Consider the following 180,182-nt stretch of genomic DNA (forward strand, 5'->3'; position numbering starts at 1 on the left):
ACGGTGATCGTGGAGCTCGCGGCGGTGATGGCGGCGCCGCCCAGTCCGGCCGCGCCGGCAACACCGGACGCGACGGCCGCCCCGCCCACTCCGCCGTTGCCGCCGGCGCCACCCAGAACCGATGTTCCGGTCCCGACGGTCAGGGTCGCGCCTGCGGAGAGCTGGATGCCGACGCCGCCGGTGCCACCCGCACCGCCGGCCCCGCCGGTGGTCAAGGCAGCGCCGCCGGTGCCGCCCGCGCCGCCGGAGCCGCCACTAATGATCGAGCCGGCGTTCTGCAGCAGCATGCTCCCGCCGGCGATGGTCACGCCGATACCGCCCGCGGCGCCTGTGCCTCCGGCTCCGCCCGGCAGGCCGACCGCCTGCGCGGTGCCGCCGGTTCCGCCCGTTCCGCCGGCGCCGCCGATCACGCTGGACTGGATCGTCACCGTGCTGGACGAGGATACCAGCCCCGCCCCACCGCTGCCGCCGGCCGCGCCGAGACCGCCCGCCCCGCCGCTGGCGGAGGCTCCGCCGCTGCCACCGAAACCGCCCGCGCCGCCGGTGATGACGTTCAGGACCGTGAGGGAGCCGTTGGAGATTCCGACGCCGAAGGCGCCGCTGCCGCCGCCGCCACCGGACCCGCCGACGCCGACGGAGGAACCGCCGCCCACGCCGCCATTGCCGCCATTGCCGCCGGTCAGCGTCGCCGTCGTGCTGTAGATTTGGCCCGCGCCGCCGAGCACGGCAGCGGCACCGCCGCCGCCGCCACCACCACCGCCGCCGCCGGCAGCGACAGTCGCGTTGCCGGCCGCGCCGCCATTTCCGCCGCGGCCGCCGGCGAGCGTCGTGCCGATGGTTTGGCTCGTGAAGACGGAGAGCCCGAAGCCGCCACCGCCACCGCCGCCGCCGCCGAAGGCCCCGAGCGTGCCGGACCCGCCGGCGCCGCCATTGATGGTTCCGGCACCTCCGCTAGAGGTCGATCCGCCGCCACCGCCGCCGCCGCTACCGCTGCCGGAGGCGGTGACGCCGCCACCGCCGCCGCCCAGGCCGAGCGACGCACCGCCCGCACCGCCCGCGCCCGTGGCGCCGCATCCGGTGCCCGCGGTTTGTCCGGAGGCATTGTTGCCATCAGGGCAAACAGCCAAGGCCTGCGGCTGCGGGATCAGCAGAACAAGCGGGAGGGCGGTGCCGGCAAGCAGCAGCGCTCGGAAAGGATGCGAAGCGTATCCCATGTGAAACCTTATCCGGCGAAGGGGCATGCCCTCGTGGTGCGTCGTCACAACCTTGCCCCAAGATGGAACGCACGGGATCGGTCGCTGCAAAGCTAGATTGGATGAAAGACTTAACCTAACGCAATATCGCTTACGCCCGAGTCGAGCTGTTCGACCACGCCGACTCATCGTTCAAACAGCCCATAGTTGCGGCTGGCACAAAAAAGGCAAAGGCATAGCGACCGATTTCGGCCGCTGAATGCCTAGAGCATTTCCGCGTTTCTTCGAATCGCTAAAATGCTCTAAGCTTTTGTTTTATCACATTTTCTTTACGCGAACCGGTGTCCACTTCGCTCGAAAATGATCTAGGGTCTGTCCTCATATTGGAGCGTGTCGTGACGCGGGGCATTTTGCCCCGGGGGCAGGAGCGTGGCTGCCGCAAACCGCCCGGTTTGCAAGGCCGCGCGGCGCACCAGCCGGGCAAAAGGCCCGCGCACCTGCGGGGTCGGGCGAAAATGGCCGACTGCTGCGCCGGTTCAGACGAAGCCGCATCCCGCGCGCAGCCGGGCATGATGCTCCGAGGTCAGAAGGCCCAGCAATGACAAGGCCGCATCGCGCTGCGACGAGGACGCTATGATCCCGGCCGTATAAAGCGTCTTCAGATCGAAACCGCGTGGAAGCGTTGCCGCAACCATGACGCCCGGCGTCATCCTGATCTCGGTGACCTGCGTGCAACCGATCGCCCTCGCCTCGGCGGCGGCGGCCAGGGCGCGCATCGCGGTCGCGCCATTCGGGAAGGTTCGCAAGCGGGACGAAACCTCCGAAGCGATTCCGAGGCGCCTGAGGACATCGGCGAAATGAACGCCGGCCGTGGCCTGTTCCGGGTCGGGAAAATAGATCGCATCGGCGGCGAGCAAGGCCGCGCGCAGCGAGGCTTCGTCTGCCACGGCGGGCGCCGGAGTGTCGTCGCGCACCGCGATTGCGGTTTCGACGCCGCCGAGATCGACAATCGTCTGGGGCATCACGACGCCCTCCCCACCGAGCGCCCGCACGATCGCCGAGGTCAGGATCACCAGATCCGTCAGGTGGCCAGCGGCCAGCCTGGCGCGCATGGCGCCGACCGCTCCGAATACGCCGTCGATCTCGTAGCCGGAGGCTGCAGTGAATTCGGCTTCCAGCGCCTTGACGAGGCCCTGGGCCGCGCCACCGCTGAGAATACTGAGTTTTGGCACTTGGCTACTCCATTGCCGCAATGATGCGGTCGCGCGTGATCGGCATCTGCCTGACCCGGACACCGAGTGCGGCATGGACCGCGTTGGCGAGGGCAGCAGCCACCGGTCCCTGCGCCGCCTCGCCCGCGCCGAGCGGCGGCAGTTCCGGGCGTGGCACGATCTCGACCCTGGCCGCCGGGACCTCGCTGAAGCGCAGGATCGGATAGCTCTCCCAGGAGCCGCTCGTGACCTCGTCCCGGCTGAAGCCGACCGCCTCCTTCAGCGTCCAGCTCGTCGCCTGGATGGCGCCGCCCTCGATCTGGTTGACCACGCCATCGGGGTTGATCGCTTCGCCGACATCGACCGCGATCCAGAGCTGCGTCGCGCGCGGCTCCGCCTCGACATCGACCTCGGCGACGACGGCGCAATACGCACCGCTGTTCTTGTAGCGTGCCATCGCGAGCCCGCGGCCGCGCCCGTCCGGGATGGTGGCGCTGCCCCAGTCCGCCATGGCCGCCGCGCGCTCCAGCACGCAACGGGCGCGCTCGTCCGCGAGATGGCGCAGCCGGTAGGCGAGCGCATCCTCGCCGAGCTCATGGGCGATCTCGTCCATGAAGGATTCGATCGCGAAGACATTGCCGAAGGCGCCGAGCGCGCGCATCGAGGAGGTGCGCAGCGGCATGGTCAGCAGGCGGTTCTTGGCGATGTGCCAGCGCGGAAAATCGTAGATCGGCACCGCGTTGCGCTGGGCGCCGCCACCGGTCGCCAGTCCGGGATCCTGCGCGATATAGCGCGGGAACGGCTGCGCCAGGTCGAAGGCCGCAAGCAGGGCCGGCGTCTCCGCCCTCCCCGGCCGCGCGACATAGCCATTGCTCCAGATCTCGTGCCGCCAGCCGAGGATGTCGCCATTCGCCGAGAGATCGGCGGCGATCTCGATCGCCATCGCCGCACCGAAGGGCGCACAGGCCAGTTCGTCGGCCCGCGACCAGCGCACACGCACCCGCCTGCCCTCGACCGCCCGCGCCAGAAGCGCCGCGTCGAGCGCGACGTCGTCGGCGCCGTTATGGCCGTAGCAGCCCGCGCCTTCGGCATGGCCGACCTCGATCCGGTCGACCGGGACGCCGAAGACCAGCGCGAGGTCGGCCCGCAGATTGAAGACGCCCTGGCTGTGGCTGAGGACGTGCAGATCATCTCCCGTCCAGGTGGCGATGGCGCAGGACGGCGCGATCGAGGCATGGGCCAGATAGGGCTTCACATAAGACCGCGTCAGGCTGCGCGCTCCTGGTGGCGCCGCGCCCTCGCCGCGCAAGTCGACGACGGAGGCGTCCGCCGGCTGACGCTTGAGCCAGCCTGCCAGGTCATGCGCGTCCGGCAAGTCAAAGCCACCGGACCATTGCGCAGCGGCAGCGTGCCGGCTCAACGCCGCCTCCGCCTGCTCCTCCGTCTCGCAGACGACACCGACGAAGCTGCCGTCGCGCACCAGGGAAACCAGGCCGGGGATATCGGCCAGGCGGCCTTCGTCGAGCGCCGACAGGGACGCGCCCGGCCGCGGCGGCCGCAGGACGCGGCCATGCAGCATCCCCGGCAGCACGAGATCATGGATGAAGGGCCGTGTCCCGAAGACCTTGCCGGGAATGTCGATGCGTTCGACCGAATGTCCGGCAAGGGAACGCCGGGCCACGGCCTTGGCGCGCACCGCGGGATCGGCCTCGCGCGCCAGCGAGACCTGGTCCGCAAGCTCCCAATAGCTCGTGGCCAGGTTGCCGGGCCCGGAGATGACGCCGTCCTCGACCGCCAGCGCCGCTGCATCGAGCGAGAATTGCCGCGCCGCTTCGGCCAGGAACAGCGCCCTCGCCTGCGCCGCGACCTGGCGGACCGACATGCCGCAATCGGAGACGGAGAGGCTGCCCGAGGTCACGCCTTCGTTCGGGCTCAGCGCCGTGTGGGCCGGCACGAGCCGAACGCGATCGATCGCGATGTCGAGTTCATCGGCGCAGATCTGCGCGAGAACGGTCAGGATGCCCTGGCCGATCTCGACCTTGCCGGGCGAGAGCGTGACATGGCCCTCGGAGGAGATGCCGAGCCAGCGGTCGAGCCGGGGCGTCGCCCGCAGGCCGGCCGGGAGCGCGGGCGGCGCGGTGGCGCTCATGGCGCGCCTGCCCGCATCTCGACCGCTGCCCGCTGCACGGCCCGGACGATCCGGTTATGCGCCCCGCAGCGGCACAGATTCGGATCGAGCGCGGCGCGGATCGCGCTCTCGCTGGGGTCGTGGTCCCGCGCCAGCAGCGCCGCCGCGCTGATCATGATGCCGGAGATGCAATAGCCGCACTGCATCGCCTGCTCCGCGATCAGCGCCGATTGCAGCGGATGCGGCGCGGCGACCGTGCCGAGGCCTTCCACCGTCGTGATCGCACGGCCCGCGACCGACCAGAGCGGCGTGTCGCAGGAAGGCACCGGCTGACCGTCGACGAGAACCCGGCAGGCGCCGCACAGGCCCTCGCCGCAGCCGAAGCGCGCGGCCTTCAGGCCGAGCTCGGTCCGCAGCACGTCGAGTAGCATCGCCCCCGGTGCGGAGGCGATGCTGCGGGCCGTGCCATTCACCACTAGCGTGGTTTCGCCGCCCATGGCGTCAGTTGACCTTGATATTGGCCAGTTCGATGACCTTGGCCCATTTGGCGATGTCGGCCTTGATGAACTCGCCGAACTGCGCCGGGCTCATATCCATCGCGACCGTGCCCTGCTTGCCCCATTCCGCCTTCACCTCCGGGCGCGCCTGGGCCTTGCGGATCTCGGCATTGAGCAGGTCGATGACCGGCTGCGGCGTTCCGGCCGGGGCCATGAAGCCGAGCCAGATGGTCGCCTCGAAATCCTTCAGCCCGGCTTCCGCCGCCGTCGGTACGTCAGGCAGCAGGGCCGAGCGGGTGGCGCCGGTGGTCGCGAGCGCGCGGACCTGGCCGGCGGCGATGGTCGGGACCATGGTGGTGACGGAATCGATCATCATCTGGACATGGCCGCCGATCACGTTGGTGCGCGCCTCGCCGCTGCTGCGATGCGGCACATGGACGATATCGGTTCCGCTCAAGGCCTTGAAGCCTTCGCCGGCGAGATGATAGGGCGTGCCGACGCCCGAGGAGGCATAGTTCAACGCCTTCGGCTTGGCCTTTGCCAGCGCGATGAATTCCGGCAGCGTCGTCGCCTGGATGGTCGGATTGACGACGATCACCAAGTCGGCGGAATTGACCGGCGCGATCGGGACGAGATCCTTGGTCAGGCTATAGCCCTTGTTCGGGACCAGCGTCTCGTTGGCCGTATGCGTGTTCGACATCATCAGCAGCGTATAGCCGTCCGGCGTCGCCCGCGCCGCCTCCACCGTGCCGATGACGGCGCCGGCTCCCGGCTTGTTCTCGATCGTGAAGGGCTGCTTCAGCGCCTCCGACAATTGCTGGCCGATCGCACGCGCATAGATATCGGCCGGGCCGCCGGCGCCGAAGGGCACGATGACCCTGACGCCGTGGCTCGGATAGGACTGGGCCGCCGCTGTTGCGGCAAGACCCAGCGATGCCGCAAGGGCAACGCACAGAACTCCGATCGAACGCATCCTTTTCCTCCCCGAGATGAGCCGCTTTTCGCGGCGTTTTTCGCAATTGCGGCTTCAGGTGGCCTGTACCGCTTCAGGTGACTTGCGCGGCTTCAGGCGACCTGGTTTTCGAGCACTCCGATTCCGCCGATCTCGATGCGCACGACATCGCCCTTCCTCAGGAATTTCGGCGGGTTGAAGCCGAGGCCGACGCCGACCGGCGTCCCGGTCGCGATCAGGTCGCCCGGCTCGAGCGTGATATAGGCCGAGATCGTGCTGATCAGCGTCGGGATGTCGAAGATCAGGTCGGCGACCGAGACATCCTGGCGGAGATCGCCATTGACCCAGGTCCGCAGGTGCAGCTTGCGCGGGTCGGGCGCCTCGTCGGCGGTCATCACGGCCGGGCCCATCGGGCAGAAGCCGTCAATGCCCTTGCCGATCACCCATTGCCGATGCTTGTGCTGGAGATGACGCGAGGTCACGTCGTTGATGATCGTGTAGCCGAAGACGTGGTCGAGCGCGTCCTCCCTGGAAATGCCGCGGCCGCCCTTGCCGATCACGACCGTCAGCTCGCCCTCGTAATCGACCGAGGAGGTCGGATCGAGATAGCCCGGGATGGTGTCGCCCGGACCAATGACCGCGGAAGGCGGCTTGGTGAAGATCACCGGCGCCTCGGGCACGATCTCCTTGGCGCTGGCGTCGAAGCCGCTCTGCGCGAACTCGCGCGCGTGCTCGTGGTAGTTCTTGCCGACGCAGAAGATGTTGCGCGCCGGGCGCGGGAACGGTGCGTGCAGAGTCGCTTCCGCGAGCGCCAGCCGGGGCGCCTGCGCGACGAGATTGGTCAACCTATCCAGACCCTCGGAGTCGAGAGCGCAGCATGCGGCCATGCTCTCCGGAGCGCCCGGAACCTGCGAGAGATCGGCGATCAGATCGCCTTCAACGGCACCGAGCCTCTTATTTTTCGACGTATTATCAGTCTTTTGGCTGAAGATGACGAGTTGCATGACCCTTGCCCGCTCGAAGGCGCCAAAATGGCGCGGTCCGCAAGAGGTAGAACGCCGCGTTCAAAGCTGTCAACCAAATGCCGCGATCGCGACCTGTTTCGGCGATATTGGTCGACCAATTCAGATTGCAGCTCGTCCGTCAGCGGCCGAGCAGGTTATTGCGCACGCGCTCGAGATGCCCGAGCAGGGCCTTCTCGGCCCTCGCGACATTGCGCGCCCGCAGCGCAGCGACGATCTCGTGGTGCTCGCGGCGATAATGGTCGCGGCGCTCGGCGCTGAGGCTGCGGCGCTTCAGCTCGCCCCATTCGGTCAGGTCGCGAGCCCGCGTGATCATGGCGTAGAGCTCGATGACCAGCCGATTATGCGTCGACGTGGCGATGGCCTGGTGCAGGGCGGCGTCCCAATGCTCGAATTCCTCGAAGCCATCGGCCGCGTCGCCGTGACGGATGCATTCGTCGAAGCGGGCGAAATCGGCCTGGTCGGCATTGATGGCGGCGAGCTGGGCGAGCTGGGGCTCGAGCAGCAGCCGCGCCTCCATGATCTCGGCCGGGCTCGCGGCCGGCGGCGCCACCTCGGCCGGCGCCGGCGCAGGCTGCGGCTCCTGCTCGCGGACATAGGTGCCGCTGCCGATGATCCGCGTCACGGCGCCGCCGCTCTCCAGGACAGCGAGCGCATCGCGGACGGCCGAGCGCGGCACGCCGAGTTGCTCCGCCAGGGCGCGCTCGGTCGGCAGCTTGCCGTTGGCGCGGTAGGCGCCCGACTTGATGCTGCCGATGATATAGTCGCGGACCCTGAGATCGTGGCGTGTCGTTGTGTCCATGATCGCGTCTTGATTGCTTCGTTGCTCGCGCAGCTCTTGATTGGTCTACCAATTTCGCCGCGGGAAACAAGCGGTTTCGTAATGATCCCTGATCTGTCCCCGTCTTGCGCTCACGCTTTGGCGACCTCGCGACGAATTGGTTGACAGCCCGGAAACCAATCGTCAGGCTGCCCCAAAATCAGATCAAGAAATTCGCTCCGGGAAACGTCCGATGGTTGAGATACAGCGCCGCCCGCGCCGTGCGGGCGATGGAGCGCGGCTGTGAGTCAGGCGACGCTTGGACGCGTCAGCCTGGAGCGCGGCCGCCCGGCGAGCCTGTCGACGGCCAGGCCCCCCTCACGCCTCGCCCGCATCTTCAGCCTGGAGAACCTCGTCATGGGCGGGGCGATCGCAGCCCTGTTCGTGCTGGTGGTCTTCCCGCTCTGCTTCCTGCTGATCGGCAGCGTCTGGGGCGATGGCGGCTTCACGCTGGAGTATTTCTCGGAGGCGCTCTCCGGTCGGCTCTATCTCCAGGCGCTGCTCAACTCGCTGGTGCTGGGCGCCTGGACCGGGTTGTTCAGCCTGCTGCTCGGCCTGCCGCTGGCCTGGGCCGTGGCGCGCACCAATGTGCCGGGCAAGGGGCTGATCACCCTGACCGCGAACCTGTCCTACCTCTCGCCGCCGTTCCTGACCGCGATCGCCTTCGTCAACCTCTTCGGCCCCAATGCCGGCCTGATCAACGCCTTCTTCCGCGACGTGCTCGGCCTGCCCTGGCTCGGCTTCAACATCTTCTCGATGCCTGGCCTGGTGCTGGTCACGGTGCTGCACACCTTTCCTTACGTCTACCTGCTCGCCTCCAGCGCCCTGCAATCGGTGGATGCCTCCTATGAGGAAGCGGCCCAGATCCTCGGCGCGAGCAAATGGCGCACCGTGCTCTCGATCACCACGCCGCTGGTGATGCCGGCGATCCTGTCGGGGGTGCTGCTCGCCTTCGTCAATGCCATCGCGCTGTTCGGCTCGCAGGCCATCATCGGCCTGCCTGGCCGCATCGTCACCCTGCCGACGCGGATCTACTCGCTGTTCGACTACCCCGCGCAATACGGGCTGGCCTCGGCGCTCTCGCTGCTCTTCGTCGTGATCACGATCGCGGCGCTCTACCTGCAGCGCTCCTATCTGGCCAAGCGCTCCTTCGTGACGCTCGGCGGCAAGGGCGCGCGCCCGCAGCTCATGGATCTCGGCTGGGCCAAATGGCTGCTCTTCGGCTTCTGCCTGCTGGTCTTCTTCGTCTCGATCGTACTGCCCTACGCCACCCTGATCGCAGTCTCGCTCTCGAAATCCTGGGGACTCGCCTTCTGGAAGGGGCTGACGCTCGAGCATTACCGCTTCGTGCTCTTCGACTATGACGTGACCCAGCGCGCGATCCTCAACTCGCTCGGGCTGGCGACGGTCGCGGCCACTGTCGCGGTCTTCCTCGGCGCGATCATCGGCTGGATCGACATCCGCACCCATATCCCCGGCCGCAAGTTCCTCGACTATGCGGCGCTGGTGCCGCTTGGCCTGCCCGGCATCGTCATGGCCGTGGCGCTGATCCAGTTCTGGCTCTCGATGCCGATCGCGCTCTACGGCACGCTGGCGATCCTGCTGCTCGCCTATGTCGGCCGCTATATCCCGCTCGGCGTGCGCGCCGCCAACACCTCGCTGCGCCAGATCGACCCGACGCTGGAGGAGAGCGCCCGCATCCTCGGGGCAAGCTGGGTCCACACCCTGAAGGAGATCACCTTGCCGCTGATGCGGCCAGGTCTCTTCGCCGGCTGGCTGCTGGTCTTCGTGCCGGTCATCCAGGAGCTCAGCGCCTCGATCCTGCTGTTCTCGTCGAGCTCGATGACGCTCGCGGTCGCGATCTACAATCTCTACGAGACCGGCTACACCGAGCCCGTCGCCGCGCTCGCCATGATCAACATGGCCATCATCGCCGTGGCGATCACGCTCGCCCGCAAGATCGGCGGCGGCGGCATCGGCAAGGATCCCGACAAAGCACCCGCCGCCCAGGGAGGAACCGCCTGATGGCCAGCATCACCATCGCCGCGATGTCGAAGAGCTATGGCGGGCGCTATCTCCAGATGCCCGCCCTGCAGGATCTGGACCTCGCGATCCAGGACAACCAGTTCATCACCCTGCTCGGCCCCTCCGGCTGCGGCAAGACCACGACGCTGCGGCTGATCGCCGGCTACGTCACGCCCGATACCGGCACGATCCATGTCGGCGACCGGCTGGTCTCCTCGCCCGCCGGCGTCGTCTCGCCCGAGGCGCGCGGCATGGGCATGGTCTTCCAGAATTACGCGGTCTGGCCGCACAAGACCGTCTACGAGAACATCGCCTTCGGCCTGAAGCTGCGCAAGCTCTCCTCGGGCCAGGTCCGCGACAAGGTCGAGGAGGCGCTCGGCCTCGTCAACCTGAAGGGGCTCGAGGGCCGCTTCCCCAACGAGCTTTCCGGCGGCCAGCAGCAGCGGGTCGCGCTGGCACGATCGCTCGTGGTCGAGCCCGACATCCTGTTGCTGGACGAGCCGCTCTCCAATCTCGACGCCAAGTTGCGCGAGAGGATGCGGGGCGAGCTCAAGCAACTGCAGCGCCGCACCGGCATCACCTTCATCTATGTCACGCATGATCAGGCCGAGGCGCTGGCGCTGTCCGACCAGATCGCGGTGATGCATGCCGGGCGGCTGCAGCAATTCGGCTCGCCCTTCGAGGTCTACAACAAGCCGGCAAACCGCGTCGTCGCCGATTTCATGGGCCTGGTGAACCTGGTGCCCGGGCAGATCCGCTCGGTCAATGGCGACAGCGCCGAGATCGAGGCGGATGGCGGGCTGGTGCTGGCGGCCCCGCGTCCGGCCGGGATGGCAGCCGGCGCGCAGGTCGACATCGCCATCCGGCCCGAGAACGTCCGACTGACCGCCGAGCCCGGTGCACTCTCGGGCACGGTCAGCGAACTGACCTTCCTCGGCAATCTCTGCGAATACGTCGTCACCCTCCCCGGCGGCCGGAACCTGCGGGTCCAGACCCATCCCCTGCAGCAATTTGCGGTCGGCGAGAGCGTCGGCATCGTCATCGACCCCAGCCAATGCAGCCTGTTCCCGCGCGAGCCGTCAGCCGACGCCCTCGCCTCGGCCGCATGAAAACTGACTTTCTACGGAGACTGACATGAACCAGCACACCACCGCGCAGGGCCCGATCAAGGCCGAGGAGCACTGGACCAAGAAGGGCGAGGTCGACCTCTTCCTCTTCGAGAAATACCTGGGCACGCCCTCCGACGAGAAGGGCACGATCCTGTTCGTGCACGGCTCCTCCATGGCCTCGCAACCGACCTTCGACCTGCAGGTGCCGGGCCGGCCGGATTCCTCGGTGATGGAGTGGTTCGCCAAGCAGGGCTACGACACCTGGTGCGTCGACATGGAGGGCTATGGCCGCTCGACCAAGACGCGCGACATCACCAGCAACATCGCCGATGGCGCCGACGACCTGACGGCGGCCTCCGACTACATCATGAAGCTGCGCGGCAACCGCCCCTTCCTGGTCTATGGCATCTCATCGGGCGCGCTGCGCGCCGCCGCCTTCGCCGAGCGCCATCCCGAGCGCGTGCGCCGACTGGCGCTCGACGCCTTCGTCTGGACTGGCGAGGGCAGCCCGACGCTCGAAGAGCGCAAGAAGAAGCTGCCGCAGTTCCAGGCGATGAAGCGCCGGCCGATCGACCGCGCCTTCGTGCATTCGATCTTCAACCGCGACCACCCCGGCACCGCCGACCATGCCACGGTCGAGGCCTTCGCCGATGCGATCCTGGCGCTCGACGATTCCATGCCGACCGGCACCTATGTCGACATGTGCTCGCGCCTGCCGCTGACCGACCCCGCGAAGATCACCGTGCCGACGATCATCATGCGCGGCGAATATGACGGCATCGCCAGCTTCGAGGACCTGATCGCGTTCTACTCGCGGCTGCCGAATGCCGACAAGCAGTTCGTCGTCATGCCCGGCATCTCGCACGCCTCGTTCCAGCAGAAGAACTACAAGATGGTCTACCACATCCTGAAGAGCTTCTACGAACAGCCGGAGCCGCTCTATCGCGGCGAGTGACGACAACTTTCCGCGCGCGCCGCCGGACTTGACATCCGGCGGCGGGGCGAAAGAGGGCCGGCAGATGCCCTCGCGCCACAGCGCAGCCGAACCAACGAACCGGGAGGAATGACGATGAGCAGGACAGCTTACACGATCGCGCTCGGCGCCATGCTGTCGCTGGCGACGGCCGGCACGGCGCTCGCGCAGGACAAGGCGGATGTCGAGGCCGCCAAGAAGGAGGGCAAGGTCGTCTGGTACACCTCGACCCCCGTCGAGACCGGCCAGAAGATCGCCAAGATGTTCGAGGCCAAATACGGCGTGAAGGTCGAGGTCTTCCGCTCCGGCGGCTCGGCCATCCTGCGCCGCTTCCTGCAGGAGGCGCAGGCCAAGCGCATCAATGCCGACCTGCTGACCACCTCGGACCCGGCCGCGGCGGCCGAGCTCGGCGACCAGGGCATGTTCGTGCCGTTCAAGCCGGCGAATTTCGACAAGATCCCCGACGGCGCCAAGGATGCGAACGGCAACTTCATCGCCCAGCGGCTCAACATCATCACGATCTACGTGCGCAGCGACAAGATGCCGGCCGCCGAGGCGCCGCGCACCTGGGACGCCCTGCTCGACCCGAAATACAAGGGCAAGCAGGTGATGACCGACCCGTCCTTCACCTCGCTGCAGCTGACCGTGGTCGGCATGAACGCCAAGGAGAAGGGCTGGGGCTATTATGAGAAGCTGCGCCAGAACGACATCATGATCGTGCAGAGCAACCAGCAGGTCTCGGACATGATCAAGCGCGGCGAACGCGTCATCGCCGCCGGCGCGCTCGATTCCTATGCCGCCGAGGACCGCAAGGACGGCCATCCGATCGAGACGATCTACCCGACCGACGGCACCTATGTGATCCCCTCCCCGACGTCGGTGGTGAAGGGTTCGCCCAATCCCAATGCCGGCAAGCTGCTCGCCGAGTTCATGATCAGCGACGAGGTCCAGAAGCTCTTCCCCGAGGAGGGCTCCTATTCCGCCCGCATCGACATGCCGCCGCCGGCCAACAGCCCCGCGGTCAAGGACATCAAGCTGATCGGCGTCGACTACGAGTTCCTGCGCAAGCAGGGGCCGATCGTGAAGAAGAAATTCAACGAAATCTTCCAGTGAGCGGCCACGCTCAAACCGCAAGGAACAGGCTCATGCAGACCCGACGCCTCGGCATGCTCGACGTCTCCGCCATCGGGCTCGGCTGCATGAGCATGACGCCGATCTACGGCGAGCCCGACCCGACTGAGGCCGCCGCCACGATCCACCGCGCCGCCGAGCGCGGTGTGACCCTGGTCGACACCGCCGACGCCTATAATTTCGGCGCCAATGAGGAGCTGGTCGGGCGCGCGCTCAAGGGGATCCGCGACAAGGTCGTGCTCGCCACGAAATTCGGCAATATCCGGCTCCCGGACGGCACCGCCGAAGTCAACGGCAAGCCGGACTATGTCCCGCAGGCCTGCGACCTCAGCCTGAAGCGGCTGGGCGTCGACCATATCGACCTCTACTACGCCCACCGCATCGACCCGAGCGTGCCGATCGAGGAGACCGTCGGAGCGATGGCGAAGCTGGTCGCGGCAGGAAAGGTGCGCCATATCGGATTGTCGGAAGCGTCGCCGGCGACGCTGCGGCGCGCGCATGCCGTCCACCCGATCACCGCGCTGCAGACCGAATACTCGCTCTGGACGCGCGATCCCGAGACAGAGCTCCTGCCGCTCTGCGAGGAGCTCGGCATCGGCTTCGTCGCCTACAGCCCGCTCGGCCGCGGCTTCCTGACCGGCACCATCGCGGCGCTGGACGATCTCGCGCCGAAGGACCGGCGCCGCGACATGCCGCGCTTCCAGGGCGACAACATGGCCCATAACCTGGTCATGGTCGAAGCCCTGCGCGCCGCCGCAGCGCAGGAGGGCTGCACTCCGGCGCAGCTTGCGCTTGCCTGGCTGCTCAGCCGCCGTCCTTTCATCGTGCCCCTGCCCGGCTCGAAACAGCGCCGCTGGCTCGACGAGAACGCCGATGCCGCCGATCTCGCGCCGGCGGCCTCGACCCTGGCAAAGCTGGACGAGGCCTTCGCCCCCGGACGGGCTGCCGGAACACGCTATCCGCCCGCACAGATGAAGCGCGTCGGCATTTGAACGCCTGACGACGGCGGATGACGCTTCGGCTTGGCGCCGAGGCGAGTGCTGGCGCATGGCGCCTCGACTGTCCGCCGCAAGGTGGCTCTGGAAAGAAGCTGCGTGTCGGGTCCGCTTCCGGGCATGGAGCCAGAGCCCGCTCCCGGCGCATCCCCGCCCAAGCCGACTTGTCGAGCCGGATGACAGGGATGGATGGGACGGAGAACTCCGGCGGTACACCGGTTCATACCGATCCGCGCCAGGAGCGGACTCTGAAGATCGCGTCACGGCGGCTCGTCGAGCGAACCGCCATAGCCGGGAGCCGACCCGCGAACTCCTAGTTCGGCTTGCTACCGCCCCGGGGGGCCGGTGACGAGAGGAGCTCGTCGGTCAGGGTTCAATGTCCGGGTGCAGTGACGGGGGCCAAAATCGGACATTCCTGCTCGTGGAACGCCACAGCTCTGACCTCCGGATTGCAATCGTTCGCCGACGATCTGTCTGTTTGCGAAGGCTTTCTCACTAAATAAATAGAAATAAAATATGTAGTCGAGCTACTTGAAATTTGCATTTCTGGAGACCATCTCCGGTTTCAGCCTAATTTTCGTACTGAATTCAAAAGAATCTGCGCCCGCGCGCCCCGCTTAGGGCACCAAGAATTGGAGCCCGATCATGCGGTACTTTCCTGTTAACCATCGGATTTTCGTTGCAGCCGGATACCCGGACTGGTTGATGACATATGCGGTGAGCAGTGCCGCGTTTGCGTTTCTCTTTTTTCTTTTGTTGAATTGATGCGTTGATGGAAAGCCGGGAGGAGCAAGCCCGCTTAGCCGCGACCAATCATGCATCTACGCCAGAATCGTCGGCCATGATGTATGGGATCATCGGGGTGGCACTCTTCAGTGTCAGCGCTTGGGGCGCGGTCAAGTTTTACAACCAGCCCTTGCTCATCCACTGGCAACTTTTGGCCCTGGGCGCACTCGTGGCCTTTTGTTTGGGAGTCTGGCTGCGGAAGCATCGTAAGCAGCGTTATATCAATGCTTCTCAGTCCGAGCTCATTCGCAACGAGAGGCGGCTCGGATGACGAAACTCGCTTTTCCCAACCCGATCCGCCGTTACGAACCCAGACGGGGCTGCGTCAGTTTCTGGGGTTCCCAGGCATCCCTTGAAGTGATGTTTCAGATCGATCTGGACGTATTGCGGGCTTTGAGCCCCGCGACAGTTGATGGCAGCGAGGCTTCGTTCCTCGTTTCGTTCGATCTGAACCGTTCCGTTATATTGCAGGCCGCACGCACGGCTCACCTCAAGCAAGGCGGGGGATATCACCGGCTCTCAGCGGTCAACTTTCCTTAGCCCACGCAAGCGCCGACACGACAAATGTTTCACGTCGAATTTGGACGGGGCATAACCAGGGGAGCAGCCCGCTTCCCCAATAGCAGGAGCGGAAGATGGCAAAAGGCGGACAACGGGGCAATCGCGAAGCGAAGAAGCCCAAGAAGGAAAAGCCAAGAGTGATAGCCGCCGCCCCCTCAACGGTCGCGGCCGCTGCTGCTAAGGTAAAAGGACCAAAGATGAAATGATCCGCTTCCGAACGATCGACATCGACACGGTAGCACCACCTTCAACGGGACCATCCGCGACGGCTGCCCCGACTGCCGCAATACAGGATGCCCTTCAGACGGCATCCGAACTCTCGACCACGCGCAGGGGTCTCGCCGCCAAGCCGCCACAGCGGACTAAGAAGTCAGCACCCGCGGGGTCTTTCAGCGATAAGGCCGGTTGATCGGCGATGAAGGAGACCAGTTGAGGGGACGAATCACGGCCTAGTCATTGCGACGCTACCACCTCGTCGGTCCAGACCCTGAAGCCCTTCAGCGTGTTCGGCCCAAAGGTCGTGGCGATAGCAACATCGGCAGCATCGCGGCCCCGAGCGATCAGCACCCTGCCGATTCGCGGCTCGTTGTTGCGTGGATCGAACATTTGCCAGCCGCCCTCAAGATATGCCTCGAACGACGCTGCGAAATCGCCCGGTGGCCAGGGGGGTGTCGTACCGATATCGCCTAAATAACAGGTGCAGTACCGCGCCGGAATGTTTAGCGCCCGGCAGAAGGCGATGGCTAAATGGGCATAGTCGCGGCAGACGCCGCGTCCCTCGCGATAGGCGTCCGTGGCCGTGCGCGTCACACTGGCATCATTGTAGTCGAAGGCGATGCGCCGGTGCACGAAATCGCAGATTGCCTGGACACGTGCCGCGCCCGGCGGCGTATGTCCAAAAAGTTGCCAGGCCAGATCGAGGAGCCTGTCGCTGTCGCAGAACCGGCTCGCCAGCAAGAAGACGACGCATTCCTCAGGAAGGCGCTCGACGGGCACCTGACCAGCGTTACGATCGAACGCTTCGGGCACACCACTGTCCGATATCATGGTATCGGCGGTGATGCGCATTGGCCCCCGCGGCGCGAGCAGCCTGCTGCACCAATTGCCGAAACCATCGCGGTAGGCGCTGATCGGGACCGACGGCTCAATACGCATGTAGTCGGGCGTTTCGAGATCTGAGAACCGGCTGAAGTGAACATTCAGCATCAGGATCATAGGAGTCGGCTGCGGAAAGTCGTAGTCGAGCTCGTAACCGATTCTAAGTTTCACGCGGTGCTTTCTGCACGGTCGGCCGCGCCAGTGAGAGCGAATAGGCCATTCCACCTTGGGTGCAGTATGCGCCCAATCACGCCCACGCACCATCGCGGCAAGCGAAATAATGTGATCCCGCCGCTAGGCAGTGCAACGGGAGGGGATAAATATGGCAAAGTGACCTAACCGGTTGGCTGCAGGAACGAGCACGAAGGCATTAACCCACGGCGCCCGGATAATCTGAATTCTATTGGATGTTTGGCCTCTACGGTGGCAGCGCCACGCTCAAAGGCAGCAACTTCGAACTGAATGCCCTGCTGCCGCTAACGTCTGTGGCCCGAGGTCTATTGTTCGCCCTCGTTTCGCCGTAGGCGGTTAAATTCATTTGTAATGGGATTTTGGCCACTTCTGGATCGAGCGGGAGAACCTAACTTGCCTCCTTGTCCTATTTGGCCCTCACCGATCACGCGCTCCCGGTCATCGCTGCCACGAATTCGATATTGAGGTTCACCATCCGCACGCGTCGGCAAGAGCGCCGAGATCTCATAAGGCCCGACAGCCTCTTGGTCATAAAAGCCAAACGCGAGACGAACCCGATCCCCAACGTGATAGCGATGTTCCATTTCGACTCCTTTCGCTTGAAGCCCCAGAGCCAAGCTCACGGTAGCACTCTTATTTGAGCGAAAGGAAAGAATCGGCCGCAGCTTCTCGATGAGTCTTTTTGGAGACGTTGGCTGTGGGACCCTCGGCGTCGACATGGGCGCCCGAGGCAAGTTCCTGATCCTGCCGCCGAGTCACAAGGGCCGCTGCCGAGCGGCTCTATCGCGTTGCCGTCGGACAGCTTCAGCGGCTGCGCCCTGCTGCGCTCGTTCCTGAAGAGCCAGGCGAGGCCGATGCGGCAACAGCAGCCTACTGTTCCTCGCCTTGGAAGCGTGCATCAATGAGCCAAGGTTTCCGGGGGAACAGCAATGTCGGACAACCAGACACAGCAAGACTGGCTTGACCTGCCCAGCGTCGCCGGCAACCCGAATGCGCAAGGGACCGGCGCCTATCTCGATCAGAACGGCGTCAAGGACTACGTCACCGATATAACCTATGACGGGATGCTCGAGCGCGATCGGCAAAGCAATTTTCGCGCCTTCGCCTGGGTTCCGCATGCAGTCGCAACAGTGCAACAGGTCACGCAGACGAAGTGCGGCGGGCGTTGCGTGAAGACCTGCAAGACGCCAGGCTGCTTATGCGATCGCAGCATCGGCCAGTGCAAATGATCATCCTGGGATATCTGCTGTCGCTCTTCTTCCTGATTCTCGGCGGCGGGCTGCTTTATCTGTCGTGGGACCAGCTCGTTGCGCTATCGGGAACGCAAGGCGTCGCGCCGGAGCGATTGGCCCAGATGGTGCAGATCGCAATGGCCTTTGTCGGCGCGATCGCGGCTGCCATCCTGACCGCGACGATCGGCCGTTCAAACGAGTATCTTAAGTCGAAGCTCGCGCAGTCGGTCAACGACGCGACCGAGACACTCAGGCAGGAGCTGGCGCTCAGGACTGGCAAGGCGCTGGAGGACCACAAAGGCGATATCAACCGCGCGACAGCGGAATTCACCGAGAGGCTCAAGTCCGACCTTGCGAAGACCGGAGATACGTTCCGGGCCGAGCTCAGCCAGCTCGCGCCACGCCGCCACGCGGCCTATCACGCCATGTGGGCGGCACTCGCTCAATATTTCCGCGCCGTGCAGAAGTTCGAAGCAGGCGTCTTCGACGCGTCTGCGCTCGAAGCCGGTGAAAAGGCATGCTCGGACGCGACCGGCCAGACCCTGCTTGTCGACCAGGAGGATGACGCGACCTTCCACCAATTCTGGCAGGAACTGACCTATGTCTGCGAGACAGGCGAGCTGAAGAAGGATCTCCCGGACGGGCTCCGGACGCTTTGGCGCAACGAAGGCAGAAAGCTCGGCGAGCGCTACGACGAGGTTCGTACGGCGTTCGCCACCAAGCTGCGCAGTTGAAACCCGCCGCGCGTGTAGCGGCGGCCATCCTGATATTCGATTGCGGCCCGGAAGCGGTCATTCCCGGCTGAAAATGCTCTGGGCCATGGCCCCAGGCTGAGCCATGGCCCGATGCCGGCACCTGGCGCAAAGGCCCGCAGTGCCGGCCAGATCCCCTACCCGTGAAGCTTCAGCGCCGTCTGGGCGATGGTACGGCCCTGATAGCGGGCGCCGTCGAGCTCGTTCGCCGAAGGCTGGCGGCTGCCGTCGCCGCCGGCAATGGTAGTAGCGCCATAGGGCGAGCCGCCGGTCACCTCATCGAGCCTGGACTGCCCGGCAAAGCCGTAATTCAGGCCGACGACGACCATGCCGAAATGAAGCAGGTTGCCGATGATCGAGATCAGCGTCGTCTCCTGGCCGCCATGCTGCGTTCCAGTCGAGGTGAAGGCGCCACCGACCTTTCCGTGAAGCGCGCCCTTGGCCCAAAGACCACCGGCCTGGTCGAGGAAATTCGCCATCTGCGAGGTCATCCGGCCAAAGCGCGTCCCGGTGCCGATGATGATGGCGTCATAGTTGGCGAGATCCTCGATCTTCGCGATCGGCGCGGCCTGATCCAGCTTGTAGTTCGATTTCCGTGCGACCTCCTCCGGCACCAGTTCAGGCACGCGCTTGATATCGACCGATGCGCCGGCCTCGCGGACGCCTTCGGCGATGGCCTCGGCCATTTTTTCGATATGGCCGTAGGACGAGTAGTAGAGAACAAGCACATTCGCCATGACAGTCTCCTCAGGTGTGATCGATAGCGGAACGCTGCGCCAAGGGGGTTGATCCGAACTCTTTCACGGACACGGCAACTCGGCCGAAATCTCCGACAAATTCAAGTCGCCGCCGGCAGGAAAGAGAGGCTTGCGGCGGGTATGGCCAGCGCGAGGCCGCTCGCCCTGCACTGGTCATGGATGAGATCGATGATTTCGTTCTTCGCGGGCGTCGACATGGCGACGCTGGTGACGCGGAACTGCAGCTCCACCTCGATCGCGATCGCGTCGATGGCCTTGAGCGCGACCGCCGGCGGCGGGTCCTTGACGATGCGGGTGCTGGCCTGCAGCACCGAGCGCATGACCTCCTCGACCATGCGCGGTCTTTGCGTGGGAGCGAAGCGCACGCGCAAGGCGATCTGATGTGTCTCGTCGGGGCGGCTGAGGCTGGTCAGGCCCTGCCTTGCCAGCATGCTGTTCGGCAGCACGACGATGTTGTTCGCCGCGGTCAGCAGGTTGGTGGAGCGCCAGTTGGTCTCGGTGACACGGCCGGCCGTGCCGTCGCCCAACTGGACCCAGTCGCCGATCGCATAGGCCTTGCCGAGCGTCAGGGCGATGCCGGAAAAGACGTCGCCGAGCGTGTTCTGCAAGGCCAGGCCCAGGATGACGGCGACGACGCCCGAGGTCGTCACCAGGGTGGCGATGGGCATGTCGAAGACGAAGCCCATGACCGAGAGCGCCACGCCGAGATAGATGGCGGCAACGGCCATATCGAGGATGAGATGCGCTTCGCGCGGCTTGCGGTTGAGCCTGACATAGATGTGGACGAAGCCGATGACCGTCCACGCCAAATGGGTCCACCAGAGGATCAGCGCCGATTTGGCGAGCAGCGCGGCAAGACCTTCGGAGTAGATCGCGTCCGGCTGATGCGGGGCAATTCCGCCGAAACAGAGCACAAGGCTCATGGCGGCGAAGAACAGGATCTGGACGATGAGGCGGCCATTTGGCCGGCTGCTGCCCTGGACGTGCCACACGACGATGCCGGCGGTTCCCAGGATGTTGATCAGGACAAGCGCCAGGAAGTGGTCATCGCCGGACATGGGAGGCCTTCACCGCTAGCGGTTGGTCAAGTCGAGGCACGGATCGAAGCAACGGCCGAGGCCGGCAGCCCGAGCCGATCCGGAGGCACCGGGCCGCCGCAAAGACGGCCCGGTGCGTGGCGGTTTCGCGAAAAGGTCGCGAATGCGACTGACCCTATGATCGGTCAGTAATCCCAGAAGACCGGCACCCAGCGGAAGGTGTCGCCATCGACCGCGACCCGGCCGACGGAGGGGAATGGCAGGTGGGTGGCCACGAGCTGTTCGCCGGTCGCCGCCAGCTCCGTCAGCAGCCGCATCCGAACACGGGCCGCCTCCTCGGGGTCGTGCTCGAAACCATTGTGCCAGTCGGGATGGTCGAACCCGACAGCGAAGACGGCGTCGCCGGCAAAGGTCAGACGGTCGCCGCCGGATGCGAGGCGGACGACGCTGTGCCCGGGGGTATGGCCGCCGGTGCGATGGACGACCACGCCCGGCGCCACTTCATGCGTATCCTCGAACAGGCGCAGCTGGTCACGGTAATCCGCCGCGAATTTCTTGGCGGCCGCCCGCAGCGCATCCGGGAAGCCCTCGGGCATATTGACATGGGTGAAATCGGGCGCCTCCCAGAATTTGACTTCGGCAGCGGCGACATGGATGCGCAGGTCCGGACGCAGCCGCTCCTTCACGCCATCGACGAGGAGCCCGCCGACATGGTCCATATGCATATGGGTGAGCACCACGTCGGTCACCGAGCCGAGATCGATGCCGGCGGATTCCAGTCGCTTGATCAGCTGCCCGGCCCGCGGCAGGTTCAGGTCCGGGTCCAGGCCCAGCCCGGCGTCGATCAGGATGGTCTGGGCGCCGCTCCTGACCAGGACCACGTTCAGCGACCAGTCGAACGCGTCCTGCGGCAGATACATGTCCTTCAGCCAGGCGGCGCGATCGGCGGCCTCGGCATTGTGTCCGAGCATCTTGGTGGGGAGCGGCAGCACGCCGTCGCTGATCACCAGCACTTCGATCTCGCCGATCTGCACCGCGTAGCGCGACGGGACCAGCTCTTCGGGCTTCACGGTCGTCCCCTGCTGGGGCTTGCTGATCATCTGGTTCATCTTCGGTATCTCCTGGGTTTGCTTTGGGAGGGACCGCACGTCCCGGCCGGGGCGTGCGGTGAAAACGGGTCAAGTCTTCAGAGACCGGCGGCACGCTCGTTGCTGGCGTGTCCTGCAATGATCTACCGGGCCGGGCGTGCCGCTGCGCCAGACCGATTGCTCCCGCTGTAGAGCGATTGCTGCTTAGCGATCTGCCGCCCGGGCCCGCGCCAGTGCGTGATCAGAGCTTCGTCACCTGCTCCGGATCGGCGGAGGCGAGCGCAGCGGCGCGCTCCGGCATGGGCGGGTAGATCCAGACGGTGTTGATCTCCCGCTTGGTCGCCTTCGCCGTCTCGCCGACCATTTCCACCTTGCGGTCCCAGCCGCGGGTGAAGAGCGCTCCGGCCTCACCGAGATCGAGGCAGGTGACATAGGCCTCCTGGTGATAGGGCCGCATCGGTACATTCAACAATTCGGCGGCGGCGTTATTGCCGGCGAAGGCGCCCATGCGGGTAGCGTGCTGGCACGACATCAACGCGTAATTGCCGTTGCCGTCACAGGCGGCTCGTGCCGCATCCCCGGTGGCGAAGACCCCGGGCACGGTTGGCACGCGCAGGCAGGCGTCGACGAGCAGCCGGTCGGACTTGTCGCGCTCGCCGGGGATTGTCGTGGTCAGCGGATTGGCGCGCATGCCCGCCGCCCAGATCACGGTCATGGCTTCGATATGCTCGCCAGTGCTCAAGGTGACGCCGGATCGGTCGAGCGATGCGACCCCGGCCTCGACCCGGGTCTCGACGCCGAGCTCGCGCAGCGCCGCCTCGATGATCGGGCGGGCCTCCTCGCCCATATCGGGGGCGACGGCGCCGCCGCGCTCGACCATGATGACGCGGGTCCCGGCGTCCTCGCCGAACAGGGCCCGCAATCGCGACGGCATCTCGGTCGCCGCCTCGATGCCGGTGAAGCCGGCGCCGGCAACGACGACGGTGTCGCGGGCGGCCGAGGCGGGCAGCTTCGCCAGCTCCTTGAGGTGGCGATCGAGCGCCTTGGCATCGTCGATATTGTCGACGCTGAAGCCGTATTCGGCGAGGCCGGGAATATTCGGGCGGAACAGCCGGCTGCCGGTGGCGATCACCAGGCGGTGGTACTGAAAGGATTTCTGCTCGCCCTTGGCATCGCGGATGCCGACGGTACAGGCGTTGGTGTCGATCGCTTCGACGCTGCCCTGGACATAGGTGACGTTGACGGCGTCGAACACCTCCTGCAGAGGCGCCGTCAGCGTCTCCGGCTTCGGCTCATAAAGCCGTGGGCGGATCACCAGCACCGGCTCGGGAGAGACCAGCGCGATGTCGAGTTCTTCGGGCGAAACGCCTTCGATGTCGCGCAGGCGTGCTGCGGACAGGGCGGCATACATGCCGGCGAAGCCGGCGCCCACGATGACGAGTCTCATGAGATTCACTCCCTGGATCTGAGCTTTGGAGGGCGTGCGTCACCGTCGCCGCTCCGGCGGAGCGGCGGGGGTCATTGCTAAGCGATGACGCAGGGGCTGGTGGAGCGACGCGGACTATCTACTTGCGATGACGCATTTCTTCACGCGAGCCGGTGTCCACGCCGCTCGAAAATGCTCTACGCCGAGATGAAGCTCAGCATGTCCGCATTGGCGATATCGGGATGGGTCGTGCAGAGGCCGTGCGGCAGCTTCTTGTAGATTTTCAGCGTGCCGGCCTGCAGGAGCTTTGCCGACAAAGGAGCTGAATCGGCAATGGGAACGATCTGGTCGTCGTCGCCATGCAGCACCAGCGTCGGCACGGCGATGCTCTTCAGGTCTTCGGTGAAATCCGTCTCCGAGAACGCCTTGATGCCGTCGTAATGCGCCTTCGCGCCGCCCATCATGCCCTGGCGCCACCAATTCGCGACGACCGCTTCCGAAGCCTGGGCACCGGGCCGATTATAGCCGTAGAACGGGCCGCTCGGGAAATCGCGGTAGAACTGCGAACGGTTCGCCGCGAGTTGCTGGCGCAAGCCGTCGAAGGCTTCGATGGGCAGGCCGCCGGGATTGGCGGCGGTCTTCAGCATCAGCGGCGGCACGGCCCCGATCATGATCAGCTTGGCCACGCGGCCCTTGCCGTGGCGGGCGACATAGCGCGCGGCTTCGCCGCCGCCCGTGGAGTGGCCGACATGGACAGCGTTGCGCAGATCGAGTTGCTCGGTCAGGGCGGCGGCGTCGGCGGCGTAATGATCCATGTCATGGCCGTCGCTCACCTGGCTCGACCGGCCGTGGCCGCGGCGATCATGGGCGATCACACGGAAGCCCTTGCCGAGGAAGAAGAGCATCTGATTGTCCCAATCATCGGCGCTGAGCGGCCAGCCATGATGAAAGACGATCGGTTGCGCGGATTTCGGCCCCCAGTCCTTGTAGAAGATCTGAACGCCGTCCTTGGTCGTGATGGAGGTCATGGCACTGATCCCTTGCAATAGCTTGTTCGAATACTTGCGCCAGCGCGCGTAATCGAAGCGAAGCGGACATGTCCCAGGCCAGCCATTGTTTCCGCAGGTCATTGGCGTGAGCACAATCGTGGTTTAGCGAGGCAGGTCCGGGCTCGCGCCAGAGCGATTGACGCCGTTGCAGAGCAATTGCGCCTAACGGATGGGCGCCGCTGAGCGCGGCATGGCCCCCGCCTGCGCCGGAAGGGATCGACACTGTCGCTGGCCATGCGACAGCGATCGAGAAGCGGAAGGCGAATGGAGGGATTGCGGTCAGCCGTCGCGCCGGCGCCAATCGGACGGCGTTACCCCGGTCAGTTTCCGGAATGCGGCGGCAAAGGCGGTCTGCGAGGCATAGCCGAGCGAGGCCGCCACCAGGGCGACCGAGTTATTGGGATCGCGCAGCATGGTCATCGCCTGTTCGAGCCGATATTGCCGCAGCCAGTTATGAGGCGAGAGCCCCGTGCTTTCCTTGAAGGCGCGGCAGAAATGGAAGCGCGACAGCCCGGAATCGGCGGCAAGCGCAGCCAGCGAGACATCCGCATCGGCGTCCGAGCGCAATCGCTCGATGGCCCGGCGCAGGACGCCGGGCGCGAGACCGCCGACCGCCGGCTGATAGGACGGTGGCTTGCCGGTATGCGCAACCAGCAGGCGGGTGGCCAGAAGATCGGTCAATTGCTGCCGGAATAGCGCGTCCAGGGCACCATTGCCCTCCAGGGCATCGGCCGCGCTCAGGAGCAAGCGCGATGTAACGGCGTCCGGATGGGCCGTTCGCTCCTGGAGTTCGGCCGATGTGACGGTCCCGGTTTCGTCGGCAACGCGCTGCAGCGTCGCGCGCGGCAGATAGAGCTGCACGACATCGACAGGCTTTGGAATATCCCAGCGGGAACTCGATCCGGCCGGGATGATGATCACGACGCCGGGACGAAAGGTTCCGGCTTCGACGGATCGCCCCGTCCGCCGCTCCATGCGCTGGATCGAGCCGTTATAGGCCATGATCACGTGATCGACCATCGGCTCGACGACATCGTGCAGCGGGTCGTGATGCCAGTGAGCGATGGCACCGCCCGAGGCATCCGTCGCCAGGTGGAGCGGCGCGGTCCTCAGGACGCGCGACATCTCATGTGCGGGGTCCTGATCGGCGATCGGTGTCCCATCATGGCTCGGACCGGCCGTCTCGCGCGAGCAGTCGTCGGGGCGGCTGCAGGGGCTGGGCCGGGTCATGGACGCGCACTCGCTGGCTGGAGCGCGTCGTCCCCGGCTCCGGCAACGATCGGAGAATTACCATGAATTAGAATTTTTTGATCGATTTCATCAATCTTACTGGGCATGACGCCCCCATGTCGCGGATGGTTTTACGGGGTTGGGTGTCGGCGCATTGGCCGATGTCGAGGAACGGTCGGAACCTGCGGGGCAGAGCCATTCGCCCGGACGGGCTGCGCTCGCTATCGGGCGCAGGAAGGCGCCGATGGCGACGGCCCTGCCCCGTCCTGGCCGCCCGGTTCAGTCGTCGAACGGGGCATTCATCACGAAATCGACGGCGGACTGCGCCTGGTAGCGGGGGACGAAGCGCTCGCCGAAATCCCGCAGGAAGTTGTCATAGGTGGTCTCGGGCCTGGTCTTGGCGATGTGGCAGAAGCACTGCGTCATCCGCTGTTTCAGGCCGAGCCTTGGATATTCGGCGAGGATGCTCGCCATCTCCTGCGCCGGCAGCAGGCCATATTGGAGCCCGCCGACATCGAGACAGACGCCGGCAGTGCAGAGCGCCACCTCGGCCTGCTTGTAGAGACCGATCGAGGGCGTCGAGTTCAGGGCGACGCTGTCCCAGATCAGCTGGGCTCGGCGTTCGTCGAGACCGCCTTTCCGGGCGAAATCCCGTGCCAGGTCCGCCCCTTCCACCTCGAAACGACGTGGCCCATCGAAGCGGTCGTTGAGCGTGATGTCGTGCAGCAGCGTCCCCACGGCGACGACCTCCGCATCATGCTCGATGTCTTGAACTTGCCCCAGGCGAGCAGCGAACAACCAGGATCGAACGACATGGTTGAAAAGATAGGGCTCGCAGGCCCTGCGGGCATAGGCGATCGCCTGATCGATCAGCGCGCTCTCCGGCACCGCAATCCCGGCCAGCAATCGAAATGTCCCGTCACTCATGTCCTCGGTCTTTCCTGGTGCTGATGGGTTGCCCGACGCGCCGCTCACGGGGCCGAGGCGGCATCCTTGACGAGCGAGGCGATCTCGGCCGGATGCGAGACCATCAGCGCGTGGGATGCGTCCTTGATGAGCACGGCCTTCACCGCCCGGGCCCGCTGCGCCATGAAATCCATCGCCGCGACCGGGATGTTGCGGTCGCCGGAGCCGTAGATCATGTAGCTCGGCAGCCTCTTCCACGAGGGATCGCCGGACGGCTCCGCCAGGGCAGTCTCCGCCACCGGGCGCTGTGTCGCCGCCATGACCAGCGCCTGCTCCTGGGAGACGTCGGCGGCGAACTGGGTCCGGAACTTGTCGGGCTGGATGTAGAGATCGCGCCCGCCGCCGGGCAGAGCGACCGGAAGGAGCGCATCCCCCAGGGTGCTGCCGGGGAATTTTCCGGACAGGCTGAGGCTCGATTCACCGCTCTCCGGGGCAAACCCCGCCACATAGACCAGCGCTTTGACGTTGGGATTGCCGTTGGCGGCTTCGGTGATCACCGGCCCGCCATAGGAATGGCCGACGAGAACGACCGGCCCGGAAATCGACCTGACGATGCTGGCGACTGCGGCTGCGTCCTGCGCGACCCCGCGCAGCGGATTGGCGGCAGCGATCGTGCGATAGCCGTCCCGATTGAGCCTCGTGATCACCTCGCTCCAGCTCGACGATTCCGCAAAAGCGCCGTGCACCAGGATGATGGTGGGCTTGGCCTGCTGCGGCTCGGTGGCCTGGAGCACGCCTGTGCCAGGGCCCGCCAGCATCAGGGCGGCAGCCAGTATGAGGGCGCCAGCTCGCATTCGGTGTCTCCTTCGCGATGTGTCTCAGGGTGCGGGATCAAGAATGCCCCGCACCCGCCGCCGGGCCCATTGAGCGAGGGATCGCGTCAGCCAGTCCGGAAGCACAGGTTGGATACCCCCCTGGAACAGCACGACTGCCCGGGGGGATGAGGCATCGGCGGTCCGCTCAGGTCAGCCCCAGGCCGCCATCGACGGCGAGCACCTGGCCGGTGACCCAGGCCGAAGCCGGCTCGGCGAGCTGGACGATCCAGCGGGCGACCTCTTCCGGGTTGCCGCGCCGCTTGAGCGGGATCTGCTCGCGCTCCTGCGCCTTGATGGCGGCCGCCTGTTCCGGCGAGAGCCCCATCATCCCCGTCAGCGCGCCCGATTCAGTCGGGCCGGCGGCGACGGCGTTGACCCGGATGCCATGGGGGGCAAGCTCCAGCGCCCAGCAGCGGGTCAGGTGCTCCAGGGCCGCCTTGCTCGCAGCGTAATGCGAGAGACCGGCGCCCGGCTTGTGGCCGAAGGTGCTGGATATATTGACGATCGCTCCTTTCGTCGCGATCAGATGCGGCAGCGCTGCCGCCGCAAGCAGGCTGGGCCCGATCACGTTCACCGCGAAGATGCTCGCAATGCGCTCGGCCGTGACCTCCGCCAGCGGCAGAATGGCACCGGCACCGGCATTGTTGACGAGAACATCGAGGCGGCCCCAGGTCTCGATCGCCTTGCCGACGGTCCTTTCGGCATCCTCGGGCGAGGCCACATCCGCGACCAGCGCGGTGATGTTCGGGTGGATCGAGGCGGCCTCCTCGAGAGCCGCGGCCCGCCGGGCCGTGACGATCACCTTGGCGCCCAACTCGGCGAAATCCAGAGCTGCCGCCCGGCCGATGCCGGAACTGCCGCCGGTGACAATGACGACCTTGTCCTTCAGACCACTCATCATGCTTGCTCTCTTCGCTTGATGGCTGCGTTCACCGGTGCCTCCGGCAAAAACAGCCGACGCTCTCAACCAGTCCCCGAAGCGGGCCTGGCCAGTCGCGATCCAGTGAAGGGAACATGCCCGACGGTGTCGGCTAAGACCTTGCCGGCGGCTTGGACGATGCTCCAATTTCCCTTGGTTCTTCGTCCAAACAGCCACAGCTTCGCCCGAGCCAATGCCGAGCTCGCGGATCTACACTTCGCCGGCGAGCCCGGCCGTAGAGATCCCGGTCGCCGCCAAGGCTATCCGTTCGTTCGGACGCGCAGCTTTCTGCCATCCAGCCAGAGCGGGCTCGAGCAGGCCGGCTCGACAATGGGAGGCCGGGCAGCGCGGGACCCTGCCGGGCGGCGCGCCCCGAAGACCCCGATCGATCAGGCGGCGCGGTCCTGGTCCGCGCTCCCCGCAGGATTAGCAGCTTGCCGGGGAGTGGCTTCCGGATATGCGGGCCCCGAGTTCAGCCTCGCGCCAGGAGGCTCTCCGCCAATTCCTGCCACTCCTCGTCGAGCGTCAGGATCGACGGCGCGGCGCCGCTGCGCCGATACCAGTATTCGGCGTTCGATTGATCGCCTTCCTTGCGGTGGAGATAGGCATGGACGCGCGTGCCTGCCGCATCGTCGCGTTCCTGCGCGCGCTCATGCGCCCTGTGCCAATCGCCCTTCGCATCCCACCACAGCGCTTGCAAGGCAGGGCTCAAGCCGGCGGGCGGCTGCGGTTCCGCAAGCGAAACCCTGAAGCTCTTCAGGTCCAATGTCAGCCCCGTCATGTCATCCGAGGTGCCAATCATAGCCGCGCCGGCGGCCAAGCAGTAGTGCGCATCGCGCGGCAGGTCCGGTTTCCGTCTCGGGTGGAGCCGGGCCAAGGCGCTCAAGCCGCTCCCAGCGCGTCGGCCAGCGCGGTGAAGCTGTCGACATGGCAATCGAACCAGCTCTCGGGCGCGACATCAGGGTGGGCAGCGGGGCCGAACTCGAGCGGACGCGCCACGAAGGCCGTGCGCATGCCAAAGGCCCTGGCGGCCTTCAGATCGTATTTGTGGCAGGCGACCATAAGGATCTGGCCGGGCTCATAGCCGAGATAGTCAACGGCCAGTTGGTAGACCACGGGAGCCGGCTTGTAACTCCTTGCCAGCTCCGCAGTGAGGATCGCATCGAAGGGCAAATGCGCCTGCTTGACGATTGCGACGACCGCCGCCATCCCGGCGTTCGACAACGTCGAAATCGTGAAGCGGCGGCGCAGGCGGGTGAGCCCGTCCACGGCATCAGGCCAGGCTTCGAGCCGGGTCCAGATCGCGTTGAGTTCGTCGCGCTCGTGCAGGGCGAACAGGCCGTCGAGCCCGCGTTGCTCCAGCAGTCTGTCCAGGGCTTCGCGATAGATCCGGTCGACCCGCAGCCATGGCCGTTTCCCATCGATCACCGCATCGAGCGCCGTCCGGTAGAGATCGCGCCATTCGGCCGCCAGCTCCGCCCAGTCGAGCGCAAGTCCCTTGCTGCGATTGATCGTGGCGCCGGCGCGCAGCAGCGGTTGATAGTAGTCGGCGCAGGTGCCCTGGACGTCGAAGACGATGGCCCGCAGTTCGTCGCGCCAGTTCGGATGCTCAGAGCATGTCCGCCCTTCTCCAACGCGCGAACATTCGCTATCCCTTTGTCGTGACGCATTTTCTTCACGCGAAGCGGTAGCCACTTCGCTTGAAAACGCTCTCGGTGATGCATCGGGCATCTTTCTCTCCCGGGGTTTGGACTGACGATCGCGCCTGTCGAGACCGGCCAGCGTCATCAGTCCATGTCGGTTACATGCGCCTGGGGCGGCCTCAGCGCGGCTGATCGGCCCACAGGCCGCCGGCATCGGCCGGATAGCCGGCGGCGGCGCGCGCACGCGCCTTGGCCGCGAAATAGGCCTTGGCCCAGGCGAAGCGGCTGCCCGTCTTCGGGAGCCCGACGCTCTCGGCAATATTGGCCAGGCTGATCGTGCGCCCGGCCGCGGCCCAGTTGCCTTCGGGGATCTCGTTGACGATCACCTGAATGCTGTGGCCGGCCTGCGGCCCCGAGGCGGGCCTGACCGCGAGGATCGCCTCCGTCACCCAGGCATGAACCTCGCTCTTGTGAGCGGCGTTCATGTAGCCTTCGGGAATATCGACACGGACGAGGTAGCGCCCCGGCGGTGCGATGTATTCGTCCCCGGCCTCCCCTCCCGCCCACCAGGCGCCGGGCGCGGATTCCTCGAACAGCACCCAGGCGAAGGCGCGGCCGCCCGGCGTGTTCGCTCCGCCCTCCATGCGGATCATGATCTCGGTGAGCCGCTTCGCGAGATCGGCCCTGGCGGTCGCGTCGAGATCGCCGGCGCCGTAGCGGACAGTCATGATCGGCATCTCAGCCTCCCTTCCTGCTGCCCGGACAATCCGGGCTCGACCAGGCGCCGGTGCAGAGCGGCGATTTGCAGGTGGCGCGGAATGGACAGGGCGATGGCCCCGCCCCCGCTCCGGACAAGGGCCGCGCGGTCGGCTGCCGCACGCTCTTGCGGAGAACGACGACCGGCTCGGAGCGCTTAGTGACCGACATGTTCGCTCTCCCATGCCTTGATCTTGGCGTCGTCGATCATGATCGTCTCGACGATCAGCACGTCGCTGTCGTCTTCCAGGACCTCGATCTCGATCGACTCGGTGTTCCAGACGCCCTTGCTGTCGCGCGGGCCGAGCTCGGTGCCGCAGCAGCGGATCGAACCCTCGCGCACGAAGACATAGGCGCCGTGCGACAGCGTCCGCAGCTGGTAAGGGAAGCGATTGCCGGCATCGCCCATCAGGCGTGAGACGCTGAGATCCTGCTGGATGGGCAGCGCGCCATCCGCCTCGCCGACAAGCTGCACGACCTCGTTGCGGCGTTTGCGGAAGTCGAAATGGCCGCGATGATAGGTCGGCGGCATGTAGAGCTGCTCCGGCAGGAGCCAGAGATAGATCACGTGCATGTCCTCGGGCGTGACGCTGAGCTCGCAATGCTTGCCGCCCGAGCCGGCCGAGAAGACGTAATAGTCGCCCGCCTGGAGACGGTCGACCATGCCGGCGCCTGCCGTGTTGAGATGGGTGAGCTCGCCGGCGAAGACGAAGGCGCAGATCACGAAATTATGGTGCGGATGCATGTTGTAGCCGCATCCTGACCCGTGAAAGACCTCCTCGCCGAAGACCCTCACCGTACCGAAGCCGGGGCGGCCGCTCTGGTACTGGTTGAAGTTGAAGCTCGATGCGCGGGTGATGAACGCATCGGGGTGACCGGCAAGATAGGATGCGCGCGATCCGTCCGACTTGAGCATCTGATGTCCGCGCTCGGCGCTGCGGATGACGAATGTGCTGTTCATAGCTGTGTCGTTCATGGCTGCGTCGTTCATGGCCTTGGCCTCCTGGGGCTTGTTCAGGCTTTCTGGGCGAGCTCGGGACCGCCGGCGGCGTAGCCGATCACCACCATCTCGAACATGTGCTTGGGCGTGCCGCAGTCGGGGCAGACCCAGCTCTCGGGGATATCGGCCCAGCGCGTGCCGGGAGCCAGGCCGTGCTCGGGCAGCCCGAGCGCTTCGTCATAGGAAAAGCCGCAGCCGAGACACATCAGCCGCTTCAGGGGTTCTGTGGTCATGTCAGCCTCGTGGGTAGTAGTGTGTAACGCGCTACTTATAGCGTGTGACGCGCTACTATGCCATCACACATGAGCGCGCAAGCGCTTTTTTCAGCGCCGCCGACGTTTTTTTTCAGATTCGGGAATGGTGCGCGGCCGTCGCAGCAAAGCGTTTTCAAGCGAAGCGGATAGCGGCTCGCGCGAAGACAATACGATAAAACAAAAGCTTAGAGCATTCCTGCGATTCGCAGAAACGCGGACATGCGTTAGCGGCGCAGGCCCTTCGCCTTGGTCTCGCGGGTGACCTTGAGCAAGGCGTCGGTGAAGATGGGCTCCCAGGAGCGAATATGATGCTTCAGCACCTGCCGAAGCCCGTCGACATCGCCGATCTCGGCGAGTTCGATGATGCGGTAATGCTCCGCCACGGATTCGCGCTGGCGCTCCTTGCCCGGGTCCGACGCGATCCCATAGAGGCGCATCTTGCCGCGCAACGACATCACCATTTCCGTGAGGAGCTCGTTATCGGCCTGCTCGGTCAGCGCGTGGTGAAATGCACGATCCGCCTCGAGATAGTCGAGAATGCTGCCGCGCTCGACGGTCTCAGCGACGTGATCGGCGATACGGCGCAGCTCGCTGAGATCCTTCCGGCGCTTCAGCGCCACGATCTCGGCCGCGTTCAGCTCCAGGATCTCGCGAATATCGAACAGGTTGCGCAATTGCGCGAGCGTCGGCGTGACCACCTTGAAGCCGCGATTGCGCATCGGCTCGATCAAGCCGCCGCGCGCGAGCTCCAGCAGCGCCTCCCGAACCGGCGTGGTCGATATGCCCAATGTGGCGGCCAGGCTGGGCACCGAATACATCGTGCCGGGAGCGGCCTCCCCCGCGATGATTTCGGCGCGGACATGCCGAAGCACCTGCTCGCGAAGATTGCCGTCAGCCGGCCGTTCCAGAATCATCGTCATGGCGACATATGTAGCGCGCTACTTACGCATTGCAAGCGGCAGGTCGGACTGGGGTCCATTGTTCGAGGCGCCGCTGGCGGCTGCCACCACCCGGATGCCGGGGGCTGGTCGGCGGGAGACAGCTGAAGGTCACGCCAACTCCGCATTGGCACGGCCCGAAGCCGGCCTGCCCCGCGAACAACGCCGCGCAGGTGAGGACCATTGACGCGATGCAGCAACGGCACAACCCGCGAGCGAGGGGCTGCAGGCCTTCTCGACGACTTTCGCCGCCCCCCCGGCCGGAAAAGCAAAGCATGTCGTCCCGGTCCGCTTTCAGGCAGCACAACCGATGTCGGCAGTTGGCGCCAGACCAACGCCAAGCAAGACTCTCTGAAGGCCTTTGCGATCCGATCCTCGAGTGGCTTGATGATGTATTCGAGCGGGCACCACATCGGCACTATGTCTTTTGACATAATTCAGAGTGGCCGAATTTCTGTCATGGACGCGCTTTTAGTCAGCTACCGAAATAGGCACTATGAATGCCAGTGCACAAAAATTCGGATATGCCGAAAAACTCGTCACATACGTCAAAAAATGTCCATTTTCTACGCACTGTATCGAGTCTATCACGGCAATATTTCGTCTGAAACTTTTCGTAAACTTTAGAAAACTTTGCACTTATATCACTAATAACCCAGTCGAATATCGAATAAGCCAGATCATGCCACGCCTAAACTCCGAAAAGAGATACCTTCCCTATCTAAATCTCACTCGAATTGACCTTCAACAGTTCCCGACTCAATTGCCCCAACGGAAATTCACCAATTATTAACCGATAGCCTGCGCGCATCGCCGCCATGATTAATCAATTCATACTAGCACGCCTATATAGTGAAAAATCGAGCTTTCTAAATCGTAAAACCTCCCTATTCTCCGCCGCAGTGCAGCGTCACATGTAGACGAGTGCGTTCAGTGTAAGAGGGCGGCGTTATGGGTAAATTTGCGATCCGCGGATTGTGGGTATTGATTGCAACAATATTCACCGTTTTCGTCACCCAACCCATCGGAATCAAATTACACTTCATGCTGAGCCTGTCCGCATTGGCGGTCATGCTCGCAATTTCGACGTTACGACTGGCCGGAATCTGGCGACATATATTCCTCGCGCTCGCATCCATGTTGATCATCCGGTACATCTATTGGCGCGTTACGGAAACGATCCCGGATCCATCGCAACTTCTCGACTTCATTCCCGGCGTCATGCTGATCGCCGCGGAACTCTACTGCATCGGCATGCTGGGCCTCGGGCTCTTCGTCAACGCCCAGCCGGTCACGCGGCCTCAGGCGCCGCAGCTCAGCGACCAGGAGCTTCCGACGGTCGACGTCTTCGTGCCGTCCTATAATGAAGATCAGGATCTCGTCGCCGTCACGCTCGCGGCCGCCAAGGCGCTCGACTATCCCGGGGACAAGCTGACCGTCTATCTGCTCGACGATGGCGGCACGGACGAGAAGATCTATGCGGCCGACCCGGTGGCCGCAGCCAAGGCGGCCGCACGCCGCCGCTCCATGCAGACGCTCTGCGCGGAATTGGGCGTCCGCTACCTCACCCGCCAGCGCAACCTCCACGCCAAGGCTGGCAATCTGAATAACGGCCTCGCCAACTCGACCGGCGAGCTCGTGGTGGTCTTCGATGCGGACCATGTTCCGGCGCGGGAGTTCCTGCGCGAGACCATCGGCTTCTTCGGCCGCGAACCCAAGCTCTTCCTGGTCCAGACGCCGCATTTCTTCGTCAACCCCGATCCGCTCGAGCGGAACCTGTCGACCTTCGCGAAGATGCCGTCCGAGAACGAGATGTTCTACGGCGCGATCCAGAAGGGCCTCGACAGCTGGAACGCCGCGTTCTTCTGCGGCTCGGCCGCCGTCCTGCGCCGCACGGCGCTCGACGAGGTCGGTGGTTTCGCCGGCGTGACCATCACCGAGGATTGCGAGACCGCGCTCGAGCTGCATGCCCGCGGCTGGAAGAGCCTCTACGTGCAGAAGCCGCTGATCGCGGGCCTCCAGCCCGAGACCTTCGAAGCCTTCGTCGGCCAGCGCTCGCGCTGGGGCCAGGGCATGATGCAGATCTTCATGCTGAAGAATCCGCTGTTCAAGCGCGGGCTGAGCCTCGCCCAGAAGCTCTGCTACCTGTCGAGCAACCTGTTCTGGTGGTTCCCGTTCTCGCGGCTGATCTTCATGATCTCGCCGCTGTTCTTCATCCTGTTCAACCTGCAGATCTATGACGCGTCGCCGCAGGACTTCGTCGCCTATACGCTGACCTATATCGCCGCGGTGCTGCTCACCCAGAACTACCTCTACGGCCGGCTGCGCTGGCCCTGGATCTCCGAGCTCTACGAATACGTGCAGTCGGTCTATCTCGCCGGCGCGCTCGCCAGCGCATTCCTCAATCCGCGCGCGCCGAAATTCAACGTCACGCAAAAGGGGACTTCGCTCAGCGAAGACAACCTGTCCCGCCTGGCCCTGCCCTTCTACGTCATCTTCGGGGTACTGGTCGCGGCGACCATCTACACCGTTGCGCGCTATGTCGCGGAGCCGGCCTCGCGGGATCTGCTGTTCGTCGTCGGCATCTGGAACATCTTCAACACGGTCCTCGCCGGGCTTGCGCTCGGTGTCGTCTCCGAGCGGCGCGAGCGCCGCAGCGTCCAGCGCCTCGCCACCAATCGCCGTGGTGAGCTGCTGGTCCAGGGCCAGCCTGTCCCGGTGCTGCTCATGGATGCCTCGATCGGCGGCCTGAAGGTCAAGGTTGCGGATCTGGCCGGCCAGCCGCTCTCGCCGGGGCGCCACTCGGCCCTGATCCGCGTCCCCCGCAGCGATGGCGAGGGCGTGTTCGAAGCCCCGGTGACGATCTCCTCGGTCAGGACCGTCGAGGGCGCGCGCCTGCTCGGCCTGCGCTTCAGCGCGGTCGGCGGCGATCGCCACGGGCTCGTTGCGGATGTCGCCTATGGCGATCTCGCCGGGGTCCGGGCGATGCGGGCAGCGCGCCACCGGCAGCGCAACCTTGTCCTGGCGACGCTCGAGACCGCGATCTGGGGCATTCGGGAAACAGCGCGCGGCCTGTTCTTCGCGCTCTTCCGCCGCACGCCGACGCCGGCGGCCGTCGCCGATGTCGAGGCCCTGCCTCGCGTCCCGGCGCCCGTCAGTGCCGCCGAGCCAAGCGAAGACGCCGCGATCGCCAGCCCGCGCCACGAGCCCGGCCTACGTCTCGAGCCCAGGCTGCCGCAGGCCGGCGCGTTCAGCGCCGCCTGAGCCCTGCCTTCCCGCTCTCTGGAATCCACGGAGTCACACATGCGTACGATCAAACTGGCTCTGCTCGCCACAGTGGCGACGCTGAGCCTCGGAGCGGCTTGTCACGCCCAGAGCGATGCCAGCGCCAACCAGACCCGGACGCGGCTGTTCGCCGCCCCGCTCGGAAGCAAGCCCGCGGCCGACGCTCAGTTCCGCCCGCTCGCGGCCACCCCGGAAGTGCTGGTCCTGCGCGGCGAATATGCAAGCGACGAACGCGCCGTCTTCCTGTCCTCGGCCGAGGTCCTGCGGGCGACCGCCTTCCGCGTCGCCTTCTCGAACGCGGTCTCCAATCTGCCGGAGGGGTCACGCCTCGCCGTCCGGATCAACGATCAGACGATCGGCGAGGTCCCGCTCGATGCGAGCTGGCAGAAGGGCAACGCGGTGATCGCGATCCCGCCCGGGGTCCTGGCCGCGGGTTTCAACTCGGTTCGCTTCGTCGCGACGCAACGCCACCGCGTCGACTGCAGCGTCGCCGCGACCTATGAACTCTGGACCGAGATCGCGACGGCCCAGAGCGGCTTCGTCGGGCTCAGCCCCGCGGCGCAGGTTCGCCGCCTGGCCGATCTGCCGGCGCTGGTCGGGACGGCGTCGGAAATGACTGAGATCCGGCTGCGGCTCGGCCCGGACTCCGACACCGCTGCGCTCGACCGCGCGATGCGCGCTGCGAATGCGCTGATCCTGAACAGCTTCATGCAGCGCCCGAAGATCGAGGCTGCCTCCGAGCCGGGCGAAGGCCCGGGTCTCGACCTCGTCATCGGCGGCGCCGCGCCGGCGAACAGCGTGCAGCTCGAACCCGATCTGGGGCTGTTCCTCGGCCATGATCCGTCTTCCCTGCGCAACAGCCTGACGATCCAGAACCTGCCGGGCATCCCGGTCGAGACGACCCTGGCGCGGCTCGAGGCCCGGGCCGCCGCGCGGATCCCGGTCGGCACCGCCGCCGGACGGCGCGCGCTCGCCAATACGATCGGCCGGCGCGCCGAGGGCGGCAGCACGCTGACCTTCGCCGATCTCGGACTGGACAGCCGCACGTTCGACGGGCGCTTCCTGCAGACCTCGGCGCGCTTCTCGCTGCCGCCGGACTTCTTCGCCGCGCCCTATGGCAACGCTTCGCTGACCCTCGACAGTTCGTTCATGGGCGAGGCCCGCGCCGGCAAACTGATCAATATCCGCGTCAACGACCAGATCGCGGCGGTCATCCCGATCAACCAGCGGGGCTCCGGCATCGCCGACCAGCGGCGCATCGACCTGCCGATCCAGATGTTCAAGCCGGGCTTCAACACGCTGACCTTCGAGGCGAATCTGGCCGGCAATACCAATGCCTGCGATGCCACGCTGCCGCGCAGCGACGCCTCGCGGCTCTTTGTCGGTGGCACCAGCAAGCTCAGCTTCGGGGCCCTGGCGCGGGTCGAGGTCTATCCCAACCTCTCGGCCACGCTCGGCCGCGGTTTCCCCTATAGCCGCGACGCGGCGCCGATCGCTGTCGCGGTCTCCGGCTCCGATGCGCGCTATCTCGACGGCGCCCTGACCTGGGTCGGACGCATGACCTCGGCCAGCGGCACGCCGGTCTCTGCGAGTTTCCACTTCGGCCAGCTCGACGATGCCGAGACGGCCGGCCTGTTCTTCGGCCCGCCGTCGGAGGCGTCGCAGACCCTGGCGCGGACCGTGCAGCGCAATGGCGGCTCCGCGACTGCGAGCAATGCCGCCTCCCGACAGGCCGACCTGCGCCTCGCGGCCGCGCCCGGCGACCGGACCGTCCAGTCGGACGCCGCTCCCGCCCCGATGGGCGCGGGGCGCCGCCTCGAGAAGCAGCCGGCTGAGACGGCTGTACCGGTCGCCGCGGACAGCAGCGCGCTCGACAGCGTGCTGTCGAAATTCGGCATCGCCCAGCGCCTCGTCCATGGCGATCTCGGGGCCGTCACCTCCTGGCTCCAGGATTTCGGCCTCCTCGACAAGATCGATGCGCTCGACGGGAGCAAGGTCTCGGCCGCCTCGGCCGACGGGCTGCTGATCCTCCAGGATGTCGGCTCGCCGGCCGGCCTGTCGCTCTGGCGCTCGCTGTTCGACCGGGCGCATGGCCCGACGGTCAAGACGATGGTGCTGGCGGCCGATCCGGCACAGGTCGGCGACCTGATCGACAAGGCGACCTCGACGCAGTTCTGGGGCCGAATCGCCGGCGAGGTCTCGGTCGTCAAGGCCGATGCCTGGGGACCGGTGAACGGCTTTTCGCGCCAACCGCTCTACCTCGCCTCCGAAGACGTCTCGCCGGCCAATATCCGGCTGTCGCTCGCCGGCTGGCTGTCCCTGAACCGGCACTACTATATCGGCGGCTTCGGCCTCCTGGCCGTGCTGCTGGCCCTGTCGACGGCAGCCGCCCTGAGGACGCGCCGGCCATGACTCCGCGTCGATCCATCGCACTCGCGCTGGCCGGCGGCATGGCCATGGCGAATGCTGCTGCCCTGGCCGCGCCGCAGGCGCCCCGCGAGGTCGTCGCGATGAGCGGAGCCGGCGCCACGTCGAAGCCTGCCGCCAGCCCGCGCGCCGCCGCCATGCTCGCGATGGCCTGGCCCGGCTACCGCCAGGCCTTCATCCAGCCGGAAGGCCGGGTGGTCGACACCGGCAATCACGGCATCTCCCATTCCGAGGGCCAGGGCTATGCCATGGTGCTGGCCGTCGCGGCGCAGGACCGCGAGACCTTCGCCCGCCTCTGGGACTGGACCTCGCGCGAACTCTATATCCGCCCCGACGGCCTCGCCGCCTGGCGCTGGGATCCGGCGCAGACACCGCGCGTCACCGACCGCAACAATGCGAGCGACGGCGATCTGCTGATTGCCTGGGCGCTGGGCGAGGCCGGCCTGCGCTGGGACGTGCCGGAATACACGCAGGCCATGCACAAGATCACCGCGGCGCTGTTCAGCACCGTCGTGATCGAGAGCCGCGTCGGCCCTGTCCTGCTGCCCGGCGTCGAGGGCTTCGACGCCAAGAGCCAGCCGGACGGCCCGGTCGTCAACCTGTCCTACTGGATCTTCCCGGCGATCGATCGCCTGGAGGTGCTGTCGCCGGCACAGGACTGGGCCGGGCTGAGGCGCTCGGGCCTGAGCCTGCTGCGCACGAGCCGCTTCGGCCCGTTGCGGATTCCGCCCGAATGGCTCGCGATCGGCGCCAGGCAGAGCCAGCCCGCCGCCAAGTTCGAACGGCGCTTCAGCTACAACGCCGTGCGCATTCCGCTCTATCTGGCCTGGTCGTCACGCGCGCCGGCCGATCAACTGCGGCCGTTCGTGACCATGTGGAACGCGGCGCAGGATATCGGGCCTTTCATCATCGACATCGATGACGGCAAGGCGAGCGGAAGTTTCGACGCGCCCGGTTACCGCATGATCTTCGCCCTGGCGCAGTGCATCTCCTCGGCAAAGCCCGTTCCCTACGCTTTGGCGACCGGAAAGAACGATCTCTACTACCCCGCAACACTGTCATTGCTGAGCATGCTCGCCATCAGCGAAAGGAGGCCGCTATGTCTTTGAAATCGACTCTCATGTTGACGGCCGTTGCCTTCGGCTATTTCGGCCTCGCCTCGGCCCAGAACGCGCCGATGAAGCTCGACCTGCCCCAGCAGCAAGAGCCCTCCTCCGCATCGGCGAGACCCGCCCTGGCCCCGCGCGAGACGACGCCGGCTGCCCCGCCGCGCAAGGAAGCCGGCCTGAAGCTGCAGCGTCCCGCGGCCGAAGCGCCGGCCGAGGCGATGGCGCCGGCGGGCAAGGCCGTCGACGAGAGCGCGCTGCGCTTCTACGCCTCGCAGGGCGACACGGCCCGCGTCGCGGCCGAGATCCGGCGGCTGAAGACCCTGCACGCCTCCTGGCAGCCACCGGAGGACCTGTTCACGGGGAGCACGGTCGCCATCGACGAGCAGCCGCTCTGGGCGCTCTTCGCCGCCGGCCGCTACGAGGACCTGCGCGAGCAGGTCGCGACGCTGCAGCTCGAGCATCCCGGCTACGTCCCGTCGGCCGACCTCTCCGGCAAGGTGCTGATCGCCGAGCAGCGCCAGCTGATCGTCGCCGCGTCCAACGCCCGTGACTGGGAGCAGGTCATCGCGCTCGCGACCGAGAACCAGGACCTGCTGGTCTGCCGCGAGATCGACGTGCTCTGGCGCGTCGCCGAGGCCTTCGCCTCCTCGGATGATGCCGACCGCGCGATCGAGGCCTACCGTTACATCCTGACCAATTGCGACAATCCCAAGGAGCGGCTCGCGACCGTGCAGAAGGCTTCGGTCGCCTTGCCGGTCAAGTCGGTCGGGGAGCTGATCGCCATGGGCAAGCGCCGCGTCGGCGGCGGCAGCGAGTTCGATGCGGTCAGGCTCGATCTCATCCGCCGCAGCATCGGCGAGGTCGCCAGCGGCAAGAGCGACGATCTGCCGGGTGACCGCGACGTCAAGCTCATCGAGGCCTCGGCGCGACGCGGCAACGCCGACGATGCCGGCCTCCTCGGCTGGTACGCCTATCAGCGCAAGGAGTTCGGCGCGGCACGCGATTGGTTCGCGCTGGCCTCGAAGGCGTCCAAGGATCCCAAGCATCTCGAGGGCATGATCCTCGCGACGCGCAACCTCGGCGAGATCGCCGAAGCGGAGAAGCTGGCCTATGACGGCCGCAATGCCGGCTCGCCGATCCGCAAGGCCTATATCGAGATCGTCGCCAGCGAGATAACCGGCCCCCGGGCGACCAAGCTCTTGCCGGACCGCCAGGCGCGCATCGAGGAGGTCACATCGGCGGAGCAATCCGCGCTCGGGGCGCAGGCTCTCGGCTGGTCCCTCTACAACAACGCCCAGTTCGCCCCGGCTCGTGCCTGGTTCGAGCGCTCGGTCGCCTGGGCTCCGAGCGAGGAGGCGGTGACAGGCCTGGCCGTTGCGGCGCAGCACCTCGGCGAGCGCAAGCTCGCGGCCGAGACGATCGCCAAATACCGCGAGCAATATCCGATGGTCGCCGCGCTGGCGAAGCTGCAGGACCACGCTCCGTCATCGCCGGGCGCCGGCCGCAAGATCGCCGGCCGCAGCAAGGGCGGCGGCCAGGCCGGCTACATCAAGCAGACGATCGCGCTCTACGAGGCCGGCAAATACCGCGAGGCGGCGGCCATCCTCGACAAGCATGAGGGCAGGATGCCGGTCGGCATGAACGAGCTGCGCGGCTGGGCTCACCTCAACGCGCAGGACTATCGCGAGGCCAGCCGGATCTTCTCCGAGATCCAGAAGAAGACCCCGACCAAGACCGCCTCGCACGGCCAGTTCCTGAGCGAGATCGGCACCAGGGGCAATCCGCACCGCTGGTGGGACGCCAACTGACCGCCGCGCGAGACTTACTGCGACCCAAGACTTGCCGCGGCAGGGACTTGCCGCGGCCAGGACCTGCCACGGCCAGACCTGCCGCGACCCGAGACCTGCCGCGGCCCAAGACCTATCGACAGCCCGAGAGCTCCTCATGTCCACGCCCTGGAAACTGACGCTTTCCCAAAAGAAGCGGATCAAGAACCTCGCCTCTGCCGCGCGGCCCCGGCCAGCGCTGCAGCAACTCCAGGCTCGGCGCGTCGAGAAGCTGGAAAAATCGCTGAAGCAGGCGGAGGCTGCGCTGCAGCGCATGCGCGCTCTCGCCTATCTCGACGATCTCTGCCAGATCCACAACCGGCGGGCCTTCAACGAGGAGCTGAACAAAGTGACCGATCTGGCGTGGCGCTATGGCCATGTCGCGAGCGTGGTCATCTTCGACGTCAATCGCTTCAAGGAGGTCAATGACAGCTATGGCCACGCAATCGGCGACCTGGCGCTGATCGCGGTGGCCCAGGCGATCAGGTCCAGCGTCCGCGCTTCGGATTTCTCCGCACGGATCGGCGGCGACGAATTCGCGATCATTCTCCATCACATCGACGAAGCCGACGCCCAGGCGAAGGCGGACGAGATCTGTTCGCTGATCGCAAGCACGCAGATCGACACCGGCGCCGGCATCATCGGCGTGACCGCCTCGGCGGGCCTCTCGAGAATCCGGCGAGCTGGCGCCGACCAGGCGTTCGCGGCGGCCGACAACGCGATGCTCCGGCAAAAGCGCGCGTCCAGGACGATCTATTGCTTCTCCTGATTTGTGGAGCGTCCCGAGATCCGGGCGTGCCTAGGGTCTGTTGCGTCGACCTGCCCAGCGCCATCCCAGCCACCCGCCGATGCAGCCGAAGATCAAGCCGCCAATCGGTCCGAGCTGGAAAACGGCGCCCATAGCGAAGGCACCTTCAAATTGGGAGACGCCCGTGAGTTCGCCGATCGTCAGAGCTGCCGCGGCGGTGAGCACCCAGCCCAGCACCAGTCCCAGCAAGGCGGCAAGAAAGCAGATCAGAACCTTCATCATCCGGCCCACTACCTGTCAGGATTCAGTCCGCAACAGTCATGCAGCACGGGCGACCCGGCGGGAAGTTCCGGCGAGTCGGCGCCGTTCCCGGGCCGGTCCTTCGACCGCGGCAACGTCCCCCGCCAGCAGGCCAGGCTCAAGGCCTCCTACGCGTTCCGACTGCCTCGGCCTGTCATTGTGCGAGGGCCTTGCGAGCGTCGTTCACGGCATCGATGCACTCATCATATTCGCCTTCCTGATCCTCGCGGCGTGCCACCCGCAAGGCCGCTTCCAGTTTTCTCAAGGTGGCCTGCGGCGGCTTCTTGGCGATCTCCGCCTGGATCATCGTGATGCCGCTCTTGCAGTCGGAGCGGTCATCGGCGTGAGCGGGGACCGTCCAGATGATGAAAGCGGCCAACAGCAGCAGAATCCGCATGTTTGCCTCCGTCATTTCACGATGAACCTGCCGGTCATGCCTTTGCTTTCGAGGCCCTGGATGAACCAGGGGTACTCGCCTGGGCGGATCGCAACAAACTCGACATGGATCGTGCCCTGATCATCAAATTCGAGATGATGAGGGGCGCCGAGCATGTGAATTTCGAGATGGTTGATGACGATCTGATTGATCCAGATATGGCGGAAGAGTTCCGGTGCGAAGAACTTGTATTCCTTGGAGCCTTTCGCCGTTATCGACAGGCGATAGGACTTGCCGGATTCGAGTTCGATCTCTTTCCGGGACACGGCGAAGTCGTCACCATCGTCATTGCCGAGCACGAGCTCGGGCAGGTCTGTTCGGCCCCTGACGAGGTCCATAGCCGCTGCCTGGCTTAAACCGGACAGGGCTGCCAGCAAGATCAAAAGGAGACGCATCTTACCCTCCTGGTTGCCAACTATGTCCTTCTATTGCCGACGTCCTGTCCGCGGCGACGGCCCTCTCCGGGCGCTCCCGCCGCCTATTGCTGGGACAAGATCCACTTGACCAAAGTCTCGGCATCCTCCGACGAAACGCTCGCTTGAGGAGGCATCGGTGTCGGCCCCCAGTTGCCGCCGCTGCCTTTCACGACCTTTTCGCTGAGGGTTTTGAGCGCCGTTTCATCCTTGGCGTAGCGCTCGGCGACAGCCTTGAAGGCCGGCCCGATCATCTTCCGCTCGATATGGTGACAGGCGACGCAGTTCTTGCTTCTGGCCAGTTCCGGGCTCGCTGAAGCGGCCGTCGATGCCAGGGGCAAGGCGAAGAGCATTGTCGCGACGTGTCGAAAACGGAGCATGGGCAGGATTCCCATCATGCGCGCGACCCCAGCCCGAACGGCATTGCGCGGTAGTGGCGGGCGCGGTCGGGCACAGCCCGGAAGGAGGCGGCAGCCGCGTCGCCGCTGCGGCGGCGCGGCTGCCATCGAGCTCAGTTCGGCTTGCGGGCTCAGTTCGGCTTGAGCTGGTAGACGTCGCCCTGGTCGGTGGCGACGTAGAGGTTGCCGTCCGGCGCCTGCACGGCGGAGCGGAAGCGTCCGGCCGGCATCGGCAGCGAGACCGTGCTGCGTTTGGCGGATGAGCCGTCGGGCGCGATGTCGAGCACGTCGAGGCGGTTGCCCACCGGCGTTCCGTGGATGCCGATCCCCATGAAGGTCACGAGCATCCGGCCGTTCCAGTCCTTCCATTGCGGGCCGTTCAGGAACGCGCATGACGACATGCCCTGCGACAGCGTCTCGTTGTTCCAGGCCGGCTTCATCGCGTTCGGATAGGTCTTGGTGTCGGTCATCGGCATGAAGGCCGCCCGTTCCTTCGGGTCGACCGCGCCCATCTGGTTGGGTGAGTAGCCGCAATACTGGCCGGGGCAGTCGCCGCGGCCGGCGATATTCGGGCGCGGATCCCAGCCGGCATTGCCACCGGCCGTGAGCGCCGTCACTTCGTCGCTATGCCAGGGGCCATTCTCCGCCGTGTAGGGCTGGTTGGAGCCGGGGCGGAAGCAGATGCCCTGCGGGTTGCGATGTCCGTAGGTGAAGACCCGGGCGTCGAAGCCCTGGGGCGGGTTGTTGCCCGGCGCGGCCTTGCCGTCCCGGTCGATGCGGAGCACCTTTCCGCCCATCCGGGTCGGGCTTTGCGGCACCTCGCCGTTATGGGTGTCGCCCGACGTCACGTAAAGGAAGCCATCGGCCGGGCCGAAGCGGAGGCGTCCGCCATTATGCGCACCGGGATCGCCGAAGGGGTGGTCGCTGGGCGCCGGCTTGTAGGCGATGTCGGTGACGATGTCCTGGCGGTTCGAGACCTTGGTCAGATCGGGACTGACCGTCAGCCGCAGCACCCGGTTGGTCCCCGGCGCCGTCGTGCTCGATGCCGAGTACACATAGATCTGGCGGTTGGTGGCGAAGTCGGGATCGACCGCCACGCCGTTCATGCCGGCCTGACCGCTACAGAACAGGTCGGCTGCGGTCTCGGCATAGCCCTTGGAATCCTTCATGCCGAGCAGGGCATTGACGGTGCCGGATGGCAGCCGGACCGACAACCCCTTGCATTTCTCGGTGAAGAACATCGTGCCGTCGGGCAGGAACGCCATGTCCCAGGTCAGGTCACGCCCGGACATCACGGCCGTCGCGGCAAGTCCGGGAGTTCCACTTGGGCTTTGGGCCGTCGCTGGTCCGGGCAGGAAGAACGAGGTCAGCAAGGCATAGGGCAACACGAAGTGAATACGTCGAGTCATCGATGTCTCCTCCGAGTTAGTTGGCCTCTCCCCAGAAAAAGCTCCGCCTTCGGCGGAGCATGGGCCGAAGCATTGTTCGGCGGAACAGATTGTTAGGCGACGACCCCCACAAGCGCAATATTGTTTCCAAGAGCGGCATGAGGCGGGGCTGGCCCGTAGGGCCAGCGCCGTCACCTGCATCGCTCGTGGTCGCCAAGCTGAGCCAGGAGCGGGACCGTATCGAGCTCATGCGGCACGAAGGCGCAATGGCCCCGGCCGATTTCCAGCGCCGCCTCAAGCAGGTAGTCGCAAAATCGCCGAATGTATACGCGCAGCGGAGCCATGCTTCCCCCTTCGCACCGTATTGACGCCAACCTGCGAGCGACCGGACTCCCGTGCAGTCGATGTTAGCCGACAAATATGCAGGTTTGCGAGCGCAAGTCGACCAGCCGGCCCGAGGCGCAGATCACAGGGTGCAAGCACCGCTACACCAGGCAAAGAGGTCGCTCACCGCTCCCTGGGGCCGGCCGCGCTCACTTGCCGGCGCGATAGCCGCTGACCTGGCGCCCGTCCTCATCCCGCAGCAGCAGGAATCCTGGAATGGCCAGGATCGGCAGAACGGACAGGGTCAGAAAGGCGTGGTGGAAATCGGCCGGTGTCAGCGGCCCGCCGTCCGGATTGAGCAGCGTCAGAAGCACGGCGCTGAGCGAGACACCGAGGCTGACGCTGAGCTGCTGCAGGATGCCGCCGAGGCTCGTGGCGCGGCTCAGCTTGCTGTCATGCAGGTCCGCATAGGCAAGCGTGTTCGAGCCCATGAACTGGGTCGCGCGCGCCAGTCCGAAGACGAAGATGTAGAGCAGGATCGCCCAGGCCGGCGTGCTCGGGCTGACGAGCGCGAAACCCGCCATCAGGACGGAGGACGCGACGGCACTGCCCACGAGCAGCCTGGCGAAACCGAAACGCCGGAGCAGGTACGACATCGTCCAACGCGAGAGCACCGCGCCGATGCTGACGACAAAGGTCAGCGAGCCCGAGGCAATGGCGCTCATGCCAAAGCCCAATTGCAACATCAGCGGCAGCAGGAAAGGCACGCCGTTGATGGCGATGCGGCACAGCCCGCCGGGCAGCGTGCCGACCATGAAGGAGCGCTCGCGGAACAGGGTGAGATCGACCACCGGAGCCGGGGCCGCGCGGGCATAGCGCGCGAACGCAAGCAAGAGCAGCGCGCCGACGACCAGCAGCGCGAGCGTCACCGGGGCCGGGACCACGGGATGGCTGACATTCTCCAGCGCGAATTGCAGCATCACCACGCCGCTGGCGACCATCAGGAAGCCGCGAAAGTCGAACCTGCTGCGGGTCTCGCTGGGGACGTCCTTGAGGTAACGCAGCGCCAGAACGATGCCTGCGAGCCCGAAGGGGATGTTGGCATAGAAGATCCAGCGCCATGACAGGTAGCTGGTGAGGAAGCCGCCGAGCAGCGGACCGATGACGGGTCCGATGACCGCGGGCAGCGTCATGTAGAGCATCGCCGTCACCAGCTCGCGGCGCGGGAAGCTGCGCAGCAGGATCAGCCGACCGACCGGGGTCATCATCGCCCCGCCAAGGCCCTGGAGGATGCGCATCGCCACCAGCATGCCATAGCTCTCGGCGAGGCCGCACAGCGCCGATGCGATGCTGAAGATGGCAAGGGCCGCGACGAAGACGCGCCGCGCGCCGAAGCGGTCGGCAAACCAGCCGCTGACCGGAATGAAGGCGGCGACGGTCAGCACATAGGCGGTCACCGCGGTGTTCAGGCGGACCGGGGAGGTGTCGAGGCTGCGCGCCATGTCGGGGATGGCGGTGACGATGATCGTCGAATCCAGCTGTTCCATGAGGAACGCCATGGCGACGAGCACCGGGATGAGGACGCGCAGCCGCGGATCGCGCTGCGTCACGAAGCTCGGTTCGTCCTGCGGTTCCCGGGGAGAGGCTGCGGAAGGCTGCCCTTGTTCGACGTCAGACACCCGCAAACCCATCGCCTCCATCTTCAGCGGGCGGAACACTCATCCGCCCCAGCCATCTGCCATCCGCCACCCCGGCCGACGCACAATCGCGACGAGCCGGGCGCCGATCCTGCGCGGACAGAAGGCCCGTTTCCGCAGTGTTACGCGAACTGAGCGCGGATCCAGTCCGCAAAGAGCAGATTGGCCGCGTTCTGACGCTCCCGCTGCGCGACGAGAAAGAAACCCTTCTGTGACGGAACGGTGGCATCGACGGCCTTGACCAGCTGACCCTGGGCGATCAGGTCGTCCGTGAGCAAGGACCAGCCGAGCGCTATGCCCTGCCCCTCGCAGGCGGCCTGCATGACCAGGTGATGGCTGTTGAAGCGAATGCCGGGCTGCAGGCTGCCCGCGCCGATGTCGAGCGCGGCGAACCATTGCTGCCAGCCGAACCGGCCATGGCGGGCATCCTCGTTCGACAGGAGCACGTCCTGCAGGAGCTCTTCCGGCCGCACCAGGTTCGGCCGGCTGCGCTTATACGCCGGGCTGCACACCGGAAACACATCGCTTCGCCGGAGCAGCGTCGCGTCGAAGCCCGACCAGGTGCCATCGCCATAGGCGAGCCCGATCTCGACCTGATCGGCGATCTTCTCGAAGCCGTCATCGGTCGCGACAATGTCGACGGCGATATCGGGGAAGCTGCTGCGAAACTGCGGCAGCCGGCGCAAGAGCCAGAACGTGCCGATCGAAAAGGTGACGCCGACGCTGATCGTCGCCGGCCGGCTGGCGGCGCGGATCTCGCCCGCGGTATCGGCGATCTGGTCGAAGGCGCTGACGACCGAGCGCAGCAGGCGGCGGGCCTCCGGCGTCAGCGCCAGGCCGCGGTGATGACGCTCGAAAAGGTTGACGCCGAGTTCGACTTCGAGGGCACGGACCTGCTGGCTGACCGCGGCCTGCGTCACGCCCAGTTCGGCTGCCGATTTGGTGAAGCTGAGATGCCGCGCTGCGGATTCGAACATGCGCAGGCGCGACATGCGCGGCAGCCTGCCCACATAACTGTCGGAATTCATATCATGTCCCCAAAGGATGCGCGGGCGCTCCCCGGACCGAGCAATAACCGTTCCAGGGACGGGCGGACCAAGCTGCGATTTGGCAAATGGCCCTTGGAAATCTTTCGTTGAAACACCGCTCCCCTCAATTATGATTCAGTTCCGGAGAAATTCTTGCGGAACCGAAATAAAATGATCGTCCTGAGCGCGTATTACGCAGGCACCGTCAAGCCTGAAGATCAATCGGTATTTGATGATTACGTCCGCCATGTTCACCTCCCCTTGGTTTCCGGTTGGCCCGGACTCCGTAAATTGAGACTACTCAAGAACGATGGCCAGCCTTATCTTGGTGAGGCCCCGCAATATTATCAGTCTTTCGAACTGACCTATGACAGCGCCGAGGCGCTCGCTCTCTCCCTGCAGTCAGAGCAGCGTAACGAAACGAAGAGTCGTTCCATAGAGGATCGTCCTAAATTTCGTGGGCTTTTCAATGGAGAGGTCCGGCACGTCGTCTATGACCAGACCGCATATACGCCGCCGCTTCCGGCCGGGCCGTCGCCGGCGCTGCTGCGCTGCGCCTATTACAAGGGCACGGTCGCGCCCGAGAACCGCGACCGCTTCGACAGCTATATCCATGACGTCCATTTGCCCGATGTCGCGAACTGGCCGCATCTGCGGCATCTGCGCCGCCTGAAGAACGATGGCAGCCCGTTCCTCGAAGAGAAGCCGCAATATTACCAGGCCTTCGAGCTCGCCTTCGACACGCAGGCCGAGATGGACGCGTGCATGGCCTCCGAGGAGCGCAAGGAAACCCGCCGCATCTCGGCGCAGGACCGCGACAGCTTCAAGGGCCTGTTCCTGGGCGATGTCCATCACGTGAACTACGCCTGCCACGACATTCCCGTCGCCGGCGCCTAATCCGCAGTTTCGGGCAGGAGATCAGAAGCGTGCTCAAACTCGGATACAAGGCGTCCGCGGAGCAGTTCGGCCCGCGCGAGCTGGTGGATTTCACGGTCGAGGCCGATCGGCTCGGCTTCGATTCCGCCTTCATCAGCGACCATTTCCAGCCCTGGCGCCACACGGGCGGGCACGCGCCCTCGGCGCTCGCCTGGATGGGCGCGGCGGGTGCGGCGACGCAGCGCATCCTGCTCGGCACCAGCGTGCTGACGCCGACCTTCCGCTATCATCCCTCGATCGTCGCGCAGATCTTCGCGACCCTCGGCGTGCTGTTCCCGGGCCGTATCGCGCTCGGCATCGGCACCGGCGAGGGGCTGAACGAAACGCCGGCGATCGGCGTCGAATGGCCCGAGGTCAGGGAACGCTTCGCCCGCCTGCGCGAGGCGGTGACGCTGATGCGCAAGCTCTGGACCGAGGAGCGCGTCTCGTTCACGGGCGAGTTCTACAAGACCGAGAACGCGACGCTCTATGACCGCCCGGCCGAGCCGGTGCCGATCTATGTCGCCGGCGCCGGCCCGATGATCGCCAAATATGCGGGTCGAGCGGCCGATGGCTTCATCTGCACCAGCGGCAAGCCGCGCGAGCTCTATCTCGAGACGCTGCTGCCGAATGTCGAGGCGGGCCTGGCGGCGCGCACCAAGCCGGCGACCGGCTTCGACCGGATGATCGAGATGAAGGTCTCGTTCGATCCCGACAGGGAGCGCGCGCTGGCAGATACGCGCTTCTGGTCGGCGCTCGCCCTGTCGGCCGAGGAGAAGATGACGGTCGAGGACCCGCTCGAGATGGAGCGCCTCGCCGATGCCCTGCCGATCGAGCGCGTGGCCAAGCGCTGGATCGTCTCGACCGATCCGGACGAGCATGTCGAGATGATCAAGCCCTATCTCGCCATGGGCTTCAACCACCTCGTCTTCCACGCGCCGGGCTCCGACCAGATCCGCTTCCTGCGGCTCTATGCCGAGCAGGTCATGCCCCGCCTGCGGGCTTTGGCATAGGGTCGGCTCGTGCGGGAGCGCCCGTTTTCCGCATTGCCTCGCGCGAAGGACGTCCGATGAGACAGACGACGCTGACAGCCCTTCCGGATTTCCCGCTCGTCGCAGCCGGAACCGATCTGGCGGAGCTGCTGGCGGGCGAACTGGTGCGGCACGGGCTCATCCCTGAGGATGGCGACATCCTCGTCCTCGCCCAGAAGATCGTGTCCAAGGCCGAGGGGCGCTTCGTCGATCTCGCCGAGGTGACGCCGTCGCCGGGGGCCGTCAAAGTCGCCGGCGAGGCCGGCAAGGACCCACGGCTGGTCGAGGCGATCCTCAGCGAATCCCGCCGTGTCGTGCGGGTGCGAAAGGACCTGATCATCGTCGAGCACAGGCTCGGCTTCGTCATGGCCAATGCCGGCGTCGACCAGTCGAATGTCGGAACCCGGCCCGACATCGCCCTGCTCCTGCCCGAGGATCCCGATGCGAGCGCGGATGCCTTGCGCCAGGCGCTCGGCAATCGCTTCGGCGTCCAACTCGGCGTGATCATCAACGACAGTTTCGGGCGGGCCTGGCGCAAAGGCGTCTGCGGTGTCGCGATCGGCGCGGCCGGCCTACCCTGCCTCATCGACAAGCGCGGCGATGTCGACCTGTTCGGGCGCGAGCTGAAGGTCACCGTGATCGGCTTTGCCGACGAGGTCGCCGCCGCCGCATCGCTCGTCATGGGCCAGGCGGATGAGGGCTGCCCGGTCGTGCTGGTGCGCGGCCTGTCCTGGCAGCCGCAGGAGGGACGCGCGACCGACCTGGTGCGCGCGGCGGCGGAGGATCTTTTCCGATGACGGGCAAGGTGGTGGCGCTGTCCGGCGGCGTCGGCGGCGCCAAGCTGGCGCTGGGCCTGGCGCGGCTGGTCGCGCCGGAGGATCTCCTGATCGTCGCCAATACCGGCGATGATTTCGAGCATCTCGGCCTCAGCATCTCGCCCGATATCGACACGCTGACCTATGTCCTGTCCGGCCTCGACGACACCGGACGTGGCTGGGGCCGCCGGGACGAGAGCTGGAACTTCATGGCCAGCCTGAAGGAGGTCGGCGGCGAGACCTGGTTCCTGCTCGGCGACCGCGACCTCGCGCTGCATGTCGAGCGCACGCGGCGGCTGCGGCAGGGCGAGAGCCTCGCGGCCGTCACCGATGCGATCACGCGCCAGCTCGGCATCGGCCCGGCCGTGATCCCGATGAGCGACGATCCCGTGCGGACCAAGCTCAGGACCGACCAGGGCTGGCTCGACTTCCAGCATTATTTCGTGCGCCTGCACTGCGAGCCCAGGGTCGAGGAGATCGTGTTCGAGGGCGCGGCCGATGCGGCCCCTCACCCCGCGCTGATGGAAGCGCTCGCCGAGCCGAACCTGCGGGCGATCGTGATCTGCCCGTCGAACCCGCTCATCAGCATCGAGCCCATTCTCGCCGTTCCCGGCATCCGCGCCGCCATCGCGCGAGCCGCCGCACCGGTCGTCGCGGTCTCGCCGATCGTCGCCGGCCAGGCACTGAAGGGGCCGACGGCCAAGATGCTGGCCGAGCTCGGCACGAAGCCGAGCGCCGAAGCGGTCTTCCAGCGCTATGCCGATCTTCTCGACGCCTATCTCGTCGAGGATGGCGAGGAACTGTCGTCAGCGGAGAGCCGCGCGCGGGCGCTGCCGGCCGCCACCATCATGCGGAGCCTCGACGACCGCGTCGCGCTGGCGCGCCGGGTGCTCGATGCGGCCGATTCCGGCACGGCCCGGGATTTCGCGAGCCTACGCCGCGCCCGCCCGGCGTAGGCGGCCTCGCCTTCGCCCGCACTCACCCTCTCCCGGACTCAACCCCTGGACCTCGCCATCGGATCGAGGATCTGCCGCAGGCCTTCGCCGAGCATGATGAAGCCGAGCACGGCGAGGAAGATCGCGGTCGCCGGCGCCAGCGCGAAGCTCGGCTGCAGCTCGAGATACTGGAAGCCGACCTGCACCATCGAGCCCCAGGTCGATTGCGGTGGCTGGGCGCCGAGGCCGATGAAGCTCAGGCTCGACTCGGTGATGACGGAGAAGCCGATCGCCAGCGAGGCCTGCACGATCACCGGGTTGATCGCGTTGGGCAGGATATGCCGGAACAGGATCACCCGGACCGGCGCGCCCATCGAATAGGCGGCCATGACGTAGTCGTTGTGCTTCAGCGACAGGACCTGGCCGCGCACCAGGCGCGCGAAGGCCGGGGCCGAGACGAGCGCGATCGCGATCGTGGTGTTGACCAGGCCGGTGCCGAGCACAGCCGCGATCGTCAGCGCCAGGACGAGCGGCGGCAGCGCAATGATGCTGTCGAGGATCCGCATGAAGACCTCGTCGAGGATGCCGCCGGCATAGCCGGCGACGAGCCCGAGCGGCACGCCGACCAGCGCCGCCAGCACGACCGAGGCGACGCCGACGGAGAGCGAGAGCTGGGCGCCCGCGACGAGGCGGCTCAGGATGTCGCGCCCGAGCTCGTCCGTGCCGAACGGATGCCTGAAGCTCGGGCCTGACAGCACGGAGGTGTAGTCCATGTCGTTGGGACCGTGCGGCAGCAGCATCGGCGCCACCAGCGCGATCAGGACCTGCGTGACGACGAGGATCGTCCCCACCGCCGCCAGCGGGTTGCGGAACAGCACGCGCAGGCCATGCCGGACACGATCGAAACGCATCCTGCGGTCCTCGGCGCGCATATCGCTCACCTCTTCCATCTAGCCCTGCCTGGTTCTGGGATCGAGCAGGCCGTAGGCGAGGTCGACGAGCAGGTTCGCGAAGACCACGGCCATGGTGATGAACAGGACGACCGCCTGGACGACCGCATAGTCGCGGCTGAGGATGGCGTTGACGAGCAGGCGGCCCATGCCAGGAATGGCGAAGACGGTCTCGGTGACGACCGCGCCGCTGAACATCGTGCCGAGCTGCAGGCCGAGGATGGTCGCGATCGGCAGCATCGCGTTGCGGAAGGCGTGCTTGACGACGACGCCGCGCTCGCTCAGCCCCTTGGCCCGGGCGGTGCGGATATAGGGATAGTTCAGGACCTCGGCGAAGCTCGACCTGGACTGGCGCGTCAGCACCGCGGTCAGGGCGAAGGTCAGCGTCAGGGCCGGCAGGATGGTGGTACGCAGGCTCTCGAGCGGATCGGTGAAGGGCGAGACATAGCCCGAGGCCGGCAACAGGCCCCAGCGCAGGGCGACGAGATAGATCAGCAGGCCGCCGGCGAGGAAATAGGGCATCGCCGCGCCAATCATCGAGAAGACCGTGCCGACCCAGTCGGTCCAGGAATTCAGCCGGACGGCCGAGTAGGCGCCGAGCGGCACCGAGATCAGCACCGCCAGGACCCAGGCCATCAGCCCGATCTGCAGCGTCGGCAGGATGCGCGGCAGCACGACGTCGAGGACCGGCTGGCGATTATAGACCGAATAGCCGAAATCGCCGGACAGGGCCCGCTCGACCCAGGCGACATACTGGACATAGAGCGGGCGATCGAGCCCGTATTGCTGGCGCAGCTGCGCGATGACCTCGGGCGAGGTGTCGCTCTGCGCCTCGCCGGCGATCATCATGATCGGGTCGCCGGGCAGGAGCCGCATCAGCAGGAAGATGATCACCGAGGTCATGATGATGACCGGGATCGCCGCCAGGACGCGCTTCAGGATGAACAGCACCGTTCGGCCTCCCTGTCACGGAGCCGGACAGGGCGGGCCCACATCACGTCTCCATGGCACATGATCACGTCGCCTCGCCAGCCTCCGCGGAGACGAGGGAGAGCGCGCGCGGGACGACCTCGTTGGCGAAGGCCGCGATGACGTCGCCGATCTTCTGTCCCGGCGCCGCATGCGGCCTCAGCGTGATCTGGGTGACGCGCGGCGTCAGCGCACGCGCCAGCTGCTCGGCGACGCGCTCGGGGCTGCCGACCAGCACCATGGCCTCGACCGCCTCGCGCGGCAGCAGCGCGGCGGCCTTCGCCGCGGCTTCCGGGCTGCGCTCCTGGGCCAGGGCCGCGAATTCGTCGGGCAGGGTCACGTTCAGCTCGGCGAGATAGTCCCAATGCGGATATTGGGAGAGGATGCGGCTCGCCACGCGCTTGCGCATCACCGTGAAGGCGGCAGCGTCATCGTCGTTGATGCAGGCCTCGACACGCAGCCCGACATCGACGGTGGCGGCATCGCGCCCGGCCTTGGCGATGCCCTCGTCGAGCTTGCCGGTATAGAAATCGAAGGCGCTCGGCTGAAGCACGTTGGCGATCAGCACGCCATCGGCGATCTGGCCGGCCAGGCGCGTCATCTGCGCGCCATGGGTCGCGAAATAGACGGGGATCTTGCTTCTGACGGGCTGGAAGGAGAGCTTCCCGCCATCGACCGCGAAGACCTTGCCCTGCGTCGTGACCTTCTCGCCGGCGATCAGGGCGTTGATCATCTCGACGGCCTCGCGCATCGCAGCGATCGGCAGCGTCTTCTCGATGCCGAGCTCCTTGAAGCCGGCGCCGCCAATGCCGATGCCGAGCACCGCCCGACCGCCGCTGAGCTCGTCGAGCGTCGCGATGGCGGCGGCGGTGATCGCCGGATGACGCGAATAGGGATCGGTGACGCCGGTCCCGATCCTGATCGTCTTCGTGCCAAGCGCCACGGCGGCGAGCGCGATATAGCACTCGCGCGCGAAGCGCACGTCGGTATACCAGAAATACTGGTAGCCGAGCCCCTCGCTCTGTTGCGCCAGGCTGACGAGTTCGGCGACGTCATAGTCAGAGAACAGCAGCAGGCCGAGCGACGGGGACATGGGTTTACCCGAGACGTCCACCGCTTATTCCTTCTGTTCCGCAGGCGGATTCGAATATTCGGGCGCGCCGCCGATGATGAAATCCTCGCGCGCCACATTGTCGAAGATCACGTTGACCGCATGCCGCTTCGAGCCGGCGATGCGGACGAGCGCGTCGGTGATCGCCTCGGCGATCTCCCGCTTCTTCTCGGGGGAGCGGCCTTCATGAAAGAAAACGCGAACGACAGGCATGGCTTTTTCCTGGGGTTGATGGACGTCTTTGCTTGGGTGGTCAGCCGAGATGGATCGTCTCGAAGGCCGTGATGCCGCTGGGGGTGTGGACGAAGCCCTTCACGCTCGGGTGCAGGCCCTTGAAGTCGGAGCTGTAATGCCAGGGCACGTAGACCGCGTCCTCGTTCATCAGCTCGGAGATCTTGCGGAAGATCGCCTTGCGCTCGGCTTCCGACTGCGCCTCGCGCTGCGCGCCGATGAGCTTGTCCATCTCGGGATTGGCGTAGCCGTGGAACTTGGCGTAGGAGCCGCCCGATTGCAGCAGGATCGCGAGATACTGGTCGGGATCGGGCCGGTAGCCCCACCAGCCCTGCAGGTCCATCGGCATCTGGCCGGATTGCAGCAAGGTCCGGTAGCCGGCTGAATCGACCTGCTCGATCTCGACCTTGACGCCGATCTCGGCGGCATTGGCCTGGAAGATCTGGGCGGCGCGCTGCTTCACAGGGTCGGGCTGGAGCGGGCCCTTGATCACGATCGGGGTCGAGATGCCGGATTCGCCGATCAGGCGCTTCGCCTTCTCGACATCGCGCTTGAACGGCTTGTAGTCGGCATCGAAGAACGGCGAGCCGGGCAGGATGCCGTCGAAGCCGATCGAGCCCGTGCCGAAATAGGCGATCTTGTGCAGCGCCTCGCGGTCGATGCCCCATTGGAAGGCCTGGCGGAACGCCTTGGACCGGCCGGGATGCTCGTCGCGCAGGTTGAAGCCGAAATATTCCCAGCGGAAGCCGGGCTGCTCGGAGACGACGAGGTTCTGCGTCTGCCTGAGGCGCGAAATATCCTGCAGCGGCAGGGCCTCCGCCATCTGCACGCCGCCCGAGCGCAGCTCCGCCAGGCGCGTGCTGTCGGTCGGGATCGGACGCAGGATGACCCTGTCGAGATAGGGCTGGCCGGACTGCCAGTAATCCGGGTTCTTCTCCAGGACGGTGCGCGTGTCCTTCTGGTATTCGACCAGCTTGAACGGGCCGGTGCCGACCGGGCGGAGCCCGTAATCCTTGCCCGATTTCTCCATCGCTGTCGGCGAGCCGATCGCGCCCGCGACATCGGTCAGCGGAAAGGCGAAGGCGGCGAAGGGATATTTCAGGACGAAGCGGAGCGTCGTCGCATCGACGACCTCGAGCCGGTCCAGGGCCCTGAGCTCACCCTCGCGGATCGAGCCCGTCTTGGGGTCGCGGATGCGGTCGATATTGTATTTGACCGCAGCCGCGTCGAAGACCGTGCCGTCATGGAACTTGATGCCGGAGCGCAGCTTGACCGTGAGGACCTTGCCGCCATCCGAGAATTCCCAGGACTCGGCCAGGCGCGGCGCGAGGCGGCCCTTGTCGTCGACGGTGAAAAGCGTGTCGTGGATGGCCTGCGAGGCGGTGCGGCCCTGGACGTTGCCGGTCAGGTGCGGATCGAAGGTGATCGGATCGGCGAAGATCGCGACCGTCAGCGTACCGCCACGCTTGATCGTTGCGGGAGCCTGGGCCCGCAGCGGCGAAGCGACCAGCCCGATGACCGGGCCCGCAGCCATGAAGCGAAGCAAGTTGCGCCTGTCCATCATGTCGCCGAACACCCCTCGTCGTCTCGTTGAATGAGATCAATTCAGGTCAGGTTATCGGCGCTCGAAAGGTGGTCAACGAAAGAGTTTGTCCCGGAACTTGCCCTAGTTTCGCTTCTATGGCGTGCCCTGCGGCAAAAGCTGGACTTGGGCAAATTCACCTGAAAAGTCTTGGGTTGCGCGCCTTCGCGCGGCGAATACCTTCCGACGGCGAGAGCCGGCCTGCGCACCCCCCTTGCGCCCGCCCTCTCGCTGGAGCCGGACCATGACTTTGACGCGCGACATCTGGGCGGTATTGCCGATCAAGGACCTGACGCAGGCCAAGCAGCGGCTGTCCTCCGCCCTGTCGCCCACCCTGCGGCGCGGCCTCGCCGCGGCAATGGCGGAGGACGTCCTCGCGGCCCTTGCCGCAACGCCCGAACTCGCCGGCATCCTCGTCATGACGGACGACCCGCAGGCCATCGTCCTCGCACAGACATACGGCTGTGCGATCTCGACGGAAAATGCGCGCTCCGGCCACACCGCCGTCGTCGCGGCGGCCGCCCGCAAGCTGCTGCAGGAAGGACGCGGCGGCATGCTGGTCGTGCCGGGCGACATCCCGCGGGTGACCCCGGCGGAGTTCTCCGCCCTGATCGCGGCCCATGCCGGAAGCAGCGGCTTCAGCATCTCGCCCGCCCGCGACGAATGCGGCTCGAACGCCATCATCTGCTCGCCGCCGACGCTGATGCCGCTGACCTACGGCAATGACAGCTATTGGCCCCATCTCGCGACGGCGCGGGCACGGGGCCTCGAACCGGTCATCTGCCCGCAGCCCGGCATCGGCCTCGATATCGACCATCCCGAGGACCTGGCGCTCTTCCTGGAGAGCCCGTCGCCGACGCGGGCATGGGCCTTCCTCGAGGCGCAGGGCCTGACCGACGGCGCCCCGCCGATGCCGACCGCAGGCCCTATCCTGCCGGCGGCCGAAGCGATGCCGGCTGCGCAGGCCCAGGGCGCCAAGCTGTGATGCAGCGCCAGGGCCAGGCTCGCGCCGCAGAAGTCGGTCAGGATACGCTGATCGGCCCGGTCGACGATGCGGCGGCTCTCCGGCTGGAGACGATGCCGCTCTCAGCGCTGATCGCCGCCGCCGCCCGCCTTCGCGACCATGGCCATGGCGATCTCGTCAGCTATTCGCGCAAGGTCTTCATCCCGCTGACACAGCTCTGCCGGGACGTCTGCCATTACTGCACCTTCGCCCACCCTCCCCGGCGCGGGCAGCGTTCGTTCATGACGCCGGAGGAGGTTCTCGCGGTCGCCCGCGACGGAGCGCGATTCGGCTGCAAGGAGGCGCTCTTCACGCTCGGCGACAAGCCGGAGCTGCGTTACCGCGCCGCGCGCGAGGAGCTCGCCGCCCTCGGGCATGAGACGACGCTGTCCTATCTCCTGGCGATGGCCCGGCTCGTGCGTGAGGCGACCGGGCTGCTGCCGCATATCAATGCCGGCCTGATGAGCCGGGCCGAGATCGAGCAGTTCAAGACGGTGAGCGTCTCGCAGGGCATCATGCTGGAGACGATCTCCGACCGGCTGTCGCAGCGCGGCGGCCCGCATTTCGGCTCTCCGGACAAGATCCCCGCGCGCCGGCTCGCCATGATCGAGGCGGCCGGGCAGGCACAGGTGCCGTTCACCACCGGCCTGCTGATCGGCATCGGCGAGACGCGGGCGGAGCGGATCGAGGCGCTGCTGGCGATCCGCGCCCTGCACGAGCGCTACGGGCATATCCAGGAGATCATCATCCAGAACTTCCGGGCCAAGCCCGGCACGCGCATGGCGCAGGCGCCCGAGCCGTCGCTCGACGAGCAGCTCTGGACCGTCGCGGTGGCGCGCCTGATCTTCGGCGCGACGATGAATATCCAGTCGCCGCCGAATCTCAGGCCCGAGGCGCTCGCCGCCATCATCGGCGCCGGCGCCAACGACTGGGGCGGCGTCTCCCCGGTGACGCCGGACCATGTCAATCCCGAGGCGCCCTGGCCGGAGATCGAGCGCCTCGCCGCGCAGACCGAGGCGGCCGGGAAGCTCCTGGTCGAGCGACTCGCGATCTATCCCTCGCATCTTCTTGATGGCAGCCGCTGGCTGGCGCAGCCGATGCTGAAGGCCGCGCTTGTTCATGCCGATGCCGAGGGTTTCGCCCGCGCCGATGCCTGGGTGGCGGGTGCCGGGATCGACCCGCCGCGGCTCGCAGCCCCGGCCGTCCAGCGCCCCGCCTCGCGGGAACTGGCGGCCATCCTCCGGAAGGGCGCGCGCGGCGAGGAACTGGCCGAGGCGGAGATCGTCAGCCTGTTCGCGGCGCGCGGGCCCGCCTTCGACGCCGTCTGCCGGGCGGCGGACGAGATCCGGGTCGAGGCTTGCGGCGACGCCGTCTCCTATGTCGTGACGCGCAACATCAACTACACCAATATCTGCTACTTCAAATGCAAGTTCTGCGCGTTCTCGAAGGGCAAGCTGAGCGAGAACCTGCGCGGGCGGCCCTATGATCTCGAATTGTCCGAGATCGGCCGCAGGGCGGCCGAGGCCTGGGAGCGCGGCGGCACCGAGGTCTGCCTGCAGGGCGGCATCCATCCCGATTATACCGGCCGGACCTATCTCGAGATCTGCCGGACGATCAGGGCCGTCGCACCCGATATCCATATCCATGCCTTCTCGCCGCTGGAGATCTGGCAGGGCGCGGCGACGCTCAAGCTCTCGGTCCGGGAGTTCCTGCTGGCGCTCAAGGAGGCCGGATTGTCCTCCCTGCCCGGCACCGCGGCCGAGATCCTCGACGACGAGGTCCGCGCCGTGATCTGCCCGGACAAGATCAGGACCGAGCAATGGCTGTCCGTGGTCGAGACTGCCCATGAGGTCGGCTTGCGCAGCACGGCGACGATCATGTTCGGCCATGTCGACCGCTACGAGCACTGGGCCCGCCATCTCCTGCGGATCAGGCGGCTGCAGGCCCGCACCGGCGGCTTCACCGAATTCGTCCCCCTGCCCTTCGTGCCGATGGAGACGCCGATCTTCCTGCGCGCCGCCTCGCGCAAGGGACCGACCTATCGCGAGGCGGTGCTGATGCATGCCGTCAGCCGGATCACGCTCAACCCACTCATCGACAACATCCAGGTCTCCTGGGTGAAGATGGGCGCGGACGGCATGCGCGACTGCCTGCGCGCCGGGGTCAACGATCTCGGCGGCACGCTGATGGAGGAGACGATCACGCGCTCGGCCGGCGCCCTTCACGGACAGGAAATGGCACCCTCCAGGTTCCTGGCACTGATCGCCGAGAGCGGCCGGCAGCCCCGCCCCCGCACGACGCTCTACGGCGATGCCGCCCCGACCCGCGTCGCGGCCGCGCTCGCCGCCAGGCCGCTGCTGCCTTCGCATAGCGCGGCGCCCCGGAAGCGCGAGCTTTCGGCGACCGCGTGACGACTGCTCCGAATCCGGGAGACCCGCCCTTGGCCGAGACCATCGTCCATTCCGATCCTGATGCCGTGGCGGCGGCCATGGCCGGGATCATCGCCGGCCTGTCGCAGGATGCAGGGCGCGAACGCATCGCCATAGCCCTCTCCGGCGGCTCGACGCCACAGCGGCTCTACCGGCTCCTGGCCTCCGACGCCTATCGCGACAGCGTGCGCTGGCAGCGGCTGCATCTGTTCTGGGGCGACGAGCGCGTGGTGCCGCATGACCACCCCGACAGCAATACGCGGATGGTGAGCGAGGCGCTGCTGCAGCATGTCGCGATCCCGCCGGAGAACGTCCATCTCGTGCCGACGCAGGCCGGCGATTGCGAGCGCGTGGCCAGCCTCTACGACGAGGAGATCCGGCGCTTCTACGGCGGCTCCGGGCCTGAACCGGGCCGGCCGCTCTTCGACCTCGTCCTGCTCGGCCTGGGCGGTGACGGGCATACGGCCTCGCTGTTCCCGGCGAGCCCCGCCCTGGCGGATCGGGCGCATTGGGTCGCGCCCGTCCCGGAGGCCGGCATGAAGCCCTTCGTGCCGCGGGTTACGCTCACCTTCGGCGCAATCGCCTCGAGCCGCGAGATCGCGTTCCTGGTGACCGGCGAGGACAAGCGAGACCGGCTTGGTGACATCAGGGCAGGCCGCGATTTGCCGGCGGGCCAGGTCAGATCGGACGGCCGGATCACCTGGCACATCGATACGGCCGCCGCGGGGAGCTGAGGGCTCGCCGGGCTGCTGCCGAACCGATCTGATCGCGAGGCGGTCAGATCGGACAGGCGTTCTCTATCAATCGTTTAGAGCCGGTTTCGACCAGATTGATTCAACCTGATCGGATCCGGCTCGAGCGCATCGGCCCGAAGTGGATTGCGGTTTTCGGAAAAGCCGATGCGCGCGCTTCTCACCCCCACAGGGGCACGGTCACCGCGAACCCCACCACGATGACGACGGCCATCCGTAGCCAGATGGCCTGCATGCCGCGACCAACCGTCATGGCCCCCCACTCCGCACAAACCGAGAAAAAGGCGTAGTCATCCTGCCGGTTATTGCCTGCCAGTTCTGATCTGGCCTGGCCGCTTTTCTTGCCGGCCCGATCCTATCCCGGCGCCTTGCGCGGGAATTGGATCACGTTCGAAGCAGTTGCGCGCACCTGCGTCCCGGCCAGGTCGACCAGCACGGTTTCGATAGCCTTGCGGATGCGAGCGTCCTGCGCGGTCTTCCCGGTTGCGCAGAAGAAGGCGCTTAGTAGATGGACGGCGCACTCATCGTAATTCGAAATGGAACGTCCCTGACTGCTCTTCAACGACATGTTGGCCCCACGCGATACATGATGTTTCAGATTGGATCGGCACAGGCGCATTGAAAGCGGATGGCGCAAGGTTCGGGCCGTGGGGACGGGACGGAACCACGACGGCCTGGCGCATCGGCCCGAAAAGTGGATAGCGGTTTTCGGAAAACCCGATGCGAAAGCAAGAAGCTGGATCAGCGGACGGGATACGTCCGGTCCGATGATCCAGATGCATCACAGCCGGCCTTGAAACATGCCGGTGACGGCCTCGCGACGGAGCGCGCCCGCCTGGCGCATGGACGCGCTCGGACAACCGACCGGGGCGACGGCCGATGGCTGGTTGGATGATCACGGCTGTCGCAGAGAAGCGACGTTCCGACGGCCGGATTACTGCTTCGGCCCCACGGTTCCGACGGTCCTCAGCCGGGCCGACCTCACCCAGCCGCTGACGTCGCCGCCGGTCCTGGGGTTGAGGTACATCACCGATGACCAGCCGTCCTGCGTCTGCGCATAGGCGATGAGCCGATCATTGGGGATGACGAAGACGCCCTTCACGGCACATTGGCCGTTCGGCGCCGAATAGAATTGCAGCCGGCCGGCGCCGGTCACGACCTGGGCGAGCGGCGGCGAGAAGGCCGGAGCCGCCTGCGCCCCTGCTTGCGGTTCCACGCAGGCCGCCTGCGCTGCGTGAGAGACTACGGCGCTCGCCAGCAGCGCCCCCAGCCAGATCGTCCTCATCAGCCCCCCTTCGCGCCAGCTGCCCGTTTCCAGGGAGACGCTCCTGCGCCAGCGCGCATGCTCTTCCCGATCGATCCGGACCAAGTCGCCACCTGTCACGGGATCTGCCGGAAGCCAACAGCCATCATGGCGGCAATGCAACCAAAGGAGGTACCCCGAAATATAATCTGCTAAACGACCAACTTTATCGACACTATCGTCGGCGCCACCGGCCAGTCGAACAGCAAGAATATCGGATCGGTTGAGGCTATCCGGGACGTTACACCGGTTTTGATGCGCTTATAAGGTGGCTTAAAAGCAGCTTACGGCCTCCGCCTACTTCGCCTCGAACATGTCTGGCCTCGCTCGAAGGCCTGCCTCCTTCGCATTGCCGTCGCGATCCTGGCCGCTGCCGTAGCGGCATGCATCGCGGCGCGTCCGATGTTCGAGCCGGCCACGCATAATGCTCCAGCTCCTGGGAGGGGTGTGATGGGATTGGGATCAGCCGCAATCGCGCTGATGAGAGCGTCGCTTGTACTGGGCATTCTGCTATCCACGGCCGTCACGTCCGGCGCGATCGATACGGCCTATCTCGGAACCTGGTCCCGCAGCGCGGATAAATGTGAATTCGACGACGTCTTTCGCATTACGCGGCAGGGGATGTCGGGGCATGAATTCGCCTGCAAGACGACGCGATCCAGCCGGAGCGAGAATGGCTGGAGCCTCCGTCTCGCATGCAGCGAAGAGGGCAACACATACACGCTCGATGTGCGATGGCATCTGCTCGAAAACGGGCGTCTGCGGGAAACGCGCAAAGGCAAGAGTACTGAATACGCGCGTTGCTCGGGCAGCGCCACGCCGCGCTCGCAGCCCGCTCTGATGGACACCCCATTTGGACGGGTGACGCAGCAGGAATTCGCCCGCAAATGCGTGGGCTGTTTCAACGAAGCCCAGGGCATGGGTCGAAGCGTCGGCGGATATTGCCCGGTGGGTTGCGTCGACGTGTTCTCGACGATGGTGTGCGACAACCAAGGGCGTTGCCGCGTGGGGCCGTGACGCAGAACGAGATGCCTCAACGGGGGAGCTTGGGCGCATCGTCGGCCCATCGGCTCGTAAGCGGCAGCCGCAGAGCGGCCCGCTTCGAGAGCCTCACTCAGCCTCCTCGCGCCAGAGCCGCCGCGCGGGCCAGCGTGATCTGTCCGGCCAGGGGATCGGCATGGCGGTGCGCCAGCCGCCACTCGCTGCCATGGCGACGATAGACCAGGGTGACGCGGAGCGGCCAATCCTGCGCCGGCAGGCCACCGACCTCGCCATGCCCATGCTCGATGACGGCGAGGACGACCATGTCCGCCGAGCCATAGGCCTGAACCAGTTCCTGTCTCAGCCTGCCGTTCCTGAAGAACCGGCCGATGCTCGCCCAGGTCTCCTCGGTGATATCAGGTCCGCGCGACGGCTTGCCGCCAAAGGGCGACATCAAGGTGAAATCCTCGGTGAGCGTGATCAGGGCGCGATAGGCGTCGACCTCGCCGCGCAGGAGCGCGGCATTGGCCTCCTCCGATCGCCGTGTGAGCTCCGCCAGCGCCAGCTCGACAGCAGCGCCCTCCTCCGCTCGGGACGAGCCGGTCGTCACAAGAAGGCCGGCGGCGCCGGCCGAGCAGACAAGTCCACGACGGGTGCTTTGCATGGGATGCTCCTGCTTTCGGTTTCAGATCGGTGAAGCCGAGGATGCGCAGCTTGAGCATGCTGAAGCCAATGATATGATTTCAGCGATATGCTGAACCAGATTGACCTCTCTCGGATCGATCTCAACCTCCTCGTGCTGTTCGAGGCGGTGTTCGAGCAGCGCCATGTCGGCCGAACGGCCGAACGGCTCAACCTCTCCCCCTCCGCCGTAAGCCACGGGCTCGGCCGGCTGCGCCGCCTGTTCAACGACCCGCTGTTCATGCGGACGCCGAAGGGCGTCGTCCCCACCGACCGGGCAGTCGAGCTCTCGGCATCGATCGCGGATGCGTTGGCGCGGGTGCGCGATATCGTCTCGACGGCGGCGCCGTTCGATCCGGCAAGCTCGACCCGGCGCTTCACCATCGGCGCGCCGGACGGCGTCTCAGCGGTCTTCCTGCCGCCCTTGCTGGAGCGCCTGCGCGCATCCGCGCCCGGCATCGATATCAGCCTGCGCCAGCTCCTGCCCGCGCAGGGCGAGACCGCCCCGGACCGGGCCTGGCGAGAGGCCTTCGCCGAACTGGAGGCGCGCTCCCTGGATGTCGCCATCATGCCCAGCGACGAGATTCCGGCCCGCTTCCATCGGCAGCTCCTCTACGAGGAGGATTTCGTCATCGCGATGCGCTCCGGACATCCATTCGCGGCGGCCCCCACGCTGGACGGATATTGCCAGGCGCAGCACCTCGTGGTCTCGCTCGCCGGCGATCCGCACGGCTTCGTCGACGAGGCCCTGCTCAGGCTGGGGCGCTCCCGCCGGGTCGCGCTGACCGTCCCAAACTTCATGTTCGCCATTGCCGCCCTTGCCGAGAGCGACCTGATCTCGGCGATCCCACGGCGGTTCGCCGCCCTGCTTGGGCCGCGCTTCGGTGTCGTGTCCCTGGACCCGCCGCTGCCGCTACCCGGCTTCCGGCTCAATGCCGTGACGCCCCAAGCCGCCATGGCGGATGCCGGCCTGGCCTGGCTGCTGGATTGCCTGGACACGAAGGCGATGCGGCAGGCGGAGACCGGCGCATAGGAGGAAGAGCAAAATTCTGCTCCTGCCCTCGCGACACCTCCCCTCTTGCCCGGAAGCCTGCAAGCGCCGGGCTGCCGAGGATGTGGACGCAGGCTCCAGGCCATGCAACTCTGAGCTGCGGCTTGGGGAATCGACTATGCGTAACGTTGTAATGCTCGGCGGTGCCGTGCTGATCCTGCTTGGCTCATGGGGGACTGGATCGGCGCAGAGCGGGGGCATCCTGCCGGAATGTCGCAGCATGAGGGATCAGCGCTCCTGCTCATGCGCGCTCGCAAACGGCGGACGGATGATCGACGATCCGGCTCGTCCCGGCCGCAGGGCCTGGAGGTCGGCCAAACTCGGCACGGCCGCGCATATGGCTTTCATGAACTGCAGCAATGGCTCGGGGCGGTAGCTGGATCATCCGCGAGCGTGCCCAGCCTGAAGGCGATCCGGCCGCATCGTCGCCGCTCAGCCAGGCGGGGCGGTCGGAGGCGTTTCAACCCGCCTCGGTTTTCAAATGCCGGCTTGGATCATTTCCGCGCTTCTGCGAAAATTCTCTATCTGTCTGATTTGACGCATTTTCTTCACGCGAACCGGTGTCCACTTCGTCAAAAATTCTGTGGGGGTGCTGGCAGATCAGCCCTCCGCTCGAACACAATGGAAGCGCTGTTGAATGAGGGCCACGACCTCGTCGTCGTTTGTCTCGATTTCGAAGTATGAACTGTCAATCGCGCGCACGATCGTCCACGGCGTTGTCGCCGAACCCTTGAACGCCCTGAACTCCCCCCAGATAACTTGATGGATGTCTTCAGCCAGGGAACTCAGAATTTTGCCGGATACTCGCTCACCGGAAGCAACCAGCGCGCGAATTGGGCGGGTGTCTTTGCCCGTGGCCCAAAAATCCTCATCCGCATGATCGACTTCCCAATCTGCGTTCTCGGCATAAGGCCGCAAGACCGCGAGGATATCTCGCAGGTCGAACGCTAAGCAGCCGGTTGGGTCGGTATCGTGAATCGTGAGTGTCGGCATCGGGACAGGCTGGCATGGACCGTTACAGCTTGAAAGCGGCCCTTGCCTCTATAGCCGCTGCGTGCGCGAAACCTGGACCGCCTGAGATGAGCGTGCAGCGGAGGTTCGGCTTCGCGATCAGCGGCCAACGCATCTGCGCCCCTTCGAATTGACGCAATGTTGCGACGAGGATTGAGCCGGCATCATCCCGCAGGTTAAGTCCGACCATGACATTGTCCTCGCCTGTCCCTCAGGTTCTGTTCTCGAGCGCCGACAGGGGCTGGAATGGGCTCGAGGCTGCGCTCGTGCATGTTCCGCGCGGCCTGTCGCGCGCGCCGGGCGGAGAGCTCCACAGGCTGGGCATCCATTTCGGCCCGCCCGCGAACGCGGATTGTACCGTTGGCGGCAGGCGGATGCGGCGCTTGCAGAAGCAGGGCGACATCGATTTCGTTCCGGCGGGAACGGAGGGCTCCTGGGAGGACGACGCGGATTGCCGGATTCTGCGCCTGAGCCTTGGCCAGTCGCTCATGGACCAGGTTGCCGAGGAGCTTGGGCGGGACGCGGCTAGGCTCGAACTCATCCCGCGCCTGCAGCTGCGCGATGCCCGGATCGAAGCGATCGGCTGGGCCATCAAGGCGGATCTCGAGGCGGAGACGCCATCCGACCCGCTCTACATCGAGCTTCTGGCGAATGCCCTTGCGGTCCGGCTGATCGAGACCGCCACTGCCGGCAGCCCGTCCCCGAAACGCGCCGATGCGCCAGGATTGTCCACGCGCCAGTTGCGCGTGCTGACCGAATTCATCGAGACGAACCTTGAGCGGAAGCTTCATCTCGCCGATCTGGCGGCGGTCACGGGCGTCGGCGTGACCCGTCTCAAGACGCTGTTTCGCAACAGCACGGGCACGCCCGTGCATCAATATGTGATCCGTCGCCGCGCCGAATATGCACGTGCGCTGATCGCGACGACGACGACACCGGCCAGCGAGATCGCCCTTGCCGCCGGCTTTGCCAATCAAAGCCACATGGCCTCGACGATGCGGCGCATCCTCGGCCTGACGCCAGGCGAGATCACGCGTCCGCCCCGCGAAATCCGGCCGAACTTGCAAAGGCCCGCCTGAATCTGTGCGATGCGCCCAGCCCGCTTCCCTAGGTCTTGCGCATCGCAACCAGGGAATCTCGAACATGTTTGCAATCGTCGGAGCCGCCGGAAAGGTCGGCTATGCAACCTCATTGGCGCTGCGCCAGGCTGGCGCGCCGGTCAGGGCAGTGCTGCGCGATCCGGCAAAGGCGGCGCGGCTGAGGGAGATCGGCTGCGAGATCGCTCTGGCCGACCTCCGGGATTCAGCGGCGCTGGCCGGATCGCTCGCTGGCGCGGATGCCGTGCAGATCATCCTGCCGGCATCGCTGGAGACGACTGACACGGCGGCAGAGATGCGGCAGGCGATCGAAAGCCTGGCCGGGGCGCTGGAGCAGACCCGCCCGAAGCGCGTGCTGGCCATTTCCGATTACGGCGCGCATGTCACCAAGGATATCGGGATGCCCAGCATGTTCCGCCGCTTCGAGGAGCGGCTCGGCCAGCTGGATGCCCACGTGCTGATCCTGCGATCGGCGGAGCATATGGAAGGATGGGCGCGCGCCATCCCCGTCGCCATCGCCTCCGGTATCCTGCCAAGCTTTCACGCACCGCTCGACCGGGAATTTCCGATGATTTCGGCTGCGGATCTCGGCCCGATCGCCGCCGGCCTGCTGTCGCGGCCCGCCGATCGCAAGGGTGTGGAGGTCATCCACGCCGAAGGACCGCGTCGCTATAGCGCCAATGATGTGGCGGCGGCGCTGGGCGGGCTCCTGGGCCGAACCGTGCAGGCACGGGCCGTCCCGCCAGCGCAATGGCAGGAGACATTCGAGCGGATCGGGAATGCGGGACTCGCCGATCTCCTGGTCAAGCTCTACCACGCCCATGGCAAGGGTGGCCTGATCGATATCGAGCCCAATGCTGGCGAGCCACGCCATGGCACCACCGCACTGATCGATGCGCTTCGGCCTCTTGTTCCGCCCCGGTGAGGCCGCGCCCCACGCGATCGGACCGAGCTCCATCGGCTCCAGTCACGTCAGGGGCCAGATCTCGAGCCAGCCGCGGTAGATCATGTCCATGGCGACGTAGAGGATGACGGCGAGGCCCAAATAGGCGATCCAGCGGTGTCTTTGCAGGAGGCGGGCGATGAAGCTTGCGGCGATCCCCATCAGGGCGATCGACAGGCCGAGGCCGAAGATCAGGACGACGGGATGGTCCCGGGCGGCGCCCGCCACGGCCAGGACGTTGTCGAGCGACATCGACACGTCGGCGACGACGATCTGCCAGGCTGCCTGGCGAAAGGTCTTGCGCGGGCGGCCATCGCCGTCTTCCGCTTCCGTATCGACGTCGGAGTGGTCCGAGGCATGGCCGCTCCGCAGCTCCCGCCACATCTTCCAGCACACCCAGAGCAGGAGAATGCCGCCAGCCAGCAGAAGGCCGACGATCTCCAGGATCTGGGTCGTGAGGCCGGCGAAGGCGATGCGAAGGATCGTGGCCGCGATGACCCCGACCAGGATGGCCTTGTTGCGCTGCTCCTTGGGCAGCCCCGCCGCCGCCAGTCCGATCACGACGGCATTGTCGCCGGCCAGCGCCAGGTCGATCATGATGACCTGGAAGAAGGCCGACAGGGCTCCGGCCGATAGAAGCTCGCTCATTGCCGCTCCCACGCTGATCGCACCATCCGTCCCGGCGCACGGCGGAAAGCCCGCCCGGCACAGGTGCAGCGCTCGAAGACACGTCGTCGCCGGAGATTGCCTGTGTCGGCGGCCCGCGTCCACTTCCGGCGCGCTCCAATCTCGCTGGCTGGCACGTTTCAGTGCGTCGCCACAGCCGGCCGGATAGAGGCGGCTGCCCCAAGGGTCGCGCATTCTGTTTCCAGATCGCGCTTGCAAGGGCGCTTTAAGCGCGGCCTGTAACGGTCCGTTATGCTTTACGACCGGTTCGCGGTTGGATGGCCGGCCCGCGGCGGCTATGCCTGCAGCCATACCCGCATGGATTGAACATGATGGCCGCAGCCGCTCCCCTCCCGACCGTTGAGACCTACCTGCATATCCATGCGGAAAGCCCCGCGCTCGCACGGATGGACCGCGCCATCGAGCAGCTCGGGGCTCAGGCCAGGTTGGTTGCGGCGATGCGCGGGCGGGCTCGGGCGTCGCAGATGGCTCCATCCACTGGAGCCCTTCGCTCGGTCCTGGCCATCCGGCAGATCGTCGCCTCGGTTCTTGGCGCGCAGGCCATGACCCCGCTTGCCGTCGCGGGCGAGAGCGCCGTCCCACATTGATGTCCTGCTGACATCGTTATCGTGCCGGCATCGATTTCTTGCCGGCATCGTTTTCTTGCCGGCATAATTTTCTTGGAACCAACGTGAGCCGCGGACGTTTCCCTGCAGCTCTTGCGTTTAAGCCACGGTCCCTCAGCCCCCGTCAGCGCCTGCTGGCGGGGGCCTTTTGGTTTTCGCTGCGCAGTTGCTGGAGGCGCGCGATCTCCGCGACCAGCTGCGCCACGGCAGCATCACCACGATGGTGCTTGATGCCCCTCGCCTCATCGCCCTCGCCGCCGGTCACGCCGTAGAGCATCGCCTTGCGCTTCTCCGCGGACATGTCGAGCAGGTAGGCGATCTCGCATTCGTGCTGCCATTCCCACGACCAGGTCGAGACGTCGCGATTGGCGAGCAGGCTGAAAGCCATCGGTTCATTGGCGAGGTCGCGGGTCGTCATGGCTCCGGCTCGTCATGGCTCAGTGCGAGGAGTGATGCTTCGCCTGTTCCAGATTCGCGCGGGCGAGGAAAGCCTCGAGCCTGGCGAGGGCGTGACCCGAGAGATAAAGCTCGATCGGCTTGCCGTCGGCCCCGCGCCCGGCAATGACGGCGCCTTCCAGCGGGTCGGCGCTCAAGGCCATCTCCGAGAAGTCGACGATCTCCAGCCTTGTCGGGCTCTCCTTCATGCGGCGCCTCCTTGTCAGACGGTCGGGCAGCGCGTGATCAACCCGCCGGTGGCGACGATCTCGAACCAGCAATCGTCGACGAATTTGACCTCGCTGCCGTCTTCCAGCGTGTACATCACGCCGGCCATGCCGGGTATGGTCCGCCAGACGATGACGATGTGGGGATTGCCCTCCTCGTCTTCGCAGGCCTCGCGGTAGAGCTCCGTCGGCTCCAGCGGCAGCTGGTACTGATCCGGATGGTGCCGCCGCAGGCGCTGCACGACGAGCGCATCGTTCTTCGAGAGCTTTGGCCTGACCACCATGGCGACACCTACGCAACGCGACCGCTGCCACTCAACGGCGGCGAGACCTTCCGGTTCCGCCGCCAGAGCCGGGACCGATCAGGTCGCATCGACCTGATCGGCGAATCCGCCACTCAACGATCCGTATAGACTGCGTGATCCGATCTGATCGCCGCGTGCTCTAAGGCTTGGCGAGATTATGGCTTGGCGAGATCCCCGGGCTTTGCCTTGTTGAGGATGTTCGCACCATCGTCGGCGAGCATCAACTCTACTGCGCGGGCGATGTCGGTCGGCAGCGGCTCCGGTTGGCGAAGGTTCCATTCGACATAGTCGCGCGTATGGCGCGCCTGATCGGCCAGCAGGGAGACCCAGTCGCGGCCCTGGAACCTGCTCGCCATCTCGATCGCGACTTCCAGACCTGTCCGGGCCATGGTGGCTGAACTCCCAATGGTGTCGAAGGGCCAACGTCCCATTGCGAGAGCTGTTCCGGCTCAAGGGTTTATCCAAAATGCCCAGGGAGCGGGACGGAACGATTCCGCGCCAGCGTCGTTGCTCGTGTCGCTTTGCGCAGCGCGCTGATCGCGCCGAAGGTCAAGCCCGCCGGCCAATCCCAGGCCAAGATCCGAATGCGAGCGCCGGAAACGACCGGGATGGGTGGAGCGGGGTCATTCGCCGGCAGGGCTTGTGAGCTTGACCGTTAAACCCCCCGCCGCTCAATAATGCGCCGCCAAGTGCGAAAAACAGGGTCCGGGATGCTGCGCCTCCACTACTATCCGGGCTTCATCAGCCTCGCCACTCATATCGTCATCGAAGAAATCGGCGCCGAATACGAACTATCCTTCGTAAATCTGCATAAGGGCCCGAGTAAAAATCCGTCATACCTCGCCCTTCACCCTGACGGCCTGGTCCCTACGCTAGAGGACGGACGTCTGGTGATTTTCGAGAGCACTGCAATCATTCTGCATTTGCTCGAGATGAATCCGAGCGTGCCGCTGATGCCAGAACAGGGGAGCGCCCTGCGGCCACAGTTCTATAAGTGGCTTATGTGGCTCTCTACGGCGTTGCACGCCAATTTGTCGTTGTATCTTCACCCAGGCAAAGTCGCGGAGACGGCCGAGGCACAGGCAGAGATCAAGGCGGCCGCCGAACGCCGGATCGACGTTCAATTCGATCGCGTCGAAGCTGAGTTGGCGCGACATGGCGGCCCATGGCTGCTGGGCGATAGCTATAGCGCAGTCGATGCTTACCTCTTCACATTGGCGCGGTGGTCCCGTGGCATGGACCGACCTGCCGCGAGTCGACCGCTGCTGAGCGCCTACCTGCAGCGCATGATCGAGCGACCGGCCGTGCAGCGCGCGCATGCGCAAGAGCATATTCCGAAGCCCTGGGTTTGAAGCCGACGAGGGGCGGGAGCCGACTGGCGGCTTTCATCCTGCGTCAAGTTCAGCTTCAGCATAGAGCGAAGCCCTCAGGGCGGCCGTTAATGAATATGAGCTCAGGCGTGATGGAACGCCGGGCGTCCGAGACAGTTGAGCGCTTAGCAAGCTCTCGTCCGAAGGCCGCATGATGGACCAGCCCGACGATCGCCGCAGGCGCTCCATCGACCGGTTGCTCTGGCTCGTGATCGGAGTCGTGGTCCTCACCGGCACGCTCTACCAGGTGACGCGGATCTGGTGACATCGCGCTGCACACCATCCCCGCAGCTATCTACCCCCTCCTTGGAAGGTTGTCGTTCGCAGCGCTGCCGGCCGCCTTCTTCAGTGCATCATAGAGCGCGACGGCGTCGGCCAGGGCGATCAGCTCGCCCTTCTCCTCTGCGCTGACGATCGCGCCTGAAAGCTCCGCGATGCGCCTCAGCGCGATCAAGCGGTCGGTGTCGTCGCTGATAATCGGAAGGTCACGATCCATCAGCACGGCAGCTCTCCGTTCACTCCTCGCCGACCCCGGCAGCCGTGACATTGCTGGTTTCGTGCGGATTGTCCGAAACGCCCCGCAGCACCTTCATGCTGTCGGTATAGGCATCGATCGCCGCGACGATCTCGGAGAGCTCGCGCTCTTTCGTGTCATCGCCCTCGCGGTCGAGCAAGTCGTCGGCGCGTGCCAGCGCGGCGGCGAGTTCGGTATCATTGCGGATCGTCAGGGGTGTGTGAGCCATGGCCTCTAAACGGCTGATCGCCTCACTCGTTCCACCGCGGCATCACGGCGCTGCAGACAGGGCTGTGGGCAACTCGACAGGAAGCATGGACTCGGCGGCCGAGGCGTCGGAGCATAGGCGCGACGCCGATGGGCGGAAACGCGTCATTCCAAGCCGAAGGTGCCGTCGCAATCGCCTTCGGAACTGGCCAGGCCCCGTCAGCTCCAGAGCTGTCGGGGCCCTTTTTTTTGCGGTGCGCGACGATTCCGCTACCCCGTAATTCCGGCGCCGGTCGAGGGAACCAATTCGACCCACGCGCGTTATAGCCCTGGCCCGCGCCGGGCTGCCGACACGTCAAAGGCAGCATCCATGTTCAGCAACAAAGGTGAACTTGTCACTCGGGCGGGCATTCCCGTCCCCGTGACCATTGATATGGTCAGCCTCGATGGCCCCGGACGAACCGGTCATCTCCGCTGCGATACGTCCCGACTTGAAACGATCGACTTCCTCTACCCGATCCGGGTGACGTGCGAGGACGGGACGCTGCTCGACATCGCGGTGACCAGCTATAGCGACAAGCACATGTCCTTCATTGGCCGCGTGTCGCTCGAGGTTTCGCTGGTCTGACCAGGCGAAGCCGTTTCGTCCCATAGGCCTCGACCAATCCCGCCGCGGTGAGTGCCTGCCAGGTCGACTTGCGGGCCGACGAAACGCTCCCTCCGGCGAGCACTTGTCCGAACCTGGTCCAGACCGCATCGCCCCCGTTTGCCTGCAGCCAGTCATAGGCCGACTGCTGGGAGGGGCTCAGGCTCTGTCCGGTCTTGAAGGCAGATTTCATGGTCATGCCGCAATAACTGGGCACAAAGCCCCACGTTCCCGCAGAAAAACGTCGCAGGGCATTGGCGCGGGAGGGCGGCACCGGCGCAGTTGCTGAAATGCGTAGCGGAGCGCCGTTCGTACATGGAAAGATGAGGCCCCGCAGAGCGCTGCGCTTGACCACCCGATCATCGCTTCGACCAATGTCGGCCGGAACGATCCGTTATCCCACAGCGTTCCCAAGCTTGTCCCGGATCCGGCGCTGAGGCGGCGGCGCGGGCGGCGGCCCGCTCCTTGCACCAGTCGGGGCGGGGCGGCTCTCGCGACCCGCACCTTGCCTCGTCGCTTCGAATTGGAACGCATCCGAGCATGAAGAAGCCGCATTCCGAAAAGGCCCGCCTACAGGTCGCAGCGCTGCCTCTGCGCCACGGCGCCGACGGATCGGTCGAGGTCCTGCTCGTCACGACGCGGACGACGAAGCGCTGGACGGTTCCCAAGGGTTGGCCGATCAAGGGGCTGAAAGCACATGAGGCCGCAGCCCGCGAGGCTGCGGAAGAGGCTGGCGTGATCGGCAAGATCTGCAAGCGGCCGCTCGCCGAGTACCTCTACTGGAAGCAATGCGCGGACGGGCCCATCCTGTGCCGGGTGAAGCTCTTCAAGCTCCGTGTCGATCGCCGGCTGGACACCTGGCCGGAGAAGGCCGAGCGCCGGCAGCAATGGTTCAAGTTCAGCGACGCGGCGGATCTGGTCGGCGAGCCGGGTCTCGGCGCCATCATGCGCTCGCTGAAGGTGGAATTTGCGCGTGCGCCAGCTCCGGAGCCGCTGGCGGCGGAGTGAGTGGCCGGAGCGAGCCCCATCCCCATTTGCAGCCTGCTGACCAGTCCTGTCGCCGCCAGAATTCTAGAGCATTTCCGCGTTTCTTCGAATCGCGAAAATTCTCTATCTATTTGTTTTGACGCATTTTCTTCACGCGAACCGGTATCCACTTCGCTCGAAAATGCTCTAGATGAGCGAGCCCTGAACCGGCGGCTCCGGCGCTACGGGCTCTTCTGCCGGGGCCGGCGCGCATGTCGCCGGATCATCGTCGCCGACCCCTGCCCTGTTCATCCGCTTGTGGACGATCCATTCGCGCATCTCCGGCGGCGGCTGCATCAGCAGATCCTTGCCGCCATGGCCCTGCAGCCAGTGATCGAAATCGGCGGGGTGGAGCATCGCCGGCATGCGGTCATGGAGCTGGGACATCCATGTATTCGCCTCGCGGGTGATGATGCTGCAGCTGACGATCTCCTCACCGGTCTCGGGGTTGCGCCAGCGTTCCCAGATGCCGGCGAAGGCCATGAGCGTGCCGTTCGCATGGCTGATGAAATGCGGGATGCGGTCCTCTTTCGGCCCGGTCCACTCGTAGAAGCCGCTGGCCGGAATGATGCAGCGGTTTTTGACGAAAGCCCGGTTGAACAGCTTGTTGGTATCGATCGTCTCCAGGCGCGCATTGATATGGGGCACGACGCCCTTCAGCGGGCCCTTGTGCCAGGGCGGCACCAGGCCCCAGCGGGCCTTCTTCAGCGCGCGGCCCTGGCCGCTCCAGACGATGACGTCGACCTCGTTGGTCGGGCTGAGATTGTAATGGGCCTGCAGATTGGGCGCGGGCGCCGCCGGCACCGTCAGCGGCTGGCTGAACGCATAGACGTCCTCCCACGTATAGGCCTGGCTGAAACGTCCGCACATCGGCGCTTCCTCACCTCACTGCATCGGCACGTGCTTGGCCTGCTCGACATTGGCACGGGCGAGAAAGGCTTCCAACTTCGCGAGAGCATGCGGCGACAGGTGGATGTCGACGAGTTGCTCGCCGACGATCTCCACGGTGATGACGGCCCCTTCCGAGGGGTCGGCACTCACCATCATCTGCTTGACGTCGATCACCTCGAGATCGAGATTCGAAACCTTCGCCATTGTCGAACCCTGTTATTGCGTGCGCCTCCGGGTGCGCGAGTATCAACGCGCGAACCCGCCTCGTGTGCCCCGCGCTCGGCTGGAAAGCGCGTGGCGTCAGCGACACAGGAAGAGCTCGGCCGCAGCGAAGCTCCGCCGGTCATCAGCGATTTCGTTGCCAGCGATCAAAGATCTGCGATCTCAATTCGTCGTCATCGCTGATGACGCCGACGAGCGCGGCCGCGATATAGGCCAGTTCGTTCCGTTCGCGCTCGACCCGCTCCTCGGGAACGCTCCCGGGACTGGTCGCCTTGATCTTGTTCCAGACGGCCTCGATGGCCGCTTGCGCTCGCGCGAGGTCGTTTGGATCACTCAGCGATGAAAAGGGCATTGTCTCCTTCCTCCAGCCCAAGGTTGCGACGAAAAATCTAGGCGCCGATTCCGCGCGCGCAAGCCTCCGGCCGCGCCAACGCGATCGGAGAAAGACGGGTGTGGCGAAGAGGAAACAGTCCTGCCGCGGGGTGTCTCGTGATCAGTTCGCGGATACGCTTCCTGCGCTCTGCGCGTGCTCCCGGTCGCTCGCCTGGACGGGGTGGAGAGCAAGATTCGAAAGAGCATGATTCCGCAAGAAGCCAAGCAACTCTCCACATAAACTCGATCAGGTCACCGCATCACGCTGAGATCCGGCAGCGGACCTCCGCCTGCAATCTACAGTGATGTCTCAGCACCGGACGGCGTCATCCCGGACGCAGCGCAGCGGAGTTCCGGGATCCATCGTCGAGCGCGACGCCCTTCGACGGATCCCGGAGCGGCGCCGCTGAAGCGGCTTGCCCGGGATGACGGAGAAAAGCCTGCGGCCTTGTCGGCAAGAGCGCGACACTCGGTCTGTCCTATACGGGACAGCTCGCCGGGGATGCCCAGGATCATGCTTTCAAGGCCAACCTCGCGTCGAAATTCTGACGTGACAACAGCCTCTTGAGGCGGGCTCCTGCGACAATGATTCAAACGGAATGACGCCAGAGCTTTGGCCGAGGGACCCGGCCTGAAGGCGGCTCCCTCGGCCAAGTCCACAATCCAAGCTCGTTCCGTAACGACCCGTTGCCCTTGTCGTGCCATAGAGCTTGCGAGGCGGGGCGAATCACCTAAGCGCTCCGCTCTGGATATGCCTACCGGAGACGGACGATGCAGGCGGGCGCGGGCGAGCGTTCTACGGACTATGTGAAATTCACCAGAGAAGGCAGGAGAAGGGGCAGGCTGCTCGCTGACGTCAGCGCCGCCGCACTCGCCTGCTGGCTGCCCTCGGCGGTCTCGGCAGCGACCTATTTCGTCAGCGATGACGCCGGGTTGCGCAGCGCCATCACCACGGCGAATGGCGACGGCGATCCCAGCTCGACGATCGTGTTGACCCAGAGCTTCACCGTGGGCACGACGAGCCTGCCCGTAACGGTCAAGCCCATCACGATCGACACCCAGGGTTTCGTGCTGTCTCCTCAGACGGCCGCCACCGCGATCGCTCTGATCGGCAATACGACCCTGTATACATTGATGGGTTCGTATCGAGGCCTTGATGGTGCGACCGGGGGAACGGCCGTCGGGATCCGGCAAGGCGCTTCCGTCACCAATATGGGTCTTCTCCAGGGCGGCAATGGCTCAGCAGGCGCTGGGGGATTGGGTGTCGACCTTGGCGGCCCGGGAAACGTCCCCACGCTGACGAACCATGGCGTCATTCGTGGCGGGACAGGCACGACAACAGGCCATTCAGCCATCCTTGTGCGCCAGACCGGCAGCCTGATCACCAATACCGGGACGATCGAGGCAGGACCTGGAGTCGCCGCCATCAGAGGCAACAACGCGAGCACGAGCCTCGATATCGTCAATAGCGGAACGATCCGGGGCGGCGGCGCGGGCGCCAATGCGATCGAACTCGCGGCGGGAGCCACGACCGGCGCAATCCATCTGGAGCTCCAGGCCGGCTCGCAGATCTTCGGCAATGTGGTCGGAAACGCGAGCTTGGCCGCAGGCGACAGTTTCCGCCTTGGCGGCACCGCCGATGCCAGCTTCGACGCTTCGAGCATCGGCGCGACCGCGCAATACCGGAATTTCGACAATTTCCAGAAGGTCGGCAGCAGCACCTGGACGCTGACCGGCATCAACAACACGGCACTGCCCTGGACCGTCACTGCGGGCACCTTGCTGGTCAACGGCTCCATCAATGCCGCGGTCACGATCGATGCAGGGGCGACGCTGGGCGGTTCGGGGAGCATCACCGGCGTCGTCGTGGCACCTGTCGGCGGCACCCTGGCGCCGGGAGGAGCCGGATCGGCTCCCGGCTCGTTGACGATCAACGGCAATCTGCTGATGGACACGGCGGCCGTCCTGAATTTCGATCTCGGCCAGGCCGGCGTGGCCGGCGGGGCGCTCAACGACCTCCTCACCGTCAGCGGCGGCATCACGCTCAACGGGACCACCCTGAACGTGACGACGACCGCCGGCGGCAGCTTCGCGCCGGGTGTCTACCGGCTGATCGATTATGGCGGCGCGTTCATCGGCAGCATCACCACGGGCTCGCTGCCCTCGCCGGATTTCTTCCTGCAGACGGCCGTTCCCGGGCAGATCAACCTCATCAACACGGCCGGCATGGTGCTGCGCTTCTGGGACGGCCCGGATGCGCCGAACAACGGCGTCATCGGCGGCGGCAACGGCGTCTGGGAGAGCATCGGCAGTCCGGTCTGGACCAACCAGGCCGGCGCCCCGAACGGCTCCTTCGCGACCGGCGCCTTCGCGGTGTTCCAGGGCGCCGCCGGCACGGTCACGGTCGACACCAGCTCCGGCCCGGTCATTGCCGGGGGCATGCAGTTCCTCACCAATGGTTACATCATCCAGGGCGGCGAGATCACGCTGACCGGCGCGCAGGCCTTCATCCGCGTCGGCGACGGCGCGGGCGGTGGCGGCGTGACCGCGACGATCGCCTCCAACCTGACCGGCAGCGCGCAGCTGGTGAAGTCGGACCTGGGCAACCTCATCCTGACCGGCCAGAACAGCTATACCAGCGGCACCGTGATCTCCGAGGGCCGCCTGGTCCTCGGCAATGGCGGCACGAGCGGCTCCATCCAGGGCGATGTCGCGGTCAATGGCGCCGGCTTGCTCAGCTTCAACCGCTCGGATGCCGTGAGTTTCGGCGGCGCGATCTCGGGCACCGGCCGGGTTGCGCAGGAGGGCTCCGGCACGCTGACGCTGACCGGCGCCAATACCTATAGCGGCGGCACCACGATCTCGGCCGGAACGCTGATCGGCTCGGCGACCAGCTTCGGCAGCGCCGGGATCTTCAACAACGCCGCCCTGATCATCGACCAGCCTGTTGACGCCACCTTCGCCAACCAGATCGTCGGCACCGGCTCCTTCACCAAGCGCGGCGCGGGCACTCTCAACCTCACCGGCAGCAGCAGCGGGCTCGGCGGCGCGACCACGGTCGCGGCCGGCAAGCTCTCGGTCAACGGCTCGCTGGCGGGTTCGGCGGTGACCGTGCTCGCCGGCGCTTCGCTCGGCGGCAACGGCACGGTCGGCGCCACGACGATCCAGTCCGGCGCGACGATCGCGCCCGGCAACTCGATCGGCACCCTGACCGTCAACGGCAACCTGACGCTGGCGCCGGGCTCGACCTACGAGGCCGAGATCGCCGGCAATGGCACGTCCGACCGCATCGCTGTCACCGGCATCGCCACGGTCACCGGCAGCCAGGTCGGCGTCAGCGCGCTCGATCCGCAGACCAGCTATATCAACGGCCAGCGCTATACGATCCTGACCGCGACCGGCGGTGTCGCCGGCAGCGCGCCTGGCGCCGTCTCGCGCTCGGCCTTCCTCGATCTCAGCGTCGACCAGCGGCCGAACCAGGTCGACCTCGTCATCGCGGTCAAGGGCACGCCGCCCGTGACGCCTCCGGTCACGCCTCCGACCGATCCGGGCACGCCAACCGACCCGGTTACTCCGCCGGTCACCCCACCAGCGACGCCGCCGGTGACGCCCCCTGCCCCGCCGCCGGCCGTGTTCCAGACGGTGGCCCAGACGCCGAACCAATACGCGACTGCCCTGGGGCTCAACAGCCTGCCGCAGGTCGGCGGAACGCTGGCGCTCTATAATAGCCTGCTGGTGCTTGACGCGCCTTCGGCCCGCGCCGCCTTCGACGCGCTCTCGGGCGATGCGCATGCCTCGGCCAAGACCGCGCTGGTCGAGGAAAGCTGGCTGCTGCGCAACGCCGTGAACGACCGGTTGCGCTCGGCCTTCGGTGGCGTCGGCGCCGCGCCGATGGCGACGATGAGCTACGGCTTCACTGCCGACCTTGCGCCTGCCGTGAAAGGTCCGATGCCGAGGCTGGCGCCGACTGAGCGCTTCGCCGTCTGGGGCCAGGGCTATGGTTCATGGGGCAGGACCGATACCGATCGCAATGCCGCCAAGCTGACGCGCTCGACCGGCGGCTTCCTGCTCGGGGCCGATGTCGCTGCCTTCGACACGATGCGCTTCGGCGTCATTGCCGGCTACAGCCGCAGCGAGTTCGACGTGAAGGGCAGACTGTCGTCCGGCGAGAGCGACAACTACCATCTCGGCCTCTATGGCGGCGGGCAGTGGGGCGCGCTCAGCCTGCGCACCGGTGCAAGCTACACCTGGCATGAGATCGAGACCTCGCGCATCGTCGCCTTCCCGGGCTTCGGCAACAGCCTGCGGGCTGATTACAATGCCGGCACGGCCCAGGTCTTCGGCGAGCTCGGCTATCGCTTCGATGTCGGACAGGTCGCGCTCGAGCCCTTCGCCGGCCTCGCTTACGTCAACCTCCACACCGACGGCTTCAACGAGATCGGCGGCGCCGCGGCACTCAACGGCCGCAGCGACGATACCAGCCTCGGCTATTCGACGCTCGGCCTGCGCGCCTCGACCGCGTTCGCGCTCTCGGGCATGGACCTGACCCTGCGCGGTGGCCTCGCCTGGCGCCACGCCTTCGGCGATGTCGATCCGACTGCGACGCTGGCCTTCGCCGGCTCCAGCGCCTTCACCGTCGCCGGCCTGCCGATCGCCCGGGATGCCGCGCTCGTCGAAGCCGGGCTCGACCTTGCGATCAGCAAGAGTGCGACGCTCGGGGTGTCCTATACCGGACAGCTCGCCCAGGATGCGCAGGACCACGCCTTCAAGGCGAACCTCGCGGTAAGATTCTAAGCCGCAAGCAAGACGCGGAGATCCGGCAGCGGATCTCCGCCTGCAATCTACAGTGATGTCTCAGCACCGGACGGCGTCATCCCGGACGGAGCGCAGCGGAGCTCCGGGATCCATCGTAAAGCGCAACGCCCTTCGATGGATCCCGGAGCAGCGCCGCTAAAACGGCTTGTCCGGGATGACGGGGAAATGCCTGGGGCTTGCACGGCTCGGAGCGCTGTCTGGCAAGTAAATGCCTATGATCAGCATTGCGTTGAAAGCGGTCATTGCTGTCGAGGCACCATTTCAGGATGATCAGAAGATGCCAAACCGTCCCCACAACGCCGATCACGCGGTTATTCACCTGGATGGGGATCAAGCGGTCCTCTTGTTCGAGTATTTGTGGGAAAGCCTTTCCGGCGACGGGCGGCCTGTTGAGCAAACAGCGGAGGTTGCGGTTCTCAATCATGTGCTGTGCCAGCTGGAAGAGCAGTTGGTTGCCCCCTTCCGCGATGACTATGCGGATCTTCTGAGCTCCGCTCGTGCCCGCTTGAAGCCGGCGGGCTGAAACGCGTTCCCGTCCACGAGAGGTTGTTGGCGCACATGTGTTGCGAAGGCCAGCCAATGAGTAGCGAAGCCCGTATCGACATGGCGAGGTTGCGCGACATCGGTTGGAGGGAGTGGGACCCAATCGGCCTTCTGACCTACAAGGATGTCTGGGGGACCGAGGGCTATGTCGACGAGTATGACAGGTATTTGCTCGCGGTCGCTCGCCATCTGCGTCGAGGGGGCACTGTTCAGGATGCCGCCACATATCTGCTGACAGTCGAACGCAACTATATGGGACTGAGCCCTCACCCGCAGCAAGACGCTCGCGCCGTAACCGTGGCGCAATCGATCAAGAACTACGTTGCCGGACTGGATGACGAGCGCGAAGCTTCCGCCTAGAGCATTTCCGCGTTTCCCCGGATCGCGAAAATGCTCTATCTATTTGTTTTGACGCATTTTCTTCACGCGAACCGGTATCCACTTCGCTCGAAAATGCTCTAAATCTCCGAGATGGGTCGATAGCGCGCTCTCGCAGGCGATGCCAGGCCGCTACCGCTTGATGTCCCGGTTGAATGCGAGGGATTTGGCTTTCCACCGCGCGAGGCGCTCTGCCAACTTCCATAGAAAGTAAGTAGCCGTGAGAAGCCATCCCATGTAAGCAAATATCCCGATTACCACGGCATCATTCTTGATCTGGGTGGCCGATTTGGCATCTCCCTGAAAGCCCGAATAGCTGTGTATTTCCCAGGCCGCATATGAAATCATGATAATCATGATTAAGTTATAGATTTTATTTCGAACGAATATTCCCGTGAACAACGCGAGCGCCATCAACCCAATCCCGCCTAGATTTTTGAAACTCCATGCTTCGCCAGAGCCGAGGAACACCAGCACGGACAAAGAAAGAGCCAGGCTAAGAGCGTAGCACACCGATCCGAATATCATGGCTTCTGATCCTGAGCAGACGATCCGTGTCTTCTGAGTCTAAACGGCCGAACTCAAGCTATGGGGTGGATCTGAACGTTCGCACTGATTGCAACGAGGTCGCAGCCGTAGCTTGGCTCTACCGTCACGAGTGCCGCTTGTCCGTTCGCGATGCTAAGTTCCGGATCCCGTAGCCGCTGGCTATACCGTGATGAGGTGGGGCACGGCGACCGATGCCGCCGGCGCCACGCCGCGCAGATTGTCCTACCGCTCTTGCAGCGCCAATCGCACGCCGAGGGCGCAATAGATCCCTCCGACGGCCTTGCCCTGCCACTTCAAAACGGCTGGATGACGGCGGATGAAGTTACCCAATCCGCCGGCGCTCACGGCAAACACGACCGTGCTGAAGAAGCCGATAAAGGCGAACAGCACACCTAGAATGATCAACTGAAGTGAGACCGGCCCGTTCTCCGGGTGCACGAACTGGGGCAGGAAGGCGAGGAAGAACAGGGCCGTCTTGGGGTTGAGCACTTCAGCCAAAATGGCTTGCCGAAATGCCTCACGCGCAGAAATCTGGCTTTGGCCTCTGCCGAAAGCCGCTGGCGTCTTGTCGAGAATGGCCTTGATCCCGAGATACACGAGATAGGCAGCACCAAGATATTTGACGACGCTGAACAAAAGCGCCGATGTCGCAATGATCGCCGAAATGCCAATGGCAGCGAAGGTGGTGTGAATGATGTCACCCGCCGTGATGCCTGCTCCGGTCGCGATACCGACTCGTGTGCCCGAGGTGGTTGCTCGGGCCACGGTGAGCAGGGTGGCCGGTCCGGGGACAAACACAAATCCCAGCACAATGAGACAGTAAGTCAGCAAGGTGGTCTGGTCGATCATCGGCACCCCCTGAGGAGATCACGACCAAGCCATCGTTTCTTGCCGAATGGCAAGCGTCCGTTAGAGGTCGATTTGGTCGAAGAGCCCGGCTGGCGTGAATTCGGGGACGTCACCGCCGCTCAGCGGGGGAAGAACGTTCTTTTCAGCGGGGGAAGAACGTTCTCTGCGCGTCAAGAAAACACCCGTGGCGGCCAGCAATGCCGGCCGCAGACAGACGGAATTTCCACGCCACGCTTGACCGGGCTCGCCCCCGTATTGCCGCGGGGCTTTCAATGCAGTCGGTCGAAAGCAGTTGCCTCGCGTCAGAGCTTGAGGCTCTTCCGGAAGGTTCTGGTCTCGTCATCCGGTCGCTGCAGCGCCTAGTCGCAGAGTGCCTGCAGCCGGGCTCTGTAATCCGGCCTCTCTGCCCACATATCGTCTTCGGCTCTCACCAGGCTCACCAAGACGTCACCCGGATACAGGCCGCCGTCGAAGAGAGGGTCCGCTTCGAGCTTGGGCCACACGAGATCGAGCACATAAGGGTACCCCTGATACTGACTGACGAGGAGCCGGATGTCCCAGTCCGAAAGCTGATCGAGGGGCTTCTTGTATGCCTCGTAGATCGTTCTGATCATACCGGTGGGAGCATCCTTGGGGTCGCCTACGCGGTGGCCGGTCAGCTGCTCCAGGGTCAACGACAGGTTCGCGCGCTCATATGCCATTCGCTTGGGCGCCATCGCCTATCTGTCCGATCTCGCAAGGTCGGCCCAGCCTAGAAGCGCCAGGCAATTGATGAAGAGGGCGGCCCAGAAATTCGGGCAGGTCTGCGTCTCGATCACGCTCAGCAGGCTCCGGGGCGTCACCTGAGGGCTGCTCGCATAGGCCGCGATGACGAGCGCGTTTGCCGTCAGCGCGATCGTCGCGATGGTTAGCAGCAAACCATAACGCCGAAGTGACGCTGCAAGCTGGACGAGACCGGGACCGGGCTGGTGAGCCTTGGCGTCGGCTGGGCTTGCCCCGGGGACGGTTCCCTCGCCCCAATTCTGCGACAAGCCGACCACCGCGAAGGTCAGCACAACATATCCGGCGCCAGCAAGAACGGCTTCGATCTCAGGTAAAAGCAAGTCCATCCACGAGGACAGAGCGAGCAAGGCCGGGCCGAGCAGCAGCGCTGCGCCGAGCATCTGAAGATTTCCCTGCCGCCCAGCCCAAAATTGGAGCATCTCACATGCCTTGATGGCCATCGCATATCCAGGCAAAGCCTAGGCCCGACACATGGGATAGTCCACGTACCTTTGGAGTAGGTCCGGGTGATCCCAGCCTTTTGGCGGCCCCGCCCCTCCTGCATCCCGGTCCATGCGCCAAAGCTGAATTTGGGCCGGGAGCCAATGACTTATCGAGGCGGGCTCTCATTATGAATCAGATGGGCCTTGGCGGCATCCTTGGGAACGAAGCGCACCAGACCTAACTGACGTCAGAGCTGCGCCAGCGGCCGTTGCTGAAAACGAAGACGATTTGATGGGTGCCATCGACCGCTTCCGACAATCTGCCCTCGCATGACGGAAACCCGCTCGTTGGCACCGGTTGCGTTTCCAGGCGGTCATAGGCCTCGATCGCGCAGCGCAGAGCGGCGCGCTCGCAGGCCGCCTCCCGGTGCGTCCGGCCGGCCAGGACGGCCAGGCGCTCGGCCGCCGCCTGGCGTTCGCCCGCGCTGGCGATCCTGAACGCCCTGGCGGCGCTCACGGCCAGTCCCGCGGCGTCATGCCCGGCGGCGAGGAATGGCCCACGACAACGCGGTCCGGCTGCCCGATCGCCCGGTAGGTGTCGCCGCGCGCCGTGTGCAGCAGCAGCATGAGCGCGTTGCTATAGCCCATCAGCGCCACGTGGATCGGTGCTCCTATCGGCACCTTCGCATCCCAGGCGCCGATCTTGCCGCGGACCTCCTCGATATCCTTGACCATCTGCGCCGCAGAATATGGCGTGAAGACCCGTTCCGTGCGTCTTGCCATCAGACCACCCTCTTCCATGTCGTGAATCCGCGCAGATAGCCGTTGCTGACCTGGCGCTGCGCATCGGCGGCCAGGGCGGCGAGATCGTGCAGCAGCATGCGGATGGCCTCGCGCGCGTCGCCATTGGCCTCGGCCAGGACGGCGTCGACCTCGTCCTCGCTGATGGTGGTGACGGTCTGCTCGGCCTCGCCCATCGACTGCTCTCTCCTTCAGAACAAAAAGAGAACATTACCGAGGCAGGAGTCAACATACCCAGGGTCGTGCGGGACCTGGCTGCGGGCGCGCCCACCGGCGCGTGTGCGAGCGCTCCCCGCCATGCCAGCCGCGTCCATGCGATCCCTGCCATTCACGGAAAGCGGAATCTCCTTGAGCAAACTGTTGTTCCATCTCTGTTTTCTCGCGGGGGTTGCGGCATCCTCGCGGGAACGATCGAACTGGCCAAAAGCCGGTCACGGGCAAGGCAGCGGGCAAGCGAGACGCGGGGCCGTGCCCTGCGGAGCGTTCAAGGCCGGTTCATCCTCGGCCTCAATGATGTCCGTGACATCCGCTCCGTTAGCCGGGCCACGGTCGAGCTGTCGACCCGAGCCGGCAGGCAAATGGAGCCGGAACACACAAGGCGGGTTCGAGCGTTGATCAGCTCGAATCCCCGGTCGGAGCCGCGAGAGCGAGCGAAGGGAGATCGTTCGATGAAGACGCCAGGCGCAGGTGCCAAGGCAGGCATTCGGTTTCATCCGCCCGTCAAGGTCGTGACAGACCGCCCGGGCCGTTTCGCGACGGTCAGCTCGGTCGAGCTTGCCTCAGAGATCCTGCTCAGCTGGGGTGTTCGCAGCCATGCCTGGCAGAGAGCCGTGGATCGCTGCGAGGCGGCATCGGAAGGGCGCGCCTCTGCCATCGAGGCTCGCGAGGCCTTCAGCAGGGCGGCCGCCGAGGCGGGCATGTTGATGAGGAGTTGAGCAGGAGCGCTTCAGGTCGTTCCGCGAGCGGTCGCCGAGGGGAGGAGCGCATCACCGATCATGAGCTGGTCGCCGAGGCCTGAAGATCGGCCTCGGCGGAGCGGATTAGAGTACGGGCGGAAACGCCGGCCGCGGCTCTCGACGCTGCCGCCGACGTGAGCCGGCGGGGCTTTGCGATCGTGCCTTACCTTTTCGGATCTACCGGGTCGAACCGGCCCGCAGGTTCTCGTCGCGATGCTCGCCACCCAGACCGGCGGCCCAAACAGAGGCTGCTGCACCGACGAGAAGCGCCGCCGCGGTGAGAAACGCTGACAACACCGCAATCTTACGAGCCTTTTCCGCAGCGGCCTTGGCCGTCTCCTTGGCCTGGTTGAGACGGCTGTAGGCTTCGTCGATGCGCTTTTGAGCATCCTCCGCGGAGATATTTGATCGTGCAGAGAGACGCGAAGCGAGATAATCCCGATCGCCCTGCTCGATGCGGCCGTTCGAGAGAGCATTGACGAATATCCGCGAAGCCTCGTCGCGCTCTTCTGCGGTCGGGGGCTGCTGACCGTTGGATCGCATCACGCTATCGAGCGCTGTGGCGAGAGGGTCGATATTCTGCGAGATCAGCGACGCAGCGCCCGAACCCACGGAGGCGGCGCCGCTCGCCGCGGTTCGTGCCGTGCCGATCACGGACGACGTGGCGATAAGTCCGAGGAGCAGCGCACCAGTCGCCCAGACCAATAGCCCGTGCGTGCCGTCCCTGACCTTCCGCTCCTCGAGGTTCGCATCGCCCGCCGGCTGTCGCATACGGCCGGCGATGTAGCCGCCGGCGGCGCAGCTCGAAACCGTTATCCAGAGCGCCCACAATGCGCCGGCGACGGCAAAGGCGGTCGCGCTGGAGCTGCGCGCGAAATCTGCCGATACCATCGAGAGGCCAATCGCTGCGCCAAAGATGGTCATGATGGTGGAAATCGCCGCGGCGACAACCGCACCGCCCAGAACGGGCGCCCACTGCACGTAGGATTGCGCCGACTTGTCGACCGTCACTGGTGCGACGACGAGATCTGTTCGAGACATGGACATCGTGATCCTCCTACCGCAGGCCGAGGAATGAAAGAATGGCCATGACGACGACGACCAGCCCGACGAGATAAATGATGCTGTCCATTACCCGTTGCCCTCCGGCGCAGTGAGTTCCGCCGGAGCAACAGGCACAGTCCAAATTAGTTCCGGAGCGACCGGCTGGAGGGAACCGAGCGGCCTAGCTGGACTGAGAACGCGAAAAGCCCGGCAGCCGTTCGCTGCCGAGCCCTCCGATCGATCCCCGCCGCTCCGACGGCGCAAACTCAATCTTTGCAACCGAAATGCTCACGGCGCCGCCACCGGCTGCCGGGCAGTTCACCCGCGCCTGCGGCTTTGCACCGAACTCACCTCCGGCAAGTGCCTCGCACAGAAGCGCTCAGCCTGCTCGCGAAACAGCGTCCAATTCAAATCTGTCAGTGATGCCGGCGCTTGCTGCGGCTTTGCTCCGTCGATCCCCGCGTCAGGATCCAGCTTCGCGGCTCGGCACATCGCTCGGGCGATGTTCCTGATCCGATCCTCATCCATGCCAGCCCTCCAATAAGGTGCGAGCATCAGAACCTTTGGGGAGGTCCGAGGAGCTCCGTCAATGCCACGGCACAGCCGATCACAATAGCAATCTCGACAATCCCCATCGGAACCTCCTGCCGGTTCCCAGCCGAACCCTCAACGAGCGGCGCCGCATCTTGTTTCCGGGGGCGTTTTGCCATGGCTAGCAAAATCTTAGCACGATTGCAGAGCGAGGCGACCGTGGCCAACTCTTGACGCGCGCCCACCTGGTTTTAATCGGCGCGACCTTGGGCTTCATGGCCGAGATCCGACGCGTGTCGGTCGCCAGTTTCCGACGCCTACGAACCCAAGAGGCGCTTTGCCTGATCGACCGCGTCCATGCACTCGGCCTCTTTGCCGTCCCGATCCAAGCCCCTGGCTCGATCAAGCGCCGCCGATGCTCCGGCCTTGTCAGCCTGACCCGTCGGTTGGCCGCTCTGACCCTGCTGGGCGGTTGTGGGGCGCCATTCGGTCTGCCGGCGGACATCCTCCGGCGATGCCGCCTTGCCTTGTATCTCTTGGCCGACAATCGCGGTCGGCGCATGCTGCGCTGCGCCGCTGCTCGATTGGGCGGAGCCCGCGGCCGACGCGCCGCTCGTCGGTCCTGAGCCGGCATCGCTCGAAGTCATCATCTTCGTCAGATTCCCGATTTCAACCGTCCATATCTGCCTGAAGAATAGCCGAAGCGATGTTCAAGGAGCGTCTTCCAGCCACTTGGCGATCATCTCGTACTGGACTTTCGCTTGTTGGTATTCCCGATAGAAATTCAGTAGATCCCGCATGGGATTGGAAAGCCGCTCTAATCCCGAAATGAAAGCCACCACCGTTCCCAGGGTGGTCTGCCCATGGATAACCATCCAACCGCCAACAACGAGAACCATTAAGGGCCCAAGGGCGTTGACTACATTCAGCAGCGTCTTGAGACCATATTTCAGAAAGTAGAACCTAAGACGATTGTGAAATATCGCAATAATTGTTGGAAATGGGCCGCCAGTCCTTTCCGGACTGTCAACTGTCTGACCGACCGCTTCATCCCCGAGCTTGCGAACGAGCCCTACTTGCCGTTCCACCAACGTATTAAGCTGCTCTTGCATGAACAGCGCGAGAATGATCTGAGGAATGAGAAACAGCATACCGATAAGGGCAATGATCGGCTGAATGTAAAGCATGTAGGCCAAAATCACGATCAGGAATGTCAGATTTACAACGAATTCCGATATGCTTACTCCCACGAAGCCGCCGACGCCGTCTATTTCCCTGCCGATCACATTGACGACCTGCCCGCTCGTAACATCTTCCGAAGACCTATCGGCCGCAACGGTCGCCAACTGGTCGCGCGACAACTTTATCGCGCTCTCGCCAACCCACCCCTGGTAGATAAGCAGGACGTATTTGAGTGTAGCCTGGATCAAGATGACCGCGAGATAGACTACGCCCAGAAGAACCAGCGTCTTGACGTCCCTGTCGGCTATCGCGACGTCCACGATCCGCCGCTGGAGATCGATTGGCACAAAGTTGAGCAAGGCCACGGCCACTGCGATCAGCCCCACGTAGAACTGATGCGCCCCGCTGGCACGCCAGACAAAGTGGGTCAGTTGGTCGCCCGACCTGATGGCTGTGGCCGGCGCCTCGGTTGGTGTGATCCGTCGAAGAAGGTTAGCGAAGATGTTGCGCACTAGGAAAACCTCAAGCTCGCGTCGGAGCTGTTCGGCGCCATAGTTCCTTGGCTTCCCAAACCTCGAACTTGAAGACGAGGTCGATAAGCGCCCGCTCTTCCGCACTTTCCTCGAGGCACCCGGCAAGAGCCTCGATAAGCTTCAATGCCTTTCCGGCATCCGCTTCGTTTACAATCATCGCCGGGTGCGGACGTTTCTTCGCGCGTCTGACTGCCATTCTGACCTTCCGGTAGGGCGATTTGGGGGAACGCTGCGGGTTAGCCAAAATATCAAGAGCCGCCGAAGTCGTTGACCCGGTACTGGCCGCACTTCCATTCATCGGGATCCCGCCAGCTCGCGGTGGGCTCTGCCGAAATCCTCGCTCACATCGGCGCTGTCGCTGTCGTGCGGCGGGGCGCCGAACGCGCAGATCAGGTCGGGCATCGCGGCGAGATAGGTCTTCGCATTTCGCAATGACCAGCGCGCCATGGGATCGGTCGCGAACGCGAGGGCGATGGCCGCGGAAACGGCGCTCTCCTCGTCGCGGGACGCACGGTCATGGACGTCATGGATGTTCCGGAAGATTGCATGTGCTTTCCATGAGATCAGCGGCACCTGCTTGAAGGCAGAACGCGTCCCTCCCCGGCAACGGATGAAAGAGGCTGGCGTTCCCTCGGATGCCGCGTGGACGTCCCGGCCAACATGCTGACACCGTTGCTATCGCATCAGGCCCGCCGCTCGCAGCGCATCCTCGATCACCTTCCCAACACCTGAGACAGGCCCCAGCACCGGCTGGGACGCCGCGGCACGCTTGCCTCCGATCCGTTCAGAGCCGGCCTGGAACGTCGTCTGTTCCGCCTGGCGAGGCAGTGAGAGCTCCGATCCCGTCTCGGTCAATTGCCAGAACCGAGCGATATGGCGTGTCGAAGAGATCCTGGCGTCGAGCATGTAAGCGCCGGGGGCGCCGATATCGTCCGCTCCATTCAGCGGAGTGCCGTGCCCCATACCCGCAATGCTGAATGCTTCGATCTTTGCAGCGCCGGCCCCGTCGCGCCAAATCCATTGGGTATGCAGGTCGATGGCACGCTGCTCGGGCCGCATGTCCTGCAGCCCGTGCAGGCCGCGCCATTGTGCGACGATGGCCTCCATATTGCTGTGAGCGACCGTCTGGTCGGCGCTGCCATGCCATAGCGAGAGCGTCGGCCAAGGGCCTCGGTGGGGGGAAGCGCCGCGCACCCGCGCCTCAAGCTGCCGCCCCGCTGGGAGCCCATGCCCACGCATCCGATCAAATGCTTCGGGGATCGACGTCGCACAGCCATAGGGAAGGCCCGCAATGATCGCGCCGCCGGCGAAGAGTTCGGGATAGGTGGCGAGCATCACCGAGGTCATGGCGCCTCCCGCCGAGAGCCCGGTGATGAAGACCCGCCGCGGGTCGAGCCTGTGGAGGTCGATCATCCGGCGGACCATCTGTGCGATCGAAAGCGCCTCGCCGGAGTCTCGTCGGATGTCTTCAGGCACGAACCAGTTGAAACAGAGGTTCGGATTGTTGGCCCGCTGCTGCTCGGGATACAGCAGCGCGAAGCCATGTCGGTCCGCGAGTTGAGACCAGCCCGCGCCATGGTCATAGCCGCCGGCCGTCTGCGTACAGCCGTGGAGCACGACGACAAGCGGCGCGTGTTCCGGCAAGCGCTCGGGGATATAGCTGTAGGCGCGAAGCGCACCCGGATTGCCGCCGAATTCGCCGAGCGGCGACAGTCGCGAAGGCCGAGCAGCCGCTCCGGACAATGGGAATTTGCCCTTGGCTGCCTTCAGGCGGGCGATCGTGTCGGAGATATTGCGCATCGCGGCTTTCCTCTTGCGGGTCATGCCGAGATGGCTGACGAGAGCTAAACTGCTGCGCGCTGATTATGTTGCAATGCACAATGGAATGAGTCTACCGGGCTCGCTGCGGGCGACCGTGGCGGGCTTTGCGCCCGGAGTTTGTGCTCTGTGAAGCCAAGCGGCATCGCCCGTAGGGCCACTTCAATCCGCCACATTGCGTTGCTACACAGGTTGGTGACGACGAGGGTCGGCTCCTGCTTCCGCTCCGTAAGAGCATCGAAGCCACAAGGCCCCATCCATCAAAAGTCTGAGCGCCGTTGAAGGCAGCTATCGTCGCGGCATTCCGCCGGGCGAATTGAACCCGCGCACAAGACCGCGCGGCATATGGAACTCGATGCAAAACACCCAGAATTCGAAACGTAAGTCCCACCACCATTCCAACGCAGCCAAGCCTGCACCGGCACCAAAATCCGATCCCAACTGGAAGCCGCAACCTTGCGGCCTCACCCGCGAGGAACTGCGGAAGATCGTCGAGGAAATCTTGGGATGAGGAGGCCAGATATGAGCGCTTTCAACGTTCGCCCCGTAGCTTCTCACCACTTCAACCGGCGGAGAGCGCGGGACCCGCGAGGTCAAACCTCTCCCTGTCGCGACCCACGTCAAAGCTATGAGCACTATCTCGCCTTGGCCAAGGACCGGACCTTGGCCGGTGATCAGATCGAGGCCGAGCGCTATTACCAATACGCCGAGCACTATCTTCGCTCGATGGGCAGCAGCGCTGCTTAGGCCGCTTGCCTGCGGCATCATGCAGCGCAAACATGTGGTGATGTTGCTCGCGAGGAGGCTGCGATGGCGACCGGCACCGTTAAGTGGTTCAACTCAGCCAAGGGCTTTGGCTTTATCCAGCCCGATGATGGTGGGCAGGACGTTTTCGTCCATATCAGCGCCGTGGAGCGCGCTGGCATGCGCGAACTCAGAGATGGTCAGAAGATCTCCTATGAGGTCGTGCCGGACAAACGCTCCGGCAAATCGTCGGCTGAAAACCTCAAAGCGGAATAGGCCTCGGCCACGGTTGGCTTGCCGCCACTGGGCGGGTGTCGTGGCCGCTGGCGGGCTAATCGGCTAGCTCAACCGTGCCGGCCTCAGCGTTCAGTGGATGGGACGTCCATGTCGACTTGAGGCCGCAGTGTTTCGATCGCGGCTTTCGAAGCGCGCCAGGCGCGCGCTGCCGGGAGCGGAGATCTAGCTCGTGGGATCCGCCAGCATCGCCCGGATCTTGCGGGCCAGTTGCTCAAGGTCGAAGGGCTTGCTGATCATGTCCATGCCATCTGCCAGAAAAGCGCTCTTGTTGACCGCATTGGCCGCATAGCCGGTGATGAACAGCACCTTCAGATCGGGGATAAGATCGCGCGCGACCTCGGCCAATTGCCGCCCGTTCATCCCCGGCAGGCCGACATCCGAGATCATCAGATCGAAATGGATGTCCTGACGGAGCTTCGCGATGGCCATATCGGCGTTGACAGCCTCGACCGCGCTATAGCCCAGATCCTGCAGGACCTCGACGACGAGCAGCCGCACGGACGGATCGTCTTCGACAACGAGGACGCTCTCGCCAGCGCCCTGCGGCACCTGGGAAGTCCCGCGAATGTCGACGTCACGCTCCTCCAGACTGCGCGGCAGATAGAGCGTGATGGCCGTGCCCTGGCCGAGCTTGCTTTTGATCTCGACCCCGCCTCCGGATTGCTGCGCGAAGCCGTAGACCATCGACAATCCCAGGCCGGTCCCCTGACCAATGGGCTTTGTCGTGAAGAACGGTTCGAAGACCTTCTCGAGCACGTCCGCCGGCATCCCGCTCCCTGTATCCCGCACGGTGATCGCGATGAAGTCATGCTTTCCCTGAACGGTCAGGCCGGGAACGTCGCCTCCCACGAGCGCGACATTGTGGGTTTCGATGCTGAGCTGCCCGCCATCGGGCATGGCGTCGCGAGCATTGATCGCAAGGTTGAGCAGCGCATTTTCGAGCTGGTTCGCATCGGTGACCGCTGCCCAGCAATCCGGCGATGGCTGAACAAGCAGCTGAACCTGTTCGCCGAGGCTACGGTCGAGCAATTCCCGCATGTCCAGAATGAGCTGCCGGACATCGGTCGGCTTGCGGTCGAGCGGTTGCCGTCGCGAGAAGGCGAGCAATCTATGAGTGAGGCCCGCAGCCCGCTGCGCCGAAACCGTGGCCGCCTCCATGAACCGCTCCACGCCATCGAGCCTGCCTGATGCAAGCCTGCGCTTGATGATATCGAGCGCGCCCATGATGCCGGTGAGCATATTGTTGAAGTCATGGGCGATGCCGCCCGTCAGCTGGCCGACCGCCTCCATTTTCTGGCTCTGCCGCAGTTGCGCCTCAGCCTCGCGCAGAGCGGTCTCCTGCTCCTTCTCGACCGTGATATGCCGCCCATAGAGATAGACCGTCTCGCCCTCGCGCGATGCGGTCCAGGAGAGCCAGCGCGGCGACCCGTCCGCATGCTTCATCCGGCTCTCGAACGCAGCGCCGCCTTCGCGCAGCGCCTTGGCGTAGCCGGCTGCAACGAGATCGGCATCGTCCGGCCAGGCCAGCTCCGAAACAAGCTTGCCGACGAAGTCAGCAATCTCCACGCCGAAAATGGCTGCCCAGGCCGGATTGGCGTCGAGGATACGCCCCCGGGCATCGGTCACTGCGAGCATGTCACGGGAATTCAGCCAGACCCGGTCGCGGTCGCGCGTTCGTTCCCTGACGCTTTCCGAAAGCCCTTCGTTGAGGCGCTTCAGCCTCTCCTCGTTCGATTTCGAGGCCGTGATGTCGTAGGCGACGCCGATATAGCGTAGGCCCGGCCCGGAGAGATCGCGCACATATTCGCCGCGGCGAGCAAGCCAGCGGTGTTCGCCTGTGTCCGCGCGGGTGACGCGGAACTCGATATTGGAATCGGGCTTCGGCTGGTCGGGCAGGATCGGCTCGATGATCGGACGATCATCCGGGTGGACCAGCTGATTGACCGTGGCGACCGGCAGGATGCGGGTCGGATGCAGGCCGAGCAGCCGGCAGAACTGTTCCGAGACCGTCACCGTGCCAAAACCCTGCGCGTGCTCGAATGTCCCGATCGCGCCGGCGGACTGGGCGATGCGGAGCTGCTCCTGAACGCGTTTCTGCTCGGTGACGTCGACGAGGTCGCCAACGAATTTCAGGGGCTCGTCATCCGCGCCGAAGATCGCCCTGCCCTTGGCGTGGACCCAGCGCGTCGTCCCGTCGCCTTTGACCAGGCGATAGTCCTTCGAGAAGATCTCTGCCCCAGCCAAGATGCCGGCCACGGCCAGGCGGATGCGTTTCTGATCATCGGCGGCGATATTGGCGAAGAACCGGCTGGTCGGAACGCCTCGCGCCAGCTCGACCGGATCCTGCGAGGTCAGCGTGGCGAAGCGTGCATCGCCGGTCAGCCGCTTGCCGGGAATGTCCCATTCCCAACCTCCGGTCGCACCGGCGGCATCGAGCGTGAGATGAAGGCGGTGCTCCGCATCGCGGATATCCGATCTGAGGCGTGCGAGCTCGGCGGCAAGCTGGTTGCGCAAGTCGTCCGCGCCGTCCTCGTCGATGCGATCAGGTCCTTCAGCGTGAGACATCAGCCGGCATCTTCCGTCACTCGGTCAATGAAATCGGCGATCAGGATCTTGAGAGCTGCCATCGAGGGCAGATCCATCAGCATGGCGATGTAGCCGCGGATATTGCGATCCTGGACTGAGAAATTGATGTAGAGAAACAGGACGAGTGCACCCTCATCAGTATCTTCCGCATGGGCGAAGAGCTGCTCCCCGCTCCCGCGAATGATTTCCGGGAGAGACATCTTGAGCGACTGCTTGAGCATGTTGGCCATTGTGCCCAGGCAGTTGTTGAGGATGACATTGCCTGTCTCGGCGAGCGCCTCGCTTTCGAGTTCCAGAACATGCTCGGCGCTGGCTTCATCGCCCATCACGGCGCGCGCCAGTTCGAGGCTTTTGGTTTCAGGGAAGATCAGGAGGGCGCGTCCGGAAAATGCGCCTTCGAAATCCTGCTTCACCGCGACGAGATCTTCGCTCTCGCGCTGCCCGATCAGGGACGCCGCCGCGGCCTGCGTAACGATCTCGACCGAGGGCACAGATAATAGGACCTGACGGCCAACCATCTTGCGCAGGCTCGATGCAGCCCGGCTAACGCCGATATTGACGACCTCGGTCAGCGCATCGCGCTCAAGCTCGTCCAAGCTGATATTTACGCTCGTCATCCCCGCGCCTGCTTCAGGCGCAAAGCCGCCCCCTCGATAAACCCTGCCATGCCATCTTCGGTGACCGGCTTGTTCACAAATGTCGCGTTGACGGCCCGTGCGCGTGAAATGACCTCATCCTGAATGTTGGCGGTGATGATCGCGATCGGCATGTTGGGGTGCGATTTGCGCAGGTCGGCTGCCAGATCGAGCCCGTCGCGACCGGGCATGTTGAAATCGAGCACCGCAACATCGATCTGCTGCTCGGCGACCAGTTGGAGCGCCTCTTCTGCGTTGCTCGCCTCGACTTTGACCCAATCGGGTTTGAGGGCCGCTATGGTTTTTCCGGCGACGATACGTGCGAGCTTACTATCGTCGACAACCATTATTGTAACCGCCATTTGAAGATTCCACCTTGCAATCTTTGGGACGAAGAATTGTTCCGTATCGCGGAGCGAACTCCGAATTCCGATCAAGTCTTCATGGTGGCTCATCCTTATGCGCGATCAATGGCAGGATATGGTCAGCCGAAAACCGATCCGGCGCTTCGCCGATGACGGTGGGGCGCATGGCGACGAGCACCTGCCAAAGCGCCGTATGAATGCGCTCGGCGGCCAGAACGACCCGGCTCTGCGGAGATGCGGACAGAGCCGAGAGCAGCGCTTCCGCCTCGTCGACGCAGCAGCGGCCCGTCAGCCTGATCTCGCGTTCCTCGACTGTGACCGTCATGCCAGCAAGGCCTCCAGATCGAGCACCATGACGATCCGGCCATCACCGAGCACGGTGGTCCCAAGGATACCTTTCACCGCCTTCAACAGGCCCGCTGGCGGACGGAGCAATGTCTCGAAGCGTTCACCGATGCTGTCGACCACGAGGCCAAGCGCGGAGGCTCCGATTTCGAGGACGAGCAGCAGCTCTTCCGAGCGCGTCTGGACGGTGCTTCCGACAATATCGCCCAATCGCAGGATGGGAATCGTTCGGTCGCGCAACACGCAGACTTCGCTCGATCGGACCTGCGTTATAGCGCTCGCGGGGATTCTGACCGTCTCGGTGATTGAATCCATCGGCACACCGTACTGCTCTCCCGCAACAGTCACCAGGATCACGCGGCTCATGGCAAAGCTGGTGGGCAGAGAGAGACCGATCGTCGTGCCTGTTCCGACCGCGCTGACGATTGTGACCTTACCGCCCAGGCGGCGAACCGAGGCGCGCACCGCATCCATGCCGACGCCGCGACCGGAGAGATTCGACACGGTCTCAGAGGTCGAAAAGCCGGGCGTAAACAGGAGTTCGAGGCTCTCGCTTTCGCCGAGCGTTGCTGCCGTCTCGGCCGAGATCAACCCGCGCGCCAGCGCCGCGGCGCGAATATGCCCGGGCTCGATCCCGCGCCCGTCATCGCGGAGCTCGAGCTCGATGCGGTGGCCGACCTGCCGGGCGTCGACCGAGATCGTTCCTTTCGCAGGCTTGCCTGCGATCTGCCGCTGTTCCTCGGTCTCGATACCGTGGTCGACCGCGTTGCGGATGATGTGAAGCATGGGCTCGTAGAGACCATCGACGATCGTCTTGTCCGCCTCGATCTCGCCTCCGGTGACGTCGAGCTGCAACGGCTTGCCGGTCTGCCCGGAAATCTCCCTGACGAGGCGCGACAGGCGCCGGAGCGTGTCGCCCAGCGGCACCATCCGCACATCGGTCGCGGCCCGCTGAAGCTGGTTGACCAGGCGTCCGAGATCCTGCTGCGCAGCAGCGACATTGCGGGACAGGGCGAGGCCGCCCTCGAGCGCCTGCGCCTGTGCAACGAGAGCGGACATGCCGTTCTTGGCGGTCAGGAGCTCCCCGACGAGCGCGACGATGTCGTCGATGCGCGCGAGATCGACGCGGATCGTCCGCATCACCGTCTCTCCGCTCTCGGCCGGGAGTTCCTTCGGATCGGGCGAGGCATCCTGCGCAATCGCGATCTGATCGGGGATGAGCCGAAAGACCGCCTCGATCTCCGCGCGCTTCGCCGTCGATATCGCCTCGAAGATCAGATTGCTGCGAAACGGATCGAATTCGGTCGGATCAGGCCAATCCTCCCGCGTCGAGACCCGCGTAAAGACCAGGTCCGGTACAGCGGCCATGAGCGAGACCGGATCATCGCCATTGAAGAAGCATTCCGGCGCCGGTGAATAGCGAAGCGCGACCGCCTTGCCGCGTTGCAGCGCCGGATGGGCTTCGAACAATCCTGCGGCCCAATGCGGCACCGTAGCGCCGGCCAGCGACGACGCGACTGGCGCGGCGCGACCGGATGCGAGCGAAAGAACCAGCTTTGCCGCCTCGTCTGCAGCCTCAGGCGGAAGCGTTGCGGCCCGCTGCAGATGCTGAACGCAGCGATCAATCCATTCGATGACGGCGAGAATGGGATCGATCCGGGCCGGATCGAGCTCGACATTGTCCTTGATTGCGAGACCAAGCACGTCCTCCGCCGCGTGAAGCGCGCCTTGCATCGGGGCAAGGTCGAACAGCCCGACCGATCCTTTCAACGTGTGAATGGCGCGAAACGCGCTGTCGAGCTTGGCGCGGTTGCCCGGCTCACGGTCGAGCGCCAGCAGGTCCTCGGCCGCCTGTTGCGTGAGTTCGGCCGCCTCGATCACGAACTGGGCCAGCAGGTCGTCCACTCAGTTCTCCCGCGCGCGGCGATAGACGACGGCGTCGTCAAAGCGAGCGACCTCGAAGCGTGTCGAGATCCGGCTCATCGACTCGGTGTGGCCGAGACAGAGATAGCCTCCCGGAAGCAGCGCGCCGTGCAGGTTCTCGACGGTTCGCCGACGCGATTCGTCGTCGAAATAGATCAGGACGTTGCGACAGAAGATGATGTCGAACGCCCCTTCCGCTTCCGTCGCCTCCCGGTCGATCAGGTTGGCCGCCCGGAAGCTCACCGACTCGCGCAAGTCCTGGATGATTCGCCAGCGATCGTCACCAGACCGCTCGAAATAGCGCTGCCGCAACTCGGCCGACAGGCGCGAGACGGAGCGCTTGCCATACTCGCCGAAAGCGGCGTCGCGCAGGACCGTGCTGTCGATGTCCGAACCGACGATCTCGATATTGTAGGCATCGACGAGGTTCCAGTTCTCCAGCAGCCAGATCGCGATCGAATAGGGTTCCTCCCCGGTGGAGCAGGGAACGGACCATATCCGGACCCGGTCGCCCGGTCGCTTGCCAGCAATGCGGTCGGGCAGCAGGGCGCGGCTCAGGCAGCGCAGCTGATGCTCCTCGCGGTAGAAATAGGTCTCGTTGACCGTGAAGCTGTTGATCAGGTGCTCGGCCTCACCCGGATCGCTCAGAAGCAGGTTGAAATAGGAGCCGAAGGACATCGCGCCGGTCGCGGCGACGCGCTCCGCGACGCGGCGGTCGATATAGTAGCGCTTGGTCTCGCCGAAGAGCATCCCGGTACGCCGATATAGGAACTCGCAGAGGCGCAGCAGATCGCCGGCCGAAAGGTATCGCGGGACGTCGCCTATCGCCATTGGGCGAGCTCCAGCAGCCGCGCGCCGATATGGGCGAGCTCGACGACATCGGCGGCACCGCCGAGCTTGACCAGCTCGCCCGGCATGCCCCAGACCACGGCGCTCTGCCTGGCCTCGGCGATGGTATGCCCGCCCAAGGCCCGCAGCTCGGCCATCGCAGCCGCGCCGTCATAACCCATGCCCGTCATCAGGAGGCCGATCAGCCGCTCGGGCGGGATATGCTCAAGCGCACTGCGGACGAGCCGGTCGACGCTCGGATGCCAGCGATGGTCCGGATCGGCCGGGGCAGAGATCGCCATGAGCGCCCTGTTCCGGCGGGTCACAAGCACGTCCGCATCGCCTCTGCCGATATAGACGCAACCGGCTTCGAGCGCGGTCGGCCCGGTCACCTCGACGACCGAGAGCGCGCAGAGCTTGTCGAGGCGGCGGGAGAGCGGCCCGGTGAACGCGGCCGGCATGTGCTGGGCGACGACGATCGGCCAGCCAAAACCTTCCGGCAGCGCGGACAGCACCGCGTCCAAGGCGGGCGGTCCGCCCGTGGAGGCCCCGATCAGCAGCACGCAGTCATCGGGCAGTTGCGTCTCGGTTCGGGCCGGGCTTGTCGTGCTGCGGGCCGAGGCTGAGCGCGGCGCCTTGGCCGCGGTGCGAAAGCGAAGGCGCTCGGCCAATCGGCGGCTCGTTCGCACCTTGATCGAAGCGGCGGCGCGTATCCGCTCGACGATCAGCGGCGCCAATTCGTCGCCATGCAGAGAAATCGTGCCCTGCGGCTTCGGGATGAAGTCGACCGCGCCCATCTGGAGCGCGCGCAAGGTCTCTTCGGCTCCGTGCTCGGTCAGCGCGGACACCATCACGACCGGGCATGGCTGCTCCACCATGATGCGGTCGAGGCAGGCCAGGCCGTCCATGTTCGGCATGGCGATATCCATCGTCACGACATGGGGCCGAAAATCGCGCATGGCCTTCAGCGCTTCGGCGCCATCGCGCGCGGAGGCGACCTCGAAATCGGCCTCAGCCTCGAAGATCCGGCCGAGGAACCGGCGCATCAGCGCGGAATCGTCAACGATCAGGAGACGGATCACTGGGCCTGTGCCGCACCGGACGCTGGCTTGAAGCGCGCAAGCAGGTCACGCTCGGCCTTGTCCAGCAGCTCTCTTGGATTGACGAGGAGGATCATCGCACCGGCCTCTCCCCGGGCGGCGACCCTGTCGAAGACTTGGCCGCCGTCTCCCGGAAGCTGCGGCGCCGGCGCTATCTCGGAGGCTGGAATCGAGAGGATCTCGGAGACCGAGTCGACGATGAACCCGGCTTGCAGCGGCCCGATCGTCACCACGATGACCCTTGGCCGTTTCGCGGTTGGGCTTTGCCCTGCTTCGAAACGCAGGCGCTGGTCGATGACCGGCACCGCCTTACCTCTGACATTGATCACGCCGGCGACGAATTCGGGAGCGTTGGGGACGCGCGAGATCGACTCGGGAAGCTGGACGATCTCGTCGACCGAGCCGATGGGCAGCCCGAAGACATCATCTCCGAGGGTGAAAACAATGAACCGCTGGTCCGCCTCGGTCGCCACCACATCGGCCATGCTCTTGTCCTCCGTGCCTCCCTCGGCAAGCGCCGCGCTGATCGCCCGGTTTCGGAACAGCCGCGACGGCGACAGGATCGAGATCAGGGGCCGCCCCTCGCCGCCGCGGGCGATCGCGTCGATTTCAGCATCGCCAGCGCCACGCTGCAGGATCACAGGGACGGGTTCGATCGACGTTTCCGGAACCCGGGCAACGCCATACATCGTGTCCGCGACGAGGCCGATGCGCGCCTCCGCGAAGCGGATGATGACGATGTGACGTCGGCCCTCGGCATCACCCTGGAGGCCGAGCAGGGCCGCCAGCGAAACCAGCGGCAGGACCTCGTCCCGAACCGTGATCATTCCGACGGATACCGCCTCGGCTCTCGGCAGGACGGTCACATCGACCGGCAGCTTCAAGACCTCGACGACGCTGTCGAGCGGCAGGGCGAAATACTGTCCCGCGACCCGAAAGGCCAGCAATGCGCGCTCATTGACGGCGGCCGCTTTCCGCAGGGCCTGATCCGCCAGCCGCTGGACACGCCGTCCCGGCGTCGGTGCCGTCTCGACAAACCGATCCCCGAGCAAGCCGCCAATGTCGAGCGATTGAGCCGAAGCGCCCTGCCCCAAGGACAATTGCAGGACCTCGTCGATGAGCAGTGCGACCACCCCGCCTTCGCTGTACACGACGACCTTGGCTTCTCCCGATGATGGCGGCTGGGGACCGTCCGCCGGCGAGACCAGCGCCGACACGCGCACGACGGGGATGGCCGCTCCGTGGAAATTCATCAGCCCCGCCAGGGCCGCGGGGCTGTTGGGGACGCGGGTGATGGCCGGTCGGCGGCCAACCTCGAGGACATGCTCGGCAGGCAAGGAGAAGCCCTGGCCAGCGACGATGAAGGTCAGTTGCCGCGTAGCCTCGCTGCCTTTGCGAGCTTTGGCCATCGGGCTCAACCAAACGCCAGCTGGAGTTCGTCGGCGAGCGAGGCGATTTCCTCGATCGCGGCGGCGAGATCCTCCGCACTGCGTGACTGCTCCCGGGCTGCAGTCGCGGCAGCGGTCGCGGCCGAGCTCGCTTCCTGCGCGGCGGACGAGATCTGCTGTGTTCCCGACTGGACGTCGCGCACGGCCGAAAGCGCGGCTTGCGCGCTGCGGAGCATCGCGTCACTGCCACCGGCGATACCGGCGACATCGCTTTCGATGGCCTTCATGCGTTCAATGATGGCCGCATTCTTGCCGCGCTCAGCTTCGGCAAGGCTGAGGACAAGCTCGAGGTCGCGACGGACGGCCGCGATCTGCAATTGCATCAGGCGCACGACGTCCTTGACGCCTTCGATATACTCGCTGCTCTCCTGGGCGAGCTTGCGGATATCGCTGGAGACCTGCGCGAAGCCCCGCCCGGCCTCGCCGGCCCTAGCCGCCTCGACGGAGCCCGACACCGACAGCATGTTGGTCTGCACCGCGACCAGGAGGATGCGGTCGATGCTCTTCTCGATCTTGCGTGAAACGTCTTCGAGAGATTCGAGCGCGGCGAGCGAGCCGCGCATGTCGTCAGCCGCCTCTGCGAAGCTGCCGCCGATCACGTGCAGCCCGGCCTGCGTCTTCGTCAAAAGCCCTGCAATCGAGCGCGTACGCTCGGTCGCGAGCTGCGTGGCCTTCTGGGTCTGGTCCAGATTCTTCTCGATCTGGATCAAGGCGGCATTCGCCTGCTGGGTCGCGGCTGCCTGGGTCTGCGCGCCCCGGCTGATCTGGTCGATCGCGACGAGGATTTCTCCGGCTGCGCCGGCCAGTTCCTGCACCGTCGCCGAGAGCTCTTCCGCTGCCGCGCTCAATTGCTCGTTGCTGCCCGCAGCCGAGCCATCGCCTTGCAGGTCCTCCGCCAGACCGGCCAGCGCCTGGGCCGCCTCCTGGCTCTGATCGAGCGCCTGACTCTGCTGCTGCACGGAGCGCTGCGCCTGCGCCACGGCGGCAGACTGCTCTTCGGCTGCGCTCGCAACGAGCTCGGCGCCACGTCCTGCCTCGCGCACCGCGATATCCGCTTCGATGGCGGAGGTGAGGATCGCCTGGCTGCCTTCGGCCAGCGCCGACAGGTCGGCACGCACGGAAGACAGATCGGACGCGATAGCCTGGGTCGTTGCCGTCTGCTGCTGGGCGGCAGTTGCCGTCGTCCGGATCTGCTCGGCGAGAGTCTTGACCTCGCGCTCGATCATTCCGGATTGCTCCTCGATCTCGCGGGCTGTCCGCTCGGCCACTTCCGCCAGGGCTCGGACCTCGTCGGCCACGACGGCAAAGCCCTTGCCCACATCGCCGGCACGAGCGGCCTCGATCGCGGCATTGAGGGCAAGAAGGTTGGTGCGATCCGAAATATCGGCGACCATCTGGGTAGTGGCGCCAATGCCCGCGGCCTGCTTCTCCAACCTCACGGCGATTTCGACCGAAGCGAGCTGGCGCGCTGCGGCGTTCCTCAGCGACGCATTGGCATCGTCAATCTGCGTCGCGCTTTCGAGCACTGCCGCATGCAGCGCATCGGTCTTGCGGCGGGAAACCTCGGCCTGATCGCGCGCTTGCGAAAAGGTCGCGCCCAACATCTCCACCGCGCCCTGCGATTGCTGGGCCGCTCCCGCCGCTTCCTCGGCACCGGTCGCGATCTGTTCAAGCGATTGACGAAGCTGCTGCGCCGCCGCAGCAGCCTCCAACATTCCACTTGCCAGCTCTTCGGTCGCGGCCCCGATCCTCTCTGCGACTTTTTGCTGACGGACCCGAGCCCGCTCCTGAGTGCGACGTGCCGCAGCGACCTTGTTCACGGGGGCAGCAACGTCCTGCTTCGAGGTCGAGGAGGAGGCGCGGCGTTTCGCAAGCTCCGTCGTCTTCACCAGCGCCATTTAATCCCCCAGTCAGCGCGAGCTAAAAAATGCTCACCGACGCGCCAGCCAATGTGAGCGATGCGGTCCGAGCAACAAGTTGAGATTAGACGTTCTCGTCGAGAGGAAATCTCGTCCCCAGGACGAGCTTCAGACTCTTGACGAGGTCGGGATAGTGAAATGGCTTGTTGAGCACCGTTCGTCCGCGATGCTCCTCCGGCAAGAAATTGCTCCCGAAACCCGAAGCAAATACGAAGGGTATTCCGCGGCTCGCGAGAACATCCGCCACGGAGAAGGACAATTTCGAACCCAAACTCATATCGAGAATGGCCAGGTCCAGGTCCGTCGTCTCGGCAAGCGCAAGCGCCTTTTCCAGGTTCTGGGCGGTGGCGGCAACTTCGCAGCCTGCATCGAGGAGGTACTCCTCGAGCATCATAGAAATCATCGGCTCATCTTCGACGATGAGCACCCTTGGCTTCACAGCTGACACGAATTCCCCCGGCTACACTTCCCGCCATCGCTCCAAACGCGCCGACTGCAAATCGGTTCCGCCAGTCCTGACTTTTCTTCGCGTCGAACAGACAAGCTCATCAACCGCGCCGCCGAGCACGGATGGACCAGCAAACGGGCAATGCGAGGCAGGTGTGTACCCAGGTATGGCACTCGTTGAAACGCTCAAGCGGGCAGCGCCCGCGGAGACGGCCGATGCAGGTCGCGTTGCAACTTGCACCGCACATACCCTCGCCCCGGCGCCGGAGTTAGCGGCGTAGCCGCCGAGATCAAGCCAGCGCCCGACCCCGAGGCGCTGCCGTTGTTCCACGGTCCCTCATCTGCTGAGTTGGACCGCAAATGGCCATGGATTTGGGCTTGAGGCGAGCGCGCCGAAGGTAGCTGGCGTTTCGCCGGAACCGCTGCGAAACCGCCGCGTTGGCCCCTCCAGCAACGCCACACATTGCGTAGGAGATTTAGCCATGCAGACGCTCGCCAACGGTACAGGTGAAGCCTCTCGCGAGGATGGTTTCAAGCAGATGTCTCGGGCAGCCGATGCGATGTCCTCAATGGACCCCAAAGAGGGTTCGGAATTGGAAGGGAGAGGAGTAGACAGCTCCGAGGCCGGCGAGATCGATACGGATCGGATCATCGAGGCTGCGGACGCAGGTATTTCGGGCTTGCAACAGCTTCTCTTCGACAAGGTACGCGAAAGTCCGATGCGGGCGTTGGGTTGGGCAGCGGCGGCAGGCCTATTCGTGGGCATAATGGCCGCGAGATGAGCCATGTTTGGCGCCGTTGCCACATACCTCTCTTTGCGGATTTCGTCGGTCGTCAAACATTATTCGGTTGTCTACGGCCTCATGGCGCTCGCCGCAGTCCTCGTCATCGCCGCGGGCGCTTGGGCGGTGCATAGCATCTACCTCCTCCTGACGTTCCGGTTTGGGACGATTGCAGCAAGCCTGATGGTGGCCGGTGGATTGCTTGCCATTTCCGGAGCGCTCGTCGTTCTAGTAACTTGGCTTCAGAAACGACGACCGACAGCTCTCGCTGATCGGCTCGGACCCGCGCCATTCGTCGCTTACCCCCGGCGTAGAGTTCGCAGCGGCACACTTGTGGCCGGCGCGGGCGTCGCACTTATCTCTGCCTTGGGAGCGCTCGTCGCCAGCGCTCTCCGAGGCAGCCCAAACAATGGCGACCCAAACCACACGCTGCGACGCCGATGATGACGTTAACTGCAGCTTCTATTCCCATAAAGCCGGGCGACCCGCAGTGCCGGCCGCGCCGCAATTTCAATTGGAATTGATCGGAACGGCAGGCGCCAAGTCGAGTTGAGAGAGCGCAGGTCAGATGAGAGTCGTCTCTCCGATCGGTGACAAGCGACACTGGGCATGAGGACACCGACATGGCGACTTCCAAACGGCGTGGCTCGAGCGCATCGACCTCTCGGCTCGGCTCCGGGGGCGAACTGCATCAATCGTCCAGCGCTCCCGAGACGCGGATCACGACCAATCATGGCGTTCCCATCAGCGACAATCAGAATTCGCTCAAAGGTGGCCAGCGCGGGCCGACCTTGCTCGAAGACTTTGTGCTGCGCGAGAAAATCCAGCACTTTGATCATGAACGTATCCCCGAGCGCATTGTCCACGCACGCGGCTCGGCAGCGCATGGTTTCTTCGAGCTGACCGACTCCCTTGCCGACGTGACCCGCGCGAAGGTGCTGACCGAGGTCGGCGCCAAGACCGAGGTGTTCGTCCGCTTTTCGACCGTCGCAGGCGGCGCGGGGTCGGTCGATACGCCGCGCGATGTGCGCGGCTTCGCCGTCAAGTTCTACACCAAGGAAGGCAACTGGGATCTCGTCGGCAACAATATCCCGGTCTTCTTCATCCAGGATGCGATCAAGTTTCCGGACCTGATCCACGCGGTGAAGATGGAGGCCGATCGCGGCTATCCGCAGGCGGCGAGCGCGCACGACACCTTCTGGGATTTCATCGGGCTGATGCCCGAGTCGACCCACATGATCATGTGGGCGATGTCGGACCGGGCGATCCCGCGCTCCCTTCGGATGATCGAGGGCTTTGGGGTCAACACCTTCCGCCTGCTGAACGAGGAGGACGAACCGACTTTCGTCAAGTTCCATTGGCGGCCGAAGCTCGGCACCCAATCGACCTGCTGGGACGAAGCCGTGAAGATCGCCGGTGCGGACCCCGACTACCATCGCCGCGATCTGCATGAAGCCATTGCCGCCGGCAATTTTCCGGAATGGGAATTCGGCGTGCAATTGCTCAGCCAGGCCGAGGCCGACGCGCTGCCGTTCGACATTCTCGACGCGACGAAGCTTATCCCGGAAGAGATGGTGCCGATCCGGATGATCGGCCGCATGGTTCTCGACCGCAATCCGGATAATTTCTTCGCCGAGACCGAGCAGGCGGCGTTCCTGCCGACGAATATGCCGCCCGGGATCGACGTCTCCGAAGATCCACTGCTTCAGGGAAGGCTCTTCTCCTACCAGGACACCCAGTTGTCGCGACTGGGGACGGTGAACTTTCATCAGATTCCGATCAACCGGGCCAAGGGCTGCCCTTTCCAGAATCTCCAGCGCGACGGCCATATGCAGACGCAGGTCTTCAAGGGACGGGCCAACTACGAACCCAACAGCCTCGCGGAGGCGGGTGAAATCGGCGGCCCGCGAGCCGATCCGGACGGCGGTTTCCGCAGCGCCGGAATACCGCTCGGAGAAAGCAAGGTCAGGCTCCGCTCGGAGAGCTTTGCCGATCATTACAGCCACGCACGCCTGTTTTACCGCTCCCAGACCGAGATCGAGCAGGCTCATCTGGCGAGCGCCATCGTGTTCGAGCTGTCGAAGGTCACGCTCGACCACGTCCGCAATCGCGTGCTCGCCAATCTCGGCAACGTGGACGCCGATTTGGCAAAGCGCGTCGCTGCGGGCCTGAACGTCGAGCTGCCGCCACCCTCAAAACCAGCGGTCGCTCCCGAAGACATGGAGTTGTCACGCGCCCTCAGGATCGTGGGGAAATATCCAGAGACGCTGAAGGGCAGAGCGGTGGGCATCCTGGTCACTGACGGCGCCGACGGCGCGATCGTCGAGGCTGTCAGGAAAGCGGTTGAGGCCGAAGGCGGCGCAGTCAAGATCGTCGCACCGAAGATTGGCGGCGTGACCCTAAAGAACGGCAAGAAGCTCAAGGCAGACGGCCAACTTGCGGGCACGCCATCTGTGATCTTCGATGCTGTCGCGCTTGTCCTTTCCAAGGAAGGATGTGCGAAGCTCCTGAAGGAAGGCGCGGCCATCGAGTTCGCGATGGATGCCTTTGGGCATCTGAAAGCCATCGGCTTCGTGGCCGACGCCAAGCCGTTGCTCGATAAGGCGGGGGTTGCGGCAGACCCAGGCGTCGTCGATCTCGCCCGCAACGCCGCTGATTTCCTGGCAGCAGCGCGAACCCGGCAATGGGATCGAGAGCCGGCGGTTCGGATGTTGGCCTGACACCAGGTCAATCGCTGGAGTAGCGAGAGCGGCCATCGGGTTGGAGGCCCTCCTATTCCGACGGCTAGCCGAGGCCGCCTCGCGAACACGGGAATTCGGGGAGACGCGGGGAAGGATGCCCGGCCCCTCCGTATGATCCGCGGCTGAATATTGGAGTTCCTCATGAAGCTGACTGCGTCGGCCGAATTGGTCTACGAGTTCACTGCGCCGACGCAGGTCATTGGGCTTCTCCAAGCCGCCCACTCCACCGATCAAACGATCTTGTCGGAAGAGCTGGTGTTAAGCCCGCATGCGCCGCTGATCGAAGATGAAAGCCCGCAAGGGGACCGCCGTTTCCGAGCCTGCTTATCGCGTCAGACTTCGATCAAATATACCGCTACGGTCGACAATGGCATGCGAAGCCTGCTCCCCACAGCCGGCCGCCAGCATCTATGGAACGAGCTACCGGCCGATGCACTTCCCTATCTCCTGCCTAGCCGGTTCTGTCCGAGCGACAGTTTTCAGCGGTTTGCCCAGCGCGAGTTCGGAGGGGCGGGCGATGGCGTAGCCCGTGTCATGGCAATTCTCGACTGGATAGCCGCCCACGTCGATTATGTCGGAGGCGTCAGTACGCCGGAATCGACCGCCGCGCACACCTTCACCGTCAGGGCCGGCGTCTGCCGCGACTTCACGCATCTCGGCATCACATTCTGCCGGGCGCTCTCGATACCGGCGCGGGCCGTCAGTGCGTACTCCCTGGATGTCCAACCGCCCGACTTCCACGCCGTAATGGAAATCTATCTCGAGAACGCCTGGTGGCTCGTCGACCCGACGCGACTTGCGCCCATCGAGGGTATCATCCGCATCGCCCACGGCCGAGATGCGGCCGATACAGCCTTCCTGACAACGGACAATACCTGCACTGTCGTATCCCAGACGGTGACGGTGTCACGAAGCTAGGCGCATTAAGCTCGGTACGCGCAGCGCTGAGGGCGAGCGAGTGCATCGCAGTGCAGATCGGCTTCTGCCAGCCTCAACTGTCTCTACGCGTCGGCAGTAGCGACCCGAGCAACGAACGGGCCGTGTTCCTGACCACACCCGCCGCCTCGGGCTCCCCGCCGGCGAGCGCACCCACCAGCCCACGCGCCTGCGCGAAGGTGATATGCGGCGGCAGCGGCGGCACGTTGGGATCGGTCACCATGTCGAGGACGAAGGGACGGTCCGCCGCCAGCGCTTCGTCCCAGGCCGGCCCGACCTGTTCGGGATCGCTGACGCGGCGGCCGCCCAGGCCCATGAGCTTCGCGAATTCGGCATAGGGCAAGTCCGGCAGATCCTGACTCGCCGGCCATTTGGGATCACCGGCCTGGATACGCTCCTCCCAGGTCACATAGGCGAGCTCCCGATTGTTGAGGACCATGATCACGAGGCGCGGATCGGTCCAGCGCTTCCAGTATTTCGCGACGGTGATCAGCTCGCTGATGCCGTTCATCTGCATCGCGCCATCGCCGACCAGCGCAATGGCCGGGCGATCGGGATGGGCGAATTTCGCCGCGATCGCGTACGGAACGGCGCAGCCCATCGTCGCCAGGGTTCCCGAGACCGAGCCCATCATGCCGCGACGGAACCGGAGATGCCGTGCGTACCAGACGGTGGTGGTGCCGCTATCGGCGGTGACGATGCAGCGTTCCGGCAAACGCTCGGATAATTCGGACGCGACGAGCTGCGGATTGATCGGTGCCGCCTCGATCTGCGCGCTGTCCTGCGTCTCCTGCCAGCCCTCGCTGACATTGGCCTCGATCGCCGCCCGCCAATCATCCGCAACCTTGGGCTTCAGGAGCGGCAGCAATGCTTCGAGGGTCGCGGCGGCATCTCCGATGAGGTTGACCTCCATCGGGTAGCGCAGGCCGAGCATGCCGGCATCGATGTCGATCTGGACCCCGCGCGCCTGTCCCGGCTTCGGCAGGAATTCCGTATAGGGAAAGCCCGACCCGACCATCAGGAGCGTGTCGCAATCCTGCATCAGCTCCCAGCTTGCCTTCGTGCCGAGCAGGCCGATCGAGCCCGTGCAGAACGAGACGTCGTCTGGAACCGCCGCCTTGCCGAGCAGCGCCTTGGCGATGCCTGCCTTCAGTTTCTCGGCGGTGGCGAGAACGGCGTCGGTCGCGTTCAACGCACCGGCGCCGACGAGAATGGCGGCCTTCTCGCCCGCGTTCAGAACGTCCGCGGCGCGTTGCAGCGCAGCGCCGGCGGGCACCACGGGCGACAGCTCGATGCCGACGCCGGAATGGGTCATGCCGTGTTCGCGGCCTGGCTCCTCCATCGCTTCGAGCTGCAGATCGTTCGGCAGGATCACGCAGGTGACGCGCCGTTCCGCCTCGGCGATGCGAAAGGCGCGGTCGATCAGATGCGGCACCTGCGCCGGGACCGACGCGGTTTCGATATAGGCGCCCGCGACGTCCTTGAAGAGCGATTGCAGGTCGAGATCCTGCTGGTAATGCGAGCCCATCGCCGAGCGGGCCTGCTGGCCGACCAGGGCGACGACGGGGCGATGATCGAGCCTGGCGTCGTAGAGCCCGTTGAGGAGATGGACGGCGCCCGGCCCGGAGGTCGCGATGCAGACACCGACCCTGCCGGTGAAGCGCGTTTCGCCGGATGCCATCAGGCTGGCCATTTCCTCATGCCTGACCTGGACGAAATCGATATCGTCCTCGCGCCGCTGCAGCGCCGCCATGAGGCCGCCGATACCATCCCCCGGATAGCCGTAGACGCGCCTGACACCCCACTCATGCAGGCGCGACCAGATGAAATCCGAGACGGTATGGGCCATGTCGATCTCCAAAAATGGGATGCGGTGAGCCTGAAATCGACAGCGCGAGCTACTCGCTCTCTTCCGACCAGCGCTCCTTGGCTTCCGCGGCCGGAACGAGCAGCGTGATGGTCTCGCCATCGATGCCGGACACGAGCGCAAGGTCGAGATAGTGATGCGTTCCGCCCGCGGCCGGGTCGCTCTTCCTAAGCTTGAGCAACTGCCCGGTGAGCGCGTCGACCGTGCCGACATGGCCGCGGTCGGAGCCGACCACCTCGAGACCCTCGCGGATCTGATCCACGAACATCATGGCTGAATCCTCCAGTTTTCATGCTTGTCGAACCGAGTGGGCAACGGCTGCCGCGGCCGGTTAGTTCCCGACCGCGCTCAGTGCGGCGATATCGTCAGCAGAGCGCGGCTCTGCGAGCGGACAGCCCAGGCGCTCCGAGCGGAAGCGGGCGGACATCCGGTAGGCGGGCTTCCGCAGACGCATGATCGAGCCGAGCGGGCGATGCGCGGCGAGCCCGTGCCATGGACTGAAGGACAGGCCCGCATCGATCCCGGTTTCGTGCTCCGCGCTCCAGCTCTGCTGCGGCGGAGCAGTCAAATGGCCAACGGTGAGATAGGGGCTCCTCTCCTCCGGCCAGGCGATGCTCGCATCCTCGACCGGCATCGACTTGAGATCGGTGCAGAGCTGGACCCGCAGCTCCCAGCGGCCGCCATGGTCGGCGAAGAAGCGGACGAGCTCCTCGCGCAGAATGTCGGGATGTCCGGATGCGTCGAGCACGGCATCCTTGAGCGCCGTCAGCTTGGCCGCCGCGGGAAAGAGCCCGACCTTGGCGATATAGTCGCCGTAGAGGATCGGCGCCTGGCTGAAATAAGCGTCGCCGAGCGGGTTGGTCAGCGGCTGACCGCCCATGCGCTTGAGCGTGCCGCTCTCGCCGCCGACCGCCTCGAGTGTCGCCTCGACGGTACGAAGCGTCGCCGAAACGGCCTTCTTGAAGACCTGCGGCCGATCCGTGGTCGCAGCCAGCAGGCGCAGGCTGGCGAGGAAGGACTTGCCGTCGGGAGCGGCAAAGGTCGGGCCGGCGGCCAGCACGAAATCCTGCGTCGTATCGCCTTCCGAGCCAGGCAGGCGTTCGCCCTCGACGCCGATCAGCTTGAGCGCGAAGCCGCGCGGCACGGTGATGCTGTCCTCGAGCATGTCGCCGGGGATCGTCGAGATCCGCATCAGCGCCGGGTGGCGCCCCGGTTTCGCGAACAGGCCCTGGGCAAGCGCCGGCGGCAGATCGGCCCGGACCTCGAATTCACCGCGCAGGACCGCATGCCCCTTGGCATGGACGCTGCGCAAGGGCTGCCCGCCATTGGCGTAGGTCGTCTCGCTGATCTCCCGCATCGTGGCGACGAGCGCGTCCGCAGTCGCGGCTTCGTCCATTTCGGGTTGTTCGCAGCTCGGATCATATTTCAGCGGGGAGGATGGAAGCCTGGTTGTCGCGCTCACTTTGCGTGCCTTTCCTCAAGGGAGTGGCAGGCAAACACATGGCTTGCTCGAACTGTTCCGGTTCGAAGGAACACTTCTTCCCCGGGCTCCGTTGTCTTGCATGACGGGCCGCGTGCCCGCTCCCGCCAGACCGCCCTCGCCTTTCAACCCAGGAGGCCGCCCGTGACGCTCCGCACGCTCGCTCCCGACGACAAGATCGGGATCACGATCAGCCTGAACGGCCGCCCGGTTCAGGTCGAGGTCGACACCGCCACCACCCTGCTCGATCTGCTGCGCAACCATCTTGCCCTCACGGGGACCAAGAAGGGCTGCGATCACGGCCAGTGCGGTGCCTGTACCGTGCTGATCGACGGCGAGCGGATGAATTCCTGCCTGAAGCTCGCGGTGATGATGGATGGTCGCGAGATCACCACCATCGAGGGGCTGGCCGAGGGCGACGAACTCCATCCAATGCAGCGCGCCTTCATCGAGCGCGACGCCTTCCAGTGCGGCTACTGCACGCCCGGCCAGATCTGCTCGGCGGTGGCGCTCGTCGAGGAAGGCCATGCCCATAGCCGCGAGCAGATCCGCGAGCTGATGAGCGGGAACATCTGTCGCTGCGGCGCCTATCCCAACATCGTCGACGCCATCGAGGACGTGATGGCCGAGCGGCGCGGCCAGTTCCGGGAGGCCGCAGAATGAACCGCTTCTCCTATTTCAGGGCCGAGAGCGTCGAGGGCGCGCTTGCAGCGCTCGCAGCCGACCCCGGAGCGAAACTGATCGCCGGCGGCACCAACCTGCTCGACCTGATGAAATACGATGTCGAGCAACCGAGCCGCCTGATCGACATCACCCAGATCGAGGGGCTCGATACGATCGGCGAGACCACCACCGGCGGCATCATGATCGGCGCGCTCGTCTCGAACACGACGATCGCCTATCACCCCTTGATCAGCGCAGGCTTTCCGTTGCTGTCGAGCGCGATCCTGGCGGGCGCGACGCCGCAATTGCGCAACGCCGCAACAGCGGGCGGCAACCTCAACCAGCGCACACGCTGCTATTATTTCTACGACGCCGCCCTGCCCTGCAACAAACGCGAGCCCGGCAGCGGCTGCCCCGCGATGGAAGGCGTCAACCGCAACCACGCCATCCTCGGCGCGAGCGAGCAGTGCATCGCCACGCATCCCTCCGACATGTGCGTCGCGCTCGCAGCACTGGGCGCGAGCGTGCACGTCGCCGGACCAGAGGGACAACGGACGATCGCGATGGCGGATTATCACCGCCTGCCGAACGGCTCGCCGGAACGCGACACGACGCTCGTCGCGGGCGAGATGGTCACAGGCATCGAACTCCCGGCGGGGGCGAAGCGCTTCGCGGAGCATCACTCCTATCTCAAGCTGCGCGACCGGCTGTCCTACGCCTTCGCGCTCGTTTCCGTCGCGGCAAGCCTGCAGATGGACGGCAGGGCGATCGGCGACGCCCGGCTCGCGCTCGGTGGCGTCGCCCACAAGCCCTGGCGCCGCACGCAGGCCGAAGAAGTGCTGATCGGCCGTCCCGCCGACGACGAGACCTTCGCGACGGCGGCCGACGTGCTGCTGGAAGGCGCACATGGCCGCGAGCACAATGCGTTCAAGATCGAGCTCGCGCACCGCGCCATCGTTCGCGCGCTGTCCCAGGCCGCAGCCGGGACGCCCCAATCGCAATCCGACAAGCGCATCGCCTGAGGGAGCCGCACCATGCTCAGCAACGATCCCCATGTCGGCTCGCCGCGCAGCCGCGTCGATGGGCCGGCGAAAGTCACGGGCCGCGCCAGCTATGCCGCGGAGTTCAAGGCCACCGGCCTCACTCATGGCTATATCCTCAGCAGCGCCATTCCCCGCGGCAGGATCCGCGCTTTCGATCTGGCGGCGGCGCTCGCGGTACCGGGCGTGCTGCAGATCTTCACCCATGAGAACCGGCCGCAGACGGCGTGGTTCGCCAGCAGCTATCGCGACCAGGTGGCGCCGCCCGGCAAGCCGCTGCGCCCGCTCTACGACGCCGAGATTCAGCACAGCGACCAGCCGATCGCGCTGGTGGTCGCCTCGACCTTCGAGGCGGCCCGCGACGCGGCTTCGCTGATCGGCGTGACCTACGAACGCGCGCCGCACGAGACCGATCTCGAACGGGCCCGCCATGACAGCTACGAGCCGCCGAAGAAGCGCTCGGGCATTGCGCCGCCGCCCGACCCGAAGGGCGATGCGACGGCCGCCTTCGGCGGGGCGCCGATCAAGGTCAGCGCCGAGTACAGCCTCGCGACCGAGCACCACAATCCGATGGAGCTGCACGGGACGACCGTGGTCTGGGAAAGCGGCGGCAAGATCACCGTGCATGACAAGACGCAAGGGACGCTCAACACGCAGGGCTACGTGACGTCGGTCTTCGGCCTGTCCAGCGACGATGTCCGGGTGGTCTCGCCCTTTGTCGGCGGCGGCTTCGGCTCAGCCCTGCGTCCGCATCACCAGCTCTTCCTGGCGGTGATGGCCTCGCTCGTTCTCGAACGTTCCGTGCGCGTCGAGATGACCCGGACCCAGATGTTCAGCCATGTCCATCGCCCGCAGACGATCAACACGGTCGCGATCAGCGCCGATCCGGACGGGCATATCCTCTCGCTGCAGCACAATGCCGTCGCCGCGACCTCGCGCTACGAGGATTACCAGGAGAATGTCGTCAACTGGTCGGGCATGCTCTACCACAGCGAGGCGACGCAGCTCGGCTACGAGCTCGCCAAGCTCGATATCCCGACGCCCGGCGACATGCGGGCGCCCGGCGCGCCGACCGGCCTTTTCGCCCTCGAAAGCGCCATGGACGAACTGGCCCATGCGACCGGCATCGACCCGATCGAGCTCAGGCTGCGGAACTATACCGAGCGGGACGAGAACGACGACAAGCCGCTGACGTCCAAGGAGCTGCGCGCCTGCTACGCCGAAGGCGCCGCCCGCTTCGGCTGGAGCAGGCGCAAGATGACGCCGCGCTCGATGCGGGCCGGCAAGGAGCTGGTCGGCTGGGGCATGGCGAGCGGCGTCTGGGAGGCGATGATGATGAAATCGTCGGCCCGCGCCACGCTCGGACGCGACGGCAGGCTGGAGATCGCCTGCGCCGCCTCGGATATCGGGACCGGCACTTACACGATCCTCAGCCAGATCGGCGCCGACGCACTGGGCCTCGAGCTCGACGCCGTCACCGTGAAGCTCGGCGATTCATCGCTGCCGATGGCGCCGATCCAGGGCGGCTCCTGGACAGCCGCCTCCTCCGGCAGCGCGGTGACGCTGACCTGCCGGAGCCTGTGCGAGACCTTGCTGAAACACGCCAAGGCCGTCGAAGGCTCGCCGCTCACCGAGGCCGCGATCGAGGACGTCGCCTTCAATGGCGGGATGATCCGTCTGCGCAGGGAGCCCGATCGCGCCGTCTCGATCACGGATGCGCTCGCGGCGGCCGGCCTCGACCAGATCGAAGCCGAGGAGACGGCGAGCCCCGGCCTGATCGCGCCGATGCGCCGCGCCTCCTATACCCATTCGGCCGTGTTCGCCGAGGTCCATGTCGACGAGCAACTCGACATCGTGCGCGTGACGCGCGTCGTCAGCGCCATCGCGGCCGGCCGCATCCTCAACCCCAAGACGGCGCGCAGCCAGATCATCGGCGGCGTGGTCTGGGGCATCGGCATGGCGTTGCACGAGGAGACCATGACCGACCATCGCTTCGGCCGGTTCATGAACAGCAATCTCGGCGAGTATCATGTGCCGGTGAATGCCGATATCGACGGTATCGAGGTGATCTTCGTCGAAGAGCATGACGACAAGGTCAATCCGATCGGCGTGAAGGGACTCGGAGAGATCGGTGTGGTCGGCACCGCGGCCGCGATCGCCAACGCGATCCACCACGCGACCGGAAAGCGCATCCGCAGCCTGCCGATCACCGTCGACAAGCTGCTCGCCGCCTGAGGCATCGCTGTCCAGCGACCCGTCGCTGGACAGCTACTCCAGCAATTGCGGGAAACCGCGGGTCAGCACCAGACCCAGGCCGGCCTGACCGAGTGCGTAGCCCCATAGCAGGCCGAGATTGTCGAAGCAGACGCGACGCGTCCGGTCGACCTTGCCGGCAACGATGCGCGCAATCAGGAATGCCGCCATGACCAGCACCGCCGCGCCGATCTGAAATTGCAGGACGGCGTTCGCATAGACCAGCGCAGCGTGCCCGTGGGCCTGCGGGCGAAGGCCGGACTGCCAATGGGACCACAAATCCAGGCCGAGCGCAGCGATCAGGAAGAGCGATCCCAACCCGGCGGCCGAAGCGACTACGGTGAGATGCGGCCCCTCGCGGCGCAGGAAGCGGTGGCCGAGAAAAAGCGACAGCGCGCTGGCCGCCAAAGCCAACACCGGTAGCGATGAAGTGTCCGCGGCTGCCGCAGCGTTCCGTGACCAGTGCTGCGGGGCGACGGTCCAGAGATAGAGATAGGAAAACACATAGGAGAGATAGAGCGCGGCCGCGACCAGCAGCAGCACGACCATCGCCCACCACGAATGCGAGAGCGAGCCACTGGCATAGGTCGGCAGCCTGATGCCGCCGCCGATATCCGCGGCAGCGGCCGGGGCCGGATCCGTCTCCCAGAGCCATATGACGATGGCCACAAGCGCGAGGACGCCGCAGCAGGCCGCCAGCTCGACCTGCTTCACCGTGAGCAACAGGAAGAACGCGGCCGTGAACAGCGCCGCGAGCAGATGCGCCCAGCCGGGGCCGGTCAGCCGCATCACATATTGCGGCTCCGCCTCGACGGCGGAGGTGACGATCGTTTCGCGCCGGCCCGTCGCCGAGCCGGGCAGATAATGGCGTCCCGCCTCGACCTCACGGGCGAGATCGGGCTGGTCCCAGAGCGGCTCCCGGCTGTTGACGCGAGGGATGCTCCGGGTGGCGTAGGTGTGGTTGGGCAGCCATTCGAGCGTGCCGGCTCGCCAGACGTCGCCGGCCGCCTGGCCAAAAGGCCGTAGATTGCGGGCGAGATCGACGAGGAAGAGCAGGACGCCGGCCGCGACCAGGAAGGCCCCGGCCGTGGAGACGAGATTGAGGCCGTCCCAGCCCATGCCCGCCGGGTAGGTATAGACGCGTCGCGGCATGCCGATGAGGCCGGTGACGTGCATCGGCAGGAAGGCGACGTTGAAGCCGAGGACGAAAAACCCGCAGACCCATTTTCCGAGGCGTTCCGAAAGCGGGCGTCGGCTGAAGGCCGGAGCCCAGTAGTAGAAGGCGGCAAAGAGCGGAAAGACCATGCCGCCGAACAGCACGTAGTGCAGATGCGCGACGACGAAATAGGTATCGTGGGCCTGCCGGTCGAACGGCACGAGCGCGACCATGACGCCGGTCAGACCGCCGATCGTGAAGATCACCAGGAAGCCGAGCACGAAGAACGAGGCGGCGGTGAATCGCAGTCGCCCTGCGGCCATGGTGGCGATCCAGGCGAAGATCTGGATGCCGCTGGGTACGGCGACCGCCATGCTCGCAGCCGAGAAGAAGGCGAGCGAAAGCGGCGGGATGCCGGTCGTGAACATGTGGTGGACCCACAGCCCGAAGCTGAAAAAGCCGATTGCGATCAGCGCGACGACGATGAGCCGGTAGCTCACGAGCGGAACGCCGGTCATCGCGGGCACGATCATCGACACCACTCCGGCCGCCGGCAGGAAGATGATGTAGACCTCCGGATGACCGAAGAACCAGAACAGGTGCTGCCAGAGCAGCGGGTCGCCGCCGCGCTCGCCAATGAAGAACGGCCAGTCGAAGGCGCGTTCGAGCTCCAGCAGGATCGTCGCCAGGATTACAGCCGGGAAGGCGAAGACGATCATCCAGGCGAAGACCAGCATGGTCCAGGCGAAGACCGGCATGCGCGAGAGCGTCATGCCCGGCGCGCGGGTCCGGAGCACGCCGACGATGATCTCGATCGCGCCCGCGATCGCCGAGATCTCGATGAAGCCGATACCGAGCAGCCACCAGTCGGCGCCGATATCCGGCGAGTAACGCATCCCGGTCAAAGGCGGATACATGAACCAGCCGCCTGACGGGGCGGTGCCGAAGAAGAGCGTGCAGAAGAAGACGAGGCCGCCGACGAAATAGGCCCAGAAGGCAAAAGCTCCCAGCCGTGGAAATGGCAGGTCGCGGGCGCCGAGCATCTGCGGCAGCAGCATCACGCCGAGCGCTTCGACGGCCGGCACCGCGAACAGGAACATCATCACCGTGCCGTGCATGGTGAAGATCTGGTTGTAGGTCTCCTGGCTCAGGAAATCATTGCCGGGCACGGCGAGCTGCAGCCGCATCAGCAGCGCGAGAATGCCCGCCAGCACGAAGAACAGGAACGCCGTCGCGATGTAGAAATAGCCGACGACCGTGTTGTTGACGGCCGTGACGATGCGCCAGCCCTGCGCCAGCCGCCACGCCGCCTCGAGCCGCTCCAGCTCGCCGGCCGGGCGCGGCAGATCGTTCGGCAATGGCGCGTCCGGCCGGCTCATTTGAGGCTCGCGAGATAGGCGGAGAGCATGCGAAGCTCAGTTGCGGAGAAGATGCGGAACTCCGGCATCTGGTTGCCGGGCTTCAGCGACTGCCCGTCGTGTATGAAGCGGCCGATACTGTCCTCGTCGAGGCGCAGGCTCGCGGCGGCGAGAAAGCGGCGCCCGCCCAGCCGCGAGAGGTCCGGGCCAACAGCGCCGCGCGCCTCGGTTCCCCGGATCGCGTGGCAGGCGCCGCAGCCGGAGCGGTGGAACAGGTCGCGGCCGGCCCTCGCCGCCTCTGTCACCGGCTCCGGCGGCGAGGCCGCGGCAGCGAGCCAGCGTTCGAACGCCTCGGCGGGCATGGCGACGATCTCAAGCGCCATCAGCGCATGGGGGCCGCCGCAATATTCGGCGCATTGGCCGCGATAGATGCCCTCCCGCTGCGCCGTGAGCCGCAGCCGGTTGGTGCGACCTGGCACCATGTCGAGCTTGCCGCCCAGGCTTGGCACCCAGAAGCTGTGAATGACATCGGCGGCATTGAGGGCAAACTCGACCTCCTGGCCGACCGGAATGCGGATTTCATTGGCCTCGGCGATGCGGCTGCCATCCGGCTGGAGATAGGCCAGCCGCCACCACCATTGCTCGCCGGTGACCTCGATCCGGAGGGCTGGCGGCCTCACGGCCGCTGCGAGTTCCTCGCGCATCAGCCAGATGCCGTAACCGAGCAGGATCGTCAGCGTCACGATCGGAAACGCGAGGCCGCCGAGCTTGACGGCATTGGCGCTCGCCAGCCGGCGCCGCCAGCGGTCGCTGCCGTACAGCGCGAGCACGAGCGCGACCAGCACGATGAGCAGGATCGCGATCGCGCCGACCAGCAGGACCAGGCCCAGCGTGAGGATGCGTTCGGCGTCCGGTCCGCGCGGCGCGAGCGCAGACTGGATCTCGCTGCAGCCGGCCAGCGCCGGCAGTGATGCGACCAGCAAGGTCAGGCGCGCAACGCTCATCGCCGCGCCTCGTCGGCTGCCGGCTGGCTCGCCAGGAACGCAGCGACATCCGCGATCTGATCGGCGGAGAGGCGCCGTGCGATCGGCGCCATGATCGCGCCCAAAGCCGTGCGGTCGTTGAGGCCGGATTTCCAGACGTGGAGCTGGCCGGCGAGATAGCGCGCCGATTGTCCGGCGAGACGCGGGTAGAGTGGCGAGCGCCCCGGAGCATGGCAGCTCAAGCAGGCGGGAATTTCGCCGGAGACCTCACCCTCCTCGGCCAGTTTGCGGCCGCGCTCCATCCTGGCGGCATCGGGTTCGGTCGCGAGGGGCCGCTGCGCGACGGGGGGCAGGCCGGCATAATAACCGGCTAGCCGGTTGATGCTCTGCTCGGTCAGGCCGGCAGCCATGGTCTGCATGACCCCGCTCTGCCGCTCTCGCGAGGCGTAGGACTTCAGCGCCTCGGCCAGCATCTCGCGGGGCTGGCCGTGCAGGTTCGGCACGAGACGGCTCTTCGGTCCGGTCTGCGCGCCATGGCAGCGGGCGCAGGCGCCGATCGCGCCTTCCTCGCTCGCTTCGCCGGTGGCGATCTCCTGCCCGCTCTGCGGTTCCTCCTCGACTTCGCCGGCGGCCAGAGCGCGATAGCCGGCCTCGTCGAGAACCGGCAGGCGGCGCAGGAAGGCGACCACCGCCCAAACCTCGTCATCGCGCCCCAGAACCGGGAAGGCCGGCATGCCTGCGTATTTGATGCCGTGCTTGACGATCCGGAACAGGTCCTGATCGCGCCAATGGCCGACGCGTTGCTTGAGGTCCGGCGGCGATGGCATCATGCCGGCCGCGACCGGGCTGATCGGCGTTCCCGGCGCGCCATGGCAGAAGGCGCAGCCGGCATGGAAATGCCCGGCGCCAAGGCGGATCAGGTCGTCGTCGTCGAGAGACGGCGCCGGTTCGCCGGAGGCGCGAGCCTTGACGGAATTCTCCATGCCGAAGCGCAGGAAACGCTCGACGATCGGCCAATGGCCGGAGCTGGCAGCGACGTTATAGAGACCGAGCCAGGCCACCAGGAGCGCGCCGGCACCGGCCAGAACGACCAGACCGAGTAGCGCGGCGACGACCGTCTTTGTGCGCTCGCTAGCGCGTGACAACGGACCGCCCTTTGCGCAAGCCGACGGTCTCATCGGGATCCAGCATCCCGGCCGCCAGCACGACACCGGCCACGAGGTAGCTCAGCGGACAGGCCGTGATCATCAGCAGGCCCGCGAGATGCTGATCCGCCAGGGTCGAAGGGCCGGCGCTGCAAATCGCCAGGAAAAGCCCGTCGAGCCGGTAGAGGTCGCGCGGGGCAAAGACGAGCAGCGCCCCCAGCAGGCATGCGAGCTTCCCGGTCAGCAGCAAGGCGGCCAGGGCGGGCCAACGCGCCCTCGCGGCCTGGCACAGCACCAGCCGCCAGAACCAGAACGAGCAGACGGCCAGCACGACGAGCCCGATGGCGTGAAGTTGCCAGGAGGGAGCGGCTGCGCGCTGAACCGAGGGCTCATGCCAGACATAGAGAACGGCCAGTTGCAAGAAGGCGGCGAGCCACAGCGAACCACGCTCGGGCAAGGTCTTCCGGCTGGCCAGCGCGGCCAGCGGAGCAAGGACGTTCATCACGAAGAGATGCTGCGCCATCAGCAGCGAGAGCGGTCCGAGCTCGACCAGGCCGATGACGAGAGCGCCCGTGGCTGCGACGGCTGCAGCGCTCGCGAGCGCCGCGGAGGCGGCAAGGTCTCGCCGTGCGGCCGCAGGCAATGCAAATCCTCCCTCGCCCGGGCTGCATAGGGTGCCCGATCCGCAACGGCCGGAATGGCTGAAAGGTTCCGCCGCGCGCTGGCGAACGAAAGCGATGGCCGCGCGTTCAAATGCCATCCAAATCCAAGGAGGCATCAGTGATGGATATGAACCAGATCCGAGAGCACATGGAGGTCAAGTCCTCCGATGGTGAGCACGTCGGGACGGTCGACCGCTTGGAAGGCAGCGAGATCAAGCTGACGAAGAACGACCGCGCCGCTCATGGCGGGCACCATCACTTCATTCCGACCGACTGGATCGACCATATCGACGCGCACGTCCATCTCAGCAAGACCAGCCAGGACGTTAAGGCGCATTGGCAACACGGCACCGCCTGAGCCCGAACGGCGATGGACTTTGATATCTGGAGCGAGATCGACCTGACCCTGAGGCTGCTCGCCGGCACGGCTGCCGGCGTCGTCGTGGGTTGGGAGCGTACGCTGAAGCAAAGCGCGGCAGGCATCCGGACCTTCGGCCTGGTCGGCCTCGGCACGGCTGCGGCTGCGGGGATTTTTGGCGACCCCGGGCAGATCGATGCGGCCAGCCGCGTGGTGCAGGGCGTGCTGACCGGCATCGGCTTTCTGGGCGCGGGCGTCATCATCCTGCGCGAGAAGGACCAGACGCCGCGCGGCCTGACCACCGCAGCGGCGATCTGGATCACGGCCGCACTCGGCTGCGCTGCAGGGCTCGGCGACTGGCAGATCGTCCTGACAGCGACGACGCTGGCGCTCGTGCTGCTGGCGGTCAACCATTCGATCGAGCGCTGGGCCGGCCGGGACGAGGAGCCGACGGCGGCCGAGCCCGACGCGGCAGAGGCTGCGCATCCCCATGGCGGGACGCAGGCACGTCCCTCGTCCGTTGAGGAACCGGCCTGACGCAACCCATGCCATTCACGCCGCGTCCCTCGACACGGCGATCGCCACTTCAACCCGCCGGCTTCCGGGGCGCCTTGCTGCAGCCAGTCAGAGCGCTGCGGAGGAGAGCGCCGGTCACTGGAGCGGAGAAATCTCCGTCGGCAGATAGACCTCGGACACCATGGCCGGCGTCAGCGTGTGCGGCGCGCTTCGTGGCGGCCAGACGCTTTGCCGCAGGGCCTCCGCTCGAATATCCATGCGCTCGTTCCAGCCTGGATAAGCCCAGATATGCGTGAAGCGCGGCGCGCCATCGAGCGCGTACATGGCAATGACCAGGGGCGAGAGTTTGGTCCGCTTCGGCAGCATCTCGCTCCATGCCTCGAGCGTCTCGGGCAGGCCGGCCGTCTTCAGGATGTAGGAGCGGAACTCGTAGATCGGCCCGATCTGCCCGGCCGGCACCGGCGGCAGGTTGGGGAAAGGCGCGTGCGACTCCATCGAAAGCCCGAGAAGATATTGGCCGCAACCGAAGGGGTTGCTGCTCAGCAAGCCTCGCTGCCTCTCGCTGTCGAGATCCGCCCGCGTCGCGAATTCGCGCAGCACGATCAACCGGTTCTGCGGACCGAATTCCGAACGCCAGCAACCGACGAGCTTCCCGCGAGCATCACTGGTGGTGAGATAGGCTTCTACGCCCGGCACGGCCAGCAACGTGTGGCTGACGGAGGTGGTGAGGGTCGCGACTTCATAGAACATGCGCCATTCCTTCGCTGCTCGGATGATGCGCCTGCGTGAATTTGCGGATCACCCGGCGAAATGGGGTTCGGGACAGCCGGCGACGCCGGTCGCGATCGAAAACAGCGCTCCTGCCAGCGGTTGCCTTGCGAGCTCGTCCGCCGAGAGGCGCTGGAATGCCGAGGTGATGAACAGCGTATCAAGCGCCTCGCCGCCGAAGCCGCAGCTCGTCGGCTGGGAGACCGGAACCGGCACGACGCGATCGACGCTTCCGTCCGGCGCGTAGCGCGTGACGACGCCACCACCATATTGCGCGCTCCACAGGAAGCCTTCGGCATCGATATTCGCGCCATCCGGAATCCCGGTTCCCTGAGGCAGGCGAGCAAAAACCCGCCGCTCGCCCAGAACGCCCGATCGCGTGTCGAACGGAAAGGCCCAGATCACAGGCTCGATCCCATCAGCAAAATACATCGTGCCGCCATCGAGCGACCACGAGAGACTGTTGGGCACTGCGATGCCTTCGAGGACCGCGGTATAGCCGCCGGCTTCGAAACGGTAGAGCGTGCCGACCGGCCCGCGCCCGACATCATCCATCGAGCCGACCCAGAAGCGGCCCTGGCGATCGCATTTGGCATCGTTGAACCGCATCTGCGGCTTGTCCGCATGCGGAGCGGGCACCGGCTCCAGCCGCCCCGTCACCGTATCGAACAGTGCCACCGAACTGCGCAACGCGACGAGCAGGCCCTGCCCATCCCTGCACAGGGCGATGCTGCCGACGAGTTCGGGCATCGTCCAGCTTTCGGTCCGGCCCGTCCGCCAGTCGCGGCGGCGGATCAGCGGACCGCGCACATCGATCCAGTACAGCGCCTGTTCGGCGATCGACCACACCGGACATTCACCGAGAATATCCTGCGTTTCGCCGACCCTTTCGAGATTGCCAGCCAGCCGCTTGTCGGCACCGTCCATGCCCGTTTCCTCGCCACGTTCCCTCGAATTATATTATCTGGTAATATTATCAGCGGAGGATAGCGCGACAACGCCTAATGTGACGCGCAGCCGAAGTTTCGATGCTGCGTCGCGGGAGGTCGGGTTTTCGGCGGCAAAGGCCCGTGCTAACCCGCGCTACGCCGCCGCCTACCGGAATTTTCGCTCATCAGGACGGTTCTTTGCCTGTAAAATCCCGCCTGCCGCGCCCAACCATGTCGGATATCGCCCGCCTCGCCGGCGTGTCGCAATCATGCGTGTCGCTTGTTCTCAACGAAGTCGAAGGCGCCCGCCTGTCCGACGCGACGCGGGAACGGGTTCGCGCCGCCGCCGCCAGTATCGGCTACAAGCTGCAGGAACGTCGGGACAGCCAGCACGCCGCCGGCGCTTCCAATCGGCGCGGCGTCATTGCCTATATCGTCGACGAGATCTCGATCAGTCCCCATCCCGTGCTGCATGTCGATGGCGCCCGCGATGCCGCTTGGCAGGCAGGGCTGATGTTGCAGACCTATGTGACGCGGTCGAACAAGGACCTGGAAGCGGAGGTCCTCGCGACAATCGGGCATAATCCCGATTTGATCGGCGTCATCTACGCCGCGAGCTACACCAGGGAAGCCGATCTCCCGGCTGGGCTGGGACAGCATCCGGTCGTCCTGCTGAACTGCTACACGAGCGAGAAGCGATTTCCGACCATCCTTCCCGGCGAAGTCGCCGGCGGCTTCTCCGCGACCGAGCACCTGATCGCCCATGGTCATCGCCGGATCGGCCATATCGGCGGCGAGCCCTGGATGGATGCAGCACGTGACCGCCAGAAGGGCTATCGCGAGGCCCTTGCCACCCATGATATCGCCTTCGATCCGGCGCTGGTCGAGGATGGCGACTGGACGCTGACCACCGGATACGAACTCGGCCTCAGGCTGCTCAAGCTGCCGAACCGGCCGACCGCCATCTTCTGCGCCAATGACGTGATGGCGATCGGTTGCGCCAATGCCGCGCGAGACCTCGACCTGGCCATCCCCGCCGACCTCTCATTGATCGGCTACAACGATATCGAACTCAGCCGCCATACGCGCCCGCCACTCTCCAGCTGCAGGGTGCCGAACTACGACATGGGCCAGCGCGCGGTCGATCTGCTGGTGGACATGGCGCTGCACGCCAGGCCGCCCCGGTCGTTGCTGATCAAGATGGAATGCTCGGTCATCGGCCGCGGATCGGTGCAGGAACTCGAAACCGCCGGATGATGTCCTGGCTCATCGGACCGGATACGAGATCCGGTGCGATGATCGAGCCTATCGCTCGGCGATGACCGGGTTCCTGAGCAGACCGATGCCGGAAATCTCGACTTCGATCATGTCGCCGGGCTTCAGCCAGAGCGGCGGCTTGCGCGCAAAGCCGACACCCTCCGGTGTGCCCGTCGAGATGATGTCGCCCGGCACAAGCTCGGTGAAGCCCGAGATATAGGCGATGATGTGCGGGATATCGAAGATCAGGTCATCGGTCTTCGTGCGCTGGACTTCGACGCCGTTCAAGGTCGTGGTGAGCGTCAACGCCGTCGGGTCCGGGATTTCGTCGGCGGTGACGAACCACGGCCCGATGCTTCCCGTGCCGGAAAAATTCTTGCCCACGCTCAGGCCGTGATCGAACTGGTAGTCACGGATGCTGCCTTCCTGCAGGCAGGTATAGCCGGCAATATGGGCGTAGGCATCGCGCCGGTCGATATGACGTCCGGGCTTGCCGATCACCAGAGCCAGCTCTCCCTCGAAATCGAACTGATCGGAGAGCCTGGGGCGGATCAGCGGCTGCCCCGGATCGACGAAGGAGCGGTGCAGGCGCAGGAAGGTGCTCGGTGTCTTGGGAAGGACGCTGTTGCCCTCGGCGACATGCCCTTTGTAGTTGCGGCCGATGCAGATGATTTTTTCGCTGTCGGGCAGCGGCACCGTGAGCGCGATGTCGGACAGTCCGAGCGTCGGCTTCGCGTCCGCCAGATCGAGACCTGCCAGCGCATCATGCGCGATCGCGGCACGCAGCGTCGGAAATCCCAGGCGCGCCTTCAGGTCGACAATGCCGTCGCCGACGATGGCGCCATAGCTTGCTTCGCCATTGGCGACGTAGCTTGCGATTTTCACGATGACTCCTATTTCCGAAAGCGGGGATCGGCGCGCATGTCCTCAATGCGCCAGGCATCGCCGACCAGCACGCAGCGGCATTCGTAGAGGCCAATCGAGCGGGGCAAATCGAGCGGACTTGGCGTGCCGGCGACGACCGGCCCGTCATGGCGAAAGGCGACCATATAGAACTTCGCCGTCGCCGCGGTTTCGGTCACATCGGCCAACTGGAAATTCGTCACCAGATGCGCCGTTCTGACATCGTTTCCCCGGGCCGCCATGGCAGCGAGTATGGCTTGCCTGTCGGTCAGGATCTCGCCTTGCCGGTGCCATCGGCCACCGGGAGCCATGCGGTCAGCCAGGTCTTCGAAGGCCCCGGTGTCGAGATCCAGGAAGAAACCCAGGACCAGGCCTTCTATGGCGTCACGTGATGCCAGGGCGCTCACATCAATACCCCTCATTGTCAGGAATGGCTGTCAGGAAGAGCTGGGCGGCCGCAGCGGCGATCAGAGGGCTCCCGGAAGGGCAGTCCCCGATTTCTCACCGATCTCGGCCAGCTTCTGGTGCAGCGCCGGATCGAGCGGAACGCCGTTGCGCGCCGCGTCGGCACATTTTTCGGCCGCAAGCTGACCTGGATAGCGCGCGTCCCGAGCAGAACCCTCATAATGCTCCAGCCAGGCCGCGAGATCGCCATCGAACATCGTCTGGGCCAAGGCCGCTTCCGGATCGATCACGATCAGGAACCCGCCGAACAGGCCGCCGCCCCAGACCGGCCGGGTTGCCGTGAGGCTGCCGGCCAGGAGTTCGACCATCATCGCCAGGCCGATGCCCTTGAAGCCGCCCGAGGGCAGCAACATGCCCGCGATCGCCTCGCGGGCATCGGTCGTCGGCGCGCCGTTCTTGTCGACGGCCCAGCCTTCGGGGATCGGCTCTCCCCTCGCCGCCGGCCCGAACAGCTTGCCGAAGGCCGCCTCGCTGGTCGACACGTCGAATACGATCGGCGCCCTGCCGGATACAGGTGCGGCAAACGAAATCGGGTTGTTGCCGATCGCGCGCCGCTCGGCGCCGGGCAGCGACATCAGCGGCGGCCCGTTCTGCATCAGGATCGCGATCATGCCGCTTTGCGCAGCGATGCGTGTGAAATAGCCGAGCGCGCCGAGGTGCCCCGATTGCGAGATGGCCGCAGCTGCCAGGCCCTGCTGCTTCGCCCTCACTATCGCCGCATCGAGCGCCCGCATCGTCGCCACCTGTCCGAGCGCACGATCGGCGTCAACGCGCAAGAGAGCGCCCTGCCCTTCGATGGCAATGTTCGGCCGCGGATTGGTGACGCCGCGCTCGAGCATTCCGAGATAGAACGGCACCTGCGCAACGCCATGCGTGGAGATGCCGTGCATATCCGTATCGACCAGCGCCTCGGCGACGATCGCTGAATCGCTATCGGGCAATCCGGATTGGACGAAGACCGAGGCGACCCAGCGCTTCAGGTCGGCGGCTCCCAGCCTGATCCGATGCTCATTCGCCATATCGTATCGTCCTGACGCCTAGGTTGGAGCCTCGACCAGACCTGTCGCGCCGTGCGGATCCGGCGCCGGACACTATCATGGCAGCAGCTCGGCTGTAGTTGATAATATTATCACATTCTATGATCAAGAGCGGCGACCGAGACCGTTCTCACCCGCCATTCATCGACGCCTCAAACTAGAGGAAAATCGCATTATTTCAATGGGTTTTCACCGGAAGGATCGACACTCCCAGCTGAAGTGCGACCGGATCGAAACCCGATCAGCTCGCTTGCTGGCTGATAATTATTCTGCAAATATGATCGCATCGAAGCGCGCACAGAACGCGCTGCCACGGGAGGAAGGCGCAATGAGGAGGAAGGTCCCTGCACCGGGGCCGGCCGCGACCCGCCGGGCGCGCGCCGCCGGCCGATCGCCGTCACCAGCATTGCCGGCATCCGCCTGCGCTTTCGCACCGCAATCTGGGGCCGGGTCAGACCCAGCGCCCGCGCCTTGATCTATCGTTTCGACTTCAGCGCCGTCTGGCAGGCGTGGCCGGAGCTGCTGGAAGGCGTGCGGCAGACATTGCTCCTGTCCGGCTGCGCCATGGTGTTCGGCATGATCCTCGCCGTCCTGGGCGCGCTCGGAAAATCATGGGGACCGTGGCCCGTCCGGCTGCTGGTCAGTGCTTATGTCGAGGTCATCCGCAACACGCCGTTCCCGATCCAGCTCTTCATGATCTTCTTCGGCTTGCCGGTCCTCAATATCCGGCTCTCGCCGGATGTGACCGCCCTGCTGGCGCTGACGCTGAACTTCGCTGCCTATGGCGTCGAGATCGTGCGGGCGGGGCTGGAAAGCATTCCGAAGGGCCAGATCGAGGCGGGCCGTGCGCTCGGATTGAAGCGCCTGCAGATTTTCCGGCTTGTCGTGCTGAAGCCTGCGATCAAGGCGATCTACCCGGCGCTGACCAGCCAGTTCATCCTGCTGATGCTCTATTCCAGCGTCTGCTCGACCATCGCTGCGACCGAACTGACGGGCGCTGCGGGCGATATCGTGTCCCGGACGTTCCGCAGCTTCGAGGTCTATTTCGCGGTGACAGTGATCTATCTGGCAATGTCCGTATTCTTCTGGACATTGTTCGATGCGATCGAGCGCCGCTACCTCGCCTACCCTGGCCGGAGGTAGCCGGCCATGCGCGAACTCGGACCGGACGAGATCCTCTATATCGTCTTTGCGGTGCGCTGGACGTTCCTGCTGTCCCTCATCGCGCTGGTCGGCAGCTTCGCCGGCGGCTTGCCGATCGCGCTGGCGCGGACCAGCGAGTTCGCCAGCCTGCGCCTGATCACGAAGGGCTTCGTCCGGATATTCCAGGGCACGCCGCTGCTCATGCAGCTTTTCCTCGCCTTCTTCGTGCCGAGCCTGTTCGGCTGGAACGTCAGCGCGCTGACCGCGGCGGCCATCGGGCTTTCGCTCAATGGCAGCGCCTTTCTCGGCGAGATCTGGCGTGGCTGCATCGAGAATGTGCCGAAGGGCCAGTCGGAAGCCGCCACGGCCCTCGGCCTGAACTATCCGCAACGCATGTTTCTCGTCGTTCTGCCGCAGGCGGTCCGCATCGCCATACCGCCGACGATCGGCTTCCTCGTGCAGCTGATCAAAGGGACTTCGCTCGCCGCCATCATCGGCTTCATCGAAGTGACGCGGGCGGCACAGGAAATCAACAACATGACGTTCCGGCCCTTTGCCATCTTCGGGCTGGTCGGCGCGATCTATTTCGTCATCTGCTGGCCGCTGTCCCTGTACAGCGCCCATATGGAGAAAAGGCTGCTGGCCGGCGCATGACCGGGTTCCGGCCTGAGCCCAATAATCAACGGGAGGGAAGAGCAATGTCCAAGGTTAGAAATGCCATCTGCGGATCGTTTGCGGCGATCCTCGCCGCGTTCGCCATGTTCAGCTTCGCCGATACGGCCCAGGCGCTGACGCCGGCCGAGATCAAGGCCAAGGGCACGCTGGTCGTCGGCGTGCTGACGGATTTTCCACCCTATAACGGCCTCGACAAGGATCAGAAGCCGGCAGGCTACGACAATGACGTCGCCAAGCTGCTGGCGGACGAACTTGGCGTGAAGCTGGAAATGGTGCCGGTGACCGGGCCAAACCGCATCCCCTATCTGCTGACCAATCGCGTCGACGTCCTCGTCGCGGCGCTGGGCATCAACGCGGAACGCGCCAAGCAGGTCTCGTTCTCCAACCCCTATAGCGCGCTCGACATCATGGTGATGGGTCCGAAGGACAAGGCCGTGAAGGGGCCGGAAGACCTGCCCAAGTTCACGGTCGGCGTCACGCGGGCCGGCAGTCAGGACACGTTTCTGACGGCGGTCGCACCCAAGGCGACGACGATCCGCCGCTTCGATTCGGACGCCATCTCGATGCAGGCGCTGATTTCCGCCCAGGTCGAGCTCATCGGCGCGAGCAATATCCACCTCTGGATTCTCAACCGCGACCATCCGCAGCTCAATATCGAACGGAAATTTGCGCTGAGCAGCCAGGGCAACGGCATCGGCATCCGCAAGGACGATACGGAGCTGCTGGCCTTCGCCAATACGTTCGTCGCCAAGATCCTCGCCAACGGCCAGTTGAACGAGATCAACCAGCGCTGGTTCGGGACACCACTCGCGCCGCTGCCGGCCATGCCGAAGCTTTAACGCACCGGCTCGAGCCAGATCATCGGGTCCGATGACCTGGCGTGTCAGGCGGCCGGTTCGGCCGGCCGCCTTTTCATCTCATCGACGATTGCAGGGACGACATCATGATTGCCGCGCCGACAGACCAGATTCGCGGGATATATCATCGCAGGATCGGCGATATCGTCGTCACTGCGATCAGCGACGGCTTCGTCAACGGCAGCTACGCGATGCTCCGCGACATCGACGAGCAGAACGCCGAACGCCTGCTGACAGAGGCGTTCGTTCCCGCCCCGCCACGCATTTCCGTCAATTGCTTCGTGATCCATTCGGCAGGACGGGTCGGGCTGATCGATACGGGCTGCGGCGTCAGCATGGGGGATCAACTGGGCAAATTGCCCGAGAATCTGTCCCATTGCGGGATCGACAGTGCTGCGATCGACACGGTGATGCTGACGCATATGCATCCCGATCACTCGAACGGACTGACCGCGCCGGACGGAACCGCCCATTTTGCCAATGCCGAGCTCGTGGTCTCCGAGACCGACGTCAAGCACTGGCACGACGATTCGGCGATGAGCATCGCCAGCCCGCGCCATCAGGACCGGTTCTTCAAGGGTGCGCGCGAGCAGATCGTGCCCTATCTGAACCGCCGCCGCGATAGCCGCGGCGAGGTGTTTCCCGGCGTCACGGCCTTGCCGCTGCCGGGCCATACACCGGGCCATACCGGCTATATGATCCAGTCCGGGGGCGAGCAGCTGCTGGTCTGGGGTGACATTTTCCACATACCTGACATCCAGGTGCCGCACCCGGAGGTCCATGTCGAACCCGACAGCGATCATCGCCAGGCTGTCGAGACGCGCCGCCGCGCCTTCGACATGGCCGCCACCGACAGATTGCTGGTGGCCGGCATGCATATGCACTTCCCCGGCTTCCTGCACATCACCGGCAATGCGGCCAAGGGTTATCGCTTGCACAAGGAAGCCTGGGTCCAAGCCTTCTGACTTGGGTCCGGCAGGAGATCTCCATGACCAAATTGCGCTGCGCCGTGCTCGACGACTACCAGAATGTCGCGCTCTCCCTGGCGGACTGGCAGTCCTGCGGCGAGACGATCGAGCTGTCTGTTTTCAACCATGGGCTCGGCGACGCCGCAGAGGTGATCGAGGCGCTCAAAGATTTCGATATTGTCTGCCTGATGCGCGAGCGCACGCCCTTCCCCCGCGCCGTGATCGAGGCGCTGCCGAAACTGAAGCTGATCGTCACCACCGGGCTGCGCAATGCGGCCATCGACGTGGCGGCGGCGAAGGAGCGCGGCGTGCTCGTCTGCGGCACGCAATCGGCGGCGCATCCCACGGCGGAACTCGTCTTCGCCCATCTGCTCGAGCTCTGCCGCAAGGTCGGTCAGGAGAACGCACGGCTGAAGGCGGGAACAGCCTGGCAGTCGACGCTCGGGATCGATCTCAACGGCAAGACGCTCGGCATTATCGGCCTGGGCCGGCTCGGCCAGCAGGTCGCCCGCATCGGCGCGGCCTTCGGCATGAAGACCATCGCCTGGAGCCAGAACCTGACTCCGGACGCATGTGAAAAGCTCGGCGTGGCCTATGCGAGCAAGGAGGCGTTGTTCGAGGCCGCCGATGTCATCTCCATCCATGTCCAGCTCAGCGCCCGCACGGAAGGGCTGATCGGCGCTGGCGAACTGGCGCTGATGAAGCCGAGTGCCTTCCTGATCAACACCTCGCGCGGACCGATCATCGACGAGGCTGCACTCATCGAGGCCCTGCGCGAAGGCCGCATTGCCGGTGCCGGCCTCGACGTCTTCGATGTCGAGCCGCTGCCGCTCGATCACCCCTATCGCTCCCTCGATCGCGTGCAGATTTCGCCGCATCTCGGCTATGTCACCGAAGGCAATTATCGCCTGAGCTACGGTCAGATCGTCGAGGCTATCCGCGCTTTCGTAGCGGGCAGTCCCGTGAGAGTGATCGAGCCGTGATGGCAGCGCCCGGCGCCGCCGGATCGGCGAGGCCGGCGCCGCAATGGTCGTCAGCGGCTGCGCGACGTCAGCAGGTCACGCCACGAGCGCACCTGCTGGCGCTGCGTCGGGCCGGAGTTCTGAGGCAAGCTCCATTCGCAGTGCGGCGCATGCCCGGTCCGCATGCTTCGCGGACCTGGATGACAATCCCGTCCGGCTGTTGGGAGGGTACCGGCGGCATGGCCTGCGCCGACGACGCCAGGACGAGTCCGAAGGCAACCGCAAATAACCTGATCATTGTTGCTCTCCCGTTGAAGTCGCCGAAAGCAGAGTTGCTGTTTCAGGTCGCGCATCAGCCCAAATCCGGGCTCGGAGGTGCTTGATCCAGGCCGATGAGCGTAGTCCGTCGTGACGGGTTATACAAACGGCGTTTTGGCCGGATCAGCGCCGGCAGCACGAGCGCTTCATTGGACCGGCGGCGGCAGTGCGATGTTGACGTTGACCGTCTTCGTCACGGTGAAGCTGTCGAGCATGCCTTCGAGCGACATCTCGCGCCCGATCCCGCTTTGCTTGACGCCGCCATAGGGCTGGCCGAGCACCTGGCCACCGCCTTGATTGACCTGGACCCAGCCCGCCTCCACGGCGTGCGCGGTGCGCAGCGCCCGGGCGATCTCGCGCGACCAGACATAGGCGGCCAGGCCGTAATGGGTCGCATTCGCCATTCGGACCACCTCGGCTTCGTCGCGCCAGGGGATTGCGACCAGGACCGGGCCGAAGATCTCCTCGCGCGCCAGCCGCCAATCGTTCGACCCGGCCGCAAAGATCGTCGGGATCGCGAAATAGCCGGTCGCGAGCGGGCCCTCGCCCGGCGGCAGCCCTCCGGTCACAAGCCGAGCGTCGGGCCGGCGAAGCCCCTCCTCGATATAGCCGCAGACTTTCTTGAACTGGCGCTCGTTGATGATCGCGCCGATATCGGTCGCCTCGTCCAGCGGGTCTCCGATCTTGAGCGCCTCCAGCCTGGCGACGAGCTTGGCGAGGAACGTCTCGAAAATATCCGCATGCACGAACAGGCGCGATCCGGCCGTGCATGACTGGCTCTGGCGCGTGAAGCGCATCGCGGCGATGACGCCCTCGACGACCCAGTCCTCGTCGGCATCGGGAAAGACGATGGACGGGCTCTTGCCGCCGAGCTCGAGCGAGACGGGGACCACCCGGTCGGCCGCCGCGCGCATGATCGCCTTGCCCACCGCGGTCGAGCCGGTGAAGCTCAGCTTGCGGATCTGCGGATGAGCAGCGAGCGGCTCGCCGCATTCCACACCATAGCCGGTGAGGACGTTGACCACGCCCGGCGGCAGATGCGCCTGGCAGATCTCCGCGATCATCAGCACCGCCAAGGGGGCATCCTCGGCCGCCTTCAGGACGAACGTATTGCCAGCACAGATGGCGGGCGCGATCTTGAGCGAGGCGAGCTGGGCCGGGGCATTCCACGGCACGATCGCGCCGACGATGCCGATCGGCTCGCGTCTGGTGTAACTGAGCATCGCCTCGCCGAGGGGAAGGGTCATGCCCTTCAGCTCGCCGGCGAGGCCACCGAAATAGCGGAAGACATCGGCAACCCATTTCGCCTCGCCGCGCGCCTGCGTCCTGATCGCATTGCCGGTTTCGCTGGCGATGAGCCGCGCCAGCTCCTCCTGGCGCGCTTCGAGGACCTCGGCGATGGCCAGGCAGGCCCGCCCGCGCTCCCGCGGCGCAATCCGCGCCCAGGCCGCGCCCGCGGCGCCCGCCGCGGCGACTGCGCGATCGACGTCGACGGCCGCGCCACGCGGCACCTCCCCGAGCGCCTCCTTCCGGGCCGGGTTCTCGACCATGATGGTTTGGCCTGAAGCGGCGTCGCACCACTCTCCGCCGATCAGCATCCGGCGTCTGAGCAGGCGCGATCCTGACTGGGCCGAACCGTTTTCGCCGGAGGGACCCACTGCGCCGAACTGGTCTTTGCTCTGAAGCGTTGTCATCGGACGGGTCTCCGACGTCAGCCAAGGCGCTTTGATCATATTCTGCTTCCAGAGCCGAGGAAACAGGCACGGATCGACCTTTGGGGGGCGGTCGCCGCCGGGACAGAGAGTTCAGTCTGTCCCGTTCAGTCCGCGGAATGCCGGATCCTGCTCATTCAGGCATGCCGGCACGTCGCAGCGCGTCGTTCAGCCTGGCGGCGTAGTCGGAATTGCGCAATGGGCCACTGAATTCATCCATCATCGAAAGCCTGAGCGTCGGCGAAAGCCGGAGGAGCTCGGCCATCGCGCTCCTGGCCTCGTCGAGCCGCCCGGCCAGGGCGAGAGCTGCCGCGAAGTTGCGCTGGCTCAGAGCCCAGCCCGATTTCTCGCTGACCGAGCGGGAAGACCAGGCCACAGCCTCCTCATAGGCCCCGGCCTGCATGAGGGCAAAGGCCATCCCGTTGAGATCGATGTAGCGGAGCGGGTCCTGGGGACTGAGCCGAAAGGCTCGCTCGTAATTCCCGATCGCGACGGCGGCATTGCCCAGGTAATTCTGTGCGGCCCCGGCACGCGACCATGCCCGCGCGGAGTTCGGGTTGATCATGCAGGCGCGGTCCAGCAGGAGAATGCCGGCTTCCGGATTCATGCCGAGATAGGTGATAGTGATGCCCGCCGTCCAAAGGGCGGTGGCGTCATCCCTGCCGTAATTTGCCGCCTGGCGGGCCCAATGGAGGCCGTCCTCGACGTCCCGCGCATTCGCCTGCAACGATCCTTGCGTCTTCAGCATCATGACGGTCAGCGACGCCATGGCATAGGCGGCGGCGTAGCCCGGAGACGAGGCGACTGCTCCGATGAACAGGTCCCGGGCCTGCCGAAGCGCTTCCGGGGTGACGTCCTGTATCGCCATGCCGCGCAGGAAGAGATCGTAGGCGCTGAGGTTCTTCGGCGGCTTTCGTTGCGCGTGCTCGATCTCGGCACGCTGCAAGCGTGGCTCGATGGCGCCGGCAACGGCCTCGGTGATGCGATCCTGCAGGCCGAAGACGTCGTCGAGCGGGCCGTCGAAACGGTCTGCCCAGATCTGCGTGCCACTCGATGCATCGATCAGCTTGCTGGTGACGCGCAGGCGCTCGCCCGCCTTCCGCACGCTGCCCTCGAGGACGTACAGGACCCCGAGCTCACGTCCGATCTGGCGGACATCCACCGCCCGGCCCTTGTAGGTGAAGGCCGAATTGCGGGCGATGACGAAGAACGACCGGATACAGGACAGCGCCGTGGTGATGTCCTCGACCAGGCCATCGACAAAAACTCCTGATCCGGGTCGGAACTCAGGTTCAGGAAGGGCAGCACCACGAGCGAAGGCCTGTCCGTGGGCGGCATCAAGCGTGGGGCCGCGGCGATGGCGTCACTGGCAGGCGCTGGCCCCTGGGGATCAGCCGATACCTGGATATCGAGAAGGTAGCCGCGCTTGGGGACCGAGCGGAGAATCCGCCCATCCTCGTCGCCAATCGCGCGCATGACCTCACGGACGGCCTGAAAGAGGCTGTCCTCGGTCACATTGAGGCTCGACCAGACCACATCGAGCAATTCGGACTTGCTGATGGTGCGCCCCGGATTGCGCGCGAGGAAGAGCAGCAGATCAAAAGGCTTGGGTGCGATCGGGATGTCGAGGCCATTCGCCCCCCGCATTCGTCCCTGCGCTGCATCGATCACGATGTCAGCGATCTGCAGGATCGTTCCGGACTCAGTCTCGCCCATCGGAAGTTCCCGGCACTCGGAGATCCCTCAGAAAAGCATAGATCCGCGCTCAGCGCGATCTCAGACCTTGTTCAAGACGTTACGCGGCCGCTGCCGGAAGGTCCTGCGAGGGCGGTATCCAGTTTACCGCCGTCAAAGCGGGGGAGATCATGGACCTGCCATTTGGCGAGCAGACCTATTCTGCCAACGACACAAGGAACAGCCGGCGCATCGCCCGGCTTCTCGCTGCATTCCCAAGCTTTCGCGTAGGGCTTCGGCGACTCCTGGAAAGGCCGGCCATCGTCCCGAAACTGAATGCGGAGCTGCGCCACGATGTCGGATTGGGGCCCGACCAATATCCGAACGCACCGATCTGGGGGCACGGCCGGATCATGTGGTGGCCATGAGCCTTCCTATGTCGAGCGCCTAGAGCATTTTCGAGCGAAGTGGGCACCGGTTCGCGTAAAGAAAATGCGTCAAAACAAAGAGATAGAGCATTTCCGCGATTCGGAGAAACGCGGAAATGCTCTATCCAAGCTCCAGCGTCGTCACGCCGAACAGCTCGGGCGCGAGAGGAATGGGCTCGCCCAGATACATGCGCGTCGTCTCGAATCCGGGCCGAAGGCCTGAGCGCAGCAGAAGGTCCATGAAGCGCTCTCGCGCGGCCGGAACGTCGATGAAGACCTCGCCCTCGGCGGAGGCCGCCAGCTGCCGGACGAGCGCCGCGGCCGTGCCCTCGTCGACCGCCGACAGCCCGCCGATCTTCCAGCCCGCGCGGCACTTACGCATGACGCCGTATCCCGTCACCCTCCCCTCCGCGCGCGCCGCGCAGGCAACATGTGGCGGTCCAAGCCAGCGCGTCAGGAACCCGACCCGTGGCTCCGGAAAGCTCCTGCGATCGAAGGCCATGACCTCCGGCACGAGATCGGGAGTGACCATGCTCAGCCTCTCCCGATCGACCGCGCGACCGGCAAAGGCGCCGCCGAAGCGGATGGTTCGGTAAGCAGGAGCAAAACCCTTCCGGCGGTAGTTCTCGAACTGCTCGTCGACCCCGTCGAGCCCGATGGTACGCCCGGCGAGATAGGCCATGCCTGCGTCCCAGACGGCTTTCCCGTGGCCTCGGCCGCGCCTGTCCTCGCGGCTGATATAGAGCCCGATGAAGCCGTAGCCCGTTCCGTAGGCAACCGCCGCGATCCCGGCGACCATCTCGCCATCGACAAACGCGCCGATGAAGCCCTCGGGGTCCGTCGCATGGAACGCCGCGGCATCATCGAGCCCGGGATTCCAGCCCTCGGCGGCGGCCCAGCCGATGAGTTGCTCGACTTCGACCAGGTCGAGCTTACGGACGAGGCGCTCGCTCATGCTGCCAAATCCCATCTCGCAGTCGACCCGTCCCATTAGGCCGGGGCCGCCATCATGGCGGTTCCGACGTCTACCGCTCCGGCTCACCCCCGACAATCCGGGGGGCCATATCGAGGCCGACGACATGCCCCCCTCGTGCCTGGCCTGGCGCCATCCCGGACAGGCCGGATCGCAGGGCCGATCCTGTGATCTCGCAGAACCGGACGGCGTCATCCCGGACGCAGCGCAGCGGAGCTCCGGGATCCATCGTCGAGCGCAACGCCCTTCGATGGATCCCGGAGCGGCGCCGCTAAAGCGGCTTGTCCGGGATGACGGGAAATGCTTGCGACCTTGTCAGCAAGAGCGCGACGCTCGGAGTCTCCTATAACCGGGCAGATCGCCGAGGACGCTCAGGATGATGCGTTCGAGGCGAGCCTGGCGGTGGGGTTCTGAGCCAGTCGGGCATCACGTGGAGATCCGCTGCGCTGCCTTGGCGCTTCAGGCGCCGCGTTGCGCCCAAAGCCGACACGCGTGACGCCCGAAGCGAGCCCCGCGGCCGGAACCTTTTTTCGCCTTTTTAGTCGCCTAAATGTGGCGCGGTCTTCGGGATCAGAGGACGAGCCGTCGCTGCTGGCGCCTCGACGAGCGCCACGTCCGACGGAGTCGCTGTCGAGCCAGCCTTAGCGCGGGGGGCCTGAGCCATGGACAAGGCTATGCGCTGGCGTTCGGCCAGCTCGCTTCCGCAGGCTCGACCCAAGCGCGATTCCCATCTGCTTCCCCTGGGGGGCTGCGCGCTGATCGTCATGACGCTTGTCGGCCCACGCGCCTGGCCCCCGCCGGCCAGCGCCCATAGCTGGTACCCCAGCGATTGCTGCAGTGATCGGGACTGCTGGCCGATGGGCCATGATGACGACGCCCGCGAGCCCGACCCGACGATCGTGCCGGGCGGCTACTTGACCCATGACGGCTTCTTCGTCGATGCGCGCAACACGCGCCCCTCACTCGACGGGCGCTTCCATGTCTGCAGGTCGGGCGGTTATCCATCCGGCCCCGTGCTCGCGCCCCTGGAGCGGCCAGTCTGCCTGTTCGTGCCCAAGCTGGCGAGTTGACCGCGGCGCTGGCGAAGCCGGAGCAGCGAAGCGAGGCTGGCCGGCGCCCAACAGCCCATTATCGCAGCCACGAAGCCCACCGACCGCAAGCCGGTTTCGCGCCGTGGCCCGCTTATATGCCGCCCATGCGTGCGATCAGTTGCAGCAGCTCACTCTGGCGGTGTGTGTCGGTCTTCGCGAAGATCGTCTTGAGATAGCCTCGAACCGTTCCCGCACTGAGCCCGAGCGCCTCCGCCGCAAGCGATAGATCCTCTCCTGCAGCCAGGCGCATCGCAAGACGCGATTCCGCCGGGGTCAGCCCAAAGACGGCCCAGAGCATGTCGGGCGGTGGCAGCCGCTTGTGCTCGAGGTCGTTCACCGTCAGCACGACCCGGGCCCCGGTCAGGATATCCGCGAGCCCCCCCATGACCGGCAGGGCATTGACGATCAACGGCCTGCGCGCTGGCCGCTCGACGGCAATCCAGTGCGGCTCCGTTCGCGATGCCGAAATCCCGGCCGTGAGGGCGGTTGCGATGAGCTTCTGCAGGCGCTCGTTGCTCTGGGGATGCGCCGTCCGAAGCGCGCCGTGGCTCAGCGCGAAGTCGGTCTGCAGCAGGGGCTTCGCATGGGCGTTGAAGCGGATGACGCGCCCGCTTGCGTTTAGGAGGAAGGCGGGTTTCTCGACCAGGTCAAAGCCATCGAGCATCCCTTCGGCTTGCTTGATCGAGAGCAGATCGATCAGGGAGAGGACCCGGCCCAGGTCGGCTTGAAGGCCATGGAGCCGATGCATCTCCTCGTGGGTGAATGCGCCCTGCTTGGAGTTCCGGAGAAAAACGAGCCCGTAATGCTGCCCTTCCAGCGAGAAGCCCAGCGTACCCCACCAAGGCAGATCCCACGGGCGCAGCCACTCATTGTGATAGTCGCTGTGGCGCCGCTCGTCCTCGCTGGAGATGTCGTGCTCGACCAGCACTTTGCGCCCCTGCCTCAGCAGCGGCCAGGCCCGCTGTCCGCGCAGATCGCGCTTGTACCAGCCGCTGTTGAGGAAATCGTCGATCGGAGCCGTGAGGTCGGGCGAGACCGGCCGGGCGACCAGGGTCGCCCGTCCGTGGTCAGCCGCAAGACAAGTGCCGACAGCATTTGCCGATCGCGCGATATCATGAAGCAGATGCGGCCATGTTTCAGGTGACACGACCACATCGTAGAGTTTCTCGATGTCGATCTCGGCCGTTCTGCCGATCATGGCGACCTCCCGGCACGCAAGGATCTGCTCAACGAAGTAGGACTTACCTCTTAAACGCTATCGCGCACTCTCCTAACAGATTCTATTCAATTTATCTGAACGCGCCGCACAGGAATCCGCAGACGGCCCACAGATTCGCGAGCGCGCGTTTCCGCGTTTCTCAGACTTTCGGACACGCTCTGTCTATTCGTGTCGTCGCCTTGTCTTCACGCGGAAAGGTGTCCAAGGCCGATCACCGGCTCATCTTATCGCACCGCGTCGGCTCGACGGCGCCCGACAGCCAGCAGCGGTCGTCGACGCGCCCGTCCTCGATCTTGAAGCGGACGAGGATTTCCGAGGGGCGCTTCATGGCGCGGCCGCTCTCGAAACCGACGCTCCGGGCGATCTCGCCGATGGGAAGATCGGTCGCGACGAGGAGTTCGCGCGCTGCAGCGATCAGCGCCTCTTGCTGGAAATCGCCGACGGACATGCCGGTAAACGCGCGAAACAGCCGCGTGATATGGCGCCGCGGGACGCCAAACCGATCAAATCTTCGACCAGCATCGATCCGTGATCCCGGCTCGATATCGAGGTCACGGCTTCGCCGGCCATCACCTCGGCAATGCATTGAACCAGGAGGGCTGAAGCCAGCCCGTGACGGATGCGGGAGGTTCCGAACGCATCCCCTCGCCCCTCCACCAAGAGCTCACGCAAGGCGCGCAAGGCGGGCGTCGAATGACCGCAGCATGTCCGCGTCCGAAATGGAAGGGCCGAGCACTAGCAGCCCCCGGCCACAGGCGCAAAATGCAGGGCGGAATCCGCTTGGCGACAGGACATGCCCCGCGACCGGCCCCGGGCGAAGATCAAGTGGCGGCGCGCTATCGAGCCTTGGCGCAAAGAGCCAGCAAGCCGCCGCGGTTGAGAACTCTTATGCGGCTGTAGCTCACCTCGATCAGCCGTTGCTCCTGCATCGAAGCAAGCACTCGTTGCATTGTGGCTGGCGAGAGCGCGACCAGTTCCGCCAGCTTCTCGTGTGACAGTGAAATCTCGTTTGCGTCCGAGCCTCCGTTTGGCTCGTACATCAGTAATCTGACGGCGACACGCGCCTCGGCGGGAGACGTCGCAAGATTGGCCAGTAGATTGAGAGCGGTTTGTGTATTGATGTGGGATAGAGCGTAGAAATCCTTGTAGAGGAACGGATTTTCCTCAACGAGCTTCAACAGCGGCGCCCGTGGAAGAAAAACGGCCCGAACCTGAGCTGTGGCCACAATGGATATCACCCTGCTGTAGCCGGCAAACAGCGCCGAGTCGCCAATCCAGAACCCTGTCTCCGCCCGATGAATCGTAAATGCCAGTCCATCAAAGCGCGGTATCGAGATATCGATGCCACCGGAGGCAATGCCAAACACGCCGTTTGGCTCGTCCCCATGATTATAGAGAGATTGTCCCGCGGAATACTCGCGCAGCTGAAATAGCGGCGCGAGCAGTCTTTTTGTTTCTGGCGATCGATCGGCATACCAACCACGGGAGGAGAGCAACTCCAGAGCGATAGTCGGCATTTGGCGGAGGCTCCCTATGCAGAAAAGCGACCCAGAGACGATCATATGATCGAGTCGTTATCCACTTGCCATTCTAGCGTTGCCCGCAGCTACGGCGGGAGAGCGATATCATGTCGTCGGATCGGAGTGGCCTCAGCAGAACCGAATTTCTACGTGGTGCAGCGTCGGCGGGTCTTGCCGTTGGCATAATCGGGCAATCAAACCCGGCCAACGCGCAGGATGCCCCGCCAGTTCCCGCAAGCGGAGCTGCCGCCAAGCCTGCAACCCGAGCGACGATTGACTACAACTCCCAATACCGGAACGGATTGCCGTTCAGCGACGTCCAGGATTTCAAGGACGCCCGGCGCGGGCTCCTGGCAGCTCTGCCCGACCCGGCCATCATCAAGAACAGCGACGGTGCTCCGGTCTGGGACCTCAGCGTCTATTCCTTCCTCGGAACATCGGAAGCCGACGACGCGCCGGATACGGTGAATCCAAGCCTTTGGCGCATGGCCAAGCTCAACATGCTGCACGGCCTCTTCGAGGTGGTCGACGGCATCTATCAGGCGCGCGGCTACGATCTCTCGGTCATGAGCATCATCCGGACCGATAGCGGCTACATCGTCATCGATCCGCTCGTCAGCGCGGAGACCGCCGGAGCCGTCTGGAAGCAGCTCGTCAGCCCGAAGCTCGGCGACAAGCCGATTGTCGCCGTCATCTACACCCATAGCCATGTCGATCATTACGGTGGCGTACGTGGCCTAGTGCAGCAGTCCGACATCGACGCCGGCAAGGTCAAGATTCTGGCGCCGGCGGACTTCACCGAAGCGGCCGTGGGCGAGAACATCATCGCCGGCAACGCGATGAGCCGGCGCGCCAGCTACATGTACGGAAATCTGCTCCCCCGAGGAGCGACGGGCCAGGTGGATGGCGGTCTGGGCAAGTCGACATCGACCGGTACGGTGGGGCTGGCGCTTCCCACCGACTGGGCCACCGAGACAGGTCAGAAGATCAATATCGACGGCGTCGAATTGCAGGTCATCATGGCCCCGAATTCCGAGGCGCCCTCGGAATTCATGTTCTACCTGCCCAAGTTCAAAGCCTTCTGCGCCGCCGAGGACGCCTGTCACACGCTTCATAACCTCTACACGCTGCGTGGCGCCAAGGTCCGCGACGGCCTGCTCTGGTCCAAATATCTCCAGCAGACGCTGGATCTCTATGGCGATCAGATCGAGGTGCTCTTCACCTCGCACCATTGGCCGACCTGGGGCAATGGGCAGGTCGTCACTCATCTGAAGAAGCAGCGCGACATGTTCCGCTTCCTGCATGACCAGGTCATGCGGATGGCCAATAGCGGCATGACTCCGAAGGAAATCGGCGAGGTCATCCGCCTGCCGCAAGCCCTCGCGACGACATGGGCCTGTCGAAGCTATTACGGCACCGTGTACCATGACGCCGTCGCGCAATATAACCTGCGCCTCGGTTTCTTCGACGGCGTTCCGGCCACCCTCCATCAATTGCCGCCGACAGACGCCGGAGCGCGCTATGTCGACTTCATGGGAGGTGCCGACAACGTACTCCGGCGGGCCCGGGAGTCCTTCGCAAGAGGCGACTATCGTTGGGTCGCCGAGGTGGTGAACCATGTCGTCTTCGCCGACGCCAATAACGTCCCCGCGAAGCAGTTGCTCGCCGATACCTACGAGCAACTCGGCTACCAGGCGGAAAGCGGGCCCTGGCGCAACTTCTATCTCACCGGAGCGCGCGAGCTGCGCCAGGGCGTGCAGAAGCTGCCGACGCCGAACACGGCCAGCGCCGACACCATCAAGGCGATGCCGATCGAGATGTTCTTCGATTTCCTCGGCGTCCGGCTGAACGGCGATCGCGCGGCGGGCAAGACCGTCAGCATCAATCTCGAGCTGACCGACACCAGGCAGAAATACAATGTCGGCGTCGAGAATTCGGCGATCCACTATTCGAAGGACAGAACGCTGCCGGGCGCCGACGTCTCGATCGTCACCACCCGCGCGGATCTGAACGACGTGATGCTGGGCGCCTCGACGATGGAAAAGCAGGTGATCGAGGGCAAGGCCAAGCTCACCGGCGATCCGAAGAAAATGGCGGAGTTCGTCGGCATGCTGGATACGTTCGATTTCTGGTTCAACATCGTCACGGCCTAGGCTGGAGCAGGAGGAGCCATGTGCACCATCTGCTCGTTGACGATCGAATTCGATGTCGACCATCCGGAGACACTCTCTGTCGCAGTGGCGACGCGTCAGGCCATCGACGCGGGCCTTCTGACCTGCGATGCGGAACTCGACATGGCACGGTCGCGGCACCAGGCGATCCTGCTGCTGGGAGCGCTGCAGCAAAGGCTGGAAGCCGTGCTCTCTCCTTCGGCCCTGCTGGCGCTGCCGGATTTCTTCGTCCTGATGATCGAAAGCAGGACGTGGGGGTATTTCACCCCCACGCTCCGCGGCTTCGCCACCTCCGCGACGCCCTCCTCCCCGCGTGTGGAGCCCGATGAAAACGGCGATCGCGATTGCATCGTCCTGGTGTCGCAGGCGGCAGCCGCAACCATTGCCGAAGGCGGCTTGCCATTCGTAGAGGCGACCGACTTGGGCGTTGCGGTCGTTGACGCCCCGTCCGCGCCCGCAGCCCTCATTCGCGCGGCATTTACCGGCGCATACCCTGTCGGGTGCTTCAGCAAGTTCGTCTGCACCGAGGTCGCGTGAACGAGCGCGCAATCGACGGGACGGGCGGAAACCAAAGCATTTTCAAGCGAAGTGGCTACCGGTTCGCGTGGAGACAATGCGTCGAGACAAAGGGATAGACCTTCCGCAATTCGAAGTGCGGAAACGCTCCAGGTCCGGGAGGCAACGCTTCGCCAACTATTGGACCACCCACGCCTCGGACGGCGCTTGGACGATCATGGAGGGATCGGATGGATCTGATCAGGATCTGCTCGGTTGTAATGCTCGTCGGTCTGCTCGGGCCGCATCCCTCATCGGCTGCGATGATGGTCGTGCCCGCTGGACGGTTCGTCGTGCCTGGAATCATCGAACCGATCCAGTTTCGCCGCGGCATGGCCGTCCGTGGCGGAGCGATGGTTGGTCCCCGCGGCGGCGCGATCGCCGGACGAGGCTATGTCGCACGCGGACCTAGAGGCGGCGTCGCCGGTAGGGGCTATGTCGCCCGCGGCCCGCGAGGGAATGTCGTTGCAGGTCGCGGCGCCGTCGTGCGCCCCGGCTATCGGCCGGTGCCGGTTCGACCCTGGGTGCGCCCGGCCAATTACTGGTGGCATCCGGGCATGGCGATTGCCTCAGGTGCGGCGATCGGGTTCGTGACAGCGGCTGCCGCCACGACCTACGCGACCTCACAGCCGCCGGCGCCCGGCTATTGCTGGTACTATACCGACCCGCAGCGCAGTCAGGGCTTCTGGGACGTCTGCCCGCATTGAACCGGGCCCGAGAGCGAGAGGGGCTCGGCAACCCGGTGTAGGTGCCTTCCTGATTGTAGAATTCACGGCATCAGTTGCGACGCAGCATAAATCTCGCAATCGCGAAGCACGCGAATAGCATTCCAACTCAGTACCTTATCCATGATTCTTATCATACTTCGAAAATTGAACTAATTCTGTACCATTTGAATCGAATTCGCGTTTGACAGTTGTGAAAAGAAAAGCTTCTTTGCTTTTCGATACTCTACGATCTGCTATCGTTCCGTGGCCTACCTGATACTTCCGAGTCGTTGCACGAGGGGTAAGATTGGTGGACTGGTCGAAGAGATGGGCGGCGCCATCTCGGTCGGAACCGGTTTTCGAGCTGCTTGAAGACCGGTGCCTGTTCGCGGCGCAACCAGTGGTGGCGGTTGACGGCGGTGGTGACGCGCTTATCGGCGAGACCACGCAGATCACCGTCACGTTCACGAATACACCGGTCGGGCCTGGCAACAATGTCGGCTACTCGCCCTATATCGACGTCATTCTGCCGACCCGCGGCGCGGATGGCAGCGCGTCCGACGCGAACCCGGTCCAGACAAAGGACGGCGTCACCTTCGAGGGCGCCACGCTCTACGGCCAAGCCCTCCAGGCGACGCAGCTCGAGTTCGGCTCCAGCGGCTCCGTGACACACCCATTCGCGCGCGACGCGAGTGGAAATCTCCGCGTCGTCAACGCGAGCGACTACGGCGCCCAGCCCGGCGATACGCTGGTCGTGATGAGCCTGCCATTCGGCTCCTTTGTCCCTGACCAGCCGCCCGCGCCGGTGCAGATCTCGCTCGGCGTCTCGCAACTGGCGGACCTGAACGTTCCGCTCTCGGTCTCGGCCGTGGGCGGCTTCGCCTTCGGGCGCGACGCGCTGAACAATCCGACGGCGGATGCGCCCGTGCTCAGCGGCACCGCGAACAACTCGATCACGCCCGTTCTGTTCACCGTCAACAAGACCTCGAATCTGGCGGAGGGCGAAACGGCCACGGGCCCGAGCTTTCCCCATCAATACACCGTGACGCTGGACGTCGCGAACGGTCAGACGATGAACAATCTCGTGCTGAACGACACGCTGCCCAACGGCATCGTCGTCACCGGCGCGAGCGCGAACGGAGCGACGGTCGACATCCAGCAAGCCAACGGTCTCATCGTCGCAACCTTCAACGGGCCGGTGACGGGCACTGCGAGCGCAGCCGACGTGACCATGACGATCGACTTCCATGTCGGCCAGTTCATGTCGCCCGACTCGCCGGCCGAGCCCGTCCTCGATCCCGTCACGGGCGCGCCTCGCGTCCTGCCGAACAATGTCAGCGGCTCGGCGGACTGGACGCCCGTCGACAGCAGGGACGACCCGGTCTCGTTCGTCGAAGATCCGGCCGGCCCGGAAAACGTCATCGTCGCCAAGGCGCTCGCGACCCAGAAAACGGCGGCCAATCTGAGCGGCAACCAGACCGCGGTTCCAGGCGACGTCATCGAATGGACCATCCGGACCCAGGTCAGCGACTATTTCAGCCTCGACGATCTGGACCTGTCGGATTTCCTGTCCGACGGCCAGACTTTCGACGCCGGCTTCACGCCGACAATCTTCCTGCGCGAACAGGGAACCGACCAATTCTCCGGCAGCTTCAATATCGCGAATTACAGCGTCGCGCTGGAGGGCACCGGAACGAGGGTCATCTTCCATGTCGGCGACGAGATGGTCTCCCGCGGCCTCGACAGCGTACTCGACGGCGGCGGCGGCATCATTCCGCGTCCGACGGAGCTGGTGATCGTCTTTCGCTCCGTCGTCGACGCGAACTTTTCCGGCGGCGCGCCCGTCCTCCACGACGACGCGATCGCGAACAGCGTCGAGTCGCAGGCCATCATCAATAACGGCACCGGCAATCCGATCACGGATGCGTCGAGCATCACCGTGCCGATCACGCCCGGGCAGCTTGACGGCAAGTCGGTCTACGCGATCAACGGCAATACCAGCATCGGCCTGTCGCCGCTCGTGACCAACGGCGATGTCGTGACATTCCGCATCCAGTACACGATCCCGCCGCAGTCGGGGCAGGATTTCGTGCTGACGGATTTTCTCCCCCTGCCGATCTTCGCGGCAGGGAGCATCAGCTTCATCGACCAGGTCAGCTCCGCCGCGCCTGGGGTCGGCCAAGCCTGGTTTGGTCCGAGCGACACGTTCGATGCGGCCAATCCGACAGGCTATGCCGGGGTACCGAGCGTGATCGTCGGCGCCCTCTCGAACTCGATCTCCTTCCGCTACGGCAATTACGAGCTGGCGAGCGGCAGCGGCCCGCTGCGCGTCGACATCCTGTTCAGCGTCGTGGTTCAGGACCAGCCGTTCGGCGACGGCCTGGTCATGAACAATGTGGTGCAGGCGAGCGAGATCAACAGCACCGGATTGGTCACGGTCGGCGTGGACACGGCCGACGTCATCCTCAGCCAGCCCGAACTGACCTTGCAGAAGGGCATCGTCGCCAGCACCAACCCCGATACCGTCTTCACCCCCTCCCCGGCGGCGCCTGTCGTCTTCACCGATCCCGGCAGCGGCGGCACGCGTTTTTCAGGCACCATCTCCTCGGGTCTGCTGGCCTCGAGCGATGTCGTCAGCGACGTCACCCGCGTCGATGGCGGCGACATCGTCACCTTCGCGATCATCGTCGAGAATACCGGCAGCGGCCGCAACGGCGCGTTCGACATCCTGATCCGCGATACGCTCGCGGCCGGCTTCGCCATTCCCGGCGGCGCGGCGGGCCTCAATCTGCGCGTAACGGATGGTGCCGGAAACCTGCTGGCCTTCACCGGCGACATTTTCGGCGCCGGCATCAGCCTCACCGATCAGCCCGGAACGGGCGCGCTGGCGCCGGCCGATCCGGCCTCGGGCCGCAACATCCTCGTCATCACCTACGACCTGCAACTGATCAACACGGTCGCGACGCCGAACCTCACCATCGCCAACGCGGCATCGCTCGACCATTACGCGGCCCAGGAAGGCGGCACCGATTTCGCGCCGAACCTGCTGCCCGAGGACCGGACAGCCTCCGCCTCGGCGACGACGGCCGGCCCGGGCATCATCAAGGAGGTCGCCCAGACCAGCCTGCCCGAGAGCGCGGGCTCGACGCTGCTGATCGGCGAAGAAGTCTGGTACGACGTCACGGTGACGCTTGCCGAGGGCACGCTCGGCAACTTCATCCTGACCGACACCTTGCCGAACACGGCCGGCGGCAAGCTCAGCCTTCTCGATGCCTCGCTCCTCTCGGTCGGCGGCAATATCAGCTTCGCCAACGGCACGCCGGTCTTCACGCAGACGGACAGCAACGGCGACGGCATCGTCGACCAGGTGAGCGTCAATTTCGGCAATACGCTCAACACGCCGGACAACATCGTCAATGCCAACGACCGGATCGTGCTGCGCGTCCATGCCGTGCTGCCGGATCTTCCGGAGAATAATTCGGGCGACCGCCTGACCAATACCGCCGTCGCCAGCTTCACCGACGGCAACGGCGCGCCACAGACTATCACCGCGACGGCCCCGATCACCGTGGGCGCGCCGGGCCCGACGATCACCAAGACCGCGATCGGCAGCACGACGGTCGATGCCGGCGACGTCGTCGAGTACGAGGTCGTCGTCAGCAATCCTGTCATCGGCGGCGTCGCGGCGCCGGTTTTCGACCTGCTCGTCGGTGATGCGCTGGTAGACGCCCATCTGTCGCTGGTTGTCGGGTCGGTGAGCGCCTCGAATGGCGCCGCCACGGTCCTCGAAGGCAATGCCAGCGGCGACACGTTCGTCCTGATCTCGCTGGCGGAACTCGGAGCGGGCCAATCGCTCACGATCCGCTACCGCGCGCTCGTCGCCAATGATGTCATCGCCGGCGACACGCTCATCAATACCGCAGTGCAGCGCTCCGACTCCGCCCCCGGCGACGTCGCCGATCAGCGCGTCTTCATCAGCAGCGACAACGAAACCCTGCTGGTGGCGACCCCCGCGCTCCTCAAGCAGGTCACCGATACGAGCCTGCCCGATACCGGCTCGTCGCAGGGCAATGCCGCGCTGCCGGATGTCGCCTTCGGCGAGACCGTGACCTTCACGCTGACCGCGACCATGCCGGAGGGCGTCACCCAGGCCGTCATCCTGCTCGACCAGTTGCCGCTCGGCCCCGGTGCGATGGAGGTGACGGCCGCCTCCATCGTCCTTGTCGGTGGCAATCTCGTGATCGGCAGCGGAGCCGGCGTCGGGACGGCCGGCATCCTGAGCGATCGCAACGGCGACGGCCGTCTCGACACCGTTACCTTCAATCTGGGCGATGTCAGCAATTCCCAGGATGGCGCGGTCAATGCCAGCGATCAGATCAGCTTCCAGATCAGCGCGCGTCTGGTCTCCACCTCGGGCGCGGCGCCCGGAGCGGTGACGACGAATATCGGGCAGTTGAGCTTCGTGACCCCGGGCGGTCCGTCAGCTGCGAACGCCTCGGCTTCGATCGAAATCGTCGCGCCGACGTTCGGCATCGCGAAGACGCCGGATGTGCAGAATGTCGATGGCGGCGACGAGATCACCTACACCGTGCGGATCACCAATACGGGCGGCGCGTTTTCCGCGCCCGGCTACGATCTGGCGATCGCCGACCTGCTGGACGATCCGAGCCTGAGCCTCATTGCCGGCAGCGTAACGCTGACCGGGCCGGCAGGCGCCACGGTCACGTCCGGCAACGGTGCCGGTGACACGGCGGTCGGAATCGCGGCGACCCGTCTCGCGCAGGGCGAGGTCATCATCGTGACCTACCGCGCCCTCGTCGACAATCTGGTGCCGACGGCGACGCAACTGCTCAACCGCGTCGACTACACCGCCGATTCCTATCCCGGCAACGTTCCCGGCGAGCGTGACTTTTCCGGCTCTGCCGCCGCTGTCGTGGACGTGGAGGGCCCGATCTCCGTCAAGGCGATCACGGCGACGTCGCTCACGGAGACCGGCTCGAACGCCTTCACGCCATTCAATCCCGACCTCGCGATCGGCGAGCGCGTGACCTATCGGATCGCGCAGGTCATCCCCGAAGGCAGCACGACGCTGCGGATCGTCGACTCCCTGCCGACGGCAGGGACCGCACTCGAATTCCTCGCCTTCCGGCTGGTGACCAAGGGCGGCAACATCACCTTGCCGCAGGCCCCGGTCGTGACCCAGATCGACACCGACGGCGACGGCCGCATCGACCAGGTCACGATCGATTTCGGGACGATCACGAATATCGTCGACAACCAGATCAGCGCGGACGACCTGCTGGCCATCGAGATCGATGCCCGGGTCGTCGACGATCCACGCAACGTGGCGGGAGACGTTGCGACCAACACCGCGCAGATCTTCGTCAACAACGTCCTGTTCGCGACCCGCACCGCAAGCGCCGACATCGTCGAGCCCGATTTCGAGATGTTCAAGACCGCGAGCATCGCGTCCGGAGATGCGGGTGACGAGGTCACCTTCACCGTCACCGGGGCGCCCAGCGCGACAATGACGGGTCCTGCTTACGATCTCGTCTTCGTCGACGCGCTTGCGCCCGGACTCCAGCTGATTGCGGGCAGCGTGACCGCCTCGCGCGGCACGATCGTCGAGGGCAACGGTGCCGGCGACACCCGGATTCAGATCACCGGCATCGTCCTGCTCCCGACCGACGGCGTCATCACGGTCACCTATCGCGCACGCCTGCTCGATAGTGTCGAGCACGGACAGGTGATCCAGAACACTGCGACGCTGGACTATTTCTCCGCGCCGGATGTGGAGGATCGGGACTACTCCACCGCGGCATCGAGCACGCTTTCGGTCGTGCTGAACCCGGACATCCATAAATCCGTAGCGCTGACAGACATTCCCGAGACCGGCGCGGCCCAGTTCGACCCGACCGTCCCCGACGTGAACAACGGCGAGACGATCGTCTACCGGATCACGATCCGCCTCGGCGAGGGCACGCAATCCGTCGTCCTGACGGATGCCATGCCGGCCGGCCTCACCTTCCTGCAGCTCGGAGCGATCCGCTTCGGCGCCAATATCAGCGGCCTGGTGGTCGACAACGGCGCGCCGTTCACCGTCATCAACAACGTCCTGACCTTCGATTTCGGGACATTGACCAATCACGGCGACAACCTGTCGAACGCCGCGGACGAGATCACAGTGGACGTGATCGCGCGAGCGGGCGGGACCAACGCCGCCGGCACGCAGCTGACTAACACGTCGACAGCCACCCTGGCTTCGCCGCTGCTTCCAGCGGTCCCGGCTTTGGTGCGGACCTCGTCGGCATCGGTCGAAATCGTCGCCCCCGATCCGGTCATCACCAAAACGGCGAGCATCGTGTCCGGCGATGCCGGCGACGAGGTTCTGTATACCGTCGTCGTCTCGCAGAGCGCGCTGGCGACCGGCCCACTGTTCCACGCGACGATCTCCGATCTGCTCGGTCCCGGCCTCGTGCTCATCCCGGGCAGCGTCACCACGACGCGCGGGACGGTCGATTTCGGCAACGGCGCCGGCAACGACCTCGTGATCGTCTCGCCCGGCCGCGTCATCAATGTCGGCGACGCGCCGATCACGATCACCTATCGCGCGCGCCTCGCGGACAGTGTCGAGCCAGGCCAGATCCTGATCAACACCGCCAATGTCAGCGGCGAGACGACCTTCGTTCCCAATCCGGACTCGCTGGTCTTCGACGCATCGGACGATGCGTCGCTGACGGTCGATATGCCCGTCGCGCTCACCAAATCCGTGGTCGCCAGCTCGATCGACCAGACACAGGCGTCGCAGTTCAACCCGGCCAACCCCGATGCGGCCGTCGGCGAGGTCGTCACCTACCGCGTGGCGGCGACCCTTTCGGAGGGCACCCAGCGGGTGATCGTCAGCGACACCCTGCCGCTCGGCGTCTCGATCGTGGCGGTGAGATCGAGCCTCCCCGGCTTCACCCCCATCATCAGCATCAGCCCCGACGGCCGCACGATCACGGCCGATTTCGGGATCGTGGTGAACCCGGGAAACAACATCCTCGAGCCGTTCAATCTCGGCATCGACATCGACGTGCTGGTTCAGGACGTGCCCGGCAACGTCGCCGGCACGGTTCTCGACAACGCGTCCGGCGTGACGATCTCCTCGCCGACGGCGCCCGGCGTGCCCGGCGGAACCGAGACGGCCAGCGCCTCGGCATCGATCGACATCGTCGAGCCGGAGCTCGTCCTGAGCAAGGCGACCAATGCCGGCTTCGTCGCCCCCGGCGAGGCGATCCCCTGGACGCTGACGCTGCAGCATGCCGCCGGCAGCACCTCCGCGGCTTTCGACATCCTGATCACCGACCTGCTCGCCGGAACCGGGCTCGACCTCATCGCCGGCACCGTCACCGTCAATCGCGGGCTCGTCGTTTCCGGCAACAATCCGGGCGACAACATGATCAGCATTGCGCTCGGCAGCCTCGCGCTCGGCGAGACGTTGACGATCGGTTTCCAGACGCGCCTGTCGGCGAGCACGCCGCCGGCAGCAGAGGTCGTGAACACGGCCAATGGCGATTTCGACAGCGCGCCCGGCCTTGGCGGGCGCCCCGATGACGTCGCCGCCCAGGCGTCGCTCCCGGTCGCGCCCGGCATCACCAAGGCCGTGGCCGCGACCGATATTCCGCAGACCGGCAACGCTGCCTTCAACCCGGCGCTGCCAGACCTCGCCATTGGCGAGACGGTCACCTACCGCATCGTCGCGACCCTGCCGCAGACGACGGTCAACGGCTTCGCGATCAACGACCTGCTGCCGGCAGGACTGGAAGCGCTCAGCGCGTCGGTGATCTCGGTGGGCTCGGCCCTCGGCGGCTCGCTGCTGCAGCCGGGCGATGCCGGCACGATCAACGGCCAGGGCATCTCCTTCGTCTTCGGCACGATCGTCAATGGCGGCAGCGCCGCGATCGGCGCCGAGGACATGATCGTGGTGGAAGTCGTCGCCCGCGTCCGGGATATCGCCGGCAACGCTGCCGGGAGCGTGCTCGTCAATGCGAGCGATGCGGTCTTCACCATCGGCGGGCGCTCGGGCGAACAGTCGGCCTTCGCTGCCACCGATATCGTCGAACCGCAGCTCGTCGTCATCAAGCAGGCGGACCACCCCACGGGCGACGCGGGCGATCCCTTCACCTACACGGTGACGATCGCGCATGCGCCCGCCTCCTCCGGCCCGGCCTTCGACGTGGTGCTGCAGGACATCTTGCCGAGCGTCCTGCAAGGTCTCTCGGTGACGTCCAGCACCGGCACCGCGACGTTGAGCGGCAACACCGTGCGCCTGACGCTTCCGCAGTTCCTGCCCGGCGATGCGCCGATCGTGCTGACCTACACCGTCCGCATGACCGACGCGATCGAGCCCGGCCAGCAGGTGCCGAATCTCGCGACGCTCAGTTTCGACAGCGCACCGGCGGGTGCCGGCCGCGACGGCTCGGGGCAGGCCAGCGCGACCGTGACAGGAGTGCTCGGCGTCGATCTCGCCAAGGAGATCGTCGCCACCTCCCTGCCGCAGACCGGGGCCGAGCAATTCGACCCGAACCGGCCGGATCTGGCGATCGGCGAGACGATAACCTACCGGCTGACCGCAACCCTCGCCGAGGGCACGCAGCGCCTCGTCATCCTCGACGAGATGCCGGCCGGGCTGGTGCCGATCTCGGCGAGCCTTATCGATATCGGCGCGCTGATCGGCAGCACGCAACCGCTCATCACCATCGCCGGGCAGGCCGTCAGCCTGGATTTCGGCGTGGTGGTCAATCCCGGCAACAATGTCGCGGGCGACGGCACCGTCGTGATCGAGATCGTCGCCCGTGTCGCGAATGCGGCGGCGAACCAGGCCGGCCGGCTGCTCGAGAATACGGCGGCCGCGATCATCGCCTCGCCGAGCAATCCGGGCGCGCCCGGCGGCACGGCGCAGGACATGGCCAGCGCCGCCGCCGAGGTGGTGACGCCCGCGATCCTTGTCGACAAGACGGCTGATGTGCCGTTCGCGACCATCGGCCAGCAGGTCTCCTATACGGTTGTCGTCGGCCATGCTCCAGGCTCGACTGCTCCCGTCTTCGAGCTTGTCATCGAGGACCTGCTGGTGCCGGGAATGATGGTCCTGACTCCGGGCAGCGTCACCAGCTCGCTCGGCACGATCGTGAGCGGCAACAATGCCGGCGACGGCACGATCCGCATCATCGTGCCGGAGCTGCTGCTCGGGCAGTCCATCACGATCCGCTACACGGTCGAGATCGTCGGCGTGCCAAGCCCGAACCCGGACCTCGTCAACACCGCCGCCGCGAGCGGCGCCTCGGTGCCGGGCGATGTGCCGCCCGGCTTCGTCCGGCCGGTCACCGGCGGCGACGACGCGGTGGTGACGATCTCCTCGGGCGGCGACTATCCGGCCGGCGCCGCGCTCGATCGCGGGCTGCTCGACGAGTACCAGATCACGCCGGTGCGGGCCCTGCCGGTCAACCCGATCTTCACCGGCAAGGCAAATCCGGGCTCGACCATCCAGCTCGCCGGTCTCGACCGCTCCGGCGGGCTCATGGCGGTGACGACGACCGTGACCGACTATGGCGGCGACTGGATCGCCTCGCTTCCCATCGCCACCGCCTCCCCCGCATCGGAGCCGGCGCTCGATGCTCTCGCGCAGTCCAGCCTGTTCCGTGACGGGCTGGACGGGTTCGTAACCTATGGCGCGTATCGCGCCGGCGCGCCGGGATCAGCCGTCAGCGCCCAGCCCTTCGCGCTGGAGGTGTCCTATAGCGACCCGACGCCGGTGGTGGCGCCGCACCTCGTCGAGGCGCCGCGCCTCAGCTTCGACGGCGCCTATATCGTGCGCACCCAATTCAAGCCCGTCCCCGAGCTGGTCTCGATCGACCTGATGCCCGCGGAGCTCAATTCGCTGGTCTGGAACAGCTTTGCGCGCGACTTCACGGCCGCGCTTCTCGACAGGAGGTGAGGAGCTTGACAGGCAACAGGCAGGATCACCTCATTCTCCGTCCCCTGGCCATGCTGGGCCTTCTCGGCGGCCTGTCCTTCGCGCCGACGCAGGCCACGGCCCAGGACTGGCTGGCCGACCGCTTCGACAACGCGATCGTCAACGCCGACTCGCTCAGCGCGCGCTACAAGAACGACGTCCAGGCACAGCTGCGCCGCATGAGGATGCGGGCGACGAAGCTGCCGCCGCCGACGCAGGCCGAGGTCGAGGCCATGCGCGATCCCGATACCTGGTGGACCAAGAAGGTTCCCGTGGCATTGGGGGGCGCAGGCAAGTCCCTCAAGATGAGCCTGCCCTATGCCTATGACAGCGCGATGCTGAACTCGGCTCAGATGCGTGTCTTCGGCAACCTGCCGGCCATCCGCGAGACCTATGAGAAAGAAGTCGAGGGGCGCTACGCGCTCCGGCTCTACGCCGACGCACGTGCCGAGGACATCAACGATCCGACCCGCAGCCTCGCCGTGACTGATGGCAACTCGCGTCTCCTGTCGCGGGACCGCTCGGTCGAGGTCGGCTTCCGCAAGCGGCTGATCACCGGCGCGGAGGTCGCCATCGGGCAGCGCTTCGCGAGCATCGCCACCAACAGCAACGACTTCATCCCCGGCGAGCAGTCGCGGTTGCGGACATTCGTCACCGTGGTCCAGCCTCTGCTGCGCGATTCCGGCGTCGAGTACACCCGCAGCCTGCACGAGGTCGCGCGGCTGGACGCCCTGATGGGCAAGTCGGAATTCCGCCGACAGGTCGAGAACCATCTGATGGAAGTGGCCCGGGCCTATTGGGCGCTCTATCTGGCGCGAGCGACCTATTACCAGCGCGCGCAGTCGACCACGGGAGCCAGCAAGATCGTCGACCAGCTCTCGGGGCGCGCCAGCCTCGACGCCGATGTGCTGCTGCTCAGCCGGGCGCGCAGCGCGCAGTCCCAGCGCGAGGCCGAGCAGTTGCGCTCGCGCGCCTCGGTCTCGAATGCCGAGGTGCGACTGCGCGCCTTGCTGAACGATCCGCGGCTCGACCAGAGCATCGGCGAAGTGGTGCCGGTCGGCACGCCGCTCACCCGCTACGAGCCGCTCGGGCTGCAGACGATCGTGCAGCGTGCCGTCGCCTTCCGGCCCGAGGTCCAGCAGGCTTTCCTGCAGCAGAAGGCGGCGGTCCTGCGCGAAGGCCAAGCGCAAATCGAGTCGCTGCCGCGCTTCGATGCCGTCCTCGAAGGCAATATCGGTGGCCGTGGCCTCGGCACCGGCCAATTCCCGGAGGCCTGGACCGACACGCGGGACAATGCCAACCGCCCGGGCTTCGTGGCTGGCCTGCGCCTCGAGATCCCCTTGCAGCAGGACGATTCCAAGGCTCGCCTGTCCCGGCGCAAGCTGGAGACGCGGCAAGCGGAAGATCAGGGCATCGCCACGGTGTCGACGATCGCCGCCGAGGCGGAACTCGCGCTCAACGAATACGAGGTCGCCTGGCGCGAGGTCGGCGCACGAGCCCTGGCGCTGAGAGCGGCGCGCAACGACCAGAGGCTCGAGCTCGAACGCTGGGACCAGGGCATCGGCGGCCAGCTCGGCGAGAATGCCGTGAACGGCCTCGAACGCCTGCTCTCCTCGCAGGATCGCGTTGCCGACGCGGAGGAGCGACTGGCGCTTGCGCAGACGACGTTCACGGTCGCCTTCCTCGCGCTCCAGCGGGTGCAGGGCACCTTCCTGTCGGTTCGCCGGATCGGCATCCAGCGCCTCGACGACGCCGCGCGGGGGCCGACCTTCGTCGCTCGCCGCGACGAGATCGCGGCCCCTCCGCCGAGCAGATGCCCGGTCGGCAAGGCGAAAGCCAAGGATACTGCCTGCGTGACGACGGTCGTGGAAAAGCCTGACTGAGACGCACCGGGGCTGCCGGCACGGCCTGCCCCTCGAACCGGATGGTCGATCGTGACGGTGATGGACCAGAAGCCCTTGGACGAGTGGCTCAAAGCCAGGCCGCGGCTGGCTTCGGACGTCGTCGCGCGGCGCGTGGTCCTGCGCGGCAAGCCTCTCTTCATCCTGCAGGATCCCGCCACCGGCCGGCACTGGCGCAGTTCGGTCGATCTGTTTCGGCTGGCTTATCGGCTGGATGGCAGCCGCACCATCGCCGAGGCCATGCAGGCCGGCGGCTTCGACGCGCAGGCGCCTGAGGGAGCAACCTTGCTCAAGGGCCTGGCGGACATGTCCATGGCGGGTCTGCTGCGGCTTCCCGGTCTGCGCCGCACCGCCAACGAGCCGCCGAGCTCGGTCTGGCTGCGCGGCCTGCTCCAGCGCATCGTCTTCATGCGCTTCCCGCTCGGCAATCTCCAACCAATCCTGCCGCTCGCGCTACGCCTGCTCGGCGGCCTCTATTCGATGGCAGGCAGCCTGATCGTACTGGCACTGCTCATCGCCGCGGGCTGGACGCTGCTCGGCGAGACCTCGGCCATCCTCGCCCAATTCGATCGCCTGTCGCAGCTCGATGCCGGTGGGCTCTTGATCGGCTGGCTGATCTTCGTCGCCGCCAAGATGCTGCACGAGACCGGCCATGCGGTCGCCGCGGCGCGTGCCGGCGACGCCGAAGGTCTCGAACTGAGAAGCTTTTGCTGGGGCATCTCCTTCATGTTCTTCTTCCCGGCGCCCTATGTCGATGTCTCCCCGGCCTGGCTGATCGCCAGTCGCTGGCGGCGCGCGCAGGTCGGGCTTGCCGGGATCCAGATGGATCTTTTGCTGGCCTCGGCCGCCGGGCTGATCTGGGCCAATATCGCCGGCGGCTTCCTGGCCGACCGGCTGTTCGAGCTGATGCTGCTCTGCGGGGTGTCGTCGCTGCTGTTCAACGCCAACCCGTTGGTCAGGCTGGACGGCTACTATGTCGTCTCCGACCTGCTGGAAATTCCGAACCTGCAATCGAAGGGCTGGATCGCGCTCCGCAACCTGACGCTTTGGCCGCTCGGGCTCGCCGACCGGCCGACACGCCCGTCCCAATTCGCCTATGCGCTCTATTCGGCCGCGTCCTGGGCCTGGCGCTGGAGCATCTTCATCGCGATTTTCTGGCTCGCCGGCAGCATCTCGGCCAACCTCGCCTATGCCTTCGCCATCACGATCGGCTGCATCTATGTGGTGATCCCGATGGCGCGCCTGCTCGCCGATCCGCGCGCGATCCTCTCGGCAGCGAAGCAGCGCGGCCGCCGCATCCTCGCCGCACCCGTGCTGGCAGCGGGCGTCGCTGCGCTGTTTTTCTGGTTGCCCATCCCCGTCCATACCGTCGCCGAAGGCGTGGCGTGGAACGAGGCGCTGTCCTGGGCCTATGCCCCGGCCAATGGCGTCGTCCGGTCGGTGGCCCCGGTCGGCGCGCGCGAGGGCACGTTGATCGAGGTCGACAATCCCGAGCTGCGCATGACACTGGCCCAGCTCCGGGCCGAGGAGGCGGCGATCGCCCTGCAGGCCCGGCGGGCCCGGGCCGAGACGGTGCAGAAGGCCGATTCCCTGGCCGAGCGCCAGCGCGCGGTGCGCGCGCAGATCGCGGCCTTCGAAGAGGAGATGGCGAAATGGCAGATGCCTTCTGTCGAGGGCGCCGTCTGGTACCCGCTACGCGCCGAGCATCTCGACGAGGCCTGGATCAGGCGGGACGACCAGCGCCCGCTCGGCGTCAGCATCGGCGAAGGCTCGGTCATCCTGAGGATCGTCTTCGACCAGTGGGATGGTCCGGCGGCGTTGAAAGCGATGGCCGCGCGGGGCGACAGCGAGATCCAGGTCCGCCGGCGCGGCGAGACGGCCGCCTCGATGCGGGCGATCGTCGTCCAGCTGCCCAATCAGGCGCGCGGCGAACTTCCCTCCCAGGCCCTGGCGCACGCGGCCGGCGGGCCGATTTCGGTCAAGGCCGATGAACGCGGACAGCTCAGGCCGAATGAAGCCGTCTTCGAGGCGCGCCTTGCCCTGACCGCTCCTCCTCCGGCGCCGTCCTTGCGCCATGGCGAGCGGATCGAGGCCCTGATCGCGCTCGATAGCTCCAGCCTGGCCGCACTGGGCTGGAAGCGTCTGAGGCAGTTGCTGCAACGCCGGCTGAGCGCGTGACCCATGCGAAACGCCGCCATCATCCTCCTCTCCATGCTATCCGGCGCCGCAATTGCGCAGGAGAGCGAGGTCGAACAGCTCGCACGCGGACCGACGCGCCCTGCCCAGGTCGCCACGCTCGGGCCGATCCAGGACGGCGTCGTGCGCGCCGTCAAGGTCGTCGAGGGCGACAGGGTCAAGCGCGGCGACCTTCTGCTCCAGTTGAACGACGACGTGCAGGAGGCACGGATCGGACTGACGCGCGCAGCCGCGGCATCGGACGGCGAGTTGCGCCAGGCCGAGGTGCAGGCGCAGGAAGCCGAAACCGTGCTCGGGCGCACGCAGGCGGCCGCAGCCCGCAATGCGGCAACGGAATGGGAAGTGCGTCACGCCAGGGCGCGCCTGGAATCCGCCCGCGCCGCGGTCCAGGCTGCCACCGATCGCCGCAAGGTCGAGCAGCAGCGGCTGGAACTGGAGATCGCGACGCGCGAGACGCTGATGATCCGCGCGCCCTTCGACGGCATCGTCACGCGCCTCGATACCGCAGCCGGCGCCACCCTCTCCCGCACCGACCGGCCGATCGTCGTCTCCGATCTCTCCGCGATCGAGGCGGTTCTCTACCTCCCCGGGCCGCTCTGGCCCCGGCTCAAGCTCGGCAACACCTATCCGCTCGGCCTATCCGCCCCTGTCGGCGGCAAGCGCGATGGACGCCTGCGCTATATCGAACCGGTGCTCGATGCCGCCTCCGGCCGCTTCCGGGCGATCTTCGTCATCGACAACCAGGACTTTGCCCTGCCGGCAGGCGTCGAGGCCACGCTCGATTTCTCCGAGGTGATGTGATGAGCCTCGCCCCTGCCGTTGCCCCCGTAGCGACCGATCCCCTGGCGGAACGGCTGCGGGAGCTGCGCCTGCAGCGCGGGCGCGACGATTGGCCCGAGCTCGTCCTGAGCGTCAGCCAGGACCTCACGCTGGCCACGCGCGGCGCTCTGGTCGCTGGCGATCCGCCGGTGCTGCTGGCGCCGAAAGCGCCGGATCGGGAACTGCCGGCTCCGTGGCTCGCCGCCGCGCAGCGCGCGCGGCTTGCTCGTGGCGTCTGGGCCGGGCCGGAGGGCGCCGGCTGGCTTTTCGCCGTGCCCGTCGGCAGCGTGGCTCCCGTGAACGCCGCCCCGGCGCCGGGCGTGTTGGTCCTGGAAATCGCAACGCGCCATCAGATCGATCTCGCGCTCACCCGCGAGCGACTCGTCGCAGTCGCGGCCCTGTGCGAGGCGGCGACCCAAGCAGCGGCTGGTGGGCTGGCCGCCCGGGCGGCGCTCGCGGCCTCCGCGGTCGAAGCCTATTTGCAGGCGCCCGACCGCTCTGCCGGGCTGACCGCGGCGGCCGGCGTCCTCGCGCATGCCACCGCCGGTGTCGAGCGGCTCGCTCTGGTCAGGATATCCGGAGCGAGCCCGACGACGATCGCCATCGCCGACCAGCCGGTCGTCGATCGCGCCGGCAATCTGGCACGCCTGCTCGTGGGATTGGTCGAGGATGTCCTGGATGGCCCGGAGCCCAGCCGCGCCTGCACGGGTGAACCGACCTCCCCCGCCCAGCAGGCCTATGTCGATCAGTTCGGCAAGCGCCCGCTGCTGGCGCAGCTCGGGCCGGCACGGCATCTCGGGCTCGCTGTCGCCTTCGCACCGGACCACGCTCCGGGTGACGGCGAGGCCCGCTTCGCGCCATCCCTCGCGCTGCTGGAGCGCGTGCTCCAGCCGCAGCCTCCCCGCCTCAGCATTGGCGCCCGCCGCCGCTGGCTGATCCGCGGCGGATTCCTGGCGGCGGCGGTGATCGGGCTCGCCGTCGCGCCACGCACCGACACCGTCGAAGCGCCGGCTTCACTTCAACCGGAATGGCAGCAGACGATCTCGGCGCCCTTCGACGGAATCGTCGCCTACTCGACCGCACAGCCGGGAGACCATGTCGAGGCCGGCACCACCGTGCTCGCGCGGCTGGACACACGGGAGATCGAGCTCGAGATCGCCGCTGCCCGCGCGCGCGCCGCAAACGAGCTGCGCGACGCCACCGTCGCACGGGCCGGCGGGCAGCCCGCCCAGGAGCAACTGGCGCTGCTGTCCGCCAGCCGGGCTGAATCGCAGCTCGCCCTGTTGCGGCATCGGCTGGCTTCGGCCGAGCTGCGCAGCCCCCGCTCCGGCGTCATCGTGTCCGGTGATCTGCGCAAGAGCCTCGGCCAGCCGGTGCTGCGCGGCCAGACCCTGTTCGAGATCGCGCCCGACATCTCCGTACGTGCCGATGCGCGCGTGCTGGACGAGGACATCAGGCGCGTCGAGCCCGGTCAGCCCGTCCGCATTCTCCCCGATGCCGAGCCGGACAGGCCCCGGCATGGCGTCGTCGAGCGGGTGCGGCCGATGGCGGAGGTCGTGCAGTCCCGCAATTCGTTTCTCGTGACCGTGCGTCTCGAACCAGGCGCCGAGCCGCTGCGCCCCGGTAGCGAGGGCATCGCCCATATCGAGACGGGCCGGACGACCTGGCTGATGTCGCTTCTGAAGCAGCCGATCAGATACATCCGGAAGAAACTTTGGATCTGACGCCCGGCTGGCGCGGCGAGCCTGGTCCTATCGCGCGTGACGGCCGGCGCCAATTGTCCCTGCGGGCATCTTGCGTGCGTCAGGCGAGCGCCTGATAGTTCGAAACGCCACGTGCACCAGGGCTGGGTTTCATCGTGTCATTCGTTGAACAACCCGTTGTCGCGCTCTTCATCTCGCTGGCCCTTGGCTATCTCATCGGCAAGATCAGGCTCGGCCCGTTTCAGATCGGCGGCGTCTGCGGCACCCTGTTCGTGGCGCTGGCGCTTGGGCAACTTGGCGTGACGATCAGCCCGGACCTGAAGAACGTCGCCTTCGCACTCTTCATCTTCGCGCTCGGATTTACGGCGGGGCCGCAATTCTTCAACAATATCCGCGGCGGCTGGCGCTATGGCATCCTGTCCTTTGTCGAGGTCGGCACCGTGTTGCTGCTGCTTGCGGCCGCGATCGCGCTGTTCGGGCTCGATCACGGGACGGCCTCCGGCCTGTTCGCCGGCTCTGCGACCGAGTCCGCCGTACTCGGCACGGCGTCGGAAGCGATTACCCGCCTCGCCTTGCCTCCGGCCGAGATCGCCCGTCTACAGGCCAACATGGCCACGGCCTATAGCGTCACCTACCTCTTCGGCCTCGTCGCCATCGTCGTCGTGGTCACGCAGATCGGCCCGCTATTGCTCGGGATCGATGTGCGCGACGCCTCCGCTGCGCTCGCCCGCGAGCTCGGGGCCGAGGACGAGGCCGGCAAGGAGAACGGCGTGCCCGAGATCGTCTCGCGCAGCTTCCGCGCCGGACCGATCGCCGGCAGCAGCGTCGGCGCCTTCGAGAACAGCGTCAACGGCGTCGTCACCATCGACCAGGTCGGGCGCGGCGACGGCTTCACCAAGGCGACGACCGAGACCATGCTGGAGACCGACGATGTCGTGCTGGTGATCGGCCGGCGGCGCTCCGTCATCGCGATCAGCGAGCGGCTCGGCACCGAGGTGCCGATGCCGGCCGGCGACAATGTCCCGCTGGTAGAGCGCGAGGTCGTGCTGGTGCGCCGCGAGGTCAGCGGCCGCCGGATCCGCGACTTGCGCCGGCTCGCCAGCGCCGAGCTGCGGCGCGGCGTCTTCATCTCGCGCATTCGCCGGCTTGGCCAGAACATCCCCGCCCTGCCCGGCTCGGTCCTGGAGCAAGGCGACATCCTCACCCTCTACGGTTCGGAAGACGCGATCATGCGCGCCGCGCCCGAGCTCGGCCATCTTCTGCCGGCGAGCACGGCGACGGATTTCGTCATGCTCGGCCTCGGCATCGTCGCCGGCCTCCTGCTCGGCGAACTCAGCCTCCAGATCGGCGCCCTCAACCTCACCCTCGGCACCGGCGGCGGCGCGCTGATCTCCGGTCTCATCTTCGGGTGGCTGCACATGCACCGACCGCAATACGGCGCGATCCCGCCCGATGCCGCGTCATTCATGAAGGATTTCGGGCTTGCGACCTTCATTGCGGCGACAGGGCTTTCGGTCGGCCCGGATGCCTTCATCTTGCTCAAGCAGTACGGGCTCGTCCTGCCGGTGCTGTCGGTCCTGGTCTCGGCCGTGCCGGCCCTCGCCTCGCTCTATATCGGACGCTACCTGCTCAGGATCGAGGCGCCGATCCTGCTCGGCGCGATCGCCGGCCAGCACTGCAGCACACCCGCGATCAGCGCGCTCGTTTCGCTCGCCGGCAATTCCACGCCGGTGATCGGCTATACCGTCACCTATGCGATCTCGAACGTGCTGCTGCCGCTCATGGGCCCGATCGTGGTCGGCATGACCGGGCTGATTGGATAATCGACCGCGCCGCGCGTTCGAATTCGATCGAGATCGGACATCAAAGCCCGGGATCGTTCGCAGTGCGATCCGGCGGAATCGACGGCTCCTTCGCCGGGTCGAGCATTTCGGGCGAAGTCGATACCGGTTCGCGTGAAGAGAATGCGCCCCTCAGGTCGTGTCGGGCCCTTCAGGGGGACGCGGCCGTGAGCCCCTTCTCGCCCAGCAACAGCGAGTAGGCCACGAAGTACTTGTAGATGTTGCTGACATACTGGACGGTCTCGCGCCCGACGACCTGCGCCGCAGCGTGCTCGACATTGCCGAACCAGAGATTGGGGTCGAGCCCCTTCTCCTTCGCGATGCGCCGGAACTTGCGCAGGTTGCCCGGGCCGGCATTGTAGGCGGCGAAGGCGAAGAGCACGCGGTTGCGCGCGTCGATGGCCGGATCCTTGGCGATATAGGTCTCGGTGATGTAGCGCATATAGGCGGCGCCGGCCTGGATGTTGCGGCCCGCATCCGTGTCGACCCCGGTGATCTCGATCGGCTTCGCCGCGGCGGTCTTCGGCAGCAATTGCATCACGCCGACCGCGCCGCGGTGGCTCCTGCGGTTCTGGTCGAGCTGCGATTCCTGATAGCCCTGGGCCATCAGCATCAGCCAGTCGAAGCGGTAGGCCTCGCCCTGGGCGCGGAACAGGGCGACGAGGTCGCGGAAGCGCTGCGCATCCTCGGGCGAATAAGCGTTCTTCACGATCCGGTCGCTGGCGAAATAGCGCCGCTTGACGTCATTGCCGAAGGCCGTGCCGAGCTTGTGCTCGTGGACGAAGGCGTCGATCTCCTGCTTGAGCAGGGGCGAGTTCTTGCGCATCGCCCAGGCGACCGAGCCGCCTTCATGCACTGCGAGATCGGCCCGCAGTTTCAGGCTCGTGAAGACCCGTGACCACAGCGCGGCCTTGTGGTCGTCGACGATGGCGAAGGGCAAGAGCCCGGCATTGACCATTTCGAGGATATCCTCGTCCTCGAGATTCTCGTCGGCGGGCTTGAGGATGATCGGCTTCAGGCCCTTGGCCTCGAAGCCCTTGCCGAGCTCGCGCAGATGCGAGGCATAGCTGCTGCCCTCGCGCACATAGACATCACGGCCGGCGAGATCCTCGATGCTGTTCAGCGCCGGCGCGGCGGGTCCGGTGACGACGACTTCCCTGACATTCGACATCCAGGGCTCGGCGAAATCCATGGTGGCCAGGCGCTCGGGCGTGATCGTCAGGTTGCCGGCGACGATATCGCCGCGCCCCTCGTTCAGCGCCCGTTCGAAATCCCCGCGCGGCACCGGGACGAAGGCGACCGTGATCGAGAGGGCCCTGGTCTTGTGGCGCGCGTTGATCCAGCTCTGGAAGCGCTGGCCGAGCTCGGCGATGACGCCGAGCTGCCGGCCGCGATCGATGAAGAACAGCGTCTTGCTATAGGGCACGAGGATGCGGATCACCCGGCGCTCGAGCATGCCGTCGAGATCGCCCGTCCAGGGCTTGAGCTGCGGCAGGCTGGCGACGATCGGCTTCGGGCGGGCGGACTGGCCGAGTGCAGGCGTTGCAAGCGAGGCACAGGCGAGGCAAAGCGCAACCAGCAAGCGCATCATCGATCGGCACTCCCCCAGCTCATCCGGGCGGACGTCCCAGCCCCCTGGGACACGCCGCGGATGGTCATCGTATCAGCATCGGCCGGGTCTCCCGACTGCGAATTCGAATAAGTCGGGAGCCCTCGCGAGGCCTCCTGCCGGGGTCGGCCGCGTTTCGGGCCGATGCGCTACCGCAGCGGGAAGAACAGCAGGATCGCGGGGACGGCGAGCAGGATCACCAGCAGGGATAAAGGCGCGCCCAGCCGGGCGTAATCGCTGAAGCGATAACCGCCGGGGCCCATCACCAGCGTGTTGCATTGGTGGCCGATCGGCGTGAGGAAGTCGCAGGCCGCACCGATCGCCACCGCCATCAGGAAGGCGTCGGGCCGATAGCCGAGCTGCGTCGCAAAGCCGGCGCCGATCGGCGCCATCACCAGGACGGTGGCGGCGTTGTTGAGGAACGGCGTCACGGCCATCGCGGCGACCAGCATCAGCCCGACCGCGGCCCAGCCCGGCAGCGAGGCGCCGATATGGGCGAGCCAGGCGGCGAAGACATCCGTCGCCCCCGTCGCGCGCAGTGAATCGCTGATCGGAATCAAGGCCGCGAGCATGAGCAGGATCGGCGCCTCGACATTGCCGTAGGCCTCGCGCAGCGGCAGGGCCCGGAACGCGATCAGCAGCACGGCGGCCGCGAAGAAGACGACCGGAACGGGCGCAAGGCTGAAGGCCAGGGCCGCGATCGTGCCGGCGAGGATCGTACCGGTGATCCAGGCGCGGCGCGTGCCGCCGAGCGCAACCGGCCGATCGGCCAGCGGCAGCAGGCCAAGCTCGGCGAGCGTCTCGGGCAGCAGCTCCTCCGCGCCCTGAACCACGACGACGTCGCCCGTGCGCAGGCGGATGTCGCGCAGGCGCTCGGTCAGCCTTTCGCCGGACCGGCTGATCGCCAGCACGTTGACGCCGTGCCGGGCATGGAGATCGAGATATCCTGCAGTATGGCCGACGAGAAGCGAGCCCGGCGCGATGACGGCTTCGGAGACCCGTTCCGCGGGATTGACGCCCGTCTCGGCGATCTTGCGCTCCTTGCGGTCCTTGCCGACGAGATCGAGCTGGCCCTCGGCGACGACGCGCTCCAGCCCGTCGCTCTCGCCACGCAGCAGCAGCACGTCGCCCGGCTTCAGGCTTGCATCCGGCAATGGCGCGGGCAGTTGCCGCTCGCGGCGCAGGATCGAGACGATGTCGACCTCGCCGCCGCCGATCGCGCGGAGATCGGCCACCGTCTTGCCGGCGAGCGCGGATTTCTCGGCGACCTTCGCCTCGGTCACGTAATCCTTGATGTCGAGCGCCGCTTCGAGCGAGGCCGCGCCGCGACGGTCCTTCGGCAGGAGACGATAGCCGACAGCGAGAAAGGCGCAGCCCGCGACCGCGATGACGAGCCCGACGGGCGTGAAGTCGAACATGCCGAACGGCTCGCCGGTCAATTCTTGGCGGACTCGCGCGACGATGACGTTCGGCGAGGTCCCGACCAGGGTGACGATGCCGCCGAGCAGGGATCCGAACGCCATCGGCATCAGGAAGACCGAGGGCGATTTGCCGCTCTTGCGTGCGAGCTGATAGGCGATGGGCAGCATCATCGCGAGCGCCCCGATATTCTTGATGAAGGCCGAGAGGACGGCGACGGCGGCGACGAGCACCGTCACCTGCAGCTGCGTCGAACCGAGCTTCGGGGATATCCGGGAGAGGGCCCGCTCGATCAGCTTGGAACGGGCCACGGCCGCGCTCATCACCAGCGCGCTGCCGACGATGATGACGATGTCGTCGGAAAAGCCCTTGAAAGCGTCCGCGACGGGCACGACGCCGATGGCAAGGCCGATCAGCAGGGCGAGCAGCGCGACGATGTCGTAGCGCAGCCGGCCCCATAGGAACGCCGCCATCATCACGGCGATCAGGGCGACTGAGAGCAATTGCGGCTGGGTCATTCCATAGGCCTAGGCGGTATTCCCGGTCCTGGAAACAGGCCACCCCGGTTATGGTTCCGGCCCACGAAATCTCCCAGCGATATCCGCAGGTCGAGCGCACCCGCCTGGAGACGTTTACGGCACGGCTGCGTTGGTCGATTATGCGCCGATGTGAGGGAGTCGTCGTGCAGGCCGTCGAGCGCGCGTTGCGCCAGAACTGGGAGCGTCTGTTTTCCTATGCGCGGCGCCTCGCCGGCAACCGCGACGTGGCGGCCGACCTGCTGCAATCCTGCGCCATGAAGGCGCTTTCGGCTCAGCCTCCGGCGGAGGAGGCGCAGATCCGCGCCTGGCTGTTCACGATCCTGCGCAATGCCTGGATCGACGAGCATCGCCGCGGGCAGGTCTCGGCCCGCGCCGAAGCGGGCGATGCCGAGGAGCGGCCCTGGCGCTATGACGACCGGCTGATCGCCACGATCACGGTGCGCCAGGCGCTCGATCGCCTCGAACCGCCGCACCGCGAAGTCCTCGAGCTCGTCGAGCTCGCCGGCTTCAAGTATGCGGAGGCGGCGGCGATCCTGGGCGTGCCCGTCGGCACGATCATGAGCCGTCTCAGCCGCGCGCGCCTGGCGCTGCTCGCGGCGATCGAGGGTGGAAATCTCCGCGCGCTCGCAACGCGGCGCCACCAGGCGAGTTAGCCAGAGGTGAGCGAGCGCGAAACCACCTCCTGGGCCATGCTGAACGCCTATGTCGATGGCGAGCTGACGCCGGACGCCGCGGCCGAGGTCGCGGCCAGGCTCGCGGTCGATCGCGAGGCCGCCGCACAGGTCGCGACGCTGACGCGGCTGCGCGCCGCCGTCAGGACGGTCGAGGCAGGCGAGCCGGCGCCGCCCTTCGTCTTGCCGCAAACATTGCCACGGGCCTGGCCGCGGGCCCGGCCGCGACGCCCGAGCCGGGCGGCGCTTGTCGCCGCGGCGCTCCTCGTGATCTCGGCCGGGCTCGCCGCGCTCGGCCTGACGCTGCTGCCGGCCTCGCCTGCGCCATTGTCGAACGCGATCGCCGCGCATCGGCTCTGGCTGTCCCAGCCCTCACAGGCCCGCATGCCAGCCGCCGAGGTGGCGCTCGCCGGCGCCGATCTCGGCAAGCTGCCGGACCTCTCGCTCGCCTCGCTGAGCCTCGCCCATCTAGCGCTCGATCTCGCGGGTCCTGGCGGCGGGGGCATGCTCGCCGGCTATGTCGGACCGAATGGCTGCCGCGTCGGCCTCTGGATCGCGCCGGTCGACCAGGCCCTGCCGACCCGGCCCGCCCTGCGCGACCGGGACGGGCTGGCGATCCGTGCCTGGCGCGGCCCGCACGCGAGCTACGCCCTGCTCGGACAGGGCATCGATACGGCGCGGCTCGACGGCATCGCCGCGCTGGTCGCCCGGCTGACCGGGGGCGAGCGCGCGCTCCCGGACGATCAGGTTGCGGCCCTGGCCGAGGCGCGCGGCAAGCGGCCGGCCTGCCTCGGCTGAAACAGCGCATCGGCCCAATGCCGTTGCGATAGGAGCTGGAATAAATCGAGGCCGTCGCGCGTCGTCTCCAACGAGGAACATGTCCTCGGGAGAAACGCCATGCTCACAGACGTCCAGCCGCGGGATGCCGCGGACGAAACCCTTGCCCTCTCCACAACCGAAGCCGACAAGCCTTCAAGCCTGAGCGGATCCAGGCGCCTCGTCCTGGGCAGCAGCCTCGCTGCGCTTGGCCTGGCAATCGGCGGCCGCCTCGCCGTCTCGCCGGCAGCCGCCCAGGGCGCCGCCCCGGCGGGCGCGCCGAAAGGGCCGCAGCCCTTCGACTATCCCGGCAAGGACAAGGGCCTGACCTTGCTCGGCGACCGCCCGCTCGTCGCCGAGACGCCGGAAAGCCTGCTCGACGACGACACCACGCCGATCAGCAAGTTCTTCATCCGCAATAACGGCCAGATCCCGGAGCCGGCCAAGGACGCCGAGGGCTGGCAGCTCTCGGTCGAAGGCGAGGTCGAGAAGCCGCTGACGCTGACCATTGCCGAGCTCAAGTCCCGGTTCGCCCCCCAGACCTTCCGGATGGTGCTGGAATGCGGCGGCAATGGCCGCTCCTTCTACCAGCCGGCCGCGCGCGGCAACCAGTGGACCAATGGCGGCGCCGGCTGCGCCGAATGGACGGGCGTGCGCCTCGCCGACGTGCTGAAGGCCGCCGGCCTCAAGGAGACCAGCAAGTTCACGGGCCATTACGGCGCCGACCCGCATCTCTCCGGCGACACCAACCGCGAGGCAATCTCGCGCGGCATGCCGATCGAGAAGGCGCTGGAGCCGCATTCCCTGATCGTCTGGGCCATGAACGGCGAGCCGCTGCCGCATATCCATGGCGGTCCGCTGCGCCTGGTCGTCCCGGGCTGGCCGGCCTCGCTCTCGTCGAAATGGCTCAATCGCATCCTGGTGCGGACGACACCGCATGACGGCCAGGGCATGGGCGGCACCTCCTATCGCATCCCGACCATCCCGCTCGTTCCCGGCTCGAATGTCGACGGCAAGTCGAACTTCACCGACATGACCTCGATGCCGCTGCGCGCGATCATCAGCTCGCCGGCCAACGGCACGCGGCTGCCGGCGGCGGCGCGCGAGGTCGCGCTGCGCGGCGCGGCCTGGGCCGGCGACCATGAGGTCGCGAAGGTCGAGGTCTCCCTCGACGCCGGCCAGCGCTGGCAGGCGATGACGCTGGCCAGGCCGAAGAACCGCTATGACTGGGTGCGCTGGACCGGGACGGCGGCCCTGCCGAGCGACGGCTATTTCGAGCTCTGGGTCCGCGCCACCGATTCCCGCGGCGTCGCCCAGCCGCATGTCGCGACGAACTGGAACCCGCAGGGCTACGGTTCCAACCCGCTGCACCGCATCGCGATCCTGGTCGGTTGATGATGCCGGACCTTCGCTTCCTCGGGATGGCCGCGCTCGCGGCCATCCTCATCGCCCCCTCGGCCGGCCTCGCCCAGGAGGAGACGCCCGAGTCGCTGCCGGATTTTGCCGGCCGCGACGAGACCTTCGGCTACTGCATCGGCTGCCATTCGATGAAGGTCGTCAGCCGCCAGGGCATGGAGCGCAGCCGCTGGGACGAGACCCTGAACTGGATGACCGAGAAGCACGGCATGCCGGCCCCCGATGCCGACATGCGCAAGACCCTGCTCGACTATCTCGCGCAGGCCTTCCCGCCGAAGGCTCCGAGCCAGGGCGGCGGCTGGGTCAACCCGTTCGCGCCCAAACCGTAGGCCCTCGAGAATGCTTGGCGCATCGGCCCGAAAAGTGGCTTGCGGTTTTCGCAAAGCCGATGCGAAAACAACGATCTAGAGCATTTCCGCGTTTCTCTGAAACACGAAAATGCTCTATCCCTTTGTTTTGACGCATTTTCTTCACGCGAACCGGTATCCACTTCGCTCGAAAATGCTCTAGCTGGCCGGTATCTCATCCAGGATGCGCATGAGCGTCGTGCCTTCGTCGGCCTCCCGGATCTTGCTGCGATCCACGACCCAGGAGCCGTCGAAGTCGAGTTGCGGGGGAAACGCCGGGGGGACATAGCGCTCGACGATGCGCGTGCCGAGCAGTGTGCGGCGACGACACCCGATAACGGCCTGGACCATGTCACGGATTTCCAGGCACAGGGCGGCGACGGTTCAGGAGCGTCGACACCATCTCGAATTTCGAAAGCTTCCTCGCCGCATCGAGCGATACGGCGGACGGCGTCTTCGTCAGCATCGATGGCGCCTCCAACGGAATCCTGCTGGAGGATGTCACGCTTGCCGAGCTGACAGACCACAATCTCGCCTTCAGCTAGGTCTGCGTCGCCATGCTCCATTGGCCGAGCGCAGCGTCGGCCTCGACCACGGGGTCGTTCAGGGTCCAGCGCGGAATGGTCCGCATCTTGTCGAGCCCGGCGAAAACGCCGACGAAGCCGCCATCTGGCGAGCTATCGCGGAGCGCCGCGTCGAATTCTCGGCCGAAGCCCTGAAAACCATCCGCCTCCACTTCGCTGAGGTGGATCTGGTTCCACGTCGTGCCCAGCGCCGGGTCCTGGACGAGAACCGCGGCGGTCTCCATTGTCCTGAATGTCCCGAGCTTGCCCATGGCCACAAGCTTCGACGCGGCCGGCCCAATATAGCGCCGCATGATCTCGCGATAATCACGAAGGCAGGACGGATCGACGTCGAGATACTCGAGCGACGGTTTGCGATCCGGGCGATGAGATGACCCCGCCCAACCACGCGGAAAGACGAAGGATCCCGGTGTCGTCACCAGGATTTCGGCGCGCAGCAGCCGCACACCCGGCGGCTGGGGAGCGCTGACGAGCTGAGCGACGACGTCGCCCGGGACGATGTCGCGAAAATAGACGAGTTCGGCATGGCTCCAGACGGGCGCGTCGGATTGGCTCTTGAAGATCGAGTGATGCCGATAGAGGGCGCGGCCAAGGCAGGTGCTGCCAAAATGCCGCCATGTGCCCGCGGCCCGTTCAAGCGCCTCCCGGGCTTCGGCCGAGCGCGTGTCCAGGGTCCGTGCGAGCACGACCAGGCGCTCCTCCTGCTCAATGGAGATGATCTCCGGCTCATTGAAGCTGCTCATCGCCTGCGGCGGCTTCGCCATGTGCTGTCCTGTCTGGCTCACAATCGGAGCTCGATGCCTGCCGCCGGTCGATCAGGCGATGATCCGCGCGGAGGGAGGCTGCAGAAACGCATCGAGCGTGTCGGGCCAGGCCCGCTGCTTGCTCCTGTAGAAATCCGCGAGGCGCTGCCGGGTTTTCGAATCGGAGGTGAGGCCGAGGAAGGATGCGGCATTCCTGAAGAAGAACGGCGAAAGATCCGTCGTGCCAAGCAGATCCGACAAGACAGGCTCGAACGACGTTCGGTATTTCTTGAAGTCGGGAAGCCGTGCCAGCAGGGGCCAGTCGGTCCCGTACATGAGCCTGTTCCTCGCCGCCTTCGGCATGGTGCGCATGTTTGCGATCAGATTTTTCGTATCCTCGTCGCTCACGCCTGTCAGGAAATTGGCGACGTCCCCGACATCCGCGTAGAGGTTGCGGTAGCGTCCGCAGGCGAGCATGTCGGCCACCTTATCCGTCCAGGCATGCTTGCGCGCCCCCTTGTACCAGAAGAACAGCCCGCCGGAATGAGCCAGGTTCAAGCGAAGGTCCTGGAACCCCTGCATGTCCAGGACATGCTGCCAATGTTCGGGGTGAGCCCGCTCCAGGTCCTCCGGCGGGCCGATCGTCGGGGCGCAATGGGCCATGATCGGGACATGGTGATCCCGGCAAAACGTATAGAGCGTCATGAGCGCTTCATCGAGGCGCGCCCCGAAACCTGGCACCTTTCTGCTCACGAAATCGGGAAATTTGCAGCCGTCATTGCCAATGGCGCGAAAGCCGATCGGGGGATAGAGCTTCACTCCGACAAGCCCCTGCTCCAGAATGGCTTTCTTGACCACCCGAAGCCCGTCGCTCCCGACGTTGCGGTCGTGCACCCATTGTGCGGGGTCGAAGCCGACAAAGCCGTGCAGCGCGACACCGGCCGGCTGGACCAGCGACAGCAGCTCCAGGATTCTTGCCTGTTCCGCGATCGGGGTGGCTGAGGGCGGCTCCTCGGAAGACCAGTCGCGCTTGATCCAGTTCGTCACGTCCAGGCACGCCGGCGTCACCAGACGAACGGGACGAGGCGGTCCGACGAAGTTCTCGAGATAGGACGCGGTTCGATAGCGATACATCGAACAGAGCGGCGCGAACTCCATGAAGAGGTTGGTGAACAACGCCCAGTAGGAGTCGAATTCCGCGCGCGGACCGATCGCGGCGGGGTCGTCCGCCGGGGCCTTGCCTTGCATGGCCCGGGCGACCTCGAGCGCATGGTTCTGATAGAAGAGGCTCTTCTCCGCAGCGGAGCGCGCCACGATCCCCTCCTGCTGCTTGCCCAGGAATGTCTCGTAGATGCGATCGAGCGCCTGCCGGTTCTCGTCCGCGATCCGCGGGCGGCGCTTCGCGCGAGGGCTGTCGATATGGTCTTCCACGAAACGATTCACGCCGCGCGCAAAGAGAAGCAGCGGATCGCGCGATGGATCGTCCTGGCCACTCGTCGCGCCGCTCGCCACCATCCACTTGAGTTCATCGATTTCGATCGCGCCGGTCGGCGACGGCTCCTTGGCAATGGCGACCACCAATTTGGCAAGCGGTCTCGCAAGCGGCTTCAGCAACCTGTTCTCGACCAGGACGTACATGATCATGTCAAAAGCCGGCAGGTCCCGGATATTGATGACATGGCAATGAATATCGATCTCCGGTTGCAAGAGCGGCTGTGACGAATAGGTCGGAAATGGCGGGGTCGCGCATCCGGTCAGTGCCCCAAACGCTCCGACAGGCAGTGATTTGAGAAACGCTCGACGCGACCAAGGCATGAAACCAGGCTTGGACAAGGAATCGCGGCGCATGCTTCGCTCCACCTGCCGTTGCAGAGTGGCAGGATGAGGCCGGTCCCTGGATGCGGTAAAGACCTATTTGGGTTGGATCACAGCAAAGCAGGCATCGTCCGGCCGGAGGTCGCGTCTGGCTCCATCGGGTCGCGGGCGGACATTCTGTGCCGGTCTGCCTGGTGAGGCCGAGATCTGACGAGAGCAAAGCGAACCGGTATCCATCTCGCTCGAAAATGCTCTGGGCCAGAGTCCGAAATGGCTGGACGACAGACGTCAGCACCTCGCGCAATGGCGGACCTCTTCGGCGGGGCCCTGGCTCAATCGATGATGTCGTCGCGCGCCCCTCATCCGTCTCGGTTGCGCCGAGCCACCTTCTCCCGCAAGGGGAAAAGGAGGGAGCCTCTGGGGCGTGTCGGTCAATCGAAGGGCGCCCCTTCTCCCCTTGCGGGAGAAGGTGCCCCGGAGGGGCGGATGAGGGGTCGCGCCGCCCTGAATCGTTGAGCTTGTTCGAAGGGTTGCGCGGCCATCGTCGCGCGACCCCTCATCCGTCTCGGCTTCGCCGGGCCACCTTCTCCCGCAGGGGGAGAAGGGAAGCGCTTGGCCGGCCGGCGCAGAAGCCGCAGTTCTGGAGTGTTTCGGTCAAGGGCGCCCCCCCTCCCACCCATCTCGGGCTTGCCCGAGTTGGGTAGAGAGGACCGAGCCTGGACCTTAGCCCTGCCGACGGGGAATGACCGGCTTTGGGGCCGAACGCCTGAACTGCGACGAAACGGGCGCGTGGTCGAAGACGTCGACCAGAGGCGTGGGGTGATCACAACCTCGGATCGACCGGCTCGGATTCGAGCGCGAGGACGCCGAACACGCATTCGTGGACGCGGCGCAACGGCTCGCGAGCGACGAAGCGTTCGAGGGCCTCGAGCCCCAGCGCAAACTCCCGGAACGCCATCGAGCGCTTCCCGCCGAGGCCACGCTGGCGCAGGCGGTCGAGATGCTCGGGCATGTCGTAATCGGGACCGTAGATGATGCGCAGGTATTCACGGCCCCGGCATTTGATCGCCGGCTGCGTGATCCCGCGCCGTCCGCGCGCCAGGAAATCGGCCGGCTTCACGACCATGCCCTCGCCGCCTTCAGCCGTGAGCGCGAGCCACCATTGCACGGCCCGCTCGATCTCCGCATCGCTCTCCAGGTCGATGCCAAGCACGCGTGTCGCCTTGAAGAGCGGATCGGCCTCGGCCAGCCGGGCGAGCTGCCGCATATGCCAGGGATGCGGCTTGTCGCTATGGACCTGGCCCTCGCTGGCAAGGAGATGGAAGGGCGCGATCTTCAGATCATCGACGCTCCCGACCGGCCAGGCATAGCCGCGCAGGACGGCGGCGAACGCCTCGGCCGACGCGAGACGCCGATCCGCTTTCGCGAGAAGCTCCTGCAGCGGCAGGCCGCTGGCGCTTGCGCGCCGCAGCGCGTCCCGGGTGGCGCCGAGCCCGATCCGCGCCGCGGCGCCGGTCGGGCCATATTGCGACGTGATCAGCGACTGCGCCTTGGCCGACCAGGGCATGATCTCGGCGTCGAGCAGCACCCAATCCGATCCAAGCTCGTCGAACAGGCCGGTCGCGGCCAGGGCATCCCGGGTCCGGGTCAGGACGATGTCGCGCTGCCCGGCATCGCTGAAGAAGGCCCGGCCGGAACGGGTAAAGACCGCCCCGATCTCGCCGCTCGTCACCCCGAAGCGGCTGCGCGCCGTATCCGCATCGCGGCAGACGACAAGCGCCGCGCGCGAGCCCATATGCTTTTCCTCGGCGACGACCTCGCGAATGCCCTCGCGGCGATAGAAGGCGAGCGCCTCGCGCGGATGCTCGAGATAGCCCTCCTCCTTCGAGGTCTCGGAGGGCGACATGGTCGGAGGCAGATAGATCAGCCATTTCGGGTCGATGGCGAAACGGCTCATCACCTCCAGGGCAGCGGCGGTGTTCTCCTCGCGGATGGTGACCGAGGGCTGAAGACGCGTCGTGATGATCCGCTTGCCGGACACATCCGCAAGATCGAGCAGGTCGTCGACATCCTGCTGCTGGCTGAGGCCCTCGGCAGCCGCGACCGCTCCGCCGAGCGGCCGAAGCGGCTCGGTATAGACCTGCCGGGCGGGCTCGGAGACGAGCTCCATCTCGGGATAGCGCAGCGCCGTCAGCTTGCCGCCGAATACGCAGCCCGTGTCGATGCAGAGCGTGTTGTTGAGCCACGCAGCCTCGACCACGGGTGTGTGGCCATGGACGACTTTCGTCTTGCCACGGTATTCGGCCGCCCAGTTCTGCCGGACAGGCAGTCCGAACTCGTCGATCTCGCCCGTCGTCTCGCCGAACAGGCAAAAGCCCCGGATCGTGCCGGAAGCCCGGCCCTGCATCTCCTCCTTGATCCCGGCATGGGCGACGGCCAGCCGGCCGCGGTCGAGCAGATAGTGGCTGACGAGCCCGCCAATGAACGCCTTCGCCCGTGCCCGGAATGCATCGCTTTGCCCGGCAAGGTCATCGATGCTGGCCTGGAGCCCGTGCGCAGCCTTGACCTCGCGCCCTGCGAGCCATTTCTCGAGCTTGGCCTCGTGGTTGCCGAGGACACAAAGCGCAACACCGTCCTCGACCATGTCCATGACCAGGCGAAGGCTGTCGGCAACGCGTGGCCCGCGGTCGACAAGGTCGCCGACGAAGACGGCCTTGCGGCCCGGCGGAGGCGACACGCGGTAGCGCGGCTCACCCGCTTCCTCGCTGCGTTCGACGGTGTAGCCGAGCTGGGCGAGGAGCGCCTCCAGTTCGTCGGCGCAGCCATGCACGTCGCCGATGAGGTCGAACGGGCCGGCCTCGTCGCGCCTGTCGGTCCAGAGCCGTTGACGCGCGATCTCCGCGGCGTCGATCTCCGCCGCCGATGCGAGGTGGTGGATCTGGCGGAAGCCTTCCCGCGCCAGGCCATGCAGCCCGCGCCGGAGCGCCGCCATCTGGTTCCTGACGACATGGGCTCCGAAGTCGCGGTCCGGCCGCTCGGCGTTCCGGGCCCGACAGACGCCCTCACCCGGATCGAGCACGATGGCGACGGAGAGCGCATGGAAACGGCGGGCGATCTCGACCAGCTTCTTCCGGTCCTCCGGGCGCACATTGGTGGCGTCCACGACGGCGAGACGGCGTCCCTTGAGCCGCAGCTCGAGGATGGTCTGAAGCAGCGCAAACGCGTCCGGCGTGGCCGTCTGATCATTCTCGTCGTCGGAGACGAGCCCGCGACAGGTGTCGGACGAGATGATCTCGGTCGGGCGGAAATGGCGGCGCGCGAAGCTGGACTTGCCCGACCCGGAGGCCCCGATGAGGACGATCATCGAGAATTCGGGAACGGCGATCTGGCGGGCGGGCAAGGCGGTGGTCTCGGCGCTCATCGGGTGAACACCGCGATCTGACCGGGCGCACCGAATTGCGGATGGTCGTCTCCGACACCCTCTAAGCGCACGGCATAACCGTGTTCCGTGGCCACGCGCTCGGCCCAGGCGCCGAACTCCTGGCGGCTCCATTCGAAGCGGTGATCGGGATGCCTGTACGCCCCGGCACGCAGGCTCTCGAACAGGACGTTATGATCGCGGTTCGGCGTGGTCACGATCAGGGTCTGCGGCCGGGCGTCGCCGAACAGCGCGCGTTCGAGATGGGGCAGCCGGTCCGGCTCGAAATGCTCGATCACCTCGACCAGGGCGGCGGCGTCGAAGCCGCGCAGGCGCAGATCCCGGTAGATGAGCGAGCCTTGCAGGAGCCTGAGCTTGCCCTTCCGCGGCTCGGGCAGGTCGGCGAAGCGGGCATCGGCCCGGCCGAGCTCCGCACTCGACACCTCGACGCCAACGATCTCGTCGATAGCCGGGTTCTGGATCAGCCGGGCGATCAGCTTGCCGTCGCCGCAACCCAGATCGAGCACGTGTTTCGCCCGGGCCTGCCGGATCAGTTCGGCCACGCGGTCGAGCCGGCGCTCATGGAGACGCAAGGGTCGCTCGATCACGGTCTCGGCCGCGTCCTCGCGGGCAGGATCGAGCCGCTGTTCCGGCTCCGCCTCATCCGGGACAAGCTGTGCGAGGGCGGACTTGATCAGGAATCGGCGGCGCTTGAGATAGCGCGAGATGATCAGATCGCGCTCCGGATGGGCGGCAAGCCAGCCCTCCCCGCGTGCCAGCAGCTTCTCCAGTTCATCGTCGCCGACGAAGTAGTGCTTGCGGTCGTCGAGCACCGGCATGAGCACGTAGAGATGGGTCAGGAGATCGGCCAATCGCGCCGTGCCGGATAGTCGCAGCGCGACATAGGGCGCGTCACCCCAGTCCGGCCGCTCCGGATCGAGCTGGTGCCGCGTGACCTCGACAGCATAGCCGAGCGGTCCGAACAGGCGCTCGACGAGTTCGGTCTTCCCGCGGACCGGCAAGGGCGCCACGTCCGCGACGAGCGGAATCGCCATGTCGGCGAGCGCCTGGCGCTCGCGGCTTCGCCCCGCCATGGCTTCGCGGATACCGCGCGCCAGCGCGACGCTGAGGAAGGACGAGGCCGCATAGGGCCTGTCGTTCACATATTGATCGAGCAGGCCGTCGCCCCCGCCCTCGCGGCCTCGCACCAGCGCGACCGGATCGATGTCGAGCGTGATCGCGAATTCGCAGCGCTCCGCCGTCGCTTCCGGATAGAACATGACAGCGCGACCGAAGCCGAGGTCGAGCTCATGCACGCGCGCCGGATTCTTGTGCAGCAAGAAGCCCAGATCGGTTGCGGGATGGTGCGTGGTAGCGACGGACAGGAACACGGGACGGCCATTCGAAAGCGCCCGTCTACCCGTTCGCGATCAGCGTGTCACATACGACTTAGTGGCTAGTGCATCGGCCGAAAACTGGATTGCGGTTTTCGGAAAAGCCGATGCCGCGACGAGCCCGTTCGCCAGGCACGGGCCTAGCTCGAGGCGTTGCAGGGGTTACACATCCGATCAAGCTTTCCGCCGGAATAGCTTATTGCGGGCCCAGGCGAAGAGTCCAACGAATGGAACGATGATGAGAGCTCCGGCCTTCTTGGCGAATACGGCAAGGAGCGCCAGGAAGCCGAGCTTCGAAGCCGCCTTCACGCCAAGAGCCGAGGCAACCAGGCCAGCCACGCCATATTCGGCGACCTTGTCGCCGGCGGCATAGTCTCCATAGCGCTTGCCGCTGGAGAACGCGAAGCTATCGAGGCCGACTTTCAGAGCATACCGGAGAATTGGTCCTTGGATCCGATCCAGACCAGACGCTCGTAGCCGTCCCGGCCGAGGACCAGCGCCACGCTGTTCACCAACGAGGACCCGTCCTCTTCGACGGCGTCCAGCGTCCAAAGCACCGAGTGGTTGCCGAGATCGAGCCTGGGCGGCTGCAGCCAGCCGACTACATGGATCGCGCCGATGCCGCGTTGCTTGCGGGTGGCGTTGTTGCGCTCGGTGTTCTCCTTGATCTCGGCCAGCATAGCGTCGGGATCGATCGACGGCCAGTCGTCGATCTTGATGTAGCCGCTACCGAGCTTCTGGTAATAAACGATTGTGCCGTCCTTTCCGTTGTAAATCATGGCCTCGGTGCCAACAGGTGCGTCGATGCCATTGGTCACCTCATAGACGGTGGCCGCATCTTTTCCGAGGAGTTGGCGATAGCCGGAGGGCGCCTTCAAGACACCGCCGGATAGAGGTAAATTGAGCGTCTGGCCGTCGCGCCAGGTGAGCGATTCCATCGCGACGTCGCGTTCTGCGTCGGTGGTCGGCGGCTTCGCCTGAGCACTGCTCGCTACTCCAAGCGCCATCGCGCCCACGACGGCAAGCAGCCGGAACCCAAGCAGCATAATCGATTCCCGCGGCTACCAAGGAAATCTACAACCTTGCCGCGTACCGCTCAAGAATTTCCTGTCCGTCCGACACAGTCCATTAGTCTGCCTCGACACCTTCATCGAGAAGCCGCGCCCTCTACCGCGCTCGCCTGGCGGAGGGGCTGAAGTCTGTGAAGTTCGCAAAAGGGTCGGCCTCGCCCCGGCACGCCATTCAGACTGCCTCAAAGCAGACACCCCAGACTTCAGCAACGGGTCGCCAGTGGACGCCTATTGCTTCGGCCAAGACGGGCTTGCAGAGGCCGTTCGGCCAGCCTTACGGTTCGAACAGAACAATGCCGTGGCTTCAACCGACGGCTTGGTTGAAGGAATAGCCATGCTCGAAGCGGAACTGAAGTGGGCGGACGTGTTCGGCTATTTTCTGGAGGAGTTTGATTTCTCCTCTCATCACCATCAGGCCATAGGCATCGATATAGGAGTTGGACCGAAAGGCATTGATGGCAGCAATATATTCTACGCGTTCTTTGTAACTCCTGGTTACATGGCTGATCCCGCACGCGCTGATGACAACATGCCGGTTGAGTGGACCCAGGAAAGGATGATCGTTGTTTCCGACATTGCCTTAAAGCCGATCCAAGATGCATTGCATGCGATAGTTCAGCCGAGTTTGGCGCTTGGATGGCCTACATGCATCGACCGTCTGCGCGTAAATCTGCTTTGGGAATACGAGGAAATGGAGCCGGTTGAAACCGCCCGTACGATGCCAGACATAACGGGAGAGGCATAAAAAATGACCGTATTCCCGACATATAGCCAAAGAAATTTACTTAGGGTATTTCGTATATTTTTTAAGTTATTCAGATTATCTGATATTTTATTCTTGAGATCTGTATTTTTCTTTACGCAAAATGCACATTTTTGCATACGAGTCGCGGAAGAGGTTTGTGGGTACAAGCACCCTCAATCGAAAATCATGGTATTCGAGAATTGCAAAAAGCCGACATAGGTCGCCGCGGATCAATTTCGGCCGGATGATCGAGGCGGGATGCTGGGCGCATGCGCGCCGCAAGTTCTCCGAACCGGCCGACCTGCAGAATGCGCCCATTGTGGCCGGGATCGATGGGATCTTGGCGATCGAGCCGGACATCCACGGCCGCCAAACGCGGCCGTTAACACTCAGGGCCGTGAAATTGCGCTCCGGTTGCGATCAGCCGCTGCCAAGGAGATGGCCAACCTCGGCTCATCGACGGCCAATGCCCGACCTGGTCGCGCGAACAGCCTACGAGTCGAACGCGCTGTACAAATGATCCTTATCCTTCGCGAGCAGACGGACGTGATTGATGAATGCCCACACGAGGTCGTGGACGGCGTTGCCGCCCCCGAACGCCTCGAGGCGGTCCGAAACGTCCGCCAAGGTGTGCCAACCCTTATACATGTAGTCGTCGATTTGCCCCAGCGCGTCGGCCAATTTATTGGCATCCCAAGGCTTTCCGCAGAAATTATCGAATAGCTCCTGAACGGGATGGATCTGCCAAAAACCCCGGTGGCGTTCTTCGGGGCCTTGCTGACCGTAGAGGCCCGACTGCCCGGCAAACGGGTACGCTCCCTGTGTCGCCGCGGTCATTTCGCGCAATTTCGCTCCCGGAGTCTTAATATCGGCAAAAGTGCTGATATTCATGTCGTTGTAATACCAAAGATCTAAACAACGAGGGTGTTTCACACGCACAATGACGTCGACCAGTTTCTTGATCCTGCCACCGCGATTTCTGGTCCCGGGATTCTTCGCTAGTGCGTTCGCAACGATCCCAAGCTGCTTGATGAAGTCCTCGGTGTGGGACCGCGTCCACGAACACAGGGGCTGCTCGTCCTCGTAAGTGAATTGCTGGTCTTCCGCAGGCGGGATGTAAATGTACCCGGTATTGCTGAACATGTAGTTGTTCCCGCTCGGGCTGACTTTCGTGCAGTGCACATGATATTTCAGGTACCAATTCACCTCATCGGGATTGGTTGTCAGAAAGTTGAAATAGATCAGCTCGTTGACTCCGACGCCGAATTTGCGGGCTACGGTGTACCAATCCTCCTGTTCGGGCTTGTCCCTGGGCCTGTAGGGTATGCCGTAGTTGTTCCTCGCGTGCCACCCGGCCGGGAGGGTCACTTTCGGTTGCCGCTGGATCGGTTCTTTTCCCATCTCTAGCACCTCTGCAATCTTGATCTAAGCCATAGAATTTGCTCGGCTTTCGGCAGGGCGTAATTTTGCGCTCACGGGCGCTTGGGAGCATGGAACCCAGCGGGTTGCATCGGGCCTGTTGGGCACCTAGGCATCATGCTCGCAGCCATATCCCTTTTCCTGAAGAGATTGGATGCAAATCGACGCGACCGTCGCTTTGGCGACGCCGAGAATCTGGATCACAACGAGCCGCTCGGCGTCCTTCGTTCAAACGATGGCGCCGCATCCAAAGCATTCTCTCGTGCGGGAGCAGGTCTGGTTAGGGTCGATACCGTTGAAAAAGTCGTCGTTGCGACGGGTATGAAGTCCTGATTCAGTCGTCCTTGTGCGGAGGGCGGGGCGATGATGGGCGAACGG

Annotated in this window: 164 protein-coding genes (1 of these 164 only partly in view); 64 read left to right on the plus strand and 100 right to left on the minus strand. The window is 65.5% G+C overall.

The window, feature by feature from the left end:
- The 7 genes from EV560_RS17745 to EV560_RS17780 all read right to left on the minus strand — a co-directional run.
- On the minus strand, positions 1-1,214 hold the start of the coding sequence (locus tag EV560_RS17745; protein WP_165923520.1) for an autotransporter domain-containing protein. The gene continues 5,392 nt to the left of window position 1, outside the view; the window shows 1,214 of its 6,606 coding nt (coding positions 1-1,214); the start codon lies at positions 1,212-1,214; its stop codon lies beyond the left edge, outside the window.
- Positions 1,215-1,729: 515 nt separating this feature from the next.
- Positions 1,730-2,425 (minus strand): molybdate ABC transporter substrate-binding protein, encoded by a 696-nt coding sequence (locus EV560_RS17755; protein ID WP_131857103.1) that lies wholly within the window; start codon positions 2,423-2,425, stop codon positions 1,730-1,732.
- 4 nt (positions 2,426-2,429) lie between these two features.
- On the minus strand, positions 2,430-4,553 hold the full coding sequence (locus EV560_RS17760) for a molybdopterin cofactor-binding domain-containing protein (protein WP_131857104.1): 2,124 nt from the start codon (positions 4,551-4,553) through the stop codon (positions 2,430-2,432).
- Complete coding sequence (locus EV560_RS17765) at positions 4,550-5,029, minus strand: (2Fe-2S)-binding protein (protein ID WP_131857105.1); 480 nt, start codon at positions 5,027-5,029, stop codon at positions 4,550-4,552. Before EV560_RS17765 ends, EV560_RS17760 begins: the two co-directional genes overlap by 4 nt.
- A gap of 4 nt (positions 5,030-5,033) precedes the next feature.
- Positions 5,034-6,002, minus strand: coding sequence for a Bug family tripartite tricarboxylate transporter substrate binding protein (locus tag EV560_RS17770; protein ID WP_131857106.1), 969 nt, complete (start codon positions 6,000-6,002; stop codon positions 5,034-5,036).
- A gap of 92 nt (positions 6,003-6,094) precedes the next feature.
- Entirely contained in the window at positions 6,095-6,826 is a 732-nt protein-coding gene (locus EV560_RS17775; protein ID WP_248312106.1) for a fumarylacetoacetate hydrolase family protein, read from the minus strand.
- Positions 6,827-7,124: 298 nt separating this feature from the next.
- Positions 7,125-7,805, minus strand: a complete 681-nt coding sequence (locus tag EV560_RS17780; protein WP_131857108.1) for a FadR/GntR family transcriptional regulator — start codon at positions 7,803-7,805, stop codon at positions 7,125-7,127.
- Positions 7,806-8,066: 261 nt separating this feature from the next.
- Between EV560_RS17780 and EV560_RS17785 the strand changes: the two genes are divergently transcribed.
- The 7 genes from EV560_RS17785 to EV560_RS17815 all read left to right on the plus strand — a co-directional run bounded on the left by EV560_RS17785 (position 8,067) and on the right by EV560_RS17815 (position 15,382).
- Positions 8,067-9,848, plus strand: a complete 1,782-nt coding sequence (locus EV560_RS17785; RefSeq protein WP_131857109.1) for an ABC transporter permease — start codon at positions 8,067-8,069, stop codon at positions 9,846-9,848.
- Entirely contained in the window at positions 9,848-10,957 is a 1,110-nt protein-coding gene (locus EV560_RS17790; protein WP_131857110.1) for an ABC transporter ATP-binding protein, read from the plus strand. The genes EV560_RS17785 and EV560_RS17790 overlap by 1 nt, the downstream gene beginning before the upstream one ends.
- Before the next feature lie 25 nt (positions 10,958-10,982).
- Positions 10,983-11,912, plus strand: a complete 930-nt coding sequence (locus tag EV560_RS17795; protein ID WP_131857111.1) for an alpha/beta hydrolase — start codon at positions 10,983-10,985, stop codon at positions 11,910-11,912.
- 114 nt (positions 11,913-12,026) lie between these two features.
- Positions 12,027-13,043: an extracellular solute-binding protein gene (locus EV560_RS17800; RefSeq protein ID WP_165923521.1), complete on the plus strand. Its 1,017-nt coding sequence runs from the start codon at positions 12,027-12,029 to the stop codon at positions 13,041-13,043.
- 32 nt (positions 13,044-13,075) lie between these two features.
- A complete protein-coding gene (locus tag EV560_RS17805; protein ID WP_131857113.1) occupies positions 13,076-14,053 on the plus strand; it encodes an aldo/keto reductase in 978 nt (325 codons plus the stop codon).
- Between the two features lie 775 nt (positions 14,054-14,828).
- Positions 14,829-15,113 (plus strand): hypothetical protein, encoded by a 285-nt coding sequence (locus EV560_RS17810; RefSeq protein ID WP_131857114.1) that lies wholly within the window; start codon positions 14,829-14,831, stop codon positions 15,111-15,113.
- Positions 15,110-15,382, plus strand: coding sequence for a DUF1488 family protein (locus EV560_RS17815; protein WP_131857115.1), 273 nt, complete (start codon positions 15,110-15,112; stop codon positions 15,380-15,382). The genes EV560_RS17810 and EV560_RS17815 overlap by 4 nt, the downstream gene beginning before the upstream one ends.
- A 474-nt stretch (positions 15,383-15,856) precedes the next feature.
- On the opposite strand, the gene EV560_RS17820 is transcribed toward EV560_RS17815, so the two are convergent.
- Positions 15,857-16,672, minus strand: coding sequence for a transglutaminase-like domain-containing protein (locus tag EV560_RS17820; protein WP_131857116.1), 816 nt, complete (start codon positions 16,670-16,672; stop codon positions 15,857-15,859).
- 950 nt (positions 16,673-17,622) lie between these two features.
- Here EV560_RS17820 and EV560_RS17825 point away from each other — a divergent pair.
- Positions 17,623-17,922, plus strand: a complete 300-nt coding sequence (locus EV560_RS17825) for a hypothetical protein (RefSeq protein ID WP_131857117.1) — start codon at positions 17,623-17,625, stop codon at positions 17,920-17,922.
- Positions 17,919-18,659: a hypothetical protein gene (locus EV560_RS17830; protein WP_131857118.1), complete on the plus strand. Its 741-nt coding sequence runs from the start codon at positions 17,919-17,921 to the stop codon at positions 18,657-18,659. The genes EV560_RS17825 and EV560_RS17830 overlap by 4 nt, the downstream gene beginning before the upstream one ends.
- A gap of 155 nt (positions 18,660-18,814) precedes the next feature.
- Here EV560_RS17830 and wrbA read toward each other — a convergent pair whose 3' ends face one another.
- From wrbA to EV560_RS17905, 15 genes are all read right to left on the minus strand, one after another.
- Positions 18,815-19,414 (minus strand): NAD(P)H:quinone oxidoreductase, encoded by a 600-nt coding sequence (gene wrbA / locus EV560_RS17835; protein ID WP_131857119.1) that lies wholly within the window; start codon positions 19,412-19,414, stop codon positions 18,815-18,817.
- 101 nt (positions 19,415-19,515) lie between these two features.
- Positions 19,516-20,493 carry a mechanosensitive ion channel family protein gene (locus EV560_RS17840; protein WP_131857120.1) on the minus strand — a complete coding sequence of 326 codons (978 nt, stop codon included), beginning with the start codon at positions 20,491-20,493 and terminating at the stop codon, positions 19,516-19,518.
- Positions 20,494-20,657: 164 nt separating this feature from the next.
- A complete protein-coding gene (locus EV560_RS17845) occupies positions 20,658-21,581 on the minus strand; it encodes an MBL fold metallo-hydrolase (protein WP_131857121.1) in 924 nt (307 codons plus the stop codon).
- Between the two features lie 220 nt (positions 21,582-21,801).
- Positions 21,802-23,007, minus strand: coding sequence for an NAD(P)/FAD-dependent oxidoreductase (locus EV560_RS17850; protein WP_131857122.1), 1,206 nt, complete (start codon positions 23,005-23,007; stop codon positions 21,802-21,804).
- A 176-nt stretch (positions 23,008-23,183) separates the two neighbouring features.
- Complete coding sequence (locus EV560_RS17855) at positions 23,184-24,014, minus strand: alpha/beta fold hydrolase (RefSeq protein WP_131857123.1); 831 nt, start codon at positions 24,012-24,014, stop codon at positions 23,184-23,186.
- A gap of 300 nt (positions 24,015-24,314) precedes the next feature.
- Positions 24,315-25,160 carry a helix-turn-helix transcriptional regulator gene (locus EV560_RS17860; RefSeq protein WP_465247020.1) on the minus strand — a complete coding sequence of 282 codons (846 nt, stop codon included), beginning with the start codon at positions 25,158-25,160 and terminating at the stop codon, positions 24,315-24,317.
- Between the two features lie 384 nt (positions 25,161-25,544).
- Positions 25,545-26,192, minus strand: a complete 648-nt coding sequence (locus tag EV560_RS17865; RefSeq protein ID WP_131857125.1) for an HD domain-containing protein — start codon at positions 26,190-26,192, stop codon at positions 25,545-25,547.
- A 44-nt stretch (positions 26,193-26,236) separates the two neighbouring features.
- Positions 26,237-27,025 carry an alpha/beta fold hydrolase gene (locus tag EV560_RS17870; protein WP_131857126.1) on the minus strand — a complete coding sequence of 263 codons (789 nt, stop codon included), beginning with the start codon at positions 27,023-27,025 and terminating at the stop codon, positions 26,237-26,239.
- 166 nt (positions 27,026-27,191) lie between these two features.
- A complete protein-coding gene (locus EV560_RS17875; RefSeq protein ID WP_248312107.1) occupies positions 27,192-27,947 on the minus strand; it encodes an SDR family NAD(P)-dependent oxidoreductase in 756 nt (251 codons plus the stop codon).
- A 490-nt stretch (positions 27,948-28,437) separates the two neighbouring features.
- On the minus strand, positions 28,438-28,746 hold the full coding sequence (locus EV560_RS17880; protein WP_207908063.1) for a hypothetical protein: 309 nt from the start codon (positions 28,744-28,746) through the stop codon (positions 28,438-28,440).
- 101 nt (positions 28,747-28,847) lie between these two features.
- Positions 28,848-29,753, minus strand: coding sequence for a haloacid dehalogenase type II (locus EV560_RS17885; RefSeq protein ID WP_248312108.1), 906 nt, complete (start codon positions 29,751-29,753; stop codon positions 28,848-28,850).
- Positions 29,754-29,787: 34 nt separating this feature from the next.
- Complete coding sequence (locus tag EV560_RS17890; RefSeq protein WP_131857127.1) at positions 29,788-30,345, minus strand: tautomerase family protein; 558 nt, start codon at positions 30,343-30,345, stop codon at positions 29,788-29,790.
- A gap of 176 nt (positions 30,346-30,521) precedes the next feature.
- Positions 30,522-31,340 (minus strand): pirin family protein, encoded by an 819-nt coding sequence (locus EV560_RS17895; protein WP_248312109.1) that lies wholly within the window; start codon positions 31,338-31,340, stop codon positions 30,522-30,524.
- A gap of 38 nt (positions 31,341-31,378) precedes the next feature.
- Positions 31,379-31,597, minus strand: coding sequence for a rubredoxin (locus tag EV560_RS17900; RefSeq protein ID WP_207908053.1), 219 nt, complete (start codon positions 31,595-31,597; stop codon positions 31,379-31,381).
- Positions 31,598-31,842: 245 nt separating this feature from the next.
- A complete protein-coding gene (locus tag EV560_RS17905; protein ID WP_248312110.1) occupies positions 31,843-32,538 on the minus strand; it encodes a GntR family transcriptional regulator in 696 nt (231 codons plus the stop codon).
- 969 nt (positions 32,539-33,507) lie between these two features.
- Here EV560_RS17905 and bcsA point away from each other — a divergent pair.
- The 5 genes from bcsA (at position 33,508) to EV560_RS17930 (ending at position 41,972) form a co-directional block, all read left to right on the plus strand.
- Complete coding sequence (gene bcsA / locus EV560_RS17910; protein ID WP_131857128.1) at positions 33,508-35,820, plus strand: UDP-forming cellulose synthase catalytic subunit; 2,313 nt, start codon at positions 33,508-33,510, stop codon at positions 35,818-35,820.
- Positions 35,821-35,859: 39 nt separating this feature from the next.
- Positions 35,860-38,253 (plus strand): cellulose biosynthesis cyclic di-GMP-binding regulatory protein BcsB, encoded by a 2,394-nt coding sequence (locus tag EV560_RS17915; protein WP_131857129.1) that lies wholly within the window; start codon positions 35,860-35,862, stop codon positions 38,251-38,253.
- A complete protein-coding gene (locus tag EV560_RS17920) occupies positions 38,250-39,377 on the plus strand; it encodes a family 8 glycosyl hydrolase (RefSeq protein WP_131857130.1) in 1,128 nt (375 codons plus the stop codon). The genes EV560_RS17915 and EV560_RS17920 overlap by 4 nt, the downstream gene beginning before the upstream one ends.
- A gap of 11 nt (positions 39,378-39,388) precedes the next feature.
- Positions 39,389-41,185 (plus strand): hypothetical protein, encoded by a 1,797-nt coding sequence (locus tag EV560_RS17925; protein ID WP_131857131.1) that lies wholly within the window; start codon positions 39,389-39,391, stop codon positions 41,183-41,185.
- Positions 41,186-41,321: 136 nt separating this feature from the next.
- Positions 41,322-41,972 (plus strand): GGDEF domain-containing protein, encoded by a 651-nt coding sequence (locus EV560_RS17930; protein WP_131857132.1) that lies wholly within the window; start codon positions 41,322-41,324, stop codon positions 41,970-41,972.
- Positions 41,973-42,002: 30 nt separating this feature from the next.
- Here the strand turns inward: EV560_RS17930 and EV560_RS17935 are convergent, their stop codons facing one another.
- The 7 genes from EV560_RS17935 to EV560_RS17965 all read right to left on the minus strand — a co-directional run bounded on the left by EV560_RS17935 (position 42,003) and on the right by EV560_RS17965 (position 47,935).
- The gene (locus EV560_RS17935; RefSeq protein ID WP_131857133.1) at positions 42,003-42,233 is read right to left on the minus strand and encodes a hypothetical protein; all 231 of its coding nucleotides are present in this window, start codon (positions 42,231-42,233) and stop codon (positions 42,003-42,005) included.
- Between the two features lie 172 nt (positions 42,234-42,405).
- Positions 42,406-42,648, minus strand: coding sequence for a hypothetical protein (locus tag EV560_RS17940; protein ID WP_131857134.1), 243 nt, complete (start codon positions 42,646-42,648; stop codon positions 42,406-42,408).
- Positions 42,649-42,659: 11 nt separating this feature from the next.
- Positions 42,660-43,082 (minus strand): cupredoxin domain-containing protein, encoded by a 423-nt coding sequence (locus EV560_RS17945; RefSeq protein ID WP_131857135.1) that lies wholly within the window; start codon positions 43,080-43,082, stop codon positions 42,660-42,662.
- A gap of 83 nt (positions 43,083-43,165) precedes the next feature.
- Positions 43,166-43,498, minus strand: coding sequence for a c-type cytochrome (locus EV560_RS17950; RefSeq protein ID WP_207908054.1), 333 nt, complete (start codon positions 43,496-43,498; stop codon positions 43,166-43,168).
- A 131-nt stretch (positions 43,499-43,629) separates the two neighbouring features.
- A complete protein-coding gene (locus EV560_RS17955) occupies positions 43,630-44,907 on the minus strand; it encodes a PQQ-dependent sugar dehydrogenase (RefSeq protein ID WP_207908055.1) in 1,278 nt (425 codons plus the stop codon).
- A 512-nt stretch (positions 44,908-45,419) separates the two neighbouring features.
- The gene (locus EV560_RS17960) at positions 45,420-46,820 is read right to left on the minus strand and encodes a DHA2 family efflux MFS transporter permease subunit (RefSeq protein WP_248312111.1); all 1,401 of its coding nucleotides are present in this window, start codon (positions 46,818-46,820) and stop codon (positions 45,420-45,422) included.
- A 209-nt stretch (positions 46,821-47,029) separates the two neighbouring features.
- On the minus strand, positions 47,030-47,935 hold the full coding sequence (locus tag EV560_RS17965; protein ID WP_131857136.1) for a LysR substrate-binding domain-containing protein: 906 nt from the start codon (positions 47,933-47,935) through the stop codon (positions 47,030-47,032).
- A 171-nt stretch (positions 47,936-48,106) separates the two neighbouring features.
- Here EV560_RS17965 and EV560_RS17970 point away from each other — a divergent pair, with 171 nt between their 5' ends.
- From EV560_RS17970 to cofD, 4 genes are read left to right on the plus strand one after another with little or no spacing between them, the layout of a single operon-like run.
- Positions 48,107-48,832 carry an EthD family reductase gene (locus EV560_RS17970; protein ID WP_131857137.1) on the plus strand — a complete coding sequence of 242 codons (726 nt, stop codon included), beginning with the start codon at positions 48,107-48,109 and terminating at the stop codon, positions 48,830-48,832.
- A gap of 29 nt (positions 48,833-48,861) precedes the next feature.
- Positions 48,862-49,863, plus strand: a complete 1,002-nt coding sequence (gene fgd, locus EV560_RS17975) for a glucose-6-phosphate dehydrogenase (coenzyme-F420) (protein ID WP_131857138.1) — start codon at positions 48,862-48,864, stop codon at positions 49,861-49,863.
- 56 nt (positions 49,864-49,919) lie between these two features.
- Entirely contained in the window at positions 49,920-50,678 is a 759-nt protein-coding gene (gene cofE, locus EV560_RS17980; protein WP_131857139.1) for a coenzyme F420-0:L-glutamate ligase, read from the plus strand.
- On the plus strand, positions 50,675-51,652 hold the full coding sequence (gene cofD, locus EV560_RS17985) for a 2-phospho-L-lactate transferase (protein WP_131857140.1): 978 nt from the start codon (positions 50,675-50,677) through the stop codon (positions 51,650-51,652). The genes cofE and cofD overlap by 4 nt, the downstream gene beginning before the upstream one ends.
- Positions 51,653-51,690: 38 nt before the next feature.
- Here the strand turns inward: cofD and EV560_RS17990 are convergent, their stop codons facing one another.
- The 5 genes from EV560_RS17990 to EV560_RS18010 form a co-directional block, all read right to left on the minus strand.
- The gene (locus EV560_RS17990) at positions 51,691-52,542 is read right to left on the minus strand and encodes an ABC transporter permease (RefSeq protein WP_131857141.1); all 852 of its coding nucleotides are present in this window, start codon (positions 52,540-52,542) and stop codon (positions 51,691-51,693) included.
- A gap of 39 nt (positions 52,543-52,581) precedes the next feature.
- Positions 52,582-53,532 (minus strand): ABC transporter permease, encoded by a 951-nt coding sequence (locus tag EV560_RS17995; protein WP_131857142.1) that lies wholly within the window; start codon positions 53,530-53,532, stop codon positions 52,582-52,584.
- Positions 53,533-53,596: 64 nt separating this feature from the next.
- A complete protein-coding gene (locus tag EV560_RS18000; RefSeq protein ID WP_131857143.1) occupies positions 53,597-54,643 on the minus strand; it encodes an LLM class flavin-dependent oxidoreductase in 1,047 nt (348 codons plus the stop codon).
- Positions 54,644-54,667: 24 nt separating this feature from the next.
- Positions 54,668-54,874, minus strand: a complete 207-nt coding sequence (locus EV560_RS18005) for a tautomerase family protein (RefSeq protein ID WP_131857144.1) — start codon at positions 54,872-54,874, stop codon at positions 54,668-54,670.
- Between the two features lie 40 nt (positions 54,875-54,914).
- Positions 54,915-56,453 carry an ABC transporter substrate-binding protein gene (locus EV560_RS18010; RefSeq protein WP_165923522.1) on the minus strand — a complete coding sequence of 513 codons (1,539 nt, stop codon included), beginning with the start codon at positions 56,451-56,453 and terminating at the stop codon, positions 54,915-54,917.
- A 265-nt stretch (positions 56,454-56,718) separates the two neighbouring features.
- Here EV560_RS18010 and cofC point away from each other — a divergent pair, with 265 nt between their 5' ends.
- The 3 genes from cofC to pgl are packed head-to-tail and all read left to right on the plus strand — an operon-like array spanning position 56,719 to position 60,640.
- Positions 56,719-57,459 carry a 2-phospho-L-lactate guanylyltransferase gene (cofC, locus tag EV560_RS18015; protein ID WP_131857146.1) on the plus strand — a complete coding sequence of 247 codons (741 nt, stop codon included), beginning with the start codon at positions 56,719-56,721 and terminating at the stop codon, positions 57,457-57,459.
- Positions 57,459-59,888: a 5-amino-6-(D-ribitylamino)uracil--L-tyrosine 4-hydroxyphenyl transferase CofH gene (gene cofH, locus EV560_RS18020; RefSeq protein ID WP_131857147.1), complete on the plus strand. Its 2,430-nt coding sequence runs from the start codon at positions 57,459-57,461 to the stop codon at positions 59,886-59,888. Before cofC ends, cofH begins: the two co-directional genes overlap by 1 nt.
- A 29-nt stretch (positions 59,889-59,917) precedes the next feature.
- On the plus strand, positions 59,918-60,640 hold the full coding sequence (gene pgl / locus EV560_RS18025) for a 6-phosphogluconolactonase (protein ID WP_248312112.1): 723 nt from the start codon (positions 59,918-59,920) through the stop codon (positions 60,638-60,640).
- Between the two features lie 373 nt (positions 60,641-61,013).
- Here the strand turns inward: pgl and EV560_RS18030 are convergent, their stop codons facing one another.
- Complete coding sequence (locus tag EV560_RS18030; RefSeq protein WP_131857148.1) at positions 61,014-61,226, minus strand: hypothetical protein; 213 nt, start codon at positions 61,224-61,226, stop codon at positions 61,014-61,016.
- A gap of 366 nt (positions 61,227-61,592) precedes the next feature.
- The gene (locus EV560_RS18035; RefSeq protein WP_248312113.1) at positions 61,593-61,943 is read right to left on the minus strand and encodes a hypothetical protein; all 351 of its coding nucleotides are present in this window, start codon (positions 61,941-61,943) and stop codon (positions 61,593-61,595) included.
- Between the two features lie 468 nt (positions 61,944-62,411).
- Here EV560_RS18035 and EV560_RS18040 point away from each other — a divergent pair, with 468 nt between their 5' ends.
- A complete protein-coding gene (locus EV560_RS18040; RefSeq protein ID WP_131857149.1) occupies positions 62,412-62,978 on the plus strand; it encodes a hypothetical protein in 567 nt (188 codons plus the stop codon).
- Between the two features lie 97 nt (positions 62,979-63,075).
- Here the strand turns inward: EV560_RS18040 and EV560_RS18045 are convergent, their stop codons facing one another.
- Complete coding sequence (locus EV560_RS18045; RefSeq protein WP_131857150.1) at positions 63,076-63,606, minus strand: YybH family protein; 531 nt, start codon at positions 63,604-63,606, stop codon at positions 63,076-63,078.
- Between the two features lie 87 nt (positions 63,607-63,693).
- On the opposite strand from EV560_RS18045, the gene EV560_RS18050 reads away from it, so the two are divergent.
- Positions 63,694-64,656, plus strand: coding sequence for a LysR family transcriptional regulator (locus tag EV560_RS18050; RefSeq protein ID WP_131857151.1), 963 nt, complete (start codon positions 63,694-63,696; stop codon positions 64,654-64,656).
- Between the two features lie 618 nt (positions 64,657-65,274).
- On the opposite strand, the gene EV560_RS18055 is transcribed toward EV560_RS18050, so the two are convergent.
- Positions 65,275-65,667, minus strand: coding sequence for a hypothetical protein (locus tag EV560_RS18055; RefSeq protein ID WP_131857152.1), 393 nt, complete (start codon positions 65,665-65,667; stop codon positions 65,275-65,277).
- Between the two features lie 206 nt (positions 65,668-65,873).
- Between EV560_RS18055 and EV560_RS18060 the strand changes: the two genes are divergently transcribed.
- Complete coding sequence (locus EV560_RS18060) at positions 65,874-66,764, plus strand: helix-turn-helix transcriptional regulator (RefSeq protein ID WP_131857153.1); 891 nt, start codon at positions 65,874-65,876, stop codon at positions 66,762-66,764.
- A 64-nt stretch (positions 66,765-66,828) separates the two neighbouring features.
- A complete protein-coding gene (locus EV560_RS18065; RefSeq protein ID WP_131857154.1) occupies positions 66,829-67,707 on the plus strand; it encodes an NmrA family NAD(P)-binding protein in 879 nt (292 codons plus the stop codon).
- Between the two features lie 42 nt (positions 67,708-67,749).
- On the opposite strand, the gene EV560_RS18070 is transcribed toward EV560_RS18065, so the two are convergent.
- Entirely contained in the window at positions 67,750-68,373 is a 624-nt protein-coding gene (locus tag EV560_RS18070) for a TerC family protein (RefSeq protein WP_131857155.1), read from the minus strand.
- Between the two features lie 347 nt (positions 68,374-68,720).
- On the opposite strand from EV560_RS18070, the gene EV560_RS18075 reads away from it, so the two are divergent.
- Positions 68,721-68,999, plus strand: coding sequence for a hypothetical protein (locus EV560_RS18075; RefSeq protein WP_131857156.1), 279 nt, complete (start codon positions 68,721-68,723; stop codon positions 68,997-68,999).
- Positions 69,000-69,141: 142 nt separating this feature from the next.
- Here EV560_RS18075 and EV560_RS18080 read toward each other — a convergent pair whose 3' ends face one another.
- The 4 genes from EV560_RS18080 to EV560_RS18095 all read right to left on the minus strand — a co-directional run bounded on the left by EV560_RS18080 (position 69,142) and on the right by EV560_RS18095 (position 70,373).
- Positions 69,142-69,435, minus strand: a complete 294-nt coding sequence (locus tag EV560_RS18080; protein ID WP_131857157.1) for a DUF7696 family protein — start codon at positions 69,433-69,435, stop codon at positions 69,142-69,144.
- A 19-nt stretch (positions 69,436-69,454) separates the two neighbouring features.
- Positions 69,455-69,661, minus strand: coding sequence for a hypothetical protein (locus EV560_RS18085; protein WP_131857158.1), 207 nt, complete (start codon positions 69,659-69,661; stop codon positions 69,455-69,457).
- 14 nt (positions 69,662-69,675) lie between these two features.
- Positions 69,676-69,963: a hypothetical protein gene (locus EV560_RS18090; protein ID WP_131857159.1), complete on the minus strand. Its 288-nt coding sequence runs from the start codon at positions 69,961-69,963 to the stop codon at positions 69,676-69,678.
- A gap of 176 nt (positions 69,964-70,139) precedes the next feature.
- The gene (locus tag EV560_RS18095; RefSeq protein ID WP_131857160.1) at positions 70,140-70,373 is read right to left on the minus strand and encodes a hypothetical protein; all 234 of its coding nucleotides are present in this window, start codon (positions 70,371-70,373) and stop codon (positions 70,140-70,142) included.
- 321 nt (positions 70,374-70,694) lie between these two features.
- Here EV560_RS18095 and EV560_RS18100 point away from each other — a divergent pair, with 321 nt between their 5' ends.
- The gene (locus tag EV560_RS18100) at positions 70,695-71,336 is read left to right on the plus strand and encodes a glutathione S-transferase family protein (RefSeq protein WP_131857161.1); all 642 of its coding nucleotides are present in this window, start codon (positions 70,695-70,697) and stop codon (positions 71,334-71,336) included.
- 313 nt (positions 71,337-71,649) lie between these two features.
- On the opposite strand, the gene EV560_RS18105 is transcribed toward EV560_RS18100, so the two are convergent.
- Both EV560_RS18105 and EV560_RS18110 read right to left on the minus strand, forming a co-directional pair.
- Positions 71,650-71,856, minus strand: coding sequence for a hypothetical protein (locus EV560_RS18105; protein WP_131857162.1), 207 nt, complete (start codon positions 71,854-71,856; stop codon positions 71,650-71,652).
- Positions 71,857-71,869: 13 nt separating this feature from the next.
- On the minus strand, positions 71,870-72,097 hold the full coding sequence (locus EV560_RS18110; protein WP_131857163.1) for a hypothetical protein: 228 nt from the start codon (positions 72,095-72,097) through the stop codon (positions 71,870-71,872).
- 348 nt (positions 72,098-72,445) lie between these two features.
- Here EV560_RS18110 and EV560_RS18115 point away from each other — a divergent pair, with 348 nt between their 5' ends.
- A complete protein-coding gene (locus EV560_RS18115) occupies positions 72,446-72,703 on the plus strand; it encodes a hypothetical protein (protein WP_131857164.1) in 258 nt (85 codons plus the stop codon).
- Positions 72,704-73,261: 558 nt separating this feature from the next.
- Positions 73,262-73,729 carry an NUDIX hydrolase gene (locus tag EV560_RS18120; protein WP_131857165.1) on the plus strand — a complete coding sequence of 156 codons (468 nt, stop codon included), beginning with the start codon at positions 73,262-73,264 and terminating at the stop codon, positions 73,727-73,729.
- Positions 73,730-73,894: 165 nt separating this feature from the next.
- Here EV560_RS18120 and EV560_RS18125 read toward each other — a convergent pair whose 3' ends face one another.
- The 3 genes from EV560_RS18125 to EV560_RS18135 all read right to left on the minus strand — a co-directional run bounded on the left by EV560_RS18125 (position 73,895) and on the right by EV560_RS18135 (position 75,212).
- Complete coding sequence (locus tag EV560_RS18125; RefSeq protein WP_131857166.1) at positions 73,895-74,617, minus strand: SOS response-associated peptidase; 723 nt, start codon at positions 74,615-74,617, stop codon at positions 73,895-73,897.
- A 15-nt stretch (positions 74,618-74,632) separates the two neighbouring features.
- Entirely contained in the window at positions 74,633-74,842 is a 210-nt protein-coding gene (locus tag EV560_RS18130; protein ID WP_131857167.1) for a hypothetical protein, read from the minus strand.
- A 142-nt stretch (positions 74,843-74,984) separates the two neighbouring features.
- Entirely contained in the window at positions 74,985-75,212 is a 228-nt protein-coding gene (locus EV560_RS18135) for a hypothetical protein (protein ID WP_131857168.1), read from the minus strand.
- A gap of 791 nt (positions 75,213-76,003) precedes the next feature.
- On the opposite strand from EV560_RS18135, the gene EV560_RS18140 reads away from it, so the two are divergent.
- From EV560_RS18140 to EV560_RS18150, 3 genes are all read left to right on the plus strand, one after another.
- Complete coding sequence (locus tag EV560_RS18140) at positions 76,004-80,026, plus strand: autotransporter domain-containing protein (RefSeq protein WP_131857169.1); 4,023 nt, start codon at positions 76,004-76,006, stop codon at positions 80,024-80,026.
- A 235-nt stretch (positions 80,027-80,261) separates the two neighbouring features.
- Positions 80,262-80,570 carry a hypothetical protein gene (locus EV560_RS18145; RefSeq protein WP_248312114.1) on the plus strand — a complete coding sequence of 103 codons (309 nt, stop codon included), beginning with the start codon at positions 80,262-80,264 and terminating at the stop codon, positions 80,568-80,570.
- A 56-nt stretch (positions 80,571-80,626) separates the two neighbouring features.
- The gene (locus EV560_RS18150; protein WP_131857170.1) at positions 80,627-80,950 is read left to right on the plus strand and encodes a hypothetical protein; all 324 of its coding nucleotides are present in this window, start codon (positions 80,627-80,629) and stop codon (positions 80,948-80,950) included.
- 150 nt (positions 80,951-81,100) lie between these two features.
- Here the strand turns inward: EV560_RS18150 and EV560_RS18155 are convergent, their stop codons facing one another.
- From EV560_RS18155 to EV560_RS18185, 7 genes are all read right to left on the minus strand, one after another.
- Positions 81,101-81,496, minus strand: coding sequence for a hypothetical protein (locus EV560_RS18155; RefSeq protein WP_131857171.1), 396 nt, complete (start codon positions 81,494-81,496; stop codon positions 81,101-81,103).
- A gap of 243 nt (positions 81,497-81,739) precedes the next feature.
- The gene (locus tag EV560_RS18160; RefSeq protein ID WP_131857172.1) at positions 81,740-82,366 is read right to left on the minus strand and encodes a LysE family translocator; all 627 of its coding nucleotides are present in this window, start codon (positions 82,364-82,366) and stop codon (positions 81,740-81,742) included.
- A gap of 359 nt (positions 82,367-82,725) precedes the next feature.
- Positions 82,726-83,082 (minus strand): contact-dependent growth inhibition system immunity protein, encoded by a 357-nt coding sequence (locus EV560_RS18165; protein ID WP_131857173.1) that lies wholly within the window; start codon positions 83,080-83,082, stop codon positions 82,726-82,728.
- A gap of 3 nt (positions 83,083-83,085) precedes the next feature.
- Positions 83,086-83,589 carry a hypothetical protein gene (locus tag EV560_RS18170; protein ID WP_131857174.1) on the minus strand — a complete coding sequence of 168 codons (504 nt, stop codon included), beginning with the start codon at positions 83,587-83,589 and terminating at the stop codon, positions 83,086-83,088.
- 220 nt (positions 83,590-83,809) lie between these two features.
- Positions 83,810-84,088 carry a hypothetical protein gene (locus EV560_RS18175; protein ID WP_131857175.1) on the minus strand — a complete coding sequence of 93 codons (279 nt, stop codon included), beginning with the start codon at positions 84,086-84,088 and terminating at the stop codon, positions 83,810-83,812.
- Positions 84,085-84,354 carry a hypothetical protein gene (locus EV560_RS18180; protein WP_131857176.1) on the minus strand — a complete coding sequence of 90 codons (270 nt, stop codon included), beginning with the start codon at positions 84,352-84,354 and terminating at the stop codon, positions 84,085-84,087. The genes EV560_RS18175 and EV560_RS18180 overlap by 4 nt, the downstream gene beginning before the upstream one ends.
- Complete coding sequence (locus EV560_RS18185) at positions 84,354-84,548, minus strand: hypothetical protein (RefSeq protein WP_131857177.1); 195 nt, start codon at positions 84,546-84,548, stop codon at positions 84,354-84,356. The genes EV560_RS18180 and EV560_RS18185 overlap by 1 nt, the downstream gene beginning before the upstream one ends.
- Before the next feature lie 492 nt (positions 84,549-85,040).
- Here EV560_RS18185 and EV560_RS18190 point away from each other — a divergent pair, with 492 nt between their 5' ends.
- The gene (locus EV560_RS18190) at positions 85,041-85,307 is read left to right on the plus strand and encodes a DUF982 domain-containing protein (protein ID WP_165923523.1); all 267 of its coding nucleotides are present in this window, start codon (positions 85,041-85,043) and stop codon (positions 85,305-85,307) included.
- Between the two features lie 198 nt (positions 85,308-85,505).
- Here the strand turns inward: EV560_RS18190 and EV560_RS18195 are convergent, their stop codons facing one another.
- From EV560_RS18195 to EV560_RS18210, 5 genes are all read right to left on the minus strand, one after another.
- Positions 85,506-86,375 carry a hypothetical protein gene (locus EV560_RS18195; RefSeq protein ID WP_131857179.1) on the minus strand — a complete coding sequence of 290 codons (870 nt, stop codon included), beginning with the start codon at positions 86,373-86,375 and terminating at the stop codon, positions 85,506-85,508.
- 1,238 nt (positions 86,376-87,613) lie between these two features.
- Complete coding sequence (locus EV560_RS18200; protein WP_165923524.1) at positions 87,614-88,597, minus strand: ABC transporter transmembrane domain-containing protein; 984 nt, start codon at positions 88,595-88,597, stop codon at positions 87,614-87,616.
- A 10-nt stretch (positions 88,598-88,607) separates the two neighbouring features.
- On the minus strand, positions 88,608-88,814 hold the full coding sequence (locus EV560_RS35815; RefSeq protein WP_165923525.1) for a hypothetical protein: 207 nt from the start codon (positions 88,812-88,814) through the stop codon (positions 88,608-88,610).
- A 98-nt stretch (positions 88,815-88,912) separates the two neighbouring features.
- Positions 88,913-89,191: a hypothetical protein gene (locus EV560_RS18205; protein ID WP_131857181.1), complete on the minus strand. Its 279-nt coding sequence runs from the start codon at positions 89,189-89,191 to the stop codon at positions 88,913-88,915.
- Positions 89,192-89,293: 102 nt separating this feature from the next.
- Positions 89,294-90,418, minus strand: coding sequence for an extracellular catalytic domain type 1 short-chain-length polyhydroxyalkanoate depolymerase (locus tag EV560_RS18210; protein ID WP_131857182.1), 1,125 nt, complete (start codon positions 90,416-90,418; stop codon positions 89,294-89,296).
- Between the two features lie 540 nt (positions 90,419-90,958).
- On the opposite strand from EV560_RS18210, the gene EV560_RS36880 reads away from it, so the two are divergent.
- Both EV560_RS36880 and EV560_RS18220 read left to right on the plus strand, forming a co-directional pair.
- Positions 90,959-91,183, plus strand: coding sequence for a DUF4167 domain-containing protein (locus EV560_RS36880; RefSeq protein WP_207908056.1), 225 nt, complete (start codon positions 90,959-90,961; stop codon positions 91,181-91,183).
- Positions 91,184-91,246: 63 nt separating this feature from the next.
- Positions 91,247-91,456, plus strand: coding sequence for a cold-shock protein (locus EV560_RS18220; RefSeq protein WP_131857184.1), 210 nt, complete (start codon positions 91,247-91,249; stop codon positions 91,454-91,456).
- Positions 91,457-91,639: 183 nt separating this feature from the next.
- Here the strand turns inward: EV560_RS18220 and EV560_RS18225 are convergent, their stop codons facing one another.
- From EV560_RS18225 to EV560_RS18270, 10 genes are all read right to left on the minus strand, one after another.
- A complete protein-coding gene (locus EV560_RS18225; RefSeq protein WP_131857185.1) occupies positions 91,640-94,042 on the minus strand; it encodes a PAS domain-containing protein in 2,403 nt (800 codons plus the stop codon).
- Complete coding sequence (locus tag EV560_RS18230) at positions 94,042-94,680, minus strand: chemotaxis protein CheX (RefSeq protein WP_131857186.1); 639 nt, start codon at positions 94,678-94,680, stop codon at positions 94,042-94,044. Before EV560_RS18230 ends, EV560_RS18225 begins: the two co-directional genes overlap by 1 nt.
- The gene (locus EV560_RS18235) at positions 94,677-95,045 is read right to left on the minus strand and encodes a response regulator transcription factor (protein WP_348982233.1); all 369 of its coding nucleotides are present in this window, start codon (positions 95,043-95,045) and stop codon (positions 94,677-94,679) included. The genes EV560_RS18230 and EV560_RS18235 overlap by 4 nt, the downstream gene beginning before the upstream one ends.
- Positions 95,046-95,139: 94 nt before the next feature.
- Positions 95,140-95,388: a hypothetical protein gene (locus tag EV560_RS18240; RefSeq protein WP_131857188.1), complete on the minus strand. Its 249-nt coding sequence runs from the start codon at positions 95,386-95,388 to the stop codon at positions 95,140-95,142.
- Positions 95,385-97,313: a chemotaxis protein CheA gene (locus EV560_RS18245; RefSeq protein ID WP_131857189.1), complete on the minus strand. Its 1,929-nt coding sequence runs from the start codon at positions 97,311-97,313 to the stop codon at positions 95,385-95,387. The genes EV560_RS18240 and EV560_RS18245 overlap by 4 nt, the downstream gene beginning before the upstream one ends.
- A complete protein-coding gene (locus tag EV560_RS18250; RefSeq protein WP_131857190.1) occupies positions 97,314-98,162 on the minus strand; it encodes a CheR family methyltransferase in 849 nt (282 codons plus the stop codon). It abuts the gene before it with no gap.
- Entirely contained in the window at positions 98,153-99,241 is a 1,089-nt protein-coding gene (cheB, locus tag EV560_RS18255; protein WP_131857191.1) for a chemotaxis-specific protein-glutamate methyltransferase CheB, read from the minus strand. Before cheB ends, EV560_RS18250 begins: the two co-directional genes overlap by 10 nt.
- Positions 99,238-100,668, minus strand: a complete 1,431-nt coding sequence (locus EV560_RS18260; RefSeq protein WP_131857192.1) for a chemotaxis protein CheW — start codon at positions 100,666-100,668, stop codon at positions 99,238-99,240. The genes cheB and EV560_RS18260 overlap by 4 nt, the downstream gene beginning before the upstream one ends.
- Positions 100,669-100,673: 5 nt before the next feature.
- On the minus strand, positions 100,674-102,605 hold the full coding sequence (locus tag EV560_RS18265; protein WP_131857193.1) for a methyl-accepting chemotaxis protein: 1,932 nt from the start codon (positions 102,603-102,605) through the stop codon (positions 100,674-100,676).
- 85 nt (positions 102,606-102,690) lie between these two features.
- Positions 102,691-103,053 carry a response regulator gene (locus tag EV560_RS18270; RefSeq protein ID WP_248312115.1) on the minus strand — a complete coding sequence of 121 codons (363 nt, stop codon included), beginning with the start codon at positions 103,051-103,053 and terminating at the stop codon, positions 102,691-102,693.
- 502 nt (positions 103,054-103,555) lie between these two features.
- Here EV560_RS18270 and EV560_RS18275 point away from each other — a divergent pair.
- The 3 genes from EV560_RS18275 (at position 103,556) to EV560_RS18285 (ending at position 107,514) form a co-directional block, all read left to right on the plus strand.
- The gene (locus tag EV560_RS18275; RefSeq protein ID WP_131857194.1) at positions 103,556-103,855 is read left to right on the plus strand and encodes a hypothetical protein; all 300 of its coding nucleotides are present in this window, start codon (positions 103,556-103,558) and stop codon (positions 103,853-103,855) included.
- Positions 103,856-104,478: 623 nt separating this feature from the next.
- The gene (locus EV560_RS18280; RefSeq protein WP_131857195.1) at positions 104,479-106,575 is read left to right on the plus strand and encodes a catalase; all 2,097 of its coding nucleotides are present in this window, start codon (positions 104,479-104,481) and stop codon (positions 106,573-106,575) included.
- Between the two features lie 162 nt (positions 106,576-106,737).
- Positions 106,738-107,514, plus strand: coding sequence for a transglutaminase-like domain-containing protein (locus EV560_RS18285; protein ID WP_131857196.1), 777 nt, complete (start codon positions 106,738-106,740; stop codon positions 107,512-107,514).
- A gap of 73 nt (positions 107,515-107,587) precedes the next feature.
- On the opposite strand, the gene EV560_RS18290 is transcribed toward EV560_RS18285, so the two are convergent.
- Genes EV560_RS18290 through EV560_RS18300 form a run of 3 tightly spaced genes read right to left on the minus strand, consistent with a single transcriptional unit; the run spans position 107,588 to position 110,795 of the window.
- Entirely contained in the window at positions 107,588-109,381 is a 1,794-nt protein-coding gene (locus EV560_RS18290) for a thiamine pyrophosphate-requiring protein (RefSeq protein ID WP_131857197.1), read from the minus strand.
- Between the two features lie 49 nt (positions 109,382-109,430).
- A complete protein-coding gene (locus EV560_RS18295; RefSeq protein ID WP_131857198.1) occupies positions 109,431-109,670 on the minus strand; it encodes a DUF2171 domain-containing protein in 240 nt (79 codons plus the stop codon).
- 60 nt (positions 109,671-109,730) lie between these two features.
- Positions 109,731-110,795 carry a catalase family protein gene (locus EV560_RS18300; protein WP_131857199.1) on the minus strand — a complete coding sequence of 355 codons (1,065 nt, stop codon included), beginning with the start codon at positions 110,793-110,795 and terminating at the stop codon, positions 109,731-109,733.
- A 261-nt stretch (positions 110,796-111,056) separates the two neighbouring features.
- Between EV560_RS18300 and EV560_RS18305 the strand changes: the two genes are divergently transcribed.
- Genes EV560_RS18305 through EV560_RS18315 form a run of 3 tightly spaced genes read left to right on the plus strand, consistent with a single transcriptional unit; the run spans position 111,057 to position 114,817 of the window.
- Positions 111,057-111,542, plus strand: a complete 486-nt coding sequence (locus tag EV560_RS18305; RefSeq protein ID WP_131857296.1) for a (2Fe-2S)-binding protein — start codon at positions 111,057-111,059, stop codon at positions 111,540-111,542.
- Positions 111,539-112,564, plus strand: coding sequence for an FAD binding domain-containing protein (locus tag EV560_RS18310; protein WP_131857200.1), 1,026 nt, complete (start codon positions 111,539-111,541; stop codon positions 112,562-112,564). Before EV560_RS18305 ends, EV560_RS18310 begins: the two co-directional genes overlap by 4 nt.
- A gap of 12 nt (positions 112,565-112,576) precedes the next feature.
- A complete protein-coding gene (locus EV560_RS18315) occupies positions 112,577-114,817 on the plus strand; it encodes a xanthine dehydrogenase family protein molybdopterin-binding subunit (protein ID WP_131857201.1) in 2,241 nt (746 codons plus the stop codon).
- Between the two features lie 33 nt (positions 114,818-114,850).
- Here the strand turns inward: EV560_RS18315 and ctaD are convergent, their stop codons facing one another.
- From ctaD to EV560_RS18335, 4 genes are read right to left on the minus strand one after another with little or no spacing between them, the layout of a single operon-like run.
- The gene (gene ctaD / locus EV560_RS18320) at positions 114,851-117,370 is read right to left on the minus strand and encodes a cytochrome c oxidase subunit I (protein ID WP_131857202.1); all 2,520 of its coding nucleotides are present in this window, start codon (positions 117,368-117,370) and stop codon (positions 114,851-114,853) included.
- A complete protein-coding gene (coxB, locus tag EV560_RS18325; RefSeq protein ID WP_131857203.1) occupies positions 117,367-118,353 on the minus strand; it encodes a cytochrome c oxidase subunit II in 987 nt (328 codons plus the stop codon). The genes ctaD and coxB overlap by 4 nt, the downstream gene beginning before the upstream one ends.
- Positions 118,350-119,477 carry a c-type cytochrome gene (locus tag EV560_RS18330; protein WP_165923527.1) on the minus strand — a complete coding sequence of 376 codons (1,128 nt, stop codon included), beginning with the start codon at positions 119,475-119,477 and terminating at the stop codon, positions 118,350-118,352. The genes coxB and EV560_RS18330 overlap by 4 nt, the downstream gene beginning before the upstream one ends.
- A complete protein-coding gene (locus EV560_RS18335) occupies positions 119,464-120,120 on the minus strand; it encodes a cytochrome c oxidase assembly protein (protein WP_165923528.1) in 657 nt (218 codons plus the stop codon). The genes EV560_RS18330 and EV560_RS18335 overlap by 14 nt, the downstream gene beginning before the upstream one ends.
- 137 nt (positions 120,121-120,257) lie before the next feature.
- Between EV560_RS18335 and EV560_RS18340 the strand changes: the two genes are divergently transcribed.
- Together EV560_RS18340 and EV560_RS18345 are read left to right on the plus strand one after the other, a co-directional pair.
- Positions 120,258-120,497 carry a DUF2171 domain-containing protein gene (locus EV560_RS18340; RefSeq protein ID WP_131857206.1) on the plus strand — a complete coding sequence of 80 codons (240 nt, stop codon included), beginning with the start codon at positions 120,258-120,260 and terminating at the stop codon, positions 120,495-120,497.
- Between the two features lie 12 nt (positions 120,498-120,509).
- Positions 120,510-121,034 (plus strand): MgtC/SapB family protein, encoded by a 525-nt coding sequence (locus EV560_RS18345; RefSeq protein WP_131857207.1) that lies wholly within the window; start codon positions 120,510-120,512, stop codon positions 121,032-121,034.
- 114 nt (positions 121,035-121,148) lie between these two features.
- Here EV560_RS18345 and EV560_RS18350 read toward each other — a convergent pair whose 3' ends face one another.
- Positions 121,149-121,763, minus strand: a complete 615-nt coding sequence (locus EV560_RS18350; protein WP_131857208.1) for an NIPSNAP family protein — start codon at positions 121,761-121,763, stop codon at positions 121,149-121,151.
- A 48-nt stretch (positions 121,764-121,811) separates the two neighbouring features.
- Positions 121,812-122,708, minus strand: a complete 897-nt coding sequence (locus EV560_RS18355; RefSeq protein WP_131857209.1) for an SMP-30/gluconolactonase/LRE family protein — start codon at positions 122,706-122,708, stop codon at positions 121,812-121,814.
- 143 nt (positions 122,709-122,851) lie between these two features.
- On the opposite strand from EV560_RS18355, the gene EV560_RS18360 reads away from it, so the two are divergent.
- Positions 122,852-123,967, plus strand: a complete 1,116-nt coding sequence (locus tag EV560_RS18360) for a LacI family DNA-binding transcriptional regulator (RefSeq protein ID WP_248312116.1) — start codon at positions 122,852-122,854, stop codon at positions 123,965-123,967.
- 48 nt (positions 123,968-124,015) lie between these two features.
- Here EV560_RS18360 and EV560_RS18365 read toward each other — a convergent pair whose 3' ends face one another.
- Genes EV560_RS18365 through EV560_RS18375 form a run of 3 tightly spaced genes read right to left on the minus strand, consistent with a single transcriptional unit; the run spans position 124,016 to position 126,354 of the window.
- A complete protein-coding gene (locus tag EV560_RS18365) occupies positions 124,016-124,852 on the minus strand; it encodes a fumarylacetoacetate hydrolase family protein (protein WP_131857210.1) in 837 nt (278 codons plus the stop codon).
- 8 nt (positions 124,853-124,860) lie between these two features.
- Positions 124,861-125,277: a nuclear transport factor 2 family protein gene (locus tag EV560_RS18370; protein ID WP_165923529.1), complete on the minus strand. Its 417-nt coding sequence runs from the start codon at positions 125,275-125,277 to the stop codon at positions 124,861-124,863.
- A gap of 60 nt (positions 125,278-125,337) precedes the next feature.
- Positions 125,338-126,354: an Ldh family oxidoreductase gene (locus EV560_RS18375; protein WP_131857212.1), complete on the minus strand. Its 1,017-nt coding sequence runs from the start codon at positions 126,352-126,354 to the stop codon at positions 125,338-125,340.
- Between the two features lie 492 nt (positions 126,355-126,846).
- Between EV560_RS18375 and EV560_RS18380 the strand changes: the two genes are divergently transcribed.
- The 5 genes from EV560_RS18380 to EV560_RS18400 all read left to right on the plus strand — a co-directional run bounded on the left by EV560_RS18380 (position 126,847) and on the right by EV560_RS18400 (position 130,998).
- A complete protein-coding gene (locus EV560_RS18380; RefSeq protein ID WP_207908064.1) occupies positions 126,847-127,515 on the plus strand; it encodes an amino acid ABC transporter permease in 669 nt (222 codons plus the stop codon).
- Positions 127,516-127,521: 6 nt separating this feature from the next.
- On the plus strand, positions 127,522-128,169 hold the full coding sequence (locus EV560_RS18385; RefSeq protein WP_131857214.1) for an amino acid ABC transporter permease: 648 nt from the start codon (positions 127,522-127,524) through the stop codon (positions 128,167-128,169).
- A gap of 44 nt (positions 128,170-128,213) precedes the next feature.
- Positions 128,214-129,029 (plus strand): transporter substrate-binding domain-containing protein, encoded by an 816-nt coding sequence (locus EV560_RS18390; protein WP_131857215.1) that lies wholly within the window; start codon positions 128,214-128,216, stop codon positions 129,027-129,029.
- Between the two features lie 104 nt (positions 129,030-129,133).
- The gene (locus EV560_RS18395) at positions 129,134-130,012 is read left to right on the plus strand and encodes an MBL fold metallo-hydrolase (RefSeq protein WP_131857216.1); all 879 of its coding nucleotides are present in this window, start codon (positions 129,134-129,136) and stop codon (positions 130,010-130,012) included.
- Positions 130,013-130,035: 23 nt separating this feature from the next.
- Positions 130,036-130,998, plus strand: a complete 963-nt coding sequence (locus EV560_RS18400) for a D-2-hydroxyacid dehydrogenase family protein (RefSeq protein ID WP_131857217.1) — start codon at positions 130,036-130,038, stop codon at positions 130,996-130,998.
- A gap of 443 nt (positions 130,999-131,441) precedes the next feature.
- On the opposite strand, the gene EV560_RS18405 is transcribed toward EV560_RS18400, so the two are convergent.
- From EV560_RS18405 to EV560_RS18420, 4 genes are all read right to left on the minus strand, one after another.
- Positions 131,442-132,989 (minus strand): aldehyde dehydrogenase family protein, encoded by a 1,548-nt coding sequence (locus tag EV560_RS18405; protein WP_207908057.1) that lies wholly within the window; start codon positions 132,987-132,989, stop codon positions 131,442-131,444.
- A gap of 151 nt (positions 132,990-133,140) precedes the next feature.
- Positions 133,141-134,112 carry a tetratricopeptide repeat protein gene (locus tag EV560_RS18410; RefSeq protein WP_131857218.1) on the minus strand — a complete coding sequence of 324 codons (972 nt, stop codon included), beginning with the start codon at positions 134,110-134,112 and terminating at the stop codon, positions 133,141-133,143.
- A complete protein-coding gene (locus EV560_RS18415; RefSeq protein WP_131857219.1) occupies positions 134,070-134,723 on the minus strand; it encodes a winged helix-turn-helix domain-containing protein in 654 nt (217 codons plus the stop codon). The genes EV560_RS18410 and EV560_RS18415 overlap by 43 nt, the downstream gene beginning before the upstream one ends.
- 507 nt (positions 134,724-135,230) lie before the next feature.
- A complete protein-coding gene (locus EV560_RS18420; protein ID WP_131857220.1) occupies positions 135,231-136,064 on the minus strand; it encodes a GNAT family N-acetyltransferase in 834 nt (277 codons plus the stop codon).
- Positions 136,065-136,939: 875 nt separating this feature from the next.
- On the opposite strand from EV560_RS18420, the gene EV560_RS36070 reads away from it, so the two are divergent.
- Complete coding sequence (locus EV560_RS36070; protein WP_207908058.1) at positions 136,940-137,152, plus strand: hypothetical protein; 213 nt, start codon at positions 136,940-136,942, stop codon at positions 137,150-137,152.
- A gap of 112 nt (positions 137,153-137,264) precedes the next feature.
- On the opposite strand, the gene EV560_RS18430 is transcribed toward EV560_RS36070, so the two are convergent.
- From EV560_RS18430 to EV560_RS18440, 3 genes are all read right to left on the minus strand, one after another.
- Positions 137,265-138,371, minus strand: a complete 1,107-nt coding sequence (locus tag EV560_RS18430; protein ID WP_131857221.1) for a helix-turn-helix transcriptional regulator — start codon at positions 138,369-138,371, stop codon at positions 137,265-137,267.
- Positions 138,372-138,603: 232 nt separating this feature from the next.
- Entirely contained in the window at positions 138,604-138,978 is a 375-nt protein-coding gene (locus tag EV560_RS18435; protein WP_131857222.1) for a helix-turn-helix domain-containing protein, read from the minus strand.
- Positions 138,979-139,228: 250 nt separating this feature from the next.
- Positions 139,229-139,909 (minus strand): Crp/Fnr family transcriptional regulator, encoded by a 681-nt coding sequence (locus EV560_RS18440; RefSeq protein ID WP_165923530.1) that lies wholly within the window; start codon positions 139,907-139,909, stop codon positions 139,229-139,231.
- A 305-nt stretch (positions 139,910-140,214) separates the two neighbouring features.
- Between EV560_RS18440 and EV560_RS18445 the strand changes: the two genes are divergently transcribed.
- The 9 genes from EV560_RS18445 (at position 140,215) to aspT (ending at position 161,781) form a co-directional block, all read left to right on the plus strand.
- A complete protein-coding gene (locus tag EV560_RS18445) occupies positions 140,215-142,065 on the plus strand; it encodes an alkyl/aryl-sulfatase (protein WP_248312117.1) in 1,851 nt (616 codons plus the stop codon).
- A gap of 18 nt (positions 142,066-142,083) precedes the next feature.
- The gene (locus EV560_RS18450; protein WP_131857225.1) at positions 142,084-142,620 is read left to right on the plus strand and encodes a hypothetical protein; all 537 of its coding nucleotides are present in this window, start codon (positions 142,084-142,086) and stop codon (positions 142,618-142,620) included.
- Between the two features lie 209 nt (positions 142,621-142,829).
- Positions 142,830-143,345, plus strand: a complete 516-nt coding sequence (locus EV560_RS36445) for a hypothetical protein (RefSeq protein ID WP_248312118.1) — start codon at positions 142,830-142,832, stop codon at positions 143,343-143,345.
- A gap of 400 nt (positions 143,346-143,745) precedes the next feature.
- Positions 143,746-153,321: a DUF11 domain-containing protein gene (locus EV560_RS18460; protein WP_131857226.1), complete on the plus strand. Its 9,576-nt coding sequence runs from the start codon at positions 143,746-143,748 to the stop codon at positions 153,319-153,321.
- Positions 153,322-153,326: 5 nt separating this feature from the next.
- On the plus strand, positions 153,327-155,222 hold the full coding sequence (locus EV560_RS18465) for a TolC family protein (protein WP_131857227.1): 1,896 nt from the start codon (positions 153,327-153,329) through the stop codon (positions 155,220-155,222).
- A 51-nt stretch (positions 155,223-155,273) separates the two neighbouring features.
- A complete protein-coding gene (locus EV560_RS18470) occupies positions 155,274-157,418 on the plus strand; it encodes a hypothetical protein (protein WP_131857228.1) in 2,145 nt (714 codons plus the stop codon).
- Between the two features lie 3 nt (positions 157,419-157,421).
- Positions 157,422-158,237: an efflux RND transporter periplasmic adaptor subunit gene (locus tag EV560_RS18475; protein WP_131857229.1), complete on the plus strand. Its 816-nt coding sequence runs from the start codon at positions 157,422-157,424 to the stop codon at positions 158,235-158,237.
- Positions 158,237-159,979, plus strand: coding sequence for an efflux RND transporter periplasmic adaptor subunit (locus tag EV560_RS18480; RefSeq protein ID WP_131857230.1), 1,743 nt, complete (start codon positions 158,237-158,239; stop codon positions 159,977-159,979). The genes EV560_RS18475 and EV560_RS18480 overlap by 1 nt, the downstream gene beginning before the upstream one ends.
- Positions 159,980-160,113: 134 nt before the next feature.
- Positions 160,114-161,781 carry an aspartate-alanine antiporter gene (aspT, locus tag EV560_RS18485; protein ID WP_131857231.1) on the plus strand — a complete coding sequence of 556 codons (1,668 nt, stop codon included), beginning with the start codon at positions 160,114-160,116 and terminating at the stop codon, positions 161,779-161,781.
- Positions 161,782-161,950: 169 nt separating this feature from the next.
- Here aspT and EV560_RS18490 read toward each other — a convergent pair whose 3' ends face one another.
- Positions 161,951-163,390 carry an MltF family protein gene (locus EV560_RS18490; protein ID WP_131857232.1) on the minus strand — a complete coding sequence of 480 codons (1,440 nt, stop codon included), beginning with the start codon at positions 163,388-163,390 and terminating at the stop codon, positions 161,951-161,953.
- A gap of 167 nt (positions 163,391-163,557) precedes the next feature.
- Positions 163,558-165,345, minus strand: a complete 1,788-nt coding sequence (locus tag EV560_RS18495) for an SLC13 family permease (protein ID WP_131857233.1) — start codon at positions 165,343-165,345, stop codon at positions 163,558-163,560.
- A 164-nt stretch (positions 165,346-165,509) separates the two neighbouring features.
- On the opposite strand from EV560_RS18495, the gene EV560_RS18500 reads away from it, so the two are divergent.
- The 4 genes from EV560_RS18500 (at position 165,510) to EV560_RS18515 (ending at position 168,598) form a co-directional block, all read left to right on the plus strand.
- A complete protein-coding gene (locus tag EV560_RS18500; RefSeq protein ID WP_248312119.1) occupies positions 165,510-166,019 on the plus strand; it encodes an RNA polymerase sigma factor in 510 nt (169 codons plus the stop codon).
- A 6-nt stretch (positions 166,020-166,025) separates the two neighbouring features.
- Positions 166,026-166,835 carry an anti-sigma factor gene (locus EV560_RS18505; protein ID WP_131857235.1) on the plus strand — a complete coding sequence of 270 codons (810 nt, stop codon included), beginning with the start codon at positions 166,026-166,028 and terminating at the stop codon, positions 166,833-166,835.
- A gap of 99 nt (positions 166,836-166,934) precedes the next feature.
- Positions 166,935-168,248, plus strand: a complete 1,314-nt coding sequence (locus tag EV560_RS18510) for a sulfite oxidase (protein ID WP_131857236.1) — start codon at positions 166,935-166,937, stop codon at positions 168,246-168,248.
- A 2-nt stretch (positions 168,249-168,250) separates the two neighbouring features.
- Positions 168,251-168,598 (plus strand): hypothetical protein, encoded by a 348-nt coding sequence (locus tag EV560_RS18515; protein WP_131857237.1) that lies wholly within the window; start codon positions 168,251-168,253, stop codon positions 168,596-168,598.
- Positions 168,599-168,775: 177 nt separating this feature from the next.
- Here the strand turns inward: EV560_RS18515 and EV560_RS18525 are convergent, their stop codons facing one another.
- From EV560_RS18525 to EV560_RS18555, 7 genes are all read right to left on the minus strand, one after another.
- On the minus strand, positions 168,776-168,967 hold the full coding sequence (locus EV560_RS18525) for a hypothetical protein (RefSeq protein WP_131857239.1): 192 nt from the start codon (positions 168,965-168,967) through the stop codon (positions 168,776-168,778).
- Between the two features lie 190 nt (positions 168,968-169,157).
- On the minus strand, positions 169,158-169,964 hold the full coding sequence (locus EV560_RS18530; RefSeq protein WP_131857240.1) for a hypothetical protein: 807 nt from the start codon (positions 169,962-169,964) through the stop codon (positions 169,158-169,160).
- Between the two features lie 51 nt (positions 169,965-170,015).
- Positions 170,016-171,791, minus strand: coding sequence for an amidohydrolase family protein (locus EV560_RS18535; RefSeq protein WP_131857241.1), 1,776 nt, complete (start codon positions 171,789-171,791; stop codon positions 170,016-170,018).
- A 790-nt stretch (positions 171,792-172,581) separates the two neighbouring features.
- Positions 172,582-175,179: a polynucleotide kinase-phosphatase gene (locus EV560_RS18540; protein ID WP_131857242.1), complete on the minus strand. Its 2,598-nt coding sequence runs from the start codon at positions 175,177-175,179 to the stop codon at positions 172,582-172,584.
- A complete protein-coding gene (locus EV560_RS18545; RefSeq protein ID WP_131857243.1) occupies positions 175,176-176,567 on the minus strand; it encodes a 3' terminal RNA ribose 2'-O-methyltransferase Hen1 in 1,392 nt (463 codons plus the stop codon). The genes EV560_RS18540 and EV560_RS18545 overlap by 4 nt, the downstream gene beginning before the upstream one ends.
- Positions 176,568-176,744: 177 nt before the next feature.
- Positions 176,745-177,032 carry a DUF2167 domain-containing protein gene (locus tag EV560_RS36885; RefSeq protein WP_465247021.1) on the minus strand — a complete coding sequence of 96 codons (288 nt, stop codon included), beginning with the start codon at positions 177,030-177,032 and terminating at the stop codon, positions 176,745-176,747.
- On the minus strand, positions 176,993-177,616 hold the full coding sequence (locus EV560_RS18555; protein ID WP_131857245.1) for a DUF2167 domain-containing protein: 624 nt from the start codon (positions 177,614-177,616) through the stop codon (positions 176,993-176,995). Before EV560_RS18555 ends, EV560_RS36885 begins: the two co-directional genes overlap by 40 nt.
- Positions 177,617-177,938: 322 nt before the next feature.
- On the opposite strand from EV560_RS18555, the gene EV560_RS18560 reads away from it, so the two are divergent.
- Complete coding sequence (locus tag EV560_RS18560; RefSeq protein ID WP_131857246.1) at positions 177,939-178,385, plus strand: Imm8 family immunity protein; 447 nt, start codon at positions 177,939-177,941, stop codon at positions 178,383-178,385.
- 492 nt (positions 178,386-178,877) lie between these two features.
- Here the strand turns inward: EV560_RS18560 and EV560_RS18565 are convergent, their stop codons facing one another.
- Positions 178,878-179,786: a hypothetical protein gene (locus EV560_RS18565; RefSeq protein ID WP_131857247.1), complete on the minus strand. Its 909-nt coding sequence runs from the start codon at positions 179,784-179,786 to the stop codon at positions 178,878-178,880.
- Positions 179,787-180,182 lie beyond the last annotated feature (396 nt).

The organism is Allobosea sp. BK604, from assembly GCF_004341515.1.
In the GTDB taxonomy this organism is placed as follows: Bacteria; Pseudomonadota; Alphaproteobacteria; order Rhizobiales; family Beijerinckiaceae; genus Allobosea.

What these genes read in the sequence shown, in the direction of transcription:
- EV560_RS36070 (WP_207908058.1), top strand. Translation starts at nt 136,940, where the DNA reads ATGGGCCATGATGACGACGCCCGCGAGCCCGACCCGACGATCGTGCCG.
- EV560_RS18035 (WP_248312113.1), bottom strand. Translation starts at nt 61,943, where the DNA reads ATGAGGACGATCTGGCTGGGGGCGCTGCTGGCGAGCGCCGTAGTCTCT.
- EV560_RS17830 (WP_131857118.1), top strand. Translation starts at nt 17,919, where the DNA reads ATGATCATCCTGGGATATCTGCTGTCGCTCTTCTTCCTGATTCTCGGC.
- EV560_RS18510 (WP_131857236.1), top strand. Translation starts at nt 166,935, where the DNA reads ATGCTCACAGACGTCCAGCCGCGGGATGCCGCGGACGAAACCCTTGCC.
- EV560_RS18000 (WP_131857143.1), bottom strand. Translation starts at nt 54,643, where the DNA reads ATGTCCCCGTCGCTCGGCCTGCTGCTGTTCTCTGACTATGACGTCGCC.
- EV560_RS18285 (WP_131857196.1), top strand. Translation starts at nt 106,738, where the DNA reads ATGAAGCTGACTGCGTCGGCCGAATTGGTCTACGAGTTCACTGCGCCG.
- EV560_RS18085 (WP_131857158.1), bottom strand. Translation starts at nt 69,661, where the DNA reads ATGAAGGAGAGCCCGACAAGGCTGGAGATCGTCGACTTCTCGGAGATG.
- EV560_RS18005 (WP_131857144.1), bottom strand. Translation starts at nt 54,874, where the DNA reads ATGCCTGTCGTTCGCGTTTTCTTTCATGAAGGCCGCTCCCCCGAGAAG.
- EV560_RS18240 (WP_131857188.1), bottom strand. Translation starts at nt 95,388, where the DNA reads ATGACGGTCACAGTCGAGGAACGCGAGATCAGGCTGACGGGCCGCTGC.
- EV560_RS17795 (WP_131857111.1), top strand. Translation starts at nt 10,983, where the DNA reads ATGAACCAGCACACCACCGCGCAGGGCCCGATCAAGGCCGAGGAGCAC.
- EV560_RS18525 (WP_131857239.1), bottom strand. Translation starts at nt 168,967, where the DNA reads ATGGTCCAGGCCGTTATCGGGTGTCGTCGCCGCACACTGCTCGGCACG.
- EV560_RS18395 (WP_131857216.1), top strand. Translation starts at nt 129,134, where the DNA reads ATGATTGCCGCGCCGACAGACCAGATTCGCGGGATATATCATCGCAGG.
- EV560_RS18030 (WP_131857148.1), bottom strand. Translation starts at nt 61,226, where the DNA reads ATGTCGTTGAAGAGCAGTCAGGGACGTTCCATTTCGAATTACGATGAG.
- EV560_RS18375 (WP_131857212.1), bottom strand. Translation starts at nt 126,354, where the DNA reads ATGGCGAATGAGCATCGGATCAGGCTGGGAGCCGCCGACCTGAAGCGC.
- EV560_RS18060 (WP_131857153.1), top strand. Translation starts at nt 65,874, where the DNA reads ATGACATTGTCCTCGCCTGTCCCTCAGGTTCTGTTCTCGAGCGCCGAC.
- EV560_RS17845 (WP_131857121.1), bottom strand. Translation starts at nt 21,581, where the DNA reads ATGAACCAGATGATCAGCAAGCCCCAGCAGGGGACGACCGTGAAGCCC.
- wrbA (WP_131857119.1), bottom strand. Translation starts at nt 19,414, where the DNA reads ATGGCGAATGTGCTTGTTCTCTACTACTCGTCCTACGGCCATATCGAA.
- EV560_RS18170 (WP_131857174.1), bottom strand. Translation starts at nt 83,589, where the DNA reads ATGGCCATCAAGGCATGTGAGATGCTCCAATTTTGGGCTGGGCGGCAG.
- EV560_RS17945 (WP_131857135.1), bottom strand. Translation starts at nt 43,082, where the DNA reads ATGCGTCTCCTTTTGATCTTGCTGGCAGCCCTGTCCGGTTTAAGCCAG.
- EV560_RS18265 (WP_131857193.1), bottom strand. Translation starts at nt 102,605, where the DNA reads ATGGCGCTGGTGAAGACGACGGAGCTTGCGAAACGCCGCGCCTCCTCC.
- EV560_RS18490 (WP_131857232.1), bottom strand. Translation starts at nt 163,390, where the DNA reads ATGATGCGCTTGCTGGTTGCGCTTTGCCTCGCCTGTGCCTCGCTTGCA.
- EV560_RS18435 (WP_131857222.1), bottom strand. Translation starts at nt 138,978, where the DNA reads ATGCATTGCCGAGGTGATGGCCGGCGAAGCCGTGACCTCGATATCGAG.
- EV560_RS18225 (WP_131857185.1), bottom strand. Translation starts at nt 94,042, where the DNA reads ATGTCTCACGCTGAAGGACCTGATCGCATCGACGAGGACGGCGCGGAC.
- EV560_RS17885 (WP_248312108.1), bottom strand. Translation starts at nt 29,753, where the DNA reads ATGACGCTGGCCGGTCTCGACAGGCGCGATCGTCAGTCCAAACCCCGG.
- EV560_RS17815 (WP_131857115.1), top strand. Translation starts at nt 15,110, where the DNA reads ATGACGAAACTCGCTTTTCCCAACCCGATCCGCCGTTACGAACCCAGA.
- EV560_RS17955 (WP_207908055.1), bottom strand. Translation starts at nt 44,907, where the DNA reads ATGACTCGACGTATTCACTTCGTGTTGCCCTATGCCTTGCTGACCTCG.
- EV560_RS18540 (WP_131857242.1), bottom strand. Translation starts at nt 175,179, where the DNA reads ATGAGCGCCGAGACCACCGCCTTGCCCGCCCGCCAGATCGCCGTTCCC.
- EV560_RS18115 (WP_131857164.1), top strand. Translation starts at nt 72,446, where the DNA reads ATGTTCAGCAACAAAGGTGAACTTGTCACTCGGGCGGGCATTCCCGTC.
- EV560_RS17780 (WP_131857108.1), bottom strand. Translation starts at nt 7,805, where the DNA reads ATGGACACAACGACACGCCACGATCTCAGGGTCCGCGACTATATCATC.
- EV560_RS17875 (WP_248312107.1), bottom strand. Translation starts at nt 27,947, where the DNA reads ATGATGAGTGGTCTGAAGGACAAGGTCGTCATTGTCACCGGCGGCAGT.
- EV560_RS18350 (WP_131857208.1), bottom strand. Translation starts at nt 121,763, where the DNA reads ATGTTCTATGAAGTCGCGACCCTCACCACCTCCGTCAGCCACACGTTG.
- EV560_RS18315 (WP_131857201.1), top strand. Translation starts at nt 112,577, where the DNA reads ATGCTCAGCAACGATCCCCATGTCGGCTCGCCGCGCAGCCGCGTCGAT.
- EV560_RS17880 (WP_207908063.1), bottom strand. Translation starts at nt 28,746, where the DNA reads ATGACGGGGCTGACATTGGACCTGAAGAGCTTCAGGGTTTCGCTTGCG.
- EV560_RS17760 (WP_131857104.1), bottom strand. Translation starts at nt 4,553, where the DNA reads ATGAGCGCCACCGCGCCGCCCGCGCTCCCGGCCGGCCTGCGGGCGACG.
- EV560_RS18345 (WP_131857207.1), top strand. Translation starts at nt 120,510, where the DNA reads ATGGACTTTGATATCTGGAGCGAGATCGACCTGACCCTGAGGCTGCTC.
- cofE (WP_131857139.1), top strand. Translation starts at nt 49,920, where the DNA reads ATGAGACAGACGACGCTGACAGCCCTTCCGGATTTCCCGCTCGTCGCA.
- EV560_RS17895 (WP_248312109.1), bottom strand. Translation starts at nt 31,340, where the DNA reads ATGAACGACACAGCTATGAACAGCACATTCGTCATCCGCAGCGCCGAG.
- EV560_RS18055 (WP_131857152.1), bottom strand. Translation starts at nt 65,667, where the DNA reads ATGCCGACACTCACGATTCACGATACCGACCCAACCGGCTGCTTAGCG.
- EV560_RS17940 (WP_131857134.1), bottom strand. Translation starts at nt 42,648, where the DNA reads ATGCGGATTCTGCTGCTGTTGGCCGCTTTCATCATCTGGACGGTCCCC.
- EV560_RS18150 (WP_131857170.1), top strand. Translation starts at nt 80,627, where the DNA reads ATGAGTAGCGAAGCCCGTATCGACATGGCGAGGTTGCGCGACATCGGT.
- EV560_RS18355 (WP_131857209.1), bottom strand. Translation starts at nt 122,708, where the DNA reads ATGGACGGTGCCGACAAGCGGCTGGCTGGCAATCTCGAAAGGGTCGGC.
- EV560_RS18310 (WP_131857200.1), top strand. Translation starts at nt 111,539, where the DNA reads ATGAACCGCTTCTCCTATTTCAGGGCCGAGAGCGTCGAGGGCGCGCTT.
- EV560_RS17865 (WP_131857125.1), bottom strand. Translation starts at nt 26,192, where the DNA reads ATGAGTGACGGGACATTTCGATTGCTGGCCGGGATTGCGGTGCCGGAG.
- EV560_RS18095 (WP_131857160.1), bottom strand. Translation starts at nt 70,373, where the DNA reads ATGGCCCGGACAGGTCTGGAAGTCGCGATCGAGATGGCGAGCAGGTTC.
- EV560_RS18210 (WP_131857182.1), bottom strand. Translation starts at nt 90,418, where the DNA reads ATGCGCAATATCTCCGACACGATCGCCCGCCTGAAGGCAGCCAAGGGC.
- EV560_RS17855 (WP_131857123.1), bottom strand. Translation starts at nt 24,014, where the DNA reads ATGACCTCCATCACGACCAAGGACGGCGTTCAGATCTTCTACAAGGAC.
- EV560_RS35815 (WP_165923525.1), bottom strand. Translation starts at nt 88,814, where the DNA reads ATGGCAGTCAGACGCGCGAAGAAACGTCCGCACCCGGCGATGATTGTA.
- EV560_RS18495 (WP_131857233.1), bottom strand. Translation starts at nt 165,345, where the DNA reads ATGACCCAGCCGCAATTGCTCTCAGTCGCCCTGATCGCCGTGATGATG.
- EV560_RS18140 (WP_131857169.1), top strand. Translation starts at nt 76,004, where the DNA reads ATGCAGGCGGGCGCGGGCGAGCGTTCTACGGACTATGTGAAATTCACC.
- EV560_RS18250 (WP_131857190.1), bottom strand. Translation starts at nt 98,162, where the DNA reads ATGGCGATAGGCGACGTCCCGCGATACCTTTCGGCCGGCGATCTGCTG.
- EV560_RS18160 (WP_131857172.1), bottom strand. Translation starts at nt 82,366, where the DNA reads ATGATCGACCAGACCACCTTGCTGACTTACTGTCTCATTGTGCTGGGA.
- ctaD (WP_131857202.1), bottom strand. Translation starts at nt 117,370, where the DNA reads ATGAGCCGGCCGGACGCGCCATTGCCGAACGATCTGCCGCGCCCGGCC.
- EV560_RS17890 (WP_131857127.1), bottom strand. Translation starts at nt 30,345, where the DNA reads ATGCCGATCATGACTGTCCGCTACGGCGCCGGCGATCTCGACGCGACC.
- EV560_RS18260 (WP_131857192.1), bottom strand. Translation starts at nt 100,668, where the DNA reads ATGGCCAAAGCTCGCAAAGGCAGCGAGGCTACGCGGCAACTGACCTTC.
- EV560_RS17825 (WP_131857117.1), top strand. Translation starts at nt 17,623, where the DNA reads ATGTCGGACAACCAGACACAGCAAGACTGGCTTGACCTGCCCAGCGTC.
- EV560_RS18195 (WP_131857179.1), bottom strand. Translation starts at nt 86,375, where the DNA reads ATGTCCATGTCTCGAACAGATCTCGTCGTCGCACCAGTGACGGTCGAC.
- EV560_RS18235 (WP_348982233.1), bottom strand. Translation starts at nt 95,045, where the DNA reads ATGGTTGTCGACGATAGTAAGCTCGCACGTATCGTCGCCGGAAAAACC.
- EV560_RS18130 (WP_131857167.1), bottom strand. Translation starts at nt 74,842, where the DNA reads ATGGCGAAGGTTTCGAATCTCGATCTCGAGGTGATCGACGTCAAGCAG.
- EV560_RS18190 (WP_165923523.1), top strand. Translation starts at nt 85,041, where the DNA reads ATGAAGACGCCAGGCGCAGGTGCCAAGGCAGGCATTCGGTTTCATCCG.
- EV560_RS18070 (WP_131857155.1), bottom strand. Translation starts at nt 68,373, where the DNA reads ATGAGCGAGCTTCTATCGGCCGGAGCCCTGTCGGCCTTCTTCCAGGTC.
- EV560_RS17935 (WP_131857133.1), bottom strand. Translation starts at nt 42,233, where the DNA reads ATGATGAAGGTTCTGATCTGCTTTCTTGCCGCCTTGCTGGGACTGGTG.
- EV560_RS17925 (WP_131857131.1), top strand. Translation starts at nt 39,389, where the DNA reads ATGTTGACGGCCGTTGCCTTCGGCTATTTCGGCCTCGCCTCGGCCCAG.
- EV560_RS17970 (WP_131857137.1), top strand. Translation starts at nt 48,107, where the DNA reads ATGATCGTCCTGAGCGCGTATTACGCAGGCACCGTCAAGCCTGAAGAT.
- EV560_RS18135 (WP_131857168.1), bottom strand. Translation starts at nt 75,212, where the DNA reads ATGCCCTTTTCATCGCTGAGTGATCCAAACGACCTCGCGCGAGCGCAA.
- EV560_RS18220 (WP_131857184.1), top strand. Translation starts at nt 91,247, where the DNA reads ATGGCGACCGGCACCGTTAAGTGGTTCAACTCAGCCAAGGGCTTTGGC.
- EV560_RS18120 (WP_131857165.1), top strand. Translation starts at nt 73,262, where the DNA reads ATGAAGAAGCCGCATTCCGAAAAGGCCCGCCTACAGGTCGCAGCGCTG.
- EV560_RS17990 (WP_131857141.1), bottom strand. Translation starts at nt 52,542, where the DNA reads ATGCGTTTCGATCGTGTCCGGCATGGCCTGCGCGTGCTGTTCCGCAAC.
- EV560_RS18565 (WP_131857247.1), bottom strand. Translation starts at nt 179,786, where the DNA reads ATGGGAAAAGAACCGATCCAGCGGCAACCGAAAGTGACCCTCCCGGCC.
- EV560_RS17770 (WP_131857106.1), bottom strand. Translation starts at nt 6,002, where the DNA reads ATGCGTTCGATCGGAGTTCTGTGCGTTGCCCTTGCGGCATCGCTGGGT.
- EV560_RS18155 (WP_131857171.1), bottom strand. Translation starts at nt 81,496, where the DNA reads ATGATATTCGGATCGGTGTGCTACGCTCTTAGCCTGGCTCTTTCTTTG.
- EV560_RS18080 (WP_131857157.1), bottom strand. Translation starts at nt 69,435, where the DNA reads ATGACGACCCGCGACCTCGCCAATGAACCGATGGCTTTCAGCCTGCTC.
- EV560_RS18275 (WP_131857194.1), top strand. Translation starts at nt 103,556, where the DNA reads ATGCAGACGCTCGCCAACGGTACAGGTGAAGCCTCTCGCGAGGATGGT.
- bcsA (WP_131857128.1), top strand. Translation starts at nt 33,508, where the DNA reads ATGGGTAAATTTGCGATCCGCGGATTGTGGGTATTGATTGCAACAATA.
- EV560_RS17850 (WP_131857122.1), bottom strand. Translation starts at nt 23,007, where the DNA reads ATGAGACTCGTCATCGTGGGCGCCGGCTTCGCCGGCATGTATGCCGCC.
- EV560_RS17915 (WP_131857129.1), top strand. Translation starts at nt 35,860, where the DNA reads ATGCGTACGATCAAACTGGCTCTGCTCGCCACAGTGGCGACGCTGAGC.
- EV560_RS18075 (WP_131857156.1), top strand. Translation starts at nt 68,721, where the DNA reads ATGATGGCCGCAGCCGCTCCCCTCCCGACCGTTGAGACCTACCTGCAT.
- EV560_RS17950 (WP_207908054.1), bottom strand. Translation starts at nt 43,498, where the DNA reads ATGATGGGAATCCTGCCCATGCTCCGTTTTCGACACGTCGCGACAATG.
- EV560_RS18385 (WP_131857214.1), top strand. Translation starts at nt 127,522, where the DNA reads ATGCGCGAACTCGGACCGGACGAGATCCTCTATATCGTCTTTGCGGTG.
- EV560_RS17930 (WP_131857132.1), top strand. Translation starts at nt 41,322, where the DNA reads ATGTCCACGCCCTGGAAACTGACGCTTTCCCAAAAGAAGCGGATCAAG.
- EV560_RS18165 (WP_131857173.1), bottom strand. Translation starts at nt 83,082, where the DNA reads ATGGCGCCCAAGCGAATGGCATATGAGCGCGCGAACCTGTCGTTGACC.
- cofH (WP_131857147.1), top strand. Translation starts at nt 57,459, where the DNA reads ATGCAGCGCCAGGGCCAGGCTCGCGCCGCAGAAGTCGGTCAGGATACG.
- EV560_RS36880 (WP_207908056.1), top strand. Translation starts at nt 90,959, where the DNA reads ATGAGCGCTTTCAACGTTCGCCCCGTAGCTTCTCACCACTTCAACCGG.
- coxB (WP_131857203.1), bottom strand. Translation starts at nt 118,353, where the DNA reads ATGAGCGTTGCGCGCCTGACCTTGCTGGTCGCATCACTGCCGGCGCTG.
- EV560_RS18420 (WP_131857220.1), bottom strand. Translation starts at nt 136,064, where the DNA reads ATGAGCGAGCGCCTCGTCCGTAAGCTCGACCTGGTCGAAGTCGAGCAA.
- EV560_RS18415 (WP_131857219.1), bottom strand. Translation starts at nt 134,723, where the DNA reads ATGGGCGAGACTGAGTCCGGAACGATCCTGCAGATCGCTGACATCGTG.
- EV560_RS18530 (WP_131857240.1), bottom strand. Translation starts at nt 169,964, where the DNA reads ATGGCGAAGCCGCCGCAGGCGATGAGCAGCTTCAATGAGCCGGAGATC.
- EV560_RS18290 (WP_131857197.1), bottom strand. Translation starts at nt 109,381, where the DNA reads ATGGCCCATACCGTCTCGGATTTCATCTGGTCGCGCCTGCATGAGTGG.
- EV560_RS18090 (WP_131857159.1), bottom strand. Translation starts at nt 69,963, where the DNA reads ATGGTGGTCAGGCCAAAGCTCTCGAAGAACGATGCGCTCGTCGTGCAG.
- EV560_RS18110 (WP_131857163.1), bottom strand. Translation starts at nt 72,097, where the DNA reads ATGGCTCACACACCCCTGACGATCCGCAATGATACCGAACTCGCCGCC.
- EV560_RS18045 (WP_131857150.1), bottom strand. Translation starts at nt 63,606, where the DNA reads ATGCAAAGCACCCGTCGTGGACTTGTCTGCTCGGCCGGCGCCGCCGGC.
- EV560_RS18515 (WP_131857237.1), top strand. Translation starts at nt 168,251, where the DNA reads ATGCCGGACCTTCGCTTCCTCGGGATGGCCGCGCTCGCGGCCATCCTC.
- EV560_RS18040 (WP_131857149.1), top strand. Translation starts at nt 62,412, where the DNA reads ATGGGATTGGGATCAGCCGCAATCGCGCTGATGAGAGCGTCGCTTGTA.
- EV560_RS18050 (WP_131857151.1), top strand. Translation starts at nt 63,694, where the DNA reads ATGCTGAACCAGATTGACCTCTCTCGGATCGATCTCAACCTCCTCGTG.
- EV560_RS17790 (WP_131857110.1), top strand. Translation starts at nt 9,848, where the DNA reads ATGGCCAGCATCACCATCGCCGCGATGTCGAAGAGCTATGGCGGGCGC.
- cofD (WP_131857140.1), top strand. Translation starts at nt 50,675, where the DNA reads ATGACGGGCAAGGTGGTGGCGCTGTCCGGCGGCGTCGGCGGCGCCAAG.
- EV560_RS36445 (WP_248312118.1), top strand. Translation starts at nt 142,830, where the DNA reads ATGGATCTGATCAGGATCTGCTCGGTTGTAATGCTCGTCGGTCTGCTC.
- EV560_RS17810 (WP_131857114.1), top strand. Translation starts at nt 14,829, where the DNA reads ATGGAAAGCCGGGAGGAGCAAGCCCGCTTAGCCGCGACCAATCATGCA.
- EV560_RS17800 (WP_165923521.1), top strand. Translation starts at nt 12,027, where the DNA reads ATGAGCAGGACAGCTTACACGATCGCGCTCGGCGCCATGCTGTCGCTG.
- EV560_RS17905 (WP_248312110.1), bottom strand. Translation starts at nt 32,538, where the DNA reads ATGACGATGATTCTGGAACGGCCGGCTGACGGCAATCTTCGCGAGCAG.
- EV560_RS18405 (WP_207908057.1), bottom strand. Translation starts at nt 132,989, where the DNA reads ATGACAACGCTTCAGAGCAAAGACCAGTTCGGCGCAGTGGGTCCCTCC.
- EV560_RS18430 (WP_131857221.1), bottom strand. Translation starts at nt 138,371, where the DNA reads ATGATCGGCAGAACGGCCGAGATCGACATCGAGAAACTCTACGATGTG.
- EV560_RS18010 (WP_165923522.1), bottom strand. Translation starts at nt 56,453, where the DNA reads ATGGACAGGCGCAACTTGCTTCGCTTCATGGCTGCGGGCCCGGTCATC.
- EV560_RS18475 (WP_131857229.1), top strand. Translation starts at nt 157,422, where the DNA reads ATGCGAAACGCCGCCATCATCCTCCTCTCCATGCTATCCGGCGCCGCA.
- EV560_RS18065 (WP_131857154.1), top strand. Translation starts at nt 66,829, where the DNA reads ATGTTTGCAATCGTCGGAGCCGCCGGAAAGGTCGGCTATGCAACCTCA.
- EV560_RS18230 (WP_131857186.1), bottom strand. Translation starts at nt 94,680, where the DNA reads ATGACGAGCGTAAATATCAGCTTGGACGAGCTTGAGCGCGATGCGCTG.
- EV560_RS18400 (WP_131857217.1), top strand. Translation starts at nt 130,036, where the DNA reads ATGACCAAATTGCGCTGCGCCGTGCTCGACGACTACCAGAATGTCGCG.
- EV560_RS18480 (WP_131857230.1), top strand. Translation starts at nt 158,237, where the DNA reads ATGAGCCTCGCCCCTGCCGTTGCCCCCGTAGCGACCGATCCCCTGGCG.
- EV560_RS17860 (WP_465247020.1), bottom strand. Translation starts at nt 25,160, where the DNA reads ATGTCGCGCGTCCTGAGGACCGCGCCGCTCCACCTGGCGACGGATGCC.
- EV560_RS18280 (WP_131857195.1), top strand. Translation starts at nt 104,479, where the DNA reads ATGGCGACTTCCAAACGGCGTGGCTCGAGCGCATCGACCTCTCGGCTC.
- EV560_RS18300 (WP_131857199.1), bottom strand. Translation starts at nt 110,795, where the DNA reads ATGGACGAAGCCGCGACTGCGGACGCGCTCGTCGCCACGATGCGGGAG.
- EV560_RS17765 (WP_131857105.1), bottom strand. Translation starts at nt 5,029, where the DNA reads ATGGGCGGCGAAACCACGCTAGTGGTGAATGGCACGGCCCGCAGCATC.
- EV560_RS18100 (WP_131857161.1), top strand. Translation starts at nt 70,695, where the DNA reads ATGCTGCGCCTCCACTACTATCCGGGCTTCATCAGCCTCGCCACTCAT.
- EV560_RS17870 (WP_131857126.1), bottom strand. Translation starts at nt 27,025, where the DNA reads ATGCGAGCTGGCGCCCTCATACTGGCTGCCGCCCTGATGCTGGCGGGC.
- EV560_RS18125 (WP_131857166.1), bottom strand. Translation starts at nt 74,617, where the DNA reads ATGTGCGGACGTTTCAGCCAGGCCTATACGTGGGAGGACGTCTATGCG.
- cofC (WP_131857146.1), top strand. Translation starts at nt 56,719, where the DNA reads ATGACTTTGACGCGCGACATCTGGGCGGTATTGCCGATCAAGGACCTG.
- EV560_RS18185 (WP_131857177.1), bottom strand. Translation starts at nt 84,548, where the DNA reads ATGGGCGAGGCCGAGCAGACCGTCACCACCATCAGCGAGGACGAGGTC.
- EV560_RS17900 (WP_207908053.1), bottom strand. Translation starts at nt 31,597, where the DNA reads ATGACCACAGAACCCCTGAAGCGGCTGATGTGTCTCGGCTGCGGCTTT.
- EV560_RS18535 (WP_131857241.1), bottom strand. Translation starts at nt 171,791, where the DNA reads ATGCGCCGCGATTCCTTGTCCAAGCCTGGTTTCATGCCTTGGTCGCGT.
- EV560_RS18450 (WP_131857225.1), top strand. Translation starts at nt 142,084, where the DNA reads ATGTGCACCATCTGCTCGTTGACGATCGAATTCGATGTCGACCATCCG.
- EV560_RS17805 (WP_131857113.1), top strand. Translation starts at nt 13,076, where the DNA reads ATGCAGACCCGACGCCTCGGCATGCTCGACGTCTCCGCCATCGGGCTC.
- EV560_RS17840 (WP_131857120.1), bottom strand. Translation starts at nt 20,493, where the DNA reads ATGTCCGGCGATGACCACTTCCTGGCGCTTGTCCTGATCAACATCCTG.
- EV560_RS18295 (WP_131857198.1), bottom strand. Translation starts at nt 109,670, where the DNA reads ATGATGTTCGTGGATCAGATCCGCGAGGGTCTCGAGGTGGTCGGCTCC.
- EV560_RS17920 (WP_131857130.1), top strand. Translation starts at nt 38,250, where the DNA reads ATGACTCCGCGTCGATCCATCGCACTCGCGCTGGCCGGCGGCATGGCC.
- EV560_RS18390 (WP_131857215.1), top strand. Translation starts at nt 128,214, where the DNA reads ATGTCCAAGGTTAGAAATGCCATCTGCGGATCGTTTGCGGCGATCCTC.
- EV560_RS18555 (WP_131857245.1), bottom strand. Translation starts at nt 177,616, where the DNA reads ATGCTGCTTGGGTTCCGGCTGCTTGCCGTCGTGGGCGCGATGGCGCTT.
- EV560_RS18440 (WP_165923530.1), bottom strand. Translation starts at nt 139,909, where the DNA reads ATGCCGACTATCGCTCTGGAGTTGCTCTCCTCCCGTGGTTGGTATGCC.
- EV560_RS18180 (WP_131857176.1), bottom strand. Translation starts at nt 84,354, where the DNA reads ATGGCAAGACGCACGGAACGGGTCTTCACGCCATATTCTGCGGCGCAG.
- EV560_RS18145 (WP_248312114.1), top strand. Translation starts at nt 80,262, where the DNA reads ATGATCAGCATTGCGTTGAAAGCGGTCATTGCTGTCGAGGCACCATTT.
- EV560_RS17965 (WP_131857136.1), bottom strand. Translation starts at nt 47,935, where the DNA reads ATGAATTCCGACAGTTATGTGGGCAGGCTGCCGCGCATGTCGCGCCTG.